Origin of the sequence: Psychrobacter sp. P11F6, assembly GCF_001435295.1 — a bacterium.
In the GTDB taxonomy this organism is placed as follows: Bacteria; Pseudomonadota; Gammaproteobacteria; order Pseudomonadales; family Moraxellaceae; genus Psychrobacter.
This window is the reverse complement of record NZ_CM003594.1, coordinates 2,500,574-2,731,259: the sequence shown is the minus strand read 5'-3', so window position 1 is coordinate 2,731,259 and position 230,686 is coordinate 2,500,574. Positions and strand designations below refer to the sequence as shown.

Sequence of the window (230,686 nt, the reverse complement as noted above, 5' to 3'; positions counted from 1 at the left end):
ACCCAATGATACCCATTCTACTGCACCAATGGGTGAAGGCGACAGTTTTGCACAAGCGTGCTTGCTAAGGTTGGCGAAAGCACAATGACTAATAGAACCAACTCAAAAAAACTCCCTACAAATGATGCTGAAAACACATTTATAGGTTTTCCTGAAACAAGTCCCACAAGCTTTGAGCAGTTGGCACTGGGTCAAAACGTCACTGATCGTGCTTTACAGGATAGCGCTACAAAATGGACTCGTAAGCTATTCGCCTTGCCTGCTTATTATTGGGTGCTAATTGCTCAAATTACCGTTATTTTACCTCATGCGGCGCATCTGCCGTTTTGGTTGATAGGTTTTGCGGTGGTCAGCATCGCCGCACAGCTACCGTCTATAAAAGCTAAGTTTAAAAAAACAGCGCATTTAAAACGTGTCTATCAAGGCATGCAAATGCTCGGCTTTTTATTGGGACTGGCAGGTCTATGGCTGACTTACAATACAGCGTTTGGACTGGATATGGGCGTGGCGTTTTTAGTGCTCTGTCTCATCAGTAAGCTGTGGGAGATGTATAAACGGCGAGATGCTTATGTGGTCCTAAATTTATCACTATTTGTCCTTGCCGCGCTGTTTTTGATGGATCAAGGTCTTGTGACGACTTTAGAAGTGATTGTTGGTGCAGTTATCATTTTATTGGCATTTATTGCGCTTAATGATGACGGCAACACTCGCGGTGATGGTCGCTTGCGTACTTTGGGTGTGCTGGGTATCGGGGCGTTGCCGTTATTAGTCGTGCTATTTTTGTTCTTCCCGCGCTTGCCACCACTATGGTCAGTACAGCTATCAGGTCAGCAAGCAACCACTGGCGTGTCCGACAGTATGTCACCCGGGGATTTTGCCAATTTGGGACAATCGACTGAGCTGGCGTTTCGGGTAGAGTTTGCAGAGAATCGCCCGCCGCAACAGCAGTTATATTGGCGTGGTTTGGTGTTTAGCGACTTTGACGGTATTACATGGCGTCCTAGCCCTCAGCAACGACAATGGCGACCTGCACCGCAAATGCCATCTTGGATTGAGAATGCCTTTGCAACTGTCCCTGATGAAGTAAAAAATACGCCTACCAGCTATGAAATTATCCTAGAGCCGACGCAGCAAAACTGGCTATTTGGACTTGATTATCCTTTTGCCCAGCGCCAAGATGTCAGTATTACTTCAAACTTTACCTTATTAAAAGATCAGCCCGTCACTCAGCAGTTACGTTATGAAGTATTGCAATTTGCACCGATGCGTATCGATCCGATTCTCTCTGATGAGTTGCGACGTCTAAATCTTACCTTGCCAGCCGACGGAAATCCGCAAGCAAGAGCACTGGCACAGCAGTTATTTGCGCAATCAGACTCAGACCCAGTGCGCTATATGGCGGCTATTGAACGCTGGATTAATCAAACAGAATTTCGTTATACGTTATCACCGCCACGGCTGAATAATAACCGTATTGACGAGTTTTTATTTGAGACCAAAGCTGGGTTTTGTGAGCATTATTCCTCCAGTTTTACCTTTATGCTGCGCGCCGCTGGCATACCCGCGCGCGTCGTCGCCGGCTATCAAGGTGGTGAGCTGAGCCGCGGTGGTAATGTATGGGAGGTGCGGCAAAAGGATGCGCACGCTTGGACGGAGGTTTGGCTTGAGGGTCAAGGCTGGGTACGTGTCGATCCGACTGCTTTTGTCGCACCTGAGCGTGTCGAGCAAGGGATGGATGCGCTGACGCAGGCACGAGGAGCGGCAATGTTCGGCGATGGCGCTAGCGCACAAATCAGCTATCAGCAGTATCAAATGCTACAAACCTTACGCCGTCTATCCGACCAAGCAAGCTATTATTGGCAAAAAGACGTCGTCGGTTACGATCAGGACAAGCAAGCTGACTCGCTACTGAAATGGTTTAACATCCGTTCAATCACGCAGCAAATTATTTGGCTAGCGGCAAGTGCTATTACCGTCATGGCTATTGTGGTCTTTATCATTTGGCAACGCCGCCGCAAGCGCTGGCATCCAGCAGACCAGCCGCTTGCACAGCTATCAAAACGTATTGGAAAAGTGGATAAATCACTTGCTCGTGATGAAAGTGAAGGACAGCTTGCTTGGCTTGAGCGCTTGGCAATAGCGGTTAATGACCGAGAAAATGATTCAAGTACTGATACAAACGCTGATACCAATGCTAAAAGTAGTAAGAAGAGCGGTAAAGTGAGTAAGCTAACAGATAGCGGTCATTCAGATATTGTCCAAGCAAAAATCATGCAGATGAAGCAGGACTATCGTCAGCTCCGTTATGGGCGTCTAAGCACATTTGAAACCAATCATAGCGAATACCAAGCCGTACTCAAACAGCTAAAGAAAGATGCACGTGAATTGTTCTAGTGGCTGCTCTGTGAAAGCGTTGTTTAGCACATGATAAAATAGCTAATGATAATAAAGGAGGCGACTCTATGGCGATATATGTAGATTTTATGCAGATAGAATTTAAAGGCTATAAGTGGTGCCATATGCTGGCAGATACCCTGCAAGAGTTGCATGACTTTGCAGCGTTGATTGAAGTAGATTCGCGTTTATTCCACCGTCATGCCAGTTATCCGCACTATGACGTCACGGTACAAATGCGAGAAATAGCGATTGAATATGGGGCTATTCCTGCTGGTCGAAAAAAGATTATCGAATGTGCAAAGAAGTTAAAAGTAGAGTTGCATGAGCAAATAGCACGGTCTGAGCATTGCTAGTAAATGAAGCTTTTAAAGATATAAAAAGGTGGGAGTGCTTTTGCATCCCACCTTTTTATTTGTTCAGATTTTCACCCAACGCTTATACCTTCTCAAAAAATTAGAGTAGCAAGAAAAAAGAGTGCAAGCACTACATCTAGTAGACTAAGCGAGCGGAACAAGCAAAAATGACGTCGTTAATCGTATTTTTTTGGTTTGGTATTACTTTGCAACTGCTGCTTTACTAACGCCATCAAGGGCTTTTGCAATATTCGCCAATTGGGTATCACAACCTTTTATGTTATGACGGTCTTTGAGATATTCAGGATTGTTGTACGACAACCAAACTTTTTTATCAGCGTCTTCACTGATGAGGATTTTTTGCGGCAAGTCGATAGCGACGCTTTGCTCGCAATTCATCAATGGCGTACCCGCTTTTGGATTACCAAACATAATGACCTGCGTCGGTCTTAATGTTAAATTGACACCTTGGGCATTCTTTTGGTGATCGACGCGTGCAAATACTTTCATACCTTTGCTTTCAATAATTGCCGCCAGTTTATCAGCAGTATCTTGCACGGAATGATTGCTTTGCAGCGTAACCAAGCCTTTTTCGGCATCGATAGCAGTCATCGTTTTTGGCATTGATGGCATCTTATCAGGCGCTTTTAAAATATTTTCAACACTGGCGCAGGAGGATACGACCAATGCTAGGGTAGCGATAGAGAGAATCTTAAGCATGAAAAGTCCTTTTATTGTCATTGTTTATTCAGCGAATGATGGCTGACAACATCGAATATTTAGTGTGAACCATAATATTCCTTGTGCTTAGTAGCATTGTGCGTAATAAACCGCGCATAGTAAAGCCTCGCATTGCAACACACCTTAAAAAATGCCTAAGACAAAACGCATAGCTAAACCAAATGCTCTGCTAGATAATCGACGAGCAGTCTAATCTTTGGCGATAAATGACGGTTGTGCGGATAGATGGCCCAGATACTTTCTTCAGGCTCTCGATAGTTATTCAATAAGCTGACCAGCTCACCTGATGCTAAGTATTTTTGCACATAATAGTCAGGCAGCTGCACGATACCCAGACCTTTTAACGCCGCATCGACTAGACTGTGACCGCTGTTATATTGGACACTGCCAGACACGCGCAGGTTTTTTTCTTTATCAGCATTTTTTCCAGAATCTATTTTGCCATCTTCTATAAAGTGCCAATAGTCACGTGTGCCAAGTAAGCAGTTATGCTGACTCAGATCGCTCAAAGAATGTGGTATGCCGTATTTTTCGAGATAAGCAGGCGCGGCACAGACGAAATTGGTACGACGGCTAAGCTTTTTTGCCATCATCGTCGAATCACTTAATTTGCCGATACGAATCGCCAAATCATAACCGCCATCAATGAGGTCGATTTTTTGATTGCTCAAAAACGCCGTCACTTCGATATCGCGATATTGCACCATGAAATCATTGACCAGTGGCAATAATTGCTGCTCGCCATAAGTGACAGGAGCGGTCAGTTTAATCCTACCTTGCGGCTTTGATTGTAAATTGCTCACTGCTTGCTCAGCCGCATCCAAGCCATCGAGCACCCCGCGGCAATGCTGATAAAACACGCGACCTTCTTCAGTCAACGATACTTTACGCGTCGTGCGATACAGCAGTTTAATATTCAGTCGCTTCTCTAAAGCGCTTATCTGCCGACTGACTTGCGCGGTTGAGATGCCCAATTCTTTTGCGGCGCGCGTAAAGCTTTCGTAATCTGCTACATAAACAAATTCGCTAATACCATCCCAGCGCATGATTATTACCACTGTGTAAAAGATATTTGCAAATATAGCACATTGTTATCGCTATAGAAAAAACTATAATAGTCAGTATAAAGCTTTACAGACTGCTACAACTGCCGCTTGCCTCCATTCAACAAGCAAGATAAGCTGAATAGAGGTCTGCGCTTAATAACCCATAAAATGAATTAAAAAGAGAGATAACGATGTCAGATAAATTTATTAAATCAAAAGCCGCCATTGCTTGGGGTCCAAATGAGCCACTATCTATCGAAGAAGTGGATGTGATGCTGCCCCGTAAAGGCGAAGTATTGGTAAAAATCGTGGCAAGCGGCGTCTGTCACACTGATGCATTTACTTTATCTGGTGAAGACCCAGAAGGCGTATTCCCAGCGATTTTGGGTCATGAAGGTGGCGGTATCGTTGAGCAAATCGGCGAAGGCGTCACCAGTGTGCAAGTCGGCGATCATGTCATTCCGTTATACACCGCAGAATGTGGCGTCTGTAAAATGTGTACCTCAGGCAAAACAAACTTGTGCTCAGCGGTACGCGAGACCCAAGGTAAAGGCTTAATGCCAGACGGCACCACACGTTTTTATAAAGATGGTGAGCCAATTTATCATTATATGGGCTGCTCAACCTTCTCTGAATATACGGTGTTGCCTGAGATTTCTTTGGCAAAAGTGAACAAAGAAGCACCACTAGAAGAAGTCTGCTTGCTTGGTTGCGGTGTTACCACGGGTATGGGTGCAGTGATGAATACGGCCAAGGTAGAAGAGGGTGCGACTGTCGCTATCTTTGGTCTTGGTGGTATTGGATTGTCAGCGGTCATCGGTGCTGCAATGGCAAAAGCAAGTCGTATCATTGCCATTGATATTAACGAAAGCAAATTTGAGCTGGCTAAAAAGCTTGGTGCGACTGACTGTATCAATCCTAAAGATTATGACAAACCGATTCAAGAGGTCATCGTTGAATTGACTGATGGCGGCGTTGATTATTCATTTGAGTGTATCGGTAATGTCGATGTCATGCGTTCGGCGCTTGAGTGCTGCCATAAAGGCTGGGGCGAGTCGGTCATCATCGGTGTTGCTGGTGCTGGACAAGAAATCTCTACTCGTCCGTTCCAGTTAGTGACTGGTCGCGTCTGGCGCGGTTCAGCATTTGGCGGTGTAAAAGGTCGTTCGGAATTACCAGGCTACGTTGAGCGTTATCTGGCGGGTGAAATCCCACTACAAGACTTCATTACCCATACCATGCCATTAGAAGACATCAATGAAGCGTTTGATTTGATGCATAAAGGTGAAAGTATTCGTACGGTTATTCATTTTTAAAAATCATTATTAATAATAGTGATTATAGATTTAGCCTTATAAAATAGCAGTATGCTAAACCAAAAATGCCGTCCTTATATAGGGCGGCATTTTTCTGGCATTGGCAATTATTTTTTAGTGGAAAAAATTATCTGTTCGGCAAGCGTGGTTAGATCTGCTGCTATAAAGTCTGGCGATGGAACGTTTGGTGCTGATAATAAAGCATTATATGGTCGCGTGAGAAACGCCCCTCGGCAGCCAGCCGCTTGAGCGCCGATGGTATCCCAAAGATGACAGGCGACCAGACATAAACCTGATGTTTCAACAGACAGCTCCTTAGCGACCATTTGATAAGTTTCAGGCGCAGGCTTGAACTTACTGACAGTCTCAACGCTAAAATGCTGTTCAAAGAAATGGCTGATATCTGCTTTTTCGAGTGGCGTAGGAGACGCGCCACTTGCTGAGTTAGTCAATGTCACTAGGCGAAATCCTGCCTCACGTAGTTTTGTTAATGCTGGTACTACATCAGGATGAGCAGGCATTTTGCTCATGTGCTCTTTTAACTCATCAATATCGTCGTCTGTTAACACGACTTTATGGATAGCCGCTGTCATCTGTAACGCACCGATGCCAAGCTCACCAAAAGGCGTATAAAGTCCTGACAACGTCATAGTTTGCGAATATAGCACCAATTGGGCAAACCATTCTCTTAGCATTTGCCTGTCACCAAACAATCGGGCAAATAATGGCTCAAGAGTGGTAATGTCGAGTAGCGTCTCATTGACATCAAACACGATAATAGGGAGAGTTTTATCAGAGGACATAAGGGATCCTTTTAGAAATAGCAAACGAAATCTTGCCAAAAAATCTTGTTAGGAAAACTAGTCTGGCATGTCAGCCAACTGCTGCAAGATATTCTTGAAATTTTCCACGCCTTGTGCACCACTAACCAGATGACGCTTATTAAAAATTACCGCTGGCACGCTTTGAATGCCTTGTTGTTGCCAATGTTGCTCTTCTGCGCGCACCTCTTTAGCGAACCTTTGGTCTGCTAACACGGCTAATGCCTCATCACGATCTAGTCCAATCTCTGCGGCGATATCAGCAAGCACGGCATTGTCAGAAATATTGCGACCATTGGTAAAATGAGCGATGAATAACGCCTGCTTTAAGTCATGCATGCGACCTTGCTGATCTGCCCAGTGCAGTAATTGATGCAAGTTGAACGTGTTGTGCATACGCGTGTCATCGTTAAAGTTAAACGTAAAGCCAACCTCATTACCAGCTTCGATTAATCGAGCACGGCTAGCATCAGATTCTTGCTTGCTCGACCCATATTTCTCCATAATATGTTCACGCATATTCTGTCCTGCGCTTGGCATATTTGGATTAAGCTCAAACGGATGCCAATGTATTTCATGGGCCGTATTTGTTTGCTTAAGCGCTTCAGCAAGTTGGCGGTAACCAATGACGCACCAAGGACAAACAACGTCTGAGACGATATCGATGCGTAGTGGCTGCTCTGAGGATAACTGCTTTGAATGTTCCATATCTATCTGCCTAATTCAGTATTTATTTTTTATATAAGCTGTCTGTGGTCGACCGCCTTATAAATCAATGCTCATTATCAATGCTAATTAACTAATGCTAAGAGAGTGAGAGAACAATTACAATATCGTCTAAGTTACTGTTTAATGAGTCTCTGTCTAATAAGTATCTGCTTAAATAACTGTTCAAATGGCGGCTCAAATAACTCAGCGATGCACTGAATTATCAGCAACTTAATAACAAAATAGGTGACTACTTAACCAATATGTAACGGTCATCAAACGGGTTTTTGCTTAAAGTGGCGGTACTAAAAATCTTGGAGTCATAAATGAAAAATATCACTGAAGCCATGAACTGGCGTTACAGCACCAAAGAGTTTGATGCCAATAAAAAAATATCAGCAGCAGACTTTCAAAGTTTAAAGGATATCCTACGACTTAGCCCATCAAGCACCAATATCCAACCTTGGCATTTTGTGATCGCTGATGATGATGCTGGCAAGGCACGTATCGCAAAAGGTACGCAAGGGATGTTTGATTTCAACACGGCAAAGGTGAAAGATGCCTCACACGTCATCATTTTCTGTAGTCGTATCTATGCTGATGATGAATTTTTGCATGAAGTATTGGATAAAGAAAATACGGATGGTCGCTTTGCAGAGCCAAAATTCAAAGAGCAAATGCATCAAGTTCGCAAAATGTTTTTGGACATTCGTCGTTATGAGCAAAAAGACGAGCCACATTGGCTGGTCGAGCAAGTGTACCTAAATATGGGCGCATTATTGCTGGGTGCTGCTACTTTAGGCATTGATACTGTGCCGATGGAAGGTGCAGATCTAAAGGCACTCGATGAAGAGTTTGAGCTACGTAGCAAAGGCTACACAGCCGTTGCCGTTATCTCACTTGGTTATCGTAGTGAAGACGATTTTAATGCCGATTTGCCAAAATCTCGATTGAGTGAAGCGAGAATAATTACTAAAGCGTAATGACCGACTGATATTTTTAACTGACTATATTGAACTCAAATAGCGTTATAAACGGCATGTTTATAGCGCTATTTTTTTTGCTAATAAAATGAGTTTTTGAGTTTCATTTATAAAATTGATAGTGAATAAGTGAGATAAAATACTGAGGAGTAAAGTTTTCATAGATTAAAAACTACACTGCAATAACTACAAAGTAAAAACAAATCGACATTTCTAATAAGTCATAATAAATCGATTGGCGCGACTTTTAAGAAGCGTTTAACCCTATTTTTTTGATTATCTGCCAGCGAGAAGCCAGCATGTCTACCTTGAACTTAACCATTAATAAGCAAGATTATCAGCTTGACAATCTTGATTCACGCACGACCTTACTCGATGTCTGTCGTCAGCACCTCAAAATTACGGGGCCTAAAAAAGGCTGTGACCATGGTCAATGTGGCGCTTGTACCATACTTATCAATGGGCGTAGGGTCAATGCCTGTTTGACCTTAGCAGTTATGCACGATGGTGATGAGATTACCACGATTGAAGGTATTGGCATGCCCGAATTATTATCGGAGCTACAACAAGCCTTTAAAGATAATGATGCGTTTCAATGTGGTTACTGTACCCCTGGGCAAATTTGTTCAGCAACAGCGCTGATCGATGAGATTAAACAAAACTGGCCCAGTCATGTCACTACAGATTTGCAAAACCCTGATGGATTGCTGGTGCAAGAAATCGCTGAGCGTATGAGTGGCAATATTTGCCGCTGTTCTGCTTATCCCAATATTATTAAGGCCATTTCACAAGTTTTAGAAAATGAAATGAATGACTCATCTAAAACTGACGCAGTACAAAAATCAGAGGTGACGGGTATTTGGTCGCCACCACCTAGTGAAGCGCAGCTAGGTAGTCAATCTATGAAGAATAAGACGGCAACTAGCAGGTTAGGAGATCGTTCATGAAACGTTTCGAGTATAGCCGTGCTACCGCGCCAGAGCAGGCAGCCCAATCTGCTAGTGTAAAAGACGCCTCATTTATCGCAGGGGGTACCAACCTTTTAGATTTGATGAAGTTAGAGATTGAAACGCCAGTTAAGCTGGTGGATATCACTCGCTTAGCATTAGCTCAAATTGAGAAGACTACAGATGGTGGCCTACGCATCGGTACGCTAGTGACCAATAGCGACTTGGCCGCGCATCCTGAGGTGATTGCCAATTATCCAGTGCTATCACGGGCGATTTTGGCAGGTGCGACGGGACAGTTGCGTAATAGAGCGACGACGGGCGGTAATCTATTACAGCGTACGCGTTGTTATTATTTTTATCAGACAGACAGCGCCTGTAATAAACGCAAGCCAGGTTCTGGTTGCCCAGCGATACGTGGCGAAAATCGTACGTTGGCAATTTTAGGTACTAGCGAGTCCTGTATTGCTCAGCATCCATCTGATATGGCCGTCGCGATGCGCTTATTAGATGCCACTATTGAGACGTTAAAAAGGGATGGTTCAACGCGTAAAATCGCGATTAAAGACTTTTATTGTTTGCCAAAAGACACGCCACATATCAAAAACGTTTTAGAGTCTGGTGAGCTTATCACTCATGTTGTGTTGCCAGCGCCCATCAAAGGCATGCACACTTATGACAAAGTGCGTGATCGCGCGTCCTATGCTTTTGCCTTAGTCTCCTGTACCGCGATCATAGACGTGACTGATAATGAGCGTTTGGACACAGTGCGCTTAGCATTCGGCGGTATTGGTACTGAGCCATGGCGCAACGAAGCCGTTGAGGCATTGCTGACGGGTACTGATGGCAATGAAAATGTCATTAAACAAGCAGCGGACTTATTATTAAAAGAGGCTAAAGGTAGTGGTCAAAATGATTTCAAAATACCGCTGACTCGTCGTCTACTCAAACAAGTTATTCAACGCGCATTAGCGGGCAAGGGAGCATAATCATGTCGTTATTGGACTCAGTATTTCCGTCAGAACCGACCAAAAAAATGATGATGAATGAGCCTGTTGAGTCGCTTTTTGATAAAACAGCGAGTAAATTGGTAGGTAAGCCCATTAACCGAGTCGAGGGATCACTTAAAGTCAGCGGTCAAGCGCACTATACGGCAGAGATTCATCTAGACAATCAAGCCTATGGCGTATTAGTGAGCGCAACGATTGCCAAAGGACGCGTTAAGCAAATTGATAGCAGCTCTTTAGAGGGTATTCCCAACATTATTAAAGTAGTTACTGATCCTGAGCACTTTTTACGCAATGCCCAACAAGGCGGTGCAACCAAATCACCTAAGCAAGGCGTTAGTGAAATTTTTTATCATGGTCAGCCGATTGCGGTTGTCATTGCTGAGACGTTTGAGGCGGCGACCGAAGGCGCAAAAGCGCTCAAAGTGACTTATGAGGATGAGACTGAGCAGGCGGCATTGAACTTTACGGCAGAGCTGCCAAATGCTCATGACGTTAATGAAAAAAAAGGTTCTGATAAAAACTCAGAAAAGGGTAATCCAGAACAAAGCCTCGCAAATGCTGCGGTAACCCTTGACCGCTTTTATCATACCCCAAGTCAAAACAGCGCAGCGATGGAGCCTCATGCAACGCTTGCTCACTGGGAGGGCGATAAGCTGATTATGTACTCCTCTAATCAAATGCTTTCTTCGTGCAAAAAGCAAATCGTTGATGCATTGGATTTGGATCTAGAAAATGTACAATTAATCGCTCGTTATGTCGGTGGGGGTTTTGGTAGCAAGCTTGGGATTTCTCCAGAATCGATAGCCGCCGCACTCGCCGCAAAAGAATTGGGTCGTCCCGTGTTAATCACTATGACCCGTCCGCAAGTAATGGAGGCAACGATTAGACGCTCGAACACGCGTCAACGCATCGCAATTGGCTGTAGTGAAGATGGTATTATTGACACCATGATTCATGAGACGGTCTCTAGTAATTTGCCAGGAGAAGCCTTTTTTGAGCCAGCAGCGCTCTCTACGCATTATCTGTATCGCGGTGACAATCGCCGAGTTAATTATCAGCAAGTAGATATGAACCAAGTATTGTCAGGCTCAATGCGTGCCCCCGGTGAAGCAGTGGGGCAGATTGCCCTTGAGTGTGCGATGGATGAATTGGCAGAGCAACTCAACCTAGACCCTGTCGAGCTGCGCCGTCGTAATGAGCCTGAGCAAGATCCTAGTAAAGGTGTCCCGTTTTCCACGCGTAAGCTCATCGCTTGTATCGATCAAGCAGCTGAACAGTTTGGCTGGAATCAACGCAATGCTAAGCCTGCCAGTCGCTTAGAAGGTGATTGGTGGATGGGTATGGGTATGGCAGCGGCAGCTCGCGGCAACAGCTTAGCGCCATCAGAAGCACGGGCGACCCTGCAAATAGATAACTCAAAAGCACTAGGCGTCAAAGCTGTGATTGAGACAGACATGACCGATATCGGTACAGGTTCTTATACCGTATTTACTCAGGTTGCTGCAGATTTATTAGGGCTACCAATAGATCATATTGAAATGAAACTTGGTGATACCAGTTTGCCACCTGCGGTAGGCTCAGGGGGCAGTATGGGCGCTGCCAGTTCAGGCAGTAGTATATACCTTGCTTGTCAGCAGCTACGTGAAATGACCGCAGAAAAAGTCGGTCTATACCCTGATACCATTCAGCTGGATAACGGTCAAATTAAGCAGATAGGTGAGCATGATGCTAATTTTGTAGAAACCGTTATAGAAGCAGGAAAAGAAAAAGTAGCAGGTTTGGGCGATAACATCGTAGATAAAGTGGCTGATTTAAAAGATAAATTAGCTGAAATAACGGGAATCTCACTAACTGAATCGAAAGAATATGACTTTAGTAATTTTCAGACTCATTCATTAGCCGATATCGTCGCTCAATATGATGACCAAAAACTCAGTGCCAAAGGTCAAATTGCACCGGGTAAAAATGCCAAAAGTCATCGCCAAGCGTCATTTGGTGCTAATTTTGCCGAGGTCGCTGTACACCGAGTGACTGGTGAAATACGCGTCAAGCGTATGACAGGCGCCTTTGCAGCAGGGCGTATCCTCAATCACAAAACCGCGACCTCACAGTGCTATGGCGGCATGGTATTTGGTATTGGTTCGGCATTGATGGAGCAGGTGATTCACGATAAGCGTGACGGTCGGCTATGTAATCATAATCTTGCAGAATACCATGTCCCAGTCAATGCGGATGTTCCTCAGCTTGATGTTATCTTGGTAGAAGAGGACGATCCGTACACCAATCCAATGCATATAAAAGGTATTGGGGAAACGGCGATTGCAGGTGCTGCCGCTGCTATTGCTAATGCCGTTTACAACGCCGTGGGTGTACGAGTTTATGACTTTCCTATTACTCTCGATAAATTACTTTATGAACTACCAGAGTAGGTTCTTAGTCAAATAGATGGACAATATAAACCCGCTAATTGTAGCCGTTAGCGGGTTTTATGAACTGGTTTTGTAAGTTGGTCATGATGGATATATACCGTATATAGACATCAATGATAGAGAGTATATAAGAGGCGTTATGAATCAAATTGCTGATATTCTTAAGCTGGCACGCGAGGCTCAGCAACAACAGGTCGACGCGGTACTAGCAACCGTCGTGCGTACCGAAGGGTCAGCCTATCGCCGCGCAGGCGCGATGATGCTCATCTGTGAAAATGGTCGTTCGGTCGGGATGATTAGCGGCGGCTGTCTGGAGCCACATATTATCAAACGTGCTTTTTGGCTCACGCGTCAAGGTGCAAACGTGCAAGTCTACCAAACGGGTGATGATATCGAATATGCTGATGGTGTAGCGCAAGCGAGCGTATCAGAAGAGGGTTTTGACTTTAATAGAGGCAGTGATAATAAGGGCACAGATAATAAATACGATGAACAAGATATTGATTTGGACGAGTTAAATTTTGGATTAGGCTGTAATGGGCGCGTACACGTGTTGTTTGAACGGTTAGCGACGGCAATGTCTTTGTTAAATGTCATCAGTCAGGTTCGTCAGTCTCAGCAGCCAGTAACGGTAGCAACTTTAATCCGCTCTACAATCCATTTTAATACCCAAAATAATCCAAACTCTCAACTTCAAATTGGTTTGCGTCTTAACCTAGATAATTATATCAAGTCAGGAAAACTCACCGCTATCGACGCTAATAATTCAGATAAAGTGGTATCTAATGCTTCAAGCACAGTTATCCATGCTATTGAAAGTTTATCCGAATATAAGCTTCTCCATAAAAATGCTGAGTACGTCATCGTAAAAGATGACAATGACAATTTAGCCACAGAATGGCTGATTCAGCGCCTACAACCACAGATACGCTTGCTGATTTGTGGTGCTGGCAATGATGTGATGCCGCTAGTTACGATGGCAAAGATGCAAGATTGGCATGTGACAGTGGTAGACAGTCGAGCGCAATATGCCACGCAGCGGCGTTTTCCTGAGGCAGATAGCGTGATGGTACTAGCGTTAAATGATAGTGACACTTTACTAAAACTCAGTAAAAATGCCGCTATTGCTTTAATGTCGCATAGTCTCAGCCAAGACCGTGCTCGCCTTGGCGTATTATTAGAGCATGCTAATCACTATAAATATCTTGGACAACTAGGACCACGCTACCGTACCGAGCGCTTAATCGAAGAAATTAGTACAAGGTTTACAAATTCTGCCAGTTTAAACCTAGGTATCAAAAAACTGCATTATCCGATTGGTTATAAGCTGGGCGGAGATGGTCCTGAAGCCTTAGCACTGGGTATCATGGCGCAAGTCAATGCTGTCGTCCATAATCAAAACCTATCAGCAGAAAACTCAGACACTCATCTGTCAAACACTAACTGTACAACGCTATTTTCTACGCATATTGATTCTATAGAGACGACTGCTACAAGTGCTCGTGCCGCGATAAATTTATCATGAGCCGCGACGCATCTATTTTAGCCTCTACGCAACTGAAGCCAATAAATCTATCAAAGCCACCAAACCATGCGGTCATTATTTTGGCCAGTGGACTGAGCCTGCGTTTAGGTCAAGCAAAACAGTTACTATGTAAAGATGGCGAACCCTTAATTTGCTTCATGACCAAACTCGCACTTTCTACAAAACCGCAAGCAATTATTATAGTTATTCCTGATAATCAACCATCAATAGCCAGTGCGATGAATGAATTGGCTTTTCAGTACTCTATGATTCAAATGGTCGTAAATTCTACGCCTGAAATAGGTATGGCGTATAGTTTGGATTTGGCTATTGAGGCAGTCACGCAGTTAACAAGCTCATTAATCGAGCGCGTCGTCATTATGGGTGTTGATCAAGTTTTACTCGATGAGCAGCATTTGGCAAAACTGCTGGCAGATAAGCGGTCTGTAGTGGCAAGTACTTATGGTAGCTGGCAGCATTTAAATAATAGGAGTTTAAATGAAACGTCTGCTGCCACTGTATTAAAGCAAAATATTATCGGACTACCTTTAACGATTGATTGTGATTTACTCAGAGAGTGGCAAGCATTGCTGGTAGGCGATAAAGGGCTGCGTTATTTAATTAGAGGTTTGCCGCCCAGTCAGATAAGTACCGTTGTTAATAATCAACTGAGCTATGATATCGATACTCCTGAGCAACTTGCTCATGCCAAGCAAAAAGGCTGGCTGGATAAATAGTATTAATAGTGTCAATCCATAAGTGATAAAAATGATAAATTTGATAGAAACAGAACGTCTTTACCTTAGGCAATGGCAAGCAAGTGACTTTGCTGTTTTTGCTGAAATAAATGCTGATCCTGAGGTAATGAAGTATTTTCCCAAGTTATTAACGCCTAAAGTAAGTGACATCATCGCTAGTAAATGCCAGCAGCTTATTGCTAATCAAGGCTGGGGGCTTTGGGCAGTATGTTTAAAAAATAGCACTAAAACATATGATGATTTTATCGGTTTTGTTGGCTTGAATGATACTCACGCAGATATGTCTTTTGCCCCTGCTGTCGAGATTGCATGGCGACTACATAAAGATTATTGGGGACAGGGCTATGCTACAGAGGCGGCACGTGCGGCGCTGAATTTTGCTTTTACTGAGCTGTCGCTCGATGAGGTTGTGTCATTCACAGCGGTTATCAATAAACGCTCGCAATTGGTTATGGAGCGCCTTGGCATGATAAATACCCGCGCCAACTTCTACCACCCAGCCCTTGACCCTAACCATCGGCTGGCTGAGCATGTACTGTATAACATGACGCGGCAACAGTGGAACAATCAGTTAGCAGGCTTGTGACCACAAATCAATGCCCACACTCTGATATTAACAGGACTACTCGAAGATATTACTACCGTTATACAACACAAAGTAAGGTTTGCGATATAATTTATTTTCTATTAAATGTAAAATAAGGTCGTCTTATGAATCGTACACTGTGGTTAGTCATTGGCATCATTAGTATTCTTGGCGGTATCTTTGCATTTTTTAATCCTCTTAGCGCCACTTTGGCCGCTGAGCAGTTAGCAGGTTTTATCTTTCTTTTAGTGGGTGTTTTACAGTTTATTGCCTTGTTTCGAGCACATAGTACCACTGGAAAAGTGCTAGCGGCCATCGGCGGTGTACTTGGTGTATTGATTGGCATTGAGTTATTACAAGATCCGTTACAAGGCATATTAACCTTGACCATGGTAATTGCTATTTTATTTATGGCAACGGGTATAGTCAGAGTTGTTGTTGCTTTCGGTCTACGTCGGACAGTGGCTTTTGTCCCAATATTACTCTCAGGTCTGCTCTCAATTATATTGGCTATCATGATATTTACCAGTTATCCGCAATCAGCGACGTATATTCTTGGCATACTGTTGGCCGTCGAGTTGATATCTAACGGCATATCATTAATTATGTATTCACGTATACCATCAATTATAGTGCGCAATATATAAATGTAGTTGTAGCAACAAACAAAAAAGACGCTGTAAATAGCGTCTTTTTTTTTATTTCATAATTTATTTGAATATCACATCTTAATAATGCGTAAAGCCTAAGTGCAATTTGTAATACCTTATCCTTGTATACAAATCGGCTATAGCAGAAGATGAGAGAAAGAGATTGAAAGAAGTGCGCTTGGTTTGATATAAGCGCACGGGTCAGTATGGCAGCGTGTCATATGGATATTTAATGGTATATCAAGCGGTTTGGTTGAATTAGCTAAGAAATCTTAAGCCAGACGTTTTCAATGCCCATACCATCTCAACAAAGGCGCGGCTATTAGTTAAAGGCTCGCCATCGATGATGAGGGCGTAACCTGAACCATCAATCCATAAAAACACAAAGCTGGTCTCAGGAATCAGTAAGTCAACTTGTTGAAAAAACGAGATGGCTTGGCTTTCAACCGCCCAGCCGCGTTGTTTTTGGCGAATCATAAAACCTGAAAAGTCAGCAGCTGCAACACTTAGCATGTCCGCTTCTTCTTGGCTGTAACCGATTCGTGCTAGGCAAAACCCTTCATCAGAGCCAATAGCGGCACGGCGTTTACCGGATAAGCTGGCAACCACATACGGTAAAAACTGATCCAATGGCAGATTGGGTGCGGGTAATAACAAAGACAGCTTTTCAATCCAGCCATGTTCTATAAAGCTCTGTAGCCATTCGTCAGAATAACGCTCAAGCCAATCAGCGGCGAGCAACGTCTCCCCATAGGACATTAAGTCTTGTAATGACAGCTGTTCATCAGTGGGCTCACTTTGTGAAAATGCCTCAAAAATACCGGCTGGAGTGAGGGTTAGATACGTTTTATCAGCATTTAAGTAAGAGGACATAGCGGCTACCATTGTGATGAAAGGGTTAAATCGGCGATAAATTAGGTCTTGATGGTCTGATCAAGATGCTGTTGACAGTTGTTCCAGCGCTCATCGAACTGCCAGTCGCTTTTACCCAAGCGAAACCATACTAACGAGAAGGCAAGTCGATCATTGCGAGCGATACAGTGAGCAAAGAATTCGTTTTCGATCTGCTCAATCGTGCCCCAATCCTTATCTTCACGCGCCTGCATGAGCTCAGCGGTGATGTCTTTGGATATTTCTTTGGCGTCATCGCTACTGATAAGCAATCGCTGTTTTTGCTCATTGAGAGATGGCGATATCAGGACACTCCAGCGAGTCGCCAGCATACTATTGCGTTGAATATATCGCTTCTTACTAATACAGTCGCGAAACCCTTGCTGGACATGAGGGTACAAGCGATCTTTAATACGCGTAAACAGGTTATTTACATCGTAAGGAATGTCATACCAACAGCCATAAAAAAAGTCTGCGACGGCACCTTGCAGCGGCTCTTTTTCGGTTAAAAGTAATGCGGCATTGATACGTTGTTCATGAAAATGACGGTTATTGGGTGCCAAAAACACTTTACGCGAATATAAACGAAATACTCGGCGTGCTTCCATCTCATTTTCTTTAATAAGGTCTAAATCAGACATAATAGTGTCCTTTACGTCATAGTGTCTATTGTATGGCTAACAGCTTATGGCTAACAGCTTATGGCTAATATCGTATGGCTAATATCGTATGGCTAACAGCTTATGGCTAATATCGTATGGTCAAAATGATATAGTCACTATTGAGCGACAATAGGCTATGACTTCACTAAGCGAAACGGTGCAACGTGCCAATTAATAAGTAGTAATTAATAATTAATCAAGTAAAGTTTGCATCAAATCTATCATAAATTCAGCATCTTCTTCGTCCATGGCTTCAAACCCTTGAGGCATGCCAAGTTCAGCCAATGCTTCTCTACCATCGTCATCATTATGCAAGTTCAGGATCGCATTCATGAATATTTCTGTATCAGGAAAGTCATCTTTAATCAATAATACATGGCTAATGTCTGCCAAATCACTTTCGATTAGCACTGACAGCTGAGTTTTGGTCAAGCGTGAAAAGCTATGAAAAATCTCTGCCAAGAAAAAAGCCGCTTGAGCATCACCTTTGATGACTTTACGGGCGGCTGCCTGATAAGTCTCAGTGATATCCCATTTAAGATCAGACTCTTCTATATCCACAGCTTCTAGCAAGCGTAAGCCGATCAGCTTAACATCACGGTTGTCTGCCATTGCTACGGTCGCACCCGCTTTAATGTCTTCTAAGCGCTTGATATCACTGTTTGCCGCAGCAGCAATGACCATCTCATCCGATTTGCCGATAGGGCGTGCAACAGCGCGATAGCCTTGTTCACGGATCAAAGTGGCTGCATCAAATGGGTTGGCATAGATAACTTGAATGTCACCTGCCTCAATGATTTGCTCTTGTTCAGCATGTGAGGTAGGTATGTTCAGATGCATATTTAGGTTGGCACGTTTTTGAATCAAGATATTAAACATGTGCCAGCCTGCAAAACGCTCAGGAGAAAAATCAGGGGCGATTAACATATTGTGTGTCGTCATGATTTAGCCTTCCTCATTTTGATTCATTTGGGCATACTGAGCCATAGCAGCTTCGATTTTGCTACGTGATGGCTTACGGCGTACCGAGGTATAACCCACTGTTTCGCCGCGACGAATGTTTGGCACAACGGTCGCATAGACCCAATAGTGACTGCCATCTTTGCATAAATTCTTAACGTAGCCATGCCATTTTTGCCCAGCTTCTGCGGTATCCCACAAATCTTTATAAGCGGCTTTTGGCATATCAGGGTGGCGCAAAATAGATTGTGGCTGACCAATAAGCTCATCAACGCTGTAGCCACTAATTTCGACAAAAGCATCGTTGACGTGAGTCAGCACACCATCCAAATCGGTGCGAGATACAATCAGTTTGCCATCAGGATAAGGGCGTTCAATACCAGTATCATAGACAGTCCGCGATGTACCATCATAATAAGTCAGAGTAATCTGCTCAGCGGGCATATCAGGCTTATGTGCATCAGGGATTGGAGAACCCATCGTAATCTCCTTTATTTATCGTTATATTTATAATGATTAAAAAACCAATCTGGTGTGGTAGTTGTCGATAACATCATGTTGCCTTTCAGCTCAGTCGTCGTCCCAATATTTATCAGGCTATTATTCCACACAAATAATGTGTGCCATCTTAAATATTTTTTATGAGACAGTCACTTCATTTTGATTTAAAGTCATATTTATCAGTCGCGCTATGTGCTATATGACGTTAAATAATAAAAAATATGTTATCGACAAAAATCCAAATTTACCAATTAGATAAGTTTTGCAAGGGCTTCTGAGGCACGCTTGATATCTAAGAATATCAAACCAAGTTTTGCATTCGGTTTTGCCATAATAGTAAGTACCGCTTCATCTCCAGATGAGGTCATAATCACGTAGCCTTTTTCACCTTGAATCATAATGCGATCGATACTACCACGTGCCAACTCACGACCTGCGCGGTCACCCAATGACAATAAAGCCGCTGACATAGCGCCAACACGGTCTTCATCAACGCCCGTTGGTAGTGCTGAGGCAATCATCAGACCATCGTTAGAAATAAGGGCAGATGCTTCAACATCGGCTGATGAGCTGTTTAGGTCTTCCAAGATTTGCTGGAATGAATCTGTACGCATATCGCTTTCTCTATGACGGGTTATTCAATTGATAAAATAACAGTTAGTAATGGTGGAGAATAAATGTTGACTAAGTCGGCTATTATAAACCCTTGCTGTCAATATTGATATACATCAGCTCAAGCAAAAAGCCAAGTTTTTGGGTTTTTTATACCGTTTGGTGCTGGTTATTGACCTTTCGTCTTTACTTAACGGTTATCAATACACAAATTTCCATTAATATTTGATTTATTTACCGATTAGGAAAAGGAAGGTTTTTTAGTAATACAGGACTATTTTTAGCACAATCAATGAGATCTGTAAGCTCATCAGTCGGCGTCTCAAGGTGCTATGTAAAGGCGTACTCTAGACTGTGTCAATAAAAATCGCTTATAACTTTTCATGATGGTGATATTTACTAGACTTATACGCCTCAAAAATGATATATATTATGGGATAAAAAATGTTCTTGTCTCTGAATGTGGCATCTAGGCATAAATTCAGTCAGCTTTTTTAATCCCATTTGTCTCTACACAAGCCAGCGTGTCGGGGCAATTTCAGTTTTACACCAGTGTCTACAATCCTCTCGTTTGTTGTCATACGACGTGACATCGGTGTAAGTAAGCACGATCACCATTTTTACCCTAAGGAAAAGATATGAGTATCAGTCAGGCCATCGAAAAAGTCGAAGCGCGTTACGCCCATCAACCTGAATTCGTTCAAGCGGTAAAAGAAGTTGCAATTACGATTGCGCCGTTATACGACGCCCACCCAGAATATGATACTTTTAAAATATTTGAGCGCCTCGTTGAGCCTGATCGCGTTATTGCTTTTCGTATTAACTGGGAAAATGACCAAGGTGAAGTTCAGGTTAACCGCGGCTGGCGTGTCCAGTTCAGCAATGCGTTAGGTCCTTATAAAGGTGGCGTGAGATTTCATCCGACTGTCAACCAATCTGTGTTGAAGTTCTTAGGCTTTGAGCAAATATTCAAAAACGCTTTGACTGGATTGCCAATGGGCGGCGGTAAAGGTGGCTCTGATTTTGATCCCAAAGGCAAAACCGACAGTGAAATCCGCCGTTTTTGCTATGCCTTTATGCGTGAACTACATCACTATGTGAATAAAGACATCGATGTGCCCGCTGGTGACATTGGGGTGGGTGGGCGTGAAGTCAGCTATATGTTTGCTATGTATAAAAATTTAACGCACGAATACGGCGGCGTTTTGACCGGTAAAGGCGTTGGCTTCGGTGGCAGTTTGATGCGTACTGAGGCGACAGGTTATGGCGCGGTGTATTTCTTAGAAAACATGCTTACGGCGCAAAATGACGATATCAAAGGTAAGAGAGTATTGGTTTCAGGTGCTGGTAACGTCTCATTACATGCTGCTGAAAAAGCCCATATGCTGGGTGGCATCGTCGTCACTGTGTCAGACTCACAAGGGACTTTGTATGATGAAGCGGGTCTGAATCAAGAAAAAATTGATTGGCTCAAGGCGCAAAAAGCAAAAAGCAAACCGTTGGCTGAGTACGTCGATGTTTATGGTGGAGAGTGGTTTGCGAAGCAAAAGCCGTGGCAATTCAAAGGTGACATCGCGATTCCATCAGCGACGCAAAATGAAGTCAATGAAGAAGATGCCAAGCTCATGGTTGAAAATGGCATTACATACGTTGTCGAAGGTGCCAACATGCCATTGACTGCTGAAGCCATCGACTATATTCGTTTGCACCGTGTGCATTATGCCCCAGGTAAAGCCGCCAACGCGGGCGGTGTAGCAGTGTCTGCGCTTGAGATGTCACAAAACTCAGTCCGTCAGTATAAGAGCTTTGAGCAAATCGACTTGCGCCTCAAAAATATCATGCGAAATATCCATGACTGCGCAGCTGACGCCTCAGAACAGTATGGTCAAACAGATAATGGCTATATCAACTATATGGCTGGTGCAAATATCGTTGGCTTTAAACGAGTTGCTGATGCATTGGTCGCTTACGGTATTTTAAACTAAGCACTTTTATCATAGCCACCTACTAACGAATAACGCGTTTGTTTTAACGATAGGCGCGTTTTTTATGAATTAAACCTACCGTGAACAGTCAAAGTGGTTTTTATGAAGTGATACGATTGATCTATTGATAATGTGTGTTTTTTAAAAGATAATAATTTTAGAACACTCAATAAGATTAATTTTGTGGAGACCGTTATGAGCAAGATTTTCAAGCCATTTTCGCTAACGACTTTGGGTACCCGTGCTGCAGTAGTAGTGGGTGCGGCTATGTTGACTACGACAATCTATGCATCTACACAGCAACCGCTAGCAAGTGAGGTGCAAGCCGCCAAAGCCAGCAGAATAAGCTTACAACAAGCAATAAATATTGCGGCGAAAAAGTCATCTGGTCTATTGATGAGCGCCAGCTTTGATCACGATGATGATAAAGCACAAGGCGGTGTGTATGAGATGGAATTTGTAACCAGTAGCCGAAACTATGAAATCAAAGTCGACGCCATGAATGGTAGAGTGATTAGTACGGATGTGGAACGATTAGACAGTGATGATCTGGTAGATTATAAGGCGCTTAAACAAGCGAAGATTGATGTTAAACAAGCAATGAAAATTGCTGAAAAACAATCGGGCGGCCGTGTTATCGAGATTGAGTTTAAAAACGACCGAGATTATAGTGATCATGCGTCCTATTATGAAGCTGATATCCTTAAAGGTAATAGTATCGTTTGGCTAAATGTTGATGCCAATACTGGCAGCGTATTCAACAATAAGTTTAAGAAATAGCTAAGTAAGTTAGACAGATAGATAGATATGATAGGTATCGCTAATAGTCGTTTTTTTCGCTACTCAGTTTTTTGAAAATGAGATAGCAAAGCTGTGCATTTATTATTAAAAAAGCCCCAATCATTCAACGACTGGGGCTTCTTTAATGTGAGTAGTTAGATAAGTTCGCTATACCGTCTCACGCCACTTGCCTTGAACCATAATGCCGTTAATAGGGTTTAGTCCCATCTGATAAGCCAAATCCGCAGGGCGGGCGATATCCCATAAGACCAAATCTGCATCACAGCCAATCTCTATTTTGCCTTTATTAGACAATCCCAGCGCTTGTGCTGCATAAACAGTTGCCCCTGCCAGTACCTCTTCAGTGGTTAAGTAAAATAGCGTACAGCCCATATTCATCGCAAGCAATAATGAGGTAAGCGGTGAGGTGCCAGGATTGCAGTCGGTTGAAATTGCGATAGGTATTTGATGTTTGCGTAGTGCATCAATCGGTGGCAATTTGGTATCCCGCAAGGTATAAAATGCTCCTGGTAATATCACTGCAACGGTATTGCTAGCCGCCATTTTTTTGATGTCTTCTTCTGATAAGTGCTCTAGGTGGTCGCTCGACAGCCCCTTATATTCGGTAACCAAGGCACTTCCGCCTATATCAGATAATTGCTCAGAGTGTAGTTTGACTGGCAGACCTAACGCGCGCGCCACTTCAAAAACGCATCTGATTTGATCGCTACTAAAGGCAATGTTTTCACAAAAGCCATCGACCGCATCGACTAAGCCTTCTGAATGCAAGATGGGTAGCCACTCGCAGACTTGCTCGATGTATTCGTCTGTGCGGTCCTGCATGTGAGACTTGTATTCAGGTGGTAGGGCATGTGCTGCTAGATAAGTAGTGCTCACATGAATATCGTATTTCTCTCCCAGTTGGCGAGCGACCGTGAGCATTTTGCGTTCCGTGTCTAAGTCTAAGCCATAACCAGACTTGATTTCGATACTGGTGACGCCTTCTTTCATCAGTGCAAGCAACCGTTTTTCACTTTGTGCAAATAACGACTCTACACTGGCAGCGCGGGTAGCAGTGACGGTTGAGACAATACCGCCGCCTTGTGCCGCAATGTCTTGATAACTGGCACCTTGCAGGCGTGCCTCAAACTCGTTACTGCGGTTGCCACCATAAACGATGTGAGTGTGACAGTCGATGAGTCCGGGAGTTACCCATTTGCCATCCACATCTGTGATTTGACTAGCTCGATATTTAGGTAAATGAACAGTGATTTGATTCTGTGTACCAATCCAAGCGATTTTACCACTTTTAATACCGATTGCAGCGTTCAGTAATTGTCCGTATGGGTTACTATCAGCTTGATTGTCGGAATGAATATTAAACCCGTATTGCTCTGAAAAAGTCGCGACATTAGCGTTAATAATGACATGGTCAAATGACGTCATAGTAAACTCGTCTAGCGTCTGTTCTGTAGGGTTTTTCAATACGGAGTTCTTTGATGCACTCATAATGTGCTCCTGATTAGTGTGAAGTCGTTGCTCTTTGTTCGTAAGACCTAGGTGACAAGTAAATGCTGCTCTACCATAGTCGCTAGTAAGCGAGCAGCAACTTTGCAGCTACGACTGTCAATATCAAAGGTAGGATTAATCTCAGCAATGTCGGCCATTTTTACTTTACCAGTGGCCATGATAGTTTTTACCATGCGTTCAACGAAACCTAGCTCAATGCCAAAGGCGGCAGGTGCGCTAACTCCTGGAACGACGCTAGATGGCAAGCAATCCATATCGATGGTTAAATACACGATATCAACCTGATCGATAAAGCTTTTGACTTGCTCAGCAAGCGTATCCCAAGGCTGCTGCTGACAGTCTTCGTCACTGATTACTTGTACACCTAACTGCTCAGCGCGATCAAAGAGCGCCGCCGTATTAGAAAATCGACTGACGCCAATACAGCAATAATGAAAGGGCTGACCATGTGCATCAAGGTGCTCAGCAATTTGGCGAAATGGTGTACCAGAAGTCGCTACATCAGATTGGCGAATATCAAGGTGGGCATCAAAATTAATAATTCCGATAGTAGGTGCTGTATGTGTGCTGATAGTTGTATCGTTTTGACTTTCTAAAGCCTGCCATAACCCTAAAAAGCTGCCGTAAGCGATGGCATGATCACCGCCCAATCCGATAGGCAAACCGCCTTGCTTGACGATAGCGCTCCCTTCCTCAGCATATTTAATCTGAGCTTGTTCAAGAGTATTCGTGGCAAAGTCATCATCGTCGTGACAATGAATGTCACCAGCATCACCCAATAAGGTTGATAATTGTCCATCAAAGCGCTGTTGCAATTCAGCGATGACTGGCAGCGTAGCAAATGCTCGACGAATTAATGGCGGGGCTGCTCTAGCACCCACGCGGCCTTGATTACGTCTGACCCCTTGATCACATGCAAAGCCAATTAGCCCAATATTTTGACTCTCATAAGGCTGAGCAAGCTGATACCAATAGCGGGCGCGTGCCGTCTCAAATGGCTCGGCGCGCCCTGTCCATTGGGTCATATCAGCAGGGGTGTGGCCAATGTGAGTGGTAGTCGTTGCTGTTGTTCTCGCTATTGTCATCGCTGTTCTCTGCCCATTAATATTTATTTAGACTCGTACCAATCGCTGCGTAGTGACTGCCAATGTTCAGCAAGCGTACCGTCTAATACCAACTGCTTGGCCGCTTCAATATCTGGGGCGAGGTAGCGGTCTTTATCATAGAAAGTCACTTGCGCGCGTAATTTTTGATGTGCTACGGTCAACGGCTCTGACGTATCTAATCCACGATGGAAATCGATACCTTGACCAGCAGCTAATAGCTCAATGCCAATGATGGTCGCGGTGTTTTGCGCCATCTCGTATAGGCGGCGTGCGCAATAGGTGGCCATCGATACATGGTCTTCTTGATTGGCAGAGGTTGGGATACTGTCGACACTGCCTGGGTGAGCGATAGATTTATTCTCTGATGCCAGCGCGGCTGCGGTCACATGGGCGATCATAAAGCCTGAGTTGACCCCAGCGTTATCAACCAAGAATGGCGGCAGACCACCTGACAGCGTCGCATCGATAAGTAAGGCCACACGGCGCTCAGACATAGAACCAATCTCGGCAATTGCCAAGGCTAAAATATCAGCGGCAAAAGCGACTGGCTCAGCATGGAAGTTACCACCTGATATAGCCACTGGGCCATCTTCGTTATTAAAAATTAGCGGATTGTCAGTGACGGCATTGGATTCGATTAGTAGCGTTTTACCTGCTTGATTGATGATATCAAGGCAGGCACCCATGACTTGCGGCTGACAACGCAGGCAGTAAGGATCTTGCACTCGGTCATCCTGCTCACCATCATGCGAGGCGCGAATCGCACTGCCTTTGATTAATTGACGGTGCGCTTTGGCGATTTCAATTTGACCATGATGACCACGCACGTCATGAATACGCGCATCAAATGGTGAATCCGAGCCTTTGGCAGCATCAATAGACAGTGAGCCTACAATGGTGGCGGTCTCAAGCAAATCACGCGCTAAGAAATAACCCCGTAATGCCAATGCGGTTGATACTTGTGTACCGTTGATAAGTGCAAGGCCTTCTTTGGCTGCAAGAGTAATAGGCTCAAGTCCATGCTGCGCTAGAGCGTCAGCAGCAGGTATTTTTTTACCAGCGACAAACACATCACCTTCGCCCATCATCGCCAGCGTCATATGTGACAAAGGGGCTAAGTCACCAGAGGCGCCAACCGAGCCTTTGGCTGGGATATTGGGTGTGATTTGATTATTGATTAAGCCAAGTAAACTATCAACCACTTCGCGGCGTACACCAGAGACACCTTGCGCCAAACTGGCAACTTTCATTACCATAATTAATCGTACCACGCCAGCAGGAAGTGCATCACCAGTGCCCACTGAGTGAGAAACGATTAGGTTGCGCTGAAGTAGCTCAAGTTGGTCGTCACTGATACGCGTCTTGGCAAGTAGGCCAAAACCCGTATTGATACCATATGCGCTTTTGTCGCGTGCAATGATGGTGCGCACATCTTCGTGCGAGGCATCGATGGCTTTATAAGCACCCTCGGGCAGTGTCAATATGACAGGCCGCTCGTAGATATCACGTAGCATCTTAAAGCTAAGCTGGCGAGGGTGTAAGGTTAGTTGCTTGATATCGTTCATAAGATGATCCTAGTATTGTAAGACACATGGGTTATATTATTTTTGATTCATGTCTTTGTTGAAATGACGTTTTTTAAATGTTTTTAGTTAACATAATACTTGTTATTAAATTTGTTTTTTTAGCCAATCCAGTTGAAGTACATGGCTAGATGTCCGAATGCCGCAGCCAATAAAATACTGAGTACCACACGCTCAAACCAGATAATGACCATTTTGCCGACAGATAATGGTATTTCAGTGGCAAGCACACAAGGAATCATGGCAGAGAAAAACAACACGCTGCTAATAGAGATGACCCCTGCAACATAGCGAGTCAGTATATCAGCCTCACTGAGGAGCAGTGCTGGCAAGAACATTTCAGCCAATCCCGCTGACATACCTTTGGCGGCAACCAGAGGCTCTGGTAAGCCGCTAAGCCATGTAAATGGATAAAGAAGCAAGCCTAAAGCATCGAATACAGGCGTATACTTTGCTAATATCAATCCTGTCAAGCCAACCGCGATGATAGAAGGCACAATCGCCGCTGCCATCGTCAGCCCATCGCGAAAGTTAGACCATAAGATTTGTTTTAGGTCAGTGGCACGGCGCGAAGTGGACAAACCCAAATCAAATGCTGCCGCCAGACGTGTACCACGTTTATGGTCTAAAGCGGGACGTTCAACGCTATCATCCACAAGACTAATTGGCGGAATACGAGCAGTAATCGCAGTGACGATAAAGGTAATCACTAGCGTAGACCAAAAAAACAGGTTCCAAAACTCCATCAGACCAAGCGTTTTGGCAACAATGACCATAAATGCCGCTGATACGGTCGAAAATCCAGTCGCAATGATAATGGCTTCGCGCGCTGAATATTGCTTTTGCAAATACACGCGATTAGTAATGAGCAGCCCGATAGAGTAGCTACCAACAAAGGATGCGACGGCATCAATCGCTGATGAACCTGGGGTTTTCCAGATAGGTTTCATGATTGGCTGCATGAGCACACCGACCATCTCGAGCAAACCAAAACCCACCAAAAATGCTAAAATTAATGCCCCAAGCGGTACAATCATACCGACTGGTAATGCCAGTTTTTCAAACAAAAACGGCAGCATGCCCTTTTCCATCATAAAGGCAGGCGCTACGTCAGCAACATACATCACTGCCAGTATCAGACCAATGATTTTAAAAGCAGTCATAATCATGTGGGTGATGTTTTTACGCCATGAGCCGTCTATAAATGGCTTACTTACCCCAAAGATCATCAGTAAAAATAATAACGTCACAGACAATGTATGCTGCTGAGTGACCAGATAAGTTGCCCCATGATCGAACAAAATCGTGCTTTTCTCACCAATGGTAAATGGCACAAAAAACATGACCAAACCGATAGCACTAAAGACTATCAACTGCAGTAACGCTACAGGTTTAGACAGTAGTGCTTCAGTTGGTGTCGCTGCTGCATCCTTGAGATTTAGTGTCGTATTTTGCTCAATCATATTATCCTCCTTGATAAAATGTCGATGATATCCTTATGTCAAGTAATCACTTATAAGGATAAAAGGTATGCTACTTAATCATCGGCAAATTTAGACCATAGTCTTTCGCTGTTTTGATCGCTAGCTCATAACCTGCATCGGCGTGACGCATGACGCCTGAGCCGCAATCATTGACCAGTACCCGCGCCAAGCGTTTGGCTGCAGCATCAGTACCGTCTGCGACGATGACCATACCTGAGTGCTGTGAATAGCCCATGCCAACACCGCCGCCATGATGCAACGATACCCAAGTTGCGCCGCCTGCGACGTTGAGCATACCATTCAATAATGCCCAATCAGATACCGCATCTGAACCATCTTTCATACTTTCTGTTTCGCGGTTTGGACTGGCAACAGAGCCCGTATCCAAATGGTCACGACCGATGACAATAGGGCCTTTTAGCTCGCCGTTTTTGACCATTTCATTAAAGGCCAAACCTGCTTTGTCACGCTCACCCAATCCTAACCAGCAGATACGGGCAGGCAAACCTTGGAATTGAATGCGCTCTTTTGCCATATCGAGCCAGCGATGGATATGGGTGTTTTCAGGGAACAGCTCTTTGATTTTTTGATCGGTCTTATAGATATCTTCTGGATCACCTGACAGCGCCACCCAGCGGAAGGGGCCTTTGCCTTGGCAGAACAGCGGGCGAATATAAGCGGGGACAAAACCTGGGAAATTAAAGGCATCTTTGACCCCTTCATCAAAAGCCACCTGACGAATGTTATTGCCATAATCGGTCGTTGGAATGTCCATCGCTTGTAGATCTAGCATCGCCTGTACGTGTACGGCACAAGACTGAGCGGCAGCTTTGGTTAATGCTGCATGTTGCTCCGAATCTTCTTGTGCAGTTTTCCATTCTTCTACTGTCCAGCCAACTGGCAAGTAACCATTGATCAAATCATGTGCTGAAGTTTGATCAGTGACTAGATCAGGCTTCATGCCGCCAGCATTGGCGCGCTTGACCATCTCAGGTAGGATATCTGCGGCATTACCAAGTAGGGCAATAGAGACCGCTTCACCCGCGTCGGTATGCTGTTTGATGAGCTCGTAAGCATGGTCTAAGTCATCGGCTTGCTTGTCGACATAACCAGTACGCAAGCGAAAATCGATACTAGACTGTTGACACTCAATGTTTAATGAAGTTGCCCCTGCAAAAGTAGCCGCAAGTGGCTGCGCGCCGCCCATGCCACCAAGACCAGCGGTTAAAATCCAACGTCCTGCCCAGCTACCATCATAATGCTGACGACCTGCTTCTACAAAGGTCTCGTAAGTACCTTGGACGATGCCTTGCGTGCCAATATAAATCCAGCTACCAGCCGTCATTTGACCATACATCATCAAGTCTTTGCGATCGAGCTCGTTAAAATGCTCCCACGTGGCCCATCGCGGCACAAGGTTAGAGTTTGCAATCAAAACACGCGGGGCATTTTCGTGCGTTTGAAACACGCCAACTGGCTTGCCAGATTGCACGAGCAACGTCTCATCGTCTTCCAATTCTTTTAATGACGCTAGGATTTGATCATAGCTTTCCCAATTGCGGGCTGCGCGTCCGATACCACCGTAGACGACTAGGCTTTTTGGGTTCTCAGCCACATCAGGATGCAAATTGTTTTGCAGCATGCGATAAGGGGCTTCGGTCAGCCAGCTTTTGCAATGTAGGGCGCTGCCCGTGGGCGCGGCGATTTCGCGGCTCTCATCACGGCGAGTCAGCTTAGTCTCTTTATTGGTTCCATGGTCAGTAGTCATTATCATATCCTTGTGATATCTGTTAAGACGATAAAGTAATCAAAGTAAGTGTTTTACCGTCAGTCTATAAATTCAGTGGAACATCGATTAGATGACGCAGATTTTTTAGTACTGTCGTAAAGTTGTATATACAAATTATCAAAGATACTTTTTTCATGCAAGCAATTTTTTATAAATGACTCAATTATTTTTGTGAGGATTTTGGTAGATAGATAAATGTCACAGTGTTTTGCCAAGGTTCATGACGTTATCTCGTGATATTATGGCGCTAATCTTATTGGTGAATTAACGGTTAAACACGGACATGACAAAGACGATTCCGGCATATCAGCGCATAAAAAACGCCATATTAGACAATATTCACTCGGGTAAATGGCAGGCGGGCAATGCAATTTCTACAGAAATGGCGTTGGCAAAAGAGTTTGGCGTATCGCGTATGACGGTCAATCGCGCCCTAAAAGAGCTGAGCGAAGAGCGAGTGCTAGAGCGCCGGCAAGGGTCGGGGACGTTTGTCGCCCAGCAGCAGTTCAATCATACCTTTGTAGAAGTGCGCAATATCGCGCAGGATTTAAAATCTGCCAACCGTGATTATCAGGCGCAAGTGGTGAGTAAACGCATACTTACGGCTGCGATGTTGGATGATGAATTACGGCGTAAATTTGATATTAATGAAGTAGCTGTGTCTTCTAATATAAGCGCTAACACAAACGCTGATACAACCGTAATGGATGACAGTACTGGCGCAGATAGTAGCAGCGACGTTGCTGTTTTATACGAGGTAAAAATCATTCACTTTGCGGATGGTCAGCCCATACAGTTCGAAGAGCGCTGGGTGGATGCGCAAAAAGTGCCAGAATTTATTGAGCAGGATTTTAGTGTGGTCAACACCAGTGATTATCTCATTGCCAAAAGTCCACTAGAGCGTGGTAGCTATACCATTCGTGCACTGGCGGCACCAGATGAGATTGCCGCGCTACTGCAAATCGCACCGCAATCGCCGACATTGGTATTGCGTCGTCAGACGTATTCAGCAGGTCGAGTATTGACCTTTGTGAAGATGTGGCATGCAGGCGATCGTTATCAATTCTCTGGTGAATTATAATAGTCTTACGCATGCTCACTGTTTTTGTACGTTTATTCTTTCTGAAGTGCGCTAGTATATGAATAAATGGCTATTTAATCGGCAATAATAACGTTAAGATCTGCTTAAAAAATGTCCAAAAATTCAAAGATGATATAGAAACGGTATTGAAAAATATGCTGAGCATCCTCAAATCGAGCAGCCAAAGCTAAATAATGCGGCGCAAATACTTTATTATAGTATTTGTCTGTGCTGGTCTTATCCTTATTTGTTGCTATGGTTTTATTGGCACGATACCTTTTTGCATTATTCATTCACTCTTATAAGGACGTCTTATGAAACGTCGTACTCTTTTAGCACTTGCCGCCAGTACTATGCTACTTGCCGCTTGTGGTCAGTCTACTACCAATGAAGCAGAAACCAATGCGACAGACAGTGCCGCGACGGGTGGCTCTGATTTGCTGCAACGTATCAATAATGGTGGCACCATCAACGTCGGTACAGAGGGTACTTATCCGCCATTTACCTATCATGATGAGAGTGGCAAGCTAACTGGCTATGATGTCGAAGTGACACGTGCGGTTGCGGATAAACTAGGCGTAGACGTCGAATTTAAAGAGACTCAGTGGGATGCTATGCTGGCAGGTCTTGACTCAAAACGCTTCGATATGGTGGCCAATCAAGTAAGCTTGACCACGCCTGAGCGTTTGGCTAAGTATGACAAAGCCATGCCATATAGCTGGTCGGGCGCGGTTGTACTAGCACCGACTGATGACAATCGCTATAGCTCGTGGGAAGGTTTAAAAGGTCTGCGTACTGCGCAATCACTGAGCAGCAACTATGGTGAGCTTGCAGAACGCTACGGCGCAGAAATCGTCCCTGTCGATGGTATGGCGCAAGCGATTCAACTGGTTAAGCAAGACCGTGCTGATTTTACGATGAATGACAATCTGGCAGTATTGGATTATCTCAAAAAATTCCCAGATGCAGCACTTGAGATCAAACTGACAGCGCCTGCGAGTGAGCAGACTGGCTCAGGTTTAGTACTCATCAAAGGGGATGACGCTGTAGTGGCAAAATTGAATGAAGCAATGGCTGCATTAACAGCCGATGGGACGCTGACCAAGCTTAGCGAAGAGTTCTTTGGTGCTGATATAAGTCAACAAAAGTAATGCTAGCGTCTATCACGTCAATGCTAGCTGAGTTACTGGCACTACTACCATTTATGGATCCTGCGCGGGCGCAAATTGTCCTCAATTCATTTTGGCCAATGCTTAAAGGCGGTATTTATTATTCGATACCGCTGGCATTGATCTCATTTGCGATTGGTATGGCTATTGCGCTGATAGTGGCGCTGATTCGTATCGTACCGCGTGCTGGCTGGTTCCATGAAATCATATACAGACTTGCCCGTATTTATGTGTCCGCCATTCGCGGGACACCGATGCTGGTTCAGCTATTTATTATTTTCTACGGTTTGCCAAGTATCGGAGTAAAGCTTGATCCTTTTCCCTCAGCGATTATTGCCTTTTCGCTCAATATTGGCGCGTATGCATCGGAGACGGTGCGTGCCTCTATTTTGTCCATTCCAAAAGGTCAATGGGAAGCAGGCTCAACGGTCGGATTAACCTACCTACAAACCTTCCGCCATGTAATTTTGCCGCAAGCGCTTAGGGTATCGGTGCCACCGTTATCTAATACTTTTATTAGCTTGGTAAAAGACACCTCATTAGCCTCATTGGTGCTGGTCACGGAGCTGTTTAAACAGGCTCAGATTATCACGGCACGTAACTATGAATTTATGTTGGTCTACACCGAAGCGGCGATTATTTATTGGGGTATTTGTCTGTTCTTGACCTTTATTCAAGGTAAGCTTGAAACCAGACTTGATCGCTACGTGGCGAAATAAACCCTTGATAATTGGGGCAGTATAGGATGGTAATACCGCGTCGATAAGCGTGTGTTATTAGCAAACAGATATCAGTACAACAGGAAGCTTTATGATTCAAGTCACTAATATTCACAAAGCTTTTGGTGGCAATCAAGTGCTTAAAGGCATCGACTTGACCATCGAAAAAGGCAAGGTAGTGGTGATATTAGGACCGTCAGGGTCTGGTAAAACCACTTTTTTACGCTGCTTGAATGCGCTGGAAATTCCTGACCAAGGCATCATTGCTTTTGATGATGGTAGCTTAACGGTCGACTTCGCTACCAAGCCTAAGAAAAAAACATTGCTGGCGTTGCAGCGTAAATCAGGCATGGTATTTCAATCTTATAACTTGTTTCCACACAAGACCGCGATTGAGAATTTAATGCTTGGGCCGACGGTAGTGCAAGGGCAAACTAAGGCGCAAGCCCGCGAGCAGGCACTGGCATTACTTGATAAAGTAGGCTTATCGGATAAGGCAGATCTGTATCCGTTTCAGCTATCTGGTGGTCAGCAGCAGCGTATCGGCATTGCTCGTGCACTGGCTATCGAGCCGTCACTATTATTATTTGATGAGCCAACGTCTGCGCTCGATCCTGAATTGGTACAAGATGTACTGGGCACGATGAAGCAACTGGCATCTGAAGGCTGGACGATGGTCGTTGTGACTCATGAGATTAAATTTGCTCGTGATGTGGCAGATCATGTGGTGTTAATTGAGGATGGTCATGTGGTCGAAGAAGGTAGCGCTAAGCAGATGTTCGAAGTGTCTACTCATCCACGTACGCAGGCCTTTTTGCAGCGTATTGAACAGTAATATCATTAAGACAGTCCAAGTTATTTAGCAACTGTCTATGGCATAAATACTTATCTCTTAAGCAAAGTGTCAAGCACAATAAAGCCCCGACTATATCGATATAGTTGGGGCTTTCTTTCGTTTAATAGCAATGGTACCAAGGCTATTCAAAGGTCTTAAAAAGTACAGACTAAATTCTTTGTCGTCTTTTTAGCCAGCGTGGTACGCGAGTGGCAGTGCCGTTTAATATGGCATTAAATAAAGCTGCCAGTAAGATTAATACCACGCCCACATATTGAATCCAAGATAAGGATTGATGCAGCAATAGTATGGCAAGGGCAATGGCAGTCAATGGCTCAAAAATCGTAAATACTGATGCACGAGTGGCAGGTAGTTTCTCTAATGCTTTCATATAAAGCGCAAAGGGCACGACGGTTCCAATCAAAGACAACCCCAAGGCATATCCCCAAGTATGTAAAGGTAAGCTCAATAACCGCCCATAGGTTTGATAGGTTTCAGGTAATAATAGCAGTACACCAGCACTGATGATAATAGAGGTAAAAAACACCAAAGGCGCAGGGTGTGCATCGTGCATCGCGCGCTTGCCCAGTACCCCGTATAAGGAATAACAGACGCCTGCTAGCAGTCCTAATAGGATGCCCCAGTTGACTTGTGCTTGCTCACCCAGCATCGTCAATCCAACACCAAATACTGCCATGAGCGCCAGTAATGCCGACTGGCGAGTGATAGATTCATCAAGCAAGAATGCCGAAAACAATAAGCTAAACACAGGTGCAGTATAAAGCAAGGCAACCGCAGGCCCAGCACCGACATAGATCACAGCAAAAAAGTAGCATACCGACATACCAAGTACGCCAATCAAAGACTGCAATGCCAGTCCAAGCCACTGCTTTCGACGAAGCTTGATAAGATGCGGCCATAATTTCGGTAGCATGACAAGAATAAGAAAAGCCGCGGTCACGATACGTAAGATCGTAATCTGCCAACCACTAAAGCCAATTTGATTGAGGTAGGTTGAAAATATCCCTAACGTACCCCAGCAGACCGCTGCCGTGATGATTTGAATAGTGCCTATCCATGACTGCCGTGCTGACATTACGCCATCGGTATTTGCCATATCGTTCTCTATTTTTATGTGATATCAAAACCCATGCCCAAACTCAAAAACTCAAACTGTCCCAGCCTTTTGGCTAATGGCATCATACAATACTGAAATAAGAAAAAGACAACCCAAGTAAGGGCTGTCTTTTGTTTATTTTTTCAGTCTATCATTAAAGCGTTAATTAAGTTCGAACACAAGTCAGTTAGACATAAAATTCAATTTATTTGAGTTAGAGGTACGCTTGTTTTTAGCTTATGTCTTTAGCTTATCACCCTTTGGTGTCATATCCCCCAAACTTAAGCATCATGACTTACAACTGTAGTAAAAAATTCGTCAGCAAGCGTTTGGCACCTTCCGTCGCAAATGACTCTGGGTGAAACTGCACACCTTGAATGGGATAGTCTTTATGCTGTAGTCCCATAATCTCCTCACCTGCTAGCGCAGATTCGGTTAGGCTGAACTCAGCATGAGCATTATTGGCGACGACAGCTGTGACAGCCAAGCAATCTGGTAAGGTGTCTGCTTTTACCATCAATGAGTGGTAACGCATGATTTCAATCTCTTGGGGCAAGCCTTGATAGACACCCGCGCCATCATGGCGAATCGATGATACCTTGCCATGCATCGGCACGCTTGCCCGTACCACGTCGCCGCCAAATACATGGGCGATGCCTTGCATACCTAAGCAGACACCTAGTAGCGGCGTCGTCTTACCCATGATTTCAATCACTTCGGCACAAATACCGAAGTAGGCAGGGTCGTCAGGAGCGCCAGGGCCCGGTGAAATGATAATGCGGTCAAGATTCATTGCCTGTACATCTGCTAACGTTATCTCATTATTACGTTTAACAATGACGTTCGCGGCTTTATCGCCGTCCATCGTCTGCAAAATCTCTCCGATATATTGGTAAAGATTAAAGGTAAAGGAGTCGTAGTTATCTATAATTAAAACATTCATGGGTTATCAACTCTTTGGCAAAATATAAGCAATTTACGGGTTCATAAAACTGTCTAATACCACTTTCATGGCAGACAATTTACGCTGAATTTCTAGATATTCATCAGCAGGATTGGAGTCATAGACATTGCCGCCACAGGTCTGCGCATAGGCAGATTCGCCGTTGATGAATAGGCTGCGAATAGGAATGGCAAAAATACAATCACCGTTAAAATTAAACGATCCAAGAGCACCACCATAAGCACCGCGCCCATCTGGTTCTAGCTCATTGATGACTTTAATTGCTTCAACTTTTGGCGCGCCTGACAACGTCCCAGCGGGGAAGTTGCTGGCAAGGGCGCTAAACATATCTTCATTAGGATGCAAGATTCCGACGATTTCAGACGAGATATGTTGCACGTGAGAGAAGCGTTTGATATCCATGAGACTACGTACTTTGACGGTGCCAAATTGTGCCACGCGACCGATATCGTTGCGATGCAAATCGACTAGCATATTGTGCTCGGCAATCTCTTTGGCATCGTTGAGCAATGCACGGGCAAGCTGTCGGTCTTCGATGACATCGACACCGCGCTTGGCAGTACCTGCCAATGGATAGGTTTCCATCTCACCTTGACGCAAGCGAAACAGCAGTTCTGGTGAGGCACCAATGATGCATTGCTGGGCAAATTTCATAAAATACATGTGCGGCGACGGATTGACCGACCGCAATTTCTCATAAATGGGCATTTTATCGCCGGCAATACGGTATTTGGATTTAAAACCTACCTCACACTGAAAGATACGCCCCGAGATGATGTCTTCTTTGACTTGCATGACGGCTTTAGCGTGCTCTTCTTGACTCATGCCGTCACCCAAAAACTCAACTGTCGGCGGCTCATAGCTTGGAATGGGCGCATCAAGTAGCGCTTTGATTTGCTCGATGCGATTTTCTTGCTGTGCAGTTGGATAGTAAAAGTAGAAAATCTCACCAGTCATCTTATCGAGCGTTAGACCATCCAAATATACGCCAAATTTAAACGGTTCAAAGTCGTCGCTCGGCTTAGCATTGAGACTGGGTTCAAAGAAATTGACACTGTCGTAACCCAAATAACCGACAAGACCACCGCTTTGGTCGCGAGCAATGACGTGCTGCGGCGTAATTTTGCGCAGTAGCTCGTAAGGATTATCCGTTTGATAATGAGTGGTTTCAGCGGTTTTATTATCAGTAATCGCGAGGGTTGTACGATCGATGGCAGCAATGGTCATCACTGGATCAAAACCAATCGCATGATGACGCGCCATATGTCCATCTTCGCCCAATGATTCGAGCAGATAACAGGTCTCAAAAGCGCGCTCAATACGTTTGAACAACGCAAAGAAATCAATATCCTGCGTGAGTTTAATGCGCTGTGGTTTACTAGGAATATCAATAGCAGCAGGTTGCTCAGGTTTTGAATTAGGAAAGGTCATAACAATATCCAAATTGGTTCAATAGTTGATCAAATGAAAAGTAAGACAAATTAAAGTTCTAGTTTCTAATTAATTAGGCGGCCTTTTCAGATGTGTCTTTCATGAATGTTTTCTATGAGTCATGTCTATGAGTAATTAGTAAGGCACTCACATCGTGAACTTGCATGGCTTTGGCGCCGCGCGAGACGGTAGCAATACCGACACCTAGCTGCTCAGATATCTCGCGCTGGGTGACACCGCGCTCCAGTAAGTCAAAAATGCGGATACGATTCGTAATTTCCTGCTGCTCTTTTTCCGTCAATAGCGCACTGAATAGTAGGTCGATAGCGGTGCTGTCATGACAACTGGCTAAATGGCTTAATAAGCTTTGATAAGGGTCTGTGCTCATAACATTCATCTTAATGGAAAAGAAAAGGGAAGCTTACTTCGTTTCAGTATTCTAGTACGATAGTACATAAAAGGCAAGTAGCCTATGTAGATGTTTTGCTACTGCTGTTAAATGGGCACTGTGTTTTGGAAAATGATTATTTATATAGGATGGATCCTACATTCATAAACATAAAGCCAGCTAATCTTTATTAACTGGCTTTATGTTTATAAATGGCTAACAGCTCGTTTACAGACCCTAATTAAACGGAAGAGTGCTCACTGGCAAGTTCAATTTGCACCTGCCAATCCTCTATATCAAGCTCATAACAGTTTTTGCCTTCGCCATTGATACGATCTATCACCAAAAAATCAGAGTCGCGACCGAGGGCAAGTAACGGATGATGCCAGACATTGGCATCGTATTGCACACCTTGATGAGATTGGACATAAAACACGGTCAAATCAGCCGCAGACTGTGGCGGCGCACCAGCAGGTGCAACGATGACGATATAATCCTGACCATTCATCGAAAAGAACGCTTGCGTGCCAAACGGATGATATTCCATGACCGATAAGGCAATAGGGAATTCACGTTTTTTGGCGCGAAAGATACTCATGCCGACATCGCCGCCGTCAAGTTTGGCTTTAGCGATGGCGTGATGGCGACAGGCATAGCCTTTATTGATATGGTAGCTATTTTCAGGCGTCTGTGCTTCCTTGTCATAGGGTTCGATTACAGTGCCGTAGGGCGCAAACTCAGCTTTGGTTAAAGGTCTTGCAACGATCGTAGTCTTCATAAGAGTACTCATGACTTTGCCTTACTTTTGGTGATCACTGTTTATAATTGCTATGAGCCACTTTGCCATAAGCCCGTACGCGAATTAAATCAACATCTGGGAATAAATGACATATTCGAATGAACGATTATGCCGCTATATTGCTCATCGTTCTGAATGCTTTGTTGTTCTGATTATTATTGTTATTGCGCAGGGTTTATCGTGCTGGGCGAATAAACGGCATATGACGATTCACGTCTTTGTATAGTAAGTATCTAAATGGACCAGGTCCGCCAGCGTAACAAGATTGTGGGCAAAATGCGCGTAGCCACATAAAGTCGCCCGCTTCCACTTCTACCCATTCACCATTTAAGTGATAGACCGCTTTACCTTCTAGGACATACAAACCATGTTCCATCACATGAGTTTCATCAAATGGAATCACGCCACCTGGTTGGAAAGTGACGATATTCACATGCATGTCGTGACGCATATCAGACTGCTCGGTAAATCTGGTGGTTGCCCATACGCCATCAGTACCCGGCATCTCAATCGCTTCAACATCGTGATCGCTAGTAACAAAGGCTTCAGGCACATCAATTCCTTCACAGTGTTGATAAGCTTTACGAATCCAATGGAATTTAACGTGCTTGTCGCTATTGTTTTTTATCGTCCATTTGCAGCCGGGTGGTAAGAATGCATAACCGCCCGCTTCAAGATGATGCGACACGCCTTCGATAGTCATGTCCATTTCACCTTCAACGATGAATATAACACCTTCAGCGTTTGCATCTAGCTCAGGCTTTTCTGAGCCGCCATTAGGCTCAACTTCGACGATATACTGTGAAAAAGTCTCAGAGAAACCTGAAAGTGGGCGTGCAAGCACCCACATGCGCATACCTGTCCAAAACGGCAGGTAGCTAATAACAATATCGGTTAGCACACGTTTAGGAATAATGGCATAAGCTTCGGTGAAGATAGCGCGATCAGATAGCAGTTGTGTTTGTGGAGGCAATCCGCCAGTTGGTGCGTAATATGTACTCTTTGTTGACATCGTTGATGTTCCTTAGTGGTGTTGTGCCGCAATAAATTTGTGTCTAAACGTATGGTTACATCCAGTTCGCAGTGTTATCGGCAGTGGCTGGATGGTTTTTATACCAGTGTTTGGCAATGTCATCACGGCGGCATACCCACACATCGGGCTTGCTGGTGATATATTGCAAAAACTTTTTGAGGGCGATGATGCGACCGGCGCGACCAATGATGCGGCAATGCAAACCGATGGTCAGCATCTTGGGTGTGTGTGCGCCTTCTTCGTATAAGGTATCGAAGCTGTCTTTTAAATATTGATAAAAAGGCTCGGCGTTGGTAAAGCCTGGGCTTGAGGTAAAGCGCATGTCATTGGTCTCTAAGGTATAGGGAATGACCAAATGCGGCTTACGAGCGATTTTATTACCGTCTTCTACTTTGACATTGAGCCAGTAAGGGAGTTCATCCGCGTAAGAGTCTGAGTCATAAATATAGCCACCTTGTTCGGCGACCAACTCACGAGTATTGGGGCTATCTCGTCCCGTGTACCAACCGAGCGGCTGACCGCCGATCATGCTCTCGAATATTTCAGTGGCACGGCGCACATGCTCGCGCTCGGTCTCGCGGTACATATTTTGATAAGTAATCCAGCGTAGACCGTGACTGGCGATTTCGTGCCCATCTTCTAATATGCGCTCGATAATATGCGGCGTTTTTTCGGCAGCAGCAGCGCAAGTGAAGGTCGTAATAGGCAAACCGTATTCTTTAAAAGTGTCTAATACTCGCCAAACACCCACACGGCTACCATACTCAAATGCCGACTCAATCGACTGATGACGATTGTTAAACTCTGGCGTACCTAAGACATCCGATAAAAACCGCTCTGATTGACCGTCACCATGAATCACGCTATTTTCTGCGCCTTCTTCGATATTGAGGACGAACTGTACAGCGATTTTAGCGCCGCCTGGCCAGTTGGCTTTTGGCGGCTTGTCAGTATAGCCTTTTAAGTCGCGAGGGTAGGCGTCTTGATTGAAATCGCTGATTATTTTTTTACTCATTGTCCATATATCCTAAATATTTTAAAGCAACTTAAGTCAACTAAAGCAAAATAAGGCGTAACTTTGGATTCATGTAATATTTATCTACGGCCTTTATCTACGACCTTTATCTATAAGCCCGATGCGTAAGCCACCATTTGCTGACGTTCTTCATCCGTCAATTTTGTGAGATTACCCAGTGGCATATAGCCTGTTTGTACAGCAGTGACGATTTTTGCTTTATGAGTTTTCATGTCGGTTGGTGTCTGCAAGATGATACCAGCTGGCGGCGCGGCAAATCCTTGCTGAGTAGGCTGAGCGGCATGGCACGTGCTACAGCGCGTGTGCACGACATCCATAATGGCATCGTCAGCAGAAGCAGTTACTGGCACGACGTCGGCAGTGATATTTTCATTTGAGACAGCGTCATTGCTTATACTAGAACCGTCGACTGCGCTATCAGTTGTTAGTGGTACACTATCTGGTGTCGCCGTTTCAGCAGCGGCTGCAGCATTGACAGCAGGTAATGGCTCAATTGGTTCTGGGCGCATCCAAATAATTAATAATACGGTTAAGACAGCAGGGATGACCAAATAACGCGGCTTATGATTGTCCAAATGCTTTTGGTTAAAATAGTGACGTACAATAGCCGTGATGATACCCACAAATACCAATACCAACCAGCCGTGAGCATGAGAGTACATCATCGGGTAATGATTGCTAATCATGGTAAAGATCAGTGGTAAGGTAAAATAGTTGTTCATCAGCGAGCGGTTTTTTGCTTGTAGTGCCAAGTCCGCTACTTCTTTGCCTGGTTTTTCACCACGCCTCACGCATTCTACCAGCGCTCGTTGCGCAGGCATGATGCCAAAGAACACATTACCTGCCATCACAGTACCTAAGATAGCACCGATATGAATGAACGAAGCACGGTCACTAAATAGCTGATAAGAACCCCAGCAGGCGATGATTAATAGGATAAAAATAATGGTGCTAAAAATGAAGGAGTTTTTGCCTAAATGGCTGCGGACAATCACTTCATAAATGAAATAACTGCCGAATAAAAATAACAAACTGGTCGAGATGGCACCGATACTACTACCAAAATCGACTTTGCTGGGATCAATCAAGTAGGCAGTTGCATTGGCATAGTAGACGATAGAGAGCATCGCCATACCCGTCAGCCAAGTGGTATAAGCTTCCCATTTAAACCAGTGCAGGGTCTTTGGCATCTCTTCGGGTTCAAGCTTGTATTTGGCAATTTCATAAAAGCCGCCACCATGTACCGCCCATAGGTCGCCTGAAATGCCTTTGTCAGCCTTCCACTGTGGTGGTTTACGTAAACTAAGATCTAGCCAAACAAAGTAAAAAGACGCACCAATCCAGGCCACACCAGCGATGACGTGGAACCAGCGAAAAAATAAGTTAAACCAATCGAGATAATAAGCGCCCATGTTGCAAATGTCCTTTTTACAATTTTCTTTTGTTCAGCTTTTTTCAATCTTTCGACGCGTTTTGCTATGGCGACGTTCTTTTATGATGTGTTTTTATATAGTGATGTCAAAAACTAAGAGCCGCGATACGTGCTGTAGCCATGTGCGCTAAGCAGTAGCGGTACATGATAGTGACCGTTATCACTTATCATAAAATCGATGACAACTTGTGGATAAAAAGCCGTGAGATTTTGTTCATCGAAATAAGACTGCGTATCAAAGGTTAAGGTATAACGACCAACATCTAAGTGATATTCGGCAATATCAATCGTTGGGTCAAACGACCAGCTATCTGGTGCCACGCGTCCATCCGCGTTGGTGACGCCATTGGCTAATAGAGATGCCTCGCCAGTTGCGCTTACGCGATCTAGCGTCACGGCAATACCAGCGGCTGGTTTGCCCAAATGGGTATCTAAAATGTGTGATGAGAGAGTACCTGACATAATAATTCCTTTTATGTAAATGAGTCAGATGGGCTGAATGCGTTAAGCGTCACTCAGCAGTTTCTGTAAACGTAAGCGGGTGATTTTATTTTGCTCAGCCGCCGCATTGACCAGCTCAGTAGCGCGATCATTGGGCAAGCGTGCTAACAATAAATCGAGCATTTGCTGCGCGCTCTTACCAGTGGCAAATACGATAAAGATAAAGCCAAATTTATCAAGGTAATCTTGATTGCCTTGAGCCAAAGCTTCAATCACCTCGTCATTGGCATCATTAGCACCCGACTGCTCATGGGCAGCACTGTCTTGCGTGTTGCGGTATTTTTCTTTTAACGAGTCGACGTTGCCGATTTGTGGATGACCATCAAAAGCCTCTAGTAACTGGGCTTCTGCTGTCCGTGCTTGTGCCCAAGCATCATCACTATGAGCAAGTAATGTAGATATATCAGCAAAAGGACGTTTTTTTTCTAAAGTCTGCGCCCAATGGGTGCTGGTACAGCAGGTCAATAGATGTGAAATTGCCTCAGCTGTTGAGAGCTCATTAAACTGCTGTAAAGATAGTTTCACAATGACATCCTTTTCTTTGCTGACAAAAGCAGTGGAGTAGCATCTCTCGATAACATCTCATGCTAAAGTAGTATTTATCGATTAATAATTGGTTTACTATGAGCTATTCTGCTTAAACCTGACCATTTGGTCAACTACTTTATGCAAAATATTTTATTTAGACTGGTGATATTTCATAAAAATTAGCATATGAATCCAGTTATTGGCTGGGATATGGCTCTTTATTCATCACAATAATGACAGGTAACATTTATCATGGCTCAACATAACGATATAGAACCACAAGCCGCGTCTGACGCGCCTGTACAGCGCAATCAGCAAGATATCCGCGCCCACAATCAAACCGTCATTTTGGCGGCGGCAGAAGAGGAGTTCGTGCTGCAAGGTTTTCGCGGTGCGACGATGCAAGGTATTGCCGATAGAGCCGAGCTGCCAAAGGCCAACGTGCATTACTACTTTAAGAATAAAAAAAATCTGTACCAAGCCGTGCTGCATTCTATTATTCAAGAGTGGAACGATGGCTTGGTTGCTATGAGTGTCGATAGTGACCCTAAAACGGTCATCGAAAAGTTTGTCCGTACCAAATTGCATCAAGCGTTTGCTCATCCCAATCGCCATAAATTGTTTGCGCTGGAAGTCATCGGCGGTGCCCCGCATCTGCATGAATTTATGTCGGCGACCATGAAGGCGTGGGCGCTAGACAAGGCACAAGTAATGAAAACTTGGCATGAGCAAGGCAAAATTGGCATCGCTGATCCTTTACAGCTATTGATTTTGATTTGGGCAACGACGCAGCGATATGCAGAATTTGAGACAGAAATTGTCGGTTTGATGGAAAAGAGTGAGTACGATCAGCAGGATGAAGCGCGGGCGGCAGACTTTTTAGTGCCGTTTATTTTGCGTGGCTGTGGTCTTGAGTAATGCTTATGTATTATTATTTTACGTCTATAACATGCCATTAATACGAAAGCATTCTGAATGTTTTCGTATTAAGGCGCGCTAAAAGAGTCAATTTTCAGAACTAGAACAGCAATGCTGATTGGTAAAGAATTTGACTATTCTAACGTACGTTTAAGAAGCCTTTTGTCTAAGAGGCTTTAGACCGTCATCCAGATGTTGTTCTACCGTATCAAATTCGACACCGTAGTTTTTGGGCAAAATCATATCGAGAGTAATGGCCACAATACCTGACATAGTAACCGCCGAACCAAAGATATTACGGAAAAGCTGCGGCGCCTGTGCGAATACATCAGGAACAAAAGCCACGCCCATAGACAGACCTAGCGAAGTGGCAATGATTAAGATATTGCGATGGGTAAAGTTGACCGTTGATAGGATGCGAATACCAGCGGTCGCTACCGTTGCAAACATCAATAACGTCACACCGCCAACGACTGGTTTTGGCAATTGGGTAAAGATAGCACCCAAAATAGGAAATAGCCCCATAGTGAACAAGATAGCCCCAACATAGAAGCCCACATAGCGACTGGCAATACCGGTCATCTGAATCACGCCGTTGTTTTGGCTAAAAGTCGTCACTGGGAACGTGTTAAACACCGCCGCAATTAATGAGTTGACACCGTCTCCCAATACGCCACCTTTAATACGTTTCTCGTATAAAGGTCCTTTGATGGGTTCGCCCGATATCATCGAAGTCGCCGTCAAATCACCAGAGGTTTCAATACTGGTAATGACATACATAAAGGCGATAGGAATAAAAGCCTGCCAATCAAACCCAAAGCCAAACTTGAATGGCACAGGTAGCGTAAAGATAGGGGCATCAGAGACCAAAGAGAAATCAATACGTCCCATAAGAATGGCTGCGATCAGACCAAGCATCAACCCTATAAAAATAGCACTGGAGCGAATGACTTTATTATTAACAATACTAATCAATACCACACTGATCAAGACTCCGCCACCGAGCAGCAGATTCTGTATACTCCCGAAATCTTCAGCGCCCACGCCGCCTGCCAAATCCGTCAGACCAACCTTGGTTAATGACAGACCGATGGTCACAATCACACAACCCGTCACGATAGGGCTCATCAGAGATTTGAGTCTGGTGATGAATTGACTTAAGAAAATCTCAACGAAGGCACCAAGAAAGGAGACGCCAAAGATAACAGAGAGAATCTCCTCCGGACTCCCGCCTTTGTTTTTTACCACAAAACCTGCCGCCAATACCGCGGCCAAGAAGCCAAAACTGGTTCCTTGTAATGCCATAAGACCTGAACCTACTGGTCCAACTTTATGCGTCTGAATAAAGGTAGCGACCCCTGATACCATCAATGACATGCTGATGAGATAAGGGATATGTTCCCCCAAACCCAAGACGCCGCCTATGATTAATGAGGGGGTGATGATACCGACAAAGCTGGCAAGTACGTGTTGTACTGCGCCCAAAAAGGCTTTTGTAGGGGTAGGGCGGTCATGCAATCCGTATAGTAAATCGGGGTTCCCTTGAATGTGTTCGCTCATCTTGGCTTCCTCCTAAAGTGACTTTTAGTCCAAGCTCTGTGGAGAGCGCTAAGCAGTGTGATGAATTTAGAGATGGATATCGACACACCGTTTATCTTCATATTACTTAGTTGTCTCACAAAGAGTCGCACTTATCCTTGTGCTAATAAATATCAGCAGCTAGCTATTATTTATTAATATGACTAATAGTCGTAGGTTTAAACCTGACTAATTGGTCAACTATCTAAGGGTATAGTGAAAGGGTTGGCTATTGCAACGTTTTTTTTCATGTTGATGGCTTTATTTCTTAAATAATAACAGTCTATTAGACGAACATAGCGCAGCGGATTTGGTTTGCTCGCTATTTCTACTCGTCTAAAAACAGTAAGCAACAAAACGGAATAAGTCAGCCAGATTTAGCGCTATTTTTTAATATTAAATTTCTCGCATTAATTATTGCCAAATTGTTAGTACTTCGTTATTATGCCTCTCACTATTAAAATGCTAATAATTATCATTAACATTGTTATTCGTATGAGAGACTTTGGCTTTGTCAAGACTCCAATCGTCTAAAAAATGGTTTTCAATAATAAGCGGTGCAACTGCCACAAGCTGTGCTCAACAGTAAATAGCTCTTAAAAATTCTAATTTGTGATAGTCAATAAGGTGAGTGTGTTATGCGTGAAGTAAAGTTATCAAAACTATCTAGTCAAATGACGGTATTGTCCATGGGCGTGGCAGCGGTATTATGGTCACAAGCAGTCAGTGCAGCACCTGCAGAAGACATGCCAAGCACCACGTTGCAGACCATTACGGTGACAGCCAATAGCTCAGTACGTGATAAAGTGCAAACCGATTCTGTTTACATAGAAGACTATACGCCAGCGCAGCAAGCCAGCCATTTAAGCGATTTTTTGAATGTCGTTCCTGGGGTTACGGTAGGTGGTACCTCAGCGGTCAATCAGCGTATTCGTATTCGTGGTCTTGAAGACAGCAACCTAAAAGTCACTATCGATGGGGCGCGTCAAGAAGGCAAACTTTTTTATCATATGGGTGACATTACTATTGACCCTGATTTGCTGAAGCAAGCAGATGTCTCAGTCGGTAATAACTCAGTGACGCTAGGAAATGATGCCATTGGCGGGGCGGTGGCCTTTAAAACCGTTGATGCAGTGGATTTGCTGCAACCGGGTCAAAGAATAGGGGCTAAAGTTCACGCAGGCTATGCTAGTAATAATGACGAGCTACTAACGTCAACGACTGTATATGCCGCACCAACGGACAATGTTGACTTACTGGCTTACTATGGCAAGCGTGATAGCGATTCTGGCGAAGATGGTAACGGTCGTGAGCTGTTTGAAGACAGTAAAACTGAAAGCATCTTATTAAAGGCGGGTGCTTATATTGCGGATGACCATCATATTGGCGCAAATTTCAGCCAAACTGAAAAGAAAGGTATTTTCCCATTCCGTCCAGACTTCCCTAGCCGCTCTGAGCCTCCAATTCCGCAACAGGTGAAGCGCGATACTTATGGTATTGATTATAGCTTTAATCCTAGCAACCCACTGATTGATGTAGATACCAACGTGTATCAAACCAAAACCCGCATTTTGCGCGATTCTGATTATATCAATGATCCAGGTTTTGATTTTAACGCTGAAGTTCAAACCACAGGCGCAAAAATCCAAAACACCAGTGACATTGCTACGAATGTTGGCACACACAAGCTTATCTCTGGGATTGAGCACTACAAAAAAGAATCGGAGATGGAGCGCGACTTCGTCAAAGCAGGGTCAGACGAGGCAACCAATACATCAGTATATCTAGAAGACCAATGGAAAAATGGTAAGCTCACTTTAACACCTGGTGTGCGTTATGACCGCTACAAATCTCCTGAGTTTATCTCTGGTGGCAAAACCTATGATAATGTCGTTGGTGCACTTGCCGCAAGCTATGAGATTGCACCATTGACGCAAGTATTTGCCAGCTACACGCAGTTATTTAATGGTCCTGACTTAAGCCAAACCATTTTTAATTCAAATGGTGACAAAACTTACGTTAATAATGACTTAAAAGCAGAAGAAGGGTCTAACGCTGAAGTAGGTATCGTTACAACGTTACGCGATCTAACGGTAGCCGGTGATGCACTACAACTAAGCGGTAAGTACTTTGAAACTGATATCGAAAACTACATCGAATTTGTTCGTTCCGGCGGAACTCGCGTTGGCTTAGACTGTGTCACTGGACAATTAGGTGGTGAATGTCAAGGCGTCATCAATAAAGATGAAGATTTTAAAATTAAAGGGGTTGAGCTCGCTGCCGACTATAAAATGAATAACTTTAGTATGGGTTTGAGCTATTCACGCGCACGCAGCGAAGGTGAAAAAACGGGCTACAGCATTCCTTCAGTGACTGGAAGCAGCTCAGAATCAGGCGATAAATATATGGTCAATCTGGCTTATGCCCCAACAGAGACCACAGATATCGGCTGGCGCAGTACGTATGTTGCTTCAGTGATGCCGAATACGTCTGAATATGAGATTGAAAAACCAAGCTATAATGTTCATGATATTTTTATGAACTATTCGCCAAAACAAGTTGATGGATTAAAAGCCACGCTTGGCGTTTATAATCTTTTTGATGAAGCTTATGCGAGCCACTCATCTCGTCTAAATCCGATTGATGATGTTGCTACTGACTTTGAGAAAGGTCGTAATATCAAAGCGTCATTGACGTATCAGTTCTAATCTTATTGTCACTTGATGATAGATGAAAGGGCCAGCTGTCTGTATAGGATAGCTGGCTTTTTTATGGTCAGTAAATGGCGAAGCATGTGATAGCAATTACAACTTTTTTTAAATACCAATAAAAATAACCAATGAATAAAGAAACGATGAATAAAAAACCAATACTAATGACTTCATTTCCCCCTACGTTGCGTCAGAGCTGTTTATGGATTCATCGTTATACTGGGCTTGCGATGGCCGCCTTTTTGATCATTGCTGGTATCACGGGCACGCTATTGGCGTTTCATGATGAGCTCGATGATGTGTTTAATCACAAGCTGGCAAATATTGAGGCGCAACACAAGCCGCCACTACCGATCGCCACACTGCATGATGCTGTCATCAGTGCCTATCCACAGTATCAATTTTCTAGTATGCCAACGTCAGTAGAGCCTAACAAATCAGCGGTTTTTTCGGTAGATAGAGTCCGAGGTGAAAGCGCCAAAAATCAGCCCAAAGCGCCATTTCAAGAGGTCTATGTCAATCCCTTTACGAGTGAAATCATCGGTACGCGTGATAAAGAGGAGTGGGCATGGCGCAATACGATGTACAAGGTATTTTGGTTGCACCGAGATTTATTGCTAGGTGATATCGGCAAATTAATACTGGGTATCGTGTCTTTAATCTGGACGATTAATTGTTTCATCGGATTCTATTTAACCTTTCCAAGAGCAGTTAGCGCCAATAAATCTCAACAATCCGCATTGAGAAAATCATCTGACAAACCCCGCGCTTCATTTTTTAAACGCTGGCTACCTGCTTGGAAAATCCGCCGAAAAACCAATACTTTTAAGCTCAATTATGACATGCATCATGCGTTTGGCTTATGGCTCTGGCTCATATTGTTTGTCATTGCGTGGTCGAGTGTTGGTTTTAATTTAAAATCGGTATATCAGCCTGTAATGCAAGCGCTGGTAGGACTTGAAGGTAGAGATGAAGGCAAAGGAAATAAACAAAATAAGCCTGCGATAAACACTGAATCTAGTAGTGATGAGGCGACTACTATTGGCACTAATATGAACAGTACTAATAAGGTAGACAAGGCTAATAGTATTGCTTATTTAAGCAGGCAAGCAGAGATCGCCGCACAAAAAAATGGCGTCGACGTCCAGCAGCTATTGGGAGTGCGTTGGGTAGAAGAGGACAATCAATGGCAAATGCGCTTTAAAACCAATAAAGATATCGGTAAAAAAGGCGGTGCGTCATCTATCACGGTTGACGCCGCAACAGGCAATATCGAGCGTATTAATTTTGGGTATCAAAGCTCATTTGGTAATCAAGCTGATCAATGGATGGCAACGCTACACATGGGACATATCAGCCATGGCGTAGTTCATTTGTTGTATCAAATATTTTTAGCATTGACGGGGTTAGCCGTGGCGGTCTTATCTGGCACAGGTGTGTATTTATGGGTCAAAGGGCGTCAAAGTCGGTTAAAGCAAAGGCAAAAATTGACGGTTAAAGACAACTCTTTGAAGCGATTACGCGAAACCAGCCATTAACAATCAGCTATAAAAAATGGGCTATAGAACACACTGTACTTAAACCGCATCGACAATCACTGGGCGACCTTGATGACTGAGCACGGTAACATCGACGTTATACAGATCCTTCATGGTTGTTTGGGTGATGACCTCTGCAGGTTGACCGACAGCCATTACCTGACCCTCTTTCATAGTGACCACGGTATCGGCGAACTGCGCAGCTTGATTGATATCGTGCAACACAATGACCACGGTTTTTTGCTGAGTATGGCTTAACTCACGCAGCTCACGCATCAAGCGCCCAGCATGATACATATCCAAATTATTGAGCGGCTCATCGAGTAATAAATACGGCGTATCTTGGCAAACAATCATCGCAATTAACACCCGCTGACGCTGACCACCCGATAGTGTCGATAAAAAACGCTCGGCTAATGGCGCAAGCTCAAAACGTTCGATAATTTCTTGCACTTTTTGCTGATCATCAGTCGTCGGCTGTCCTTGATGATAAGGATAGCGCCCAAACATCAGCAGCTCATGCACGCGCAGTCGCCCTTGTACTTGGTTGTCTTGTCCAAGCATCGCCACAGTTTTGGACAAGGTTCGCGCATGACAGCTAACAATATCACGTTCCTCATTATCTATAGCGAAACTGACCTGTCCCGACTGTAGCGGTTGCAAGCGCGCCATGACCGAAAACAAGGTGGATTTACCCGCGCCATTGGGGCCAATCAAGGCGATCACTTGGGCGCTTGGTAATGACAACGTAATGTTATGAAGAATTTGCTGTTTGCCAATATGGTGCGAGATGTTATTGAGTTTAATCATAATGGTTCTTATTTTTACAAAGGATCTGATTTTTGATTACTATATCAATGGTTTTTAGATGATTGGCTACTAGGTTAATGGTTACTAAATAAGCGCGATATTAACGACGCTGAGTCATAAAAATCAATATTAAGAATACCAAGCCACCAGCCAATTCAATGACGACCGATAGCACACCCGCCATGCCCAATAGTTGCTCAAATATCGTCTGACCGAGTACCAAGCAAATCATCGCCACCAAACTGACCAATATCAGACGCTCGCTGTGATACATATGCCGAGCGATACGATTGGTTAGCGCACAAACCAACAGCCCAAAGAAAGTCACTGGACCGACCAATGAGGTTGCCGTGGCGACCAATACCGCAATGACCGTTAATAGCCCAAATGCCAAGCGTTGATAGTTAATACCGAGGTTAATGGCTTGTGATTTGCCAAGCATCAATACGTCACATTGATAACGCCAGCGCCAGATAAAAAGTGCGCTAATGGCACAGATAACAATGCTGATACCAAGCAGCTGCGGATTGACCGTATTAAATTGCGCGTAACTGGCAGATTGTACGACGACGAAATCATCAGGATTGATCAATCTGGCAATCAGGGCTGATAAGCTACGAAACAAGACCCCAAAGATAACGCCCACCAATATTAGTCGCGTCAGATCCTGACTGCTTTTTGAAAACAGCAGCTTAAATAATAATAATGACGCGCCAAACATTAAAACAATTTCAAGGGTGAATTTGGCAAGAGGATTGATACTGGTAAAACTTATTGCGCCCAAAAAGAAAACCAACAGGCTTTGTAATAAAACGTATAGCGAGTCAAAACCCAATAGTGATGGCGTCAGAATAGGGTTGTGCGTCAAAGTCTGAAACAATAAGGTCGATACGCCAATCGCATACCCGACCACCATTAACGCCAGTAACTTTTTACCTCGCAGCGGTAGCGCAAAGTCCCAATGGCCGTTGACATTGACTGTCAAAAATAGGATGGTTGAGATCAGCAATATGATAGCGGCAATGGATTTTGGGTGATTGACTATAAATGTCCAGAGTCGCGCAACACAACTTTGTCTAAAAGTAGTTTTGTCGTTATTTTCTGAAGCACTGTTATCTATAGTGTTATTGGCTGTGGCGCTAGGCTTAGACGGTGAAAACATGCGTAAATCCTATAGTGCTAGGCTTATCTAATCAGACAAAACAACGATAAAAGAGAGAGAAGAGGCAAAGAGGTTTGATCAGTCGTTATGAATAAAAAACTTTATAGCGAGTTATTTTATTGTTCAGCAGGCGCACGTAATAATAGCCATAAAAACAGTACCGTACCAACAACCCCAAAAACCGTCGCCACAGGCACTTCAAATGGATAGCGTATCGAGCGTCCAATAATATCGCACAATAGCACTGCCGAAGCGCCCAATAATGCCACCGCTGGTAAGCTACGGCGCAATTTATCCCCCATCAATCGGCTGACGATATTAGGCACGACCAAACCAATAAAAGGAATCATGCCAACAGTTACAACGACAACTGCACTCATCATCGCCACCATACCAACGCCAACCCACGTCACTTGTCGTTTGCTGATGCCTAAATTGAGCGCGATATTGTCACCCAAACCGACGATGGTCAGCTTGTCAGCAATGATATACGCCAACACACACAGTCCGCCTGTCAGCCATAACAGCTCGTAACGACCTGCTAAGACGCCAGAGAAATCACCAAATTGCCAAACGCTGAGCATCTGTAACGATTCTGTTTGATAGGCGATAAAGGTCGTTACTGCCTCGATAATGCCGCCAAAGACGATACCAATTAGCGGGATCATCAAAAAATCCGTCGGCGGAATACGATGAATCAGCAGCATAAACAGCATCATGCCAAATACCGCGGCGATGGTAGCCACACCCATCTTGACAATGAGCGCACTGGCTGGAAATAGCAGGCTAACCACCAATAATCCCAGTGCGGCGCTTTGAGTTGCACCGACCATCGATGGCTCAACGAAGCGGTTTTTGAGCACCACTTGAATAATCATCCCAGCAACTGCCATGGAAACACCGGTCAAGATAATAGCGATGGTACGCGGTAGGCGACTTACCAGTAGCAGTGAGCTGTCGGAGTTGGCGCTATGGTTGATAAGGCTGTGAAATATACCTGACCATGAAAAATCAGCCACACCAATTGATAAGCTTAATAACACCAAAAGCCCCATAATAATGAGGCTGCCCGTGTTGATGACCCACGGCGGTATAGAAGTACGGCGATTTTTAGAGCTTAGACCACGGCTTGCGCTTTTTTGCCAACTCGTTGATGCGGCTGGTAAAGTAGGGCGGGCTTTGACGCTGGTCTGCGCACGAGAGGAAAATAACGGCATATCAGCTACTGGCTTAAAGTGAGGGTTGGCAACTGACAGTCATGACAGTTGCCTAAAAACGAATGACGCTTATTTAACATGTTGCTTGTGTAGCATATTGCTTATTTAACGTATTATTTATTTAGCGTTAGCAAAAGCCTCTTTAATGATCGTCAAATCCTGCATCCATTGGTAATAACCGCCAAAGGCAAGGTATGAGTCTGGGCTAAGGTAAACCACTTGATTCTTACTCCATGCGTTGGTTTGCGCGACCAATGGATTGTCCAATACGGCTTTGGCACCAGCACCATCTTCACCAATGGCGGCACTGCGATCGACGACGAATAACCAGTCTGGATTGGTTTTTTGTATGTATTCAAACGAGATTGGCTGACCGTGGCGCGCATCGGCGATTTGGTCATCTGCCATTGGAATATCCAGCACGGTATGGATGAAACCGTAGCGTGATTTGTCGCCGTAGGCAGACAGCTTATTGCCATTGACCATGACCACTAAGCCTTTACCTTTATCTTTGGTTAATGTTTTGGTCTCATCAATGAGCCCATCGATATTGCCTTGCAGTTTCGCTGCTTGAGCACTTTTACCGAACAATGCACCCAAATCATGCAAACGCTGCTTGCTCGATTCATAGATATTTGCAGTATCAATCGTCATGTCGAGCGTTGGCGCAATACTGGACAGCGCATCATATTTTTCTGCCATGCGTGAGCCGACTAAGATAGCTTGCGGCTGCATCGCGTTCAACGCCTCAAGATCTGGCTCAAATACGGTGCCGACAGTTTTTGGTTCAGGCTGTGTCTTAGACTGTAAATTGTCTAATTTTAGACCGCTTGGCATGCCATCGACAGCAACATCAAGCGCGGCCAAATCCTGCATCAATGTCATATCATAGACCACCAACGGCGATGGATTCATTGCCAAGTCGACATTACCTTTTACCGTGTCGACCGTGATTTTTTCAACAGAGACCGCATCGTTATTAGCGACATTCGAGGCATTATCTGCTGTTTGATTTTCAGTCTTAGCGTCCGCGGGCTCGGAGTCGTTAGATTCAGGTGAGCTACAACCTGTCACACTGATCGTAGCAACCAGTGCGGTCATCATAGCAGTCAGCAAAGGGCGTTTGAAAAAAGGAGTAGAGCGGTTAGGCAATAAAATAATAGACATAAATAACTCGGTATATCAGCTGGTTGGACAAAGGATGTATCAAATAATCGGTCATATAAAAGTAAAAAGAACCTCATCGGTATAATGTTTACAATGCTCGACGCTATTACTTCTGACGTTATGATTTTTTATTGGTTGTTTTTACGCTTAGCTATTGAGACATTCAACACGCCTTAATATCTTGAGATTTTGTAATCTTAAAAGATGCGCAGTCGATTAGGGGCTATGATAAATTAATTGAGACTCATTATCAATACAAATGATAATGGTTTTTATTACGTCACTTTATTTATGGCTGGTGACGGCTGTAATACAATAACTCTGCATAGCGATATTTGAGAAAGGGTGGTCGAATGCCTAAGCAAATTTTGCTTATTAATAACGCTAAATGATTAGCCGATCATTTGCCTGCTAAGCAAAATTATTATAAATTTATTATTGATAATAATTATCGTTTGCATTATTATCTACGCCATTCTACCTCGGTTAATGAATATTAGGGTGTTATGAGTTCAACGGATTTAGACGCGCCACCACTTAAATTGATACTCGCAGCTATTATTATAGTGGTGGGCTTGCACGTGCTGACGGCAGTTGCATTGGTGGCGATCAAGACGCCTGAGATAAAAGTTGAACCAAAAAAAGACACACCACCTATCGAGATAGAGATGATGACGTTACCTGTCAAAACGGTCATCCCTGAAGTAGAAGAAGTTCAGGAAGTAACGCCCAAAAAAGCAGCGCCTAAAACAGAGTCAAAACCTGAACCTAAAAAACCGGCACCGTCAAAACCTAAAGTAGCTCCAGTAGTGAAGGCTAAGCAAAATATACCAGAAAAACCGGTGGTAAAAGCCAAAAAGGCTGATATAGCACCTGTCGTAAAAGTAGAAAAAAAGAAGCCGGATATTATTAAAAAAGAGGTGTCGAAAAAGCCAATAGTAGAATCGAAAGTCGATACCTCAATGGCTGATAGTCAACGTGAAGCTGAAGAACGACGTAAAATGCTAGCAGCAGAATCACAAAAGGCCGCTCAAGAAGCCCATGATAGAGCAGTGCAAGACGCTAAGAAAATAGCCGATGCCAAGGCTGCCCGAGAGGCTCAAGCCGAAGCGAATGCCAGAAAAGCAGCAGAAGACAAAGCGGCTAAAGATGCCGCGCAAAAAGCAGCAGCCGCTGCAAGTAATGAACCCGTGAGCTTTACTGCTAGTGCTGCAGACTGGGCATCAGCGCCAAACTTTAGCTTTCCTACTCGAGCCGCTCGTAGAGCATCTTCGGGTGATACATTCAAAGTGGTATTGATATTAAGAGTGAATAAGCAGGGCGGTATTGATAGTGCCCGCGTTGCTCAATCTTCAGGCAATTCAATAGTAGATAAAGAGGCGCAGCGTCAAGTAAGCTCTGGAAAATTCAGACCTTTTACTAAAAATGGCGTGCCAGTCGTCGGTAATGTGACATTACCTGTTACTTATAATGTGCCATAAATACATGGTTATTAGTACCAAGCATCGGCGCAATCGCAAATAATCGAACAATGGTAATAAAATACAAAGGAGTCTTACATGGACTTTATGCAATACTGGCAAATCAGCGACATGGTGACAAAAACGTTGTTCTTTTTGTTGCTTGCTTTATCTATTCTTTCTTGGGTGACAGGCATCATTCGTGTGCTACAAAGCCGCAAATTGGCCGCCAATGTTGCAGAGGATTTGAGTCAGCAGCTTCAAGTAAAACAGGCTGAGATGATAGCAGCAGATGCCACTACTCGCCGTTTGGTTACTGAGCAGATCTTACTCAAGCATATTGGTCGTTACCGTTTTGCCAGTGAGCGCGGCTTACCTATTCTTGGGACGACAGCCGCAATTGCGCCATTTATCGGTTTGTTTGGGACGGTATGGGGAATTTTTCATGCGCTGCATAATATTGGCATGAGTGGGCAAGCAGGCTTGGGACAAGTGGCAGGGCCAGTCGGTGAAGCACTTATCATGACAGGTTTGGGAATCGCCGTGGCGATTCCAGCCGTGGTGTTTTATAACCTTGCAGTGCGTATCAATCGCCGTGTGATGTATCACGCCAACGATAGAGCGCATGACTTATTGGCACGTTCTGCCGAAATGGTCGTTACCCAGCAGCCGTTAACGGACAGCAAATCGACTGTTACCCAAGATTCGTTAGCAAAGGGTATGCACTCAAACACAGCAGATGCTCAGCAAGTGACTCATTATCATAATTCAGCCGCGTCGCAGCCTTAACGACTATCCATTGATGGGACAGTCCGTTAGGCGATAGCCAAGCGAGCTATATTGCGAATAACCAAATGTATTGAGAGTAATTATGGCATTTCAATTGGGTGATGATGACAGTCAAAGCATGAGTGAGATGAACCTCATTCCGCTTATCGACATCATGCTGGTATTGATGATTATATTTCTATTGACGGCGACCGTACTGAATCCGACAGTGCCACTAGAGTTACCGAAGACCAGCGCTGCGTTAAATGAGGCGCCACCAGAGGCTATTCAAATTAGCATCGATAAAGACGCAGGGATATTTTGGGACAGCGATGCGATTAGCATGGAGGAGTTAGAGGCACGGTTACAGCAGCAAAGTGCTGGAGGTAAAGACCCTTCTGTACAATTGCGTGCTGACAAAGACAGTAAGTATGACACGGTCGCTCAAGTACTAGCCGCTGCCAGTCAAGCAGGACTTACAAAGATAGCCTTTGTCAATGAATAAGGCGAGTCTATAAACGATATGATTATCATATGATGTTTGTTAGATAGCCAACCATCAAAAAGGTAGCTAATATAATAATAAAACAAAAATAATAAACTTTTCTCCAGCCTCAATGAGTACTTAAACCTCAAATTAAGTACTCATTGGGGTTTTCTTTTTACCAGCCATAGCCAAAGGGATGATAGCCGTAACCAAAGCGCCCAGGCCCGTAGCCAAACGGATAAGGCGAACGTAGGTAATCGAGATCACGTTGGCGGATATAGTAGTAACGTCCTTCCGCGTAAGCTTCTTCTAGCTTTTCGATGCCTTCGAGCGGACAAACGGGCTGCCAGTCGTAGCCTTCGCGACCAAGTTTATAAGCATTAAGCTCGGTGCAGTAGCTTTTGAGACCTTGCTGTCGCCCTTGCTCCCATTGTATGCGGTTGGGCATGGGACCACCTACCTTTGCGCAGCTATCGGCATAGTGACCAAAATAAGCACCTGAACGCCCTTGCAAGCCATCAGCATAGCCGACTTCTTGCCAGTTGCTTTCCTGACATTGCTGCGGGGTGAGATTTTGCGTCGTTGCACAGCCTGATAGGGTAAATAAGGCAGCGCCTACTAGCGAGAGGGTAAGCCCAGTTTTACTCATGAGTTTATGGACACATTTGCTCGCTAGTGAAGCGGTCGATGAGTTTCGCTTAAGAAGATAATTCATAATAAACCTGCGCGCGTTTAAAATTATGGTTTATCATAGCACTTTTTGATGCTGACAACTTTTTGTATCTCGTTATTATGCTGTTTTTTATTCGAGTTAAGTGTTTGATCTATTAGCACATATAGCCAAGCCATCGAGATTAGAAAACGCGAGTGGTTGGTGGTTATCAACTTATCATGCTTGATTTTTAACGGTTCGTGCTCATTATAAGCTTCTATATAGTAGCCAGTATTTAGACAATCATTCGTTAAACAGCCGCACATTAGAACGCTACTGGTTAGAAAATGACTTGTTAAAAAGTCACTGGTTAAAAAGTCAATGATTGCTTTTTTATAGTTAGCTGGGCAATCGCTGTCTTTGTTGTAGCCTGTTGTATAGATAGTAGCGGTTTTATTTTTTAGTACATTTTCATTTATCCAAAAGGTCGGACCATCATGGGAACATTCATTGGCGTTATCATTGTACTATTTGTATTAGGGAGTATGATGGCGCTCAAACCTAACGGTATCGATCAGCGTTTGGATAAGCTGCGCATGACCGCGCGTCGTTTACAATTGAATCCAAAGCTGGTGAGTTGTCCTGATTGGATCAAAGGTAAAGACAACGAATATGGGCGTGGAATGTTAGGTCAATACTGTTTAGTGTTAGATGATGTGCAGCTGCCGCACACGCGCTATCAAGTGATTGATGGGCAATGGCGACCAGATAGTAGTTTTGTCGATACAAGCAAAGATGATGTTAAGCTCACGATTCCAAGTGCGATTCGTGCTAATAACAGCACTAATAATACGATTGTCAAAAAGACCAATTTTAGCTTGGATAAAGCACCGCTAGATTTGCCAGTCAGTATTGAGCCATTTGTTAAAGGTTTGCTGACTAAGGCGAATAGTATCGTGATTTATTGGGAAGATATCGCTTATGTGCGTCCTTCATCCAATCCCGCTTATCAGCAAAAATTGATTGAAGCAGATTTGTTGGTGCTCAAAAAACAGCTTGAACAATGGGCGTCAGAGATGCAAAAGCGCCTATAAAACGGCTACAAGGTAGAAAATCATTTTTTAATCTCCATTTATAAGCAATATGCAAGAACTTTTGGCAAACTCTCAGTCATTTACAGTTGACAGTGTAACGCTTAGCAGTGTAACGTCTTTATAACTGACTCTTTATCTTATGGTTATTGTTTGTTTTATAAACGTTTTTTTAAGCAGCTATTACTATAATGATTCACCGCGCTACTATAACTCACAATTATAAATTGCCATGCTGCTGTATTTATTTTTACTTTTAATTTACTCATATAATAATGGTGTCGTCACATATGGCAAAAACCGCAACCAAAAAAAGTCCAGCGCCCGCTGCTGGTAATCCCAAAGGCAGTCCAAAGGGCAAGTCTTTGGTGATTGTAGAATCACCTGCCAAGGCAAAAACAATCAATAAATACCTTGGCGATGACTTTATCGTGCGCTCCAGTATTGGTCATGTCCGTGATCTACCGGTTGGCGCAAGCAAAAGTGCAAAAAAACCAACAACGACTAAAAAAGATGACAGTCTAAGCAAAGAAGAAAAAACCCAGCAAGCCTTGGTACGGCGCATGGGCGTCGATCCAGAACATGACTGGGCAGCAGTTTATGAAGTATTACCAAATAAAACTAAGGTCATTAAAGAGCTTAAAGCTTTAGCCAAAGACGCTGACAAAATCTATCTGGCAACGGATATGGATAGAGAGGGGGAGGCGATTGCGTGGCATCTTAAAGAAGTCATCGGCGGCGCTGACAGTAAGTATGAGCGTGTGGTTTTTAACGAGATTACCAAATCTGCCATTCAAAATGCCTTTAAGCAGCCCTCCAAACTTGATATCGATCGTGTCAATGCCCAACAAGCGCGGCGCTTTTTAGACCGTGTCGTTGGCTTCATGGTATCGCCGCTGCTGTGGCAAAAGGTTGCTCGCGGTCTCTCTGCAGGTCGCGTCCAGTCCGTTGCTATGCGTCTGGTCGTAGAAAGAGAACATGAAATTCGCGCCTTTATCCCAGAAGAGTATTGGCAAATTCATGCCGATACTCACGTTGCCAATAGCAAAAAGGACGCTGAGCAAATTGCGATTCGCTTAGAGGCGACCAAGCAAGGCGGCAAAACGCTTAAGCTCATCAATAAAGAGCAGACAGATAAAGTCTTAGAAATTCTTAACTCAAGTGACTTTATCGTCAAAGAGCGTGAAGAGAAGCCAACGCAGTCGCGTCCGAGTGCGCCATTTATCACCTCGACATTGCAGCAAGCAGCCAGCACACGATTGGGCTTTTCAGTTAAAAAGACCATGATTTTGGCACAGCGCTTATATGAAGCGGGTCATATTACTTATATGCGTACCGATTCGACTTTCTTATCTGGTGATGCACTTGCTGCGGTACGTGGCTATATTGAAGATAGCTATGGCGCAAAATACGTACCAGAAAAGCCAAATTTCTACGGCAACAAACAAGGCGCACAAGAGGCGCATGAGGCGATTCGTCCATCTAATGTCAATATGAAGTCAACGCAGCTTAAAGGGGTTGAGCGTGATGCCATCCGCCTGTACGAGCTGATTTGGCGTCAGTTTGTCGCTTGTCAGATGCTGCCAGCAAAATACTTGTCAGTGAATCTATTCGTCGCTGCCAATGATGTCGAGTTAAAAGCACGTGGTCGTACGTTAGTATTTGATGGTTACACCAAGGTTATGCCACCAGCGAAGACTGACGATACTTTGCTTCCGGATGTCAAAAAAGGCGATAAACTAATACTAGATAAGCTCGATCCGAGTCAACATTTCACCAAGCCGCCACCGCGCTATACCGAGGCAAGTTTGGTGAAAGAGCTTGAGAAAAAAGGCATCGGTCGTCCATCGACGTATGCGTCTATCATCTCGACCATTCAAGATCGCGGCTATGTGAAGCTTGAGAACAAGCGCCTGTTTGCTGAAAAAATGGGTGATATCGTCACCGACAGACTAACCGCAAGCTTCCCAGATTTGATGGATTATACCTTTACCGCCGCGCTAGAGGACAAGCTTGACCATGTCGCAGAAGGTGATACAGATTGGAAAGATGTCCTCGATAATTTCTATGGCGACTTCAAAACAACGCTTGATCGCGCCAAAGAAAAAGACGGCATGCGTCCAAATGATCCAACTGACGTACCAGACGTGCATTGCGATCTTTGCGATCGTCCAATGCAATTACGTACTGGCTCAACGGGTGTATTCTTAGGGTGTACTGGCTATAATTTACCGCCAAAAGAGCGCTGTAAAGGCACTAAGAATTTAATGCCCGTCGAAGCTTTTGCCAATCTTGATGAGGCAGAAGGTGATGATGAAGCGGCAGAAGTTCGCGATTTGATGGAGAAAAAGCGTTGCCCGAAATGTAGCACGGCAATGAATGGTTATATCGTCGATGGCGGTCTGAAACTGCATGTGTGTGGTAACAATCCTGATTGTGATGGTTATGTCTTAGAAGAAGGCAAGTTCGAAGTGCCTGGCTCTGATTCTCCAACCATTGACTGTAATAAGTGCGATGGACAAATGGAGCTAAAGACGGGACGTTTTGGTCCTTACTTCGCTTGTCAGCAATGTGATAATACGCGTAAAGTGCTAAAAACAGGCGAAGCCGCACCGCCGCGCATGGATCCTATTCATCTGCCAGAGCTGAAATCAACCAAGCACGATGATTACTTTATCTTGCGTGAAGGGGCAGCTGGGATGTTCTTGGCGGCGTCTAAATTCCCGAAAGTACGCGAGACACGTGCACCAAAGCTGGCTGAGCTACGCGAAATCAAAGATAAAATGGAAGATAAATTCCAGTATCTGTTTGAAGGTCCAGATGAAGATCCAGATGGTAATCCAACCATTCTACGCTGGTCACGTAAGAAGAAAGAGCAATATATCGGCTCTGAGAAAAACGGTAAGGCCACACGTTGGGGTGTGTATTGGCGTAATGGCAAGTGGGTAGAGGAGTAAGTCTCCTTTACTTTTTATCTTGATGATTGATTGTTAATATATGAGATTCTGTATCACCCATATTGTTTTAAGCTATAAAACTTTAAACAAAAAAGACCTCTTAGAATCTAAGAGGTCTTTTTTGTGCTATTCATATTTGTGATATCAATAACAGCTAAGTTCAGATGCTATTAGTTCTTCTCTATGATACCGCAAGCAACGCGGTCGCCTGCATTACCAGCTGGTTGGCTAGTATAGTCGTCAGCACCGCTATGCACGATAAAGGCCAAACGATTAACGCTGTATTTACCTGCATCAGCGACAGAGATTTTCTTATTCACATAGTTAATAGTAGCCACGCCATCTGCATTGGCAGTCAGGTTAGGCAAGTCGCCAGCATGACCATTCATGTCGTCAGGGTTAGAGTGTGGTTTATTATCTGGATTAAAGTGACCACCTGCCGCTTTACCCATATCAGCACAGCTACCGGTTTCATGAATATGTAATGATACTGTTTTGCCCGGCTGCAAATTCATCAGCTTACCGTAAACTTGTACGCCGCCATCAACTGGACGTAGGAATACTTGACCCACTTCATTTTTATTACCAGCGACTGCATTTATCGTAGATTTTAGCGCAGGTTGGCTCAGTGGATTACCGGTTTGCATTTGACCTTCGACGGTTTGGCAACCCGTCATTACTAACGCTGAACCACATAATAGGGCACTTGTAAGCATCGTCTTATTCATTATTATCTCCAATTATTTTTAATACTTAGTTATTTTTGATAAAAAGCTAACTCTTAAAGGTTTATAGGTAAGTACCTTTTGATTTCTATAAACATTCGTTAATGTCGTCATCAGTATAGCTAAGGATTAGATATAGTTATTCATCAAATGCGCAACAATCGGTTAATAAATGTAAGTATCGTATGGGTTTGAAAATTGTTTACGGTATTTTCTTTACTTCGTTTTGCCATACTAAAGTTTCGCCTGATTCTAACTTTTGAGTAAGGAGATAGCTGGATTCAGAATTATCAGAAGGATTAGATACTCTCTGCGTATCAAGATTGATCAGTGTTAACTGACTAGAACTATAAAGCATTAGGCGGCTAAGACTTGATTCAATATCATCAATGTCATCACCACACCCTACCATCGTTGAAGGGTTGCCACCAATTAGCAACGTTTGATTAGTAGATAAAGCATAAGACCCACCAGCCCCATTGCATCCGACAGAAAACCCAACACCTTGGCTAAAACTACTTTGCTGAGGATTGCTATAATCATGTGAACCAAGTCTGTAATTTGCAGTAATAGGTACATCTGGACGATTAAATTTATTAATAGTTTTATTGGTATCGTCAGTTGCACTAATAAGACGCCATTGGTATCGCTCTAATAATTCATTGGTAAGCGGTATGCCCGCCACACGATATTCAGGCTTGGGCGTACCCGAAAAAATCAGTGTTTTTCCTTTATTGGTTTTTAGAGCCAGCTGTTTTAATGTCTTGTTAGAACTCTGTGCAGAGTTTGCTAGTACTGGATCAAATCTGAAAGCTGTATCTAAATAGGGTATAAAAACACTATTTACGACATTTCCTGTTTTGTTTTTGATTGTGTTTTTATTACTCAAGTTTTCGATAATTGAATGGTTTACTGTGGTGCAGTTATCAGATGGTTCTCTGACATTGATTTGCCCGTAAAGGTACGGTAATGGTAACCACATATCAAAAGAAACTTGGTGACGTTGACAGCCTTCTGTAAATGTTAAAAGGCTTGGATGTACCTCCATTATCAAAGGCAGCTTTTGGTTAAAAGCCTTGATTCGACCCTTATCATCGCTGACATAGGTTAATTGCCACTCATATTTTGTGGTGGTTTGAAACAGTCTGGATTCGAGCGTGGTCGCTGACCAGTTTTTATCGTCGATAACGGTCCTGGTTTGTGCTGAATGATTAAGGTTGTTGGTTTGGCAGCCTAACAAAGCGAGGGGTAGTAATGTGCTTATTACAACTAGAGGTACCCGTAAATGATTTAACATTGCACTTTCCTAATTAATAAACATTTGTCTAAAATATAGTATAAGGTATTATTAAGAGTGGTCTTTATTTTTGCCAAAAAAAAGCCGCCCATCGTTATGATGAGCGGCTTTCTGATTTATAAGACTGGATTAGTAACTAATCAGATTAGTTATGCAGCGCTTTGCTTGAGGTTTTATCAACCGTCACTTTAGCTGGTTTAAGCGGCACTGGCATACTGACCAAAGCAACTTTTAATATCTCATCAATCGTTGCCACTGGCTGAATGGTCAGACCAGCTTTCACGTTATCAGGGATATCGGCCAAGTCACGCTCGTTGGTCGCTGGAATCAACACATGCTTGATACCACCGCGATGCGCAGCAAGTAGCTTCTCTTTTAGACCACCGATGCGTAGGATTTTACCACGTAAGGTAATCTCACCTGTCATGGCGATATCTGGACGAATAGCAATACCAGTTAAAGCGGATACTAACGCTGTCGTTAGCGCACCACCAGCCGATGGGCCATCTTTCGGCGTGGCACCTTCTGGCATATGGACGTGGACATCAGTCGTCTTAAAGGTTTCGTAGTCGATACCCAAACTGTCTCCGCGAGCACGCACCACACTCATCGCAGCGCGAATTGACTCTTTCATTACATCGCCGAGTGAACCGGTAAAGCTCAGCTCGCCTTTACCTTTCATCGCCACCGCTTCGATAGTAAGTAGCTCACCACCAACTTGCGTCCACGCCAAACCAGTAATACGACCAATCTCAGGCTCTTCTTCTGCTAGACCGTAGTCGTACTGATGCACACCTAGATAGTCATCGATGTTTTTGTCATCGACCACGATTAGCTGACGTTCTGCTTTCTTCGGAGCACGTGCGCCATGGGTTTCAACCGAACCGCGAACGACTTTACGGCAGATTTTATTGACTTCACGCTCAAGGTTACGCACACCGGCTTCACGGGTATAGCTACGCACGATGCTATGCAATGCCGCTTCTACAATCTCAATTTCGCCTTCTTTGAGACCGTTATTCTTAATGGCTTTTGGTACTAAGTACTTCTGTGCGATATTGACCTTTTCTTCTTCGGTATAACCCGGCAGACGAATGACTTCCATCCGGTCAAGTAGGGCAGGCGGGATATCCATGCTGTTGGCAGTACAGATAAACATCACTTGCGATAAATCTAAATCCATATCGAGATAATGGTCGTTAAAGGTATCGTTTTGTGACGGATCTAACACTTCAAGCAATGCTGATGCTGGATCACCGCGGAAGTCTTGCGCCATTTTATCGATTTCATCCAATAAGAATAGCGGGTTTTTAACTTCAACTTTGGCCAGTGATTGGACAATTTTACCCGGCATCGCACCGATATAAGTACGGCGATGACCACGAATCTCTGCTTCATCACGCACGCCGCCAAGCGCCATACGCACAAACTTACGACCAGTCGCACGGGCAATCGACTCGCCTAATGAGGTTTTACCAACACCTGGAGGACCGACTAAACAAAGAATCGGACCACGGAGTTTTTTCACACGTGATTGTACGGCGAGGTATTCTAAGATGCGATCTTTCACATCTTGCAAGCCGTAATGATCTTCGTCCAATACCGTTTTTGCTTTTTCTAAATTGATGGAAACCTTGGTTGTGGCATTCCACGGTGTGTCCAAAATCCATTCAATATAGTTGCGCACCACTGACGATTCACTCGAGGCAGGTGGCATCATTTTGAGTTTTTTCAGCTCTTGATCCGCTTTTTTGCGCACATCTTCTGGCAAGTCGGCATCTTCTAGACGCTGCTCTAGCTCAGCCACATCATCTTCGCCATCGAACGCACCGTCATTCATATCTGACAGCTCATTTTTAATGGCTTTCATCTTCTCGTTTAAGAAGTATTCGCGCTGATTGTCTTCCATTTGCTGACGGACCGCTTCTTGGATATCTTGCTCGATATTTTGTTCAGCGCTTTGTTTAACCAAATATTCGGTTAAGGTATTGATATGGGTTTTAAGGTCATCATTTTCTAAGAATGATTGCTTAATATTTAAATCCATCGATACACGGGTCGAGATGAAATATACCAACTCAAGCAAGTCATCAATGCGCTTGGCCACACGAGTTAGCTCACGTGCATTTCGTAGGCGCGCATCCGCATAGCTTTCAAACAGCGTGGTCAAAGCCTGAATGGTATTTTTTTGCTGGCTCTCATCCATACTGACATCGAGGTCAGCACGCTCAAAGTTTGCCATCAATAATGTGTCGTGATTTTCTATAGTATCAACGCGCGCACGATATTGACCTTCGATCAATACTTTGATGCAGTTCTCATCACTGTCATGCGGCATGGTACTGACGATGCGGCAAACCGTACCGTATTGATACAAGTTATCTTGATCGATGTCTTCAGTCAGCGAGTCTTTTTGTGCCACGACCAAGACTTTATTGCCGTACTCAGCCTGTGCCAATTCAACGGCCTTTACCGATGGCTCACGACCGACGAACAAGGCAATCTGCATGTGCGGATAAACGACAACATCGCGCAATGCCAGTAGTGGTAAATAGTTTTCTGTACCGTCACCTTTTATACTATCGTCTTTCGCGTCATCGTCTTCAACAGTGTTGTCCTTGTCTTCATTATCTTTATCATCACTATCTTTGCTATCACCATCTTCAACGCGATCAGCTGTTACAGCTACATCATCTGTCGTATCGTTAGGCGCGCTGTCTCGCTCTTGATCATCAGCAACAGTAGATGAAACGTCGACATCGATGTCGATATTGTCTTGGGCAATTTTATGTTCACTCATATATTCTTCCTCGTTCACCAGACTTGTAAAGTCAAGTTCGTGGTTCATGTTTAGATAAATGGTGCTCACCGATAAAATTGCAAGGCTTGTAGGCAAAGTCACACGCTTATCTGCGCAAAATAGTTATATCTATCTAAAGACTGCGAGTCATATTGTTATTCATAATTTTAAATATTAGCTGAAATTCAATGTATACAGAGCATGGGTAAGAAGTCGTAGCTAACACCTATTGGGTTCTGTGCGTAGGATTTGTGTGCAAAATAAGGTAAACTGACGCGCGTCTTAAACGGTGGTTTTAGCGTCAAGCGGTTTAGAGGCGAGGGTGATATCCATCGCCCATGAGATATTAATAGGTCTTAATCAGGCTATAGCAGACAGAATAAGAGGCAATATATGACCATCAATGCGGTACTGCTGGCAGTCGTCATCATGCTAGGGCTGTCTTTGGCGCGTGTACACGTGGTACTCAGCTTATTAATCGGTGCGCTGGCAGGCGGACTCATCGCTGGTTTGGGTATGACCGATACTTTGAATGCCTTTCAAGAAGGTATCCGAAATGGCGCACAAATTGCGCTGTCATATGCGCTGCTTGGGGCTTTTGCAGTGGCGATTGCGCATTCAGGATTGCCACAGTCACTGGCAGGGGCGGTGATCAAACGCATTGATGCGGGCGGCACCAGTGGCATGATTAAATACATGCTGTTTGCAGGTTTAATCACCATGAGCTGCTTTAGCCAAAACTTAATCCCTATTCATATTGCCTTTATTCCATTGCTAGTACCGCCATTATTACTCGCTTTCAATCGCATGCACATCGATAGACGTTTAATTGCTTGTCTACTGACTTTTGGTCTTGTGACCACTTACATGTTTATTCCGTATGGCTTTGGCGATATTTATCTCAATCAAATCATGCTGAAAAACGTTGGCGAAGCAGGCATTGATATCAGCAACATCTCAGTCACCAAAGCCATGGCAATTCCGGCTTTGGGTATGTTTGTAGGCTTGCTCGTCGCCGTATTTATCAGCTACCGTAAACCGCGCCAGTATCAGCAGCTAGCAATTGATAAAGCTGCGCATGATGAAGTGTTAGAGGGTGACGCGTTAAGCAAAACCGCAGCTAGTGTGCAAACACAAAGTAAGATGAAAACGTTGGTGGCGCTTGCCGCGATTGTGACGGCATTTGTGGTGCAGATGTATACCGACTCACTTTTGCTTGGCTCTATGTTTGGCTTTGGCGTCTTTATGGCGACGGGCGTCGTTAAATGGAGTGAAGCTGATACGGTCTTTAATGACGGTATCAAGCTGATGGCGATGATCGGCTTTATTATGATTACCGCGCAAGGCTTTGCAGAAGTGATGAAAGCAACTGAGCAGATTCAGCCATTAGTTGATGGTGCCGCGTCATTATTCGCAGGTAATAAAGCGATAGCTGCATTTATTATGCTGTTAATTGGTTTAATTGTGACCATGGGTATTGGTTCGTCATTCTCAACCATTCCTATTTTGGCGGCGATTTATGTACCGCTATGTATCTCGTTAGGGTTTTCGCCATTGGCAACCGTGGCGATTATTGGTACGGCTGGTGCGCTCGGTGATGCAGGTTCTCCAGCATCAGATTCGACTCTTGGACCTACTTCTGGTCTAAACATCGACGGTCAGCATGACCATATCAAGGACAGTGTGGTGCCGACATTCTTGCATTACAACATTCCATTATTGATATTTGGTTGGATTGCAGCGATGGTGTTGTAGGCTATCAAAGTTAAGTAGAGTTTGGTGTAGGCTGGGTTTTTAACCCAGCTTTAAAATGTCAATTACCTTGTTATTAAACTGATTCTCTACGAAAAAATCGCCTTAAAACAAATAAATAGACCTGCCAAAAGCAAAGCAATAAAAATAGTAAAGAGGACAAAAACGTCCAAAAAATCATCCCACTTAATGACGGCGGTGCATGCATCGCCATCATACCGAAACCAAATAAAAATAAAATGCTAGTCCCCAGCATAGTGAAAAACTTCCAGCGACTATCCATATATACATCCATAGTCACCAGTAAGCTTAAATGAAACAGCATTCCTATTATTAATATAACGACTAATTCTATAGGATAGGGATGCGGAAGAGGAATATTCTGAACGTGAAGTAAATAGGGATCTGTGCTAAAACCTAAAGTGATAATAAGACCGACGAAAATGATCCACAAGATAGCAAAAACTACCCTTAGTGGTTTTGAGCGAAAGTAGCTCATTGTTGTCTTTGCAAATCCTCTATGGGTCTTTATTGTCATTTTCAAAATCTTTTATCCCATCATTAAAACTACGCAAAAACGCATCGCTTTGCGCCATCAGTTTATTCAGACGCTCTTCATTGACTAGCCGTGTCATCTCCTCAGAACTAAAAGGTTGCTCTTGACTATAGTAACGCACCTCTCTAGCGTCCTCGTTACCTAACATTTGCAAATACTCATCCACATGATCAGCGCTAGAGTTAGTATCCATCGCTTGCTTATCCTCTTTCATCAAAACCACCTCAAGCCACTTGGGGTAATTAAGCCATCTAGTGGCACATCCCACGGTTGCCGCTGTAATTGTTCAACCACTTGAAAATCATAACACCAGCCTATCTTTAACGGTTTTTTTGCCCCTGATCGATAGCTGTAACCAAGCGTCGTATCATAAAAGCCGCCACCCATGCCCATACGATTGCCGTTGAGATCTACTGCCACGAGCGGACAAATAATCACATCTAATTCTCGTGCCCAAAGTAGACGGCGATGATGGTTTTGCTTCATGCCTAAGCTATGAATGCGAGTCGGTATATTGAGCAGCTTTGATTGATAAACAGGCACAAAGCGTAGATGTTTATCATCGCTGTTATTGCTAGTACGACCAAGTGAGCCAACGACTGGTAAGTAAGATGAATAGCCTAAGCGTTGACACCAATCCAATAGTGGCTGAGTAGGTAATTCGCCAAAGCCATCGTAATATAAACCAATACGCGCACGCGGTGCTAAGCGCTGTTGCAACTTAACTAAATGCAAACTTGCCATGCGCGCGTATTGGCTGCGCTCCCCATCTGTTAACTGACGACGCTGGCGAGTAAATTGCCGTCTCGGCGGATTGCTAACGGTAGATGTCTGAAACTCAGAATTTTTTAACTCAGGATGCATAGATAGACTATCCAATAATGTATTAAATTGATGATGGCTGTTGCTTGTAGAGAGTAGCAATGGCTATTTGTGAATATTCAACACGGTCTAGTCATGCTATCATAACGCCACTTTACAGCGTATTTTCCTTTATGTGCAGCGTGTGTTGCACTTTTTTCATAGCAGCTATACAACAAACCATTAAAGAGGGTAGTTATGTCGACACAGAATCAGGCAACTCGTACCGAAAAAGATACCATGGGCAACGTGGAAGTCCCAGCTGACGCTTATTGGGGTGCGCAAACTCAGCGTAGCCGTGAAAACTTCAAAATCGGTGGCGAGACGTTGCCGCGTCCAATGATTGAAGCAATGGCACTGGTCAAAAAAGCCGCTGCGATTACCAACGCTAGCCTTGAGCGTATCGACGCTGACAAGCGCGATTTAATCGTGCAAGCCGCTGACGAAGTCATCAACGGTGGTTTAACCGATCAGTTCCCATTAGTGGTATGGCAGACAGGTTCTGGCACCCAGTCAAACATGAACATGAATGAAGTACTAGCCAACCGTGCCAACGAAATCGCTGGTTCTGAGCGCGGCAGCTACATGCCAATTCACCCAAATGATCATGTAAACCATGCACAGTCTACCAACGACAGCTTCCCAACGGCGATTCGTGTTGCCGCTGCGCGTGAAATCAACGGTTTATTGATTCCAGCCGTAAAAGCACTACGTGATACCTTGGCTGCTAAAGCGAAAGAATTTGATAGCATTGTTAAAATTGGTCGTACGCATTTACAAGACGCGACGCCTTTGACTTTAGGTCAAGAATTTAGCGGCTATGTAAGTCAACTTGACCATTCATTGACTCGTATCGATAACGCGCTACAAGGTCTATATGAATTGCCACTAGGCGGTACAGCGGTTGGTACGGGTCTAAACGCCCATCCTGATTATGCGGTAAAATCAGCTGAGCAATTGGCTGAATTAACAGGCTTGCCGTTCGTAACGTCACCGAATAAATTTGAAGCACTAGCGGCTCGTGATGCGGAAGTATTTGCTTCTGGCGCACTAAAAACGCTAGCCGCTAGCTTAAACAAAATCGCTAACGACGTACGTTGGTTGGCATCTGGTCCTCGTTGTGGTCTGGGCGAATTGACAATTCCTGAAAATGAGCCAGGCTCTTCTATCATGCCGGGTAAAGTGAACCCAACCCAGTCAGAAGCAATGACGATGGTTGTGGCGCAAGTGATGGGTAACGACGTCACTATCAGCATGGCAGGCGCGTCAGGTAACTTTGAGCTAAACGTTTATAAGCCAGTAATCGCCTTTAACTTATTGCAATCTATCAAGCTGCTTGGTGATGCGTGCAATAGCTTCAACGAAAACTGTGCTGTTGGTATCGAGCCAGTAAAAGATAAAATCGATGACTTCTTGCACAATTCATTGATGCTAGTGACTGCGCTTAACCGTCATGTTGGTTATGAGAATGCAGCAAAAATCGCTAAAACGGCTTATAAAGAAAATAAGACTTTGAAGCAAGTGGCGGTTGAGCTAGAGCTATTAACTGAAGCGCAATTTGATGAGTGGGTAATTCCTGCTGATATGGTACATCCTAAGTAGGCTATTAAAGACTTCTTAGAATAGTAAAAAGACCTTGTCATGTAATGTGGCAAGGTCTTTTTTTGTTCGGGTTTTAAAGTTAGTTCTGTTTTTTTATTACATAAACTAACAGGGTACTAATTCACTTAGAGTTAAAAAAGCTTTGTTATAGCGAGTTAATTTGCATTAGTACACTGTAAGTAGAAATGATAACTATCAACAGTGATATTATGGACTAATCATCAGCATTATCTATTTTCAAGGTCTTTAAGTATGAGTATTATCTCTAAATCATTTAATAACAAAATAAATAACCTCAAAGGTGAGTTTGAGGTAAATAAGAGTGTTGTACATCAAGGAATAAAGGGTGGATTGAATGAAAATGGTATATTGTTACTAATAAAAGATGTAATTCCTCAGAAGTTTAAGCTTACTAAAGGTGTTACAGAAAATTCCAAAGGCGATCAATCAAATGAAAGTGATATTCTAATATATAATGATGAAATACTTCCTCCATATATAAAAGAGGATTTAACTTTTGTTCCTATAGAAGCTGTAAAATATATTTTCGAAGTTAAGAGTACGTTGAACTCTAAAGAACTTAAAACAACTATTGGAAAGTTTGAAAGATTTGGATCAATTGGAGGTACTTCACCTACTGTACTGTTTTCATTCTCTAGCGATATTAAAGGTAGTGAACTAGTACGCTATAAAAAAAACGAAAGTGCTTTTTATACTAAGCCGAATTTAATAGCTTTATGCGTTTCTTATAAGTGCTATTATTTTAAACATAAGTCAGAACATTATCTTAAAGATCAAATGAGTAATACAGACTTTATTAAGCTATTGGATAAATCAGACGGCTCGACTCTTCAAGATGCATTTGACGCTTTTCGTGAATCGATTTCAAACAATGAACTACTATCAAAAATGAGCAGAGTAGAGTTTGCTTCCTTCATTAAAAACTTTATTAATATGGATAATAATATAAATAATCTAGATAAGAAAGAGCTTACAGTCAATGGAATTAAATATAGTGAGATTAAGTTTACAGTCCATAGATGGTATGGTATTGAGTCCACTACTGATAACGATGTAATATTATCTCTTTTATCAGGAATATCTAACACGCTTTCTCAGAAGAGTTTTGGAAGTTATTTTCTTAGCGGTAAAAAGCTTGACTATAAAGTATTTGCTATTTGCTATGAGGACATGTGGGGAAACCTAAGTGCTCAAGATTTTGATGAAAAGGGTTTAAAATACGATACTGAGAGAGTAAGCTTTAAATTTGAAAGTAGTAACGATTACAATAAAATGATATTTACAATTAATAAAGATAAGAGTAGTCAAGATTAAAAATCTGAGAAAAGTGCTTAGATTTTTGATATTTAATCTCTAAAACTTGTAAAGTAGTATCGTTACAATCAATGATTTCAAGAACTATATACTTTATCGGTTTACTGGGTGCGCTTTGTATCTACATTTAAAGCTAAAAAAGACCTTACCACACGATGTAGTAAGGTCTTTTTTAATAATAATCTAAGCTGAATTAAAACTTATACAGCAAACCAAGCGTCGAGGTTGACTCAGTACGCGAGTCAACCATTGGGCTATCGTATTGTTCATTCGGCAAATAGCTTAAGCTTTGATTGGCAAACAATGCCCAACGTTCATTGAAATCATAGTTGGCACTAATGTTAACGTAAGGATTTAAGCTCGAATTGGACTTATAAGCCGCGACGCCTGTTTCCGCTGACTCTTTTTCGCTGACGCCATAATAGTATTCATTATAGTCAGCATCGTTGTATTCAAAACCAATGCTTGGATAGACCGTTAGCTTGTCTTTTGTAATTCTAGCAAGATACGTCAAGCGAGCTGTGTTACCACCGCTACGGTCTAAAACATCAGTCGCGATTTGAGCACGGAAACCACCAACGGGCGTGCGGCGCAAATAAGTAAGACCAGCAGCGACTGACGCTTCACGCTCATCAAGACCTTGTAATGCGCCTCTAGCATCATCAGGATCGAAATCGTTGCCAGCGAGCTGAGCATAAGCCGACAGCTGATTTTTGCCATCATTAATGATATAAGCACCCGCTTGGGCGCCGCGCACATAGAATCTATTGTTGTCATAAAACGCGCCCGGCAATACACGTACATCAAGGCTGTCTTCCATATCGTAGGCTGAGTTGACGGCTATGACGTTGACGCCTACGCTTAATACAGCGTCTTGGTCAGTAGGTAAATTGTCCTTAAAAAGTGCAGCATTGGACATACTGGCGACACTAAATAACGCGGTAGCCGTTAATGCGCTAAGCATGACGCGCGTAGAAATATGAGGTAGCGCTACAGGTTTAAACATAATAAAGTCTCATAAATGGATGAAATAATTGGGGGCAATCGTGTATAGTCAAGGAGTCTTAGAATCGCTACAAGGCGACCGACCGCAGATAGTAAACTCAGTACATCTAGGGCGGGTAACACCGTAGCGGTTTAAAAGTACTCTGACTTATAGCAAGAAGCGAGTAAGAAAAACCTAACCAGTAAGCTGTTATCATGAACTATTTAGCAATGATAAATAACTATGAAGGTTTACTCAATGGTTTTTAATACTTGTAGTATTTGATCATGAATATCTTGCCACCACCAAATAAAGCCAATGCTAATCAGTAGCATCATTAGCCATGGTAGTAATTGCCAAATAAGGATAGATTTGGTCGGTGTTTCTTGTTCACTAAGGTGGCTGTGATTAGCATGAGTATTTAAGTGTGATTTTACAGCAGAGTCGGGGTGGAAACTGCTGTTATTGTCAAAATCAGCATTATTAAAGTGCTCGTTATTAGCAGAAGAGTCAGTATCGCTGCTTACTGGAAAATTGATATAAGTCGTTCGATAACGGTCTTCATAAGTAGCTGGGTTAGGCGTATTCTGTAACGCTATTGTCATACGCTGACGGTAGGCGACTGCGAACGCCAGTGCAATCACTAAGCCAGTCACCGCGCCGCCGATATGCCCTGCATTATCGATACCCGGTACGGCGAAACCATAAACAAGGTTGATGCCCATGATAAATATCAAGCTTTTAAGATTGAGTACCATCCCATTGACCGATATTTTAAACAGTGCGGCTATTAATAGTGCTGCGCCGATACCCATGATGCCACCTGACGCCCCAGCCGATAGACCCGGTTGACCAGTTCCTTCTACAATACTGTGCCACGTGACATAGTTATTCAGTAAGTTGCCCCCGATCGCCGCCAGTAAAAACAATGCCAAAAACTTGGCTGAGCCAAACATCGGCTCGGCAATCTGCCCAAAGAAATACATGGCAAATCCATTAAACAATAAATGCATCAAGCCGATGTGTAAAAAGGCACTGCTGACCAAGCGCCACGGCTCATCACCCATGGTAAATGGCAATGCATTGGCACCCCATTTTAAGAGCGCCTCAGTCGATGGATTATTGGCATCGACGCCTGTCAGTACTTGCATGATGAATAACCCAATAAAGCTGGCTAGTAACAGCGTGGTGACAGGGGCTGTTTTTAATAATTGTTGAATGGTCATAAAGGTGAGATATCATTAGAATGTTATAAATAGAGTATAAAGGGTATGGTCAAATAATGTCATACATCTGCATGACATTATGATTTAACGACTAGTACTCTTAAACGACTAGTACTCTTAATAGTGGATCGTTTTAACGACCGTTTTAATGACATGTTTAACGATTAGCAACTTTGAGGTTCTCATAAATGCCTTTTACCAATATATCAGTGGTGACATTATTGATATCAGTGTGACCACAGAATGCCATCGATAGATCGCATTCTTTATGGATGATTTCCAGCGCACGTCGCACGCCATCTTCGCCATAAGCGCCCAGACCGTAAAGAAAAGCGCGACCAATCATCGTGCCTTTTGCACCCAATGCGCGCGCTTTTAGTACATCCTGACCCGAGCGAATACCGCTGTCTAACCACACCTCGATATCGCTATCTTCAGCATGCACAGCTTGTACGATATCGGATAGGGCAGAAATGGAGGAGAGGGCGCCATCTAATTGACGACCACCGTGGTTTGAGACGACCAGTGCATCGGCACCGCTACGAGCAGCCATAATGGCATCTTCAGGTTCCATGATACCTTTAATAATTAATTTGCCGCCCCACATATCTTTGATGCGTGCCACGTCATCCCAGCTCAAGCGCGGATCAAATTGCTCTTCCGTCCAAGCGGTGAGAGAAGATAAGTCATCGACGCCTTTCGCATGACCGACGATATTGCCAAAGCTATGACGTTTGGTGCCCAGCATATTCATACACCACTGAGGCTTGGTCATCAAGTTGACGATATTGGCAAGTGTAGGTCTAGGCGGTGCAGACAAGCCATTTTTGATGTCCTTATGGCGCTGTCCCAGCACTTGTAAATCCGCGGTAAGAATCAACGCCGAACAATTGGCATCTTTCGCCCGTTGAATGAGATTGGCCACATAGTCATGATCGCGCATCACATATAGCTGAAACCAAAAGGGCTTGCTGGTATGAGTGGCAATATCTTCGATAGAGCAGATACTCATGGTCGATAGCGAAAACGGTATGCCGAATTTTTCTGCTGCCCGCGCGGCATGAATCTCACCATCCGCCCACATCATACCGGTAAAGCCAGTGGGCGCGATGGCGACGGGCATTTTTACCTCTTCGCCAATCATGTGGGTTGCTAGACTGCGATTGTCCATATCTACCAATACTCGCTGGCGTAACTTGATACGGTCAAAGTCGGTTTCATTGCTACGATAAGTCGTCTCAGTCCATGAGCCTGAATCGACATAATCATAAAACATACGCGGTACTTTACGTTCGGCAACGCGGCGCAGGTCTTCAATTTCAGTGATTTTGCTCAAATTTTTCATTATGTTCTCACTACATCGTTTTTTATTGTAGGCTTGCTATGATTGTATGAAAAGTTGCTGTAAATCCATGACTGAAAATGGATAGTTTAATCGTGTTGATGGTGTCAAAATCACCGGAATAGTGGTGGCAAATTCCATCATCAATGGTTCATCGAAATGTGCGATATCGACCTGTTGATAGGTAATCGGCTGTACGGCTTGAAATTGAATCAGCACTTGCTTCGCGATGTCGCACAAATGACAGCCAGACGTTCCAAGTAGCCACCATTTATCATTATTTTCAGCATGACCAAGATCGGGGTTTGCAGCAACCATACGTTCCCGTAAGGCTTTTATATTATTATCATCGTACATATTTATTCTCTTGTCTTAATACTTGTCACAAAGTTTCGGTTTTTAGGACTTCGATTGCCAGCATAAATACAGCCTGATTTTTTTACGTAGACTCTATGGCATGATAAAGAAGTGGGGTAAATAATGACAGCGATTGTGAGATTAGGTAAGATGACCTGCTGTTTTTAATTACTGGCTCTTCAGCTCATCTTATTACCTTTTCAATCACTTGGATATCGCGCATGGCAAGTTTTGGCAAATTTTTCAAACGATTATTGATGGCAATCATGCTATTGGTCGTTGCATTTCATGTATTAGTTGCTGGGCTACTATTAATTTGGAAAACGCAGCCGATTAATAACAGCATGTTTATGCTGACTCATCGTTTGACGGGCGGTACTGTCACCCAAACTTGGGCTGAATACGATGCCATCGCAAAATCTGCCAAACAAGCCGCGATAGTGAGTGAGGATTCGACATTTAGTCAGCATAATGGTTTTGATTTCAAAGGCATTGAGGCGGCACGTAAGAAAAATGAAGAGACGGGTAAGATGTCCGCTGGTGGCTCGACGATTACCCAGCAGCTAGCAAAAAACTTATTTTTGACCTCGCATCGCTCGTATGTTCGTAAAATTGAGGAAGCGATTATCACTGTCATGATTGAGACATTATGGGACAAGCAGCGTATCTTGACTGCTTATCTCAATGTGGCAGAGTTTGGCAATGGTATTTATGGTATCGAAGCAGCCGCTCAGCATTACTTTGATAAATCTGCTGCCAAGCTGAACCGTGATGAATCAGCCTTACTTATCGCTATGTTGACCAATCCAAAATACTACGAAGACAATCAGGGTGATAGACGTTTACGCAATAAACAACGTATTATCAAAAAGCGCATGAGCAATGCGGTGTTACCACAATCGGCTTAATGGATTGTACCTATGACCATTTAATAAATAGCGCTGTGTTTTTGAATGATAGTTTTAAGTGACGGTTTTAAGTGATAGTTTTGAATGGCAGTTTCAAGTGATAGTTTCGAGTAGTAATGGATGAAAAAAGAACCCTGATAAATTTCTTAGTGAAAAAGCGATTATAAAAGACAATTGGTATTGAAGATGATGGCGTATCGATAACGCAAAGGAGTAGTGACGTGATGGATGTGAATAATAAGCAGGACACTGATAGCAATAATACAGTGATAGCAGTTGATAATAAAAGCCATACAGAGAGTCGCAATGACAATTTAACTGAGGTTGCATGGCAGCGTTCAGAAGACGGCAGCTATTCACCCAGCAGTTATATCAATCGCGACTTGTCTTTATTACAGTTTCATTTACGTGTCTTAGCGCAGGCAGCAAGTCCTCGTCATCCGCTACTTGAGCGCTTGTTTTTCTTGATTATTTTCTCATCGAATATTGATGAGTTTTTTGAGATTCGTGTCGCAGGCATTATGCAAAAGCTCAATATGGGTGATGTCTCGACCAGTGTTCATGGCATGCGTCCCAGTGAAGTGCTGAATGAGATATCTACCGTAATGCACGACGCCATCGCTGAGCAATATCGTATTCTCAATGAAGATATCTTACCAGCACTGGCGCTTGAGGATATCCGTTATCTAAAACGCGACGAGCTAAATGCTGAGCAGTCGGCATGGATGAAGCGCTACTTCACTGAGCAAGTATCGCCAGTGTTGACACCGATTAGCATCGATCCGGCGCATCCGTTTCCGCGTTTGGTCAATAAGAGCTTAAACTTTATCGCTACTTTAGAAGGTAAAGATGCCTTTGGTCGTGATATCAATCTAGCGATTGTGCCCGCACCGCGCAGTTTGCCGCGCGTGATTCGCCTGCCTGATGAGCTGACAGGTGGCAAAGAGCATCACGTCATGCTCTCAGCTATTATTCATGAGCATATCGGTGAGCTGTTCCCTGGGATGAGTGTGACGGGCTGCCATCAGTTTAGACTGACGCGCAATGCCGATTTAGATTTGGCTGATGATGTTGAAGATATTGCTAAGGCTCTGGAGGGCGAGCTAGAAAACCGCCGCTTCGGTGATAAAGTGCGGCTAGAAGTCACCACCGATTGTCCAACGCCTATCAGTGATTATTTGCTTAATGAATTTGAGCTGCATGACAATCAGCTGTACCGCGTCAATGGTCCTGTCAACTTAACGCGCTTATTGTTTGATTTCAATATTCCAGCGCTGCGCTATCAGCCCTTTACCCATGTGGTGCCAAAAGAGTTCCGTCGTGAGATGGATAAGCTGGACAAAGCAACCAGTATGTTTGCCGCCATGCGTAAAAGCGATGTGCTAGTGCATCATCCTTTTCATGCGTTTTCACCGATTATCAATCTGCTTTGGCAAGCGGCGAGCGATCCAAAAGTGTTAGCGATTAAGCAGACATTGTACCGCTCAGGCACCAATTCAGAAATCGTTAAAGCATTGGCTGCTGCTGCTCGTAATGGTAAAGAAGTCACTGCCGTCATCGAGCTGCGTGCGCGTTTCGATGAAGCCTCTAATATCGCCGTCGCCAATTATTTGCAAGAAGCGGGTGCGGTCGTCGTGTACGGGATTGTCGGCTATAAAACCCACGCCAAGCTGATGCTTATTGTGCGCCGTGAGGATGATCGAATCCGCCGCTATGTGCATTTAGGGACGGGCAACTATCATGCCGCCAATGCCAAAGTTTATACCGATTATGGTTTATTTAGCGCAGATCCTGATATCTCAGAGGATGTACATAATATATTTCAAGAGCTGACGGGAATGGGTAAGCCTGCCAATCTCAAAAAGCTGCTGCATGCGCCTTTTACCTTGCATGATAAGTTGATAAGTTTTATCGATGATGAAATTGCTCATGCGAAAGCCGGCAAGCGCGCTCATATTATCGTTAAGGTTAACGCTTTAACCGAACGTCGATTGATTAGCAAGTTATATGATGCCTCGCAAGCAGGCGTCAAAATCGAGCTCATTTTACGCTCCATGTGTTGTTTGCGTCCGCAAGTAAAAGGTCTGTCAGAAAACATTACTGTACGCTCTGTTATTGGGCGTTTTTTAGAGCATACGCGTGTTTATTATTTCTATAATAATGGCGACGAACGCTTATATTGTGGTAGTGCAGACTGGATGGATCGTAATTTATTCCATCGCGTCGAAGTGGCGTTTCCAATCGAAGACAAAAAACTGTTTAAACAAGTATATCAAGACGGTTTACTTAACTATCTGAAAGACAATACCCAAGCGTGGATACTTAGCTGTGATGGTGCTTGGCAGCAGCTGCAACCAGCCGCAGGTGAAACGCCGCATACCGCTCAAGAGTATTTATTAAAAGTGATTAATGGCGTTGATGCATCAAGCTAGCTTAATATTTCAACGACATCTTCAAAGCGATAAAGACGTCTTTACAATCAATAAATATCAAGCAAAATACCAAGTATAGAGTACTTTCTATGCTTGGTTTTTTTTGGATAAACGATTTGTCTAAGTTACAAACTGTCTTGTAACCTCACATTTATTCACATATTGATACGGCAGCACACTGGTGCAGTCCGTCATCTCATCCTTATAATCAAGGTCAGACCTCACGCTATTATTAAACGGATTTGATAGTGTAATAAATAATTAGCACTCTAGTAATTCATGCAAAATTGATCGTATTACTAAAAAGAGTAGGGACTGCCTAAATCAACGAATTATAAAAATAGGAAACACCTCATGAGCAATACCGATAACGACACATCAGATATCAAAAAAGCTGCTGAGCAAGCAGATAGTCAGCAAATTGCGCGGAATCTCAAAGATAATAAAGCGGTCGATGTGCCTGAGGCATTAAATAAAGACGAGCAAACTTCTTTTATTGAAGATGATTTACGTACGGATAAATGATAAATAAGTTGTGATATAAACATTTAGATTAACTTATTTTATCTATTAGGGCGTGTTGAACATTGGGAATAAAATAGTAGCAAAAAAATAGCAAACGGTTAGTCTTTAAGTTCTCACACAAAAAAGACATCGTTTGCTATGCCTCGTACAATGCTCAAAGATCAACACTGGACAAGACTAAGACCTATATTACTAGAACTTAATATCTATGACAAAGGGAATCTTAGACAAACCTTTGAAGGCGTATTATATCGGATGCGTGTTGGCTGTCCTTGGCGTGATCTGCCACCTTACTTTGGTAAGCCTAATACCGTCTACAAGGCTTATCAGCGCTGGTTTCGTAGCAATAAACTGATTGCACTGTTCGCTTTATTAACTAAAGACTCAGACTGTGAATGGGTGTTTATCGATGGCACACACATTAAAGCACATCAGCACAGTAATGGTAGCAATGAGGTGGAACAAGCCATTAGTAAAAGTGTGGCAGGACGCGCAACCAAGATTCATTTAGCAGTTGATGCTCATGGCAACCCTATTACTTTTATCCTATCAGATGGCACGACTCACGATGTAAAGGTGGCTCCAGACTTAATTGATGAGATTAATTTAAGTAGTACAGACATACTATGTGCCGATAAGGGCTATGATTCTGATCCACTGCGAGCGCATATTGAACGAGCAGGTTGCTTCAATAATATTCCTCGAAAACAGAATACTAAGTCCACCAATAACCATATGGACTGGCACTTGTACAAGGCTCGACACTTAGTAGAAAATGCTTTTGCTAAGTTAAAAAACTACAGGGCGGTTGCAACTAGATTTGATAAGCTCAAGCAAAGTTATGAGAATACGGTGGCTCTCGCTTGTGCTTATCTTTGGTTGAAACTTTGAATGTTCAACACGCCCTAATGACATATTGATGCGAGGGAAACTGCAATGCCAAATAATACTCATCCAAATCACGAAGAAGCGGTACCAGTTCGTGATCCAGCCGCCTTACACCCAGACAATGCACAAGACAGTTATGAAGGTCGTAAGCACGAACCTAATATCGATGGCCCACAACAAGAGTCGCAAGAAACCGACGAGATATATGTTGACCCTCGTAAAGAAGAGAATTTACCCGCTGGTGGCAAGAACGTCGCAGATTTGAATGCCTATGACCTAAGCCAAGAAGGCAATGAATAGTACGGCTTACAGGCTAGGTTGAGTTGGGTATTAAATTAGGCTCACCATTTGCTAAACCGCCATCAAAACTCTAAGCACATTAAGCAATTGCCAAAACACGAATAACAATAATAAGGATATAGCCATGCAAACCAATGACCCAGCACTCACCAAGACACGCATCAGTGAAAATGATGACTTAATTGATAGTCATGATTCTGCTAATAGCTTCTCTAGTAGTCCTACTTCTAATGACAAGGAGCATAGTGATACTGATAGTGGCATTGAAAAGAACATCACTGAAAATAAAGGAACGGATACTTTCAAAGAAGGCGTCGTCAACTCAGAGCATGTCAATGATAATGACAACCCTGCACGTCAGCCTGATCGCCGAGACCAAGAAGGTAACGCCTTTGATGATGGCGTGAATGAGCATACGATGGTTAGCGAGACATCCAAAAGCGAAGGTATTAACAACATGAATCGTTATGCAAATATCGATAATGCCCAAACGCGAGTGTTAAATCCTGATGAAAAAGATTAATTACAGATTTTTTTATCTTTATAGAATGACTATTATGATAATAAGGAGTAATGATGAATACGCCAGATGACAAGGCTGTCAACCAAGAAGACCATCAGTTAAGAGATGCGAACGATAACCATGGCATCGTACCTGATGATGCGCTACAAAGAGTCAATCCAGCAGCGGCAGAAAGGGCAACCAATGATCACGATCCTCATCATGTTGCGAAGGATAGTAAACAGTACGACAGCTCATTAATGAAAGATGATAAATAACCATTCATTCTGCTATAACGAAGTTCAAATAAAAAGCTAATAAGTGAAGCAGCAGACCAGAGCATTAAACTTGGCTAGTTACTTCACTTATTGTCTGTATAATTTTTACTGTATAAGAGGGTATATAATATAAAGTGATGCCTAATCTTACGTATTTAAGCAGGTGTGCCGCTATGAAAGCGTAGCTCATGATCTGGGCTAGAAATCAGTTCTGCTTCTACTTCTTTAAAAAATGCGACACGCTCATCAATACTGTCCTCAGACAGTGATTGAGCCAAGGCTAAATAATCCTCAAAGTGACGACTCTCTGACTTAAGTAAGTAGCGATAATACTTTGCCAAACGTTCGTCGTCGATGACTTCAGCAAGGGCGGCAAAACGTTCACAAGAGCGTGCTTCGATAAATGCGCCAATTATCAATATATCAACCATCGCTGCTGGCTCATAAGTACGTTTTTGTTTTAGCATGCCTTTGGCATAACGTCCGGCACTCAGATATTTCCACGCCTGACCACGGTCATTCATAATACCTAAGACTTGCTCATAATGCAGCATTTCTTCACGTATCAATTGTGCCAATTTACGCTGCAAATCATAAGAAAACTCATAGCGGAATATGAGATTCATGGCAGTGCCAGCGGCTTTTTTTTCGCAATTCGCATGATCTTGAATGATCAGTGGTACATTTGCAATAGCCGCATCAACCCAAGCTTGCGTTGTGCGCGCACCCAAAAAACTATAAACAGCAGATAGGTCAACCTTGATCGGGGTGCGTAGCTTTGTGATATCGACATCGTCCTCTTCTATCTCGTCTTTTACTATACGAGGTTCTTTTATATTGCTGTCGTTCATAACTTTGTCGTTACTGTTCTTGGTTCTTATATCTTCTTTATTCATAGTTTTTGCCATAATCGAACGTTTAAAAGGTCTCTTTTTAATATTAAATAGATAACGGTTAAGCATAAATCTATGGAGTAATGATTACTGACAGTTTGTCTATGCTATATCAAGTATTGATCGATAAGCACTAATAAAGCCTCTTAGCGCTTGTGTCATATAGGTTATCATTATAATACAACCCCAGTATTTATCTAGTGAATGATGTTTTCTTGTTTATTTCTTTATTTGATAGTAGGATGATATTTTGCTTAAGCGCTATTTTGTCTTACTATTGATGTGTTGCCATATTGTGTTGTCGCAGTGATGATGCTTGCCAATGTTATGCAGTTGAAACCGTTTACAGTAGGTGCAAGGCAACCGAGCTCAAATCGTACACTGAGCACATTAAGCAAGGTTGATACCATCATCCGTTATAAATGCTTTGACCATGCTAATGGCTAAAGCGGCAAAATATAGGTTAATAGCATAGCATAAATAGTTAATTCGCTAATCACCACAAGCTTGTATGATATATCAGTAGGTTTGCTTAGTATTTCATCTAAATTTGGAATAGATGTCTAAGACCGACAATGTGTAATCATTGCGGTAGCAACTTCGTATTCACACCCCTCACGAACAGATAAGGATAACAACATGAGCCAGTCTTCTAACGCGAATCGTATTCAAAAAGGCATTCTTGCCATCGACCAGCAATTGTATGACTTTATTGAAAACGAAGTGCTGCCGAAAGTCGGTGTTGATTCAGACAGTTATTGGTCAGGTTTTGAAAAGGTCATTAAAGAGTTTACGCCGCGCAATAAAGCATTGCTCGCAACTCGTGACAAGATTCAAGCGCAGATTGACCAGTGGCACCTGCAACATCCTGCCAAAGACGGAAACATTGATTATCCTGCTTACAAAGCATTCTTACAAGAGATTGGCTATCTGTTGCCAGAAGGCGATGATTTTAAAGTTAGCACAGAAAATGTCGATGACGAGATTGCTCATATTGCAGGCCCGCAGTTGGTCGTACCAGTACGTAATGCGCGCTACGCATTGAACGCAACCAACGCTCGTTGGGGCAGCTTGTATGATGCTTTATATGGTACTGACGTTATCAGTGACGAAAATGGTCAAGAAGCAAAAGGTGGTTACAACCCAACTCGCGGTGCTGCTGTCGTTGCTTATGCCAAACAATTCCTAGATGAAAACTTTGCCTTGGTGTCAGGTTCATATAACGATGCGACCGGCTTTAAAGTGGTCGATGGTAAGCTTAAAATTGTCCAAGGTGATAGCAGTACTGAGCTAAAAGATGCCGAAAAATTCGTTGGTTTCGTCGGTGATGCAGAAAGCCCAACGGGTATTTTATTAAAAAACAACGGTTTGCATGCAGAGATTCAAATAGATGCCAATCATCCAGTCGGTAAAGACGACCCTGCACATATCAAAGATGTGCTGCTTGAGTCAGCTATTACGGCAATTCAAGACTGTGAAGACTCAATCGCTGCCGTCGATGCAGAAGAAAAAGTAGAAGTGTATCGCAATTGGCTTGGTCTCATGAATGGTGATTTGATAGAAACCTTTGAAAAAGGTGGCAAAACCCGCACACGTCAGCAAAACCCAGATCGTGAATACACCACCCCAGATGGTGGTAAGCTTATCCTGCCAGGTCGTTCATTATTACTGATTCGTAACGTCGGTCACCTCATGCAAAACCCTGCAATATTGGTCGACTTGGGTGATGGTCAAGAACAAATATTTGAAGGCTTAATGGATGGCTTGATTACACCACTATTAACGCTCAATGACCTTAAAGGTAAAAATGCGCTATCGAATTCACGTAAAGGTTCAATGTATATCGTTAAACCAAAAATGCATGGTCCTGAAGAAGTAAAAATGGCCAACGATTTATTCAACGCAGTAGAAGACTTATTAGGCTTAGAGCGTAATACCATCAAAATCGGTATCATGGATGAAGAGCGCCGCATGACGGTCAACTTGAAAGAAGCCATCCGCCAAGCGAAAGAGCGTGTCATTTTCATCAACACAGGTTTCTTAGATCGTACTGGTGATGAGATGCATACCAGCATGAATGCAGGTCCATTTGTACCTAAGGGTGAGATGAAGTCACAAGTATGGCAGCCAGCTTATGAGCAGTGGAACGTTGATATCGGTTTAGAGACTGGTCTACAGGGTGTTGCTCAAATTGGTAAAGGCATGTGGGCGAAGCCTGACGAGATGAAAGAGATGATGGATACCAAAGCTGCACATCCTAAGTCTGGAGCCAGTACCGCATGGGTACCATCACCAACAGGGGCAACCTTGCACAGCATGCACTATCATCAAGTGAGCGTTGCTGAGGTACAAGACAGTCTAAAATCACGTGAGCGTGCCAGCTTAGACGACATTTTGACCATTCCATTAGCAAAAAATACCAATTGGACTGATGAAGAGAAACAGCAAGAGCTAGACAATAATGCTCAGGGCATCTTAGGATATGTCGTGCGTTGGGTAAACCAAGGCGTTGGTTGTTCTAAAGTACCGGATATCAATGATGTGGGTCTAATGGAAGACCGTGCGACTTTACGTATCTCAAGTCAACATATTGCCAACTGGTTGCATCACGATGTCGTGAGCGAGCAGCAAGTGATGGATACGATGAAGCGTATGGCAAAAGTGGTAGATGAGCAAAATGTAGGCGATAGTGACTATCAGCCAATGGCAGGTAACTTTGACAACTCTTATGCATTCAAAGCCGCCTGTGACTTAGTGTTTAAAGGTCGCGAGCAGCCGAGTGGCTATACTGAGCCATTATTACATCAGGCACGCCTTGATCTAAAAGCAGGCTGTTGATATTGTGCAGGTTAACATTAAAATATGGCATACTTGACATTCTATTATGATACTGTCATGACTAAATGAGGCTTGTTATTGGCTTTTATACTTAATAAGAAGTCTGTGATAGCCATTGACTAAGGTTATAGTCTGGAAACAAGAGCAGTGAAAATCCCTTTTTTACTGTTCTTGTAGCAATTTTCCGATCTCAATTGTGACTGTCAGTATGTCATAAATCACATTTATTATTTTCTATTAGCCCTATTTGTTAATGAACAAGTAGGGCTTTATTTTTGTTAATTAAAGGATATTGATTACGCTAGTTTCAAGTTCTTAGTAATTATATTAATCAATAATATCTTTATCTATTTGAGCGGATAGGGATTTTTTTACAATGACCTACATTCTATAGTAGATATGGCATTCAACAAATACTGGGTTTAAAAATCTAAAAAAAATGTTGCAAATTATGTCAAAGTTGTTATGCTTGTATTCGAAGTATGAGTTTGGTAACGGATGTTACGCAACGGAGCGATAAAGACCTAAGATTACATGGCAGTTACTTTTTAATCCCAGTTATGTAAGTCATTGTTTTTTTCATCTTACTGTAATAGAACTTCGCCACACTTGTTTCTGACTAATCTCGGTAGCCAGTTACACATTATATCTTTGAGGATTTGTGACGATACCATTATGAGCACCAGCTAATAATAGCTAGCTTATTACTAAAATTGTAAAGTGGAGATACCCCATGAAAAAACTACTTTTAGCTACAGCAGTTGCTGCCCTATCTGTATCTGCAGCCAATGCAGCACCAACTGTTTATGGTAAAGCATTCTTAGCTGCCGACTACGTTAATGCTGAATATAATTCAGTTGGTAATGTAAATGACTTTGATGAAGATACAATAGAAATCAACTCTCATTCTTCACGTTTAGGTTTCAAAGGCTCTGAAGCCATGACTGCTAATACTGATGTTATTTATCAATTAGAGTATGGCACAAGCATCGATGGTGATAATGATACTTTCTCTAACCGTGATACATACCTAGGTATTAATAACAAACAATTCGGTGAGTTCCGTGTTGGTAAAAACCAATCTAGCCTAGACAAAATTAACAACGTTGTTGTTAACGAAGGCTATTGGGATAACATGGGTACGAATGAAATGGAAGACGACGTTGTTGAAGCGTTGAATATGGCTGATAGTGGTCGTATTAATAGCTCAGTGATCTGGGCTGCACCAAAATACAATAACCTACCATTAGAATTGTATGCTATGTATAGCTCTGATGATGATAATTTCAACAATGATGCGGGCTTCGGTGTTGCAATGATGTTTGACCAAGGTACAGGCTTCACTGCTGGTGTGGCTTATGACAAAGACCAAAACATCAATGGTGATATCATCCGTGGTACTGCAACTGTAGACTTAGGAAAATACATCGCAGCCCCTATAACACTCGGTGCTTTGTATCAGGTTGCAGATTATGACTTTACTGGTTCTGAAAAAGAAAAAGGTCTAGTTGTGAGTGCTCAAATGGCGCTAGCTAACTTTGCACGTCCAGCTTCTATTTACACTCAGTACAACAAGACTGACAATCTAGCTGGTATTGATAACGCTGAATCAGATCAGATCGTTGTTGGCGGTAAGTACTTCTTTAAAGACAATATCATCATGCATGCCTATGCTGGTATGAACAATGCTGATAACGTTAATACTATGTATAACACTGGTGTTAAAGATCCTATTACTAATAAAGACATACTTGCCAAGGTAAAAGGCGATGCTGAAGTATTCGTAGTTGGTACTGGTCTAGAATACAAATTCTAATCTAAGCATTAGAATCTGATTATAAAAACTCATCCTTCGGGGTGAGTTTTTTTTGTTATATCCTTTTTGAGTGGGTAGTGCGTTATAATAGCTAAGTACTAAAAACTGAATGTTTCAAAGAGTTTATGCTTTTGCCCTATATTTTTTGACGTATTTTTAGTAAAATCCTTCTTTACCAATTACCGACAGAGTACTATGACCAAGTTTATATTTGTGACCGGTGGGGTAGTGTCCTCACTAGGAAAAGGTATCACCGCAGCCTCTCTTGCAGCGGTCTTAGAAGCCCGTGGCGTAACCGTCACGATGACCAAGATGGATCCGTACATCAACGTCGATCCAGGTACGATGAGCCCATTCCAGCATGGCGAAGTATTCGTCACCGAAGATGGTGCAGAGACTGATTTAGATTTGGGTTACTATGAGCGCTTCTTACGCCATTCAAAAATGAGTAAGAGCAATAACTTTACTAGTGGTCGTATCTATCAAAACGTTCTAAATAAAGAACGCCGTGGTGAATATCTTGGTGGTACAGTACAAGTTATTCCACATATCACTGATGAAATTAAGAGTAAAATTTTAGCCAGTGGTGAAGGTTATGATATCGCTATTATTGAGATTGGCGGTACTGTTGGTGACATCGAATCGTTACCATTTATGGAAGCCGTCCGCCAAATGCAAGTAGAGCTTGGTCGCAATAGAGCTATGCTGATGCATTTGACGCTAGTTCCTTACATTGCTAGTGCAGGCGAAACCAAAACCAAACCAACGCAGCATTCAGTAAAAGAGCTACGTTCTATCGGTTTGCAGCCTGACATATTGATTTGCCGCTCTGATCACCACATCTCGCAAGACAACCGTCGCAAAATAGCGCTGTTCACCAATGTGGAAGAGCGTGCGGTTATTATGTGTGAAGATGCGCAAAGTATTTATCAGATTCCACGCACGCTTCATGAGCAGGATCTTGATGATTTGATCTGTGAGCGTTTTGGTTTAGATGTACCAGAAGCAGATTTGAGTGATTGGGATAAAGTGGTTGAAGCGCAGCTTAATCCTGAAATGAGCCTTACGGTAGCGATGGTTGGTAAATACGTCGAGTTACCTGATGCTTATAAGTCGATCAACGAAGCACTGCTGCATGCTGGTATCACTCATAAAGCCGATGTCAAAATTGACTATGTTGATGCTGAGCGTCTAGAAGACGATGACAGCTTATTGGCGCAGCTACACAATGCCGATGCCATCCTAGTACCGGGTGGTTTTGGTGAGCGTGGTACCAATGGTAAGATAAAAGCCATCACTTATGCTCGTGAAAATAACGTGCCATATTTAGGTATTTGCCTTGGTATGCAGCTAGCAGTGATTGAGTACGCGCGTAATGTACTCAAAATCGATGCCAACTCTTCTGAGTTTGATCGCAAAACGGCAGAGCCTATCATTGGTCTCATCACTGAGTGGTTAGATGAGCGCGGCGAATTACAGATTCGTAGCGATGACTCTGACCTTGGCGGCACCATGCGTCTAGGCGCGCAGCAAGCCGAATTGGTTGCTGGTAGCAAGCTTAGCCAAATCTATGGCGCCAAAAATATCACTGAGCGTCATCGTCATCGTTATGAGATGAACAATCGCTATATCGAGCCATTAGAGCAAGCAGGCATGACCATATCTGGTTATTCTGCCAAGCAGCATCTAGTAGAATCGGTCGAGATTGCTGATCATCCTTGGTTTGTCGCCGTACAGTTCCATCCTGAATTTACCAGCTCGCCACGCGGTGGTCATCCACTGTTCAACAGCTTTGTAAAAGCGGCTAAGAACTATAACGAAAACAAATAATCGTTAACGTATAAAAACTTACATGTATAAAAAAGACTGATCTTCGGATTGGTCTTTTTTTGCGTTTAATTTTATGACTGTGGCTATGAATGAGATTGTTTTTAAGCAATAAAAATGACAATTTTTCTAATGGTTGGTCAGCAATTACGCTTAACCCCTTTTTTTACTGAGTCTATCGGTTACAATATGGGATAGAAATATTAATAACAATAAAGAGGGTAACGACTTAATGGAACATTTATCAATGGCGCAATCACATGTCAAACTTACTACGCCAAATGGCAATACTCTTAATATCGGCAACGACCAGCCATTTGTGTTGTTCGGTGGTATGAATGTCTTAGAATCAAAGGAATTGGCCTTCGAGATTGCAGAGCAATATGTCGAAATATGTCAGCGTTTGGGCATTGGCTATGTCTTCAAAGCCAGTTTTGATAAAGCCAACCGTTCAAGCCTGCACTCGTATCGAGGCCCTGGATTAGAGCAGGGTATTGATTGGCTGGGGCAAATCAAAGAAAAATTCCAAGTTCCTATTATCACGGATGTACATGAGCCGTATCAAGCGGCACCCGTTGCTGAAGTCGCAGATATCATCCAACTACCTGCATTCTTATCACGTCAGACAGATTTGGTACATGCGATGGCGAAGACAGATGCGATTATTAACATCAAAAAAGCACAGTTTTTAGCGCCGCATGAGATGCGTCATATCGTTAACAAATGCCTTGAAGGTGGTAACGATAAGTTAATTCTTTGTGAGCGCGGCAGTGCCTTTGGTTACAATAATTTGGTCGTTGATATGCTTGGTTTTGATACCATGAAGCAGATGGATATCCCTGTATTTTTTGATGTGACGCATAGTTTACAGCAGCCAGGCAGCCGTAGCGATAGTGCGGGCGGACGCCGTGAACAAATCACAACATTGGCACGAGCAGGGATGGCGACAGGACTGGCAGGGTTATTTTTAGAAGCGCATCCAAATCCAGAAACTGCAAAATGCGATGGTCCGTGTGCGCTACGTATGAGCCAATTAGAGCCGTTTTTGCGTCAGTTGAAGCAAATTGATGATTTGGTTAAAGGCTTTGAGGTGTTAGATACCCATTAATGTATTCACAGACAATAAGAGGCTGAGATCATGGCGATGCAAACAGCAACAGTCAGTATCGAAAATATCGATGATGATGAAGGATTAAAGAGTGTGATGACAGCGCTGAAAAATATCACAGGGGTGACGGCCATCGAGCTTGATCCTGATAATAATGTTGCCACCATACGTTATGAAGATACAGACACCAGTATCCATGCGTTTACGGCGGCAATCAGTACTGTCGATTATGTGACCCAGCCGTTTCCTCTTGATGCACCGCAAAACCCACGTCATGATGATTAGACGTTATTCTAAAATAAGCGCTATTGTCTGTCACTTAGGCATAAATTCACGGTTCCATTATTTACGATTCTATTAATAAAGTGATAACCAAAGAGTCTTGTTGTTAACCGTGATAGGGCTTAAGCTGGTTAAGTGCTATTTTTATAAGGTCATAAAAAATAGCCGTCTTAAAAAGACAATTATAAAAGCAATTCTTTAATAAAAGTATTTACCTATAAAAACTCAGTTACAAAAATAAGGAGCCTCTCATGGCAAACCAAACACGTATTATTAAAATTGATGGCATGACTTGCGGTGGCTGTGTGGCCAGTGTTCATAACGCCACTGCCGATATCGATGGCTTAGACGATATCAGTATTGAGCTGGCAGATAATCAAGCGACGGTTACTTTTGATGATAGCAAAACCAGTGTAGAGACAATTGCTGCTGCTATCGACGATGCAGGCTTTGATGCCACTATTGCCAATGCTTAACCTGCTTCATTTGTATTAAAAAACCGGCTATCAAGGCTGGTTTTTTAATGGTTAAAAATTATTGATAGTAGCGTACTCATTATTCAGTTCGACCATACCAATATCAAATTTAAAAGTGTGCTATTTGTTTGACTTAGATATTCCATCCACTGAGTTGCTGTCCTAGCTCAGACGACTTTATAACGCCATAACGCATAAACGCCATACCGAGTTTTATTTATGAATGATACTACCCAAACCGACAATCATAACGCCTACGATGTAAAAACTGATATCCAATCCAATACGCCGCTCGCGCCGCAGCGTGCACACTTGCAGCTAGCAATTGAGGGGATGACGTGTCAAGCCTGCGCCTCGCGAATTGAGAAGGTGCTCAACAAAAAGCCGTCGGTATACGAGGTGAGTGTAAACTTCGCTGGCGAGACTGCGAATGTTGATTATAATCCGACCCAGACAACGCCTGAACAAGTAACAGAATGGGTAAATAAAACAGGCTTCGTTGCCAATTTGCAGGCGGCCGATAGTTTGTTTGCAAAAACAGATGAAGATACCGCGACTCAGTACCCATGGCGCTTGATTGGGTTATGGGTTTGTTTGGTGCCGTTTTTAGTTGGTATGGCAGGTATGCTCGTTGGTCAGGGTATGGCGTGGATGCCGCCGATTTGGACTCAGTTTATATTAGCGACCATTGTACAGTTTGGATTTGCTTTACCATTTTACAAAAGCGCTTGGGCGTCGATTAAAGGTGGTCTTGCTAATATGGACGTGCTAGTCGTCATCGGTACCGTGACTATTTGGGCGTATTCAACTTATCTGTGGCTGACCCATGGCGATGGCACTTTAAACAGTTTGCTGCAAAGTGGTCATGCTGGTGGTCACGGTGCGGATGGCAGTCCTGCGGTGTATTTTGAAGCAGGCGTCATGGTCATTGCTTTTGTGCGTACGGGTAAGTATCTAGAAGAGCGTACTAAGAAACACAGCCTCAATAGTATCGATTTATTATTGTCTTTAACGCCCGATGAAGTCGAACAGCAGCAGCCTAATGGTGATTTTCATAATGTTGCTCTTAAAGACGTGCAAGTTGGTGATATTTTGCGTGCCAAGCAAGGCAGCCGAGTTGCAACCGATGGGGTGGTTATCGATGGTGCTGGCTGGTGTGTCGAGAGTCACTTAACGGGTGAGTCGGTACCGCTCAAAAAAGAAGTGGGAAATAAATTATTGGCAGGGGCGTTGGTTGAAAATGGCAGCTTGTTATACCGCGTCAGTGCTAAAGGTAGTGATACAAAGCTTGGTGATATGGTACAAGCCCTCAGCGATGCCCAAGGCTCAAAAGCCAATTTAGCCCGTCTTGCCGATAGAGTGACGGCGGTATTCGTCCCAGTCGTCGTTGCCATTGCGCTTATCACCTTTGGGGTGACGTGGTGGCTGACTGGCATGATTGATACTGCCTTGATGCATGCCGTCTCGGTGTTGGTCATTGCATGTCCTTGTGCTTTAGGTTTGGCAACGCCAGCCGCTATCATGGCTGGTATGGGCGTTGCTGCTCGTCATGGTGTCTGGTTCAAAGACGCACAAAGCCTTGAAGCGGCAGGCAACATCGATACAGTAGTGCTCGATAAAACAGGTACTTTGACCATTGGTAAGCCGACTATCGTGGACCATGTGATGGTGGATAAATCGATCGCAGTCGATGATGTGTTACAAATAGCCGCAAGCGTTGAAGCACATGCCAGTCATCCGCTAGCAACAGCATTGGTTAACGCGGCTACTGAGCGAAACTTGCCGTTGATGAATGTGACTGATATTAGTGTCATTAAAGGCGCTGGTATACAAGCCAATATTGAAGGTTTGGGTGTGGTAAAAGTCGGTACCGCAGAGTTTGCTAACTTAACACTGCCTAAGCTGATGCCAAAGGTATGGCAAATTGCCAGTACCGTTGCCGTCAGTATTAATGATGAAGCTTTGGGTGCTTTTGCCCTAGCCGATGACTTAAAAGTAGATACTCCGAAGGCTATTACTGCGCTACAAGATGCAGGTATCAATGTCATTTTGATGAGTGGTGATAAGCAGTCTGTGGTCGATCATGTGGCAGGGCAGCTGGGTATTGAGCAGGCTTATGGTAAAATGAGCCCACGTGATAAGGCCAGTCAAATTGCCTTGTTGCAAACGGCTGGTCATAAAGTTGCAATGGCAGGTGATGGTGTCAACGATGCGCCAGCGATGGCAACTGCCGATGCAAGCTTTGCCATGTTTGAAGGCACACATGTCGCCCAGCATAGTGCGTCTGCCCGCTTGATGGGTGAGTCACTGATGCATATTGATGCCGCGCAAAAAATAGCTAATGCAACAGTGCGCAACATCAAGCAAAATCTGTTTTTTGCTTTTATTTATAACTGCTTGGGTATTCCGCTGGCCGCTTTTGGTTTCTTAAACCCTATGATTGCCGCCGCTGCGATGGCGCTTAGCTCTATTTCAGTATTAATGAATGCGTTACGTTTGACCCAATTTAAAACAAAGGTTGAGCTGGATAACACAGTATCTGGCTCCCACGCTAAAACAGAACGTCTAACAAAAGTATAAGAGTCATATGGCTTTTAATATTATAGGTGCTGAGACAAATCCATAATTGGTAATTTGTTTATCTAAGTGTGATTTTATCAGCGCCAGTCGGTGCAAGATAAGGGAAGTTTGGCAAAATTTATGCTATGATGCCAAGCACTATAGCTGACGATTAAAGTATTAAAACCACCTTTAATCTTGCTCAAAACTTGCTGACTATATAGATAAGCAAAGCTGGTTTGAGCATAGCACTATACGATATTTTGCTTTATCTTTTTTGTATTCTAGTTGCCGTTATTTATCCCACAAACTTGGCATGACCAAAGGAATTAACAGACATTATGTACGCTGAAGAAACCACCAACGTCACCGCAATTAAAGACATTCGCGCCCGTGAGATTTTAGACTCGCGTGGTAACCCAACCATCGAAGCTGATGTAATCTTAGCTGATGGCACTATCGGTCGTGCTGCTGCGCCAAGTGGTGCATCAACTGGTTCACGCGAAGCGCTTGAGCTACGTGATGGTGACCAAAGTCGCTATATGGGTAAAGGCGTCAAAAAAGCCGTTGCTAACGTCAATAGCCAAATTCGCAGCGCGTTGATGGATAAAGACGTCACCGAACAGCAAGGCATTGATGATGCAATGATTGCGCTAGATGGCACAGAAAACAAAGATAGCCTTGGCGCTAATGCCATGCTAGCGGTGTCTCTTGCCACTGCAAAAGCCGCTGCTAAGTCACAAAATCTGCCATTACATCAATATATTGCCAACTTGCGCAATCAGACGTCGCTGACGATGCCTGTACCGATGATGAACATCTTGAATGGTGGTGAGCATGCGGATAACACGGTTGATATCCAAGAGTTCATGATTGAGCCTGTTGGTTTTACTAGCTTCTCAGAAGCATTACGTGCTGGTACAGAAATTTTCCACAGCTTGAAATCTGTGTTGAAATCACAAGGTTTAAATACTGCGGTTGGTGATGAAGGTGGTTTTGCGCCAAACCTGCGTAGCAATGAAGAAGCCATCACCGTTATTATGCAAGCGATTGAGCAAGTCGGCTATAAAGCGGGCGAAGACATTCATTTGGCGCTAGACTGTGCGGCTAGTGAGTTTTATAAAGATGGTCAATATATCTTGGCAGGCGAAGGCAACAAAGCCTTTGATAGCCAAGGATTCTCAGACTATCTAGTCGGCTTGGCGCGTCAATATCCTATTATCTCTATCGAAGACGGGCTTGACGAGTCTGATTGGGATGGTTGGAAATATTTGACTGAGCAGATTGGTGATAAAGTTCAGTTGGTTGGTGATGATTTATTTGTGACCAATCCTGCTATCTTGCAAGAGGGTATTGATAAGCATATTGCCAATGCAATTTTGATTAAGTTTAACCAAATCGGTACTTTATCAGAAACGCTAGATGCGATCTATCTAGCGAAGAAAAATGGCTATGCAACCATTATCTCACATCGTTCAGGTGAAACTGAAGACAGCACCATTGCAGATTTAGCCGTTGGTACGGCTGCTGGTCAGATTAAAACTGGCTCACTATGCCGTTCAGACCGTGTGGCAAAATACAATCAGCTGCTACGTATCGAGCAACAAGTACGTGCAAGCTACCGTGGTCGTGAAGAGTTCATCGGTCTACGTGGTTAACAAGCCAGATTTCTTGCTACAGCTAGGCGATATGTCATCATTAATCTGGTGATATATCGCCTAGCAAGCTTAGCTGGTTTTTTATTTTTATTATTGTCTCTATGTTGTTTGGCGTTATTATCTTATGAAATACTTTAGCCAATTTATGCTACTTGCTCTAGCCGTTGCCGTCCTTTTGGGACTGCAATATCAGTATTGGCTGGGCGAAAATGGTCGCTTTGAGCATAATAAATTGCTGACTCAAATCGAAGAACAACAACGCTTAAACGAAAACCAAGTGGCAGCAAATAACTTATTGCGTACTGATGTGCATGACTTAAAAACTGGTCTTGAGGCAGTGGAAGAGCACGCTCGTTTAGATTTGGGTTTGATTAAGCCGAACGAGACCTTTGTACAAGTATCTACGGCGCCCACGACGCATAGCCGTTATTAATTGCTCTTAACTGTCTAAAATTATGATCTTCTATTGTCTATAATAGAAATCTTATTCCTAGTCTATCCCTAGCAATACTGTCATGGGTTCTAACCATGAATACTACTTTATGAATATTGCCTTATGAACATCACACCTAATGTACATGCTATGATCGTTGCTGCGGGTCGCGGTAGTCGTTTTGGTGCCTCTATTGCCAAGCAATATACGATGTTGCAAGGGCAGACCTTGCTACAGCATAGTGTGGCACGGCTTGCTAGTAGTGCTTATATTGATACATGTTTATTAGTCATCGCAGCAGATGACAGTACGGCACAGACATTAAGCTTTGCGCTACCCATACATTATGCCATGGGCGGCACTGAGCGCTGGCAGTCGGTACAGGCAGGGGTAAAGGCGATTATTGAGGCGGGAGCTGACGATTCAGATTTGGTTGTTATTCATGATGCTGCGCGTCCTGCGGTTCCCAGTCATGATATTGAAGAGGTCATCGAAGCGGCGATGCTAGAGCCCTATGGTGCTATCTTAGCGACACCGGTGGCTGATACTTTAAAGGAATCCTATCCGCAGTCTACCGCTCAATCTGAGCTTGTAGGTGAGACGGCTGTAGTTAACCTGACAGTGAGTAGCAGCCCACATTCTTACGCTAAACGTACTATCGATCGCCGTCATATGTGGCAAGCACAAACGCCGCAAGTATTTCGCTTAGGTCAGCTGCAAAAAGTATTAACTTATGTCGCTGAACACGAGCTCACCATTACTGATGAAGCCAGTGCATTTGAATATTTAGACCTACCCATTCGCCTCGTGACTGGCAGTCGCCAGAATATCAAGCTTACCTATCCTGATGATGCTATCTTGCTCGCAGCGATTATTACCGCTCAGTTCTGAGTAGACTAAAAATAATTAAACACTCGCAATAGCCATCAGTCTGTATCAATCTCATTAATGAGCCGGTGGTCTTATCGCTCATTGGTGACGGTTTTTATCATCACTTTCCCCTCCCATATTACCTATTTATCCTATTGCTTCCCAAAAACCACAGTGCAAGTTTTCGATATAAATAATTGCGAATTATTGTTTGGTTTTTTCAATTAATGATATAAGATAAACATATATTGCTTTGATGACTAAACTAGCCTATGATGTAACCAACTTAATACAATTAATATAAACATTTATAAAATCAATAATATACCAAGCCTATTTGATATTTTCAAAGATCTTGTTTCTATGTTTTTTCTAAATTTAGTATGGTTGTCTTAGCTACATTTACCTAAAAATAGGGAGAAGCTGATTGTCAACAATCAACGATTCGACAAATCCAGTGACGACAGATCTCTGCCAGCTTATATATATAAGCCAAATTACTTCGACTGGTCTTTCAAGCCCCAGCACGCTTAACGACATCTCAGAGGTCGCGATTGAGCGGAACCAAGCCGATAATGTTACGGGTATTCTTTGCTATGGCAATGGCTACTTTTTTCAATGTGCAGAAGGGTCAGAACAAGATTTAACCAATCTAAAGAATCGCTTATTATTAGATGATCGACATAAAGAATTAAAAATCTTAGATTTTTCAGAAATTACCGAACGCCGTTTTTCGAACTGGTCTCTACGCTCCATTACACTTGAACGTTGGATGACCAAAGAGCCTGAGCTGAAAAAACTCATGCCATTTAAACCCTATGATTGGGGCTCTAACGCATGGCGCGAATTTTTAGATATCTTACAAGGGTATTATGAGGAACAAGCAAGAACTGGCAATATTGACACGCCACCTATCAAGTACAGCACGTTAGGGGTGACGTTAAGTAAGGTTGTTGGTCAGCATCAAGCATTCTTCTTGATTCAAACAGTACTCGGTATCATGATTGTGATGACATTGTTGTGGCTAATGCTATCAGATAAGATTTGGTAGTTTTTGTAAAAATAGACTGTTTGACTTAAAAATCCAGTATTCAATGCTGGATTTTTTTGCTTAAATTTATGGTGAAGAGTTCAATAAATAAACAAAACATCAAGTTAGGTATAGAAACCATAGATAGCGACGCTTAGTAAATATACCTTAATATCTTGAGCGAACTTAATACCGAATCTTATGTATAAGATTAATTATGCTTAATTTATCAAGTAAATCGGCGATGACGAACTGAGTGCTAAGATATCAAGAACCTCATGATATAAAAAACAGGCATAAAAAAAGCCCAATCACAATAGTATGTGATTGGGCTTTTTTGGTGGTACGCTTATTAGTCTTATCAGATGCTTTGCAGCAAACTTGCTAATAAGTGACGCCAAATAGTGGCGTCCCCAGGGGGATTCGAACCCCCGTTACCGCCGTGAAAGGGCGGTGTCCTAGGCCTCTAGACGATGGGGACTAGTAACACAACACCTCAGCTGCTTTCACCTTTATGCTGAAGTGGTGCATATTTTAATAGCGTCTGCTCTTGCTGTCAAGCCTTTTTCTTCTTCTTTTTAAAATTAAGTATCTTTTTTTGATCGCACGGCGAGGATGTAAGTCATTGCGCTTTAAATGATAGCGAATCCATAGAGAAGTACAAGCACTAATAGTCAATGCGAGCAGCATATAACCGAGGATGGTTCCCCATAACTTAAGCTGTGGATCCATAATAGAGTCCCTCCTATTACGCCTCGATAGCATGAATCGTACGGGCTATCGAGACAATGTGGGCAACTTAAACCATCTATAGGATATAACGAGACGTTCTAATGTGAGTAATTACAACAACTTATCTGTTTTTTGAATTGTTTTACACAATATGATATTCAACGGTTAGACAAGAGGCTGATTTATTGTGATATCAATTATATCCCTATTGATTGTAAAACCAAGATGTTAAAGTCATCAAGTATTACAAATAGCACTATTATGGGTAGTTGGCAATATAGGATATGTGATAAATGGATTATTTGTGACTACTCTCAGTCGAATCCTCTTTATTTTCTTCAGTATGCATCGCATTAGCCAGCATAGGATAATGGTTTAGGATATGACAAAACAGCTCAGCAGTCTTTTGTGTATCGTATAGGGCAGAATGTGCATCATTACCATCGAAATCAAGCCCCGCTGCCTTGCAAGCCCGTGCTAGTACTGTCTGACCAAATGCCAGCGCAGATAAAGTCACTGTGTCAAAAACTGAAAAGTTATGAAACGGGTTGTGACTTTTGTTATTGGTACGCAGCACTGCCGCATTCAAAAATGCTAAGTCAAAATGGGCGTTGTGCCCAATTAAGACGCACTGGCGGCAGTCCTCAGTACGGCGTACTTCTTTTAACCCTTTGAAGATACGGCGTAGTGCTGTTTTTTCGTCTTCGGCAATGGCTTTACGCATTGGATTGTTGGGATCAATGCCAGTGAAGGCAAGGGCACTTGGCTCAAGATTCGCGCCTTCAAAGGGTTCGATATGAGCATTGAATGCTTCCCCAGGATAAAACACACCTTGCTCATTCAGTAGTACAGGAATGCAGGCAATCTCTAGTAAAGCATCGGTTTGCGCATTAAAGCCGGCAGTTTCCACATCAACGACGACAGGTAGAAACTTACGAAATCGGTCTTTTAGACGCATTGGTGCTAGCTCGTCTGCTGCGGCATCTTCTGTGTGACTATTTGATGGGCTCTTAATGCTATTATCTATAGGGTTTGATGGGTTTTCGTCAGGTAAGGCGGCATCGTTTGGAGTGGTCATATCTGGTTAAATCGCTTTTATCAGTCGTACTGTTATATTGAATTAAGACATTAAATGAAAAATAAATAACCTATGATATAAATCACACTACTGATTAGCAGATGTCATTCTTATCATAGGGTTAAACTTCTCAAGTTAAAATAGAATAAAGATGGTTTTGCTTAGTGAGTTTTATGCTTTGATAGACCAAGGCAGTGTCTCGCCTGCCATAAGTGGGGTCAATGATGAGCCATCAAAGTAAGGATAGGCTGCTGGCACTTGCATAGGTGTATTGATAAGTGTAATCGTGCTTTCATTGACTGGCAGTCCATAGAACTGAGCACCAAAACGACTGGCAAAGCCTTCTAACTTGTCTATTTTCCCCACGCTATCGAAAGCGGTGGCATACAATGGCAAGGCAGTTGCGGCGCTATAGCAGCCAGCACAGCCACAAGCGGCTTCTTTTTTATCCGTCGCATGTGGAGCTGAGTCCGTGCCCAAAAAGAATTTGGGATTGCCACTGGTTGCCACATCTAGTAATACTCTTTGATGGCTTTCACGCTTCAAAATAGGCAAGCAATAAAAATGTGGCTTGATACCGCCAACCAATAGATGATTGCGGTTAAACATTAAATGCTGCGGAGTGATAGTGGCGGCAATGTGATTGCCTTGTGCTAAGACAAAGTCTGCCGCATCACTGGTAGTAATATGCTCGACGACAATCTTTAATGTAGGGAATTTGACAATGATTTGCGCCAACACTTCGTCTAAAAAGCGCTTTTCACGGTCAAAGATATCCACATGATCTTGCGTCACTTCGCCATGTATCAATAGTGGTAGGTTGTACTTTTCTAATGCTTCAAAAACATCGACACAGGCGTTAATATTGGTGACACCATCAGCCGAATTGGTAGTCGCGCCAGCAGGATAAAGCTTGACCGCTTGGACGATACCTGATTTTGCTGCCATCTCGATATCTTGAGCAGTGGTTTTGTCAGTGAGATATAAAGTCATACGTGGATCAAATGCAGTTTTGCGCTCAGCACTCAGCTCACTGGCTACTAAGTGCGCCATGATACGGTCGCGATAGGCACGCGCATCGTCAGTGTTCTTAACAGGAGGCACTAAGTTTGGCATACATATGACACGGTTAAAGCTGTTTGCTGCGTGCGATACAGTCGTGCTCAATGCTTTGCCATCACGCAAATGGATATGCCAATCGTCTGGCTGAAGGATGGTCAATTCTCTAATCGAATCAGTCATAATGTCGTCGCGCTCTATATCGTCATATACGGAAATAAAAGGAAGGGATACTGTACTGCTATCATAACAGATTTGCCTACTTGACTAAATATGCGGCTAAATATCTGTACATAATACATGGGTTATTTTTTAATTTGCGGCAGTCAACTGTCACCTACATGTGAACAATTGAAATCTATCGACCCAAAATTTAAATCAAAAGCTTATGCCATGGGGCAGTTGCACTTTTGCCTATAGTAAATATGATGTACACTGAGCAAGTAATTTATCTTTTGATTGAATATTAGCGCTTTTCCTAACACTAAATGCTCACAATAGGAGTTCTTCATGGCTCAACTTGATCCAAAAAATATTAATAAAATTGTCTTGGCCTATTCAGGTGGTCTTGATACCTCCATCATCGCTAAATGGCTGCAAGAAACCTATGATGCAGAAGTGATTACCTTTACTGCTGATATCGGTCAAGGCGAAGAAGTTGAGCCAGCCCGCGCCAAAGCTGAAGCCATGGGCATCAAACATATCCATATCGAAGACTTACGTGAAGAGTTCGCCCGTGATTATGTATTCCCGATGTTCCGCGCCAACGCTATCTATGAAGGCGAGTATCTGCTAGGAACTTCTATCGCGCGTCCGTTAATCGCCAAGCGCTTGGTTGAGATTGCTAAAGAACACAACGCCGATGCTATTAGTCATGGCGCGACTGGTAAAGGGAATGACCAAGTCCGTTTTGAGCTTGGCGCCGTTGCTTTATCGCCTGACGTGGTTACCATTGCACCATGGCGTGAGTGGGACTTGTCTAGCCGTGAAAGCTTGATGGAATATGCCAAAGAGCATAACATTGCGATTGATTATGCGGGCAATAAGAAAAAATCTCCGTACTCAATGGACGCCAACTTACTACACATCTCTTATGAAGGTGGTATTTTAGAAGACCCTTACGCCGAAGCAGAAGACGATATGTGGCGCTGGTCGGTGAGCCCAGAAGAAGCGCCTGACGAAGCACAATACTTAGAATTAGAATACGAAAAAGGCGACATCGTTGCCATCGATGGTGAAGCACTTAAGCCGTACGAAGTCATGATTAAGCTAAATGAGATTGGCGGTCAGCATGGTATCGGACGCCTAGATATCGTAGAAAACCGTTATGTTGGCATGAAATCACGCGGTTGCTATGAGACGCCAGCGGGCACCATTATGCTAAAAGCGCATCGCGGTATTGAGTCACTGACACTCGATCGTGAAGCGGCGCATTTAAAAGATGAGCTGATGCCACGCTACGCTAAAACGATTTATAACGGCTATTGGTTCAGTCCTGAGCGTATGATGCTACAAGCATTGATTGACAAGTCACAAGAATATGTCAATGGCACCGTACGTGTGAAGTTATACAAAGGTGCTGTGAGCGTTGTTGGTCGTAAGTCAGATGATTCCTTGTTTGACGAAAAAATCGCGACTTTTGAAGATGATGCGGGCGCTTACGATCAAAAAGATGCAGAAGGTTTCATCCGTCTAAATGGTCTACGTCTGGCGATTGAAGCCAGTCGTGGTCGTGATTTATCAAAGTAAGCCGGTCTTAATAGACTATGCTAGATAAAGCATGAATAAAAAAAATGAATAGAAAAGGCGCTATATGAACAGCGCCTTTTTTTGTGGATTTTTTAAAGGTTTGTTCGATAATTTTTTGCTAATTAAGAAGTCCTGTATTCAGAGCTTTTATTTATCATTGAGCCGCCTTTGTTTCTTTATCATCAGACTCGTCATTGTCAACCATGACAATAGCCACATCCTGCTGTTGACGTTCTTCGATAATATCTTGTTCTACTACCTCTTCTGTTGCCAGTAACACACCGTTAGATTTTTGGCTTTGATACTTGAGCGTTGCAAGCCCGCCAAGCACCCCGATCACAGCAATAATAATCAGGATAACCGGATTTTTCCAGAGGGGTATTGATGCCTCGTATTCAATGGGCTTTTCGCTGGTGGTGGTCGGCGTATTATCGTTATTACCACCAATTAAACCCAAGCTTACCAAAGGTGGTTTGGGTGCGCTGGCAGGTTCGGAGGTAATACGTAGGCGATTACGACTGAGATAGATATCTGAGATTTTGGCGAGCTGTAATAGCCAGCGTTGGTGTGGCAAGGCAATGGCTTGCATTTCTGTAAAGACTAGCATATCGTTATGGCGACCTTGCTGCAAGTTATCAGGTGAGCGTCCAATGGCTTTTAAATAATTGCCAGTTGCCAACTGCATATCTTGCACAGGCTGTTGATTTTCAGGCTTGAATGTCGTCAATTCATGCCAGTAAGGATTGAACGCTGGTGGGGTGTCAGCGAGCTGCTCTGTACTTAATAAGGCACGTTCTGTATTAGGATGTTTTTCGGATTCGGTTGCTGATTTTGTTTTTAATGTCGAGTCTGAATTGACCTCTGATGCTGCGACTAGACTGTTATCTTCATTTACCTCATTCAATTTAACAGAGACAGACGCTGGCTCATTGATGGCAAAGCGAGCAGCTGATAAAAACTGTGGCTGTAAAGCGAACCACTTATCCATCTCGTCGTTATCAAGTTGGCTATAGTCAGCTAAAATAGCCAGTTCACGTAAGACAATCACGCATAAGGACGTGAGAAGTATCTGTACTTGCTGCGTTGTTGCGTCAATCTGCTGAGCAATATAGTCACTCGCTTTAATCACGCGAGCATTATCATAAAATATCGCATCCGCTGCTTCATGGCGGTGATATAACGTCGCATTCATGGTCGAAAAATTCATCGAATTATATTGGCGTAGCTCTTTGACTGCGCCGCGACTAAATAGCTTTTTGCTCACAGCTTGTCCGTCATTGTGCTGCTGGTAAGCAAGCAAGGCACTGATAATGGCCTGCAAACTGGCATCCATTGCCAATCGAGCTTGTGGTAATGAAAGCTTGGCGGCATCGGCCAATAAAGATACCATTGGCTTGGTATCTTGATAGAGAAAATCATACATCGACACACGTGTCGGTGAAATAGTCGTCATAATCTGCTAGCATCAAAAAGTGTGCCCCTATATTACGGTGCCAAAAGCCTTGATACAATCCCTTAATAATAGAAAAAATCAATCCACTTACTTATCACGCGGTCAATAATGATATCTATTGGGTAAATGACCGTTGGAAACATTCTATGACAAATAACGAAAGCTATAGCGAGAAAAATAACGAAAGTTCTGATGTGCAGTTGGTGGTTAATATTGCTAAGCAAACATTAACGCTCTACCAGCATAATAGAGAATTGGCTCAATATACGGTGTCTACTGCTAAAAATGGCATTGGCAGTCAACAAGATAGCGGCTGCACACCTCTTGGCAAACACTTTATCGCCAAAAAAATTGGCGCAAATGAACCCATGAATGCCGTGTTCATCGGACGCGTCCCTACGGGCGAGAGATATAGTGCTGAGCTTGGTGAACGACATTCTGAACGCGATTGGATATTAAGCCGTATTCTTTGGCTAAGTGGTGTGGAAGAGGGCTTTAATAAAGGCAGTAATAGTCAAGGTGGCTGTGATACTTATCAGCGTTATATTTATATTCATGGTACGCCAGACAGTGAGCCGATGGGTGTGCCACTCTCGCACGGCTGTATACGTATGCGTAATGAGGATATTATTGAATTGTTCGAGCAAGTGGAAGAGGGTACAACGGTGACGATTGTCGATAATTAACGACTATTTATTAACAATTACGTGGTAAATTATTTTCTTACATCTTAAGTAAAACAGAATAACTTCATAGAGTAATTGATAAATAAAACTTTATATATTGTAGATATTATTTAGTGTTTTGATATAATAGCTTGCTTATGAATGATCGACTTGTCATGCTAAACATGGCTCGTTTGACCTATATTTTATGATAATTATAAGGATAATATCGATGTCTAAAGAAAGCCTAGTCACTTTACAACAAGCCTTTGATGAACGCCGGTCAATATATGCTTTGGGCAATGAGCTGCCAGTAGAGCCACAAGCAATTGTCAATATGGCAGAGCGTGTTTTATTACATACGCCTTCTGCTTTTAATTCACAATCTTCGCGCTTGGTCGTACTGTTTGGTGCCGAACACCAGAAATTATGGGATATCGCTGAAGAAACACTGCGTGCAGCCGTCGGCGATGGCGACTTTTCTGGCACTAAGCAAAAGTTAGACGGCTTCCGTGCGGCAGCGGGTACAGTGCTGTTTTATGAAGATAAAAACGTGACTGAGTCATTGCAAGAGCAGTTTGCGTTATATGCAGATAGATTCCCAGTTTGGGCTCAGCAAACCTCAGCCATGCATCAGTATGCGATGTGGACAGAGCTACGTACTTTAAATGTTGGTGCCAACCTACAGCACTACAATCCGCTTGTGGATGAAGACGCAGCTAAGGCTTATGCTATCCCGGATAGTTGGGAATTGGTGGCACAAATGCCATTTGGCAACATTGTTGAGCCTGCTGGCGAGAAAACGTATCAGCCAGTTAGTGAGCGTATGAAAGTGCTGGGTTTATAAAACACTTGAGCTTATGAAATACTTGAGCTTATGAAATACTTGAGCTTATGAAATACTTAAGCTTATAAAATACTTAAGCTTATAAAATACTTAAGCTTACAAACACGCTAGCTGTAGAAAATTGATAGTAATTTTTGAATTACGTTTAACTCAGTTGAAGTATTACGTTTTTCAAATGGCTGAGTTTAAGTATTCAATCAAAAAAAGCATCTCAAAGCAAGCGCTCAAAAAAAGACAGCCCATATAAAGTGAGTTGTCTTTTTTATTCTAAGCTTAGTTTATTTTAAGCTTGGTTCATGCTGCTAAGAGTCTTTTTACCGAAATATTGAGCTGTCTGCCACTTTAGCCAAGCGTTTTTCTGTGCGCTTAAGGTCTCTCACTAGCATGGCTGCAAACCAGCCAGCGCCATACAACGCAATGCTATCTGTCTTCGACTTTAATTGATAGCGCTGTTGGTACATTTTATGATTATGATATTTATTCAAAGTCTTTTGCGCTTTTGCTAAGTATTTTAGCCAGCGTTTACTTTCCTTCTTGGCTTTTTTCTTTTTTGACTTTTTCTTATCTAATAATGGCGTGGCAAACTCACTGATATAAAGTAAGGTGGTTAACTGCTCATGCAGCTCGTGCTCTGCATTATTATCGTCTAGATCAATATTTTCTATATCGTCACTTTTTGAATCTACGTTTTCTAAGTCACTATCGTCTAAGTCACTATCGTCTAAGTCAACACTTTGTAAATCGTCATCTTTTAAATCATTGCTTTCTATATTAATGTTATCTGAGCCAACGTCTTTTTTACTCTGTAGCCTTTGCAATGCTTTGCCAAGCTTTGCCTGCTGTTTGGATAAGGTTTTTGCCAGTTTATCGATGGCGAGTTGATCAGCCTGCGGTTCGAGGCTTGGGTCGCTCATGGTAAAGGCCATCAGCTCAAGTAAGGTCAGCTGAAAATCGTTGGCACTGACAGCATCTTTCGGAGTAATCTTCAGCGCATCCATATTTGTTGTCCAATCGACAGTAGGTGCACCTTGTTGTTGCAAATTAGGCTCTATATGTGAGGCAAGATGGGCAAGCTCTCGATATTCATTCAATAACATGGCTGTTTGTTTTAGTATCGGCAGCCAGTCTGGATTGATTTCGTCAGAATAGTTAGCAAATGCTTGTAGGGCAGCTTGCAAGCGGACAATACCAATGTATAGTTGTAATGCATGGTCGTCCTCTTCGCTGCCAGCGACGATAGCGCTGCTATTGGGCAGTATTTGCAACAGACAGTTATGTACCGCTGCGCGCACAAAGGCAGGCATACTGATTTTCTTATCGATATTTAGCTGATCAAGGTCAGCGTGGACAGCTGGACTATGCTGCTGTTCTGTGATGAGTAAACCACCGCGCTCAGCTTTGGTCACCGTAGACAAACAAAGCTTGTAGCGCTTACACCAAGTTTTGGCGGTTGCAAATAAAAAATCAATATCTCCTGATACCAGCTCAAACTCAATCTCTTGAATAGCATCACGCTGAGTATCATCATTACCGTGAATAATTTCTCCATAATCGTACGCCATCTCGATATGGTTAATCACTTCATCGTCACCCTCATCCACTAGCAATCGTGTGGTGCGCTCTACATCGGTCACATATAGCCGTGTGAGATTTTTAGCCAGTTTTTTTAGCTTAAATTCAGCCAGAGCAGGGGCGACAGAGGTGTTTTTATAAATGGTTAAATCAGGCATGAGCGTATTATTATCGAGCATCGCTTGTACTTGTTCATTATCCAGTACCGCATTATGCTCTAGGCGTGCTGCAATGCCATCGCCGCCCGCTTTGATGGTCTGTACCCAAGCATCGCCTTCTTTACGGATACGCAAGCCAATGCCTGCCTCTGCAAGCTGTTGGTCTGGGGTATCATAATAATGGGCAGCCAGTTGTGTCACCTCAGAAGACTTGACTCGTGCTTGGCGCATCAAACCTTTTAGTCGCGACTCTGGTACTAAAAACTTTAGCTCTATCTCTTGCATGATGGCTCCCGATTATTTTAATAAATTTGAATGACTACCATCGTATGAAAGCTATCGGCGAATAACAAGCAAAATTTTTTCTATAAATAATCTGAGCCAATATTAGAGATATACTTTTAGTAAGTAATCATTATAATTAACGTTAATTATTAAACAAAAGTAGGATAAAGGTGGTTGGCTTTATAATAGAAGCTAAAATATTTTTATCCAATATGTTTACCATATCTCATAAAATGCCGGATTATAAAATAATGACGCGATGCACTCAAAAGAAGTATGACACGCAGCAGTCTCATTCGATATTACTGCCTAAAGCCTCGTTTCCATCAGTTTTATGTCTACCAATAATGCTTGGGTCTGTGTTATTGATAGGCGGCTGCGATAGCTCTTCTGAATACGCAGAGAGTAGCGCTGATATGGAGTCGGTTCAGTCTGCAACGGAGGAGGTTGCTGATAGTGAGATGGCTGGCATCATGTCCGATGTGGCAGCTAATAATGCCTCTAACGCTAATGATTTAGAGGTTGAAAACCTATCGAGCACTAGTGAACAGACCCTTGGTAGTCAGGCAGCAGACATTAAAATTGCGGGCAAAGCGCTATTGATAACTGCCAGTGCTGATTTTAAAGTTGAAGATGTCGTCAAAACTAGTGATGCTATTGAGAGTTTGACACGGCAACAGGCTGGTTATGTGGCACTTAGCAATATTAGTAATCATCCACGTGATAGTCGAACCTTTGTAAAAGGCAATAAAAATATCACGATTACAACCTACACTCGTCAAGCTGACATGACGGTTCGTATCCCTCGCGCCAATGTCAGTAAGTTCCTAGCGCAATTACAACAGCAAGTCGCATTTTTAAATGGGCAGCAGTTTAGTGCTCAAGATGTGACATTAGATATTTATCGTGAACAGCTAGCGAGCCAGTTAAATAGTGATATGGCAAGCGAGCTTAGCCAAGAACGCCTCAATAGTAAAAATGATAAAGACCAAGGTAGCAATGTTGATGCTATTACCGCGACTTATGCGGCACGTCGTCAGCAAAAGCTTGCCAAGCTTGAGCAACTGGCTATCGCTGATAAAGTTCAATATAGCACCATTAACCTAACCTTTATGCAGCCAGATATCAGCTATAAAGAAACCACACAAAATCTAGATGTGCTATTAGATGCTGAGCAGCCAAGTTTTAGTAGTCAAGTGAGTCAAGCATTTAAAGATGGCTGGGAGATACTTAGATCAGTAGCGCTTGGATTGATACAACTGTGGTGGCTGCTTGTACTTGGCGGTATTTTTTATCTAATTTATAGAATGATAAAAGCAATCTATCGTAGATTTTTTAAACATGATCCCCGTATAAAAAATATGAAGCGTGAGCTGATGGGTGAAAATCCAAAAAGTCACGATTCAGTCGGTATACAGAGCAGTCAGGTAGAGGATAACATTAACAATATGAAAGAGACTGATAGTAAGGATAATAACCACTCAAATTAAGAATTAACAAGCTCACAATGCTCAAAATCTTATAATGCTAGAGTGCAAATAAGCAGACATAAAAAAGCCGCCCTACAAGATAGGACGGCTTTCTTTATAACTGGTACTTACGAGATGTACTTATAAGTGGTCGGTGATTAGAACTGGTTCATCGTGTTCTTACCGCCGCCAGCTTTAAGGGCGTTTTCACCTGAGAAGATCTCTTTGTGATCATCGCCAAGGTCAGAACCAGCCATTGCTTGATGCTTAACACAAGCGATGCCTTCACGGATTTCTTTACGTTGTACGCCAGCAGCATAAGCAAGCATACCATCTTCACCGAAGTAGCCTTTAGCAAGCTCATGCACGCTAAGCGCAGTGGTGTGATAAGTAGGTAGCGTGATTAAGTGATGGAATACACCTGCTTCACGTGACGCATCACGTTGGAAGTTTCTAGCCGCTTCGTCAGCTGCGGTATCAAGTTCAGTACCATCGTAATCAGCACTCATCAAGTCATCTTTATTGTAGGCAGATAGGTCTTTGCCTTCTTCTTCCCACTGAGCGATGATTTGCTTACGGAAATTCAGTGTCCAGTTGAACGATGGGCTGTTATTGTATACAAGCTTGGCTTTAGGCTGTTGCTCTTTGATACGATCAACCATCATTTTGATGTGTGCGACGTCTGGAGTCGGTGTTTCGATCCATAGTAGATCCGCGCCATTTTCTAGAGCCGTTACACAGTCAAGTACGACACGGTCGATGTTCGTTTCTTCACGGAATTGATATAGACCATTTTGAAGACGGACTGGGCGTACTAGTTTGCCGTTATGCTTAAGCAAGCTGTCGTTCTCTTTGGCGTTTTCTAGCGTGACTTCTTCCATCTCGATAAAATCGATGTACTGAGAAGCAAGATCGCCTGGCTCATTTGATACTGGGATTTTTTGCGTTAGTGACGCGCCTTCAGAGTCAGTACGAGCAACGATAACGCCGTCTTCAACACCAAGCTCTAAAAATGCATAACGAATAGCGTTGATTTTTGCGATATAGTCTTCATGCGGTACAGTGACTTTACCCGCTTGGTGACCACATTGCTTCGCGTCAGATACTTGGTTTTCAACCTGAATAGCACAAGCACCAGCTTCGATCATTTGCTTAGTTAGCAAGTAAGTGGCTTCTTCGTTACCGAAACCTGCATCGATGTCAGCAATGATTGGCACAACATGTGAATCAAAGTTTTCGATTTTTTCTAGGATGGCTGAGGTATCTTGACCCGCTTCTTCTGCAGCGTTTAGCTCACGGAAGTAGTCGTTCAATACTTTAGCATCAGCTTGACGTAGGAAAGTGTAGATTTCTTCGATTAGCTTAGGTACAGAGGTTTTTTCATGCATAGATTGGTCAGGAAGAGGACCAAACTCAGAGCGAAGGGCTGCAACCATCCAACCTGATAGGTAGATGTAAGTTTTAGACGTCGTACCAAAATATTTTTTCTTAGCGTACATGGTTTGTTGAGCCACAAAACCATGCCATGCACCTAAAGACTGCGTGTACTGAGACGTATCATTGTCATAGTCTTCCATGTCTTGACGCATGATTTTTGCAGTATATTTGGCGATATCTAAGCCCGTTTTAAAACGGTTTTGTGACATCATACGTGCCGCATCGGTTTCGCTGATATTCTGCCAGTTACCGTGCTTTTGCTTTAATTCACGTACTAAGTCGATCGCTGATTTATATGCAGTTGACATCTATGTCTCCTTGGGGTGGTGAAAATTAGTAACTTAGAAAATTACAAGTATTGAGGTAATTTTGATATATGTAGAAAGATGCTGGCAGAAGTAAAAATCTAAAATATAAACCTTGTGCGTTAGCAATCTCTACTAAACTATAAGAAAATTATGATAAAAGCAAATAAAACCTGTCGAATTGGTCAGCTTTTATTATTAGGTCTTTCGTTTTAGGTTGAATGCGCTTTTTTATAAGTCTTTTTAACTCTTAAAGTGCTTATTGCCCTAAAAAGTGCCAACTACTCATTCAAGCTTAAAAACAAATGAGAGCAAAAAATTAAGTTTGCGTAATAAATGTTATGTCCGTATTTCCGCATGAAAATGCGATAAAATACCTGTGGTAGTCAATCCATCAAAACGCACGGCGACAGCCTAACATTAAACAAGGACTAATTAAGTGCTTGCTAGCCACTATAGCTAGGTTGCCTTGATTTATCTAGTTTATGATTATTATCTTGGGTATTTAATTTTATGATAGTATATATAAAACAATGACTTATAATGAATAATTTCAGTTATAATAAGCGTATATCAAAATAATTAATATAAAATTGTCCTTATTTCATGCTGTTATAGATGATTTATACTAAATAACAGGGCAAAAAACGCCGCGTTTGTAGTGGTATTTATTTTAAGGTAAAGAGACATATATGAATTTGCAGCGGGTAGATTTAAATTTATTGGTACATCTAGATGTGTTGTTACGAGAAAAAAACGTCACTCGTGCAGCTGAGCAGCTTGGCATTACCCAACCTGCGATGAGTAATATTTTGCGCCGGCTGCGTAAGCTATTTAATGATCCGTTGCTGGTACGCTCATCCGAAGGCATGACGCCGACTGAACGCGCTTTGGAGTTACAGCCTCGTATCCGTGAAATACTGGCAGATTTGACACAAGTATTAGAGCCACGTACTGAGTTTCGCCCTTATAGTACCTCGCGCGTTTTTCGTATCATGACCTCAGACTATGCTGAAGCGACATTGGTACCAAAATTGGTCAAAGCATTGCGCTCAGAGGCACCAAATGTCATCTTGGATTTCTTGACGCCATCGGACGTCTCATATCGTGATATGGAGCAGGGGCGAGTGGATTTGGCGATCAACCGCTTTAATGAAATTCCGCAAAGTTTCCACCAAGTTTTGGTCTGGCGCGATACCTTTAGCTGCCTATTGTCCTCTGACAGTCCTTATGCTCATCGCTTTAATCTGAAAAATTATCTTAAGGCGCAGCACGTTTGGGTCTCTAAAACTGGTATGGGTGTAGGATTTGGTGTCAATCCAGAAAAATCTGGTGGCCTAGGTTCAATTGATCAAGCACTGCAACGTTTAGGTCAAAAACGTCAAATCAGTGTTTTTACCCGCCACTATCAAATGCCAGCCATGCTTGCAGCCAATAAAGATTTGGTTGCAACTTTGCCTACGCGTGTGGCAAAAATGCAAGCTAATAACGACAGTATCATGATGGTCGAGCCACCATTTTTTATCCCTGAATTTGAGCTAACGATGGCGTGGTCGCCTTTGTTGCAGCATCATCCCGCCCATCGTTGGTTGCGTCAGCTTATCATGCATGTGGCTCGTCAAATTGTTGACGAAGAAGAGAATCCACCACAAGAAATTCCTGTGATGAATCATTTGTTTTAAGCCATTTGTTTTAAGCCATTTATTTTTGGTTATCAGTTGCTTATTTATTAAACCAGCCCAAGCGCTGGTTTTTTATTGTCGTAATTTTGCTGAAAAATCTCGTCCAAGATTTTGATCTAATAAATCTGTCAGTCACATTCTTAACATCTTACGAACACTTCTTTATAACTTGTAAAACTACTCGTTGTACATTTTGCTATGATAAATTCCACTTAAGAAAAAAGATAAATACATAGCCTATTGTTAAGTTATACAACAGTATCGGATTTCATAAAATCGTTGAAGAAGTTGTCCAATTTAATCATATGTGTTCATAAAATGACCATTCTTGGTTTATGTGTTTCTAAGTTTTCAGATGATAAAGCGATCAATTTTCAAACCAATAAAATAGTTTAATAAATAAGGATAATAATCATGGCAGATATTACTACTATAAACCCAGCAACGGGTGAAGCGATTAAAGAATACGATTACATGAGTAATGATGAGGTGAACAAGATTGTTGAATCCTCGCACCAAGCATTTACTGAGTGGCGTAAAACCAGCCATAAAGCGCGCGCAAAAGTCATCAATTCCATCGGTGAGACATTGCTCAAGTACAAAGAAGAGTTGTCTAAACTCATGACTGAGGAGCGTGGTAAGCTCTATAGCCAGAGTTTACAAGAAATAGATTTGTGTAAGGCAATTTGTGACTATACCGTAGAAAAAGGGGTGGCTGCACTTGCTGATGATGAGCGTGATATCGAAGGCTTGAAAAAAGGTATTGTGACTTACCAGCCTATCGGTGTCATCTATGGCATGCAGCCATGGAATTTTCCTGCTTATCAAGTGTTCCGTTATACCATTGCGAATCTGATGGCGGGTAATAGTATCTTACTCAAGCACGCATCAAACGTGACTGGCTCAGGGTTATTGATTGAAAAAATATTTCATGAGTCAGAGTTACCAAACGATTTGTTCCGTACGATCTTAATCGATCACGACCAATCAGAAGCGTTAATCGGTCATGACAAAGTGCGCGGTGTTACACTCACAGGTAGTGATGGCGCTGGTAGTATCGTTGGTCAGCAAGCAGCGAAAGCTATCAAAAAAGTAGTATTGGAATTAGGTTCTAACGATGCATTTATTGTTTTAGAAGATGCGGATTTAGAACTAGCAGTAGAAACCTGTACCCAAGCGCGTCTCATTAATAACGGTGAAACTTGTGTCGCCGCTAAGCGCTTTATCGTCGTTGATAGCTTATACGATGATTTCCGTAAACGCATTGTCGAAAAATTTGCAGATGCTAAATCTGGCGATCCGATGGATGATGCCTCTGATCTTGGTCCATTAGCCCGCAAAGATTTACAAGAAAAGTTGCATGAGCAAGTAGAAGACAGTGTGGCAAAAGGCGCAACGATTGCTGTTGGTGGTCAATTGCCAGAAGGTAAAGGCAGTTTTTATCCAGCCACTATCTTGGAGAATGTCGAAAAAGGCCAACCTGCCTATGATGACGAGTTATTTGGTCCTGTCGCCTCATTAATACGAGCCAAAGACCAAGATGATGCATTACGCATTGCCAATGACAGTCGCTACGGTTTGGGCGGTGCTATCTTCTCTAAAGACGAAGACAAAGCCATTCGCCTAGCGCGTGAAGAGTTTGATACGGGCATGGTCTACATCAATGGTTACGGTCTTGCAAATCCAGCGTTGCCATTTGGTGGAGTGAAAAACTCAGGTCATGGTCGCGAGCATGGCGGTTTTGGTATCAAAGAATTTGTAAATATTAAAGGGCTACATGTTCATAAAAGTCAATAATAGCTGACGTCTTCGGGATTAATATGCTTTAGAAGATTTTAAAGGTAGCTATTAGAAAGCCCAGTCATTCATTGAGTGACTGGGCTTTTTTATGCGAAGAGTTTAAGTTTGATAGTTGGTACCTGATAATTTGTGATTGTCGCTATTTACTCAGTCGTTCAAATATAGTTTTAACGGTAACGTTGGTAAAGACATACTTTGTTGATTGGCTGCTTGAGCACGGTCTAGCGAGAGTGCGCCTTTGGCCAATAATAAAATCGTCCAAGGGAGCAATTGATGCTCAAGCTTTTGCACGCGTGCTTGCAAACTATTGGCAGTGTCTTTTTGATGTATCTCTAACAGCGCTTGGGTCAAAACAGTACCCGCGTCGAGCTCGGCAGTGACGACATGAATACTACAGCCATGATGTCGCTCACCTGCTTGTATCGCACGCTGATGGGTGTCAAGGCCTTTATAGACAGGTAGCAAAGAGGGGTGCAGATTAATCATCGGCGCTGGTGCAGTATCGATAAAATCTGCACTCAAGACACGCATAAAACCAGCTAACACAATGAGATCTGGTTGCCATGATGCTAGTTGGCTGCTGGCATGAGTCTCAAAAGTCTTGATTCCCATGCGTTTGCCGCTAGCAACATGTGACAATACTGCCACAGGAATGTCAGCGTCTTTTGCACGGGTGACGGCATAAGCATCCTCACGGTTACTAATGACGCCAACAATCTCAATTGGCAGTGCGCCAGCTTGCATCGCATCTATCAGTACTTGCAAGTTGCTACCACTACCAGATACCAGTACAGCAATCCGTAAAGGGTTATTATCAATTTTTTTTTGACTGTCTAACATTAACGGTACACCACGGCGTCCGCTTCACGCTTCACCATTTCGCCTAATTGCCAAGCTTTTTCACCAGCATCGTTCAAAGTTTGAATAGCCGCATCTGCTTTATCTTTAGGTACAACAATGACGAAACCAACGCCGCAGTTGAAAGTGCGGTACATCTCGCTTTGTTCAATATTTCCTTGAGTTTGTAACCAAGTGAATAGCTCTGAGAACTGCCAGCTAGTCGTATCAATGCTAGCAGCTAAATTCTCTGGTAATACACGTGGTAAATTATCGGTTAAGCCGCCACCAGTGATATGTGACATTGCATGCAGCGCTGAGCTACCAAGAGTATCTTGTAGCGCTTTAATCGCTTTAACATAGATGCGAGTAGGAGCCATTAACGCGTCTTGGATAGGTTGACCATCTAGTTGCTCATCGCTAGTAGTCACATCAATGCCGCTGACTTCGATGACTTTACGCACCAATGAATAACCGTTTGAGTGTGCGCCACTTGAGGCAAGAGCGATCAATACATCGCCTTCTGCGACGTTTTCGCCAGTGATGACTTCCGCTTCTTCGACCACACCGACACAAAATCCAGCCAAGTCATAATCGTCGTCTTGATACATACCTGGCATCTCAGCGGTTTCGCCGCCGATCAAAGCACAGTTTGATAGCTTACAGCCTTCACCAATACCTGTGACCACAGTCGCTGCTACATCAATATCAAGCTTACCAGTTGCATAATAGTCTAAGAAAAATAATGGCTCAGCACCGCAAACCAATAAATCGTTGACGCACATGGCGACTAAATCAATGCCGATAGTGTCATGACGATTCAGCTGTAATGCCAACTTGAGCTTAGTACCGACGCCGTCAGTGCCCGACACGAGTAGAGGAGAGGTGTAACCAGTTGGTATACGACAAAGCGCTCCAAAGCCGCCAAGTCCGCCCACAACCTCAGGACGAGAGGTGGCTTTTGCCACTGATTTAATACGTTGTACCAACGCATCGCCAGCATCAATATCAACACCAGCATCTTTGTAGCTTAAAGAAGGCTTGTTACTCATGGTCATCTCACAAATTTTATAGGGAATGAAGGTCTGTCAGTAGAAAATCGAGTTGGTCGTGTTAATTCTGAATATAGTGCGCGCATTATACCCAAAAATAACCCTTACTCGCAAAGCAACTTGCGGATATTTGGCGGATATTTCACGAAGACTGACTTTAAGTGGTAAATAAAAAGTTAAGAAACAAAAAATGACGGATTTTTTGCTGTACTCTGCGATAATGGAACGCTAAATTTATTGTCGATAACAGTTCGCTATTACACCGTTGTTGTACGATAAGACGTATCATTTCTTTCAATTATACTTCCATCTTAAATCAGCCTATCATAGGATTCCTTGTCATGATGAACCAACCAATAGATCCTTTTTTTCGGCGCTTATTTATTGTCGTTGCGATGGTGGTGGGTATATTGTTACTGTATTTGATGATGCCAGTCATTATACCGTTTGTCTTTGCTTTCGTACTGGCTTATTTGTTCAATCCGCTGGTCAAACGCTTATCGAAGTATATCAAACGCTGGGTGGCGATTATCATTGTCTATTCCACCATCACTTTAGGAATGGTGCTACTGCTTTGGTGGTTAATACCGACTTTGTGGCATCAGTTGCAAGCGGCGTGGGAGTATCTGCCTAAGGTCTTAACTTGGTATAATGAAGTCGTACGTGAATGGTTCGTTAACAACAGTCGTATCAATCTGCCAGAGTTGGAGTCTAAAGGGTTTTCTGAGACATTGGTTGAATACATGCAGACCAATTATAAGTTTGAAGATGCCAGTACCATGATGAACCAAATATTGGTGTCGAGCATGAACTTCATCAATAATGCTGGACTCATTGTGCTAGTACCGATTTTAACCTTTTATTTTTTGTTCAATTGGGATCAGCGTCTGCAGACATGGAAGCTGGCGATTCCCGCTGCGTATAGCGAAAAAGTCATTCAGATTGCTCGAGAGTGTGACCTTGCATTGATGGCATTTATCAAAGGTCAGCTATTGGTGATGGTCTTATTGGGCGCTATTTATGCGGTGCAATTACAGCTTATTGGGCTTGAGCTTGGGCTTATTATTGGTATGGTTGCCGGTATTGCTAGCTTTGTTCCTTATTTGGGTTTTGGCATTGGTTTTATCGCTGCCATTATCGCCTGCCTGTTCCAGTTTGGGCTAAATTGGACGTATTTGTCGCTGATTGTCGGAGCGTTTTTAGTTGGGCAAGCCGCCGAAGGTTATATCCTACAGCCGTTACTATTGGGTGATAAGATAGGTCTATCGCCGCTTTGGGTGATTTTTGCAGTATTGGCAGGCGCAAGCTTATTGGGTTTCGTTGGTATGCTCATCGCACTGCCAGTGTCTGCCGTGCTTAATGTACTGTTTCGCCATTTATACATCTACTATCGTTCGACTGATTTTTATAAAGGTCGTAAGCAATTGGCTTTGTTTGAGAAGAGATAAGTATTTTATCGTTAGAGTAACGAGGTCATCATAATGGGATAGTAAAATTGATGACGGATAATAAATGGTGATTGATAAGGCTTAATAGGTAAAAGACTTGTCAGTCATTTTGCAAATATGTTATATATAGGCGCAGTATTGACAGTATCAGCCGTTATCCAGTTGGTCGTTAACAAGATGACTTTTGATTAGGTAATTCTCAGATATACTCTCGATTAAAACAACGAGATGCTAACGCAGCAAGTTTATATCAGGTAGTATAAGAGCATCTCAAAGACAGTTATTAATAATTTATCCTTTTATTTATTGCATTACGCAAAACGAGTTGATGATTCATGGCAGAAGCACAGCTAAGTCTCAATCTGGACATTAAGCATGATGCAAGTCTAAGTGACTTCGCCGGTCCTGGTTGGATGTCAATTATTGATGCAGTGCGGCAACTACATGTCGGCCTGATTGGTCAGCTGTACCTATTTGGCAGTCCTGCTACGGGCAAGTCGCACTTATTATCTGCTATCTGTGAGTCATTTATTGAGATGGACAAGTCCGCGATTTGTTTGTCACTCAATGAGTTGATTCATACCGATGTGCACGTCCTCTCCTCTCTAGAAAACTTCGATCTAATCGCGATCGATGATTTAGAGGTGCTGGAGCAAAGCAGTCAATGGCAAGAAGCCTTATTTCATTTGATTAACCGCAGTCGTGAAGGTCAGCGTCAATTGTTGTTTGCAGCCAATAAGCCTGCTGGTGATTTGCCCTTTCAATTGAGGGATTTGCTGACTCGTTTGGCACAAGCACCTACGTTTAAAGTACCCAATGGTCATGACTTAGCCGACCGTCAGGCGTTATTACAATCCATCTTGCGTCGGCGTGGTTGGCAGTTTGATGATCGAATTATTGATTATTTGCTTACTGAAGGACCACATCGCATCGGTGCGATGATGGAAGTACTCAATTATATTCAGCCGATGTTTTCGAACCTTGGGCGTAGCAATATATCCAAAGCAGTCATCACTGACGCATTGCGTACCATTGATGAGCAGACACTAGCAGCAGAGCTTGCTGATATTGCGCAAGAGACACAAGTAGATAACGATTCAGCGGAACAAGATCAACATACGATGCCACTCGATTTTTAGCATTAACAACTAAAGTCTTTTATCCAAAACGCTTTTACTATTGCCAAAACGTTTTCACTATTAATGGAATCACTTATGAAATCCAATGCTTCTTTGCTAAAAAAACTGACCATCAGCACGTTGCTTATTGGTGCAGGCTCTGTCTCTATGCTGTCGCATGCTGAAGTAACGCTACTGGTTGATGACCATATCAAAGTTACGGCTATTAATGGGCAAGAAGTGCAGCAGAGCGCTTTTCAACCATTGACTAAAAAGTTCACGCTTCAGCCGGGTCAACATGCGATTACTGCAAAATACGATCGCTTATACGATTTGCGCCGTGATGAGCATGATTATTTACGTTCGGGTAATGTGAGCGTGACGGCAGAATTGGCGGACAATCAAACCTATCGTCTGACCATGCCGAATCAGCCAGAAGAGTATGCAGCAGCTAAAGAATATGCCAAGCGTCCGATACTGGCAGTAGAGAAAAACAATACTGTGGTTGCAAGTCAGCAAGGTATCGCTGGTAATCAAGGTGGATTGTTGTCAGGTTTAGGCAAGGCGTTCGGCGGTGTGTTTGGCGGAGCAGATGATGCAGAGCTACAGAATCAGCGTGCGATTGCCGCATTAGATCAACCGAATGTGAATACGGGTACGGTAGCGACCACTAAGCAAATCACTAGCGTTAATTCATCTGCTAATACCTTAGATCAATTTATGCAAATTTGGTTACAAGCCACGCCTGCTGAGCGCGAAAAAATGCGTCAATGGATGCAAAAATAAGGTTTCATTAGCAACAGCAAGCACAAAAAAAGCACCTAAAGTAGGTGCTTTTTTATGATTTAGATTTTAGGGCGTGCCCTCAATTCAATCAATTACTCTCTAAATGGGCTAAAAATGGCTAAATTTTGTTAAACATCGTCAAATAGCTTATCAATATCTCGATATTAACAGCGCTATCTTCCTTGGTTAACTGCAATTTATCTCATTTTTATCACCATTTTTAAAATGAGGACACGCCCTAGTGATGTACTGTTTCATTAGCAATGATTAACCCAAAAAGGCGTTATACATCCAGATGAGCTTTTCTTGCTCTTGTACATAGGCATCTACGAGGTCAGCTGTTCCTTGATCTTCGCTGTCTGCTGCTAGAGCAGATACTTTACGCTGCTCTGTAATCAAAGCTTGTAAACCCGTTACCACACCTTTCACACAAGCATTGCCATCTTTGACGTTTTTATCTTCTTGAATGCTAGTATGTTTAGTAAAATCGCTATAAGCATGCAGCGGTGTGCCGCCCAAAGTTAAGATACGCTCAGCGATTTCATCAATTTGTAACTGTAGCGCGGTATACAGTTCTTCAAATTTTGGATGCAAGGTGAAAAAATGCTCACCTTTTACATTCCAGTGATAGCCACGGACGTTTAAATAAAAGACGTGATAAGTTGACAATAAATTGTTTAGTTGTGCAATGACTTCGCTCATGTCAGCTTTTTCTAGACCGATTTGATTAGTAGCGTTACTCATAATATTATCCTTATAGTTTGAGTGTTGAGATAAAACATTAAATGAAGAAGGTGAGAAGTGTAGCAACTCGTGTGCTGCATTACTATGCTCTTTAATATATTAACGCTTTTCAGCCTTAAAAAGTAACAATCTTAGAAAACAGTATGATAAAACTGCCATATAGAATGGCGTCAGCTTAAGCTAAAATCATAACTATACATTCATGTAATTTAGAGCAATTATCACCTTTCTTCTGATAGCTATTATAATAGCAGAGCACCATCAATAAGTTAATTTCAATAAATTTATAATTATGATTGGTTTTGCAAAAAGCATTTTTTATTGATCACTTCTTTATCGCTCATATAGTAAGCAATAAAGAAGTCTTCTACTATTTTATGCTGGCGGCTGTAAGTTTTCAGGGTTTAAACCTTTAACGGGGATAACTTCTTGCAAATGCTGACGTACTGTATCGATCGGAAACTTCTGTGCTTCTAAGCGCTTTGGCACAATTTGGCTGCCTTGTTGACCTTTCATCTCAAACATCATAAAGATATAGTCGTCCGTCTCATCCCAGCTTTTGACAGCTGACCATGGAATGACGGCTTGCTGGGTCGTGCCTGCTCGCATTTGCATGCCGCGCATTTGGTTGTTATTAAATGTGTCAGGCTGATTCACTGGCATCGCCATGACGAGGCCATGCTTTTGTACGCCCAATTTCATCTGACGCATCTCGTCTGGCATTTCTTGGTCAGCCACTTGCTTGTCAAACTCTCTTTTCACATACCATTTAAAGCCAAGGGTACGAACCAGTAAATAAATGACGACTGAAACTAGCATCAGCCAAAAGATAATGGTTGAGTAGCCTGTCACAAAAACCAACCCTGCGATCGCTAGTACCACGGTTACCGCCATAATGATCCATTCTTTCATTTTGATACTTTTTAGACCGAAAGAAGGGCTGGCACTGGCAAATAGCTCGTATTGTGCTTGGTGAAATTCTGCCTCGGTTAGGTTTAAGGCGACAGGTTGTAGCGTATAGGGGTACAAGGCCATAAAGGTTTCTCAAATACTTGTATTGAAAGTGTTGGGTTTAAATCGACAAAACGTAGCAGCTACGTCGTACTTGGCTAGAAGTCGAATAAAAGGTATGCGCTTATCTTACCGAAAAGTACCTCTAAATGAAACATATAAGCCGCTCTGTTCGTTGATAGAGGTGATATTAATGGTTTTAATAAAGATGGGCGAGGCTTATTGAGGTAAGCTGAACTTTGAGAGATGTATTTAAAGCAAATATAACTGGCTACGGATAATGAAAGTAATAAATGAAAATTCAATCAGCAGCGGTCAAAACATGGTCAAATCTGCTGTGTCTTGGTATTATAGCGGCTATCACTTATTTTGATAAAATCAGCACCTTTAAAAACAGTATCTTTAAAAATAACACTTTCGAACCTCTTCCTCACTTCTAGCGTTACAGGCAACTATTATGATTGATCCAAAACTCTTACGCGGCGATTTAAGCGATTTACAACAGCAACTGGCCACTCGTGGTTATGCACTTGACATAGATTTTTGGCAAACGGTTGAGTCAGAACGTAAATCTTTGCAGATCAAAACCGAAGAGTTGCAGTCGAGCCGTAACGCTGGTGCTAAGCAAGTGGGTGCTTTGAAAAAATCAGGCGAAGATGCCAGTGAGCTATTGGCTGAGATGCAGAATGTCAGCGGTGAGATTAAAACAGCCGAAGACGAGCTGCGCACTCTACAAGAGCGTATTAACAAAGCTGCTATGCAAATTCCAAATATTCCAGCAGCCGATGTGCCAGTGGGTACGTCAGAAGATGATAACGTAGAAGTGCGCAAGTGGGGCACGCCGCGCACGTTTGACTTTGAGATTCAAGACCATACTTATATTGGTGAAGCACTTGGCATGCTTGATTTTGAAGCAGCGACTAAGCTGACTGGAAGTCGCTTTAACGTGCTAAAAGGGCAGCTAGCGCAGATGAATCGTGCATTGATTCAGTTCATGCTCAATACCCATACCATGAAGTACGGTTATCTTGAGACCTATGTGCCTTATATTGTGAATTCAGACAGTCTCAAAGGGACAGGGCAGCTGCCAAAGTTTGAAGATGATTTGTTTAAGCTAAAAAATCACACAAACAATGAAGACATGGACTTCTATCTCATTCCTACTGCCGAAGTGCCAATGACCAACTTGGTACGCGGCGAGCGTTTAGATATTAGCGAGCTGCCACTTAAGTTTACCGCGCATACGCCTTGTTTCCGTAGTGAGGCAGGCTCACATGGCCGTGATACTCGTGGTTTGATCCGTCAGCATCAGTTTGAAAAAGTTGAGATGGTCAATATTGCCACGGCTGAACAGTCTGATGATTTATTAGAAGCAATGACTGGACAAGCCGAATATATCTTGCAGCAGTTGAACCTACCATACCGCACCGTTCAGTTATGTACGGGTGATATGGGCTTTGCAGCACAAAAGACTTATGATATCGAAGTATGGTTACCGAGCCAAGATACCTATCGTGAAATCTCAAGCTGCTCTAACTGTGGTGACTTTCAAGCGCGCCGTATGGGTACGCGTGTCAAAGATGGCAAGCAAACCAGCTTAGCACACACGCTAAATGGTTCAGGCTTGGCAGTAGGTCGTACACTACTGGCAGTCATGGAAAATCATCAAAATGCTGATGGTAGTATCACCATTCCAGAAGTATTGCGTCCGTTTATGGGCGGTGCTGAGACTATTTCAGTTTAATATCTATATTGCTTGTACTAGCTGTGAGTTACTAAGATGACTCACAGCTTTTTAATATAGGGTAGTTTGATAAAACTGATATGAATAATTATTAAACACAAACGATTCTGTCATACCATTTCTTAGCTAGCCCTATAGCAAATATGTTAATATTGCACTTTGATTTTATAGTCTATAACTTGGGGGCGCATTTGGCGTCCTTATGCTTATACTCCTTTGAGTAAACTCTCCTCTTAGCCCAATACTAGGACACTCTATGCCAGCTCCAATTAGCGAACGTAAATTAGCCAATGCCATCCGTGTACTGTCGTTTGATGCGGTTCAAAAAGCCAACTCTGGACATCCAGGCGCGCCAATGGGTATGGCTGATATTGCCGAAGTTTTGTGGCGCAAGTTTCTGAAGCACAACCCAACCGATCCACAATGGCACAACCGTGATCGCTTTGTCTTATCGAACGGCCATGGCTCAATGCTTATTTACTCATTGCTACATTTATCTGGCTATGACGTCAGCGTTGATGATCTGAAAGGTTTCCGTCAGTTGCATTCAAGAACCCCAGGCCATCCTGAGCTTGGCTATACACCAGGTGTCGAAACAACTACTGGTCCACTAGGACAAGGTATTGCTAACGCCGTTGGTTTTGCTATCGCTGAAAAAACCTTAGCCGCACAGTTCAATCGTGATGGCCACAACATCGTTGACCACAATACCTATGCATTTTTAGGTGATGGTTGCTTGATGGAAGGTATCAGTCATGAAGTTTGCTCGCTAGCTGGCACGTTAGGTCTTGGCAAGCTAGTCTTCTTCTACGATGACAATGGCATCTCTATCGATGGTAATGTCGAAGGCTGGTTCACAGATGATACGCAAGCGCGTTTTGAAGCGTATGGCTGGCAAGTTATCAAAGTTGATGGTCATGATACCGATGCGATTACTAAAGCGACTGAACAAGCGCTTAAAGAAACGACTAAACCAAGTCTTCTGATTTGCAAAACCACAATCGGTGCTGGTAGCCCAAACAAGCAAGGCTTAGCAGCCAGTCATGGTGCGCCACTAGGTGATGATGAAATCGCCTTGACTCGTGATGCATTGTCTTGGAAGCATGCTCCATTTGAATTAGATGATGAAATCTATGAAGCGTGGGATGCCAAAGCGAAAGGCGACGTACAACAAAAGAACTGGGAAGCTGACTTTGAAGCGTATAAAAAGGCCTATCCTGAACTGGCGTCTGAGCTATTGCGTCGTCTAAATGGTGATTTGCTTGCTGACTTTGATAGCCAAGCACAAGCTTATATTCAGCAAACTCAAGAAGCGGGCGGCGATGTTGCCAGTCGTAAAGCCAGTCAAAACGCCATCAATACCTTACAGCCATTATTACCAGAATTGCTAGGCGGTTCAGCGGATTTAGCTGGCTCAAACCTGACACTATTTAAAGGCGCTAAGGGCATCGAAAAAGACGCTGATGGCAACTATATCTATTATGGTGTACGTGAGTTCGGCATGACTGCGATTGCCAATGGTATCGCATTGCACGGCGGATTTATCCCTTACGTAGCAACGTTCCTTATGTTTATGGAATACGCACGTAATGCAGTACGCATGGGTGCACTCATGAAGCAGCGCGTCATCCATGTCTATACGCATGACTCTATCGGTCTGGGTGAAGATGGCCCAACGCATCAGCCAGTTGAGCAATTGACTAGTCTACGCACCACGCCAAACCTACGCACATGGCGTCCTTGTGATGCGACCGAATCTGCCAGTGCTTGGGTTGAGGCCATTAAGTCTGAACATAATCCATCAGCATTGATTTTTAGTCGTCAAAGCTTGCCACATCAAGCCCGTGATAGCGAGCAAGTAGCGAACATCACTAAAGGTGGTTATGTATTGGCGAAAGAGCAGGGCGAGCTACAAGCGATTATCATCGCCACTGGTTCAGAAGTTGGCCTAGCGATGGAAGCATACGAAACATTGAGCGCAAATGGTGTTGGTGTCCGTGTGGTATCTATGCCTTGTGCAGAAATCTTTGTGGAGCAAGATGCTAGCTATCGTGAAGCCGTATTGCCTGCCAATATTCGTGCTCGCGTTGCAGTCGAAGCCGCGCATGTAGATTACTGGTATAAGTTTGTTGGTTTAGATGGCAAAGTCATCGGCATGACGACTTATGGCGAATCTGCTCCTGCAGATCAGTTATACAAAGAGTTCGGTATTACCACTGATGCTGTGGTTGAAGCAGTAAATAGTTTGGTGTAATAAACCTAACTTAGTCAGTATTTAAAAAAAGAGCTGCCGGAGAAATCTGGTGGCTCTTTTTATTGGCTAAATAATCAGTGTATTCATAGTGGTATTTAGTCCATAATTAAAAAAAACAGAGTACGGACTAATTATGAACTGGGATTTGTTGAGTATTTTTATCACGGTCGGCTTGGCGCATTTTCTTGCACTATTGAGTCCTGGACCGGATTTTGTATTGATCGTAAAGAGTGCGATTAAGAACGACAGTAAAGACGCAATAGGGGTTGCGCTCGGTATCACCTTTGCTAATGCAGTGTACATCGGTCTATGTCTAATTGGTGTTGGCTCAATTTTAGCCGCCTCTGCACCTATTATGATTACGCTAAAAATCATTGGTGGGTTGTTTTTAATGTACCTTGGGATACAGGCGTTACGCGCACGAAAAGATGCGTATGACCAATTTCAGGTAGCCCAATCAGCCCATTCAAATATACCTAAGACAACTTTTTTAAAGGAATTTACTGCAGGGTTTTTGTCTGGAATATTTAATCCTAAAAATCTACTCTTTTATCTCAGTTTATTCACTGTAGTGTTGACACCAGAAATAAGTTTTGTGTTCAAATTGGGCTTAGGTGTTTGGATGACTGTTGTGGTATTCGCATGGGACACTGCTGTCATATTTTTATTGTCGACTCGCAAAGTACGCGCTAAATTTACCCAAGTTGCTTATTACATCGACAAAGTTACAGGGGCGTTGCTTGGCGTCATTGGTTTAACTATCGTCAGAACAGCAATTGTAGATCGGTAATTTTAACCAAAAGTAATTAGTATATTGATATTGAACGTTATTTATTTTTTCATAACCACTTTCAAGAAAAAAACCATGTCCCTCAAATCCACTTTCAAAGGCTTTCTAGGCGAGACCGTTATCAATGTCGCCATGTGGCTAAAACTTGAAAAAGATGTCTATCACCGATTAAACGGTATTACCTTGCCAAGAGCCAATGGTGGCAGTACCCAAATCGATCATATTATCGTCTCTGTATACGGCATCTTTGTCATCGAAACCAAGAATTATAAAGGCTGGATATATGGTAGCGAAAAGCAAAAGCAGTGGACACAAGCTTTCCCGAATGGAAGTAAATTCAAATTCCAGAACCCATTGCGCCAAAACTACTTGCACATTAGGACTCTCGCAGATTTATTAGGATTGGAGCTGAGCTACTTTCATTCGATGATTGCTTTCATCGGTGAATGTGAGCTGAAAACCCGTGATGAGTTACCTGAACACGTATTGACAGGTGGGATGGTATCTTATGTGAAGAAGAAACAAGATGAGATACTGACTGAAGACGAGGTCAAGTCTATCGTTGAGCAGATTAATAGCAACAGATTTAGCAAATCTTGGCGCACCAATAGAGAGCATAAAGCCTATCTAAAAGACAAGCATAGCCCCTCAAACAAACAGCCTAGCAGTAACTCTACTGATAAAACAATTGCTAAAACTGCCAGTAAGCCTACACTCGAGCCGGTAATAAAAGAAACCGCTAAACGAGCCACGCTGAAAAGCCGAGAAGTGCTGCGATGGTCGGGTCAGACTGAGATTGAATCTAGCGAGTTACTAACTGAGAGTCTGAATATTCAGCAGACAAATACACCATATGATATGGACAATAAAGCGTTCCTTACACCGTTTGAGATTGTAGAGCCTGAGCCACAGGTGGAAGCACCTACAATATTTGAGGCGACAAACCCTACTGCTAATCTCGTCCAAGCACCAACTTGCCCGAAATGTAATGGAGAGATGGTTAGACGCACTGCAAAAAAAGGCGAACGCCAAGGACAATTCTTTTATGGGTGCGCGCAGTTTCCAAAGTGCCGAGGTGTAGTAAATATTGCTTAGCCTTTAAAGAACACCGACCCATGCTTCGCATATTTCCCCACTTTTAAAGCATCAGATGCTGAGGCTAATATTTTTGTTTTTTTGCTGGGTTTTGTTCACGAAAACCCAGCGACAAGATGACCGTCGAAACAAGTTTTATCGATGCGCTAGAGGTACTCTATAAACTAATTGCTATTTCATAATAAAAGCGACATCAAAATCATGGGTAGGCACAAAGTTAATTTCTTTAATCTCAAACGTCGTCGCGCTTACCTTTTTAACTTTACCCTTTCCTTTCCAGCAAAACGACACTAATTCATTAGGATCGCGTTCTACGGTAAGTTTGAAATTGCTAATCGGTTTTGCCCAGTTAGCCCCCGTAGTCAATATATAGCTTAAGGCATGATAGGGACGACCACCACCCTTGTGAAATCCTCTCTGAGTTGAACTGTCTACGCAAAAATCTGGGAATTGTTCTTCACCTAGATGAACTGAGCCACCCACGAGCGGTGTATATGAATGCTTGATTTTGGTCGTCGCATTGGCTTTGAATTTTTGCTCCCAACTATAGATCACCTGCGAATCCCAAGGTATATAAAGACTTTCTCTATCATAGATGAATCTATCTAGTGCCTTATTATTACAATCTAAAAGCTGTTGATTGACATATTCAGTGTCAACTTGATACGTCCAAGGTCCCATCATATCAGCCTCGTTAAGACCACAGGATTTAAATATTTCAGTCGTATCAATAGAGGTGTCTGAATAGGTTCTATCGCCATCTTTGACGACAATTGGCCGCATAAAAGTACGGACATGCTGATTAGGAATGATAGGCTTACCATTTATCCAAACTTCAAAGTTGTCATAAGTGGCATTAATATCAGCAAAATCTGAGTCTGTAGAGCTGGGGACAGCTGGCATAGGAAATAAAACGGTTTCGGTAATATCCTTATTGCTTAAGTTTTTAAACTCATAATTGACGCGGATTTTATCTTTGGAGATATATAAGTCTTCACTGTGCATGCTGATATTTTTATTTTTAAGATATTCAACACCGCCTGTACCTATGTAGCCAGTAGAGTCGTTTGCTTGGGCAGCAGTCATTGCTAGCAGCACAGTGTAAGCTAATGTACCGCTAAACATCAGATGGCGCTTATCCATATATTTCTTCCAATCGTAAACAAGCCACCAATCGACCGTCCCATTCGCGCAGTTGTGGCTCTATCTCGCTGCATTGCTGCTTGGCATATGGGCAGCGTTTGTGCAGGGCGCAGCCACTTGGTGGATTGAGCGGGCTTGGTAGCTCACCTTGTAGGGTCAAATCATTCTTATGACCATTTACCGTTGGTGCAGCAGCCAATAGGGCGATGGTATATGGGTGTTTTGGCGCACTATAAATCGCTTCTTTAGGACCGTGTTCGACCGCTTGACCTAAATACATCACCATCACATCATCAGCCACATGACGCACGACTGACAAGTTATGCGAGATAAAGACGTAAGCAGTACGATACTCGTCCTGCAAGTCCATAAACAGATTCAAGACTTGCGCTTGAATCGATACATCGAGCGCGGAAGTTGGCTCATCAGCGACGACAATTTTAGGATTGAGCATCATGGCGCGGGCGAGAGCAATACGTTGGCGCTGACCCCCTGAAAACATATGTGGATAGCGGCCAGCATGTTCGGGACGCAGACCAACATTTCGCATCATCTCGTTGATTTTGTCACGTTTTTCATCTTTGGACAGTTTGGTATGAATATCTAATGGCTCAGTCAACTGATAGCCAATAGTATGGCGCGGGTTTAAGCTACCATAAGGGTTTTGGAAGACCATTTGGATTTCGGTACGCAGCTCTTTGAGCGCTTTTCTGCTATAGCCAGTGGTGGCTTCATCATTGATAAATAGCTCGCCATCAGTAGGCTCTTCGATGAGTGTGAGCTGGCGGGCAAGGGTAGATTTACCGCAGCCTGATTCACCGACGACGGCCAGTGTCTTGCCAGCCTTAAGCTCAAACGACACACCATTCAATGCTTTAACGTAAGCTTTTGCTTTACCCAACCCTTGTGATACTGGGTAGTGTTTATGTAGATTGTCTGCTTTTAGGACCACTTTATTACTCATACTTGTGACTCCAATGTAGCAGCGTGAGAGGTGGATAGGTGAGAAGGTGCGCTCGGTAATTCTGGATGAATACAGCGCACTTTGCCATTAGGAGTATCCAATATGGGCGGCGGCACTTCACAGGCAGGCTCTTTGTACGGGCAGCGAGGAGACAACAAGCAACCACTCGGGCGATCGTATTGGCTGGGTACGACACCGGGCAAGCTATTCAGACGGTCGTGACCGATAGCCAGCTCTGGGATGGCTTGCAGCAACGCCTCAGTATACGGGTGCGCAGGCTTTTGAAAAATCTCCGGCACGGTACTGGTTTCAACCACTTGTCCGGCATACATGACCGCGACATCACGCGAGTTTTGCGCGACCAAACCCAAATCGTGAGTAATCAGTATCATCGCCATTTGTTTTTCGCGTTGCAATCGGCTTAGCAAGTCCATGATTTGCGCTTGTACCGTGACATCGAGCGCGGTGGTAGGTTCATCGGCGATAAGTAGTTTTGGCTCACAAGCAATTGCCATCGCAATCATAACTCGTTGACTCATGCCGCCTGAGAGTTGATGCGGATAAACCTTGAGTCGGTTTTTAGCATCGGGCATTTCGACCAGCTCTAACAGCTCTAAGATACGTGTCTGTACTGCTGAACCACGCAAACCAAGATGCTTGCGTAAGACTTCGCCCAGTTGCATCTCAACCGTGAAGCTTGGGTTTAAGCAAGACATGGCATTTTGAAAGATCATTGAGATGTCTTTGCCAATGATGCCGCGTTTTTCTTTGGCTGACATACTGAGCATGTCTTTATCATCGAACATAACACGCTTGGAACGGACAGTCGCAGAGGGTGGCAGTAGCCCCATCAGTGCCATCATAGTGACCGACTTACCCGAGCCAGATTCACCCACGACTGCGATGACTTCGCCTTGTGTAATCTTTAACGACACATCATCGACTGCACGAAACGCTCGTATCCCTTGCCCGAAAGTCACTGAAAGATTTTCAATATCTAACAACAATGGTGATTCTTTTTTTGATGCGTCATTCATAGAAGTGTGAGTGGTAGGCGTTTTAATTAATGGTTCAGTCATCTTAGGTCACCTGCTTTAATTTGGGATCTAGCGCATCGCGTAGGCCATCACCAGTCAAGTTAATCGACAATGCGGCTAAGAAAATAGCGACACCGGGCCAGATAGCGAGCCAAACATTACTTTGAATATATTGACGCGCCGTACCAAGCATTGCACCCCATTCAGCATCGGGTGGCTGTACACCAAAGCCTAAGAAACCAATTGCACCTGCTTCTAAAATAGCAGACGAGAAAATCATCGTTGCTTGTACGATAAGCGGTGCCATACAGTTGGGCAAAATGGTGATAAACAATAAACGCAACACGCCAGCACCCATCACTTGCGAAGCGATAAAATACTCACGCTGTAGCTCTACCATCGCGGTAGCACGAGTCAAACGAATAAAAGGTGGCGTACAGACCAAGGCGATGGTAATAATCGTATTGGTCATAGAAGGACCTAGGATGGCGGCGATAATGATCGCCAATAGTAAGCTCGGATAAGACATCAAAATATCATTGACCAGCATGACCGCTTTGCCCCAAACCTTGGGCCAAAATGCAGCACTAAGTCCCAATGAAACACCGACTAACATGGCAAGAGTCGTCGCGCTCAGACCGATAAATAGAGAATAACGCGCGCCATACATTACCCGAGACAAGGTGTCTCGTCCAGCATCATCCGTGCCTAGCCAAAACATGGTATTGCCGCCATTTAGAAAGGCAGGCGGCAACTGCTCTTGACCAGTAAATAACTCGTAAGGGTCATGGGGCGCAATGGCAGGCGCAAGGATGGCAATAATGACCATCAATGCCAGTACAATAAAACCAAGCACCGCGCCTTTATTTCGGCAGAATGTCGATAAAAATAGCTGCCAAGATGATGGCGGCGTGGCGGCCATAAGGTTGACATCAGAGGGAAGAACAGAAGGCTTCATGAGCAGTTCCTATAGTGGCTAGCGCGTTACAAGTATGTAGAGTTCCATTTCTAGCAAGCATTTAAAATGTGCTAAAACTCACTCAAGACCATACAAACACCAATAACCACTATTTATAATATGAGTATTTATCAATGTTAAATTAAGAAGTATGTCGAATACGCGGATTGATAAGACCATACAAAATATCAATAAATAAACTAACCAAAATCAGGGCGGTGGCGACCAATAAAATACCGTTTTGCACGATAGGATAATCACGAGTGAAAAACCCATCGAGCAGCCAATTACCAACACCTGGCCAACTAAAGATAGTCTCAGTGATAATAGCCCCCGCGAGCAAGGTCGCCATCTGTAAACCAATCACAGTCACCACCGTGATTAAGGCATTACGCATGACGTGTACCAATATCACACGGCGCGGCGATAGGCCTTTGGCGCGCGCTGTACGCACGTAGTCCTCATCTAACACCTCTAGCATCGCCGAGCGTGTCATCCGTGCTATCATTGCGAGTGGTATGGTCGATAAGGCAATAGACGGTAGGATAAAGTGTTTGACCACGTCCCAAAACGCGCCAGGTTCGCCTGATGTCAATGAACCCAATAACCATGATCCATATAAAGGTTTGACGTCTAAAAACTGCGCGACAGATATGACACCAGCGACGGGCAACAGGCCGAGATAATGGGCGAATATACCAGTGAGGATAGGCCCCAATAAATAGATGGGCATAGAGTAGCCAGCCAGCGCCCCTGACATTAAAGTGTAGTCAATCCATGTACCACGGCGCAGCGCGGCAAAGATACCTAAGCTCACACCGACAACACTGGCAATGACAATGGCACACAAAGCCAGCTCTAAGGTTGGTACAAAATGCGCAAAGAAGTCTTGTAATACCGGAGTACGAGTACGAAAAGATTGACCAAAATCACCGGTCAATATTCCGGTTAAGTAATCCCAATATTGGACAATGAGGGGTTTGTCTAAGCCAAGTCTTTCTAACGCTCGAGCATGTAGCTCTGGATCGACCATACGCTCACCCATCATAATCTCGACGGCATCTCCAGGGACGAGCCGAATTAGGGTAAATGTCGATAGCGTTAAGCCAAGATAGACAGGAATTAGAATGGCAATGCGACGCAAAATATAAAGTAGCATGGGCTGCTCAATTCAATAGTTGTGGTTCAATCGTTTGAGATCGATGAGTAGAATGTTGGCAGAGATGAGAGAGTCGGTGACAAAATGCTTAAAAGTGCCTAATAAGGCGTTTAACTCATATAAATACGGCTGGAGCAGAGTGTCTGACCCAGCCGAATATAAATTAAACAACCATGCATGTCTTACCGGACGTCGTCAGCTCAGGTTATTCAACCTTTACACCATCGAAGCGTATTGAGCCAAGCGGACTAATTTTATAATCGACGACGTTTGGTGCGGTGAATACCGTGACCACCGAATGCGCCATTGTCGTCCAAGGCAGCTGCTCTTTGAATATCTGCTGAGCTTGTACATAGTCGTTGACGCGCTCATCTTGATTGGTAATCTGACGGGCGTTAGTCACCAAAGTGTCAAAGTCTTTATTACACCAACGTGAGTAGTTGTTACCACCGACCGCATCACAAGATAGTAATGTACCAAGCCAGTTGTCAGGATCCCCATTATCACCAGTCCAGCCCGCTAGAATGACATCAGGCTCACCTTTAGCAGCGCGGTTTAGATACTCGCCCCATTCATAAGTCACAAGCTTGGTATCGACACCAATTTTTGCCCAATCTGCTTGTAGCATTTCAGCCATGAGTTTGGCATTAGGATTGTATGGGCGTTGAACGGGCATATACCATAGATTAATGGCAAGTTTGTCCGCGCCTGCTTCTTTTATAAGGGACTTGGCTTTTTCCACATCGTAAGGTGCATCTTTGATAGATTTGTCGTAACCCCATTGTGTGGGCGGCATTGGATTGGTGGCTTTTAATCCTTCGCTTTGATAAACCGCATTGATAATAGCGTCTTTATTAATTGCCATGTCTAATGCTTGGCGAACTTTAAGGTCGCTAAGCTTCGGTTTTTCAACGTTATAGCCGACATAACCGACGTTAAAGCCGGGTTGATCGAGAACGGTGGCCTTACCAGATTTTTTAACAGAGTCAATTTCGGCAGGTTTTGGATAAGCGGACACATGACATTCGCCTGCTTGCACTTTTTGCGCACGAACCGCCGAATCTTTGGTGATGACAAAGACGAGATTATCGATATGAATATCATCTTTGTTCCAGTAGTCTGGATTTTTGGTATAACGAATTTGCGCGTCTTTTTGATAAGAAGTAAAGACGAAAGGTCCTGTACCAACGGGTTTGGTGTTGATATCAGCAGCATTACCAGAAGCCATTAATTTTTCTGCATACTCAGCAGAATCGATATAAGCGAAGGGCATCGCTAGGTTCTGTAAAAATGGCGCATTGGTTTCGCTTAGGGTGATCTTGACGGTAGAGTCATCAACTTTTTCGATATTGGAGATAATATCAGGTAGCCCCATACCGACCGAATAAGGGAACTCAGCAGGATAGGCTTTATTAAATTCAAACTCTGGATTGGTTATACGTTCTAGAGTAAAGACAATATCATCTGCGTTGAAATCACGGGTTGGGGTAAAGTAATCGGTCTTACCATATTTAACCCCTTTACGTAGGTTAAAGGTATAAGTCTTGCCGTCTTCACTAATATCCCAGCTTTCGGCTAAGGCTGGCTGAATCTCAGTACCATCTCTTTTGAACTCTACTAAGCCGTTGTAGATGGGAAAGGCGCTCGCATCAAAATCAGTACCTGCAGTGTACTGTGCTGGATCGAATCCAGCCGGACTACCTTCTGAGCAATAAAGTAAGGTTTTGGCTGCTTTAGCATCTGAGCTGGCAGCAGATTCATCGGTGGTTTTGTTGTCGCCGCTACAGGCACTGATGCCTAGAATAACTGTCGCCAACATCGTCAGTTTGAAGAGTGATTTTTGCATTATTACATCCTATGTAATGATAAATAGTCGCCAATATATTTATAAGATCGTTTTTGAACTATAAATATAATGAGCGTGCTTTTAATTCCCTTTAAAGCAATTGTTTATATCGTGTTTCTAATATGCAAAATAAAAAATATTTTAGGTTGTATTAACCATTATTCAGATTTGCAAAAAATATCGATATAAATAAGTTGTTTAAATATACTCTGTTCAACAGTGGTAATGCAAGACATCCGTAAGCTAATTTGATAGAAAACGTTCTGTTTTACTATCTTTATTGCCGAATTTGTTAGAGTTTCTCCTTATTTTAGAAATGCTGATAAAAATAACCACGAAAAAATATGGGTTAAACTTTTATACAATCTGCTTATTTTCATTTTATTGAATATAAAGTTTCAGTAAATAAGCTTCTTAAATAAAAATATTAATTATAAGATGCTTAGCTTCCCATATTTTATGGCGTGACTCGTTCGATATGACCGTGATTTGCTTTGATAAGGTCTGCGAGTTTTTCGGCAATCATAATCGTTGGCGCATTGGTATTACCGCTGATTAAAGTCGGCATGATTGAGGCATCGATGACCCTTAAGCCATTTACGCCGCGTACTTTTAATTGCAAATCGACGACTGAATTGCTGTCTGAGCCCATACGGCAAGTGCCGACAGGATGATAAATGGTATCTGACTTGTTGCGAATATAGCCGAGCATACCGTCTTTTTCGATATAGGGGGCAGGGTAGTCTTCAGTAATATATTTGGCGATGGGTGATTCTTGCATGATGGCGCGCGTACGCTCCGCGCCTGCAATCATATATTCCACATCTTTTGGGTGCGAGAGGTAGTTTGGATCAATCAATACCGCGTCTGAGGGGTCGGCGGAGTCCAGTCTGACCGTACCGCGGCTTTCAGGGCGTAGGTAGCAACTGTGACAAGAGACCGCAAAGCCACGTCTGAGATCACGACCGTGCTCAATCACGCGGGATATGACAAAGTGCAGTTGGGTATTTGGCCACTCTTTTGGATCATCACCGACACTAAAGAACGCGCCCGCTTCAGCATAGTTGGTAGACAAAAGGCCTGTACCATCCTTTCTCCACTGCCGAATACTTTTGGTCAATGTCGAAATCGTCGCCATACCAATACCGATGACGTCAGTGGTATTGACCTCGTAATCAAAAACGACGTCCAAATGATCTTGTAGATTACCACCAACATCGGGCGCATCTACCACGACGTCGATGCCATGCGATTGTAGATGCTCAGCAGGTCCAATGCCTGACAACATCAGGACTTTGGGTGAGCCAAAAGTGCCCCCAGATAATATCACTTCATGACGCGCCATAACCGCATGCTCGACGCCATCTTTTTCATAAGCGACACCAACGGCTTGTTTGTCTTCAAAGATGACGCGGTTGGCTTGGGCGTCGGTGATGACGGTCAGATTTGATCGGTTTTGTACTGGATGTAGATAAGCCGCTGCCGCAGAGCAGCGTTGACCTTGTTTTTCGCCATGAAAGTGGGTGACTTGATATAGCCCTGTACCGTCTTGCTTTTCGCCATTAAAATCTTGATTATGATCTAAACCATTGGTGATGGCGGCTTCTACGAATGCTTTGGAGATATCACGCGGACTCAGTAAGTCGCTGACATGCAGCGGACCACTATCACCATGCAGCTCGTCGCTACCATGGATATTGTTTTCTGCTTTGATAAAGTAGGGCAGTACATCATCAAATCCCCAGCCAGTACAGCCTTGTTCTACCCAACGTTCATAATCGAGCGCACTACCACGCGTATAAATCATGGCATTGATAGCGGATGAACCGCCTAAGCATTGACCACGTGGTTGGAAGCCACGACGGTTGTTCAGATGCGCTTGCGGCGTGGTGTGAAAGCACCAATTATTCAGTTTCAGCGGCTTGCCTGGCACCATCAAAATCAGTCCAGCAGGGACACGGACAGCAAGGTCTTTGCCTTCACCGCCATATTCTAATAAGCAGACACTAATGTCTGGGTTTTCTGTTAATCGGCTAGCAAGTACGCAGCCAGCTGAACCACCACCAACGATGACGTAATCAAATTTTTTATCAAATTCCATTTTACATTCCTTCTAGCATCCATGCTGAGTAAAACGTGCTCGTTAAAACGCGTTTATTGAAATAGGGTACGCATTACAGTATCTATTATTTTGCTGGAATAATAAAATAAAAATGACTAAGGGGTGTTTGTCGATCAACATATGGCATGGCAAAACAATACTAGGACATTAAACCGCTGGTGTATGCTATTTAAACTTATACAGCACATATCTCTGAACGTACGATAAAGCGCTTACCTTCTGGTATTTCAAGCGAAAAACTGGCTCCGCGTCCATCGACCACATCTATTGTTAGATCGGTATGTTGCCAGAGCTTATGCTGAGCTTTACCCATATAAAATGGGCAGCCAACCAGCTCGCCGATGAGTACGTCTTGTCCACCTACTTTAAATTCGCCCAATGGATAACACATGGGTGAACTGCCATCGCAGCAGCCGCCTGATTGATGAAACATCAGCTCACCGTGCTTAGATTTTAGTAAGTCGATTAATGCTTTGCAGGACTCTGTCGCTGTGACGTTCATAATGATTTCCTTATCGTTAGACCCGAACGGATGTCCTTCATAATCATACTGAGTAGAAAATAAAGGGTCGCATCATATTCACTCACATGATTTATCATATGTGGTTGAAAACGATACGACCCTTTACTGATGATTACTCTAGCCAGTCATTGAGACGGTGTTACGAGTCTCAAAATGTCATAAAACATGTGGCTACATAATTGTTGCTACAGACTATAGTCAATGACAATGCGACCTTCGATTTTGCCATCACGCATACGATCAAAGATATCATTGATATTTTCTAGTGGCTCAGCGGCAACGGTGGCTTTTACTTTGCCTGCTGCTGCCATGTCTAGCGACTCTTGCAAGTCGAGACGCGTACCAACGATTGAGCCACGAATGGTAATACCGTTTAAAACAGTATCAAAAATGGATACTGGGAATTCGCCCGTTGGTAGACCATTACAGACCAAAGTACCACCGCGTCGTAACATGCCTAATGCTTGATCAAAGGCTTTTGAAGATACTGCTGTCACGAGCGCACCGTGAGCACCGCCGATTTCCTTTTGTAGATATTCAGCAGGGTCAGTATTTTTCGCATTGACAGTGACTTTGGCACCCAGTTTTTTAGCGAATGCCAGTTTTTCGTCATCAATATCCACAGCAGCAACGTTCAATCCCATTGCAATGGCATACTGAACAGCCATATGTCCCAGTCCACCGATACCTGAAATGACAACCCAATCGCCTGGCTTGGTGTCGGTCATTTTAAGACCTTTGTAGACCGTAACACCTGCACACAACACTGGTGCAATTTCAATAGAGTCAACGCTTTCAGGAATGATACCGACATAGTTGGCATCTGCTAGTACATATTCTGCAAAGCTGCCGTTTACAGAGTAACCAGAGTTTTGTTGGCTTTCGCATAAGGTTTCCCAACCACCTAAGCAATGGGTACAGTGGCCACAAGCAGAGTAGAGCCAAGGGATACCGACTCGGTCGCCTTCTTTGATATGGTGGACATTTTCACCAACGGCGGTGATAAGACCAACGCCTTCGTGACCTGGGATAAACGGTGGGCTAGGTTTCACTGGCCAATCGCCCTCAATGGCATGCAAATCGGTATGACAGACACCTGATGCCTGCATTTTTACAACGATTTGACCAGCACCTGCGGTTGGAATATCTACTTCTTCAATTTCTAAGGGTTGTCCGAATTCATGCAGCACGGCCGCTTTCATTTTATTACTCACGTTGTAACTCCTTGTCATCGTTCTTTACATTAAGATGCTCGGCGAGCATCGAGGTCGCACTTTACAGTTTTGCCATAAAGTGCTTTGAAAAACAGAATTAAAAGAAGCCCATCGCTTTAGGACTATAAGAGACCAGCATGTTTTTGGTTTGTTGATAATGATCAAGCATCATCAGATGGTTTTCGCGGCCAATACCAGATTGCTTGTAACCGCCAAAGGCTGAATGCGCAGGATAAAGGTGATAACAGTTGGTCCAAACGCGACCAGCTTTAATGCCACGACCGAAACGATAAGCACGAGTACCATTACGCGTCCAGACGCCAGCACCAAGACCATATAAAGTGTCATTGGCGAGAGTCATTGCTTCTTCATCGTCTTTAAAAGTGGTGACAGCGAGTACGGGGCCAAAGATTTCTTCTTGGAACACGCGCATATCATTCGTGCCTTCAAAGATCGTTGGCTGTACATAATAACCGTTCGCCATGTCGCCATCATGTTTGGCGAGTTCACCACCGACCAAGACTTTTGCACCTTCTTTTTTACCAATATCAAGATAAGATAGGATTTTTTCTAACTGATCTGAGCTGGCTTGCGCGCCAATCATAGTCTCAGTATCGAGCGGGTTGCCCATTTTGATGGCTTTCACGCGGGCGATACAGCGTTTCATAAATTCATCATAGATGCTTTCGTGTACGAGGGCGCGTGATGGGCAAGTACAGACTTCGCCTTGGTTTAGTGCAAACATGACCAAACCTTCAACCGCTTTATCTAAGAAGTCATCGTCTTCATCCATGATATCAGCAAAGAAGATATTCGGACTTTTACCGCCCAGCTCTAGCGTGACTGGAATGATATTTTCACTGGCGTATTGCATAATTAAGCGACCCGTGGTGGTCTCACCAGTAAAGGACACTTTATCGATACGTGGGTTGGAAGCGATTGGCTTACCGGCTTCTACACCAAAGCCGTTAATGACGTTTAGTACGCCTTTAGGTAAAATATCCGCCGCGCCTATGACGTCAAGCATGTATAAAACAGAAGCTGGAGTTTGCTCGGCAGGTTTGAGGACGATACAGTTACCCGCTGCAAGTGCTGGGGCGATTTTCCAAATCGCCATTAGAATAGGGAAGTTCCAAGGAATGATTTGACCAACGACGCCTAGAGGCTCATGGAAATGATAGGCAACGGTATCTTCATCAATTTGACTAATGCCGCCTTCTTGTGCGCGGATAACGCCCGCAAAATAACGCAAATGGTCGATGGCGATTGGAATATCAGCGGCAAGGGTTTCGCGAACTGGTTTACCGTTTTCATAACTTTCGGCGATAGCGATTGCCTCTAAATTGGCTTCGATACCGTCGGCAAGTTTGAGCAACATATTAGAGCGTTCAGTGACACTGGTTTTGCCCCAAGCGTCTTTTGCAGCATGGGCAGCATCTAGCGCAGCTTCAACATCGGCAGCTTTAGAGCGCGCAATCTGACAGAAGGTTTTACCATCGATTGGACTTGAGTTGTCAAAGTATTCACCATCGATTGGTGCGACCCACTCACCATTGATAAAATTGTCATATTTTTTGCGGAATTGGACGGCACTGTTTTCAGTATTGGGATAAGCGTATAACATGAACGATTCCTTGTTGTGTATTATGGTTATATAGACAGATATACTTGGCCATCCTGACCAAGTTATCACTCTATCGTACTGAGCTTTTCGTCAGAGTGATAATGACTTTTTATAATGATATATTTCGTATCGTATAACTTTAAGTTATGTGGCTTATCAGGGTTAAAGTCGTCCGCGAAACGGATGTAGCTGCTATAATTGTTGGCAGCTTTTTCTCTTATTGTTTGCTCTTAAGCTGTTTTTCTTATTACTATTAACTTAATTGGTTTAGATATATGCGTCAATCTTCTGCTCTTGATATCTTAAAAACGGGTCAAAATGTCTTTTTGACTGGCTCAGCAGGTTCAGGTAAGACTTATACTCTCAATCAATATATCGACTACCTGCGTGCGCGCCGTGTGCCTGTCGCCGTTACTGCGAGTACCGGTATTGCTGCCACACACATGAATGGCACAACGATTCATAGCTGGTCCGGCATCGGTATCAAAGATGAGTTAAGCGACCGCGACTTGACTACGTTATCACGCAAGCAGTTTTTGGCAGACCGACTAAAAGATACCGCGGTATTGGTCATTGATGAGATATCGATGTTGCATGCTAAGCAGCTCAATTTGGTCAGCCAAGTACTCAAGCATGTCCGCAAAAATGACAAAGCCTTTGGTGGCATTCAAGTGGTCGTGGCAGGGGACTTTTTTCAGCTGCCGCCGATTGGTAGTAAGGGTGAAACCAACCGTGAAAAATTTGCCTTTATGTCTGAAGCGTGGCTTGATGCCAAGTTCCATATTTGCTATCTGTCTGAGCAACATAGGCAGGTTAGTGAAGCGGCAAATGGTGGGCTAGATTTGGACGATATTCTCAACCAAATTCGCCGTCAGGAAGTCACTTTTGAATCGATTGCCGCGCTGGAGGCGACTTTTGACCAAAATGTCGATATCAAACGTACCCGTCTTTATACCCATAATCTTAACGTTAATAGCATCAATGATAAAGAACTTGCTGCGCTAGATGGTGAGATGATGCGTTTTGAAGCCACCTCTACTGGTGATAGTAAGCTGGTTGAGACGCTCAAAAAAACGGTACGTACCCAAGATGATTTGGTATTAAAAGTCGGTGCCAAGGTGATGTTTATTAAAAACAATACCGAACTTGGCGTGTCCAACGGTACGATGGGTGAACTAATTGGCTTTGCCGCTGTTAAAATCGATGATAGCAAAGACAGCAGTAATGATTTAATCGAAGACGATGACGACAGTGCTGAAAGTGAGACTGATAAGAATGTAAAAGGCAAAAGTAAAAAAGCCATAAAAGAGAAACCCAAAGCCAAAAAGCCAACGACGCAAAAAATGCCCGTGGTTCGGCTCAATTCAGGGCGTGAAGTCATCGCTGAGCCTGAAGAATGGATCATCGAAGATGAGACCGGTGACGTGCTAGCAAGCTATGAGCAAGTACCGCTTTGTCTAGCATGGGCGATTACCATTCATAAGTCACAAGGCATGACCCTCGATGCGGCGGAGATTGACTTGTCGCGCACCTTTGAGCTAGGGCAGGGCTATGTGGCATTGTCACGGTTAAAGTCATTGGCAGGTTTGCAGTTGCTAGGTATGAATGACATGAGTTTGCAGCTTGATCCGCTAGCACGCGGCGCGGACAAACGGTTTTTGGTGCTGTCTGATGAGGCTGATGCCAATTATTCGATGCTTGATGAAGAGAGCATGACGCAGGCACATGAGAAATTTATTTTAAAATCGGGCGGTACGCTGAGTAAATCAGTGATTGATGCTTATGCCACTTTGCAAAAAAAGCGCCGCGAGCAACAACAAGCGCAAATAGACAAAAAACAGAGACTGGGCAATCAAGTTTCTGACAAATCAGACAGTACCTTGCTTGCGACCAGAGTGTTGCTAGAAGAGAGCTTGTCGATTGCAGAAATCTCACAAGCGCGTCAGCTATCACAATCAACGATTATGCGTCATATTGCTGACCTAAAATCTCAAGATCCAAGCCTCGCTTGTGATCATTTGCGTCCAGAGGATGAGGTGATGACGGCGGTTGGCAATGCCTACGTCGCGATTAAAGTCGCTAATAATCCAAATGATTTCAATGATGATGGCAGTATTAAATTGCGTCCGATATTCGATCATCTTAAGCAAAGTATTGATTACAATGCCATTCGTTTGGCACTGATTTTTATAACGCCCTAATACTGAATGGCGTCTTGATACTGAGTATGACAATTCAGGGTTCAAGCATTCACCAAAGCCATTTAGCTGTTATATAACAATCCTTAGAGCCGATTAACAACTTGTTGGTTTTATTTCATTGTAGCGCTGACTTTATAGCGCTCAATTTTTTATCCCTTTATAGCGATATCCTTTTATGCCTGATTTTTCGAGCGCCACTTATCAATTAACGTCTGACCCAGTAGCAGCAGCGGCGTTTCATGCATCTAGTGAGCACACACAGCCACTGAGGGTTGCTATCAATGGTTTTGGACGTATAGGGCGCAATGTGTTGCGGGCATTGCTAGAGCGCTTTGAGGTATTAGGCCGTGCGATCCATGTCGTGGCAATTAATGATTTAGCCCCTGCGGATATTTTGCTGCACTTATTAAAGTTTGACAGCACGCATGGTCGCCTAAGTCGCCTTGGGGTCAGTGCTGATATTGTGGCAAGTAACAACGATGAAACGAGCGATGACGGTAACAATAATAGCGCCACACAGCTTTGTCTGACAAAAAACAATTATACCTACTGTATCAATTTATTCTCAGAATCTAACCCTGCGCAGTTGCCTTGGCAGGCGCTGGGTGTCGATGTGGTGCTAGAGTGTACCGGACATTTTCGCTCTTATGAGCAAGCACAACTGCACATAGTGGCTGGTGCGCAGCAGGTGATTATCGGCGCAGCGCCATTCGATGATGTCGATGCTTGTATCGTTATGGGCGTTAATACCGACGAGCTAACACGTGAGCTGCCGATTATATCGAGCGTTTCTTGTACCACGCAGGCATTGGTTCCTTTGATTGCGACGCTTGATACCGCATTTGGGGTAAAGTCAGCGATGATGACGGAGATTCATGCGGTTACCGCTGATCAGACAGTGCTCGATCAAGCGCACCGTGACCCAAGACGCGCACGAGCTTCTGGTTATAATATTATCCCAACCACCTCTAGCAGTATCGCGGCGACAGAGCGTGTGCTACCTGCTATGGTAGGCAAGATAAATGGGCATTCGATACGCGTACCTACCATTGATGTCGCAGCGATTGATGTGACTTTTGTTTTTGATACGCCCGATGTGTCTGTCGAGGCAGTCCGCGAGGCACTCAAATCTGCCAGTCAGGCACATTTGCGTGACATCATGGCTTATACGGATGAGCCACTGGTCTCTAGCGATTTTATCCATCAGACTGAGTCTTTGATCATTGATGGTCAGCAGCTCATGCAAGTGGGTAGCCAGTACAAGGTTTTTGCATGGTATGACAACGAATGGGGTTATGCCAATAGACTGCTAGATATGTGTCTACATCTGGCTTCTCATAAAAAACCTATCGTCAATTCTCTATAAACGAGTGACCACGCTAACCTCGCGGCAAGTATCATATATACCTCTGCACGCAGTTGCCTTGACTCTCTTTTAAACTGAATCAACGATAGCGTCAAAATAATTTAAATTCGTTCAATTAATTGCTTGCATTCTTATGTTATATCGCTATAATAACGCACAAATGGAGACGTGGCAGAGTGGTTGAATGCACCGGTCTTGAAAACCGACAAGGGTTTGTAGCCCTTCGAGAGTTCGAATCTCTCCGTCTCCTCCAAATTCGAAAGCCGCAATCATTATTAATGATTGCGGCTTTTTTTGTTGCATTTTTATTTTATATCGCTATAATAGTCCACCAATGGAGACGTGGCAGAGTGGTTGAATGCACCGGTCTTGAAAACCGACAAGGGTTTGTAGCCCTTCGAGAGTTCGAATCTCTCCGTCTCCTCCAAATTCGAAAAAAGCCCCAATCAGTGATGATTGGGGCTTTTTTTATGCTGGATATTTATCCTATAATTTTATAAATACTCTGCAGCACTTTTTTATTTCATTAGCGACTCATCAAACTTAATTTCCTGCCCATTCTCCAATATCAATGTGCCTTTACTGATCATGATGGTCAAGTCTTTGGTGTTTTTAATGGCACGCATAACGTTGATGTCTTCAATACTGCTCTCGATGATGATCTTGCCAGACTGCTCTGGTTTAATAGGCGGGTCAAACTGTGTTAGTGGTACGTTAAAGCTTTTGCCCTGCGCCAAGTTAGCATCTTGCATGGTCAGTGTGCCCTTAAAGCTTTGAATGGCGACCTTGCCGTGATTAGAGAGCATAAATTGCAGTTTTACTTGATTTAAGCTGTCACTATCGCTGGTTTTGACTGGTAGTAGAGCGACAGGGTAGTTCTGCGCATTGGCACTATAAGCTGGCTGGCTGCTGACGATGGGGCTTTTTTTACCTGTTGGATTGTTTGGATGTAGTCGTTCGTATTCACGCTGCTGCACAAGGGCTTGCTTGATAGTAGTACGCGGCATCGCCCCCGACTCATAGGCACCGCTGAGTTTCATTCGCAACATGTAGCGGCTGAGTAATTGCTGCTCAGATTGAGGTAACTGCTCAAAAGTCGTGCCGAGTTTTTTCTGCCACTGGTCAGAGTTGGTCGGTATGGTTTTTTTGGTTGGATCAGCGGTTGGCTGTGAGCAACCAGAAACGATTGGTAGTATCGCTAAGGCAATCGTCAATAACAAAGCTTTATTTAAGCGTTGATGTAAACTCGCCATCGTACACCTCCTTAAAAATCTTTATGGATAATAAAGAATGACAACAAAATAATGAGCGTTTTCTTAATATACCTCGTTTGATGAAAGGTTGTGTTTAATTATCGCTAAATGCTGTATCGTAAGCAAAATAGGCATATTTTTGTTATATGACAGAAAAAAGGGGCAGGAGACGTACTATTTATAATAAGTTTTGACAAGCAATCATGATCGGTATTTTTATTCACAATAGATATTTTTATTACGCCCACAAAAAAAGACTGAGTGCCGTTAAGCAAACTCAGTCTTTTTTATTAACAGCTGTAACAGCTAACGACTGTTTGAATAGTTAGTCATGAGCTTGGTCATTTTCTTGCAGCTCAGATAATGAGTGAGTAATATTATTATTGTGGGTCACAACAATGGCCTCATCAATAATACGCTGGCTGACCCCGCGTTTACGCAGGCTTTCGATGAACACCTCGTCATGGGCTAGGGTGTAGTCTTGATGATCGCGGTCAAGCCCTTGACGAATATATAAACGAATAAGCCCTTGGATGCGTTTAAACCCCAACTCTTTTGAAGTGGCTTCTAATAGCGAAATCATCTCTTCAGACAAACGAATACTGATCGGGCGCATGATTTTTTGCGGATGATCAGAAAACTTATTTTTCACACGTACAGGTATCATAATAAACCATTATTTTTAGTGAGTAGGAGTAAAGCACTCAGACAAAAACTAACCCAATCAAAACTATCCTTACCATACAACAAAAACGCCTAAAAGAACACCGTAGCCATGCCAATCGTACTAGGGCGTGTCCTCAATTCAATCGATTAACCTCTAAATGGGCTAAAAATGGCTAAATTTTGCCAAACATCGTCAAATAGTTTATTAATCTCTCGATATTATTTGCGTTACTGTCCTTGTTTGACGGCAATTTATCTCATTTTTTTCACCATTTTTAAAATGAGGACACGCCCTAAGATTGCGACTATCTTCTTAATTGAAAACGGCAACCATAAAAAAACCTTCATCAAATAATGATGAAGGTTTTTAGTATATGGCTCTCCAACCTGGGCTCGAACCAGGGACACACGGATTAACAGTCCGTTGCTCTACCAACTGAGCTATTGGAGAATAAGTTGGTATAACGATAAGTTAGATAAGCGCTATTGCTTGTCTTGTTTGCGTTATGTGGGGCACATTTTAGCCAAGTTGTTATAGGCTGTCAACCTTATTATGCCATTAATTATAAATATTGTTGTTAACTGTGAAAAATAACCAGTAACCCCTTATAAAGCGGGCTGTTTTGGCAAATTTTGACCGCTAAAATATTATTTTTTGACTAGGGCGTGTCTTCAATTCAATCGATAAATCTCTAAATGGGCTAAAAATGGCTAAAAGTGGTCAAAACCCTTATTTATGTAAGTTGGATATAAAATCTAGCGCTAATTTGATTAGACAAGTCGACTATCTTTTTGAATAGTAAAGCAATCTGTACCTCCCTCGAAACAAAAAAGTCATAAACAGCCCTTCACATTGCTAGAATATTTCTATAGAATACCGACTGTATGGTTTCTTTAATGTATATACATTATTAATATGTGATTAACCTGAAACAGGTAACCTAATTATGAGTCCCACCACTATTGCCTACGGTTATCTAGCCATCGCCATTATTTGCGAAGTGGTTGGCACGACCTTTTTAGTCAAGTCAGAGCAGTTTACGCGTTTGGTGCCGACCCTGATTATGGGTGTGCTTTATGCCATCTCGTTTTACTTATTAACACAAACCATCAAAACCATACCGCTTGGTATTGCTTATGCACTGTGGGGCGGGTTGGGGATTGTGCTGACATCGCTCGTTGGCTTGGTGTTTTTTAAGCAAAGTCTTGATACAGCAGCTGTGGTTGGTATCGCTATGATTGTGGGCGGTGTCGTGGTGATGAACTTATTCTCTAATTCTGTGGTGCACTGATATGGAAATGGAAAACGCTTACAAACGTAAAAAACAGCCCGAAGTTGTCCGTCGTGCGCTACTAGATCAGGCAGCGCGAATCACGTTAGAGCAGGGCTTATCAAAAGTGACCTTTCAGGCGGTCGCTGATGCGGTCGGGGTGACCAAAGGCGGGGTGATGCATCATTTCACCACTAAAAATGCACTCATCCTTGAAGTGTTTCATGATGCGATGGCGAGGTTTGAGGCAGAAGTTAATCAAGCCATGGCAGAAGACCCTGTGCGTTATGGCTCTTTTACTCGTGCCTATATCAATGCCACGATTAGCTTAGGCGAAAAAGGGCAGGAAGAGCTCGATAGTCAAGCAACCTTATATGCATTGATGCTAGGCGATAGCGAGTTACGTGAGTTGTGGGCCAAGTGGGCAAATGCACAATTAAAGAAACATCAAGCAACCGACAATACCGAAACATTATGTATGGTGCGTCTGGTGGCTGATGGTATTTGGCTCTCTGATTTTTCGGGGATTAATATCTCAGATAAAGCATCCATCCATAAGCGCTTGATAAAAATGACGCAACCTGAGAATGAATAAAATATTGTTCTTAAATGATTGATCAAATAAGCATTTTTTATCAAAAAATTATTGAAAGACAGGCTTGTAGCAATAGGCTATATAAATTTATTTTAAACATTTAACCCATGACGACATTATTCGGTATTAACTTTTTTATAGAGCTTTTGCCAGTCGTTAATAGGAGCACCGCATGACAGATTCAAAAACAGACCTCAACAACTTAACAGACATCATCGATTTAAAACAAATACAAACTGCTTATATTAATGGTCGTTACTTAGCAATCGACGAATCGCTTGCTACTTTTGAAGACATCAATCCAGCCACGGGTGAAGTGTTAACTACCGTTCAGCAAACGACCAGTGAACAGATTGATGAAGCCGTAAAAGCGGCACAAAAAGGTCAAAAGGTTTGGGCGGCGATGACTGCCGTTGAGCGCAGTCGTATTTTGCTAAAGGCGGTTGCGATATTACGTGAGCGCAACGATGTACTCGCGTTACTTGAAACCAAAGACACGGGCAAAGCACTCTCTGAAACCAAATATGTCGATATCGTGACTGGTGCTGATGTCGTTGAGTATTATGCAGGGCTTGCGTCGATGATTGAAGGTCGTCAGATTCCATTGCGTGATACTAGCTTTGTCTATACTCGCCGCGAGCCACTTGGCGTCGTCGCAGGTATCGGTGCGTGGAACTATCCGATTCAAATCGCGATGTGGAAAGCAGCACCAGCATTAGCCGCTGGGAATGCGATGATTTTTAAACCCTCAGAAGTCACACCGTTAACCGCGCTAAAACTGGCAGAAATATTGACAGAAGCGGGCTTACCAGACGGCGTATTCAACGTCGTGCAAGGGGATTATAAAGTCGGCGAAGCGTTAACACAGCATCCTGATATCGCAAAGGTATCGTTTACGGGCGGCGTACCAACGGGTAAAAAAGTGATGGCGAGTGCGGCATCATCATCGCTTAAAGACGTGACCTTGGAGCTTGGCGGTAAGTCGCCACTGATTATATTTGACGATGCCGATATCGATATGGCGGCGGACATCGCTATGATGGCGAACTTCTATAGCACCGGTCAGGTCTGTACCAATGGCACGCGTGTCTTTATCCCTAAAGCGCTACAAGCTAAGTTTGAAGAAGCCATCTTAACGCGTGTCAAACGTATCAAACTCGGCAATCCGCTGGACGAGAGCATCAATATGGGGCCATTGGTCAGCTTCCCACATATGGAAAGAGTGCTTGGTTATATCGAGCAAGGTAAGGCTAGCGGTGCACGTCTATTGACGGGTGGTGAACGTATCACAACAGGCAAATTGGCAAATGGCGCATTCGTCGCACCGACGGTATTCACTGATTGCACCGATGAAATGACTATCGTGCGCGAAGAAATCTTTGGTCCAGTGATGTCAATATTGACTTATGAGACTGAAGAAGAAGTGATTCGCCGTGCCAATGATACCGAGTATGGTTTGGCAGCTGGGGTCGTGACTGCTGACTTGACCCGAGCGCATCGAGTCATCGCTCAAATTGAAGCGGGTATTTGCTGGTTAAATACGTGGGGCGAGTCGGCTGCACAAATGCCAGTGGGCGGTTATAAGCACTCAGGTATCGGCCGCGAAAACGGCATTGAAGCCCTTGAGCATTATATGCAGACCAAGTCTATCCAAGTAGAGCTTGGTAAGTTTGAATCGGTATTTTAATCACTTTTGCTGTGAAATTTTTAAAACGGTAAGGCTGAATTATTAGGACTAATTTGTCCTTTTGGCACCGCCTTACTGATATGAAATGATGGATTTTTTAATATTATGGAGCGTTTTATGACATCAACCACACCTGAATATGACTACATCATCGTCGGCGCAGGCTCAGCAGGCAATGTGCTGGCCACCCGCTTGACCGAAGATGCCAACATTAAGGTGTTGCTGTTAGAAGCAGGTCGTCCAGACCATCGCTTAGACTTTCGTACGCAGATGCCAGCAGCGCTCGCTATGCCGTTGCAAGGAACGACCTATAACTGGGGCTACAAAACCGATCCTGAGCCTTATATGAATAACCGCGTCATGGATTGTGGTCGCGGTAAAGGGTTAGGTGGCTCGTCTCTGATTAATGGGATGTGTTATATCCGTGGTAATGCCTTGGATTTTGACGATTGGTCTCAAATCAAAGGTTTAGAAGATTGGACCTATTTGGACTGCTTGCCGTATTTCAAAAAGTTAGAAAATCGCGACGCTGGCGAGAACGACTATCATGGCGTCGGTGGTCCCGTCGAGATGACCACTTCAAAGCCAGGAGTCAATCCGCTGTTCCAAGCGATGATCGAAGCAGGCGTGCAAGCAGGCTATCCAAGCACGGATGATTTAAACGGCTATCAACAAGAAGGCTTTGGGCCGATGGATCGCTTTGTGACGCCTAATGGTCGCCGCGCATCAACAGCTCGCGGTTATCTTGACCGCGCCAAACCGCGTAGCAATATCACCATTTTGACGGGTGCATTGACTGACGTGATTTTGTTCGATGGCAAACGTGCTGTCGGCGTTAAAGTCGCCCATCAAGGTCAAACCAAGAATTTTTACGCGTCTCGTGAAGTGATTGTTTCATCAGGTGCGATTGCGTCGCCGCAATTATTGCAGCGCTCTGGTATTGGTCCTGGTCAATGGCTCAAAGATTTGGGTGTCAATGAGATTTTAGATTTACCGGGTGTTGGTAATAATCTACAAGACCATTTAGAGCTGTATATGCAGTACGAATGTAAGTTGCCAGTGTCGATTGCGCCTGCCAATAAATGGTGGAATAAGCCTGCCATCGGTGCCGAGTGGTTGTTCAATGGCACAGGACTTGGCGCGTCAAATCAGTTCGAAGGTGGCGGTTTTATTCGTACCGATGAGAAGTTTACCCATCCTAATATCCAGTACCACTTCTTGCCATTAGCAGTGCGCTACGATGGTCGTAGTGCCGTGAAGTCGCACAGTTTCCAAGCGCACGTAGGCTCATTGCGCTCGCCAAGTCGTGGTCGCGTCAAGCTGACCTCAAAAGACCCAAGCGCGCATCCGAGCATTTTGTTTAACTATATGTCTCACGACCAAGACTGGCACGAGTTCCGTGCGGCAATGCGCATCACTCGTGAGATTATGCATCAGCCAGCGCTCGACCCTTATCGTGGTCGCTCGATTGCGCCAACCGATGATTTGGTGACCGATGCGCAGCTAGACGAATATGTTCGTAATCATAGCGAAACAGCTTATCATCCGTCGTGTACTTGTGCGATGGGTGAAGGTAATGATTCGGTCGTCAATGGCGAAGGACTCGTACACGGCATCGATGGCTTGCGCGTCGTTGATGCGTCGATTATGCCAAATATCATCAGTGGTAATCTAAACGCTACCACCATTATGCTGGCAGAAAAAATCGTCGATAAGATGCGTGGCAAGCAGCTACCACGCTCGACGGTAGACTATTACGTTGCCAATGGTGCACCGCTTAGAACTGAGCCGATGCGCGCATATGGCTCTGCTGTCTAAGCGACTGATGAACTATTTATTCAATAATCATATAAGAGAATCTCATTAAAAAGACCTTTCCACGCAAAGGTCTTTTTCATCAGCGCTAACGTATTAAGTATTTTTAATACTGTTGTGGCTGCCTTTGATTGTCATTTAAATTTTTATTTACATAGCAATTTTTATTTATTGGTACTGCTTTGTGCGTCATACAGTCATCAAGTTATGACGGACAAATCAATATCAGACCCTGTTTAATTTACCTATTGAGGTCTTTTATGTACAGCTCGCCATCAAAAGATGCGACGAAACCCCTGACTCTAAACAAGACGGTTTTTTTAGGTTCAGCTATTATTTCTATTTTATTAATTATCTGGACGATTGCGTTTCCAGATTATAGTGAGACATTGTTAAGCTCAAGCATGGCATGGGTATCAGAGAGTTTTGGATGGTATTACATGCTGGTGGTTGCCGCTTATAGTATATTTGCACTATTTGTTGGTTTTTCTAAATACGGCGATATTAAGCTTGGGCAAGACCACGAAAAAGCCCAGTTTCCTTTCCTAGCATGGGCCGCGATGCTGTTCTCTGCGGGTATCGGTATTGATTTACTGTTTTTTGGTGCCTCTGAGCCATTGATGCATTATTTAACGCCGCATACGGGGCTGGAGCCTGCCAGTGCAGAAGCCATGCGCGAAGCACTTGCGCAAACTTTTTTACATTGGGGGCTACATGGTTGGGGTATTTATGCCTTAATCGGTATGGCATTGGCGTACTTTGCGTATCGTAAAAACATGCCATTAGCGCTACGTTCACCACTGACGCCTATCTTTGGTGAGCGTTTAATTAAGGGCTGGCTTGGCGATGGCATTGATACCTTTGGTGTTGTTTGCACCTTGATGGGTATTGCAACCAGCTTAGGCATCGGCGTATTGCAGGCCAATGCTGGATTGACCCATGTTTTTGGTATTGAATCTAGCAAAACAGTGCAGACGCTTATTATTGTAGGTGTCGTTGCTGCTGCGGCTATTTCGGCGATGACAGGTGTGGAAAAGGGCGTCCGCCGCTTATCTGAATTTAATATGTTATCGTCGATATTGCTATTAATCGCCATATTGGTGATGGGTAATACGGTGTACTTGCTGAATACTTTTACCCAAAATATTGGTCAATATTTCCAAACCATTCTCTTTAAAACTTTTGATGTATATGCCTATGACGGTACTGCTGGTGCTGATTGGAAATCAGGCTGGACGATATTTTTCTGGGCATGGTGGGTCGCTTGGGCACCGTTTGTTGGTCTATTTATCGCGCGTATTAGCCGTGGTCGTACCTTACGTGAGTTTGTCTTTGGCGTGATGTTTATTCCGCTTGGTTTCATTTTTGCCTGGTTCTCTATCTTTGGCAATTCGGCAATAGACTTGGTTGCTAATGGTGCCACTGAGCTTGGTGAAATCGCTGTTAATGACGCCGCCATGGGTATGTTTGCCTTGTTTGAGTATTTTCCTTACAGTGACGTTTTATCATTCGCTGGTGTGGTCATTGGTTTAGTATTCTTTGTGACCTCAGCGGATTCGGGTGCTTTAGTATTAGCGAACTTGAGCTCACGCGGCATGACCAATGACACCGATGCCCCGGTTTGGTTGCGTCTGTTTTGGGCAGCAGCAACAGGTCTTATCACTTTGGGATTATTGTTTGCTGGTGGCTTTGCCTCATTGCAGTCAGTATCTGTAATTGCTGGTTTGCCATTCTCGCTTATCCTTGTACTTTATATGATGTCAATGTGGAAGTCGCTAAAAGAAGAAGGTAATAAACGCAAAGCCAGTACGATTGGTACGGCTAATGTGCTTGATAGTGGTAAGAGCTGGAAAGCACGCTTGCAACGTATCGTCAGTTTCCCTAGACATGCACAAGTTGAACGCTTTTTACAAAATGTGGTTAGACCTGCCATGACGGAAGTTGAAAAAGAGTTTGCGGCAGGCGGTCTAAAAACCTCTTTGGACATCCGTAACCCTGAACATATCGGACAAGATATAGATGAAGGAATGGATGAGAGTAGCGGTCAAATAGATGGTCTAAAATTGCGAGTTGGACATGGCGATGAAGACGACTTTATTTATGAAGTGAATTTGATTAAAGCTGAGCGTCCTAACTTTACATTGAGCACCTCAACTAAGAATGCAGAGTACTATTACCGTGCGGAAGTGTTCTTAAGTGAAGGCTCACAAGAGTATGACTTGGTTGGTTACTCCAAAGAGCAAGTGTTGGTCGATATCTTAAATCAGTACGAGCGCCATTTGCAGTATCTACATTTAGAGCGTTAATTGATTTATCAACACGTCCTGAATATTGAAGTAAAAACACTTAAGTAAAAACATCGTAACAAACAACCCCATAAGTTGAATGCAGCTTATGGGGTTATTTTATGAAAAATAAAATAAGTAGATATAGGGTAAAATATATAAAGATACGTTTCGGATTATCAGTTTCGAAATATTAGCAAAGGATAAGTTTGTGACCACATTAAAGTACATCGCTCATTATTCTGAGCAAGTTCAGACCCAAGCGGCATTGCTGATTAGCGATGGTAAATTGGGCGCATATCTAGAAAAAAAGTATCCCACTCAGCACCAAATAAAAAGTGATAAGGCGCTTTATCAGTATATCAATGAGATAAAAAACCAATATATGCGTAAAGTGGGACAGCTATCGAATGTTAGCTATAGCAGTAAATTAACGGTTCTCAAACATGCGCTAGGTATTCATACCACCCAGTCTCGCATACAGGGCAGCAAGCTCAAATCGCATAACAGCATTACGGTAGCCAGCTTGTTTCAAGAAGCGCCGCCTGAGTTTTTGCGCATGATTGTCGTGCATGAATTGGCGCATTTTAAAGAGTATGAGCACAACAAAGCGTTTTATCAATTATGCTGCCATATGGAGCCTGAGTATCATCAGTTTGAGCTTGATACGCGGTTGTGGTTGCACTGGCGCGAAATGAGTTGATCGCAGTGCTGTATTCTTTTCTTCTCAAAATGAGGACACGCCACAGATTGTATTTCTTATCATAACTTTCTTATCATAACTTTCTTATCATAATTTTCTTATCATAATTTTCTTATCATAATTTTCTTATCATAATTTTCTTATCATAATTTTCTTATCATAATTTTCTTATCATAATTTTCTTATCATAATTTTCTTATCATAATTTTCTTATCATAATTTTCTTATCATAATTTTCTTATCATAAATAACATTATACCTTTTATTAATATATTTTAGTGTATAATTTAATAACGATGATTTTAATGATTGTTGATAAATGGAGAAGATGATGAAACGGATAGTTGCTACTGCACTTGCTATAAGCGCCGCCTCACTGATGGTTGGCTGTACAGCGACCAATGCTATGTCACAAAAGAGTGACGTCATTCCAGAGAATAAAAAACCGACGCCATCGGTGTTGATAAATGTGACATCAGAGGATGCTCAAGTGCAGCTGATGTCGATGGTACTGACCATGCAATCCGCGCAGCAAGGTGCCAATACTCGAGTATTGCTCTGCGGTCCAGCCGGTGATATGGCACTCCGTGATGCGCCAAAAAGTGTGACCACAGCACAACCGCCTAAAAATATGAGCCCACAGGGTTTGATGCAAATGGTCATGAAAAATACCAATACCAAGGTTGAGGTTTGTGCACTTTATCTACCGGGTAAGGGTATTGACCAGTCGGCACTGATTGACGGCGTGAGTGCTGCTGATCCTGCTGATATCGGGGCGCTAATGGTCGATCAAACCACCAAGATAATGAGCTTTTAGGCAGATAAAAAATAATTAGTAGTTTGATGAATAAAAAGGGTGTGATATCGACTATCGCATCCTTTTTTTGTGTCAGTCATTTTGGCTAGTGGAATTGCGTTATAATCCCAGCTAAGCACTGTTTACCAAGTAATATTCGCCAAGTACTCTTGGCTGAAAAACAAGTACCATAGATCCTAATTCATAAAAGGTTATGAGCAATGATTAATACCAAAATTTATAAAGCAATTTATACCTTAGCTGAAGAGTTATTGGAAGCTGATCGTATAGGCAATCAAGCAGCATTTGATGGGTTTTATGCTGAATTAGAAGCCATTTGTAATGATAATGAAAATACCGATAAAGACCATCCAGAACAGTGGGAAACATTGGCTGACTTTACCGAAGATTTAGACGAAGCCTTAGTTATTTATGACAAGGCCTTAGCCAAAGCGACTGCGATTAATTCAAAAGACCACATGTCATCGATTGCCTTTTCTATGGCGGTTCTAGAGATCGAAATGGGTGAAAAGGATGCGGCTATTCTAAATCTACAGAATGCTAAAATTACGGCTAATAAGATTGAAGATAAAGAGTTTAAGGTTGAGATAGACGAGCTGCTTACCAAGTTGTTGGCTGAATAACTTCGATACTGAATAGCTTCAACTAAGCAGGAATGATTTGTTATGCAAAACCTACCTATTGCAATTATCGGTGGTGGTTTGAGTGGCTTATATGCAGCATTTTTATTAGAGCAACGAGGCATCGATTATATATTGCTTGAGGCGCGTGATAGATTGGGTGGGCGCATCGCTGTTGCGAAATCATCAGTAGATCAGAATGCTAGTAGTCAAAGTGTCGATAATGAAAAATCAAACGATGGCTTCGACTTAGGGCCATCGTGGTTTTGGCCAGAGTATCAGCCGCAGTTGAGCAGTCTTATCGAGGCATTAGATTTACCACGTTTTGCGCAGTTCGAGGACGGCGACATGATGGTTGAACGTGCTGCCAATCAGTTACCTATCCGTACCCAAGGCTATCAAAGCTCGCCACCGTCTATGCGCCTCGTCGGTGGTATGGCAGCGCTCATTGATGCTCTGTATGCGCGCTTAAATCCTACGCGCATGATCACAGGGCAAATCGTAAAGTGTGTGATCAAGACTGAGCGCTGTATCAACATAGAGAGCGAGAGCAGCGCTGAACAGATGACAGCTGGTCAAATAACTACTTATCACGCGCAGCATGTGCTCCTTGCGCTACCGCCTCGTTTGGCTGTGGCTAATCTTCTATTCGAGCCAGCTTTACCGCAGGATTTGTTGGCAGAGTGGCAAGAGACCGCGACATGGATGGCGCCACATGCCAAATATGTGGCGGTTTATGAGTCGCCCTTTTGGCGCAATCAAGGACTATCGGGTTCAGCGCGCAGTGCAGTAGGGCCACTTACTGAGATTCATGATGCGTCCTTGGTAGAGGGCAATGGTGCATTATTTGGCTTCTTTGGCGTTCCTGCTCACGTCCTCAGAAACAGAGCTAAAAGCCCATTGCCGCGCGCAGTTGGTACGTTTATTTGGCGCACAGGCAGAGACGCCAACGGCTGAATATCTGAAAGACTGGGCGCAAGATTCATTAACCGCGACGCCTGCTGATGCCATTGGCTCAGGTCAACATGCTGTCGCACCGAACGCTAAGCCAAACACAGGGGTATGGCAAGACTGCCTAACGGGCAGCGCTAGTGAATGGTCAGAGTCATTCCCTGGTTATATTGCTGGTGCTATCGACGCAGCACATAAGGCGGTACAGGGTTTAGATTTAGGTTTGTCTGATGAGCTATCGTCATCAGCGTTACCATCCAATAGGATAGTTGATGAGTGAGTCTTTAGAACAGCAAGCTTCTCGCAACACCAGCACATGGCTCATCCCTTTTGCCTGCTTGTTAGGCGGAGGAGGTCTGATTGGTATTTCTACCAATTTGGCAAAATATGCTGGTGAGATAGATATTACACCACTGGCATTTCTCTTTTGGTCCATCACGGGCGCTGCTGCTATTTTATTGATCATTGCCTTCATACGGCACGAATTACCTCCCTTAAATGCGCGTAGCTTTGAATACTATTTTGTGGCCGCGCTCATCAGTGTTGCAGGTTCTAATTTACTACTGTTTTCAGCTATCCCACATGTGGGTGCAGGTTTCGTCGCGCTCATTATCTCGCTTCCACCATTGTTGACTTATCTTGGTGCATTGGCACTGCGGATGGAGCGATTTAATATCGTCCGTGCTTTGGGTGTGGCCGCGGCGCTTCTTGGCGCAGGAGTATTGGCAGCGCGTAAGTTTTCGACGCCAGACGCCAGTACTTTTTGGATTTTGATCGCGCTTTGCGGGCCAGTATTACTGGCTATTGGTAATATATATCGCACCTTACGCTGGCCTGATAAGGCATCACCTAGCGCACTCGCGCCAGGTATGCTAATCGCGGCGTCGCTGTTGCTGCTGTCATTCAGTGTATTGCCTAATTTTTCAGTCAAAATGCCGCTAGACTGGTTGCCGCTAGGTTTGATTGGCATACAAGCCGCCGTATTTGCGGGTCAATTCTTATTGTTGTTTTTATTACAAAAAACCGGCGGTCCTGTTTTATTAAGTTTATTAGGCTCGGTCGGCGCAGTTGTCGGTGTGCCAGTGGCTATTTTTTTGCAGGGTGAGATGCCGCCAGAAGGGCTGTTTTTGGGTGCTTCATTGATCGCACTGGGCGTTGGTTTGGTGACATGGGGCGGGGTGAAAATGGCGACCACATCGACAGAAACTACGTAAAGATGATTATTAGGATATAGCGCTCATAAATACGCCAACCTATAAACTAATGAACTTACTAGGGCATATGTTTGCACTGCAACTATCCAAAAATGTAGCCATGGAAAAATGTCACTATATAGAAATGCCACTATGCGACCCTCACAGTGATCATTTTTTATCTAATCCAACCTCACAAAACCTCGTTAAAACGTAAATATTACCGTTACTGCCAATCTATAATTTATCTACAGCCATTTTAGCAATCAGCATGGCTAGGTATGAGTGTTCAATAGGGCATCATAATTGGTTACGATTATCTCAAATCAGTTTTTGTGAGTAACACAAAAAAGGAGTATAAATATCGTGGTTATTCCTATCATGGATTAGGGCGATGCATGCAGCCAAGCGTTATCGATTGTTAAATAATGTCACGATTGTTATTAGTATTATCGGCGTAGCCATTGCTTTATTAGACAGTGGTTTCACGCTGCCGATGTGGTTACAACAGGTTTTCCATATTTTTTATCTGGCGATTATCTTTTTAGGCTTTGTTGTGACGGCAGGGCGTTACCTCTATAGCAAAAAGCCGCTGACTCTAAATAAAGTCGCGGTCTTTGACTTACTGACCAGTATCGCGATTGTCATTTTACTGGTAGCGCATTTCACTGATTTGGTGCGCTCTGGGATGTCGGTCGCTGTTGATGGCTTTGTTGCCATCAAAATTGCCGTCTTTGTGACCTTTATTCGTGAAATATCTGACCACGATTTTAATCTCAATCGTACCTTTCTAAACCCTGCACAGTTTTTTATCTTAAGCTTCCTGTCATTAGTATTGGTCGGGGCATTGCTACTGATGATGCCCAATGCAACGACGCAGCCGCTGTCTTTCATGGATGCGCTCTTTACCGCGACCAGTGCTGTCTGTGTGACTGGTCTCATCGTGGTAGATACGGCGACTTATTTCACAACTTTTGGGCAAGTCATTATCATGGGGCTGATACAGATCGGCGGCTTGGGTATTTTGACTTTTGTGACGTATTTTAGTTATTTCTTTAAGGGCGGTGTCAGTTATGAGACGCAAGCGAGCATCAGTGAGATGTCTTACATGCGCGGCATGGGTGATGTGGTATCGACCCTCAAATCCATCCTATATGTGACATTTGCCGTTGAGGCAGTGGCTGCGGCACTCATTTATATCAGTATTTATGACATACCAGATATGGATTGGTCTGAGCAGTTATTCTTCTCTGTTTTCCATGCGATTTCTGCGTTCTGTAATGCTGGATTTTCTACATTTAGCGCTGGCATGTATGATGACGCGCTACGTTTTAATTATCCATTACAACTGATTATCGCTACGACCTTTATCTTTGGTGGCATGGGTTTTGTCATTGTGGTCAATGTGCTGCGTTATTTGCGTGATCGTGCCGAGCGCCTGATATATCGCCATGATCAGCGTTATATTTATCGACCATGGTTGCTCAATATTAATAGCCGCATAACCTTGATTACGACGGGCGCTTTATTGCTGGTAGGTCTCATCGGTGTGATGATATTTGAATATAATAATGTGCTGGCAGACCATCGCAGTTTTTTCGGTAAGCTTGTCACAGGGCTGTTTACTGCTGCCACGCCGCGAACCGCAGGATTTAATACCATCGACATGGGTGAACTCGCGTTTCCCACGATTATGTTGACGATATTTTTGATGTGGATTGGTGCCTCGCCAAACTCGACGGGCGGTGGTATCAAAACCAGTACGTTTGCGATTGCACTGTTAAATACTTTGAGTTTGGCACGTGGTCAGACCAATGTTGAGGTCTTTAAGCGGCAGATTGCTGACATCTCAATTCGCCGTGCATTTTCTATTATGTGGCTGTCTTTATTGGTCATCGGTATGGGGGTGACGCTCATCAGCTATGATCAACCAGAGCTTGATTTAATCAAGGTGGTTTTTGAGTGTTTTTCAGCTTACAGCACGGTGGGATTAAGTCTGAATTTGACGACAGAGTTATCAGATTTTAGCAAAATGGTGGTATCTGTCATTATGTTTGTTGGGCGCGTCAGCATGTTGACCATCTTTATTGCCCTACTTAAAAATAGACGCCAGCGCAATTATCGCTATCCAACTGAAGAAATCACGATCAATTAAATGGTCGTAAATAAGCCATTTCATCATTAAAAAATACTGAAAAAGGTTAATAAGGTTATGAAATATATCATCGTAGGGTTAGGGAACTTTGGCTCATCGCTAGGCATGGCGTTGACCCGTCAGGGGCACGAAGTGATTGCCATTGACAGTAGCATGCAAAAGGTTGAGGCATATAAGGAAGTCATCTCTCATACCATCTGTATGGATGCCACGGATGAATATACCGTCAATGGTTTACCGATTGTCGACACCGATATCGTTATTGTCGCAATCGGTGAAGACCAAGGCGCAAACGTCATGGCGACGGCATTATTTAAAACCCTAAAAGCAAAACGTTTGATCAGTCGCAGTATCAATCCACTGCACGAAAAAGTGTTGCAAGCTATCGGTGTGGACGACCTTATTCATCCTGAAAAAGAGGCGGCCAATCGCTGGGCCAAACGGCTGTCGCTACGTTATTTCGTCGACTCGTTTGAGCTGAGTGATCATTTCAGTATGGTAGAGATTAGCATTCCCAAGTCGTTGATTGGTCAGACTGTTGATGACTTGCAATTGGAGCAAAAGTTCAATATTCGATTGCTTAGTACCCTGCGCTATGAGTATTATGAAGACAGCTTTGGTCGTACGCAAAGTAAGCCTAGTATTAAAGGTTTGGCGGCGCCTGAGCAAGTATTGCAAGATAAAGACGTATTGGTCATCTACGGTGCTAACAAGCATATCAACGAGTTTCTGCGTAGTGTCGGTGTAAAAATCAAATAAACATTTGCAACAGCCGTGACATGAAAAGGCAAAGGGGAAACTTATGAGTAAGCGCACTATATCCGTCTTGTTGCTTGCGACGTTGGCATTGTTGTCAGGCTGTGACCAGACGCCGCAAGACCCGAACGTGTTGTATTCAGAAAAACATCAAGACCCCATTCAAGAGCTGGAGATGACAACAGCGGTTGATCGTAGCCAGTTTGCCTATAAACAAACCTTTTATGTGCCCATTTATTCTGACATTTATACCGATAGAGACAATCGTAAAGTCTTGCTATCAGCGACTTTGAGTGTACGCAATACCACGCTAAAAAAATCACTGTATATCAATAAAATTGACTACTATGGCACTGATGGAACCTTTATAAAATCCTATTTAAACAAACCGATTGAGCTTCCAGCAATGGCTACGCTCAATTATATCGTCGAAAAAGAAGAGGATAAAGGCGGATCGGGCGCCAACTTTATCATCGAAGTCGAAGGGATAGACGAGACGGTCAAGCCTGTCATTGAGGCGGTGATGATCGGTAATTTTAGCAATAAAGGCTTTGCATTTAGTACAGAAGGTACGCCAGTGGTGCATTGATTAAGGATAACGAAATCCAAGGAAGGGATATGTCTGCAACCAAAGAAGAAATTGTCGCCTTTATGGCGTTGGAATTTCCACAAACCAAATGTGTCATCGAGGCAGTCGGTGACAATCGCTCGACCTTATCACACGATATTGGTATCAATGAATTGCGTCCCGGTGGTACGGTCTCTGGACCAGTATTGATGAGCATCGCTGATGTGGCTCTCTATGTGGCGATACTTGGTAAAATAGGTATTGTGGCCTTAACGGTGACGACGAGTTTGACCATTAACTTCCTGCGCAAACCCTCAGCAGAAGCACGTATTATCGCTGAGTGTACGTTGATGAAAGTTGGGCGCACACTAATCGTTGGCGAGGTTGCGCTTTATTCTGAAGGCTCTCGCGACATGGTGGCTCACGTAGTTGGCACGTATTCCGTACCGCCTCAGCACGTTTAGCTATTTTTAGCCCATTTTTAAAATGAGGATAGGCTCTAAAAAAGCAGTGCTATAAAAATTAATGTCATAAAATTAATGCTGATAAGGACTGCTACTGTTTGGTTGCCTCGACCTGAATGTTTAAGTGAAGGTTTTTAGTGACGCCAAACCACGCATATTTATCGATATTCCATTTGGTGCGATCAATCATCGCCGTAAAATCCCCACCACAAATATCTTTTTTGAGCGTAGGGTGTAGATAACAGTCAAACTTAGTCGCTGTTAAGCTAATAGGATGGGTTTCGCCATGCAGCGTTAGATGACCGTCTACTTTTGTGACCATTGGGCGTGATTTGTCTTGGCTAAAATACCATTTGTTAGAATCAAAGCGTGCCAACGGAAAGCGTTGCATATCAAAGAATATAGGGCCTGTCAAAGTCTGGTTAAATGCTTTATTTCCCGTATTTAGAGAGCTGATCGGAATGACCAAGGAGATATTGCCAGTTTTTAAACTTGAGTCATATTGCAGTTGACCTTGGACATTATAAAAGCCGCCCGCAGTGGCAGGGGATTGGAAGCGTTCAATGGCAAAGCGCACATGGGTACCAGCAGGATTGATGGTATAACTGGCGGCATGGCTGCTATGTGCAGCGCTTATTATTAATAATGGCAGTGCCAATGTCAGTGTCAGTAAAGGGTAGATAGGTGATCTTTGTAGAACAAAAGATAGGATGCTCATAGCTACATTCCTTTGCGGGCTATTGATAAATAAAGAACGTCGTCGACGAGCGCAATCCATGCTGTTACTCAATGTTAAGTCAGTCAGCAATAACTATTTATACATTATTTATCAAATGCTTAGTAGCTTTATTTTCATAAGGGTATCATTGTTAATTTGGCTATTATTCAACAGTTAAGATTGGGTTTTCGACGATTTTTGAAAGCTTGCCGCATCAGGTTTTTTGCCATTAGCATTGATACTGTTGGCTTTATTCGCTACTGGGTATTTAAAAAATAGCGTTGCAAGCGCGCAGGTTATGGTCAATGATAGAAGCATCGATACTAATGTATGACTAAAAAAATGATCACCAAACAGCATCTTATACAGTCCCATCGTCCATCCTACGACCGTGACTATTTCAAATATTCTATAGCGATACTGATGTAGAGTGGGTAAAAATGCCAAGCCATATAGAGAAAATCCGGCACTGGCATGAGCCGCTGGGAAGCACTTGGCAGGCGTGTTAGCGACTATATTTTGCCAAATATTTAGATAAGGCAAGTCGCCACCAAACAGTATTAAATGATTGGGGCAACTGACATGAGTCACACCTTTGAGTAGCGCAATCATACTGGGAACGGCAATTAAAACAAGCAGTAGATAACTTATTTCACGCGTGGATAAAGGCGTGAGCAATTTATCGTACTTAGTATTTTTTATTACCAGATTGATGTCTGAATTCTGTCTATGTCTCAGAATTAGAACGGCTATGAGATAAATGCCAAGCAAGATGAGTAGCAATTTAGGCAAGTCATAAAAGATAAAGGCAAAAGGTTGTGTGCCTTTTTCTAGTAGCCAGTGTCCATTAGTGTAAAAAAGCTCACTAATATGAATGTCTAATTGGCTGTGCTCAAACAGCAGTGTCGCTATGATGGTCAAACATAGGAGTTTAAGCCAGACTCCATTGGCTGAATATATTTTCAAAATACAACACTCAATAATGCCATCATCCACAAGATAAATAGCAGCAGTAATGCCAAAAATTGCGCCGCAGAGCCGACATCTTTGGCTATCTTTGCCAGTGGATGCTTGGCGGTCGATGTGTGATCGACACTGGCTTCGATTCCAGTATTAATGAGTTCGACAATTAACGATAAGAAAGAAGCGACGACCAGTAGCATTTTGACGCTGATAGTGAAAGGGCACAATATAATAGCCGTGAATAATATGAGATTAAGCCAAAATACTTGTCGAAAAGCCGCCTCAAATTTGTAAGCTGCTTTAAAGCCGTCCAGAGAGTAACCAGCGGCTTTTATAATGCGGTAAAATCCTGTTTTACCCTTGGCCTCACTGGCATAGCTATGGGATAGCAGTTGTTTTTTGCCTGTTATTGGGCTTAAAACCCCACGACTGGCCGACTGGTCTTCAAGATTAATAGGGTTTGCTTTATTCATATCAAATGCTTCACAGTCTATTAATATCAAGGTATGCGGTAAATGTTAATAATTTAATTATTTAACCATGGTCGAATGTTCAACATGCCCTAAGTATAAGCGGGCAGGCATTAAGAAAACGTTAAGCTTTTTTAAAATAGAGATCTTCTCTAATGATAATTGATGATAAAAGTACTGCCACCTAACGGATTGACTTGATGAGTAAGCTGCCAGCCCATATGTGTCATGATGCGCTGTACGATACTGAGTCCCAAGCCTGTACCTTCTGCTGGATAATGGGCGTCAGCTGCTGATGACGATTCTGTATCCAATGAGATGTCTTTATAATGCTGCTCTAGACGCTCAAATCTCTCATATAGCAGCGGCATCATCACCTCAGGAATACCTAGACCAGTATCAGTGACGGTGATTTTTTCAGCATCGATAGTGATGATGACCTCACCCTCATCGGTGTACTGAAACGCATTTTTTATCAAATTACCCAGTGCCATTTTTAGCAGTTCAGGTCGTACGTGTGCGACATACAGCTGTTCTGCGACTATTTTACAGGTGACTGACTTATGGCGAAGCAAGTAATTTAAGCGCTGTACTTCATTTAACGCGATGTCATTGATAGACGTTGGCGGTGCATCCAGTTTTTCAGGAGCACGAGACAGCAATAATAAGGCGCTGATAATCTCCGAGGTTTCTTTGGCGGTCGTACTGATACGAGTGGCAAATGCGCTCAAGTGAGGGTCGTTTTCTAGTTGTGAGGACAATACTTCTGATGCCCCCATGATAATCGTCAAAGGCGTGCGCAGCTCGTGACTGACATCACCAGTAAATAGCTGCTCGCGTTTGAGGTACTGCTCAAGTTTGTGGTTTTTTTCATCGATTGCGCGTGCTAACACGCCAACCTCGGAGGGCAGATGCGTCAATTCCGTCAAGTTGCGATGATCTGTTTCTACAGCTTGTTTTAAGTCTAATAAAGGCTTAATGATTTGCTTGGAGGACAGCGATGAAAATATCGCTGCAATCAATAAGCTCAAAATGACCGCTACTTTTAGGGCGTTGGCAAATATGTCTTCTAAATGCTCAAATATGGCCAAAACAGGGTAATTCCCCATCACCATTTCAGTGTTTTCTAAGTAGGTTAAAATGTAGTTTTCTTTGTCTTTTTTATAATTAAAAAAATGTAACTCTGTTGTCGATTGACCATTTTCAGTGGTGACAGTGACGGGCATTTCTTGTACGGTTTGGGTGGCCAGTTTTTGCAGATTGCTCGGTGCGTTATCGAAGCGATAAATTTTAATACCCGGTTCAGCGGTATAAATAGGCTGATCGCCTTCTTTTTCTTGGCTAAGCTCTAACTGCTGCAATAATCGAGCTTTGACCAGTTGTTGCTCCATTCTGACTTCGGCATACATGAAAATACTGACGAAAGTGGCACACAGTAATAGGGCAAATAACAAGTAGGAGAGTCGAAACTTATTGGCGATGGAGTCGATATTAAACATGGTATTTACTTCGTTGTGAAAGACGATATGAAAGACAGTGAGAGTCAAATAAGGACATCAGCCGATGATTTTTTAGGCTTTATCTGGATCAATAATCTGATAACCGACACCAGGCAACGTGACTATCATGATTTTATCGAACGGCTTATCTACCTGCGCACGGACCCCATGCATGTGAGTGCGCAATGCATCACTGCTTGGTATGTCTTCGCCCCATACTTTTTCTTCCAGCTCGGTTTTGCTAACCACGCGCGGCGCCGCACTCATCAAGGTATGTAGTATTTTGAAGCCTGTTGGTGTGAGTTTTAGCGACTTACCTTCACGTGTAATCGTATGCTCACTATGATTTAAAGACAATGTGCCAACGGTTAAACCATGCTCAAAATGATTATCTTTATGTCGGCGTATGAGAGCCTTAATACGAGATTCTAATTCCACCAATGAGAAAGGCTTAACCAGATAATCGTCAGCGCCACTATCGAATCCTGCCACTTTATCTAAAATCGTATCGCGAGCGGTCAGCATCAATACTGGCGTTTTGTCATGTAGATCTTCCCTGAGCTTTTTGCACAGTTTAGTGCCATCCATACCCGGCAGCATGACATCTAACAAGATGACGTCATATCGATTATTCGATGCGAGCGTTAAGCCACTAATGCCATTATGGGCATTGTCTAGCTCAAAGCCTTTCGGCTCAAAAAAAGCATAAATATTGGCGACGATATCGGGATTGTCTTCAATGATGAGTATCTTGTACATGAGTATTATTACCTAAAAAGGCGGAGCGATGATAAAGAATTCAATTAGCCACTTTAAAAAAGGTGGGTGCTGCTTTGGTTTCGTCAGTGGTGATACCAAAAAACTGAAGCAAGGTTGGCGTAATAAAATCATGTGATACAGGCTGATCAATCATGTTAGCTAGGCTGCTTTTAGCAATAGTGCTGCTATCAATGCCGTTGCCAGTCGGTGACCAAATAATCACTGGCACGTGCTTTTGTGCATTTGGCGCAATAGCATATGGTAGACCATGCAAGTAAATATTGTTTTCGCCCAAACTTTCTCCATGATCACTAATATATACCATCACCACCTCATAATCTTGCTCATAAGGTTTTAAGGTGTCGATCACGCTATTTAAAAAATAATCTGTATAACGAATGGCATTGTCATAACCATTGATAACCGATTGGTTGTCGCATTTTGATAGCTCATTGGTCATACAGACGGGCAGATATACTGCAAAATCTTTAGGGTAACGCTTAAAATAGGCGGGTCCATGATTGCCCATTTGATGCAGCAAAATAAGTGTGTCTTTAGGTGTCTCTTTCTTTGAGCTGCCTGACTTAACGAGTTTATCAAAACCATCAAGCATGCCTCTGTCTCGACACTCAATATCACAATCTGGATTGAGCGCGGCTGTTTTATAATCCTCAAAAGTTACGCGGTCAGCCACCCCTTTGGCGCTAGAGTTATTGTCTCGCCAAACGACATTGACGCCTTGCTTGTGTAGTGTATCGAGCACGTTTTCATTATAGCTAGCGCTATCAGGGTCATAATTTTCTCTATTGGCGTAGCTAAACATGCAGGGTACTGAATAGGCGGTGGATGTGCCGCATGACGAGGCGTCTTTAAGGCTGTAGATGTCTGATTGTTTTGAAAGCAAAGGCGTGGTGTTGCGCTCGTAACCGTTTAAGCCAATATGGTCAGCACGAACGGTTTCTCCTACTACAAATACCATCAACTTAGGTTTTACAGCGCTGTTGCTAGTGTTGCTAGTGTTAAAAGTAATACTGCGTTTTGCATCTGTAGCATGAGGGATTAGCGTATCGGGACGACGGCGCTCAGCGATATAATCAGTACCCAGTTTGATGACAGAATAAACAGGGGTAATAGGATTGACATAACTACGGACTATTTTATGCTGGCGAAAAAAGCTGGCGTATTGGTCACCAAATGGCACCAGACACACCGCTAGCAAGACGATAGATAATAATAGGGTGACTGATTTTTGAAGGGTTGCTTGTTGCCAAGACAATCGCTTTATACGAATGTTACCAATCATGAAAGCAGGCACTATACCTAGTAAAAACAGGCGAATAAATAGACTGGGTGCCATCAATCCCATGGCTTCTGCTTGATCGGTTTGTAAGCCGTTAATGAGCATATCACGATTAAATATCGTCCCGTAGGCGTCGGTAAAGTAACCACAGATAGCTGCAATCAGCACCATTATGATGAGCATTACTTTTGCCGTTGAGCGATAACACAGCAGTGACAACACCAACCACATCAGCCCAAATAATAAGCCTATGATGGAAAAAATAAAGCCCGTGTTTGTGCTCAATGGATAAACGCTGAGTACTTGTTCAAAAAAGCCAATATTCGCCGTCGCTACTAAGTACAGAGCAACAACTATGATCAGATGATTGAGATTAATCTCGCGATTATAGAGCTTGCTTAGGGAGCGGCTTTTTTTATTGGCTTTGGGCGCAGCGATTTTGGCGGCTTGAGATATTGACATACAAGTACTTCTCAACAGGATGGTAAGGAGTGTAATGCCTTACAGTAACAAGTATGCTGTTAAGAAGATGTTAAGGTGGTTGAATTCAATAAGATATTAGGACATATTAGGGTCTGTTGAACATTCCCAAATAGGCACTGCTGATTGATCAAATCGTTTCAGACAAGGCGCAAATTGAAGATAATGCTCGTGCCTTAGCTAGACTTGCAACACAGTATGAAGCGATTTTAACATCAGATCAAAGAGACAAGACTCTTTTTTGCCGCTTCGTCATTAAAAACATCCGCTTAGAACGACTAAACTAGATATTTTTAATCTAAGCGACTAAAAAATAGTCACTGTCAGTGCCGTGGTCGAATGTTTAACAGACCCTAATAACCTAAACGATGACACGTCCTAATTTAATCCTGTGCGAAAGAGCGTACCAACGACAACAAAGGCGACAGAAAACAAAGTGACCAATATGATATTGATTGAAAATCCTTTCAGGGTGTGAATAGACAATCTGGGTATTCGATAGAAACGAGCGTGCAGGGCAACCAGAACAGTCATTAGCAATAATAGTAATTTGAGAGTAATAAGAATACTAAAATCATTATCAAGTTTAAACCATGCAGCAATGTTGGGTAATAGCTGGTAGGCCATCCAAAGTCCAGTGATTATTTGCAGCACCAAAGCTGGCATCCCAACCCTCTCAAACAGCTGCTCAAACTGCATCAGACCATCAATATTTCGGGATGATAGCGCTTTTGGTAAGACCACCAAGGTCAAAATCAGATGACCACCTGTCCAGACAGTAGAGCCTAACAAGTGTAGTATGAGTATATAGTTAAGCATAGATAACAATCCTTAAATGCCACTGACATAGGGCTTTATGTCGATTAACTGAGGTACTTAATCATGAAACGCGCCGCACAATTACAACCATTATCTCGTCAACATCATCTAGGTCTAAATCTATCTCGCCATGCTAAAGAGTGTGCTGATGAACCTAACGCAATTGCCGAGCATTGGCTAAATATCACGTCTTATATTAACGAGATGCAACAGCATTTTCAGATTGAAGACAATCTAATTGCTCATGCCCTACAGCCTCATAGCAGCTCCAAACCTGAGGTGGCATCGGTACTAAATACACTTGATACGCAGCACAAGTCCCTGCATGCACTCATGGCAGAGGTTCAAGGTTTGCCGCACTCTCAAAGCAATCACGTCACCGTTGGACAAGTCAAAAAACTCGCCACCTTGCTATATGATCATATTCGTTTTGAAGAACGAGAATTGTTTCCTATCGTTGAGCGCTATCTGACAACAGAAGAATTAGAGGCTATTTATGATGCCAGTCCAGACAGTATCAAACGCTCCGATGAGAACCGTTAGAGCACGTTTTTTATCAAAGTTGTCTTACTCTATAGCGAGATAACCTGCGTCAGAAAAATACTGCTGTCCAGCAGGCGAGCGCAGATAGTTTGAAAAATCGGTCGCGGCAGTAGTGTCACTAATCACCAACCCGTCTTGCAAAATAGGAGGATAAGCGTCTGGCGCTAACGTATAGAACTGCTCAGGCGTGGCTTTAATCGCTGTCAGTTGTGATTGAGCGACAAAGCCATAATCGACATTACCAGTGTGCGCATATTGAAACGCTTGCCCGATATTTTCAGCTTGAATAATGCGACTTTGCTCAGTGAGAGTGTCAAAGATATTTTGTGATTGCAGGTACGCTTGCGCCGACTTACCATAAGGGGCAAGTTCTGGATTGGCAATGGTGATTTTGCTATCAGATTCAGACATCAATAATGCATTTAAAGTAGTAGTATTGAGTCCTTTAAGGGATTTGTTAACACTATAAAGTGCCAGCTGGCCTTGGGTATAAGTAAAGGACTCGTGGGTTGCTTCGTCAGCAGATTTTGCGTTATCTAGTTTTTCTTTGGCAAGCTTGGCAGGAAATTCTTGATTGGCGGATAAAAATATATCATAAGGTGCGCCAGAGGTAATCTGCGCATATAACTTACCTGAAGAGGCATAAGTCACGTCAATTGCTTGTGCAGGCGGGGTTTTATCCGCTTGATAAGCAGCAATAATTTCAGGCAATACATCTGATAAGTTGGCAGCCGCTGCGATGCGCAGTGTTTGACTTTGCTCAGTGGCGTTGTCGGTATCTGATTGAACAAGCTCAGCGGTTTGCTCTTTGCTACAAGCGGTTAGCGTTAACGCTAAGCAAGCTGATGATATGGTTATTAGTTTAATCATTATTATAAAACCTTCTTATTATTGCTCGCCAGTGTCGCTCACTGTTATTGCTAAAGGTTAGCTATCGCTTTGAGTAGTCATTTGAAGCGCATTATTACCCATTATTACTAAGCCATTTAGAGGAATCATCTTGGTAATATTCTTGCTTCCAAACGGGAATGTCGGCTTTAATAGTATCCAATATCCAGCGACACGCATCAAAGGCAGGATAGCGATGGGCAGAAACCACGCCAACCCAAATAGCGACATCACCAATCTCTAATGCACCGATACGATGGATGGCAATGGCATGGGTAATCTCAAAGCGCTTTTTGGCTTCTTCAATAATGGCGCGACCTTGATTGATGGCAAGATCTTCGTAGCCATAATAGGTCAAACGATTGACGCTACTGGCATTATTATGATTGCGTACCCGTCCTTCAAAGCAGACAAACGCGCCGCAACTGTCATTATCAAGGGTGCTTTTAAGACGACTTTCATCAATATCGGTATCTAACAGCGCAAAACCATCACGTTCAGCGATGAGGTACGCCTCATCAATGGTACGTTTAATGCTCATCGATTGACCGTGTACATTGTCTGTCATATACATTTTCTCTTATTGTTTTTAAGATTCTTAGTGATACAAATGATATTTAAATGGTTTTAACCACCAGCCACTGGCGTGATAAAAACAACACTATCACCCTCATAAATCTCATCTGTCCACTTAGCAAAGTAATCATTTACTGCCACACGTAACTCCGACTGCGGACGACTAAAGCGATGCTTTTGGCTCAGCTGTTCATACAGTTCGGTCAATGAAGTTGACTGTGGCACAGTGACTGTTTCTTCATGACAATTGGCTTCATCAGCTAAGCTAGCGAAATATAAGACGTTAATATTCATCGTGGTGTCTAACTTAGAATTTGTATTGCTTTCTATTAAAGTGCTCATAGCAATCTCCCTTATTTCTGAACTGCTTATTAACAGTTTAATTTTATAGTTTTCAAATTACTTTCAGGCATGTTGATAATCGGACTTACCGCCGGTTTTTTTCATTAAATGAATATTATCAATCACAATGTCATGCGAGATGGCTTTGGTCATGTCATAAATGGTCAAGCAAGCGACACTGACGGCGGTTAATGCTTCCATTTCTACCCCAGTTTTATGAGTAACTTTAACCGTGGCAGTCACAGTAATGCTATGGTTTGCATCATCGTATGCAAAGCTTAAGCTGATTTTATCTAAGGGCAAAGGATGGCAAAGTGGAATCAAGTCGTGGGTGCGTTTGGCTGCCATGATACCGGCAATATGAGCAGTCTGAGTGATGCTACCTTTTTTGGTCATACCGTCGGCGGCTTTGATTTGCGTATAAATGTCTGCGGGAAAAACTACTTGTCCGCTTGCATGTGCTTCTCTAGTGCTAGCCGTTTTGCCACTCACATCGACCATGGTGATATCACCGTCGCTGTCTAAATGGGATAAGCCAGATTGGTTGCTTGGTTGCTTGGTTGCTTGCTTACTGTTTTTTTGACTGTTGCTATTCATTTTCATTTCTCTTAAATGGTCAGTTTTTCTGAAAGCTAGTTTCTCTCAATAAACCTTTTTATAAGTCGTTTAAAGCTAAACAGGCATGCTCAAAATCTTTAGGCGTATTAAAATTGGTCAGATACTGCCAGTTTTTTGCGAAAGGGACGGGCTGCACAATTGGCTGAATAAACTTCATCACTTGCCGCTGTCCATCGTCAATATAATCCTTCAAATTAGGTTCAATACTTAAACGATATAAACCTAACAATGGATATAAATTACTGTCATCTGTTAGGCAAATAACAGTTTTATCAGAATTGTTCGTCATATAAGGTTGCAGTTTTTGCCATAAATCTGTGACAGGAATTAAGCTGTCACAGCTGATAACCGTTAACCAAGATATATGTGGGCTTGTGTCTGTCGTTAATTCTATTGAGCTTGTTACAGATTGCAGTGCTGACTCAATCGCTACCAACGCGCCGCCTGTTTCAATCGGCTTGTCATCATTGCTTGACAGAATATTGTTAGAAAGATCGTTAGCAGATAGATAATCAGTAATATGAAAGACTGGCGATGGCGAATTCTTAAGCAAATCTGGATTGATGCTAAAGCCGCGTCCATTATCCGCAATCATAATAGGTATATTGCTTATCATCGCAGCACTCAATTCAAGCGCTTGTCTGACATGATAATCAAGTAAACGCTCACCTGTCGGGAGTATCAACTCAGCTTTTGGCGATCCCATACGTTTGGATGCGCCGCCCGCCAAAATAACGATACCTGCTAAGAGATTGCATTTATCTACTTCGATTAATCTATCTGCAACATCGACCATGAATCAATCGTGACCTGGATTGGTGCGCATAAAGTGTGGCACAAAATTACAGGGGCGTGTGCGGCTATCGAGCTGCTCTTGTAAGATACCTTCCCACGCAGTGCGGCAAGCACCTGATGAACCGGGTAGGCAAAAAATACCCGTGCCATTTGCCATACCAGCCACAGCGCGAGATTGGATGGTAGACATGCCGATATCGTCTTTTGAGATTAAGCGGAACATCTCGCCAAAGCCATCGACCGATTTATCAAACAAGACGCCAACCGCCTCTGGCATACTGTCGCGAATATAAAAGCCAGTACCGCCCGTGGTGATAATAGCGTGTACATTAGGGTCGGCAATCCAACCGCTGATGACGGCTCTGATTTTATAAATATCATCAATAATCAGCTGACGATCGGCAAGTTGGTGTCCTGCTGTGGTCAGTTGGTCAACCAAATACTGCCCTGAAGTATCTTCTGCAAGAGTACGACTGTCAGAAACCGTTAAGATGGCGATATTAAGCGGGGTAAAGGGTGCTTGCAGCTTACTCATGAATAATCCTTAATAAATACGCTTGTTATGGAAATAGAAGTTTTTATTATTGATACATTATTGATTTTATCCACCAATCATCGACAAATTATTCATCATGCCGCTGTTTGATTCGTGAAGATAATGATGTTCAGGTTTGATTGGCATAAAGCTATGCAGGGTATTAACAAGTCCTGCGACATCATCTTGTTCCAGATGCTGACGAATATCGTAGTTACCTTGATCAAACAAGCACAAATGAACCTTGCCTTGACTACTGACCCGTAAGCGATTGCAGCTATCACAAAAATGAGCAGCATAAGGGGCAATCATGCCAATACGCCCTTGATAATCTGGATGGCTGTATTCTATCGCTGGTCCATCGTTGCTGCCACGTATGTGAGTTTGCCAGCCATTTTTTAATAAGTAATTGGTAATAATATCGGACTGTGCATGCTGCGCAAAAAATAAATCGCTATTATCACTGGTCTGCATAAATTCAATAAAGCGATAAGTGACCGCTCTGTTTTTAACATAGTCGATGGCATTCATCAAATTTTCAAAGGCAGTCTCAGCCATTAAAATACTGTTTATTTTTAGCTTAATATCTGTGGTCGCAAGTAAGGTATCCATATCAGCCAAGAGCTGCGGCAACATATCAAAGCCAGTCATCTTATGGAAGGTTGCGGCATCAAAGCTGTCCATACTGATATTCAGCTGATTCAACCCAGCGGCTTGCCAGCTAGCTAAGTGCTTACCAAGCTTATAACCATTACTGGTCATGGCAACGGTTTCAATACCTTCGGTGTTTTTGATGGTTTTAATAATATCGACCACATCACGGCGTATAGAGGGTTCACCGCCCGTAATCCTGACTTTTTTAGTACCGACTTCGGCAAATCCGCGGATTAACGTGGCAATTTCAGTGACGCTAAGCTCGTTTTGTGGTGGTTTGCCTTGATAGCCATCTGGCAGGCAATATTCACAGCGGAAATTACAGAAATCAGTAATCGATAGACGCAAATAGGTGAGACGTCGTGCGAAACCATCGGTTAACGGTTGAGAGAGCGTGACCGGAAAATACGTCGACGTGCTAGCAGCTCTCATTGCAACGTTCGATGATGAGTCACCATCAAAAATAACGGGTGCAGCGGCAGGCGAATACAATTGCGCATTACCTAGGGTAGGGGCAAGATGGTTCATAGATGATTACCATTAATATTAAGTATAGTGTGTACTTTTAGGCGTTGCCTCAGGTTGTGAGTGGGAAGTTCTATTTAGGTATGATTATGACAGTTTACACGCAAATAACCATTCACCGTAAGTGACCCAAAAACTACCACTAAAGTAGTAGATGCTACTTGGTTATGATTCTTAAAATCAACATACGCCCCAAGCAGTTTCTCATGATTCATGGCTAATCAACAGTATAAAGAATAATTAACTGTGTAACTCTTTATACCATTGATTAGCCATGCAGCTTTTTAGCTATACCGTTATTAATGATTCAATTATTTAGCTTTTTAGCAATGCAACCAAGGGAAAGGTTGCACTTTTACAGTTTTACCAGCGGCTACATTGCCAGAATCTTGTGCTAGTACAATGAAGCAGTTGGCGTGGCTTAGTTGTTTGATACGGTGCGATTGTTGCTTGATAAAGCTTTCAACTTGGAAATCACCAAGTTCGTTTTGGGACAATATGCCTCTTTGAAAATCCATCCGTCCCGCTGATTTTTTGATATCATTTTTAAGCGTTGCAGTGAGACTTAACTGCATAGGTCGCTCTTGTGGCGCAGCGCCTGCCATTTGCCACAAAGCGGGAATGACAAATTGTAGACTACCAACGATGGTCGATAGCGGATTGCCGGGCAAGCCGAAATATAGCACGGGCTTGGCAAGATCTTTAGTCAGCTCGCCAAAGACAAATGGCTTGCCGGGTTTCATCGCGACTTTATAGTGGTTAATCTGCCCAAGCTGCTCAATAACCGTGGTTAAAAAATCATAGTCGCCAACCGATACCCCAGCCGTAGAGATAAGGACGTCACACTCTTGCATGGCTTGGGTTACGGCTGCGGTGGTTTTATCTAAGTCATCTGGGATAATGCCATAATCACGAATAGTAATGGGTAAATCAGCGAGTAAGCTTTTTAGGGTAGGCGTGTTCGAGTTATAGATTTGCGCCAAACTGGTCAGCTCATTGCCAATGGCAACTAGCTCATCACCTGTTGCGAGTACACCAACGGTTAAAGGCTGATATACCGTCACTTGACCAAAGCCCAAATTAGCCAATAAGCTAATATCAGCAGGATTTAGGCGTTTACCCTTTAATAGAACCGCTTCGCCAACTTCAATTTCTTCGCCTTGTTTACGGATATTGTCATCATGCTTAGCGTCTTGACTGAGGGTAATAGTATAAAGCTGCGATTTATCAATGCGGTCTTTTATGGCGGCAAAGTTGGTGTTTTCTTGCATGATGACCGTATCACAGCTATCAGGAACGACCGCACCGGTAAAGATACGCACCCCTTGTCCTGCTGAAATGTCGCCACTATAAGGACTGCCCGCTTGTGATTCACCCACGATATCAATCGTGCTGTCTGCTGAGAGTAGGCTGTCTTTAGCGATCGCATAACCATCCATCGCCGATAGATTTTGTCTTGGTATGGCAAAAGGCGAGACAATATCTTCTGCCAATATATGATGACGGCTGTCTAATAAATCGTAGCTTTCGACCACTCTTTTGTGTAGCGGATAATCGTTAGTATTATAAGCTTCTATACGCTGCTGTATTTCAGAGATAAGTCCTGCAACCGTAATCATAAACGTCTACTCATTTTATTAATATTGAACTGTGTTATTGATATTGAACGACACATAGCATAAAAAGTGTGTTGTATCACAAGAACCTTTATACCATAGCAGCTACTTTATAACATAAGAATTAAGTGACCGACAGTGGACTGCTTAGCCGCGGAATATATTCTCTTGCTCAAGTGTCATCTCGATACCTTGGATATCAGCCTCATGCGCTAAGGTAAACAAGTAATCGCATAATGATTGGTGAAAGGCTTGTTGGCTCAATTTATTATGGATCGCAGGGCTGACTTGCTCATAAGTCATCTGTACCCCAGGTTCTTTATTGAGCACCTCAACGATGTGAAAACCGTAACGGCTTTCGATAGGGCTTGGTGCAAGTCCTTTATCGAGCTTAAACAATACACCTTCAAATTCTGGTACGGTTTGACCTTTGCTAATCACACCCAGTTCGCCACCTTGCTCTTTTGAAGGGCAAGCAGAATGCTGGCGTGCTAACTGAATAAACTCGGCATCAGGATTGGCATTATTTTTGATTTGTTCGATAAACTCGTACGCGGTCTTTTTGAGCTTTAAGCGCTCATCACCATCTTCAGGCGGGCATGCCAATAAAATATGGCGTACGGTCATAATGGGGTCAGTCTTAAAGTCAGTCATATTCTGCTTATAATAGCGCTCACAGGTTGCCATATCTGGCATCGTTGCTTGAACGTTTTTGTCTATTAAAGTAGAGATAGCTTGCTCTTCGTCGTTTTCCCATACCGCTTCACCAAGGCTTGGCTCATCTAAAACCGCCAATCTCAGTAATTCGCGCACTACTAACGCTTGCGTCGCTAAAAAGACGGCGTCTTCTTTGTTTTCTGCTGGATGATATTGCAGCTCTTGAGCGATATTGGTTCTATCTATCATCACCCCATTGACCGTCACTGAAGGCAGCTCATCACGGCTAGAGGCAATCAGATTTTTATGGTTGCTGCGCTCTTCCGCCATCGCTTTTTCGATGAACTCTTGGTCAGAATGCGGTTTTTGCAAATCAGACAAGGTTGGCATTACTCTAAGAATATCATCACCGCGACCAGTAGGGGTGTGATCGGCATGACTGTGACTGTGACTGTGACTGTGATTGCCATTATCATGGCTGTGATGATTACCACTGTGCACATGAGCGTTTTGGTTGGTCGCATGGTCGGCTGGATTGTAGGTACTGACAGTCATGGCTTTGCTCCACTAAGGATTCTGGTAATAGAAATTCTAAAATATAGGGCGTATTGATTCATCGTTAAAGGTAGGGTAAAGAGCAATATCTAGTTGAGGATAGGGTTAAAAACGCCGTTCCATTTAGATACTGCTCTACAGCCTTACTGAGAGTTCTTTTGTCTGACAATTTGATAGCGACGCCCGAAATACCAAATTGGCGCGCTGATGATATGAATAAGCCGTGTAAACGGAAATATCGCAATCAGGGTGATGCCTAGCGCCATATGCAGCTGATAAATTAAGTCAGTTTGCTCAATGCGCGCCGCTGCCTGCAAAGGTCTTAAGATTGTGATGTCCTGTGCCCATCCTGCCAAATTCATCATGGTATAGCCATCTAAATGCTTCACTGACGTAAAGATGGACAGCAGACCTAAGTTCAGCTGGATAAATAACAGCACCAGTACCAGCTTGTCTGAGAACGATGAGGTGTTTGAGATACGGTCATCGGTAAAGCGTCGCCACATGAGCATGACCAAGCCAAACCAACAAAACACGCCTGCGATACCCCCAACGACCACCGCTAATATCTGCTTATGTCCGGCGCTGATAAATCTGTCATAAAGAAAATGCGGTGTCAACATACCAAATAAATGACCGAGGAGCACCACGATAATGCCAACGTGGAATAAGTTGCTGGCAAGGCGCATGTTTTTGCTTCTGAGCATTTGCGTCGAGCCTGTCTTCCATGAATACTGAGATAAATCAAAACGTACCCAAGTACCAATAATAGCGATGGTCAATGCCACATACGGATAAACGCCAAAAAGGAAAATTTGTAGCCAGTTTAGGTTGGCTAAAGACTGCACACTAGGATCTGCGATATTCATGTCCTTTCTCCTTATTATGATTTAACTGGCTGGTTGGTTTTAAAATCTACCCAGTGCACTGGAGCATCGACCGCATTTGTAGCAGAGGCATTTTTTATACCAGCTTTTGCTGCAAGATTTTGTGTACTTGTTTGTGACGGGCAACGCTCTTCTTGTTGCGCATCTAAAAACGTCACCACTTCTTCTTCCCATTCTTTGTCTAATGCCTCAAAGCTGTCATCACGCTTCTCTTTGCTGATTTTTTCTTGATACTCTTCAACGATATCGAGCGGTTTACCAGCGATTTGCAATAGCGCATTAAAGCAGCCTTTATACAAGCTACCGCGACCCTCTAATCTGGCGGCAAGCAAAGCGAGGATATGGCTAACATCAGCGATATCCATACGAATTTGAATGTCGTCTTCAATAATGGTTGCTTGATAAGCTAAAAATTCGAGATATAAAGGCAGATAATCAGGCAGCTCTTTGACGCTAATCTCAAAGCCAGCTTCCTGATATTGACCCATCAAATCGACCATCGCTTGACCACGGTCGCGCGATTCGCCATGTACATGCTCAAACAACCATAGTGATAAAGAACGCCCGCGCTCAAACAGACCGTCATAACGCGCTTGCGCCTCAAGAGAGCCGGTATCGATTAAATCTTCGATCAAGTCGATGATTTGCGTGCGTACTTCTGGGCTAATCAGCGTTGATCTGGCAACAACCTCTGTGCAATCAGCTAAGGTATCGCCTAAAAACAGCTCATTGCTTGGATAATCGATAAGTAGGCTGAGTACCTTGAGTAGCTTTAAGTCTGAATGGCCGATGGTTGGTTGGGTAATTGGCTCATGCACTAAAGTGCTGTTATTAAGTTGAGTAGTTTGCATCTTATGACTCCCACTTTTGGACAGTATCGATGAAATCGCGGCGATTGGTTTTGCGTTGGCCAAACATACTGTTGTCCGAATGTCCTGAACAGCCTTCGCCAAAGGTGAATCCGCAACCATTACGCTCAGCGAATGCATCACTCAATGCTTCTTCACGATGCGCCGTTGGGATCACAAAGCGATCTTCGTAGTTGGCGATAGCCAAGTAGCGGTACATCTCTTCCACTTGCAGCTTGGTCAAACCCACATCATCCAAAATACTTTGGACTTCTTGTTTTTCAACCAATTGCATACGCTTGTAGCTACGCATAGCAAGTAGGCGTTTCAATGCTAGACGAACTGGCTCTTCATCGCCTGCGGTAAGCATATTTGCTAAATAGCGCAAAGGAATGCGTAAACTGTCGACATCTGGAATCAAACCATCCATACCGACTTTGCCTGCTTCAGCAGCATTTTGAATCGGTGATAATGGCGGCACATACCAAACCATCGGCAGCGTGCGGTATTCAGGATGTAGTGGTAGCGCAAGCTTCCAATCCATCGCTAGCTTATAAACTGGTGAGCGCTGCGCTGAATCAATGACCGATTGCAGTACACCGTCTTTTAATGCTTGGGCGATAACAGCAGGGTCATTTGGATCTAAAAATACGTCTAACTGTGCTTGATAAAGGTCTTGCTCGTTAGGGGTGCTTGCTGCTTCAGCGATTTTGTCCGCGTCATAAAGCAGTACGCCCAAGTAGCGGATACGACCAACACAGGTTTCTGAACAAACGGTCGGTAAGCCGGCTTCGATACGTGGATAACAGAAGATGCATTTTTCGGATTTCCCCGACTTCCAGTTGTAGTAAATCTTTTTATACGGGCAGCCTGAGATACACATGCGCCAGCCGCGACATTTTTCTTGGTCAATCAAGACAATGCCGTCTTCTTCACGCTTATAAATCGCGCCACTTGGGCATGACGCCACGCAAGTTGGGTTCAAGCAATGCTCGCACAGACGTGGCAAATACATCATAAAGGTGTTTTCGTACTCGCCATAAATCTCCGCTTGAATGTTGTCAAAGTTCTTATCTTTGCGACGTTTTTCAAACTCTGAGCCGAGGATTTCTTCCCAGTTAGGACCCCATTCAATCTTTTGCATCCGCTTGCCAGTAATGGCTGAACGCGGACGGGCGATAGGCTGATGGTTGCTGATAGGCGCGGTATGCAGATGCTGATAATCGAAATCAAACGGCTCGTAATAGTCATCAATTTCTGGTAGGTCAGGGTTAGCAAAGATATTAGCCAATACTCTAAATTTACCACCGATACGCGGATTGATAGTGCCGTTGGCATTACGTATCCAACCGCCTTTCCATTTGGTTTGGTTCTCCCACTCTTTGGGATAGCCGATACCAGGTTTTGATTCAACGTTGTTAAACCATGCATACTCCATACCTTCACGGCTGGTCCAGACGTTTTTACAGGTGACTGAGCAGGTGTGACAACCGATACATTTATCAAGGTTAAGCACCATGCCGACTTGCGAACGAATTTTCATGGATCTGTGCTCCAAATAATAGTAAAAAAGCAGCTTTATGTTCTTCCTAGATATCCTGAAATCAGGATATCTTTTCGATAGAAGAAACAGCTTTACCCTTCAATGCTGGTTGGTAATGGACGTGGCAATTCGTTATCTGGCTTATCTTCTAGCCAGTCGATTTTTGACATTTTACGAATCACGACAAACTCATCACGGTTACAACCGACGGTGCCATAGTAGTTAAAGCCATAAGACTGCTGGGCGTAGCTGCCAATCATATGTGTCGGTTTCAAAATCGTCCGAGTGACCGAGTTATGGATACCGCCACGCGTGCCTGTTTGCTCAGAGCCTGGAATGTTGACCAATTTCTCTTGGGCGTGATACATCATGGTCATGCCTTCTTTCACCCTTTGGCTGACGATGGCACGGGCAGTGATTGCCCCATTAGCATTGAACAGCTCAATCCAGTCGTTATCGACGATGCCAGCTTTTTGGGCATCGACTTCTGACATCCAGACACAAGGTCCGCCGCGACTTAGGGTCAGCATCAGCAAGTTTTCAGAGTAGGTACTGTGGATGCCCCATTTTTGGTGCGGTGTTAAGAAGTTCAGTACAATCTCTTTATTGCCATTTGGTTTGGCGTCTTTGAGCAGCTCAGTGGTCTTGGTATCGATAGGTGGACGATACTGCTGCATTTGCTCACCAAACGCCTGCATCCAAGGATGGTCTTGATAAAACTGCTGACGACCAGTAATCGTGCGCCAAGGAATTAGCTCATGGACGTTGGTATAACCGGCGTTATAACTGACCTGATCCGACTCAATACCTGACCACGTTGGGCTTGAGATGATTTTACGTGGCTGCGCAACGATATCTTTAAAGCGGATTTTTTCGTGCTCGCTAGATTTGGCAAGATGAGTATGGTCGCGACCAGTAAATTCAGAGAGTGCAGCCCAGCCTTTTACGGCGACATGACCATTGGTTTCAGGCGCGAGCATCAAAATCATTTCAGAAGCATTGATAGCGGTGTTGAGACTTGGTCGACCTTCAGAAATACCGGGATCAGTCACTCTATGATTTAAATCACCAAGCTGTTTGACCTCGGTTTTCATATCCCAATTCAAGCCTTTTGAGCCATTGCCCAGTTTTTCTAAGGCAGGACCCATAGAAGTGAACTTTTTATAAGTGCTCGGATAGTCACGCTCAACTACTTTAATCATCGGGCAGTTTTTACCCGGTACAGGTTTTTCGCCAGCCGTTTTCCAGTCAGTGCCACCAAATGGCTGTGCCAACTCACCCGGGGTGTCATGTTGCATCGGCAAGGTGACAACGTCAGTTTCAACACCTAAGTGACCTTTTGATACTTCAGAGAAGCTCTTGGCAATGCCTTTATAAATTTCCCAATCAGTCTTAGATTCCCACGCAGGGTCAGTCGCGGCGGTTAATGGGTGAATGAATGGATGCATGTCTGAGGTATTCATGTCATCTTTTTCGTACCACGTTGCAGTCGGTAGCACGATGTCAGAATACAAACAGGTGGAAGACATACGGAAGTCTAATGTGACAACCAAGTCTAATTTACCAGTTGGGCCTTTTTCTACCCAATCGACTTCTTTTGGTTGCAGGTGACCTTCTGCATTTTCTTTATTGAGCAAGCCGTTTTTGGTGCCCAAGAAATAATGCAGCATATATTCATGACCTTTACCGGACGAGCCCAATAAGTTTGAGCGCCAGATAAACATATTGCGCGGGAAGTTGTCAGGATTATCAGGGGATTCACAAGCAAAGCGTAAGCTGCCATCTTGTAGAGAATCGACCACATACTCTTCCACATCTTTGCCGCAATCGGCGGCTTTGGCGGCGATGGTCAGTGGGTTACGATTGAGTTGCGGCGCTGAAGGTAACCAGCCTGCGCGTTCTGCTTGAATGTTGTAATCAAGCATATGCTCAGGGAAAAACTTTTTATCGACGAGAGGCGAGAGTATCTCATGGGCAGAAATGGTCTCATGACGCCACTGTGAGCTGTGATTGTAGAAGAAGCTCGTGCCATTCATATGACGCGGCGGACGATGCCAGTCAAGGGCAAAGGCCAATGGCAACCAACCCGTTTGAGGGCGCAGTTTTTCTTGACCAACATAATGCGCCCAGCCGCCGCCAGATTTGCCGATACAGCCACATAGCATGAGCATGTTAATCACGCCGCGATAGTTCATATCGAGGTGATACCAGTGGTTCATACCCGCGCCGATGATAATCATCGATTTACCATGAGTCTTATGGGCATTTTCAGCGAATTCACGCGCGACTTGAATGACGCGCTCACGGCTTAGACCGGTGATGACTTCTTGCCAAGCAGGGGTGCCCGGTACGGTTGCATCGTTATAGTCGTCGGTGACATGCTCGCCGCCAACACCATTATCCACACCAAGGTTGGCAACGGTTAGATCAAAGACGGTCGCAACGATAGCGGTGCTGCCATCGGCAAGGGTAATGGTTTTACAAGGAACGGTTTTTTGCTGTATCGCTTCGCCCGGTACCGAGGTGAAATGTGGATGATCCACATGACCAAAGTAATCAAAGCCGACTTTGCAGGTCTCATTGCTGTCTTTCAAAGTCAGTGTGAGGTCAATCTCTGTGCCTGTCGTACCATTTTTTTGCTCAAGGTTCCATTTGCCTTTTTCGCCCCAACGATAGCCAATCGAGCCAAGTGGAGAAACCAGTTCACCATCACTATTTAGACCGATGGTCTTCCATTCAGGGTTGTTTTCTTGACCTAAATTATCGATTAAGTCAGAAGCGCGTAGATAGCGACCAGCACGGCGAGCGCCTTCTTCACCTTCTAGCATCACAAGGACTGGTAAATCGGTATAGCGTTTGGCGTAATCTAAGAAATAGTCACTTGGCTGCTTAAGATAAAACTCTTTGATAATGACATGACAGAATGCTTGTGCGACCGCTGCGTCAGTACCTTGTTTTGGGTTTAGCCATAAGTCAGTTAACTTAGAAACCTCAGCATAATCAGGGGTGATGGAGACTGTCTTAGTGCCTTTATAACGAACTTCGGTAAAAAAATGCGCATCAGGTGTACGCGTTTGCGGAACGTTTGAACCCCAGGCAATAATATAGTCAGAGTTGTACCAATCGGCTGATTCTGGCACGTCAGTTTGCTCACCCCAAACCATTGGCGAGGCTGGCGGCAGGTCACAATACCAATCATAGAATGATAAGCAAACACCGCCGATAAGTGATAAATATCGACTACCGGCGGCATAACTGACCATCGACATCGCAGGAATCGGAGAGAAACCAACGATACGGTCAGGACCGAAAGTTTTGGCGGTATAGACATTACTAGCAGCGATAATTTCATTGACTTCTGCCCACGTTGAGCGGATAAAACCACCCAAGCCGCGCTTGGATTTATACTGTTCTGCTTTGATAGGGTCTTGGACAATGCTGCCCCAAGCATCGACAGGATCAGGATACTGCGCTTTGGCTTCACGCCATAATTTTAGAAGCGGCTTACGTACTTTAGGGTATTTCACACGGTTCGCTGAATACATGTACCAGCTGTAGCTTGCGCCACGAGGACAGCCACGCGGTTCGTGGTTTGGTAAGTCTGGACGGGTTTCAGGATAGTCAGTTTGCTGCGTTTCCCATGTGACCAAGCCGTTTTTTACGTAAATTTTCCATGAGCAAGAGCCGGTACAGTTGACCCCATGCGTTGAACGCACGACTTTGTCATACTGCCAACGGCTACGATACACATTTTCCCAGTCACGAGACTCATCGCGCGTCTCACCATGCCCATCGGAGAATTCGCCCTTTTTACGTTTAAAAAAACGGAATTGGTCGAGTAAATGGCTCATTTCGCTATCCTCTGTATTATTGCCTATGGGGTATCTAAAGCTGAATGGCGTGGTAAAAACAACCCTTTGCCCAAGCTGTAAATGTTTTTCGATGGTATTATTTTAAGTAAGCCATCGCCCTCTTGCTATCCGCTAACATGAGCAGAGCACTACCACCTTAGTAGTAGCGGTAAATGATAAAATTTGCTTAAAAAATCGTTAAGTATTTATGAGTCGGGCTTATTTATAAGAAAAATATGGATTGGTAAAAATAAAAAAAGTGCTACTTACGCTGGCAAGTAGCACTATAAAGAGAGATGTTTCTAATTTGAAAATCTGTTTTCAAAGAATGATTTATACAAGGCTACTTTAGCAAGGAATCTCAGCATTAGGGCGACTGTAATACCACCATGTCAACACAATACAGAGAACATAAAAAACAATTAAAGCGATAAAAGTACCATCAACACCCAGTCCTGAACCAAACATTTTTGGGACAAAGAATGCGCCATAGGCCGCTATCGCTGAGGTAAAGCCAACCACTGCTGCTGATTCTTTACGTATCTCGACAAACAAGTCCTCTGTACCTGCTTTTTGAGGTTCAAGGCGTTCATGAAAGGTTCTGAAGATAACGGGAATCATGGTAAAGGTAGAGCCGTTACCGATACCTGTGGTAATAAACAGCACCATAAAGGAGATAAAGTATCCGACAAAGCTGCCCTCATGAGTCTCGCTAGGGAGGAAATACATCACCGCCACTACCGCCAATACCATCACGATATAGTTCCAAAAAGTCACTTTTGCGCCACTGGTTTTGTCAGATATCCAGCCACCTAAAGGGCGAAATAGCGCACCAACTAAAGGACCCAAGAAGGCAAACTTAAGCGCATCAATGGCAGGAAATGAGTTTTTAATCAGCATCGGAAACGCGGCTGAAAAACCAATGAACGAGCCAAAGGTCGCCATATATAGGATACACATGATCCAGTTATGTTTGCGTTTAAAGATAACCGATTGGTCTTTAAAGGAAGCTTTAGCAGTGGCAATATCGTTCATGCCAAACCATGCCAGTGCTGAAAATAGCAGAATAAAGGGTACCCAAATAAAGCCTGCATTTTGTAGATAGAACAGCTGACCGCTTGCAGAGACTTGCGGGTCGCCGCCTAAGCTGCCAAAGGCTGCTACCAATATAATCATCGGTACAACGAACTGCATGACTGACACGCCAAGGTTACCCAAACCCGCGTTTAGCCCAAGAGCAGTGCCCTGTTCTGCTTTTGGAAAGAAGAACGAGATATTGGACATGGAGGAGGCAAAGTTACCACCACCGAAGCCACAAAGTAGGGCAATGATGGCAAATATCATAAATGGCGTATCAGGATTCTGAACCGCAAAGCCCATCCATAATGCTGGAATTAACAGGGATAAGGTAGATATCGCTGTCCAACGTCGCCCACCATAAAAGAATAAAAAATTCGCAGCGTTGCCCCTGATAGTCCGGGCAGCGCGGCGAGCCAAAACAACTGCCCATCATCAAAATCAAAACCAATCTCTGGCAGACGGACGATGACGGCACTCCATACCATCCATACTGCAAATGCCAATAGCAACGATGGAATGGATATCCATAAATTTCTACGAGCGACTTTTTTGCCGCCTCCTTCCCAAAATTCTTCTACTTCAGGTCGCCAGTCAGTGATGAGCTTACCACCTTTGAAGTTGTAATTATTGCCCATGTTATTCCTCACTTAGTATCAGCTATGCCTAGTTATATTCAGTATTTTTTATCATCAAATGGCTGTCTAAACTTACAGTAAACCGTAGCGCTTACTCCTGTTATTGTTGATAACAAAGAGCCGCCGTACTGGCTTATGAGCGCTATGAATTACTTGCTCTTTCAAAAAATGATAACTCACGGTACTGTGTTATCCCGATGAAGAGTATTCATACATAGTGGTATACTGATGACTAAAAGGGGTATATTGCGAGCAGGTTTATCACTAAAATTTTGCTTGTCGATGGACTGCTAAGTGCGCTGTAGTATTTTTTATGCTGTGTATTTTTTGCCTTTGCGACGTTCAATTTTAAGATCTCAAATCTTTTGTGCAGAAAGTATCTGATGGGAGCGCTATTAATCATGTCTAATCTACGACGGCAGTCTTTGTTCCTTCATACTTGGATTGCTATTACGATCATCGCTACTTTGTTTTTGATGTCAGCGATAGGCAGCGGTGCGCTCGCTTGGGTCGCAAAGTCTGATGCTGAGGCGATTAATACCGCAGGATCGATACGCATGGCAACGTATCGCATTAGCTTTCAGTTAGCGACTGACTTTGCGGATAACCATCCTTTTAGCTCAAGCCTAAATATCAAACAAGATGGCTTAGATAGTGACAATGCGCCGCAGGTAGAAAAGCAAGACAGACTGGATTTCTCCAATAAAAGCGAGTCTGAAAAAATAGACATACTGGTTGAAGACATGGAGAGTCGTCTCAACAAATTACAAGCGTATCAACTGACCAGTGCCAACAGAGATAAGGCGATCAGTGAGCAATGGAGCCAGATAAAATCACAATGGTTTCGTGATTTAAAACCATCATTATTGGCACAAGACAAGCAAGGCTTTTATAGTGATTCAACCAAGTATATTGACGATGTTAATCGTTTTGTTGGCGCGTTACAGGATAGAAATGAGCAGCGTCAGACATGGCAGCAAAACCTACAAATACTATCACTGATACTGAGCATGATTATTATGCTGATAGGCGTACAAAGGTTACAGAACTCAGTGCTAACGCCTATTCAACAACTCATTAAAGCCAATCGGGCGTTTAAAGAAGGCAAATATGATACGAGAGTGTCTATCAGCGGTTATAGAGAATTTGAAGCGCTTGGCAATTCTTTTAACGGTATGGCTAGTACCATTGAGAGGTATCAGCGCTCACTTGAGAGTGAGGTACAGACAAAGACTCAGCATCTGGTAAAAGCCAACCAAGCCTTATCATTGTTTTATGATTTCTCAAAGCAATTGACCAGTAGTCCTGTGAGCTTACATCGGCTTGATGAATTGATTACTGGCTTTGGGTGTATATTCCCATATTTAGATTTTACGCTGTGTATCCAAAGCAATATTCTAACCAATAAAAACTCTATAGCCCTGCACGATGATAGGATGAAGGAGCTATGTACCAAACTCACTTGTGATAGCTGCTCTATTAAAGAAGACGTTTATACCCAAACGTTTCCGATTATTCATCAAGATATAGAATTTGGTGAGCTAAAGGTCAGACCAAAATCTGTCTTAATGACCAATAAAGCTTATGCAGAAGATGAGAAAAAAAGCGAGGAAGATTCAACACGTATCAAGGTAGTAGAGGTAGATAGTAGTTATTTGATTGCTAAAAATAATGAATTGATTGTTGTGCTGACCAATCTCGTCAGCACCGCCTTATCGCTACGCAGACAAAGGCAGCAAGACCATCAGCTTATTCTACTTGAAGAGCGCTCGACCATTGCTAGGGAGTTGCATGACTCTTTAGCACAGTCATTGTCTTATCTAAAAATACAAGTCAGCGTGCTCGAAAAACATCTGCCACTGTCTACTGATAAAGACAGTGGGCTGGTGGTGTTTGATGAGCAAAGTCAAATCAAGGTTGGGCAGCATATCAGTCAAATAAAAATGGGTCTGAACTCTGCTTATCATGAGCTGCGAGACCTATTGACGACTTTTCGCTTAACGATTGATAGCGGCAATTTTGATGAAGCTTTATATGAGGCGGCTGATGAGTTTGCGGTAAAAGGGCAGTTTGACATAAAGGTCAACAATCAAATCCTATCCTTGAATCTAACGGCAACCGAACAAGTGCACCTCATTCAAATTATAAGGGAGGCGCTGTCGAATATCAGTCGCCATGCTCATGCTAACTGCGTCACTATCGATTTGGTTTATGATGATGAAAGTAATTATGTAGCGATGATGGTCAATGATGACGGCATCGGCATATCAGGGACTGTCAATCAGACCCAGCATCATGGTCTAATGATTATGAAAGAGCGTGCCTATAAATTAGGCGGTGATTTGATCATCTCTAATAATGTGCCCGCAGGTACCAGTGTCATCGTCAGGTTTGTACCCAGTTTCTTTACGGATTATATGGCTGAGCAAAACTAAGTGAATCGGCTTAGTAAACGCTCTTAACCATTGCATTGTGTTTTTTGTACCATTTTTCAATTTGTGAGTATTTTATGACTACTAAAGTTTATACGTCTGCTTCTCCGGCTCGGCTACTATTGGTCGATGACCATCCTATGCTGCGCCGCGGTGTCGCAGAACTGCTCAGTCTCGAAAGTGATGTCACCGTCGTTGGTGAGGCGAATAACGGACAAGAAGCGTTGGATTTTTTGGCAAACAATCCGGTCGATCTGGTCATTCTAGATCATAAAATGCCAGTGTTGACTGGTATCGAAACCTTAAGAGAAATCAAGGCCAAAAATATTGACGTGGCTACCTTGCTATTTACAGTTTCTGACAGCGGAGAAGACGTGCAAGAAGCGTTGAAATTAGGGGTGGATGGTTATTTGCTAAAAGATATGGAGCCTGAGTTAATCATTGTCGATATTAGAAAAGTGTTGCGCGGTGAGCTGGTTATCAGCCCCAATTTGGCCTCAATATTGGCGCAAACATTACGTACACCAAGCATTGAAGATATCGCTGGCAATCTCACTACTAGAGAGCTGCAAGTGATTCAAATGATTGCTGAAGGCTTAAGTAATAAAATGATCGCCAACAAACTGGATATCGCAGAATCCACAGTAAAAGTGCATGTTAAGCATATTTTGAACAAAACTGGACTACGCACACGGGTAGAGGCAGCAGTATGGACCGTGAATCATTTGTCAAAGTAGTCGTTTGTCAAAATGGTTATTTATCGAAGTGGCTTTTTTTGAAATATCTAATTTTTGAAAATATTACTTTTTGAAAGCGCTATTTTTTATAAAAAAATCATGGGTCATCTGAATAACCCCTATGACATGTCTAGATAGCTCTCTATATAAGTCAAAAAAAGCCACCGAGCAGTGATGCTGGGTGGCTTTTTTATTTTATAAGGTAATCAAATTAGCCTTCTTCAGCGGCAATTTGACGATCGACCGAGGACATTTTGTATTCGTCACCAAAGGCATCTTCAGGCTCTTTTAACCAGAAGAAACAAAGTACCCAAGCGATAAATGCACCTATCGCAATGATAAAAAAGAACTGATTTGGTTCGACCAAGGTAAATATAAATAGGTAGAACACAGCGCCCACGTTGCCATAAGCACCCGCCATACCAGAAATTTGACCCGTTAAGCGCCGTTTAATTGAGGGGATAATACCAAAAGTTGCACCTTCTGCCCCTTGCACAAAGACTGAGCATAGAATCGTAAAGACGACCGCGATAAACAATGGCCACTCTGCATTCAGCAATCCCATCAATCCAAAGCCGATACCGATACCGAACATGTATACCAACATCACCAAGCGACGATTGCCGACCTTGTCAGAGATATAGCCGCCAAGTGGTCGCGCCCATAAGTTAACAAAAGCAAAGGTCGATGCGACTAACCCTGCGACGGTAGGGTCGAGCTTCCACGTTGCGGCAAAGAACATTGGTAGCATAGAGACGACCGCCAGCTCTGCGCCAAAGTTAGCAAAGTAGGTGACATTTAGGGCGGCAACAGAGGTAAAGGGGTATTTGTCATCCTCAGGGATACCCGCTTTGAGCATGGGTACGTTGACACTGATGGCTTTGTAAATTTGGTAAATAACCACCACAGCGATGAGAGTATAAAACCCCCAAGCGCCTGTTTCGCTCAGGAATCCCATGTTTTTAGTACGATAAACCAATACACCCAATACGCCATATAAAGGAATAATAAATAGGCAATATAATAATAAATCTCTCCAACTTGATACCTCTAAAGCACCCGCCTTACGTGCTTTTTTATGGGTATCTTGTGTAGGACCATCGGTGATTAAAAACCAATAGGCCACCCCGTAAGCGGCCATCAGTAAGCCAGATAATGCAATTGCCCAGCGCCAACCGTCATCACCACCAAAGAACTGTAGCGCAACCGTGGGAATAGTAATCGCTGCGGCAGCTGAACCAAAATTACCCCAGCCTGCATAAAATCCTTCGGCAAAGCCAATGTCTTTTGGCTTAAACCAAAGGGCGGTCATGTGAATGCCAACGACGAACCCTGCGCCCACGATAGACATAAATAGGCGAGCGACGAAAAGCTGCATCGCGGAATTACCAAACGCGAAGAACCATGTCGGTATCGCCATGACGACCATCAGTATGGAAAACACGCGACGCGGACCGAAGCGATCCAATGCCATGCCGACTACCACTCGCCCTGGAATGGTCAAAGCAACGTTGGCAATGAGAAATAATTTGATGTGTTCAGAAGTTAGATAGCTTTCGGCCTCTAGCATAGAAGTGGCTAGTGGCGCCATATTGAACCAGACGTAAAAGGTCAGAAAAAAAGCAATCCACGTATAGTGAAGCGCTCTTATATCACGGCGTTCAACCTCAAGTAGCTCTTTTGCATGCATGACAAGTATTCTCCACCGTCGAACTGGATAGTTTAGATGGAGTTAATGTAGCAATAAGTAAGCTCGCTAACCATTAGGCGAAAGCAGTATGAATGTCATTTCACATACTACTTAATGGGGATTAAAAAGTGGCTTTAATATCCTATATATTGATGGTTAACTAAGATGATATGAGGATAGCAATACATTTGAAAATATGATGCGCTATAGTAATAACCATTACTGTACGTGTTTTTCTCGTTTATTAATAGAATTTTATTCTCAAGTACGCTGTTAATAAAAAGGATTTGGATACACCCATCAAATTAGCCAAGGAGTTACCATGAGTCATACTGTCGCCTCAAACCCCGTCATACCCAGCCATTGGAAAATAAAGCGTTCGACCCACTTTTTTACTAAAGATAAAGTCCCAAAAGCCTTGCTGACTCATCACAATACAGCAGAGGGCGTATACGGCCAAATTTGTGTCATGCAAGGCACGGTTACCTTTTATGGCTTTGCTGATGAAGCCGCCACTGAACCTGAAAAAACCATTGCTATTAAAGCAGGTCAGTTCGCTGTCAGTCCGCCTCAATATTGGCACCGCGTAGAATTAAGTGATGATGCCCAATTTAATATTAATTTTTGGACAGAAGCAGATACTGGTAATAAGTCGCTGTTCAATAGCTCAAAGATACACAGCAAGCCTATCGAAAAGTTGTTTGATCAGTCGGATGAATCATAAGGGCTATATATATGAATCAGCTATTAAAAATATCCTATTTATAAGCAAAAAAATAAGGCCACGAATGGCCTTATTGTATTAAGAGTTTTGATAGTAAGGATAATCATTATAGCCAATTTCGGTGCCACCATACATCGTGGTAGGATCTGCCTCATTGAGTGGCCAATGATTGGCGATGCGCTCAGGTAAATCGGGATTAGCAATAAAGGGACGACCAAAAGCAAATAAGTCACCATAACCTTTAGCTAGCATATGAACCGATTTTTCCGTCGTGTATTTACCCGCATAGATAATACGTCCTGAAAACTCCGCTCTGACGGCTTGATAAAACGTCTCTGGTAAATCAGGAGCATTGTCCCAGTCAGCTTCTGCAATAGATAAATAAGCGATACCCGCTTGTTCAAGTACTTTAATCGCTTCAATATACGTATGATGTGGATCTGATTCCACTAGTCCTAAATATACGCGAGTCTCATCTGTGCTAGCAAACAGCGGTGCGAAACGTACGCCTAAGCGATCAGCGCCAACCACCTCACTGACGGCAGCTACGATTTCTTTTAAGAAACGCAAGCGATTGGTCAATGAACCGCCATATTGATCATCACGTGTGTTGCTATGCTCAGAGATGAACTGATTCACCAAATAGCCATTGGCACAATGCAGTTCGACGCCATCAAAACCTGCCTCCAATGCATTGCGTGCGGCTGCCGCATACATAGCGACCAGTTCACTAACTTCATCAGTACTGAGTGCGCGTGGCTCACTAGGATCGGCTAACGCGCCTGCACCTGGTGCTGTTTCGATAAATACTTTTACATTGTCAGCAGTGATAGCTGATGGTGCAATTGGCTGAGCGCCTTGTGGTTGTAAGCTGGTATGAGACACGCGACCCACATGCCAAAGCTGAGCGAAAATGATACCACCTGCTGCGTGTACCGCTTGAGTAACCTTTTTCCAGCCTTCGATTTGGGCATGCGAATGTATGCCTGGCGTCCACGCATAACCTTGACCCCTTGGCTCAATTTGCGTGCCTTCAGTGACCATAAAACCTGCAGAGGCGCGCTGGGCATAGTAGCTTGCCATTAATTCATTAGGAATATTGTCCGGTTGCGTGCTGCGAGAGCGTGTCAACGGTGGCATGACAATACGGTTTTTTAACGTATATGGTCCAAGTGTGACAGATGCAAATAATGGGCTGGTATCGATATTAGATGGTTCCATAAAATTCTCTTTTAAAACAAATAGATTGGGTTATTGTTTAAACCATTGAGCTTGTTTTGATGTTTTATTGCTGCGTAAGTAAGGTTGGCAAGCATAGAGTTTTATGGATACAATCGGAAACAGAATTTTGTTGTTTAAGATACAATTATAAATGGTACATATTATGAATGGAATTAACCGACTTGATATCAAGCAGTTGCGAGTGCTACATGCGTTGCTTGATCTAAAAAATCTCTCACAAGTCGCGCGCAAAATGGGGCTGACACAGCAGGCAATCAGCGAACAATTACGTAAGCTGCGTGATTTGTTTGATGATCGTTTGTTTATTCGTCAAGGCAATAGCATGGTGGCAACTCCCAAAGCGCTATCGATGCAGCAACCCATTAGTCGTATATTAGAGCAGTTAGAAGCACTGTTAGAGCCAGATGTGTTTTCGCCACAGACTTATAAAGGCGTGTTTACGATTAGCGCAACCGACTATGCGACGCAGGCATTATTACCGCAGTTGTTTCATATAACGCGCCGCGACGCGCCTGATTTGAAGTTAATTGTGCGTGATTTTGCCTCAGACAATGTCAATCAGCTTATTGCGGCAGGCGAGCTTGATCTGCTGATTACTTTCCCAGAATTTATCCCTGATAACTTGGCTTATGTGACGCTGCTTGAAGAACAACATTTTTGCATTACTGGTTGTAATAATAATTTTACAACAGAGCCGCTGTCACTGGCGCAAATTGCTGCACACTCGCAGCTGGTGGTGTCACCTTCACGCGCTAACTTACGTGGTTCTCATGATCAGTGGTTTGCAGAAAAAGGTCTTAAACGAAATATCGTTATGTCCGTTCCTAGCTTTTCTGCGGTGCCAGATATCCTTTATACAACCGATATGATTGCATTTTATCCCTCTCGTTTATTGCCAAACAGTCGGGTTAAAGAGCTTAAAGTGGAAGCCTTGCCACCCACATTTAAGGTGATCGCAGCATGGCATCCACGTACCAGTCACAGTGGTATACACCGTTGGCTGATTGAGCAGTTACAGCAGTTATCCAAGTCTGACTAGGGCATGACCTTAGTTCTATCTGCATTTTTAAAATGAGGACATGCCCTAGAGCGTTATCGCTTTTATTTTTCGTCATTAGTTTTACTAAAGCCATTTTCATCAAAGCTGCTTTTATCCAAACTAACATTACTGATGCCAGAACTACTTATGCCAAAGTCCTTTGATTGCTTCCCACTGCTGAGTAAATATTGAGTCATTGCCGTTGGTGGATTGATTGGCTTTTGGCAATATGTGCTCGTAATAAGTACCCTTAAGGAGCTTAGTTAGTAGACCTTCGCCGATGAAACCTTTGCCATCGTTGAGTGTATTGGCGGCTTTTAGTAATTGACGGATATCGTATTGTAATGGGTTTATATCGGGGACTTGTTTCTGTACATTCAGTAGCTCATAAACTGCGACACGAGCAGTACGAACAGAGCTCTCCATGGTAAATACCACATCATTATGTGTCTCGACGAACTGACCGACTAGACCCATATTGACACAACCATTAGGGACTATCTCAGGACGATCACCTTTAGCACGGGGCATAAACATCGAGGTAATGTAGGGCATATAAGCCGTTCTGACGATGGTATTGGCCATGATATTCTCTATATCATCGAGGATGCCAAGGTGATGACAGAGTTCGCTCAAGATCTCTTTGCCTGTACATTCTGGGATGGGTTTTTTGACATAATTGCCTTCTTTATCCATAAACAAGGCATATAGCCATACGACTAGCGTGTCTTCTGGCTGATCAGGGAAATGCGGTTGACGGTTACAAGTAAAGCTCATCAACCAGTTTGAATCCGTAATCGTAATGATGCCACCGGTCACTGTTTTACCCGTATAAGGGTCGTTGACAGACAGCGTTTTGAGCTTATCAATAAAGGCAGACGGCTGGCAGGTCAACGTCGCCGACATCCAAGCAGATTTATCCACATGCTGATTAAATTTTTCTGGGTGACCAAAGACGGCAGATTGTTTAGCCAGATTATTCCATACTTTCCAACCAGACGATTGCCCCATGCTGTCTTTTGTGAAGTCTAGCGTCGGCGCAGTGTTATCATCACCATAGCGGGTATCTTCGGTCATGGAGCCAGTCGTCACGATGACGAAATCATTGCTGCCCATAGGAATGGTAGTTTGCTCACTCGCTTTCTCCGTGATGATGGCTTTGACCTTTTTGGTGCCTGTTACTTTATCAGCATGCTCAAACTCAATGTCTAAATTGGTAACGAGCGTGTCATACTGAAACTGCACGCCTTTATCTTTTAAATAATTTTGTAATGGCTTAACAAAGCTATCAAATTGGTTGTATCTTGGGAATACCAGTGCAGACATGTCGTTTAGACCGTCCAATGCATGTAAAAAGCGATGCGTATAAAGCTTAAACTCAAGTAAGCTGTGCCAGTTTTCAAAAGCAAACATGGTTCGCCAAAATGTCCAGAAGTTACTACTCAAAAAGCTGTCATCAAAATACTCTTCAATAGTGATATCGTCTAGCTCTTCCTTGGGTTTTAATAGCAAACGAATCAGAGCGAGTTGGTTGGTTTTACTCAATCCCAGTTGACTAAAGTCTTTTATCTCACCTTGCTTATGGATCAGGCGTGCAATAGAGTAATTGGGGTCGGTGTCATTTGCTATGCGATACTCATCCAAGGTGCTATAAGGCACAGGCATTTCAAGAGCGGGGATATCTTGGAATAAATCCCAAAAGTTTTCGTAAGTGAAATCCATTTCACGACCGCCGCGCACCATATAACCCGTCTCAGGATTGCCGCTACCATCTAAAGAGCCACCAGCCACGTCAAGATGCTCTAAAACGGTAATGTTTTCAGCGGATACTTTGCCATCTCGGATGCAGTAATAAGCACTGGCCAAACCTGCAATACCGCCCCCAACAATATAAACCTTACTGTCCTGATAAGCGTCAGTGGGCGTCCCAATATTGCGCTGATAATTACCAATTTGGTCAGGGAAGGGTAAGCGTTTGCCTGGTATGTTTGCTACACGGGTTTTACTGGCATCAGGCTGATGGATAAATGTGTCGTGGTCTACCGGATTATTGGTTTGAGTCTTCATAATTTTCATAGGTTCATCCTTATTGAGTAAGACTGATATAAAAGGTTATTTGACTAAAATGAAGGGTTTATAGACAGACTATAGGGTGTTTTTATTAAACAATAATGACATCGGTTGAAAGTAATATAAGTACTTATTTGCCAAATTATGCGTTATCCATTGGCTAATGGCTGGCTATTTATGATGGTTGCTAACCACAATAAATTCTATGCAATTACGTAGGTGCTGTTTCATACGCTCCAGCAACGGCACAACCTTGATAGCTTTTATTATCATAAGTCAACGTCACCGTAAATTCATTTTGATAGCCATTATCGTCGGTACAAATCTGGCTATTTATATTCATAATAATAGGCTTGCCGCTAACGGTACTCACGTATTCCACACCTTCGGCATAGGTCGAACGAGAGACAACGATGGTCGTTGGTCTCAAAAAATCTGCTTCAATGCTGAGTTGGTTGCCATCAATTACTGTGCGCCAACTTTTTTCTGTATTACCAAAAGCGGTGAATGCTGATAACGGTTCTTTGGGGCTGGACGGCTCCACGCTTAGCTGTTCGTCAGCGTTTTCTTTTGTCGTGTTGGTAATGATAGCTGTTGATTCTTTTGCCGTGGTTGGTGGATGACTACTACAAGCCATTAGTGAAAGACTGCTTGCTAAGCACAAAGTACTAAAAAACAAAGAGCGCATCGCTTTTCCTTTAATATTTAAAAGAGAAAGACTTTGTGAGCGCCTTTCTTTAGGGTTAGTTGAATAGCTGTATGAGCGAGTTATATCAAGCTCTGAGTGTACAACAGATAGGCTTTGCAATCAGTGATAAGTGACGGTGATCCGCGATATTATATAAAATACAAACACACCCTCTATATTAGTATTATTAATATAACATATGTATAAAATTTCACAGTACAGAACAAGATAAACTTGGCAGACTCTATAATCATAGAGATATTGATGACATAAATAGAAAAATGAGCGATTGACTTGAATATGAAGAAGCCACTTAAAAAATAAGTGGCTTTTTTGTGCCTTGCAATGGCTGATGATAGTACAGCTATAGTCAAGGAATTTTAGAATCGCTACAAGGCGACCGACCGCAGATAGTACACTGAGTACATATAGGGCGGGTAACACCGTAGCAGTTTAAAAGTGCTCTGACTATATGCGCTCAATAAGCTGCATGATGTTATTGATGATAAAAAGAGAGCAGCGCTAAATGAGTACAAGGTTGTATCTATCAACGGCAAGCTAATTGTTGTTAATTAAAAGGTGCTGGTCAACAGATAAGAAAAAAAACTTTTGTCATCATATTGTCATGACGGCATCGTATCCTTGAGCCCACTATAAATGGTGGTTGCGTATCACTGATGTCTTTATTCATTAAGTGATGCATTGATGATGGTAGACGCATCAATATAAGGTTTATCTATGAGTGTTGCTGGTCGGCTTGGTAGTATTTCCACACGCATGCTGATTATTTTAGCATTGGCTTTTTTACTAATTATCCTGATGGTGTATTGGGTTATTGAGACTCAAGCTAAGCCTCGTATATTGGAGATGACTTCAGAGACAGTGGTTGAAACGGGTAACGAAGCCATTAATAGTATTATGGCGAATATCAGCCATGTCGACGGACTGGCAAAGGCAACCAGTGCGATGGCGGGCGGCTTGCCAAAAGAAGACGGTCTTTATAGAGAAACCTTTGGTAATCTCATGCAACAGACCGATCAACGGATTGTGGGCGGCGGCGTGTGGTTTGATCCAAATATGTACGCTCAAAACCGAGAGCGTCAGTCGTTTGTGTGGGCGCGTGATGACGCAGGCAACATGCAGCCGTTAGAGCAGTATAATCAAGTGCGCCAAACGCCGAGTCCCTATTATAGAGAGTGGTGGTACATTCCTGCGATGTACGCACGCCATGACCACTGTGTCTGGAGCCGTGCGTATGTCGATCCGCAAAGCAATCAGCCGATGATGACGTGTGCCAAGGCATTGTATGACAGTCGCAATCAGGCTTTTGATGGGGTAGTGAGTTTTAATCTGCTATTAGATAACCTCGATGAAGCCATGAAAAAGTGGCAAGATAAGCTGGGTGGTTATGTCTTTTTGGTAGACTTGGACAATCGATTTTTGACCTTTCCTGATCAATCTATGGTCACGCAAGCGACTGAAGATAATCCGCAAGGCGAAATGGTAACCGCACATCAATTGGCCGAGAAACATTCAAGCTTTGCCCCTATTGCGGACAGCCTATATAGCATTAATCAAACACTCATCGATGAGGCAGTTGCCAAAGATGAAAGTCGTTATACGCTCGCGGCACGTAGTATTTTGAGTACGACCAATCTGAATAAAATCAGCGAACAAGAATCCAAGTTGCTGTCAGCATTGCTGCTATTGAATATTGACCAAACATTTAATCTGGTAGACAGTCACTTGATTGAGACCATCGCTGTGCCCAATGATTTTGTGTTGCAGCAGCCCGCCACCGCCTTTGTGTTTCGCATGCCATTTACCTATTGGAAGATGGTCATCGTCAAGCCCAATACTGACATGATGAGCGTGGCAAATGCGTTGTCAAACCAGCTGATTCAAACCATGCTACTGGGTTTTATTCCTATTCTGTTGTTGACCGCGTGGGTGTTCCGTCGCTACTTTACACGACCACTAAAATACATGGCACTAGCAGTGGCTGATATGGGTGCATTAATTGAGCAAAAAAAATATCAACAATTAAGCGCCCTTAAACTGCCACACTCAAATGTCAGCGAGATTCAAATCATCAGCGAGCAGACCAACCAATTGATCGACCGCGTCGTCGAGAATGAAGGCGCGCTTGCCGAAATCAATGTTCATCTAGAAAAACAAGTCGCTGCCCGCACCCAAGACTTGCAGCAAGCCATGGATGAGTTGAAAGCCTCACAAGTGCATCTGGTGCGCTCCGAAAAAATGGCTACATTAGGTCAAATGGTGGCTGGCGTGGCGCATGAGGTCAATACGCCGCTGGGCTATGTGCGAAGTAACATGGAGTTGGTTGGTGATAATCTCGTGCGTTTTGATGAATTGCTACAGCATACCGATCAATTATTGCAGGCGTTAAAAGCACCAACTATCAATCAAGAGCAAGTCAAGCAGCTGATAGAGCAAACCTTACAATGTTGCGAGGAAATCAAAGAAGATGAAGTCAGTGAAGATTTGGCAGATTTAATCAAAGATGGACTGTATGGCGTCGATCAAATTGCTGAACTGGTCGTCAGCTTGCGCGACTTTTCTCGACTTGACGAATCCAAAGTAAAAGATATCGATATCAATGACTGTATCAATACCTCATTGATTATGGCTCGCAATAATTTAAAAACCTTAGACGTCAATACCAATCTAGCGGAGCTGCCGCTGATTCAATGTAATCCTTCACAAATTAACCAAGTATTACTAAACCTATTTAATAATGCCGCCCAAGCCATGCCGCCAGATCATAAAGGGACATTGCAAGTCAGCTCGTCTGTCGATGAGGCGCAGCAATATATCGTGGTACGCATTATAGACAATGGATCTGGTATCAAAGAGGATGTTTTAACGCATATCTTTGAGCCGTTTTTTACCACCAAAAAAGCAGGCGATGGCACAGGGTTAGGATTGGCCATTACGGCACAAATCATTGAACAACATAGTGGACGCATTGAGGTTAGCTCAGTCGTTGGCGCGGGCACGACGTTTACTCTCATGCTACCGATACAGTCTATCGTTCATGAAAAGAAACCTGCGCAAGTCTTATTTGAAAGTTGAGAGACTTCCAACCATTTATTTAAAGAGAGCGTCATGCAAAAACCAAAAATCGCTTTTATCGATGATGAGCCGCGTATCTTGCGCAGCTTAAAAATGCATTTTCGCCAGTCACATGACGTATTTATTACTACCGATGCCACTGAGCTAATGGAATATGTCAGCACGAATGAAGTACAAGTGGTCATCAGCGACCAACGCATGCCAGATAAGCAAGGTACGGAAGTATTGAGTGACATCAAAGCAGCTTCACCAAATACTATTCGTATCTTGTTAACTGGTTATGCGGATCTAAATGCCGTGATGGATTCTGTGAATGAGGGCGAAATTTATCGCTATATCACTAAGCCATGGCAAAATGATGAACTCAAAAAAATTGTTAATAAAGCCACAGAAATTGCTCAGCAAACGCAAGAAATCACACAAAATACTATGGAAAATGATGCAACTCAAAACTGTGTTAATAGTGGCACGGTTAGCAATCGCAATATATTGGTATTAGACGATGATGAGAGTGTCTATCAACAAATAAAAAGTCATTTTAAGAGCGCTTATACCGTGAGCTGGGCGAGTAACCTTGAAGAGGCCGCAAAGTTATTACAAAAAAAACGCTTTGGTGTCACGATTACAGATTCGACGCTCAATAAAGAAAATATTACCCCCATCGTTTATGCCTTAAAAAATATCCAGCCAGATCTGATGGTGCTGATGTTGACTGAATTCAAAGATGCCCATATGGTCATTGAATTAATTAATAAGGGTCAGGTATATCGCTGTCTACCACGTCCGACTAACTTCTCTATCATGAGTATCAGTCTTGATCGGGCTTTCGATCATCACGAACGATTGGTGCAGCAGCCGATACTGGCAGCTCGTCATCATGTTGAAGAAGTGCCGGAGTCAGAGGCTTTTAATTTTTCTGAAAGGCTAAAAGGTTTCTTTGCTAAATTCAGAAGTTGGCGCATTAGCAGATAAAAAAATAGGGCACGTTAAAAATGCCCTATCCATAATTTAAAATATCATTGCCTCCTATGTACATGAGAGACGTTTTTATTGCTCGTGATTCATTTGCTCGTGATTCATTTGCTCGTGATTCATTTGCTCGTGATTCATTTGCTCGTGATTCATTTGCTCGTGATTCATTTGCTCGTGATTCATTTGCTCGTGATTCATTTGCTCGTGATTCATTTGCTCGTGATTCATTTGCCCGTGTCCACCATGCATATTGGCCATGATCATCGGCACCGCTATGACGGCTAAGCCAGATAATATCATGATTACGCCATTCACTTGCCTTAAGCGCAAACGCCCGATTTGATTGCGCATCCAGTTGACCGTTCCGTGCGTAGCGACGAGCATGGGTACGGTTCCTAGACCAAAGACAAACATTAACACGGCACCTGTGAGCGGGTCATGACCGACGACCGCAATAAGTAATGCGCCATAAACGAGACCACAGGGTAAAAATCCCCATAATAAACCTGCTGTTAATGCTCGAGGAAAAGTGTTTAAGGGGAATACTTTCTGCCGCAGAGGTGATAAAGCTTGCCAAAAATGCATACCAAGGCGTTCAAGCTTGTTCAAAAAAGGCAACCCTAGCATGGTTAATCCTACAAATACCAAGACCAACCCTAGTAGAATGCGAGGTGTGCTATTGCCAACCATTAAAGGGGTCAATACCGTAGTGCCAATCACTCCAGCAATTAAGCCCAATAGGGCATAACTGAGTAAGCGCCCCAAATGGTAAGTCGCAATGAGGCCGCGTTTTTTTGCTGGACTGGTTTCTTTCATCGATAGTCCGAATGCGGTGACGATACCGCCACACATACCTAAGCAATGCGGCGAACCAAAAAATCCCATTAAGAATGCTGCAATTAATAGTGCTATAGTCATGAAGGTGCTTCCTAAGATATAAGATAAATAAAATCTGTTGAAGGTTTAATCGTTATGTTAGTCAGTTAATGACCTATCTTAATGACACCTAAAACTTATAGTTGACACCCACATACAATGATCGTCCCGCGCCAGGAACGGCAGTGCCCCAGTTAGAACCGCTACCTATTTCGCCATTCATCGACATGGTTTTGCCTTGACCCATGTATGCGCCCCCTAGAGGTAGGGCATAGTTTTTATCGAATACGTTATCGATACCAGCCTCAATTGCTACCTCTTTAAACTGATAGCCTGTACTGAGATTTAAGAGACCATAACCCGCCGTTTTAATTTCGTTACGAGGGGTTGAGATATCATTTTTAGCCGCGACGCCCACCACTTCGATTTGGTTTGTCCAACCATTATTTTCCCGATTCAGGGCAACACTGCCATTGAATGGCATGATGTTATATAAGTCTGAGCCGCTGTCTTTATTTTCCCCTTTGGTATAGCTTAAGGAGCCTACTATATTCCAGTACCCCCAAGCATTTGCTGCCAGCTCCCGATTGGCTGAGATATCTATGCCATATATCTCAGCATCTTGGTTGGTATAGCGCAGCACATTATATTGATTCGCTGTTTGAGTGCTAGCTGCTGTGTTTGCCATGGGGTTCCACTGTACGGCATCGACATAGTCGTCAATTTTTGAATAGTAAGGAGTGGCTTTAACGCCCCAGCTATCATCAGCACCGCGCCAGTCTAAGGTGGCAGATAGGGTGTTAGATTTTTCTGGGCGTAGATTAGGATCACCAAAATAGCCATTACCGTCACCAACGGTATTGTTCATGATAGCCGCCATTTTCCAAGTGGACCAGGTATAGCGTTCATATAAGCTTGGCGTGCGCTCTTTGTGCGATAGACCTAAGGCTAGATTTTTTTGTGAATCAATGTCGTAGCGTGCGAGTGCAGTAATATCAAAGTTATTATCGGTGGTTCGGCGGTCACTGGCATTAAAGTTAGCGCTATCTCGCAGCTGATTGGTCATATTGTTTTGACCATCGATTTGATAGCCATGTACTTCATCAGCACTGGTACGTACGTTTTCATAGCGAGCGCCAAGCTGGGTGCTCCAGTCAGATGAGATGTCTTTTTCCCATTCGCCATAGATACCGATGCGCTGACGCTGACCATTGTTGATATTTTGAAAATCGTTTGGCGACATCATACCGTTGCCAGATGCCGCCCACGTGTCATCGAGCGTGTAGTCTTGATATTCAGCACCTATATTGAGCGTGCTTTGATTGGTTAAATCGATAATACCTTTAAGATTGGCACCGCTGGTCTCGCTACTGGTGTACATCGGCATACCTTTGGCATTACCGTACACGAACTGTTTGTCTTCCCCAAAATTCATATAGTGATCGACATCTTCATGATAGGCCTGTGCTTCTAACTGTCCCCAATTTAACTCGCTTTTGTAGCGCAAATTAATGCGGTCAAGCTGATTGTCGAGCATGTCCATCCGCTGATTTGGATATAACTCTTTTGGGACGTTTTGCCAAAAATAAGTGCCTTGTAGTAGATGATTGCCGTTCTTATAAGCCACATCTACTGACTGGTTTTTGCTTTCATAGGCGGTTGAACCAACTTCGTCTTTCGCTAAGGCTTTACCAGCGTTCCCTGTCTCTGTATAAGATTTAAAATCACCACCAGCTTTATAATTATCCGCCTGCGCAAAGCTGCCTTTATAGGTGAGGCTAAGCTGATCATTTGCAGCTGTGGTAGATAAATTGGCGCCATAAGCGTCACCATTACTACGATAAAATGTGCCGATTTCACCTGAGGTTAATATGTCGCTATCCGTTGAAAACATAGGCTCTGCTGTCTCGACAACGATAGTACCGCCAATGCTATTACCACCGACACTCACAGGCGTCACACCTGCATAGACGGTGGTCTTGTCTATAGCGCTTGGCGCAATATAAGACAAGGGTGAGTTCATACTGTTTGGACAGGAGGCGATTGAGTCAACGCCATCTACTAAGATACGCAGACGGTTGTCCGCCATGCCTCTTATCACGGGCAAGTTTGAGATGCCACCGGCACTTTGGACATTTAGACCGGATATTTTTGTCAGTATGGTGGCTGTATCACTGCTTGCCACTTGTTTGCTGCTAATAAATTTTTGATCAAGGGTGGCGGCTGTCCCAAGTGCATTGGTACTAGAGCGCTTATCCGCTGCTGTCGCATAAACGACGATTTCTGGCAATTGAATATGTGGCTCATCATCCGTAGTAGGCATGTGCGCCTTTACGGTTGTGGAATCCGCATAAGCGCTACTGATATGCAATAAAGACAAGGCTAAAACACTTAGTTTTAAAATAGGTACAGCGTTCATTGATGAAGATAACATCTTACTTTCCTAGAAATTCGCAAAAATATTTTATGAAATCGGTTATTCAGTTTTTACCAAGAGGCAATGTAAGCCAAGGTAAGCCAAGCCATTTATGGACTTAGACTAAGCATTTACCGAATATTTTCCGATATAAATAGATAGCATTTTGAGCACAATATTATGAGCACAGTTTTGAGCGCAATGTTTTAGGCAAACGCATACAAGTGCCTCAATCAGAGCATCAAATAAGCGCGTTGATTGAGAGCATTGTCACTAATGCTCTAGGGCGTGTCCTCAATTCAATCGATTACTTTCTAAATGGGCTAAAAATGGCTAAATTTTGCCAAACATCATCAAATAGCTTATTAATATCTCGATATTATTTGCGCTACTTTCCTTGTTTGACGGCAATTTATCTCATGTTTATCACCATTTTTAAAATGAGAACACGCCCTAAAAATATTGGACTATAAATGTAGATAGTTATGTGAGTGTGACTGGAGGAGCGCGTGCGAGGGGTCGTAAAAAATTACTAGGAGAGTAGGTATGTGAGCGATACAAAAACGTGACTGAGACGATAGACAGCTCAATCAAAGCCGAGTCAGTATGTGTAAAAGCGACTGGCAATAGTGCCGCAGACATGGCAGTGCAAAGGTCACAGCCAGTGTATTTTACAGCATCAGGGTTAGATTCAGAGCTTTCAACCTTATCTTTGCTATATAAGGCTTCCTGTGAAGGTGCTGCGTCAACCGTTATGACTGGCTTAACGGTCGCAGGCGATGCTAAAGATAGGGATGCATTATGATGAAGGAAGTGACGAGCGGCACTATCAATGGGTATGTTGTGATTCGTTTGCGCAATATCAGTCTGTATTTGCTCATACTGCTTAGCTGCCGATACAATCGGTGCAAGCTCTGCACAGATACCATGACCTAAGTGGGCATTATCATCCCATAGAGGTGTGAGCAACAGCGTGATGTGCATGATCCAAGCAAAACACGCGACCAACATGCCGAACCACATCGTTACCGGTGATGAATATCGTAAAACAAGCTTGCGGCGCTTAGTAGACATGATAGGGTCATCGTATTACCAGCATGCTGATGATGCATAGGTAACATTTATAAGTAAGGAGGTGTGCTAACTTGAAACGTCAGTTTAAAGCATTTTAGAAAGAATACTTAACAAAATAGACATTATCATTAACAATGCCATTCTAAGACAAGGGGTATGCTTTTTACAAGTCTTGTATAGAGATATATTGGGCATTCTAGAGAAATCGGTCACAGCGTCGACATATTTGCTCAGCCTGCTATTTGCTGTACTTTAAATTGTCGTACCTTAATTTGCCGTATTATCCTTTGCTGTACCTATTCATCTTGTACGGAGAAGACTATATGACTGAAGTAGCTAGACGATAACCAAGCAAATGGGAAAGAGCTAATAAACCCCAGCGGAAAAGATAGGCTAATGTAATGCGGAGTGCGATTTTTTGTTTTACGCGACCAATATTGATGGTGCTAGCGACTTAAAAATAGTGAAATTTTTCGGTAAAAAAGAACAATTTAACAACTATTGCTCTCTATACTGTTTTTCTCGATAATATCGATTTTTCTCTCTAATTCTATAATCTGTAACTTACAGCTCTTATAGTGATCTTCTTGATTGCCCTCTATGTCCTTAAGGGTTTTTTGATAGATACGGTTGTACAGTGAGGTTAGGGCTTTTTTAATTGTTTTGATTTCTTTTGAAGATAAATCCATTTGTTTATCAAAATCAGGTGCTTTTATTTTTGCACATAGCTCAAAAAGTGCGAGATTAAAATCTTGATAGTATTGCTGCACTGAGTTTTCTTTTGATTGATCGCTATACTGGATGTTTTTTTTCATCAGAATGAGCAAAGCACTATCAATCAAGTTTTTTTCATAATCTGTCAAACATAAGTAATGGTTCATTACATCGATTCTCAGTTATTTAAAAATTGCTATTCAGAAGACCATAAGTGTGGCTACTTTAAAAAAATCCCAACGCCAACGACTCTTGCAAAATACTTATCTAGCCTGCTTAGTTTGGTCTTCACTCCTTAAAAGTCTTTATTGTGATGCGGCATATCGTCAATGGCTTTGAATAATCAACGCATTTTATAGGGTGAAAATGAAAGTATCGTGACAACGTCTACACTTTATAAAAAATATGCCAAAGCCAGTCACCCTAATCTATATATAAGATATCTTTTCATTCGCTATTACTTGCCCGTCTAGAAAAGCGCCAATATAACGCTTATAGCGTACCACTTAAGAAACCTTCCCTCATTAAGGTTACCTTTCTTTAATCTTCATAAATCTACTTAACGTTTGAATCATTTATCATTCTCGTTGTCGATAGAGCAAATTTTTATCACGATGCTTTTTATCACGTGAATGCTTTGCTTGATATTGAGTAAAGCAGTTTCAACCACAACTCATAACTAATATGACTTTATACGAGAAAAAATAATGAAAAAAATAATGATAAGTTCAATACTAGCCATTACTGCTTGCTTCACAATGGTCAGCCAAGCAAGTGCTGCGCCGCAAATTGCTAAACATCATGTTGCTCAAGTGAAGCATCAAAAGGTCAATGCAAAGTTTGATAATAAACATCAGCATGTTAAGAAAAAGGCAGTAGTGTCAAAGCATCAATCAAAAAAAGCAGCGGCTCATCTCAAAGCAAAAAGCAAATATCAAGCTAAGCATACTCATGGACACCGTTCTTAATCGTTCAGCTGACTGATATAAAAATAGCGCCCATATTAGGCGCTATTTTTTTGTTTCGTTGTTATGTAATAAGTGCTATGTGACGAAAGCTATGTAACAAAGATAATAACTACTGACTGTTTAAAGTCACCGTCTTAGTACTACCATTACTACTAGGCTGACTCAGTGTCACTTTGCTTGCTAAGATATCGCCTTTGGCATTGATCTTGTAGCATTCTGATGAAGTGCCTGCAGGGTCAAAGCTGAGTAATAGATTGCCTGAGGTTTCTATGCAGAACCATGCGGTATTATTCGTATCACGCGATAAAGACCAGTCTTGGTTATAAGTCCCTATCTTGTTACGCATGCTGCTATCGGCATAGACATTTTCCGTCAGTAGCTTACTAGAAGCGCCTACCGTCGCCATTTTAGGAATGGTGGTCGTCTGGTTAGATAGTGAGTATTTACCTGTACCGTCTGTAAAACCATGGAATATCAGTGGATTCAGGGTGAAGTAATTGATAGCGACTGATTGATTGGTGATTTGATTATTCGTCTTATTGATGGTGTTTATTTCGGTACCTTGTACAGATTTATTATTAAATATCATACTGCCTTTAGGCGTCACTTGAATCTCTGCTGACACGCTTTGACTGTCGACAACCGCAACTAATTTATCACTGCGTTGTTTGGTATAGATGTTGAGCATGGCAGTCTCAACAGGGTATTGAGTGACGATACCATTGACATTATTGTTTTGACCCGTGTTCCCTGTCATTCCACCAGCACAAGCGCTTAAACCCAGTCCTGCTGCAATACATAAACTTAGTGTCTTCATTCTTTTGTCCTCAACTTTTAAATGTATGATTTGATATCTACTATAATCGAATTTTTAAACAATGACATCTGCTAACTGTCTTAGACTTTGCTATTTTTAGTCCGCCCATACCAACGGTACTTCGTGAAATTAACGAGAGATTACTGAGAGAGTATTGGTACAAAGCGATGATAGTAGCCAACGATTTTATAGTATGGCTGCACTGCAGCAATTATGACCAAATGTTCTATCGATACCGCATTAAGAGAGATTAATGACTTAATAGAGCAGGGGATGCCGCAAGAATTTCAAGCTTCGGGGCGCATTACGAGTTATGAGTTGAATTTATAATAAAAATTATTTGGTTGAGAAAATCTGCAGGCCACAAAAAAGCCAGACAACTGAAATTGTCTGGCTTTTTGTGCAGAATCTTTTATCAGCTATCCTAATTAGCTAACCATTAACCATCAATCTATGGTTGCGCTACCGCTTAGAACTTCGACCTTTTGCAGGGCGCTTACCATTTGCAGCAGGTTTGCCATTGCCTACAGCCTTCTTGCTATTACCAAAAGGACGTCTATCTTTACCTTTAGAACCCGCTGGTTTTCTAGCATCATCCTTGGCGTGTTTTTTATTGCCCTTTGCTGCCCCCGCTGATTTCGAAGACGTTTTTGTCTTTAATGAATCATCAGTACGAGCATTTTTTCGTGGCGCATTACGAGATTTCTTGCCCGGATTACTGGCATCTGAAGAAGAACCTTCTATGGACTTAAGTAAAACAGACAACTCTTTTTCGGTTAAATCTCGCCAGTCTCCAACGGGAGTACCTTTAAGACTGACATTCATAATCCGCGTACGCTCAAGCTTCACCACTTCATAGCCAAAATGCTCACACATACGACGAATTTGACGGTTTAAACCCTGCACTAGCGTGATGTTAAACACGGTGGGTGCCACCTTAGTAACCTGGCATTTCTTGGTCATCTTCCCAAGCATTGGCACGCCACCAGCTAAACCCTCAATAAAACTATCTGTTATCGGCTTGTTCACCGTCACCAAATATTCTTTCTCATGGTTATTACCAGCACGAAGTACCTTATTAACCAGATCACCATTACTGGTCAAAAAGATCAAACCTTGAGAGTCTTTATCCAAACGTCCAATTGGAAAAATACGTGTACTATGTCGAACGAAATCAACGATGTTATCTTTTTCTGAAGCTTCCGTAGTGCTCACAATACCTACGGGTTTATTCAAGACAATGAACACAAAATCATCCGCCTCTCGCGGCTCAATGAGTTGCCCGTTGACTTTTACCGTATCTCCAGCAACCACTTGATCGCCTACTTGAGCACGCTTACCATTGATGTATACATTACCTTGTTCAACAAAGCGGTCAGCGTCTCGCCTGGAGCAAATACCGCTTTCGCTGATGTATTTATTTAAACGAGTTGAGGAAGCGTTAAACATAAAGCACCGTTTTACCTGATAAGAAGCATTTTTTTACTAAGAAAAAAGCCTAAATTAAAGGGGTTATCAACAAAGAGATGGCTCACATTATATAGGAAATTCAATATCCATTTCGGGAGAGAAGGGCAAAATCTCAGAAATATATTCAGTATCGTATTTGTACCTATTAAAATCAATATTATCCCAATTTTGTTTCTACGGATTTGACGGTAGAGGTCAATAACTCAAGCGTTGTTGAGGCTCGATATGGCTCATTGAGATCGCGGGCACTTATCTTATTAATGGCAGGTATAGTGTTCATTTAAGCTTGTCCGTTAAGTGTTGAGCCGTAAATGCTTATCAAAAGTTATCCCAGTACGGATTATCACCAAAACGCTCGGCAATAAAGTCAATCAAATAACGACAACGCTGCGATAAGAATCGATTTTTAGGATAGACCGCATAAGCATTTAAAGTGGGTAATTGATACTGCTGCAGGATAGGCACCAGCTCACCGCTGATTAAGGCTTGATACGTAATAAAAGTTGGCAGAAAAGCAATACCATGACCTTTGACTGCCATCTCCCGCAAAAAGTCCCCATTATTGGCTTTTATTTTACCGTTTACGGCGACTTGATGCTTCTTACCTTGCTTATCTATCAGTTCTATCGCGCTAGATTTGCTCATACCATATTGTAAAAACTCATGTTCTGTCAGATCGTCAAAAGTCTTTGGCGTACCCATTCTCTCTAAATATTCAGGACTGGCGCATAACGCATAACGAATCAGTGCCAGACGTTTGGCCTGATAACTGGAATCTTGCAACTCTCTAATACGAATTGCTAACTCAAACCCTTCCTCAATCAAATCAGTATGACGATCAGAAAAATCCAGCTCAAACTTTAACTCAGGATGCTGATTGGCGTATTCATCGATGACATCGTTTAAATGCATCAAACCAAAGGACAATGGCGCAGTCATCTTTAATGTTCCTTCGATACGTGTCGGAGTACCACTCGTCTCTTCATTCAGCGCATCCACTTCACTGAGTATATGGTGCACCTTTTGATAATACTGCTCACCAGCTTGGGTTAAGTTTGATTGACGCGTGGTTCGGCTAATCAGTTGACTGCCCAAGCGTGTCTCTAACTCCTTTAAACGCCGGCTTACCGCAGATTTTGCGATATTCAGTTGCTCGGCAGCCTTGGTAATACTGCCTGCTTCGACAATACGCACAAACATTGCCATATCTTCTAATTGTCCCATGTAAACCACCTCTTAATTGTTCTTTAAATAAGAACTTACATTTGCAATTATCACGGTTTATCTAATTATAAGCAACGAATACAATAAGGCCATCGCATAATCAAATAAAATTTAAAAAACATTCTATTACTGGAGAAAACCCAGGGATAAACTACAAGAGCTTAGCGTCCCAATTGGTCGCCTATTTTTATCAATGATTTTTATCTTTTCAGGCTTTACTAAAATTACCGGCTACGCGGCCACTCAAGGTTATATGGAATCAATGGGTGTACCTGGGATGTTATTGCCGCTGGTCATCGCGGTTGAACTTTTCGGCGGCCTCGCTATTCTCTTTGGTTTTAAAGCGCGTTTCGTTGCTATTTTACTCGTTGGATTCAATATTATATCAGCGCTGCTTTTCCATCAATTCTGGATAGATGAATCACAGATGAACCCTTTCATGAAAAATATTGCGATGGCGGGTGGTTTCTTGATGATATTTGCTCATGGAGCAGGTGCTTATTCAATCGATAACAATAATCATCGCAGAATATAGTAAAGTAAATGGCTTAGAAAATATCGTCTTATCATCATAATCAGGGAGCCGCTATGAGTACATCAATCAACATCGCCTTAATTATTGGCAGCTTGCGAAAAGCATCTATCAATCGTAAATTTGCAGAGTTTATTGCGGCGCAGATGCCTGAAAGCGTGTCTATAAAAGAAGTCTATATCGCAGACTTACCGCTTTATAATCAAGATTATGATGATACGACTATCGATAGCTATGAGCGTGTGCGTCAGCAGCTGAAAGGCGCTGATGCCGTATTAATTGTCACGCCAGAGCATAACCGCACTATGCCAGCCGCCTTGAAAAATGTCGTAGATATCGCCTCACGTCCTTATAAAGAAAGCGTGTGGACCCACAAAAAAGTTGCGGTAGTGACGGCCTCGCCAGGCAGTTTCGGCGGTATCAATAGTGGCCTTGATGTCAGAAAAAGCATGCAAATGCTTTCGGCACAAATGATGATTGATCCTGAAATTCATTTAAGTTATGCAACTGACAGCTTAAATGATGATGGCAGTGTTAGCCCGCGCACACAGAAATTCTTACAGCGCTTTGTGACTGATTTTGTGGATTTTGCAGGAAATACTAGTGAGTAAAACGGTAACTAATAATAATACTGCGCCTGTACATGATGAGCCACCAAGCTTTTGGCAACGCTATCAAGCGCCTATCCTATTAACGATAGTTGGTGGGGCGATTGATACCATTGGCTTCATCACTTTATTTGGCTTTTTTACCGCTCATGTCACGGGTAACTTAGTACTGGCTGGTAGCGGTTTGGTTAAAGGTGAAGATGGCTTGTGGATCAAGCTGGCATCGGTACCGCTTTTTATAATAACGGTGGTTATTACCAAAATATACATTGATAAAAGCCGGAAGCAAACGTTAGTACTCAGTCATTTGTTTTTAGCAGAAGCGCTATTTTTGACCGCCTTTATGATAGCAGGATTGTCCTTTCAACCTTTCACTGAAGCAGGCGATATAACCGTCGCCATTACTGGTGGTTTAGGTCTAACGGCGCTTGCTATTCGTAATACGGCTAGTAAAACAGTCATCAAACATATGAGTCCTACAGTATTAATGACGGGTAATACGACCCAACTGGGTATTGGTCTGTCAGATTATATTGCCAACCGTAGCACTGATAATGCTAAAAAATTGGGACATAGCGCGGCATTGGTTATCAGCTTTGTGATTGGCGCACTACTCGGCGCGGTGCTGTATGTAAATCTCAGTTATTGGGCAGTCGGTTTGTTTGTCATTCCTGTGCTGTACTTATCACTACTAGCGCGTAATTCGGAGTTCTTACAGCATATGAGCTAATAAAAGCTCTACCGTTATTGAGTAATGCCATTAATCGTAAAAAGCCATGATGATTTATCATGGCTTTTTCGTTGAGCGTCACTGTAACTATTTTGAACTCCTATAGTTAACAAATAATAAAAGCGCGACGGTACGGCTCATATCAATTTTTGCCGCCTCTGTCTGCGAAGGCACAGCAAGCAAGAAAATGGATATGAGCCGTGCATGAGGTATCGATATTACGTTTCACTGACTATAAGTTTAAGCCTTTGCGCCATGAAACACCGAATTGGCTTGGTATTCTGGATGCTTACCAATATAGGACTTTACATAAGGACACGTTGGTTTAACGCGTAAATCTCTAGCAGCGGCGTTATCTAAGATGATTTTGACCAAGTAACCAGCGATACCTTGACCACTAAGCGAATCAGGCACGAATGTGTGCTTATACTCAACACCTTCCTCACCTGCGGATGTGGTAAAAAACTCATACTCTTCAAACGCAACCTGATCATCGATATGAATTTCAAAACGTTTTTGAGCTTTGTTGTCGATGACTTCATTATTCAATGTATGTAGATTTGACATGGTTTCCCTCTCTTTATCATTAATATTTTTTATACCTACTTATTGGTACTAACGGGTGACGCGAATGATGGCGTGACTACTATATTACGTTAATTCTAAGCATCTATTGTTCTATAAATAAGAATAGTTATTTGCAATAAGCACTGTTTATCTATATCTGCTCAACAATTATAATAGACCCATAGCTTAAACAAGCCAATTAAAAATAAAGGATAACTTATGAAAACGATTTATCATGCAGCAAATTCTCGTGGCGATGCTAACCATGGCTGGCTCAAAAGCAAGCATACCTTTAGCTTTGCCAATTATCATAATCCAGAGCGTATGGGTTTTGGTGCGCTACGAGTCATCAACGATGACTTTGTTATTGGTGGTCAAGGTTTTGGCAAGCACTCACACCGTGATATGGAAATTATCAGTATTCCATTATCTGGCAAGCTCGGTCATGGAGATAATATCGGTAACCAAGGCACTATCGAGACTGGTGAGATTCAGGTCATGTCAGCGGGTACGGGTATTACTCATAGCGAGATGAATGGCGATGCCAATGAACCTGTCAAGTTTTTACAAATTTGGGTAATTCCCAACAAAATGGGCGTGACGCCGCGTTATCAGCAAGTGCGTATGGATGAGCACATGAAAGCTAATGAGTTCAACCAAGTGCTATCTCCAAACGCGGACGACGCGGGCGTTTGGATTCATCAAGACGCTTGGTTCCATATGGGTCATTTTGACAAAGGTGTGACTCAGAATTATGATTTAAAAGATGCCAATAACGGTGTTTATGTCTTGGTACTAGAGGGTAAAGTTACTATCAACGGTAACGTTCTTGATACTCGTGACGGCCTTGGTATCTCAGATACCAAAAGCTTCACGATGGATGCGACCGAGGACGCAAGAGTACTACTAATGGAAGTACCTATGTATTAATTGATACAAAAAATAGTAGTAATTCATAATCATGTATTCAATAATCTGTAACTATAAATCATAAGAGGTGGATGATGAGTATTCAAACCCTAGAGCCAAGGTTGGCTGATGTCGGCGGTATTCCGATTGCCCGTTTATTACCCAATAAAGGTAAACAGCCTATCGGTGCGTGGTGCTTTTTAGATCACGCTGGTCCTGCTGACTTTGGTGAAGATGAAACCGGTATGCAAGTCGGTCGTCATCCGCACACCAATCTGCAAACCTTTAGCTGGATGTTAAATGGCGAAGTACTGCATAAAGATAGCTTAGGTAACGAGCAAGTCATTACCAAAAACCAAGTCAATGTCATGACTGCAGGTACAGGTTTGAATCAAGGTATCAGTCATACGGAACAAAGCGTCTTTCCAGACACTGGTGGTTCGTCAGAGGCGGCGCGTGCTATCAGTATGGTACAACTCTGGATTGCACTACCGACGGATCAAGAGATTGAGCGCGGTTTTCATCATTATCCAGAGCTACCAACGTGGACGGAAAATAGTGTTGAGATGATTTTGACCACCGGTAGCTATACCAATGCTTCAGGTCAGCACTTTAAAGCGCCTACCATCCAATACTCCAAGCTGGTCGGTATCGACGTGTACTTCACCGAAGATGGCGAGGCTACACTGACTTTAGAACCGAGCTTTGAATATGGCATCTTAGTCTCAGAGGGTGAGATAGAGTCTGAAGGTAATATTTGTAAGCAAGATCAGTTATTTCGCTTCCACGATAGCGATGTTGCTAATAACAAAAGCATCAAGCTGGTCGCCAAAAAAGGCACCCGTGTGATGTTTATCGGCGGTGAGCCATTAAACAACCAAGTGCTACTGTGGTGGAACTTTGTTGCGGACAATAAAGCAGAGATCGAGCAATCCATCATCGACTGGAATAATGGTCATGAGCGTTTTGGTAATGTTGACTCAGATATGCAACGTTTGCCAGCACCTGAATTACCTCAAGGTTTTAAAGGCTAAAAGAAGGCTAAAGATTAAAAGCCTTTTATCATTTACTATATTTTTAATATAAACCTAACGGAGAACATCATGTCAAATCTAAAAGATTTACAACAATTGGCAGAAAAGCGCCGTTCTATTTATGCGCTTAGCGACAATCTATCCGTAACGAATGATGAGATTGTCGATTTGGTGGAACATGCTATTTTGCATACGCCATCCGCTTTCAACTCACAATCAGCACGTACTGTGGTGTTATTTGGTGAAGATCATAAAAAATTATGGGACATCACTGAAGAGACACTCAAGGTGATTGTTGGCGATGACGAGAAGTTCCAAGGTACTAAAGATAAAATCGCAGGCTTTAGAGCGGGTGCGGGTACAGTATTGTTCTTCGAGGACAAAGGCGTCGTGAGAAACATGCAAGAAGCCGCCCCTTTATATGCGGATAAATTCCCAATCTGGGCACATCAAACCAGCGCGATGCATCAATATGTAATTTGGACGGCATTGGCTAGCTTAGATATCGGTGCTAACTTGCAGCATTATAACCCTGTCATCGATCAGAGAGTTGCTGATGCTTGGGACATAGCTGAAGATTGGGAATTGAATGCGCAAATGGTGTTCGGCGCTATTGAGCAGCCAGCAGGTGACAAAGCGTTTCAGCCAATTGATGAACGTATGAAAGTATTCGGCTAATAATTTTTAGCGTTAAAGACCGTATAACCAATGAAACTGCTATGAAAATATCATAGCGGTTTCATTGGTTTTTTTATAATTATAAACTGGGGTAATATGATTTTATAGCAGACTATAACTAATGTAGTAAATCCTACTAGCCCAGTTGTTTAAGATATGCCTATAGAAGAATTCAAGATCATCGAGCGCTTTAATCGGATGCTTCGGAATTTAAGAAGCGTCGGATTAAGGGTTATCTTGAATACTAGCGTTTATAAATATATTTAATAGCCAATTACTGTCAGCAGTCATTAAACTATCTTTATTAGATGAGGTGCTAAGCGCTAATGGCTATGTTCATCATCATGTCCAGCTTTCACACCAAACCAAGTCACATGAGAAGGTGTGAAATTTAGTGTTATTTTTGACTCGATTTTACCATCATGAGGATCAATCTCGATAATTTGCTGGTTTGAGTCATCCATCATATAAACCATTTGCGTGTTTGGGTTAACAATAAATGAGGGAACCGCTTTGCCTTCGATGCCATTAGGGAAAACATTTAATACGGCGGTTTGCTTATAATTTTGTGCAACATCGAGTATATATAGTTTGCCGGTATCATCGAGTAGCATTAAATGCTCTCCATGGGCATCAAAATCATAGCTGACAATACGGCGACTGCTGTCTGTTGTCCAGACAATCGGTGTCATGTTTTTACTGACAGGATCGACACGGTAAGGCTGACCGCAAGCAGTGCCAATGGCATAATTATGATGGTGGTTAGTGATGAATGAGCCAATTCGAGCAGGACTATTGCTTGTACCATCACATTGAATATTGGTTAGGCTGCTGGGATAGGAAATTTTTTCGGCGCTGAATGTGTCTCCGGTTTGTTTGACGCTTAAAACGCCATCGCTACAAGCAAAGACACTGTAATCTGTGACGCTGCCACTGCCATGCAACCCCATGCATTTTGTCTCAAAGGTTTGGCTTATATGATAGTGATCACCATGCTGTTCAAATACAGAGAGCGTATCAGCCAGTGAGCTACCAGTTGTCTGATAACGCTGCGAGGCAATCACATAATTGCCTCTAGGTTCCGCTGTACCGTGCATGCTGGTATTAAGCTTTTGATAAGGCAGTGTACCGTCAGCTATACCGGTATCTGTTACAAGTACAAATCCAGCTTCTTTTACAGGGTTTTCTATGGGATTGCCTGTCGCACCTAAGCCGTCAAAAAAAAGCCCTGCTTGCTCTCCAAAAGTTTGAAAATGTACAGGACGGGTATAGTTGAGCTGTAATGGCATTTTTGCCGCATCACGAGCATATGGGTGATCATGATCGCCATGGTTTTCAATCTCAAGCCCACTATGATAAAAATTGACTGTGTTATTAGTACGATCCATGACGACGGCGTAATGACCATCTGGACTACTTTGTACGGCATCGGCTTGACCGGTTAATGGTAAGGCTTGTATCACTTTATCTTGAGCAAGGCTATAAATGTAAGCTTGACTGCCATCTTTTGCAGTGATGAATAAACGACCTTGTTCCATTTCAGTGCTGACAGCAGACTCATCATCATGGTCATGATCGTCTCCATGGTCGTGGTCATGTTCTGAATCTATGATTGGTGTTTTCCTATCATCTGATGACCCGCAGCCGCTAAGTGCTGAAACGGCGATTAAAGAAGAGAAGGCGAGCGCGATGGCACGGCTTAAGGCATTTGTTTGATTCATAAAGGACTCCAGTCATAAGTTATGAGGCTTATGACAATTGATTACGGATTGCTAGTTACTGGTGACTAATGAAAAGAGAGTAGGCTGTTAGAAGTTATAGGTGATACCCGCATTGAAAGAGCGCTCTGGCATTGGCACTTGTTCAGCCAAATAAGAGGCATGATTATAGGCAAGCTCGTTTAGAATGTTTTCGACTTGAAAAAAAGCGGTGTAATCATGAGCGCTCGAACTATGGTAGACAAGCTTGGCATCAACCATGTTGTAGCTCGGCGTATTGGTTTCAAAATCAGCAATGTGATCTTGCTCAAAACGATGATATCCAGACAGCACCAAATCAAATTGACCAAATTGAGAGGTAATATCACCACCAATACGGGGCGCTACCAATCTTGGCGCGTATTTTCGTGTAAGGCTCGCATCATCTAGCGTTATCAGCGCAATGTCGGCAAAGCTGCCAATACTAATATTGTCATTAAGATAATAGCGTGATTGAATTTCACCACCATAATGTTTGGCATCGCTTTGGACATAATCCACTAAACGGAAACCAGCAGACTCTCCTTCAGTAGCAATATCTTGAGTTTTGGCATAAATATAATTTGTACTGTCGTTATAAAAGACAGAAATACTACTATCAAAACGATTGCCATTGTCGTAACGCAAAGTGAGCTCTATGCCATCAGTAGATTCTTCTTCTAATTGCCCATTACCACGCTCCCAAGTATTGGTTGCAAGATGGGCGCCATTAGAAAACAACTCTTGTGGAGAAGGCAATCTTTCAGAATGACTGATTCTGGCTGACAACTGCGTATTAGGCGTAAGATATTTGCCACCTTCTAAACTGACAGATGTTCCGGCATGTGTTTTTTCGATGTTATTGTCGTTATCTATTAGATTTTGAAAATCTTGACGACCGCCAAACTCAATATACCAAGGACTTTTGCCTTGTTTTCTTAAAATACTAGACGTATCGAGAGGAGCGTCGTTCGTCGTCTCACCATGATTATGACCAGCATGGGCATCACTTGCAGATAATGATTGACCTGCAAATTTATCAGCATTCTGTATTTTTGCGCCAAAATAATCTGGCGTGAGTCGTTCAATGAAAAACAAACCGACCTGTGTACGATCAGTTTGCGGCAAATAACCTTCTAGCCCAACAGCAGAAAACCGACTGTTTGTGTAATCTAGACCGACCACACCTTTCATAAGACCTAGATTGCCTGTTTTATACGTGCTATGTGTGGCTTGAGCTTGAGCACTAATGGCTTTGTTTTCAAAAGTTGTGCCCACCGCACCTTCATCTATTTCATCGTGACGGTAGTCTGTATAGCTGAGTTTCGTATTGATGCTATCGACGCCTATCATGGGTAATTTTCGCTCTGCATGGAGCTGATAGACGTTTGACGTCATATCGACATAGGGCGCTTCACCATGATCGTGGTCATGTTCGTGATCCGCCTCACAGCTCAGTTGGTTGGTCAGTACGCTATCAGGTGAGCATTCATTATGCACATGAAAGGGCAAGCCATATTCTGAAGACAGGCGCTGATATGATGCACCGATATAGCCCATATCAGTCACATAAGACAAGCCGATGCTACCGTTATCTTGCGTGTACCAACTGTTGGCAATCTCATCGGTATCTAAGTGTGGCACTTGGATATTGCCTTTATCCGTCTTTTGGTAATACCCACTCCATAGCCAGTTTTCACCGATACTGCCATTGAGTTCTGCATAACCTAAATAACCGTCTGTGGCTTGTTGACCAATCAATGCCAATTTTCCGCTGATGTTGTTTTTAGGCTTTTCTTTAGGAATAGTGTCATTAACAATATTGACCACACCACCGATAGCACCGCCACCATACATCAACGCTGACGTGCCTTTGATTACTTCAACTTGTTTGGCACCTAGGACAGGTACCGCCACTTGATGGTCTGGTGAGATTTGTGACGCATCTTGTACGCTCAAACCATTTTGCATGACTTGGACGCGCGGTGCGCTTTGCCCTCGAATAATTGGTCGGCTTGCGCCTTGCCCAAAACTATCAGTAGACACGCCAACTTCATTTGCTAGTGCATCACCAAGCGTACTGCTTGTCTGAGTAGTGAGCGCATCGCCAGTAACAATACTGGTTGCGGTTGCCATTTCATTCGCTTGTGGCAATAAAGGGTTAGACGTCACCACTATGGTGTCTAGAGTCACCGAAGGGTGGGTCGTATCAGGAGAGTTTAGGTGAAAAGATGAGGATGTCATAGGTTTGATATCTACCATCGTATCCTTCGCATTTACTGACAAACTTGCCATACCTAAAGCTGTCGTTACTGAGAATACAGTCGTTACCCGGCGAATACTAAAATTAACTGAAGATACAGAAGTATAATCAGGTTCTCTTAATCTGTTGATATGAAAAATTGGAGACATGAGATTACCAAAATAAGAAGTTATATAGGGATAAATAACGATAAGAGTAAATATTTTCGTTATGTTATAATATAACATAAAGATATACAAACTTTATATTTCAGTAAGGTGTGCATATTAGCTATGCTTACACGAGGTAACTTCAATATTTGACTTTCTTTGTGAGTGATAAATGTGACAGTCATTCAATGAATATGTTGGTACTGAGATAATAATGAGTATGTCGAAAGTTAGAAAAATGAATGTGTTAAGAACTATGGTTCAGGAGAATATCAATCATAAAAAGCCTTATAGGTCTCTGGTCAATGAATTGATACGTCTGAAATATAGAGCACTTTGTAAGCCAGTCTCTGAAGAAATAAGAACGGTAGGCAATAAATCAACAATAGATCGTCTGGACTAATGACAGTTTGCAGGAATTCAGCACCAGAGTTTAGGATTTCATATGGCTGAAAGTGTTATATTTTGGAAGTTTAAAACCAACTTTGAGTGATAACTTGAATAAAAAATAGCTAGTTTAGCTTTAACGACAGCTGCTAAGAGCAAACGTTATATGAGGGGACAGGCTTTAGAGTAGGTTACGAATGCTACTCTATACGTTTGGCACAATTGAATAGAGAGAACGTAGGCAAGTGATACTAGTAATCTAGGGTTTTTGGATAATCGCAGTATATTTGTTAAGCAGTCCAATATTATTTGAGTGACCTAATCACCTAATAGAATTGGCTCTATTGCTTATTTATGCAAGGTGTTACTTTTAATAGCGCCAGTGGCTGCTAGATTCATTAGACGTTGAAACCTCGGACACTCCAAGTGGTTAGGGGCTGTGTAAGTTGCCGCAAGTTGCAGCCCATCACGCATAGCGCTTAATTTTTGAATCGTTTCATCCAGTTCAGAGGCTTTGTTCAGCAACAAATCTCGATCAACATCTAGGGTTTTTTCAGACCCTAATATCCCAGTAATCTCTTCCAGTGAAAACCCTGCAACACGTCCTAAAGCAATTCAGGCCAGACGCTCTAATATATCTTCGCTGAAAACTCGGCGGATACCGTGCCGACCAACAGAGCGAATTAGGCATTTTTTCTCATAAAATCGTAACGTTGAAGCAGGAACACCAGACTGTTTAGCAACCTGCGAAATATCCATAATGCCCTCTTGAATTAAAGTTGACTTGAAGTTGACTTGAAGTTGACTTGAAGTTGACTTGAAGTTGACTTGAAGTTATATGCAATCATCACATTGATACTGAAACCAGTAAGAGAGTCATCATGGATAACGTCGTTTTTATAATATTAATCGGTATTGGCGCTACAGCTGTGATGGACTTATGATCATTACTCAATAAGTATTTATTTAATATTCCACCGAGCAACTGGGGAATGGTGGGGCGTTGGATTGCTTACATGGGTCAAGGGCGGTTCCGTCATGACGCTACTGCAAAATATAATACTATTCATGGTGATCTTTTTATTGGGTGGAGAGCCAATATTTTACAGACAAAAAAAGCCCCAGTCGTTAGACTGGGGCTTTCTAAATATTTGGTAGGCATAAGCAGACTCGAACTGCTGACCTCTACCATGTCAAGGTAGGTCAACCAAATATTATGATATGACATTATCTTACATGTATTGATTCTATTAGCTTTTAGCTATTCTATATTTAAAAAAGGGCAAGGTGAATGAGTATAAGATAAAGTTTAGCACGTATTTGGGCACTATAATTTTATAGTATTTTTACCTCCACTTTAGCTTCGGTTATGACAAAATCAGTGCGTTTTCTATCCAAAATACTCTTCTTTAATTCTGTTTTTCAAGGTGCTTTCTTCTTCTTTCAATTAGCATGAATTGTCTTATTTGTTTTTTTTCTGCATAATATAAGGAGATTAGGGTTTTAATCCCTGCATATAACTGAGAGAAATATGAAGCATATTACCTATATTCATGAAAATAAAGACTGGACTGAGTGGCAATGGTCAGATAAAAAACTATTGCCATTGGTGAGTCGTGTGCGGATATTACAAGGCCATTTACTAGGAAAGCTGCTAACAATAGGGTTTGATCTGAATGTTGAGGCACAGTTAGATGCGGTGACCTTGGAGATTATAAAAACTTCTGAAATAGAAGGTGAGACGCTAAATAACGAGCAAGTGCGTTCCTCAGTTGCGCGGCATTTAGGGTTAGATAACGCCAGTATGCCAACCACTACTCGTGAGATCGATGTAGTGGTAGAGATGATGCTAAGTGCTACCTATCGTTATCAACAGCCGCTATTGTTAGATGATTTACTTGGATGGCATCGAGCATTATTTCCAGATGGATATAGTGGGCTATATCGCATTCAAGCAGGTAGTATCCGTGATGATAGTAAAGGGCCAATGCAAGTAGTGTCTGGTGGGTATGGTCGCGAGCGGGTTCATTTTGTTGCCCCGAGTGCGAATAGGTTGCCAGATGAGTTAGACAAATTTTTATTGTGGTTTAATACTTCGTCAAATGAGCAAGACGATATAGATTTGGTCATAAAAGCAGGTATTGCTCATTTATGGTTTGTGACTTTGCATCCATTTGATGATGGAAATGGACGACTAACACGAGCAATCACAGAACGAATGCTAGCGCAAAGCGATAACAGTGCCCAGCGCTTTTATAGTATGTCAGCGCAGATTCTTAAACAGCGCAATGAATACTACAAAATACTGGAGCGCACGCAAAAAAGCGATACTGATATCACGAATTGGTTGGTCTGGTTTCTACAAACACTAGAACAAGCACTTATTACTGCTCAAATTACCACAGATAAAATTATTCATAAAGCGAGTTTTTGGCAAACCCATCGACAGCATGCTTTGAACACCAGACAAGTCACTATGCTCAATATTTTGCTAACGGACTTTTATGGCAAACTAACTACGAAGAAATGGTCAGTGAAGACTAAGTGTTCTATAGACACAGCACTAAGAGATATCAATGATTTGATAGAGAAGGGGATGCTGAAAAAGTCTGAGGCTTCTGGGCGTAGTACGAGTTATGAGTTGGTTTTATGATAAACATCATATTTTTCAAGTCTGCTATGACAGCAAGAAAGTATTCGAATAAGCTGTAATAAGTACAATCAATTCAGTGATCTAACATAAGCAGTTCCACGATAACATTCTATTTTGAGTGGTCTGTTAATGGGTTCCAGTGAGGTATACCTAAAAAACTTCCGCCAGTTGTCTGATCAGAATCTCCCAAGTTTAAGTCTACGGGATTGACGGCAGGGGTCAGGTAATTCATTTTAACAATATATTTAAAATAAATCATATATACTATATATGAGCAAGCTGTTGAATGTTTCATTTACGAGTTATTACATACGCTCTTGAGTGCTTCTATTCGATTTTAATAAAAAATGATAACTTTAGTTCGTTTAGCAGCTAGAGGATTGGCTAGATCTAAACACAAAAGTTTTAGGCAAGCATAAATATGGAAATTTATAGTACACATAGAAGTGCGATTTATTCAGTACGAGAGGCAACTAATCTATATTTACTTGATGAAGGTCGTCAAGAGGACATACCTAGGCTGTCACAATATTATGTAGAAATTGATAGTTATGAAGGGGATATGATTCCTTTACATTTAATTAACAAGGAGGTTGATGCTATATGTGATTTTTTCCAAGATACTTATCTTGGTTTAAAATTACATTTAAGAATGAATTTTGCTTCGATGCCTTTTTATAAGTCTATTAAGGAGTGCATAAAGCCATGTCTTAATAGTAATGAACAAATATTGTTTTTATTAGTAAGCAGGTTAGTGCATTGCTTCTTTTCTCTTGTTACTGGATCGATTGTCCTTAAATTGGTGCTAGAGAAAAGTCGAATTAGGTTCGATTTGGTTCTTAGAGAAGAGTATGTCTTGAACAAGCATCAAATTGATGGAGTGCTGGTGATAGTTTATAGACTTATGGAAGAGCTTTGCCCTGGGGCTATAAAGAAAATAAAAATTGGTCACCGCAGTAGTTTGTATGAGCTAGATTATTATAGATCAGTCTTTGACGTTCCTATTGAGTCAAGTCAAACAACAAGCTTGGTTTATGCGCTTGAAAATACAGATGATTACAGTAATGTTATCGATTTTTTAATACAGAATGAAGAAGATATTGGTAAGAATTTCCTTGTTAACCCTTTGTTAAACCTCCTTTCAGTGCAGATTACTGATTCTGACTATAAACGCCGGTGTGAAATCGCTATTGAGACTTTAATAGGGTTTAGCCAGCCTACGCGTGGCAATGTGTCTAGTGTAATGAATTTAAGTATTAGTACACTGCAGCGGAGACTCAAGGATGAGGGTACTACATTTCAAGAAATCTTAGAGGAAACTAGAAAGCGTCTTTCACAGGCATACCTAGCAGAAAAGAATATATCGACTAACGACATTACATACTTACTAGGATATAAATCTCCTAGCCAGTTTTTTAAATGCTTCAAAGCTTGGTTTGGCGTAACCCCTAAAGCTTATCGTGATAGTGGTATGCGCGATATACGTACTGCTTAAAGCATAAAAGAAAAGAGCAGATGAATTTTAGTAGAACTGAGACCTAGAGATTCGTCAAACTACCTAGGTAAATGATAGTGAGTATATAACCGCATCCTGTTTTAATTTTTAATCTCTTTTAACAAAATTCCCCAGCCTTTATAGGTGATAAGTACTTCATTCCACTCTGATAGAGCGGTATCAACTAAGAATCGTCACTTAATACTCTATTTATAAAACCCATCAAATCCTAATGTTTGATGGGTTTTTTTGTTTCTGTATCTTATCTCTTTTTTATGTTAATTCGGGTCAAACTTAATTCGTATTATGTTATATCGCATTAAGATGAGCTTAAGGTATTTTGAATAACAATATACTCTATATAGTGATACATATGTTATACAGCTCATTGTTGTTAAAGTTTAATCCATATAAAACCGATACAGTATTTATAACAATCCTAGGGCGTGTCCCTAATTGGAAAAAGTAAATATAGGCGCTAAAATAAGGTCTATATTTTAGCGATCGATAGGTATTCATTAAAGATGGCCAGACAAGCATTGACCGATAATCTCTGGAAACAGCTACAAGTGACAATGGCACAACATGGTTGCTACCAAAAAGATAAGAATCGTGACGTGATGGAAGCCATTCTTTGGAAACTACGTACAGGTGCTCCTTGGCGTGATATACCTGAAGAATTATGCCCGTGGAAGACAGCTTATAACCGTTTTAATCGCTGGTCAAAGACTGGTTTGTGGGAGAAATTTTTTTTAGCCTACGAAAAGAAGTTGATACGGAATGGGTATTCATCGACGGAAGTTATATACGCTGTCACCAACATGCAAGTGGAGCTCGGCTTGGTGAAGACCGAGCAATTGGACAAAGCCGTGGCGGAGCAACTACAAAGATACACCTATGCTGTGATGCCGATGGATATCCGCTCGATTTTAAAATCACTGGGGGTGAAGTCCACGACAGTCAAGTTGCAGGTGAATTGATTGACATGATTGGACAAGCTGATTACTTTATCGCTGATAAAGGCTATGACTCAGAAGCCATCAGAGACAAAGCCCGTACCCACGATATGGTGTCTGTCATCCCTAAAAGGAAAAATGCCAAACAGCCTAATCCAGAGTTTGATAGCTATTTATACAAACTGCGTCATCTTGTAGAAAATATGTTTGCAAGGCTCAAGCATTTTCGTAGCATCACTACTCGCTATGAGAAGTTGGCTCGCAACTTTAAGTCTATGCTTTACCTAGCGTGTACCATTATTCATTGCAAGATGAATTGAGGACACGCCCTAATTAATGAAATAAACAATCACTTGTTCAGTTAATTATCGCAAGCAGGTGCTTTCTAGCATCGCTGATGGTATGACTATTCAAGAAGCTTCCCTATTTTATGGACTTAGTACCAGCACCATTTACAGCTGGCAACAGTCCGATTGTGTATCTTGACGAGAGTGGATTTGAGGCTGAAACAATAAGATCTTATAGCTATGCACCGATTGGAACCCCTTATGTCGATAGCTTTAAGTGGCTTTTTTAATGGGCTTCTTATGCTTAAAAAATCTACTTGCATCATAAGCGACAAATATTATTCACATGAGTTCCATTGTCATATTTGATGATTTCAAGTTTCTCAGTTGTTATGTGGCACTTCAAGTCAATATTAAGCTGTCAAGTTCGTTTATTAATTAATTATTGCTTATAAGTCTGTTAAGTAATACTTTTATATATAATACCAAAAAATATTGCGGTAATTTATCGGAGTCATTATGAATGAATCCGATAAGTGGTGGAGAATTAGGTGTGAATGGTTAAAGTAAATTTCTGTAATCATGTACTATATTAAGGATAAGATAAACATATGATTGGAGTTAAGTTTATAGGACTCAATGAAAAATTATTAACACTTTGATTTACATGATCTCTAATTAAAAATCATTAACCACTAAATAATGTTATAAGTCAGGATAATACTATGAAGAAAGTACTTAAGAAAAATATTATTGCTATCATTGTGCCAATCACCTTATTCGGTATTTCTTCTTGCGCTATGGTTGGTGGTGTCCACAACGAAGGAGACGTACGCCGCGTCGATGGTGTTGTGTGGAACAACCAGGTCAACACTGATATCAACGAAGTGTTAGAAAAAGAAGTCGCTAAAGACAAAACCCGGTTGGTATTCATTCGAAGTAATGATGATTATTCTGAACAAACAAGTGCTAATGTTTCTGTCAATAATAGATTCCAAGTCAGTTTACATGCCGACAACTATACTGTTGTTAACTCATGTGTTGGTACGAATCAGCTAAGTGCTCATGCAACAGGTTTTAAAAATAATAATTTATTAGCAGATAAACAAGACTATGAGCTAACAGGTGGTCAAACTTATTTTTTTCATATTAGTATGAATAAAGAAGGACAAAGTACCTTAAAGCAAATTACCTCTGAAAGTGCATTAACATTTCTAGCTAATAAGCGTTATCAAAATCATCAAGTCAGTCGAGTTATTCCAAACTGTGCACTACCTATCGTATCTGAAGAACTCAAAATTGTATCTCCAGTTATTGTAGAAACGCAACCGCCAGTTTTAACCGAAAAGATTGTTATTGATCTTGAAGTATTATTCGAAACCGATAAAGCTATCGTGCGTCCAGAATATTACTCAAAAATCATTGAAGTAGCAGAATTTATGAAAAAGTACCCCAACACAGTTGTGGTTATAGAAGGTCATACCGATAATCGCGGTAAAGATGCTTATAATCAGGCCCTATCCCAACGCCGAGTAAACGCAGTAAAAGAGGTGTTAATTACTCAATTTGGTATGGCAGTTGAGCGCTTAAATGCAGTTGGCTATGGGGAGTCGCAGCCGAGAGCAAGCAATGATACTGTAGAAGGTCGCCAACTCAATCGTCGAGTTGTTGCCGTAGTTGAAGAGCGCGTACATAAATAACTAATAATGTTATCTGCAGGCAAATAAAGCTGCCTAATATGAATATATGCCAATCTGTATTATTTGACTTGAAAAAATAGAAGGTAAGAAAATGAATACGATTACAGTGAAAACCAATGATGCGACTAAGACCATAGATCAAGTACAAGTAGTGACTAAGAATGGAAAGCCTACAATTATCACAGCTATGGATAAAGTGAATTACGAGTTTCATGATACTGCTATAGGCCGTGCACCAAACCACATTATCACTAAACGTTTGAAAAATGATTTACACGTCTCATTTGAAGAAGACGGTAAAGAGAGTGACCTTATTATAGAAGGTTTCTACGATAGTGCAGATAGTGCGCTGCTTGGAATTTCTGAAGATGGAGAGTATTATTATTATATACCAGACACTGGCGAAACCTATGACTATGTAACGCAGCTAGAAGAAGGTGCGGTTGAAGGGCAGGCTTTGGGTGGCCAAGAGTATGCTGCTGCTATACCTTGGTGGATGCCTGCTGCTGCTGGTCTAGGACTGATAGGTATAGTAGCCAGTAGCAGTAGTAATAATAGCTCGTCAACCACTCCTCCTGTTAATGAGGCACCAGTAGCTGAAAACGATACAGTCAAAGGTGAAACAGGTCAGCCTGTTATCATCGACGTAGTAGCTAATGACAGCGATCCTGAAAACGACTTAGACCCAACGACAGTCAAGCTAATCGACCCTGTAACAGGTAATGAAGTCACCAATGTAGTAGTAGATGGCGAAGGTACTTGGTCAGTTGATGGCAGTACAGGCAAAGTGACCTTTACGCCAGAAGCAGGCTTTACAGCGGATCCAACGCCAGTGGATTATGTGGTGTCTGATAAAACAGGTGAGAAATCTAACCAAGCGACGATCACCGTTGATTATCCACAAAATCCGCCAGTAGCTGAAAACGATACAGTCAAAGGTGAAACAGGTCAGCCTGTTATCATCGACGTAGTAGCTAATGACAGCGATCCTGAAAACGACTTAGACCCAACGACAGTCAAGCTAATCGACCCTGTAACAGGTAATGAAGTCACCAATGTAGTAGTAGATGGCGAAGGTACTTGGTCAGTTGATGGCAGTACAGGCAAAGTGACCTTTACGCCAGAAGCAGGCTTTACAGCGGATCCAACGCCAGTGGATTATGTGGTGTCTGATAAAACAGGTGAGAAATCTAACCAAGCGACGATCACCGTTGATTATCCAGGAATAGTGAGTATTAGTGGCACCAAAAGCTTGAATGAAACCGCGGCTGATGGCAGTGCTAATGAAGCGACTTATACGGTTAGCATTAGCAACCCAAGCACGGAAGACACTGTGGTTACTATCACGATTAGTGATGGCAGTACCGAGGGTTCAGCTGACTATACCGCTCCTGTCACTCAAGACGTGACGATTCCAGCGGGTCAAACCTCTGTTGACATCAAAGTACCGATTGTGGACGACAACCTATTTGAAGGCCCTGAGAACTTTACCGTTACCGTTACTGATATTACTTCAGGTAACGCAACAATTGGTCCTGAAAACAGCGTCAATACCACAATCTATGACGATGGTACCACAGACGGTAAAACACCAGTTGATCCTAATGATCCGTCAGTAGGTGACGACAAACCTGTGGTTGGCATTATTGCAACCAAACCACAAGCCGTTGAAGGTGAGGTGGGTAACAACGCCTTAGAATTCACCGTCTCTCAAAACAACCAGAGTAACTTTGACACCACCGTTGACGTTAAACTAACTAGCGGTACTAGCGACATCAACGCCGCTGACATCGACAGCATTGTTTATACAGATGCGAGTGGCACTGAGATCACCTTAACGACCCAAGCTGAGATTCAGAACTTCCTAGACAATGGCGTCAGCGTCAAGATAGAAGCGGGCAGCACGAGTGCCCCAGTCATCACCATCAACGTCGCTGATGATGCCGTCTATGAAAAGTCAGAAGATTTAGTACTGGATATCAGTAATCCAAGCAATGCGGCTATTGGACCGAATGGCACTGCCACTGGTACCATCTTAGATGAAGACAATGGCAACCCTAATGACGGCAGCACCACCGATGGCGATAAGCCAGTTGTTAGTATCATTGCTACAGAACCGTCAGCCGTTGAAGGCGAGACGGGCAATGACACCTTAGAATTCACCATCTCTCAAGACAATGTCAGCAACTTTGACACTGTCGTCACGGTCAACCTTGGCACAGGCACTACCGTAGATGCTGATGACATTGATCAAATCTCTTACACCGTTGAGGGCGGCCCTGATGTGGTCATCACCGATACACAAGAGATCGCTGACTTCTTAGCTACTGGCACCGTGACTATTCCAGCAGGTAGCAGCTTTACCCCAGTCATCACCGTCACCGCCAAAGACGATGACATCTTCGAGAACAGCGAAGACCTAGTGTTCGATATCAGCACCGATGATGACTTTGCTACGGTCAGTCCAACCCAGGGCACTGCCACTGGTACCATCTTAGATGAAGACAATGGCAACCCTAATGACGGCAGCACCACCGATGGCGATAAGCCAGTTGTTAGTATCATTGCTACAGAACCGTCAGCCGTTGAAGGCGAGACGGGCAATGACACCTTAGAATTCACCATCTCTCAAGACAATGTCAGCAACTTTGACACTGTCGTCACGGTCAACCTTGGCACAGGCACTACCGTAGATGCTGATGACATTGATCAAATCTCTTACACCGTTGAGGGCGGCCCTGATGTGGTCATCACCGATACACAAGAGATCGCTGACTTCTTAGCTACTGGCACCGTGACTATTCCAGCAGGTAGCAGCTTTACCCCAGTCATCACCGTCACCGCCAAAGACGATGACATCTTCGAGAACAGCGAAGACCTAGTGTTCGATATCAGCACCGATGATGACTTTGCTACGGTCAGTCCAACCCAGGGCACTGCCACTGGTACCATCTTAGATGAAGACAATGGCAACCCTAATGACGGCAGCACCACCGATGGCGATAAGCCAGTTGTTAGTATCATTGCTACAGAACCGTCAGCCGTTGAAGGCGAGACGGGCAATGACACCTTAGAATTCACCATCTCTCAAGACAATGTCAGCAACTTTGACACTGTCGTCACGGTCAACCTTGGCACAGGCACTACCGTAGATGCTGATGACATTGATCAAATCTCTTACACCGTTGAGGGCGGCCCTGATGTGGTCATCACCGATACACAAGAGATCGCTGACTTCTTAGCTACTGGCACCGTGACTATTCCAGCAGGTAGCAGCTTTACCCCAGTCATCACCGTCACCGCCAAAGACGATGACATCTTCGAGAACAGCGAAGACCTAGTGTTCGATATCAGCACCGATGATGACTTTGCTACGGTCAGTCCAACCCAGGGCACTGCCACTGGTACCATCTTAGATGAAGACAATGGCAACCCTAATGACGGCAGCACCACCGATGGCGATAAGCCAGTTGTTAGTATCATTGCTACAGAACCGTCAGCCGTTGAAGGCGAGACGGGCAATGACACCTTAGAATTCACCATCTCTCAAGACAATGTCAGCAACTTTGACACTGTCGTCACGGTCAACCTTGGCACAGGCACTACCGTAGATGCTGATGACATTGATCAAATCTCTTACACCGTTGAGGGCGGCCCTGATGTGGTCATCACCGATACACAAGAGATCGCTGACTTCTTAGCTACTGGCACCGTGACTATTCCAGCAGGTAGCAGCTTTACCCCAGTCATCACCGTCACCGCCAAAGACGATGACATCTTCGAGAACAGCGAAGACCTAGTGTTCGATATCAGCACCGATGATGACTTTGCTACGGTCAGTCCAACCCAGGGCACTGCCACTGGTACCATCTTAGATGAAGACAATGGCAACCCTAATGACGGCAGCACCACCGATGGCGATAAGCCAGTTGTTAGTATCATTGCTACAGAACCGTCAGCCGTTGAAGGCGAGACGGGCAATGACACCTTAGAATTCACCATCTCTCAAGACAATGTCAGCAACTTTGACACTGTCGTCACGGTCAACCTTGGCACAGGCACTACCGTAGATGCTGATGACATTGATCAAATCTCTTACACCGTTGAGGGCGGCCCTGATGTGGTCATCACCGATACACAAGAGATCGCTGACTTCTTAGCTACTGGCACCGTGACTATTCCAGCAGGTAGCAGCTTTACCCCAGTCATCACCGTCACCGCCAAAGACGATGACATCTTCGAGAACAGCGAAGACCTAGTGTTCGATATCAGCACCGATGATGACTTTGCTACGGTCAGTCCAACCCA

Annotated in this window: 198 protein-coding genes, 4 tRNA genes and 2 pseudogenes (1 of these 204 only partly in view); 100 read left to right on the top strand and 104 right to left on the bottom strand. The window is 43.1% G+C overall.

From position 1 onward, the window contains the following. The 3 genes from AK822_RS11245 to AK822_RS11235 all read left to right on the top strand — a co-directional run. Positions 1-88, top strand: the final stretch of a protein-coding gene (locus AK822_RS11245) for a DUF58 domain-containing protein (RefSeq protein ID WP_060491711.1). The gene continues 974 nt to the left of window position 1, outside the view; 88 of the gene's 1,062 nt are visible here — the last part of the coding sequence; its start codon lies off the left edge, out of view; its stop codon occupies positions 86-88. After that, complete coding sequence (locus tag AK822_RS11240; protein ID WP_060491710.1) at positions 85-2,394, top strand: transglutaminase TgpA family protein; 2,310 nt, start codon at positions 85-87, stop codon at positions 2,392-2,394. Before AK822_RS11245 ends, AK822_RS11240 begins: the two co-directional genes overlap by 4 nt. Positions 2,395-2,462: 68 nt before the next feature. Then, positions 2,463-2,750, top strand: a complete 288-nt coding sequence (locus AK822_RS11235; protein ID WP_060491709.1) for a DUF4031 domain-containing protein — start codon at positions 2,463-2,465, stop codon at positions 2,748-2,750. 201 nt (positions 2,751-2,951) lie between these two features. Here AK822_RS11235 and AK822_RS11230 read toward each other — a convergent pair whose 3' ends face one another. Together AK822_RS11230 and AK822_RS11225 are read right to left on the bottom strand one after the other, a co-directional pair. Next, on the bottom strand, positions 2,952-3,470 hold the full coding sequence (locus AK822_RS11230) for a DUF302 domain-containing protein (protein ID WP_060491708.1): 519 nt from the start codon (positions 3,468-3,470) through the stop codon (positions 2,952-2,954). Positions 3,471-3,643: 173 nt separating this feature from the next. Continuing rightward, entirely contained in the window at positions 3,644-4,537 is an 894-nt protein-coding gene (locus AK822_RS11225; RefSeq protein WP_045453282.1) for a LysR family transcriptional regulator, read from the bottom strand. A gap of 191 nt (positions 4,538-4,728) precedes the next feature. Here AK822_RS11225 and AK822_RS11220 point away from each other — a divergent pair, with 191 nt between their 5' ends. Continuing rightward, a complete protein-coding gene (locus AK822_RS11220; RefSeq protein ID WP_055124643.1) occupies positions 4,729-5,853 on the top strand; it encodes an S-(hydroxymethyl)glutathione dehydrogenase/class III alcohol dehydrogenase in 1,125 nt (374 codons plus the stop codon). A gap of 107 nt (positions 5,854-5,960) precedes the next feature. Here the strand turns inward: AK822_RS11220 and AK822_RS11215 are convergent, their stop codons facing one another. Together AK822_RS11215 and AK822_RS11210 are read right to left on the bottom strand one after the other, a co-directional pair. Further along, the gene (locus tag AK822_RS11215) at positions 5,961-6,656 is read right to left on the bottom strand and encodes a haloacid dehalogenase type II (RefSeq protein WP_060491707.1); all 696 of its coding nucleotides are present in this window, start codon (positions 6,654-6,656) and stop codon (positions 5,961-5,963) included. Positions 6,657-6,713: 57 nt separating this feature from the next. Beyond that, positions 6,714-7,382 carry a DsbA family oxidoreductase gene (locus tag AK822_RS11210; protein WP_060491706.1) on the bottom strand — a complete coding sequence of 223 codons (669 nt, stop codon included), beginning with the start codon at positions 7,380-7,382 and terminating at the stop codon, positions 6,714-6,716. A gap of 326 nt (positions 7,383-7,708) precedes the next feature. Here AK822_RS11210 and nfsB point away from each other — a divergent pair, with 326 nt between their 5' ends. From nfsB to AK822_RS11170, 8 genes are all read left to right on the top strand, one after another. After that, positions 7,709-8,365, top strand: a complete 657-nt coding sequence (gene nfsB / locus AK822_RS11205) for an oxygen-insensitive NAD(P)H nitroreductase (protein ID WP_060491705.1) — start codon at positions 7,709-7,711, stop codon at positions 8,363-8,365. A 299-nt stretch (positions 8,366-8,664) separates the two neighbouring features. Next, on the top strand, positions 8,665-9,312 hold the full coding sequence (locus AK822_RS11200) for a 2Fe-2S iron-sulfur cluster-binding protein (RefSeq protein WP_060491704.1): 648 nt from the start codon (positions 8,665-8,667) through the stop codon (positions 9,310-9,312). After that, positions 9,309-10,301, top strand: coding sequence for an FAD binding domain-containing protein (locus AK822_RS11195; RefSeq protein WP_060491703.1), 993 nt, complete (start codon positions 9,309-9,311; stop codon positions 10,299-10,301). Before AK822_RS11200 ends, AK822_RS11195 begins: the two co-directional genes overlap by 4 nt. A gap of 2 nt (positions 10,302-10,303) precedes the next feature. After that, positions 10,304-12,751 carry a xanthine dehydrogenase family protein molybdopterin-binding subunit gene (locus AK822_RS11190; protein ID WP_060491702.1) on the top strand — a complete coding sequence of 816 codons (2,448 nt, stop codon included), beginning with the start codon at positions 10,304-10,306 and terminating at the stop codon, positions 12,749-12,751. A gap of 139 nt (positions 12,752-12,890) precedes the next feature. Next, entirely contained in the window at positions 12,891-14,276 is a 1,386-nt protein-coding gene (locus AK822_RS11185) for an XdhC family protein (RefSeq protein ID WP_060491701.1), read from the top strand. Then, positions 14,273-15,013 (top strand): NTP transferase domain-containing protein, encoded by a 741-nt coding sequence (locus AK822_RS11180; RefSeq protein WP_060491700.1) that lies wholly within the window; start codon positions 14,273-14,275, stop codon positions 15,011-15,013. The genes AK822_RS11185 and AK822_RS11180 overlap by 4 nt, the downstream gene beginning before the upstream one ends. A 31-nt stretch (positions 15,014-15,044) precedes the next feature. Beyond that, positions 15,045-15,620 carry a GNAT family N-acetyltransferase gene (locus tag AK822_RS11175; RefSeq protein WP_060491699.1) on the top strand — a complete coding sequence of 192 codons (576 nt, stop codon included), beginning with the start codon at positions 15,045-15,047 and terminating at the stop codon, positions 15,618-15,620. 125 nt (positions 15,621-15,745) lie between these two features. Continuing rightward, positions 15,746-16,267, top strand: a complete 522-nt coding sequence (locus AK822_RS11170; protein WP_060491698.1) for an HdeD family acid-resistance protein — start codon at positions 15,746-15,748, stop codon at positions 16,265-16,267. A 261-nt stretch (positions 16,268-16,528) separates the two neighbouring features. On the opposite strand, the gene AK822_RS11165 is transcribed toward AK822_RS11170, so the two are convergent. From AK822_RS11165 to AK822_RS11145, 5 genes are all read right to left on the bottom strand, one after another. Further along, positions 16,529-17,143, bottom strand: a complete 615-nt coding sequence (locus AK822_RS11165; RefSeq protein WP_045444387.1) for a hypothetical protein — start codon at positions 17,141-17,143, stop codon at positions 16,529-16,531. 41 nt (positions 17,144-17,184) lie between these two features. Beyond that, positions 17,185-17,802: a hypothetical protein gene (locus AK822_RS11160; protein ID WP_060491697.1), complete on the bottom strand. Its 618-nt coding sequence runs from the start codon at positions 17,800-17,802 to the stop codon at positions 17,185-17,187. Between the two features lie 213 nt (positions 17,803-18,015). Further along, positions 18,016-18,765 (bottom strand): PhnD/SsuA/transferrin family substrate-binding protein, encoded by a 750-nt coding sequence (locus tag AK822_RS11155; RefSeq protein WP_060491696.1) that lies wholly within the window; start codon positions 18,763-18,765, stop codon positions 18,016-18,018. 3 nt (positions 18,766-18,768) lie between these two features. Beyond that, complete coding sequence (locus tag AK822_RS11150) at positions 18,769-19,263, bottom strand: PAS domain-containing protein (protein ID WP_060491695.1); 495 nt, start codon at positions 19,261-19,263, stop codon at positions 18,769-18,771. Positions 19,264-19,535: 272 nt separating this feature from the next. Beyond that, positions 19,536-19,898, bottom strand: coding sequence for a roadblock/LC7 domain-containing protein (locus AK822_RS11145; RefSeq protein ID WP_010201036.1), 363 nt, complete (start codon positions 19,896-19,898; stop codon positions 19,536-19,538). Positions 19,899-20,534: 636 nt separating this feature from the next. Between AK822_RS11145 and gdhA the strand changes: the two genes are divergently transcribed. Together gdhA and AK822_RS11135 are read left to right on the top strand one after the other, a co-directional pair. Beyond that, positions 20,535-21,881, top strand: a complete 1,347-nt coding sequence (gdhA, locus tag AK822_RS11140; protein ID WP_055124628.1) for an NADP-specific glutamate dehydrogenase — start codon at positions 20,535-20,537, stop codon at positions 21,879-21,881. Between the two features lie 195 nt (positions 21,882-22,076). Next, positions 22,077-22,661, top strand: a complete 585-nt coding sequence (locus AK822_RS11135) for a PepSY domain-containing protein (RefSeq protein ID WP_055124627.1) — start codon at positions 22,077-22,079, stop codon at positions 22,659-22,661. A gap of 168 nt (positions 22,662-22,829) precedes the next feature. Here AK822_RS11135 and hutI read toward each other — a convergent pair whose 3' ends face one another. The 5 genes from hutI to hutU form a co-directional block, all read right to left on the bottom strand. Then, positions 22,830-24,107 (bottom strand): imidazolonepropionase, encoded by a 1,278-nt coding sequence (hutI, locus tag AK822_RS11130; RefSeq protein WP_087945716.1) that lies wholly within the window; start codon positions 24,105-24,107, stop codon positions 22,830-22,832. Between the two features lie 110 nt (positions 24,108-24,217). After that, entirely contained in the window at positions 24,218-25,276 is a 1,059-nt protein-coding gene (hutG, locus tag AK822_RS11125) for a formimidoylglutamase (protein ID WP_087945640.1), read from the bottom strand. A 23-nt stretch (positions 25,277-25,299) separates the two neighbouring features. Further along, positions 25,300-26,862: a histidine ammonia-lyase gene (gene hutH, locus AK822_RS11120; RefSeq protein WP_060491694.1), complete on the bottom strand. Its 1,563-nt coding sequence runs from the start codon at positions 26,860-26,862 to the stop codon at positions 25,300-25,302. A 119-nt stretch (positions 26,863-26,981) separates the two neighbouring features. Then, entirely contained in the window at positions 26,982-28,343 is a 1,362-nt protein-coding gene (locus AK822_RS11115) for a YjiH family protein (protein ID WP_060491693.1), read from the bottom strand. A 70-nt stretch (positions 28,344-28,413) separates the two neighbouring features. Further along, complete coding sequence (gene hutU, locus AK822_RS11110; RefSeq protein WP_060491692.1) at positions 28,414-30,132, bottom strand: urocanate hydratase; 1,719 nt, start codon at positions 30,130-30,132, stop codon at positions 28,414-28,416. Positions 30,133-30,436: 304 nt separating this feature from the next. Here hutU and AK822_RS11105 point away from each other — a divergent pair, with 304 nt between their 5' ends. Next, positions 30,437-31,234 (top strand): UTRA domain-containing protein, encoded by a 798-nt coding sequence (locus tag AK822_RS11105; RefSeq protein WP_060491691.1) that lies wholly within the window; start codon positions 30,437-30,439, stop codon positions 31,232-31,234. A gap of 104 nt (positions 31,235-31,338) precedes the next feature. Here AK822_RS11105 and AK822_RS11100 read toward each other — a convergent pair whose 3' ends face one another. Next, positions 31,339-31,527, bottom strand: a complete 189-nt coding sequence (locus tag AK822_RS11100; protein WP_060491690.1) for a hypothetical protein — start codon at positions 31,525-31,527, stop codon at positions 31,339-31,341. A 21-nt stretch (positions 31,528-31,548) separates the two neighbouring features. On the opposite strand from AK822_RS11100, the gene AK822_RS11095 reads away from it, so the two are divergent. From AK822_RS11095 to AK822_RS11085, 3 genes are all read left to right on the top strand, one after another. After that, positions 31,549-32,385 (top strand): amino acid ABC transporter substrate-binding protein, encoded by an 837-nt coding sequence (locus AK822_RS11095; protein ID WP_060491689.1) that lies wholly within the window; start codon positions 31,549-31,551, stop codon positions 32,383-32,385. A gap of 53 nt (positions 32,386-32,438) precedes the next feature. Continuing rightward, entirely contained in the window at positions 32,439-33,122 is a 684-nt protein-coding gene (locus tag AK822_RS11090) for an amino acid ABC transporter permease (RefSeq protein WP_205628086.1), read from the top strand. 91 nt (positions 33,123-33,213) lie between these two features. After that, positions 33,214-33,957, top strand: coding sequence for an amino acid ABC transporter ATP-binding protein (locus AK822_RS11085; protein ID WP_060491687.1), 744 nt, complete (start codon positions 33,214-33,216; stop codon positions 33,955-33,957). Between the two features lie 169 nt (positions 33,958-34,126). On the opposite strand, the gene AK822_RS11080 is transcribed toward AK822_RS11085, so the two are convergent. The 10 genes from AK822_RS11080 to uraD all read right to left on the bottom strand — a co-directional run bounded on the left by AK822_RS11080 (position 34,127) and on the right by uraD (position 43,183). Then, positions 34,127-35,074, bottom strand: coding sequence for a DMT family transporter (locus AK822_RS11080; RefSeq protein ID WP_060491686.1), 948 nt, complete (start codon positions 35,072-35,074; stop codon positions 34,127-34,129). A 295-nt stretch (positions 35,075-35,369) separates the two neighbouring features. After that, positions 35,370-36,017, bottom strand: coding sequence for an anthranilate synthase component II (locus tag AK822_RS11075; RefSeq protein WP_060491685.1), 648 nt, complete (start codon positions 36,015-36,017; stop codon positions 35,370-35,372). Between the two features lie 33 nt (positions 36,018-36,050). After that, positions 36,051-37,469, bottom strand: coding sequence for an anthranilate synthase component I family protein (locus tag AK822_RS11070; protein WP_060491684.1), 1,419 nt, complete (start codon positions 37,467-37,469; stop codon positions 36,051-36,053). A gap of 112 nt (positions 37,470-37,581) precedes the next feature. Then, complete coding sequence (locus AK822_RS11065) at positions 37,582-37,857, bottom strand: Trp family transcriptional regulator (RefSeq protein WP_060491683.1); 276 nt, start codon at positions 37,855-37,857, stop codon at positions 37,582-37,584. A gap of 241 nt (positions 37,858-38,098) precedes the next feature. Next, a complete protein-coding gene (locus AK822_RS11060) occupies positions 38,099-38,647 on the bottom strand; it encodes an ureidoglycolate lyase (RefSeq protein WP_228139019.1) in 549 nt (182 codons plus the stop codon). A 184-nt stretch (positions 38,648-38,831) separates the two neighbouring features. Next, a complete protein-coding gene (locus AK822_RS11055; RefSeq protein ID WP_055124612.1) occupies positions 38,832-39,668 on the bottom strand; it encodes a bifunctional allantoicase/(S)-ureidoglycine aminohydrolase in 837 nt (278 codons plus the stop codon). A gap of 55 nt (positions 39,669-39,723) precedes the next feature. Next, a complete protein-coding gene (gene puuE, locus AK822_RS11050; RefSeq protein WP_060491682.1) occupies positions 39,724-40,704 on the bottom strand; it encodes an allantoinase PuuE in 981 nt (326 codons plus the stop codon). Between the two features lie 110 nt (positions 40,705-40,814). Then, positions 40,815-42,137: a urate hydroxylase PuuD gene (locus AK822_RS11045; RefSeq protein ID WP_060491681.1), complete on the bottom strand. Its 1,323-nt coding sequence runs from the start codon at positions 42,135-42,137 to the stop codon at positions 40,815-40,817. A gap of 113 nt (positions 42,138-42,250) precedes the next feature. Next, positions 42,251-42,619, bottom strand: a complete 369-nt coding sequence (uraH, locus tag AK822_RS11040) for a hydroxyisourate hydrolase (protein WP_060491680.1) — start codon at positions 42,617-42,619, stop codon at positions 42,251-42,253. Between the two features lie 42 nt (positions 42,620-42,661). Next, positions 42,662-43,183 carry a 2-oxo-4-hydroxy-4-carboxy-5-ureidoimidazoline decarboxylase gene (gene uraD, locus AK822_RS11035; RefSeq protein WP_060491679.1) on the bottom strand — a complete coding sequence of 174 codons (522 nt, stop codon included), beginning with the start codon at positions 43,181-43,183 and terminating at the stop codon, positions 42,662-42,664. Positions 43,184-43,438: 255 nt separating this feature from the next. Between uraD and AK822_RS11030 the strand changes: the two genes are divergently transcribed. Continuing rightward, positions 43,439-44,104, top strand: coding sequence for a TetR/AcrR family transcriptional regulator (locus AK822_RS11030; protein ID WP_055124609.1), 666 nt, complete (start codon positions 43,439-43,441; stop codon positions 44,102-44,104). Between the two features lie 150 nt (positions 44,105-44,254). Here AK822_RS11030 and AK822_RS11025 read toward each other — a convergent pair whose 3' ends face one another. Next, on the bottom strand, positions 44,255-45,664 hold the full coding sequence (locus AK822_RS11025; RefSeq protein ID WP_060491678.1) for a uracil-xanthine permease family protein: 1,410 nt from the start codon (positions 45,662-45,664) through the stop codon (positions 44,255-44,257). Between the two features lie 656 nt (positions 45,665-46,320). Here AK822_RS11025 and AK822_RS11020 point away from each other — a divergent pair. Both AK822_RS11020 and AK822_RS11015 read left to right on the top strand, forming a co-directional pair. After that, the gene (locus tag AK822_RS11020) at positions 46,321-48,390 is read left to right on the top strand and encodes a TonB-dependent receptor domain-containing protein (RefSeq protein WP_060491677.1); all 2,070 of its coding nucleotides are present in this window, start codon (positions 46,321-46,323) and stop codon (positions 48,388-48,390) included. 167 nt (positions 48,391-48,557) lie between these two features. Continuing rightward, positions 48,558-49,931 (top strand): PepSY-associated TM helix domain-containing protein, encoded by a 1,374-nt coding sequence (locus AK822_RS11015; protein ID WP_060492286.1) that lies wholly within the window; start codon positions 48,558-48,560, stop codon positions 49,929-49,931. A gap of 39 nt (positions 49,932-49,970) precedes the next feature. On the opposite strand, the gene AK822_RS11010 is transcribed toward AK822_RS11015, so the two are convergent. From AK822_RS11010 to AK822_RS10995, 4 genes are all read right to left on the bottom strand, one after another. After that, complete coding sequence (locus tag AK822_RS11010) at positions 49,971-50,741, bottom strand: iron ABC transporter ATP-binding protein (protein WP_060491676.1); 771 nt, start codon at positions 50,739-50,741, stop codon at positions 49,971-49,973. Positions 50,742-50,841: 100 nt separating this feature from the next. Continuing rightward, positions 50,842-51,903, bottom strand: a complete 1,062-nt coding sequence (locus AK822_RS11005) for an iron chelate uptake ABC transporter family permease subunit (protein ID WP_087945639.1) — start codon at positions 51,901-51,903, stop codon at positions 50,842-50,844. 116 nt (positions 51,904-52,019) lie between these two features. Continuing rightward, positions 52,020-53,120, bottom strand: a complete 1,101-nt coding sequence (locus AK822_RS11000) for an ABC transporter permease (RefSeq protein WP_157292412.1) — start codon at positions 53,118-53,120, stop codon at positions 52,020-52,022. Between the two features lie 117 nt (positions 53,121-53,237). After that, positions 53,238-54,287 carry a siderophore ABC transporter substrate-binding protein gene (locus AK822_RS10995; protein ID WP_060491675.1) on the bottom strand — a complete coding sequence of 350 codons (1,050 nt, stop codon included), beginning with the start codon at positions 54,285-54,287 and terminating at the stop codon, positions 53,238-53,240. 506 nt (positions 54,288-54,793) lie between these two features. On the opposite strand from AK822_RS10995, the gene AK822_RS10990 reads away from it, so the two are divergent. From AK822_RS10990 to AK822_RS10980, 3 genes are all read left to right on the top strand, one after another. After that, on the top strand, positions 54,794-55,768 hold the full coding sequence (locus AK822_RS10990; protein ID WP_060491674.1) for an energy transducer TonB: 975 nt from the start codon (positions 54,794-54,796) through the stop codon (positions 55,766-55,768). A 78-nt stretch (positions 55,769-55,846) separates the two neighbouring features. Continuing rightward, complete coding sequence (locus AK822_RS10985) at positions 55,847-56,536, top strand: MotA/TolQ/ExbB proton channel family protein (RefSeq protein WP_060491673.1); 690 nt, start codon at positions 55,847-55,849, stop codon at positions 56,534-56,536. 82 nt (positions 56,537-56,618) lie between these two features. Continuing rightward, on the top strand, positions 56,619-57,020 hold the full coding sequence (locus AK822_RS10980) for an ExbD/TolR family protein (RefSeq protein WP_045444454.1): 402 nt from the start codon (positions 56,619-56,621) through the stop codon (positions 57,018-57,020). A 157-nt stretch (positions 57,021-57,177) separates the two neighbouring features. Here AK822_RS10980 and AK822_RS10975 read toward each other — a convergent pair whose 3' ends face one another. After that, positions 57,178-57,651, bottom strand: a complete 474-nt coding sequence (locus AK822_RS10975; RefSeq protein WP_087945638.1) for a DUF2799 domain-containing protein — start codon at positions 57,649-57,651, stop codon at positions 57,178-57,180. A gap of 500 nt (positions 57,652-58,151) precedes the next feature. Between AK822_RS10975 and AK822_RS10965 the strand changes: the two genes are divergently transcribed. Both AK822_RS10965 and topA read left to right on the top strand, forming a co-directional pair. Next, the gene (locus AK822_RS10965; protein ID WP_055125173.1) at positions 58,152-58,748 is read left to right on the top strand and encodes a hypothetical protein; all 597 of its coding nucleotides are present in this window, start codon (positions 58,152-58,154) and stop codon (positions 58,746-58,748) included. 287 nt (positions 58,749-59,035) lie between these two features. Continuing rightward, complete coding sequence (gene topA / locus AK822_RS10960) at positions 59,036-61,702, top strand: type I DNA topoisomerase (protein WP_060491670.1); 2,667 nt, start codon at positions 59,036-59,038, stop codon at positions 61,700-61,702. A gap of 170 nt (positions 61,703-61,872) precedes the next feature. Here topA and AK822_RS10955 read toward each other — a convergent pair whose 3' ends face one another. The 3 genes from AK822_RS10955 to lon form a co-directional block, all read right to left on the bottom strand. Beyond that, a complete protein-coding gene (locus AK822_RS10955; protein WP_060491669.1) occupies positions 61,873-62,430 on the bottom strand; it encodes a superoxide dismutase family protein in 558 nt (185 codons plus the stop codon). Positions 62,431-62,629: 199 nt separating this feature from the next. Continuing rightward, entirely contained in the window at positions 62,630-63,724 is a 1,095-nt protein-coding gene (locus tag AK822_RS10950) for an META domain-containing protein (protein ID WP_060491668.1), read from the bottom strand. Positions 63,725-63,869: 145 nt separating this feature from the next. Next, positions 63,870-66,524 (bottom strand): endopeptidase La, encoded by a 2,655-nt coding sequence (gene lon, locus AK822_RS10945; protein WP_228139018.1) that lies wholly within the window; start codon positions 66,522-66,524, stop codon positions 63,870-63,872. 393 nt (positions 66,525-66,917) lie between these two features. On the opposite strand from lon, the gene AK822_RS10940 reads away from it, so the two are divergent. After that, a complete protein-coding gene (locus AK822_RS10940; RefSeq protein ID WP_060491667.1) occupies positions 66,918-68,279 on the top strand; it encodes a Na+/H+ antiporter family protein in 1,362 nt (453 codons plus the stop codon). A gap of 73 nt (positions 68,280-68,352) precedes the next feature. On the opposite strand, the gene AK822_RS10935 is transcribed toward AK822_RS10940, so the two are convergent. Genes AK822_RS10935 through AK822_RS10925 form a run of 3 tightly spaced genes read right to left on the bottom strand, consistent with a single transcriptional unit; the run spans position 68,353 to position 69,696 of the window. Continuing rightward, positions 68,353-68,814, bottom strand: a complete 462-nt coding sequence (locus AK822_RS10935; RefSeq protein WP_060491666.1) for a hypothetical protein — start codon at positions 68,812-68,814, stop codon at positions 68,353-68,355. Further along, positions 68,795-69,046, bottom strand: a complete 252-nt coding sequence (locus AK822_RS10930; RefSeq protein ID WP_060491665.1) for a hypothetical protein — start codon at positions 69,044-69,046, stop codon at positions 68,795-68,797. The genes AK822_RS10935 and AK822_RS10930 overlap by 20 nt, the downstream gene beginning before the upstream one ends. Further along, positions 69,046-69,696 (bottom strand): 5-formyltetrahydrofolate cyclo-ligase, encoded by a 651-nt coding sequence (locus AK822_RS10925; RefSeq protein ID WP_060491664.1) that lies wholly within the window; start codon positions 69,694-69,696, stop codon positions 69,046-69,048. Before AK822_RS10925 ends, AK822_RS10930 begins: the two co-directional genes overlap by 1 nt. 195 nt (positions 69,697-69,891) lie before the next feature. On the opposite strand from AK822_RS10925, the gene fumC reads away from it, so the two are divergent. Beyond that, positions 69,892-71,295, top strand: a complete 1,404-nt coding sequence (fumC, locus tag AK822_RS10920; protein WP_060491663.1) for a class II fumarate hydratase — start codon at positions 69,892-69,894, stop codon at positions 71,293-71,295. A 252-nt stretch (positions 71,296-71,547) separates the two neighbouring features. Further along, positions 71,548-72,630, top strand: a complete 1,083-nt coding sequence (locus AK822_RS10915) for a DUF6602 domain-containing protein (RefSeq protein ID WP_060491662.1) — start codon at positions 71,548-71,550, stop codon at positions 72,628-72,630. Positions 72,631-72,823: 193 nt separating this feature from the next. On the opposite strand, the gene AK822_RS10910 is transcribed toward AK822_RS10915, so the two are convergent. The 4 genes from AK822_RS10910 to AK822_RS10895 form a co-directional block, all read right to left on the bottom strand. Further along, the gene (locus tag AK822_RS10910; RefSeq protein ID WP_060491661.1) at positions 72,824-73,636 is read right to left on the bottom strand and encodes a MipA/OmpV family protein; all 813 of its coding nucleotides are present in this window, start codon (positions 73,634-73,636) and stop codon (positions 72,824-72,826) included. 230 nt (positions 73,637-73,866) lie between these two features. Then, the gene (locus AK822_RS10905) at positions 73,867-74,841 is read right to left on the bottom strand and encodes a rhomboid family intramembrane serine protease (RefSeq protein ID WP_060491660.1); all 975 of its coding nucleotides are present in this window, start codon (positions 74,839-74,841) and stop codon (positions 73,867-73,869) included. A 157-nt stretch (positions 74,842-74,998) separates the two neighbouring features. Then, positions 74,999-76,186, bottom strand: coding sequence for an alpha-hydroxy acid oxidase (locus AK822_RS10900; protein WP_060491659.1), 1,188 nt, complete (start codon positions 76,184-76,186; stop codon positions 74,999-75,001). A 36-nt stretch (positions 76,187-76,222) separates the two neighbouring features. Further along, positions 76,223-76,540, bottom strand: a complete 318-nt coding sequence (locus AK822_RS10895) for a glutaredoxin family protein (RefSeq protein WP_060491658.1) — start codon at positions 76,538-76,540, stop codon at positions 76,223-76,225. A gap of 221 nt (positions 76,541-76,761) precedes the next feature. On the opposite strand from AK822_RS10895, the gene mtgA reads away from it, so the two are divergent. The 7 genes from mtgA (at position 76,762) to AK822_RS10865 (ending at position 82,373) form a co-directional block, all read left to right on the top strand. After that, entirely contained in the window at positions 76,762-77,448 is a 687-nt protein-coding gene (mtgA, locus tag AK822_RS10890) for a monofunctional biosynthetic peptidoglycan transglycosylase (protein ID WP_045453173.1), read from the top strand. Positions 77,449-77,672: 224 nt separating this feature from the next. After that, complete coding sequence (ppk1, locus tag AK822_RS10885) at positions 77,673-79,880, top strand: polyphosphate kinase 1 (RefSeq protein ID WP_060491657.1); 2,208 nt, start codon at positions 77,673-77,675, stop codon at positions 79,878-79,880. Positions 79,881-80,234: 354 nt separating this feature from the next. Continuing rightward, positions 80,235-80,405 (top strand): hypothetical protein, encoded by a 171-nt coding sequence (locus AK822_RS15015; protein ID WP_167541676.1) that lies wholly within the window; start codon positions 80,235-80,237, stop codon positions 80,403-80,405. A gap of 138 nt (positions 80,406-80,543) precedes the next feature. Then, entirely contained in the window at positions 80,544-81,296 is a 753-nt protein-coding gene (locus tag AK822_RS10880; protein WP_060490363.1) for an IS5 family transposase, read from the top strand. A gap of 45 nt (positions 81,297-81,341) precedes the next feature. After that, entirely contained in the window at positions 81,342-81,593 is a 252-nt protein-coding gene (locus AK822_RS10875) for a hypothetical protein (protein ID WP_055125157.1), read from the top strand. Positions 81,594-81,717: 124 nt separating this feature from the next. Next, positions 81,718-82,116 (top strand): hypothetical protein, encoded by a 399-nt coding sequence (locus tag AK822_RS10870; RefSeq protein WP_060491656.1) that lies wholly within the window; start codon positions 81,718-81,720, stop codon positions 82,114-82,116. Between the two features lie 53 nt (positions 82,117-82,169). Continuing rightward, the gene (locus AK822_RS10865; protein ID WP_060491655.1) at positions 82,170-82,373 is read left to right on the top strand and encodes a hypothetical protein; all 204 of its coding nucleotides are present in this window, start codon (positions 82,170-82,172) and stop codon (positions 82,371-82,373) included. Positions 82,374-82,528: 155 nt separating this feature from the next. Here AK822_RS10865 and AK822_RS10860 read toward each other — a convergent pair whose 3' ends face one another. Next, complete coding sequence (locus tag AK822_RS10860) at positions 82,529-83,224, bottom strand: MiaE family protein (RefSeq protein ID WP_205628085.1); 696 nt, start codon at positions 83,222-83,224, stop codon at positions 82,529-82,531. A gap of 681 nt (positions 83,225-83,905) precedes the next feature. On the opposite strand from AK822_RS10860, the gene AK822_RS10855 reads away from it, so the two are divergent. The 11 genes from AK822_RS10855 (at position 83,906) to AK822_RS10805 (ending at position 98,184) form a co-directional block, all read left to right on the top strand. After that, complete coding sequence (locus tag AK822_RS10855; protein ID WP_060491654.1) at positions 83,906-86,104, top strand: malate synthase G; 2,199 nt, start codon at positions 83,906-83,908, stop codon at positions 86,102-86,104. Positions 86,105-86,837: 733 nt separating this feature from the next. Further along, entirely contained in the window at positions 86,838-87,920 is a 1,083-nt protein-coding gene (locus AK822_RS10850; protein ID WP_060491653.1) for a porin, read from the top strand. 195 nt (positions 87,921-88,115) lie between these two features. Further along, on the top strand, positions 88,116-89,750 hold the full coding sequence (locus tag AK822_RS10845; protein ID WP_060491652.1) for a CTP synthase: 1,635 nt from the start codon (positions 88,116-88,118) through the stop codon (positions 89,748-89,750). Between the two features lie 244 nt (positions 89,751-89,994). Further along, complete coding sequence (gene kdsA, locus AK822_RS10840) at positions 89,995-90,855, top strand: 3-deoxy-8-phosphooctulonate synthase (RefSeq protein ID WP_060491651.1); 861 nt, start codon at positions 89,995-89,997, stop codon at positions 90,853-90,855. A gap of 30 nt (positions 90,856-90,885) precedes the next feature. Beyond that, on the top strand, positions 90,886-91,140 hold the full coding sequence (locus AK822_RS10835; RefSeq protein ID WP_060491650.1) for a heavy-metal-associated domain-containing protein: 255 nt from the start codon (positions 90,886-90,888) through the stop codon (positions 91,138-91,140). A 248-nt stretch (positions 91,141-91,388) separates the two neighbouring features. Beyond that, positions 91,389-91,613, top strand: coding sequence for a heavy-metal-associated domain-containing protein (locus tag AK822_RS10830; protein ID WP_060491649.1), 225 nt, complete (start codon positions 91,389-91,391; stop codon positions 91,611-91,613). 219 nt (positions 91,614-91,832) lie between these two features. Beyond that, the gene (locus tag AK822_RS10825) at positions 91,833-94,193 is read left to right on the top strand and encodes a heavy metal translocating P-type ATPase (protein ID WP_060491648.1); all 2,361 of its coding nucleotides are present in this window, start codon (positions 91,833-91,835) and stop codon (positions 94,191-94,193) included. 320 nt (positions 94,194-94,513) lie between these two features. After that, complete coding sequence (gene eno / locus AK822_RS10820) at positions 94,514-95,830, top strand: phosphopyruvate hydratase (protein ID WP_055125148.1); 1,317 nt, start codon at positions 94,514-94,516, stop codon at positions 95,828-95,830. Between the two features lie 124 nt (positions 95,831-95,954). Further along, positions 95,955-96,263, top strand: a complete 309-nt coding sequence (locus tag AK822_RS10815; protein ID WP_055125147.1) for an FtsB family cell division protein — start codon at positions 95,955-95,957, stop codon at positions 96,261-96,263. Between the two features lie 123 nt (positions 96,264-96,386). After that, positions 96,387-97,154 (top strand): 2-C-methyl-D-erythritol 4-phosphate cytidylyltransferase, encoded by a 768-nt coding sequence (gene ispD / locus AK822_RS10810; protein WP_060491647.1) that lies wholly within the window; start codon positions 96,387-96,389, stop codon positions 97,152-97,154. Positions 97,155-97,560: 406 nt separating this feature from the next. Continuing rightward, entirely contained in the window at positions 97,561-98,184 is a 624-nt protein-coding gene (locus tag AK822_RS10805; protein WP_045444510.1) for a BLUF domain-containing protein, read from the top strand. A gap of 384 nt (positions 98,185-98,568) precedes the next feature. Here the strand turns inward: AK822_RS10805 and AK822_RS10800 are convergent. The 4 genes from AK822_RS10800 to pyrC all read right to left on the bottom strand — a co-directional run bounded on the left by AK822_RS10800 (position 98,569) and on the right by pyrC (position 101,215). Further along, a tRNA-Glu gene (locus tag AK822_RS10800) sits at positions 98,569-98,644 on the bottom strand. A 53-nt stretch (positions 98,645-98,697) separates the two neighbouring features. Then, positions 98,698-98,895, bottom strand: a complete 198-nt coding sequence (locus AK822_RS14920) for a hypothetical protein (RefSeq protein WP_157292410.1) — start codon at positions 98,893-98,895, stop codon at positions 98,698-98,700. A 298-nt stretch (positions 98,896-99,193) separates the two neighbouring features. Next, on the bottom strand, positions 99,194-99,853 hold the full coding sequence (gene rnt, locus AK822_RS10795; protein ID WP_201600334.1) for a ribonuclease T: 660 nt from the start codon (positions 99,851-99,853) through the stop codon (positions 99,194-99,196). Between the two features lie 291 nt (positions 99,854-100,144). After that, positions 100,145-101,215: a dihydroorotase gene (pyrC, locus tag AK822_RS10790; protein WP_060491645.1), complete on the bottom strand. Its 1,071-nt coding sequence runs from the start codon at positions 101,213-101,215 to the stop codon at positions 100,145-100,147. Between the two features lie 327 nt (positions 101,216-101,542). Between pyrC and AK822_RS10785 the strand changes: the two genes are divergently transcribed. Next, entirely contained in the window at positions 101,543-102,781 is a 1,239-nt protein-coding gene (locus AK822_RS10785; protein WP_060491644.1) for an argininosuccinate synthase, read from the top strand. Positions 102,782-102,935: 154 nt separating this feature from the next. Here AK822_RS10785 and AK822_RS10780 read toward each other — a convergent pair whose 3' ends face one another. Further along, positions 102,936-104,234, bottom strand: a complete 1,299-nt coding sequence (locus AK822_RS10780; RefSeq protein ID WP_060491643.1) for a hypothetical protein — start codon at positions 104,232-104,234, stop codon at positions 102,936-102,938. Between the two features lie 146 nt (positions 104,235-104,380). On the opposite strand from AK822_RS10780, the gene AK822_RS10775 reads away from it, so the two are divergent. Together AK822_RS10775 and AK822_RS10770 are read left to right on the top strand one after the other, a co-directional pair. Then, entirely contained in the window at positions 104,381-104,920 is a 540-nt protein-coding gene (locus AK822_RS10775) for a L,D-transpeptidase (RefSeq protein WP_060491642.1), read from the top strand. Between the two features lie 211 nt (positions 104,921-105,131). Beyond that, positions 105,132-105,746, top strand: a complete 615-nt coding sequence (locus tag AK822_RS10770; RefSeq protein WP_060491641.1) for a nitroreductase family protein — start codon at positions 105,132-105,134, stop codon at positions 105,744-105,746. A gap of 314 nt (positions 105,747-106,060) precedes the next feature. Here AK822_RS10770 and AK822_RS10765 read toward each other — a convergent pair whose 3' ends face one another. Beyond that, positions 106,061-107,761, bottom strand: a complete 1,701-nt coding sequence (locus AK822_RS10765) for a CYTH and CHAD domain-containing protein (protein WP_060491640.1) — start codon at positions 107,759-107,761, stop codon at positions 106,061-106,063. Positions 107,762-108,108: 347 nt separating this feature from the next. On the opposite strand from AK822_RS10765, the gene AK822_RS10760 reads away from it, so the two are divergent. After that, complete coding sequence (locus tag AK822_RS10760; protein ID WP_060491639.1) at positions 108,109-109,251, top strand: DUF4349 domain-containing protein; 1,143 nt, start codon at positions 108,109-108,111, stop codon at positions 109,249-109,251. A gap of 137 nt (positions 109,252-109,388) precedes the next feature. Here the strand turns inward: AK822_RS10760 and AK822_RS10755 are convergent, their stop codons facing one another. Beyond that, positions 109,389-110,975, bottom strand: coding sequence for an isocitrate lyase (locus AK822_RS10755; protein WP_045444527.1), 1,587 nt, complete (start codon positions 110,973-110,975; stop codon positions 109,389-109,391). 689 nt (positions 110,976-111,664) lie between these two features. On the opposite strand from AK822_RS10755, the gene AK822_RS10750 reads away from it, so the two are divergent. Then, a complete protein-coding gene (locus AK822_RS10750) occupies positions 111,665-112,654 on the top strand; it encodes a LysR family transcriptional regulator (protein ID WP_045444529.1) in 990 nt (329 codons plus the stop codon). A gap of 414 nt (positions 112,655-113,068) precedes the next feature. Beyond that, the gene (locus AK822_RS10745; protein WP_060491638.1) at positions 113,069-114,451 is read left to right on the top strand and encodes an NAD-dependent succinate-semialdehyde dehydrogenase; all 1,383 of its coding nucleotides are present in this window, start codon (positions 113,069-113,071) and stop codon (positions 114,449-114,451) included. 150 nt (positions 114,452-114,601) lie between these two features. Here the strand turns inward: AK822_RS10745 and purN are convergent, their stop codons facing one another. Both purN and purM read right to left on the bottom strand, forming a co-directional pair. Continuing rightward, a complete protein-coding gene (purN, locus tag AK822_RS10740) occupies positions 114,602-115,294 on the bottom strand; it encodes a phosphoribosylglycinamide formyltransferase (RefSeq protein ID WP_060491637.1) in 693 nt (230 codons plus the stop codon). Continuing rightward, positions 115,294-116,343 carry a phosphoribosylformylglycinamidine cyclo-ligase gene (gene purM, locus AK822_RS10735; protein ID WP_060491636.1) on the bottom strand — a complete coding sequence of 350 codons (1,050 nt, stop codon included), beginning with the start codon at positions 116,341-116,343 and terminating at the stop codon, positions 115,294-115,296. The genes purN and purM overlap by 1 nt, the downstream gene beginning before the upstream one ends. Positions 116,344-116,684: 341 nt before the next feature. Between purM and AK822_RS10730 the strand changes: the two genes are divergently transcribed. The 3 genes from AK822_RS10730 to AK822_RS10720 all read left to right on the top strand — a co-directional run bounded on the left by AK822_RS10730 (position 116,685) and on the right by AK822_RS10720 (position 119,695). Beyond that, complete coding sequence (locus AK822_RS10730; RefSeq protein ID WP_060491635.1) at positions 116,685-117,791, top strand: AI-2E family transporter; 1,107 nt, start codon at positions 116,685-116,687, stop codon at positions 117,789-117,791. A 335-nt stretch (positions 117,792-118,126) separates the two neighbouring features. Then, complete coding sequence (gene hda, locus AK822_RS10725) at positions 118,127-118,930, top strand: DnaA regulatory inactivator Hda (RefSeq protein ID WP_060491634.1); 804 nt, start codon at positions 118,127-118,129, stop codon at positions 118,928-118,930. 75 nt (positions 118,931-119,005) lie between these two features. Next, complete coding sequence (locus AK822_RS10720; RefSeq protein ID WP_060491633.1) at positions 119,006-119,695, top strand: DUF2057 family protein; 690 nt, start codon at positions 119,006-119,008, stop codon at positions 119,693-119,695. 267 nt (positions 119,696-119,962) lie between these two features. Here the strand turns inward: AK822_RS10720 and AK822_RS10715 are convergent, their stop codons facing one another. Beyond that, entirely contained in the window at positions 119,963-120,439 is a 477-nt protein-coding gene (locus AK822_RS10715; RefSeq protein ID WP_060491632.1) for a Dps family protein, read from the bottom strand. Positions 120,440-120,814: 375 nt separating this feature from the next. Continuing rightward, positions 120,815-121,474 (bottom strand): YcxB family protein, encoded by a 660-nt coding sequence (locus tag AK822_RS10710; protein WP_055125130.1) that lies wholly within the window; start codon positions 121,472-121,474, stop codon positions 120,815-120,817. Positions 121,475-121,907: 433 nt separating this feature from the next. On the opposite strand from AK822_RS10710, the gene serS reads away from it, so the two are divergent. The 4 genes from serS to AK822_RS10690 all read left to right on the top strand — a co-directional run bounded on the left by serS (position 121,908) and on the right by AK822_RS10690 (position 127,333). Beyond that, positions 121,908-123,194 carry a serine--tRNA ligase gene (serS, locus tag AK822_RS10705; protein ID WP_060491631.1) on the top strand — a complete coding sequence of 429 codons (1,287 nt, stop codon included), beginning with the start codon at positions 121,908-121,910 and terminating at the stop codon, positions 123,192-123,194. A gap of 256 nt (positions 123,195-123,450) precedes the next feature. After that, entirely contained in the window at positions 123,451-125,448 is a 1,998-nt protein-coding gene (tkt, locus tag AK822_RS10700; RefSeq protein WP_060491630.1) for a transketolase, read from the top strand. A gap of 133 nt (positions 125,449-125,581) precedes the next feature. Then, positions 125,582-126,238 carry a LysE family translocator gene (locus AK822_RS10695; protein ID WP_045453120.1) on the top strand — a complete coding sequence of 219 codons (657 nt, stop codon included), beginning with the start codon at positions 125,582-125,584 and terminating at the stop codon, positions 126,236-126,238. A gap of 75 nt (positions 126,239-126,313) precedes the next feature. Continuing rightward, the gene (locus tag AK822_RS10690; RefSeq protein WP_060491629.1) at positions 126,314-127,333 is read left to right on the top strand and encodes an NERD domain-containing protein; all 1,020 of its coding nucleotides are present in this window, start codon (positions 126,314-126,316) and stop codon (positions 127,331-127,333) included. 171 nt (positions 127,334-127,504) lie between these two features. Here the strand turns inward: AK822_RS10690 and AK822_RS10685 are convergent, their stop codons facing one another. The 10 genes from AK822_RS10685 to AK822_RS10640 all read right to left on the bottom strand — a co-directional run bounded on the left by AK822_RS10685 (position 127,505) and on the right by AK822_RS10640 (position 139,923). Continuing rightward, positions 127,505-128,476 (bottom strand): DUF4424 family protein, encoded by a 972-nt coding sequence (locus AK822_RS10685; protein ID WP_087945635.1) that lies wholly within the window; start codon positions 128,474-128,476, stop codon positions 127,505-127,507. Beyond that, complete coding sequence (locus AK822_RS10680) at positions 128,469-129,440, bottom strand: peptide ABC transporter ATP-binding protein (RefSeq protein WP_060491628.1); 972 nt, start codon at positions 129,438-129,440, stop codon at positions 128,469-128,471. The genes AK822_RS10685 and AK822_RS10680 overlap by 8 nt, the downstream gene beginning before the upstream one ends. Next, on the bottom strand, positions 129,437-130,519 hold the full coding sequence (locus AK822_RS10675) for an ABC transporter ATP-binding protein (protein ID WP_228139016.1): 1,083 nt from the start codon (positions 130,517-130,519) through the stop codon (positions 129,437-129,439). Before AK822_RS10675 ends, AK822_RS10680 begins: the two co-directional genes overlap by 4 nt. Before the next feature lies 1 nt (position 130,520). Continuing rightward, positions 130,521-131,435 (bottom strand): ABC transporter permease, encoded by a 915-nt coding sequence (locus AK822_RS10670; protein WP_060491627.1) that lies wholly within the window; start codon positions 131,433-131,435, stop codon positions 130,521-130,523. Between the two features lie 142 nt (positions 131,436-131,577). Further along, the gene (locus AK822_RS10665; RefSeq protein WP_045453107.1) at positions 131,578-132,594 is read right to left on the bottom strand and encodes an ABC transporter permease; all 1,017 of its coding nucleotides are present in this window, start codon (positions 132,592-132,594) and stop codon (positions 131,578-131,580) included. Positions 132,595-132,799: 205 nt separating this feature from the next. After that, the gene (locus tag AK822_RS10660) at positions 132,800-134,440 is read right to left on the bottom strand and encodes an ABC transporter substrate-binding protein (RefSeq protein WP_060491626.1); all 1,641 of its coding nucleotides are present in this window, start codon (positions 134,438-134,440) and stop codon (positions 132,800-132,802) included. Positions 134,441-134,897: 457 nt separating this feature from the next. Continuing rightward, positions 134,898-136,541 (bottom strand): GMC family oxidoreductase, encoded by a 1,644-nt coding sequence (locus tag AK822_RS10655; protein ID WP_060491625.1) that lies wholly within the window; start codon positions 136,539-136,541, stop codon positions 134,898-134,900. 196 nt (positions 136,542-136,737) lie between these two features. Continuing rightward, entirely contained in the window at positions 136,738-137,064 is a 327-nt protein-coding gene (locus tag AK822_RS10650; RefSeq protein ID WP_060491624.1) for a DUF779 domain-containing protein, read from the bottom strand. A gap of 206 nt (positions 137,065-137,270) precedes the next feature. Next, the gene (gene adhP, locus AK822_RS10645) at positions 137,271-138,299 is read right to left on the bottom strand and encodes an alcohol dehydrogenase AdhP (RefSeq protein ID WP_205628048.1); all 1,029 of its coding nucleotides are present in this window, start codon (positions 138,297-138,299) and stop codon (positions 137,271-137,273) included. Positions 138,300-138,396: 97 nt separating this feature from the next. Continuing rightward, complete coding sequence (locus tag AK822_RS10640; RefSeq protein ID WP_060491623.1) at positions 138,397-139,923, bottom strand: acetaldehyde dehydrogenase ExaC; 1,527 nt, start codon at positions 139,921-139,923, stop codon at positions 138,397-138,399. Positions 139,924-140,198: 275 nt separating this feature from the next. Here AK822_RS10640 and AK822_RS10635 point away from each other — a divergent pair, with 275 nt between their 5' ends. The 4 genes from AK822_RS10635 (at position 140,199) to AK822_RS10620 (ending at position 143,917) form a co-directional block, all read left to right on the top strand. Continuing rightward, a complete protein-coding gene (locus AK822_RS10635; RefSeq protein ID WP_060491622.1) occupies positions 140,199-142,124 on the top strand; it encodes an AAA family ATPase in 1,926 nt (641 codons plus the stop codon). 175 nt (positions 142,125-142,299) lie between these two features. Then, positions 142,300-143,490, top strand: coding sequence for a type I glyceraldehyde-3-phosphate dehydrogenase (locus AK822_RS10630; RefSeq protein ID WP_060491621.1), 1,191 nt, complete (start codon positions 142,300-142,302; stop codon positions 143,488-143,490). A 162-nt stretch (positions 143,491-143,652) separates the two neighbouring features. After that, positions 143,653-143,743: transfer RNA gene (locus AK822_RS10625), tRNA-Ser, on the top strand. A gap of 83 nt (positions 143,744-143,826) precedes the next feature. Continuing rightward, a tRNA-Ser gene (locus tag AK822_RS10620) sits at positions 143,827-143,917 on the top strand. A gap of 91 nt (positions 143,918-144,008) precedes the next feature. On the opposite strand, the gene AK822_RS10615 is transcribed toward AK822_RS10620, so the two are convergent. The 3 genes from AK822_RS10615 to AK822_RS10605 form a co-directional block, all read right to left on the bottom strand. Continuing rightward, positions 144,009-144,743, bottom strand: coding sequence for a hypothetical protein (locus tag AK822_RS10615; RefSeq protein ID WP_060491620.1), 735 nt, complete (start codon positions 144,741-144,743; stop codon positions 144,009-144,011). A gap of 325 nt (positions 144,744-145,068) precedes the next feature. Next, positions 145,069-145,410 carry a hypothetical protein gene (locus AK822_RS10610; RefSeq protein WP_055125114.1) on the bottom strand — a complete coding sequence of 114 codons (342 nt, stop codon included), beginning with the start codon at positions 145,408-145,410 and terminating at the stop codon, positions 145,069-145,071. Positions 145,411-145,784: 374 nt separating this feature from the next. Beyond that, positions 145,785-145,860, bottom strand: a tRNA-Asn gene (locus AK822_RS10605). A gap of 496 nt (positions 145,861-146,356) precedes the next feature. Between AK822_RS10605 and AK822_RS10600 the strand changes: the two genes are divergently transcribed. The 15 genes from AK822_RS10600 to AK822_RS10535 all read left to right on the top strand — a co-directional run bounded on the left by AK822_RS10600 (position 146,357) and on the right by AK822_RS10535 (position 161,289). Beyond that, positions 146,357-146,701, top strand: a complete 345-nt coding sequence (locus tag AK822_RS10600) for a DMT family transporter (protein ID WP_060491619.1) — start codon at positions 146,357-146,359, stop codon at positions 146,699-146,701. Between the two features lies 1 nt (position 146,702). Then, complete coding sequence (locus AK822_RS10595) at positions 146,703-147,275, top strand: TetR/AcrR family transcriptional regulator (RefSeq protein ID WP_060491618.1); 573 nt, start codon at positions 146,703-146,705, stop codon at positions 147,273-147,275. A 172-nt stretch (positions 147,276-147,447) separates the two neighbouring features. Then, entirely contained in the window at positions 147,448-148,962 is a 1,515-nt protein-coding gene (gene betB / locus AK822_RS10590) for a betaine-aldehyde dehydrogenase (RefSeq protein ID WP_087945634.1), read from the top strand. A gap of 117 nt (positions 148,963-149,079) precedes the next feature. Then, positions 149,080-150,780 (top strand): choline dehydrogenase, encoded by a 1,701-nt coding sequence (betA, locus tag AK822_RS10585; RefSeq protein WP_060492278.1) that lies wholly within the window; start codon positions 149,080-149,082, stop codon positions 150,778-150,780. A gap of 257 nt (positions 150,781-151,037) precedes the next feature. After that, the gene (gene betT / locus AK822_RS10580) at positions 151,038-153,083 is read left to right on the top strand and encodes a choline BCCT transporter BetT (protein WP_060491617.1); all 2,046 of its coding nucleotides are present in this window, start codon (positions 151,038-151,040) and stop codon (positions 153,081-153,083) included. Positions 153,084-153,273: 190 nt separating this feature from the next. Then, positions 153,274-153,765 carry a YgjP-like metallopeptidase domain-containing protein gene (locus AK822_RS10575; protein ID WP_060491616.1) on the top strand — a complete coding sequence of 164 codons (492 nt, stop codon included), beginning with the start codon at positions 153,274-153,276 and terminating at the stop codon, positions 153,763-153,765. Positions 153,766-154,096: 331 nt separating this feature from the next. Then, complete coding sequence (locus AK822_RS10570; RefSeq protein ID WP_201539993.1) at positions 154,097-154,582, top strand: DsrE family protein; 486 nt, start codon at positions 154,097-154,099, stop codon at positions 154,580-154,582. Positions 154,583-154,782: 200 nt separating this feature from the next. Further along, on the top strand, positions 154,783-155,205 hold the full coding sequence (locus tag AK822_RS10565) for a hypothetical protein (RefSeq protein WP_060491615.1): 423 nt from the start codon (positions 154,783-154,785) through the stop codon (positions 155,203-155,205). Between the two features lie 42 nt (positions 155,206-155,247). Then, positions 155,248-156,159, top strand: a complete 912-nt coding sequence (locus AK822_RS10560; protein ID WP_322843175.1) for a flavin monoamine oxidase family protein — start codon at positions 155,248-155,250, stop codon at positions 156,157-156,159. Continuing rightward, positions 156,116-156,433 carry a hypothetical protein gene (locus AK822_RS15205; protein ID WP_322843174.1) on the top strand — a complete coding sequence of 106 codons (318 nt, stop codon included), beginning with the start codon at positions 156,116-156,118 and terminating at the stop codon, positions 156,431-156,433. Before AK822_RS10560 ends, AK822_RS15205 begins: the two co-directional genes overlap by 44 nt. Then, entirely contained in the window at positions 156,426-157,367 is a 942-nt protein-coding gene (locus AK822_RS10555; RefSeq protein ID WP_060491614.1) for a DMT family transporter, read from the top strand. The genes AK822_RS15205 and AK822_RS10555 overlap by 8 nt, the downstream gene beginning before the upstream one ends. Before the next feature lie 373 nt (positions 157,368-157,740). After that, complete coding sequence (locus tag AK822_RS10550) at positions 157,741-159,501, top strand: TrkH family potassium uptake protein (RefSeq protein WP_060491613.1); 1,761 nt, start codon at positions 157,741-157,743, stop codon at positions 159,499-159,501. 57 nt (positions 159,502-159,558) lie between these two features. Further along, a complete protein-coding gene (locus AK822_RS10545; protein WP_045447178.1) occupies positions 159,559-160,260 on the top strand; it encodes a potassium channel family protein in 702 nt (233 codons plus the stop codon). A 43-nt stretch (positions 160,261-160,303) separates the two neighbouring features. Next, positions 160,304-160,846, top strand: coding sequence for a DUF3124 domain-containing protein (locus AK822_RS10540; protein ID WP_060491612.1), 543 nt, complete (start codon positions 160,304-160,306; stop codon positions 160,844-160,846). Positions 160,847-160,875: 29 nt separating this feature from the next. Beyond that, positions 160,876-161,289: a PaaI family thioesterase gene (locus AK822_RS10535; protein ID WP_060491611.1), complete on the top strand. Its 414-nt coding sequence runs from the start codon at positions 160,876-160,878 to the stop codon at positions 161,287-161,289. Between the two features lie 91 nt (positions 161,290-161,380). Here the strand turns inward: AK822_RS10535 and AK822_RS10530 are convergent, their stop codons facing one another. The 7 genes from AK822_RS10530 to AK822_RS10500 all read right to left on the bottom strand — a co-directional run bounded on the left by AK822_RS10530 (position 161,381) and on the right by AK822_RS10500 (position 168,297). Further along, a complete protein-coding gene (locus AK822_RS10530) occupies positions 161,381-162,007 on the bottom strand; it encodes a YceI family protein (RefSeq protein WP_060491610.1) in 627 nt (208 codons plus the stop codon). 174 nt (positions 162,008-162,181) lie between these two features. Next, positions 162,182-162,928 carry a PAP2 family lipid A phosphatase gene (locus tag AK822_RS10525; protein WP_372886203.1) on the bottom strand — a complete coding sequence of 249 codons (747 nt, stop codon included), beginning with the start codon at positions 162,926-162,928 and terminating at the stop codon, positions 162,182-162,184. A gap of 41 nt (positions 162,929-162,969) precedes the next feature. Continuing rightward, entirely contained in the window at positions 162,970-163,443 is a 474-nt protein-coding gene (locus tag AK822_RS10520) for a diacylglycerol kinase (RefSeq protein WP_087945633.1), read from the bottom strand. Between the two features lie 149 nt (positions 163,444-163,592). After that, positions 163,593-164,939, bottom strand: a complete 1,347-nt coding sequence (locus AK822_RS10515; RefSeq protein ID WP_060491609.1) for a sensor histidine kinase — start codon at positions 164,937-164,939, stop codon at positions 163,593-163,595. 72 nt (positions 164,940-165,011) lie between these two features. Continuing rightward, positions 165,012-165,698 carry a response regulator transcription factor gene (locus AK822_RS10510; RefSeq protein WP_060491608.1) on the bottom strand — a complete coding sequence of 229 codons (687 nt, stop codon included), beginning with the start codon at positions 165,696-165,698 and terminating at the stop codon, positions 165,012-165,014. Between the two features lie 40 nt (positions 165,699-165,738). Next, positions 165,739-167,460 (bottom strand): phosphoethanolamine transferase, encoded by a 1,722-nt coding sequence (locus AK822_RS10505; protein ID WP_060491607.1) that lies wholly within the window; start codon positions 167,458-167,460, stop codon positions 165,739-165,741. A gap of 396 nt (positions 167,461-167,856) precedes the next feature. Further along, a complete protein-coding gene (locus tag AK822_RS10500) occupies positions 167,857-168,297 on the bottom strand; it encodes a CopD family protein (protein ID WP_060491606.1) in 441 nt (146 codons plus the stop codon). A 63-nt stretch (positions 168,298-168,360) separates the two neighbouring features. Between AK822_RS10500 and AK822_RS10495 the strand changes: the two genes are divergently transcribed. After that, entirely contained in the window at positions 168,361-168,840 is a 480-nt protein-coding gene (locus AK822_RS10495) for a hemerythrin domain-containing protein (RefSeq protein ID WP_060491605.1), read from the top strand. A 24-nt stretch (positions 168,841-168,864) separates the two neighbouring features. Here the strand turns inward: AK822_RS10495 and modA are convergent, their stop codons facing one another. The 14 genes and pseudogenes from modA to AK822_RS10425 form a co-directional block, all read right to left on the bottom strand. Further along, entirely contained in the window at positions 168,865-169,710 is an 846-nt protein-coding gene (gene modA / locus AK822_RS10490) for a molybdate ABC transporter substrate-binding protein (RefSeq protein ID WP_060491604.1), read from the bottom strand. 94 nt (positions 169,711-169,804) lie between these two features. Continuing rightward, on the bottom strand, positions 169,805-170,296 hold the full coding sequence (locus AK822_RS10485; RefSeq protein WP_060491603.1) for a molybdenum cofactor biosynthesis protein MoaE: 492 nt from the start codon (positions 170,294-170,296) through the stop codon (positions 169,805-169,807). A gap of 59 nt (positions 170,297-170,355) precedes the next feature. Next, a complete protein-coding gene (locus AK822_RS10480; protein WP_060491602.1) occupies positions 170,356-170,646 on the bottom strand; it encodes a MoaD/ThiS family protein in 291 nt (96 codons plus the stop codon). 63 nt (positions 170,647-170,709) lie between these two features. Beyond that, the gene (gene moaC / locus AK822_RS10475) at positions 170,710-171,243 is read right to left on the bottom strand and encodes a cyclic pyranopterin monophosphate synthase MoaC (protein ID WP_087945632.1); all 534 of its coding nucleotides are present in this window, start codon (positions 171,241-171,243) and stop codon (positions 170,710-170,712) included. 58 nt (positions 171,244-171,301) lie between these two features. After that, positions 171,302-172,060, bottom strand: a complete 759-nt coding sequence (gene mobA, locus AK822_RS10470) for a molybdenum cofactor guanylyltransferase (protein ID WP_060491601.1) — start codon at positions 172,058-172,060, stop codon at positions 171,302-171,304. A gap of 3 nt (positions 172,061-172,063) precedes the next feature. Next, positions 172,064-172,594 (bottom strand): molybdenum cofactor biosynthesis protein B, encoded by a 531-nt coding sequence (gene moaB / locus AK822_RS10465; RefSeq protein ID WP_060491600.1) that lies wholly within the window; start codon positions 172,592-172,594, stop codon positions 172,064-172,066. Between the two features lie 66 nt (positions 172,595-172,660). Next, positions 172,661-173,776 carry a GTP 3',8-cyclase MoaA gene (gene moaA, locus AK822_RS10460; protein WP_060491599.1) on the bottom strand — a complete coding sequence of 372 codons (1,116 nt, stop codon included), beginning with the start codon at positions 173,774-173,776 and terminating at the stop codon, positions 172,661-172,663. Between the two features lie 320 nt (positions 173,777-174,096). Next, positions 174,097-175,392, bottom strand: coding sequence for a molybdopterin molybdotransferase MoeA (gene glp / locus AK822_RS10455; protein WP_060491598.1), 1,296 nt, complete (start codon positions 175,390-175,392; stop codon positions 174,097-174,099). Between the two features lie 144 nt (positions 175,393-175,536). After that, on the bottom strand, positions 175,537-176,436 hold the full coding sequence (locus AK822_RS10450; protein ID WP_060492274.1) for a peptidylprolyl isomerase: 900 nt from the start codon (positions 176,434-176,436) through the stop codon (positions 175,537-175,539). A 308-nt stretch (positions 176,437-176,744) separates the two neighbouring features. After that, a complete protein-coding gene (gene narI / locus AK822_RS10445; RefSeq protein WP_045447153.1) occupies positions 176,745-177,470 on the bottom strand; it encodes a respiratory nitrate reductase subunit gamma in 726 nt (241 codons plus the stop codon). A gap of 14 nt (positions 177,471-177,484) precedes the next feature. Next, entirely contained in the window at positions 177,485-178,339 is an 855-nt protein-coding gene (gene narJ, locus AK822_RS10440; RefSeq protein WP_087945630.1) for a nitrate reductase molybdenum cofactor assembly chaperone, read from the bottom strand. Position 178,340: 1 nt separating this feature from the next. Continuing rightward, positions 178,341-179,879, bottom strand: a complete 1,539-nt coding sequence (gene narH / locus AK822_RS10435; RefSeq protein WP_060491597.1) for a nitrate reductase subunit beta — start codon at positions 179,877-179,879, stop codon at positions 178,341-178,343. A gap of 92 nt (positions 179,880-179,971) precedes the next feature. Then, a complete protein-coding gene (locus AK822_RS10430) occupies positions 179,972-183,730 on the bottom strand; it encodes a nitrate reductase subunit alpha (protein WP_060491596.1) in 3,759 nt (1,252 codons plus the stop codon). A gap of 348 nt (positions 183,731-184,078) precedes the next feature. Beyond that, positions 184,079-185,445, bottom strand: a pseudogene (locus tag AK822_RS10425) (NarK family nitrate/nitrite MFS transporter). Between the two features lie 401 nt (positions 185,446-185,846). Here AK822_RS10425 and AK822_RS10420 point away from each other — a divergent pair. Both AK822_RS10420 and narL read left to right on the top strand, forming a co-directional pair. Then, positions 185,847-187,880: a histidine kinase gene (locus AK822_RS10420; protein WP_228139014.1), complete on the top strand. Its 2,034-nt coding sequence runs from the start codon at positions 185,847-185,849 to the stop codon at positions 187,878-187,880. 74 nt (positions 187,881-187,954) lie between these two features. Continuing rightward, entirely contained in the window at positions 187,955-188,614 is a 660-nt protein-coding gene (gene narL / locus AK822_RS10415) for a two-component system response regulator NarL (RefSeq protein ID WP_060491595.1), read from the top strand. Between the two features lie 211 nt (positions 188,615-188,825). Here the strand turns inward: narL and AK822_RS10410 are convergent, their stop codons facing one another. After that, positions 188,826-190,304 (bottom strand): MFS transporter, encoded by a 1,479-nt coding sequence (locus tag AK822_RS10410; RefSeq protein ID WP_060491594.1) that lies wholly within the window; start codon positions 190,302-190,304, stop codon positions 188,826-188,828. Positions 190,305-190,626: 322 nt separating this feature from the next. Between AK822_RS10410 and AK822_RS10405 the strand changes: the two genes are divergently transcribed. Next, complete coding sequence (locus tag AK822_RS10405) at positions 190,627-191,028, top strand: TehB family protein (protein WP_060491593.1); 402 nt, start codon at positions 190,627-190,629, stop codon at positions 191,026-191,028. 78 nt (positions 191,029-191,106) lie between these two features. On the opposite strand, the gene AK822_RS10400 is transcribed toward AK822_RS10405, so the two are convergent. After that, positions 191,107-192,234, bottom strand: a complete 1,128-nt coding sequence (locus AK822_RS10400) for an alkene reductase (protein ID WP_228139086.1) — start codon at positions 192,232-192,234, stop codon at positions 191,107-191,109. Positions 192,235-192,412: 178 nt separating this feature from the next. Here AK822_RS10400 and AK822_RS10395 point away from each other — a divergent pair, with 178 nt between their 5' ends. Next, entirely contained in the window at positions 192,413-193,309 is an 897-nt protein-coding gene (locus tag AK822_RS10395) for a LysR family transcriptional regulator (RefSeq protein WP_060491591.1), read from the top strand. Between the two features lie 141 nt (positions 193,310-193,450). On the opposite strand, the gene AK822_RS10390 is transcribed toward AK822_RS10395, so the two are convergent. Both AK822_RS10390 and AK822_RS10385 read right to left on the bottom strand, forming a co-directional pair. Next, the gene (locus AK822_RS10390) at positions 193,451-195,385 is read right to left on the bottom strand and encodes an oleate hydratase (protein ID WP_060491590.1); all 1,935 of its coding nucleotides are present in this window, start codon (positions 195,383-195,385) and stop codon (positions 193,451-193,453) included. Between the two features lie 205 nt (positions 195,386-195,590). Continuing rightward, positions 195,591-196,067 carry a hypothetical protein gene (locus AK822_RS10385; protein WP_060491589.1) on the bottom strand — a complete coding sequence of 159 codons (477 nt, stop codon included), beginning with the start codon at positions 196,065-196,067 and terminating at the stop codon, positions 195,591-195,593. Between the two features lie 738 nt (positions 196,068-196,805). On the opposite strand from AK822_RS10385, the gene AK822_RS10380 reads away from it, so the two are divergent. Together AK822_RS10380 and AK822_RS10375 are read left to right on the top strand one after the other, a co-directional pair. Then, a complete protein-coding gene (locus tag AK822_RS10380; RefSeq protein ID WP_060491588.1) occupies positions 196,806-199,163 on the top strand; it encodes an ATP-binding protein in 2,358 nt (785 codons plus the stop codon). Between the two features lie 33 nt (positions 199,164-199,196). Next, complete coding sequence (locus AK822_RS10375; RefSeq protein WP_060491587.1) at positions 199,197-200,135, top strand: response regulator; 939 nt, start codon at positions 199,197-199,199, stop codon at positions 200,133-200,135. 75 nt (positions 200,136-200,210) lie between these two features. On the opposite strand, the gene AK822_RS10370 is transcribed toward AK822_RS10375, so the two are convergent. The 4 genes from AK822_RS10370 to AK822_RS10355 all read right to left on the bottom strand — a co-directional run bounded on the left by AK822_RS10370 (position 200,211) and on the right by AK822_RS10355 (position 205,382). Then, positions 200,211-201,053 (bottom strand): sulfite exporter TauE/SafE family protein, encoded by an 843-nt coding sequence (locus AK822_RS10370; RefSeq protein ID WP_060491586.1) that lies wholly within the window; start codon positions 201,051-201,053, stop codon positions 200,211-200,213. An 88-nt stretch (positions 201,054-201,141) separates the two neighbouring features. After that, a complete protein-coding gene (locus tag AK822_RS10365) occupies positions 201,142-203,445 on the bottom strand; it encodes a TonB-dependent receptor (protein WP_060491585.1) in 2,304 nt (767 codons plus the stop codon). A gap of 465 nt (positions 203,446-203,910) precedes the next feature. Continuing rightward, a complete protein-coding gene (locus AK822_RS10360) occupies positions 203,911-204,501 on the bottom strand; it encodes a hypothetical protein (RefSeq protein WP_157292407.1) in 591 nt (196 codons plus the stop codon). Between the two features lie 491 nt (positions 204,502-204,992). Then, a complete protein-coding gene (locus AK822_RS10355) occupies positions 204,993-205,382 on the bottom strand; it encodes a hypothetical protein (RefSeq protein ID WP_060491583.1) in 390 nt (129 codons plus the stop codon). A 540-nt stretch (positions 205,383-205,922) separates the two neighbouring features. On the opposite strand from AK822_RS10355, the gene AK822_RS10350 reads away from it, so the two are divergent. Further along, complete coding sequence (locus AK822_RS10350; protein ID WP_157292405.1) at positions 205,923-206,183, top strand: hypothetical protein; 261 nt, start codon at positions 205,923-205,925, stop codon at positions 206,181-206,183. Positions 206,184-206,292: 109 nt separating this feature from the next. Here the strand turns inward: AK822_RS10350 and AK822_RS10345 are convergent, their stop codons facing one another. Then, complete coding sequence (locus AK822_RS10345) at positions 206,293-207,000, bottom strand: hypothetical protein (RefSeq protein ID WP_060491581.1); 708 nt, start codon at positions 206,998-207,000, stop codon at positions 206,293-206,295. A gap of 213 nt (positions 207,001-207,213) precedes the next feature. Between AK822_RS10345 and AK822_RS14720 the strand changes: the two genes are divergently transcribed. Continuing rightward, a complete protein-coding gene (locus AK822_RS14720; protein WP_087945628.1) occupies positions 207,214-207,330 on the top strand; it encodes a cell filamentation protein Fic in 117 nt (38 codons plus the stop codon). 132 nt (positions 207,331-207,462) lie between these two features. On the opposite strand, the gene rluF is transcribed toward AK822_RS14720, so the two are convergent. The 3 genes from rluF to AK822_RS10335 all read right to left on the bottom strand — a co-directional run bounded on the left by rluF (position 207,463) and on the right by AK822_RS10335 (position 209,694). Further along, complete coding sequence (rluF, locus tag AK822_RS10340) at positions 207,463-208,449, bottom strand: 23S rRNA pseudouridine(2604) synthase RluF (protein WP_060491580.1); 987 nt, start codon at positions 208,447-208,449, stop codon at positions 207,463-207,465. A 178-nt stretch (positions 208,450-208,627) separates the two neighbouring features. After that, positions 208,628-208,750, bottom strand: a complete 123-nt coding sequence (locus AK822_RS15185) for a hypothetical protein (RefSeq protein WP_265732812.1) — start codon at positions 208,748-208,750, stop codon at positions 208,628-208,630. Positions 208,751-208,788: 38 nt separating this feature from the next. Continuing rightward, positions 208,789-209,694 carry a LysR family transcriptional regulator gene (locus tag AK822_RS10335; RefSeq protein ID WP_060491579.1) on the bottom strand — a complete coding sequence of 302 codons (906 nt, stop codon included), beginning with the start codon at positions 209,692-209,694 and terminating at the stop codon, positions 208,789-208,791. Positions 209,695-209,866: 172 nt separating this feature from the next. Here AK822_RS10335 and AK822_RS10330 point away from each other — a divergent pair, with 172 nt between their 5' ends. The 3 genes from AK822_RS10330 to AK822_RS10320 are packed head-to-tail and all read left to right on the top strand — an operon-like array spanning position 209,867 to position 211,564. Next, complete coding sequence (locus tag AK822_RS10330; RefSeq protein WP_228139085.1) at positions 209,867-210,229, top strand: DoxX family protein; 363 nt, start codon at positions 209,867-209,869, stop codon at positions 210,227-210,229. Between the two features lie 53 nt (positions 210,230-210,282). Next, positions 210,283-210,837: an NADPH-dependent FMN reductase gene (locus AK822_RS10325; protein ID WP_060491577.1), complete on the top strand. Its 555-nt coding sequence runs from the start codon at positions 210,283-210,285 to the stop codon at positions 210,835-210,837. Continuing rightward, on the top strand, positions 210,830-211,564 hold the full coding sequence (locus tag AK822_RS10320) for a YoaK family protein (RefSeq protein ID WP_060491576.1): 735 nt from the start codon (positions 210,830-210,832) through the stop codon (positions 211,562-211,564). Before AK822_RS10325 ends, AK822_RS10320 begins: the two co-directional genes overlap by 8 nt. Positions 211,565-211,804: 240 nt before the next feature. On the opposite strand, the gene AK822_RS10315 is transcribed toward AK822_RS10320, so the two are convergent. Further along, positions 211,805-212,131, bottom strand: a complete 327-nt coding sequence (locus AK822_RS10315; protein ID WP_060491575.1) for a GNAT family N-acetyltransferase — start codon at positions 212,129-212,131, stop codon at positions 211,805-211,807. 219 nt (positions 212,132-212,350) lie between these two features. Here AK822_RS10315 and AK822_RS10310 point away from each other — a divergent pair, with 219 nt between their 5' ends. From AK822_RS10310 to AK822_RS10300, 3 genes are all read left to right on the top strand, one after another. Next, positions 212,351-213,061: a pirin family protein gene (locus AK822_RS10310; protein ID WP_060491574.1), complete on the top strand. Its 711-nt coding sequence runs from the start codon at positions 212,351-212,353 to the stop codon at positions 213,059-213,061. Between the two features lie 74 nt (positions 213,062-213,135). Continuing rightward, positions 213,136-214,074 carry a pirin family protein gene (locus AK822_RS10305; RefSeq protein WP_060491573.1) on the top strand — a complete coding sequence of 313 codons (939 nt, stop codon included), beginning with the start codon at positions 213,136-213,138 and terminating at the stop codon, positions 214,072-214,074. A gap of 69 nt (positions 214,075-214,143) precedes the next feature. Beyond that, positions 214,144-214,752, top strand: coding sequence for a nitroreductase family protein (locus AK822_RS10300; protein ID WP_060491572.1), 609 nt, complete (start codon positions 214,144-214,146; stop codon positions 214,750-214,752). Positions 214,753-215,075: 323 nt separating this feature from the next. Here AK822_RS10300 and AK822_RS10295 read toward each other — a convergent pair whose 3' ends face one another. From AK822_RS10295 to AK822_RS15130, 4 genes are all read right to left on the bottom strand, one after another. Beyond that, positions 215,076-216,473 (bottom strand): YncE family protein, encoded by a 1,398-nt coding sequence (locus tag AK822_RS10295; protein WP_060491571.1) that lies wholly within the window; start codon positions 216,471-216,473, stop codon positions 215,076-215,078. 87 nt (positions 216,474-216,560) lie between these two features. After that, on the bottom strand, positions 216,561-218,900 hold the full coding sequence (locus tag AK822_RS10290) for a TonB-dependent receptor (protein WP_087945627.1): 2,340 nt from the start codon (positions 218,898-218,900) through the stop codon (positions 216,561-216,563). Positions 218,901-219,635: 735 nt separating this feature from the next. Further along, on the bottom strand, positions 219,636-219,902 hold the full coding sequence (locus AK822_RS15135; RefSeq protein ID WP_228139083.1) for a MerR family DNA-binding protein: 267 nt from the start codon (positions 219,900-219,902) through the stop codon (positions 219,636-219,638). Then, entirely contained in the window at positions 219,903-220,046 is a 144-nt protein-coding gene (locus tag AK822_RS15130) for a MerR family transcriptional regulator (protein WP_228139013.1), read from the bottom strand. 200 nt (positions 220,047-220,246) lie between these two features. On the opposite strand from AK822_RS15130, the pseudogene AK822_RS15285 reads away from it, so the two are divergent. From AK822_RS15285 to AK822_RS15010, 6 genes and pseudogenes are all read left to right on the top strand, one after another. Beyond that, positions 220,247-220,489 (top strand): annotated as a pseudogene (locus AK822_RS15285) (DUF2938 family protein); the annotation flags it as partial. A 329-nt stretch (positions 220,490-220,818) separates the two neighbouring features. Continuing rightward, complete coding sequence (locus tag AK822_RS10280; protein WP_060491568.1) at positions 220,819-221,940, top strand: Fic family protein; 1,122 nt, start codon at positions 220,819-220,821, stop codon at positions 221,938-221,940. A gap of 421 nt (positions 221,941-222,361) precedes the next feature. Further along, complete coding sequence (locus AK822_RS10275; RefSeq protein WP_060491567.1) at positions 222,362-223,435, top strand: helix-turn-helix transcriptional regulator; 1,074 nt, start codon at positions 222,362-222,364, stop codon at positions 223,433-223,435. 524 nt (positions 223,436-223,959) lie between these two features. Beyond that, positions 223,960-224,711, top strand: a protein-coding gene (locus AK822_RS14710; RefSeq protein ID WP_157292369.1) for an IS5 family transposase whose coding sequence is annotated in 2 segments (ribosomal slippage) — positions 223,960-224,167 and positions 224,167-224,711 — 753 coding nt in all. Because the reading frame shifts where the segments join, the coding sequence is not laid out codon by codon here. 692 nt (positions 224,712-225,403) lie between these two features. Continuing rightward, on the top strand, positions 225,404-226,378 hold the full coding sequence (locus tag AK822_RS10260; protein WP_060491566.1) for an OmpA family protein: 975 nt from the start codon (positions 225,404-225,406) through the stop codon (positions 226,376-226,378). Positions 226,379-226,469: 91 nt separating this feature from the next. Continuing rightward, a partial coding sequence (locus AK822_RS15010; RefSeq protein WP_167541675.1) for a beta strand repeat-containing protein occupies positions 226,470-230,686 on the top strand: 4,217 nt, incomplete at its 3' end.

What these genes read in the sequence shown, in the direction of transcription:
- AK822_RS11240 (WP_060491710.1), top strand. Translation starts at nt 85, where the DNA reads ATGACTAATAGAACCAACTCAAAAAAACTCCCTACAAATGATGCTGAA.
- AK822_RS11235 (WP_060491709.1), top strand. Translation starts at nt 2,463, where the DNA reads ATGGCGATATATGTAGATTTTATGCAGATAGAATTTAAAGGCTATAAG.
- AK822_RS11230 (WP_060491708.1), bottom strand. Translation starts at nt 3,470, where the DNA reads ATGCTTAAGATTCTCTCTATCGCTACCCTAGCATTGGTCGTATCCTCC.
- AK822_RS11225 (WP_045453282.1), bottom strand. Translation starts at nt 4,537, where the DNA reads ATGCGCTGGGATGGTATTAGCGAATTTGTTTATGTAGCAGATTACGAA.
- AK822_RS11220 (WP_055124643.1), top strand. Translation starts at nt 4,729, where the DNA reads ATGTCAGATAAATTTATTAAATCAAAAGCCGCCATTGCTTGGGGTCCA.
- AK822_RS11215 (WP_060491707.1), bottom strand. Translation starts at nt 6,656, where the DNA reads ATGTCCTCTGATAAAACTCTCCCTATTATCGTGTTTGATGTCAATGAG.
- AK822_RS11210 (WP_060491706.1), bottom strand. Translation starts at nt 7,382, where the DNA reads ATGGAACATTCAAAGCAGTTATCCTCAGAGCAGCCACTACGCATCGAT.
- nfsB (WP_060491705.1), top strand. Translation starts at nt 7,709, where the DNA reads ATGAAAAATATCACTGAAGCCATGAACTGGCGTTACAGCACCAAAGAG.
- AK822_RS11200 (WP_060491704.1), top strand. Translation starts at nt 8,665, where the DNA reads ATGTCTACCTTGAACTTAACCATTAATAAGCAAGATTATCAGCTTGAC.
- AK822_RS11195 (WP_060491703.1), top strand. Translation starts at nt 9,309, where the DNA reads ATGAAACGTTTCGAGTATAGCCGTGCTACCGCGCCAGAGCAGGCAGCC.
- AK822_RS11190 (WP_060491702.1), top strand. Translation starts at nt 10,304, where the DNA reads ATGTCGTTATTGGACTCAGTATTTCCGTCAGAACCGACCAAAAAAATG.
- AK822_RS11185 (WP_060491701.1), top strand. Translation starts at nt 12,891, where the DNA reads ATGAATCAAATTGCTGATATTCTTAAGCTGGCACGCGAGGCTCAGCAA.
- AK822_RS11180 (WP_060491700.1), top strand. Translation starts at nt 14,273, where the DNA reads ATGAGCCGCGACGCATCTATTTTAGCCTCTACGCAACTGAAGCCAATA.
- AK822_RS11175 (WP_060491699.1), top strand. Translation starts at nt 15,045, where the DNA reads ATGATAAATTTGATAGAAACAGAACGTCTTTACCTTAGGCAATGGCAA.
- AK822_RS11170 (WP_060491698.1), top strand. Translation starts at nt 15,746, where the DNA reads ATGAATCGTACACTGTGGTTAGTCATTGGCATCATTAGTATTCTTGGC.
- AK822_RS11165 (WP_045444387.1), bottom strand. Translation starts at nt 17,143, where the DNA reads ATGTCCTCTTACTTAAATGCTGATAAAACGTATCTAACCCTCACTCCA.
- AK822_RS11160 (WP_060491697.1), bottom strand. Translation starts at nt 17,802, where the DNA reads ATGTCTGATTTAGACCTTATTAAAGAAAATGAGATGGAAGCACGCCGA.
- AK822_RS11155 (WP_060491696.1), bottom strand. Translation starts at nt 18,765, where the DNA reads ATGACGACACACAATATGTTAATCGCCCCTGATTTTTCTCCTGAGCGT.
- AK822_RS11150 (WP_060491695.1), bottom strand. Translation starts at nt 19,263, where the DNA reads ATGGGTTCTCCAATCCCTGATGCACATAAGCCTGATATGCCCGCTGAG.
- AK822_RS11145 (WP_010201036.1), bottom strand. Translation starts at nt 19,898, where the DNA reads ATGCGTACAGATTCATTCCAGCAAATCTTGGAAGACCTAAACAGCTCA.
- gdhA (WP_055124628.1), top strand. Translation starts at nt 20,535, where the DNA reads ATGAGTATCAGTCAGGCCATCGAAAAAGTCGAAGCGCGTTACGCCCAT.
- AK822_RS11135 (WP_055124627.1), top strand. Translation starts at nt 22,077, where the DNA reads ATGAGCAAGATTTTCAAGCCATTTTCGCTAACGACTTTGGGTACCCGT.
- hutI (WP_087945716.1), bottom strand. Translation starts at nt 24,107, where the DNA reads ATGACGTCATTTGACCATGTCATTATTAACGCTAATGTCGCGACTTTT.
- hutG (WP_087945640.1), bottom strand. Translation starts at nt 25,276, where the DNA reads ATGACAATAGCGAGAACAACAGCAACGACTACCACTCACATTGGCCAC.
- hutH (WP_060491694.1), bottom strand. Translation starts at nt 26,862, where the DNA reads ATGAACGATATCAAGCAACTAACCTTACACCCTCGCCAGCTTAGCTTT.
- AK822_RS11115 (WP_060491693.1), bottom strand. Translation starts at nt 28,343, where the DNA reads ATGATTGAGCAAAATACGACACTAAATCTCAAGGATGCAGCAGCGACA.
- hutU (WP_060491692.1), bottom strand. Translation starts at nt 30,132, where the DNA reads ATGACTACTGACCATGGAACCAATAAAGAGACTAAGCTGACTCGCCGT.
- AK822_RS11105 (WP_060491691.1), top strand. Translation starts at nt 30,437, where the DNA reads ATGACAAAGACGATTCCGGCATATCAGCGCATAAAAAACGCCATATTA.
- AK822_RS11100 (WP_060491690.1), bottom strand. Translation starts at nt 31,527, where the DNA reads ATGAATAATGCAAAAAGGTATCGTGCCAATAAAACCATAGCAACAAAT.
- AK822_RS11095 (WP_060491689.1), top strand. Translation starts at nt 31,549, where the DNA reads ATGAAACGTCGTACTCTTTTAGCACTTGCCGCCAGTACTATGCTACTT.
- AK822_RS11090 (WP_205628086.1), top strand. Translation starts at nt 32,439, where the DNA reads ATGGATCCTGCGCGGGCGCAAATTGTCCTCAATTCATTTTGGCCAATG.
- AK822_RS11085 (WP_060491687.1), top strand. Translation starts at nt 33,214, where the DNA reads ATGATTCAAGTCACTAATATTCACAAAGCTTTTGGTGGCAATCAAGTG.
- AK822_RS11080 (WP_060491686.1), bottom strand. Translation starts at nt 35,074, where the DNA reads ATGGCAAATACCGATGGCGTAATGTCAGCACGGCAGTCATGGATAGGC.
- AK822_RS11075 (WP_060491685.1), bottom strand. Translation starts at nt 36,017, where the DNA reads ATGAATGTTTTAATTATAGATAACTACGACTCCTTTACCTTTAATCTT.
- AK822_RS11070 (WP_060491684.1), bottom strand. Translation starts at nt 37,469, where the DNA reads ATGACCTTTCCTAATTCAAAACCTGAGCAACCTGCTGCTATTGATATT.
- AK822_RS11065 (WP_060491683.1), bottom strand. Translation starts at nt 37,857, where the DNA reads ATGAGCACAGACCCTTATCAAAGCTTATTAAGCCATTTAGCCAGTTGT.
- AK822_RS11060 (WP_228139019.1), bottom strand. Translation starts at nt 38,647, where the DNA reads ATGAGTACTCTTATGAAGACTACGATCGTTGCAAGACCTTTAACCAAA.
- AK822_RS11055 (WP_055124612.1), bottom strand. Translation starts at nt 39,668, where the DNA reads ATGTCAACAAAGAGTACATATTACGCACCAACTGGCGGATTGCCTCCA.
- puuE (WP_060491682.1), bottom strand. Translation starts at nt 40,704, where the DNA reads ATGAGTAAAAAAATAATCAGCGATTTCAATCAAGACGCCTACCCTCGC.
- AK822_RS11045 (WP_060491681.1), bottom strand. Translation starts at nt 42,137, where the DNA reads ATGGGCGCTTATTATCTCGATTGGTTTAACTTATTTTTTCGCTGGTTC.
- uraH (WP_060491680.1), bottom strand. Translation starts at nt 42,619, where the DNA reads ATGTCAGGTACTCTCTCATCACACATTTTAGATACCCATTTGGGCAAA.
- AK822_RS11030 (WP_055124609.1), top strand. Translation starts at nt 43,439, where the DNA reads ATGGCTCAACATAACGATATAGAACCACAAGCCGCGTCTGACGCGCCT.
- AK822_RS11025 (WP_060491678.1), bottom strand. Translation starts at nt 45,664, where the DNA reads ATGAGCGAACACATTCAAGGGAACCCCGATTTACTATACGGATTGCAT.
- AK822_RS11020 (WP_060491677.1), top strand. Translation starts at nt 46,321, where the DNA reads ATGCGTGAAGTAAAGTTATCAAAACTATCTAGTCAAATGACGGTATTG.
- AK822_RS11015 (WP_060492286.1), top strand. Translation starts at nt 48,558, where the DNA reads ATGACTTCATTTCCCCCTACGTTGCGTCAGAGCTGTTTATGGATTCAT.
- AK822_RS11010 (WP_060491676.1), bottom strand. Translation starts at nt 50,741, where the DNA reads ATGATTAAACTCAATAACATCTCGCACCATATTGGCAAACAGCAAATT.
- AK822_RS11005 (WP_087945639.1), bottom strand. Translation starts at nt 51,903, where the DNA reads ATGTTTTCACCGTCTAAGCCTAGCGCCACAGCCAATAACACTATAGAT.
- AK822_RS11000 (WP_157292412.1), bottom strand. Translation starts at nt 53,120, where the DNA reads ATGCCGTTATTTTCCTCTCGTGCGCAGACCAGCGTCAAAGCCCGCCCT.
- AK822_RS10995 (WP_060491675.1), bottom strand. Translation starts at nt 54,287, where the DNA reads ATGTCTATTATTTTATTGCCTAACCGCTCTACTCCTTTTTTCAAACGC.
- AK822_RS10990 (WP_060491674.1), top strand. Translation starts at nt 54,794, where the DNA reads ATGAGTTCAACGGATTTAGACGCGCCACCACTTAAATTGATACTCGCA.
- AK822_RS10985 (WP_060491673.1), top strand. Translation starts at nt 55,847, where the DNA reads ATGGACTTTATGCAATACTGGCAAATCAGCGACATGGTGACAAAAACG.
- AK822_RS10980 (WP_045444454.1), top strand. Translation starts at nt 56,619, where the DNA reads ATGGCATTTCAATTGGGTGATGATGACAGTCAAAGCATGAGTGAGATG.
- AK822_RS10975 (WP_087945638.1), bottom strand. Translation starts at nt 57,651, where the DNA reads ATGAGTAAAACTGGGCTTACCCTCTCGCTAGTAGGCGCTGCCTTATTT.
- AK822_RS10965 (WP_055125173.1), top strand. Translation starts at nt 58,152, where the DNA reads ATGGGAACATTCATTGGCGTTATCATTGTACTATTTGTATTAGGGAGT.
- topA (WP_060491670.1), top strand. Translation starts at nt 59,036, where the DNA reads ATGGCAAAAACCGCAACCAAAAAAAGTCCAGCGCCCGCTGCTGGTAAT.
- AK822_RS10955 (WP_060491669.1), bottom strand. Translation starts at nt 62,430, where the DNA reads ATGAATAAGACGATGCTTACAAGTGCCCTATTATGTGGTTCAGCGTTA.
- AK822_RS10950 (WP_060491668.1), bottom strand. Translation starts at nt 63,724, where the DNA reads ATGTTAAATCATTTACGGGTACCTCTAGTTGTAATAAGCACATTACTA.
- lon (WP_228139018.1), bottom strand. Translation starts at nt 66,524, where the DNA reads ATGAGTGAACATAAAATTGCCCAAGACAATATCGACATCGATGTCGAC.
- AK822_RS10940 (WP_060491667.1), top strand. Translation starts at nt 66,918, where the DNA reads ATGACCATCAATGCGGTACTGCTGGCAGTCGTCATCATGCTAGGGCTG.
- AK822_RS10935 (WP_060491666.1), bottom strand. Translation starts at nt 68,814, where the DNA reads ATGACAATAAAGACCCATAGAGGATTTGCAAAGACAACAATGAGCTAC.
- AK822_RS10930 (WP_060491665.1), bottom strand. Translation starts at nt 69,046, where the DNA reads ATGAAAGAGGATAAGCAAGCGATGGATACTAACTCTAGCGCTGATCAT.
- AK822_RS10925 (WP_060491664.1), bottom strand. Translation starts at nt 69,696, where the DNA reads ATGCATCCTGAGTTAAAAAATTCTGAGTTTCAGACATCTACCGTTAGC.
- fumC (WP_060491663.1), top strand. Translation starts at nt 69,892, where the DNA reads ATGTCGACACAGAATCAGGCAACTCGTACCGAAAAAGATACCATGGGC.
- AK822_RS10915 (WP_060491662.1), top strand. Translation starts at nt 71,548, where the DNA reads ATGAGTATTATCTCTAAATCATTTAATAACAAAATAAATAACCTCAAA.
- AK822_RS10910 (WP_060491661.1), bottom strand. Translation starts at nt 73,636, where the DNA reads ATGTTTAAACCTGTAGCGCTACCTCATATTTCTACGCGCGTCATGCTT.
- AK822_RS10905 (WP_060491660.1), bottom strand. Translation starts at nt 74,841, where the DNA reads ATGACCATTCAACAATTATTAAAAACAGCCCCTGTCACCACGCTGTTA.
- AK822_RS10900 (WP_060491659.1), bottom strand. Translation starts at nt 76,186, where the DNA reads ATGAAAAATTTGAGCAAAATCACTGAAATTGAAGACCTGCGCCGCGTT.
- AK822_RS10895 (WP_060491658.1), bottom strand. Translation starts at nt 76,540, where the DNA reads ATGTACGATGATAATAATATAAAAGCCTTACGGGAACGTATGGTTGCT.
- mtgA (WP_045453173.1), top strand. Translation starts at nt 76,762, where the DNA reads ATGGCAAGTTTTGGCAAATTTTTCAAACGATTATTGATGGCAATCATG.
- ppk1 (WP_060491657.1), top strand. Translation starts at nt 77,673, where the DNA reads ATGGATGTGAATAATAAGCAGGACACTGATAGCAATAATACAGTGATA.
- AK822_RS15015 (WP_167541676.1), top strand. Translation starts at nt 80,235, where the DNA reads ATGAGCAATACCGATAACGACACATCAGATATCAAAAAAGCTGCTGAG.
- AK822_RS10880 (WP_060490363.1), top strand. Translation starts at nt 80,544, where the DNA reads ATGCCTCGTACAATGCTCAAAGATCAACACTGGACAAGACTAAGACCT.
- AK822_RS10875 (WP_055125157.1), top strand. Translation starts at nt 81,342, where the DNA reads ATGCCAAATAATACTCATCCAAATCACGAAGAAGCGGTACCAGTTCGT.
- AK822_RS10870 (WP_060491656.1), top strand. Translation starts at nt 81,718, where the DNA reads ATGCAAACCAATGACCCAGCACTCACCAAGACACGCATCAGTGAAAAT.
- AK822_RS10865 (WP_060491655.1), top strand. Translation starts at nt 82,170, where the DNA reads ATGAATACGCCAGATGACAAGGCTGTCAACCAAGAAGACCATCAGTTA.
- AK822_RS10860 (WP_205628085.1), bottom strand. Translation starts at nt 83,224, where the DNA reads ATGAACGACAGCAATATAAAAGAACCTCGTATAGTAAAAGACGAGATA.
- AK822_RS10855 (WP_060491654.1), top strand. Translation starts at nt 83,906, where the DNA reads ATGAGCCAGTCTTCTAACGCGAATCGTATTCAAAAAGGCATTCTTGCC.
- AK822_RS10850 (WP_060491653.1), top strand. Translation starts at nt 86,838, where the DNA reads ATGAAAAAACTACTTTTAGCTACAGCAGTTGCTGCCCTATCTGTATCT.
- AK822_RS10845 (WP_060491652.1), top strand. Translation starts at nt 88,116, where the DNA reads ATGACCAAGTTTATATTTGTGACCGGTGGGGTAGTGTCCTCACTAGGA.
- kdsA (WP_060491651.1), top strand. Translation starts at nt 89,995, where the DNA reads ATGGCGCAATCACATGTCAAACTTACTACGCCAAATGGCAATACTCTT.
- AK822_RS10835 (WP_060491650.1), top strand. Translation starts at nt 90,886, where the DNA reads ATGGCGATGCAAACAGCAACAGTCAGTATCGAAAATATCGATGATGAT.
- AK822_RS10830 (WP_060491649.1), top strand. Translation starts at nt 91,389, where the DNA reads ATGGCAAACCAAACACGTATTATTAAAATTGATGGCATGACTTGCGGT.
- AK822_RS10825 (WP_060491648.1), top strand. Translation starts at nt 91,833, where the DNA reads ATGAATGATACTACCCAAACCGACAATCATAACGCCTACGATGTAAAA.
- eno (WP_055125148.1), top strand. Translation starts at nt 94,514, where the DNA reads ATGTACGCTGAAGAAACCACCAACGTCACCGCAATTAAAGACATTCGC.
- AK822_RS10815 (WP_055125147.1), top strand. Translation starts at nt 95,955, where the DNA reads ATGAAATACTTTAGCCAATTTATGCTACTTGCTCTAGCCGTTGCCGTC.
- ispD (WP_060491647.1), top strand. Translation starts at nt 96,387, where the DNA reads ATGAACATCACACCTAATGTACATGCTATGATCGTTGCTGCGGGTCGC.
- AK822_RS14920 (WP_157292410.1), bottom strand. Translation starts at nt 98,895, where the DNA reads ATGGATCCACAGCTTAAGTTATGGGGAACCATCCTCGGTTATATGCTG.
- rnt (WP_201600334.1), bottom strand. Translation starts at nt 99,853, where the DNA reads ATGCGTCTAAAAGACCGATTTCGTAAGTTTCTACCTGTCGTCGTTGAT.
- pyrC (WP_060491645.1), bottom strand. Translation starts at nt 101,215, where the DNA reads ATGACTGATTCGATTAGAGAATTGACCATCCTTCAGCCAGACGATTGG.
- AK822_RS10785 (WP_060491644.1), top strand. Translation starts at nt 101,543, where the DNA reads ATGGCTCAACTTGATCCAAAAAATATTAATAAAATTGTCTTGGCCTAT.
- AK822_RS10780 (WP_060491643.1), bottom strand. Translation starts at nt 104,234, where the DNA reads ATGACGACTATTTCACCGACACGTGTGTCGATGTATGATTTTCTCTAT.
- AK822_RS10775 (WP_060491642.1), top strand. Translation starts at nt 104,381, where the DNA reads ATGACAAATAACGAAAGCTATAGCGAGAAAAATAACGAAAGTTCTGAT.
- AK822_RS10770 (WP_060491641.1), top strand. Translation starts at nt 105,132, where the DNA reads ATGTCTAAAGAAAGCCTAGTCACTTTACAACAAGCCTTTGATGAACGC.
- AK822_RS10765 (WP_060491640.1), bottom strand. Translation starts at nt 107,761, where the DNA reads ATGCAAGAGATAGAGCTAAAGTTTTTAGTACCAGAGTCGCGACTAAAA.
- AK822_RS10760 (WP_060491639.1), top strand. Translation starts at nt 108,109, where the DNA reads ATGCTTGGGTCTGTGTTATTGATAGGCGGCTGCGATAGCTCTTCTGAA.
- AK822_RS10755 (WP_045444527.1), bottom strand. Translation starts at nt 110,975, where the DNA reads ATGTCAACTGCATATAAATCAGCGATCGACTTAGTACGTGAATTAAAG.
- AK822_RS10750 (WP_045444529.1), top strand. Translation starts at nt 111,665, where the DNA reads ATGAATTTGCAGCGGGTAGATTTAAATTTATTGGTACATCTAGATGTG.
- AK822_RS10745 (WP_060491638.1), top strand. Translation starts at nt 113,069, where the DNA reads ATGGCAGATATTACTACTATAAACCCAGCAACGGGTGAAGCGATTAAA.
- purN (WP_060491637.1), bottom strand. Translation starts at nt 115,294, where the DNA reads ATGTTAGACAGTCAAAAAAAAATTGATAATAACCCTTTACGGATTGCT.
- purM (WP_060491636.1), bottom strand. Translation starts at nt 116,343, where the DNA reads ATGAGTAACAAGCCTTCTTTAAGCTACAAAGATGCTGGTGTTGATATT.
- AK822_RS10730 (WP_060491635.1), top strand. Translation starts at nt 116,685, where the DNA reads ATGATGAACCAACCAATAGATCCTTTTTTTCGGCGCTTATTTATTGTC.
- hda (WP_060491634.1), top strand. Translation starts at nt 118,127, where the DNA reads ATGGCAGAAGCACAGCTAAGTCTCAATCTGGACATTAAGCATGATGCA.
- AK822_RS10720 (WP_060491633.1), top strand. Translation starts at nt 119,006, where the DNA reads ATGAAATCCAATGCTTCTTTGCTAAAAAAACTGACCATCAGCACGTTG.
- AK822_RS10715 (WP_060491632.1), bottom strand. Translation starts at nt 120,439, where the DNA reads ATGAGTAACGCTACTAATCAAATCGGTCTAGAAAAAGCTGACATGAGC.
- AK822_RS10710 (WP_055125130.1), bottom strand. Translation starts at nt 121,474, where the DNA reads ATGGCCTTGTACCCCTATACGCTACAACCTGTCGCCTTAAACCTAACC.
- serS (WP_060491631.1), top strand. Translation starts at nt 121,908, where the DNA reads ATGATTGATCCAAAACTCTTACGCGGCGATTTAAGCGATTTACAACAG.
- tkt (WP_060491630.1), top strand. Translation starts at nt 123,451, where the DNA reads ATGCCAGCTCCAATTAGCGAACGTAAATTAGCCAATGCCATCCGTGTA.
- AK822_RS10695 (WP_045453120.1), top strand. Translation starts at nt 125,582, where the DNA reads ATGAACTGGGATTTGTTGAGTATTTTTATCACGGTCGGCTTGGCGCAT.
- AK822_RS10690 (WP_060491629.1), top strand. Translation starts at nt 126,314, where the DNA reads ATGTCCCTCAAATCCACTTTCAAAGGCTTTCTAGGCGAGACCGTTATC.
- AK822_RS10685 (WP_087945635.1), bottom strand. Translation starts at nt 128,476, where the DNA reads ATGGATAAGCGCCATCTGATGTTTAGCGGTACATTAGCTTACACTGTG.
- AK822_RS10680 (WP_060491628.1), bottom strand. Translation starts at nt 129,440, where the DNA reads ATGAGTAATAAAGTGGTCCTAAAAGCAGACAATCTACATAAACACTAC.
- AK822_RS10675 (WP_228139016.1), bottom strand. Translation starts at nt 130,519, where the DNA reads ATGACTGAACCATTAATTAAAACGCCTACCACTCACACTTCTATGAAT.
- AK822_RS10670 (WP_060491627.1), bottom strand. Translation starts at nt 131,435, where the DNA reads ATGAAGCCTTCTGTTCTTCCCTCTGATGTCAACCTTATGGCCGCCACG.
- AK822_RS10665 (WP_045453107.1), bottom strand. Translation starts at nt 132,594, where the DNA reads ATGCTACTTTATATTTTGCGTCGCATTGCCATTCTAATTCCTGTCTAT.
- AK822_RS10660 (WP_060491626.1), bottom strand. Translation starts at nt 134,440, where the DNA reads ATGCAAAAATCACTCTTCAAACTGACGATGTTGGCGACAGTTATTCTA.
- AK822_RS10655 (WP_060491625.1), bottom strand. Translation starts at nt 136,541, where the DNA reads ATGGAATTTGATAAAAAATTTGATTACGTCATCGTTGGTGGTGGTTCA.
- AK822_RS10650 (WP_060491624.1), bottom strand. Translation starts at nt 137,064, where the DNA reads ATGAACGTCACAGCGACAGAGTCCTGCAAAGCATTAATCGACTTACTA.
- AK822_RS10640 (WP_060491623.1), bottom strand. Translation starts at nt 139,923, where the DNA reads ATGTTATACGCTTATCCCAATACTGAAAACAGTGCCGTCCAATTCCGC.
- AK822_RS10635 (WP_060491622.1), top strand. Translation starts at nt 140,199, where the DNA reads ATGCGTCAATCTTCTGCTCTTGATATCTTAAAAACGGGTCAAAATGTC.
- AK822_RS10630 (WP_060491621.1), top strand. Translation starts at nt 142,300, where the DNA reads ATGCCTGATTTTTCGAGCGCCACTTATCAATTAACGTCTGACCCAGTA.
- AK822_RS10615 (WP_060491620.1), bottom strand. Translation starts at nt 144,743, where the DNA reads ATGGCGAGTTTACATCAACGCTTAAATAAAGCTTTGTTATTGACGATT.
- AK822_RS10610 (WP_055125114.1), bottom strand. Translation starts at nt 145,410, where the DNA reads ATGATACCTGTACGTGTGAAAAATAAGTTTTCTGATCATCCGCAAAAA.
- AK822_RS10600 (WP_060491619.1), top strand. Translation starts at nt 146,357, where the DNA reads ATGAGTCCCACCACTATTGCCTACGGTTATCTAGCCATCGCCATTATT.
- AK822_RS10595 (WP_060491618.1), top strand. Translation starts at nt 146,703, where the DNA reads ATGGAAATGGAAAACGCTTACAAACGTAAAAAACAGCCCGAAGTTGTC.
- betB (WP_087945634.1), top strand. Translation starts at nt 147,448, where the DNA reads ATGACAGATTCAAAAACAGACCTCAACAACTTAACAGACATCATCGAT.
- betA (WP_060492278.1), top strand. Translation starts at nt 149,080, where the DNA reads ATGACATCAACCACACCTGAATATGACTACATCATCGTCGGCGCAGGC.
- betT (WP_060491617.1), top strand. Translation starts at nt 151,038, where the DNA reads ATGTACAGCTCGCCATCAAAAGATGCGACGAAACCCCTGACTCTAAAC.
- AK822_RS10570 (WP_201539993.1), top strand. Translation starts at nt 154,097, where the DNA reads ATGAAACGGATAGTTGCTACTGCACTTGCTATAAGCGCCGCCTCACTG.
- AK822_RS10565 (WP_060491615.1), top strand. Translation starts at nt 154,783, where the DNA reads ATGATTAATACCAAAATTTATAAAGCAATTTATACCTTAGCTGAAGAG.
- AK822_RS10560 (WP_322843175.1), top strand. Translation starts at nt 155,248, where the DNA reads ATGCAAAACCTACCTATTGCAATTATCGGTGGTGGTTTGAGTGGCTTA.
- AK822_RS10555 (WP_060491614.1), top strand. Translation starts at nt 156,426, where the DNA reads ATGAGTGAGTCTTTAGAACAGCAAGCTTCTCGCAACACCAGCACATGG.
- AK822_RS10550 (WP_060491613.1), top strand. Translation starts at nt 157,741, where the DNA reads ATGCATGCAGCCAAGCGTTATCGATTGTTAAATAATGTCACGATTGTT.
- AK822_RS10545 (WP_045447178.1), top strand. Translation starts at nt 159,559, where the DNA reads ATGAAATATATCATCGTAGGGTTAGGGAACTTTGGCTCATCGCTAGGC.
- AK822_RS10540 (WP_060491612.1), top strand. Translation starts at nt 160,304, where the DNA reads ATGAGTAAGCGCACTATATCCGTCTTGTTGCTTGCGACGTTGGCATTG.
- AK822_RS10535 (WP_060491611.1), top strand. Translation starts at nt 160,876, where the DNA reads ATGTCTGCAACCAAAGAAGAAATTGTCGCCTTTATGGCGTTGGAATTT.
- AK822_RS10530 (WP_060491610.1), bottom strand. Translation starts at nt 162,007, where the DNA reads ATGAGCATCCTATCTTTTGTTCTACAAAGATCACCTATCTACCCTTTA.
- AK822_RS10520 (WP_087945633.1), bottom strand. Translation starts at nt 163,443, where the DNA reads ATGAATAAAGCAAACCCTATTAATCTTGAAGACCAGTCGGCCAGTCGT.
- AK822_RS10515 (WP_060491609.1), bottom strand. Translation starts at nt 164,939, where the DNA reads ATGTTTAATATCGACTCCATCGCCAATAAGTTTCGACTCTCCTACTTG.
- AK822_RS10510 (WP_060491608.1), bottom strand. Translation starts at nt 165,698, where the DNA reads ATGTACAAGATACTCATCATTGAAGACAATCCCGATATCGTCGCCAAT.
- AK822_RS10505 (WP_060491607.1), bottom strand. Translation starts at nt 167,460, where the DNA reads ATGTCAATATCTCAAGCCGCCAAAATCGCTGCGCCCAAAGCCAATAAA.
- AK822_RS10500 (WP_060491606.1), bottom strand. Translation starts at nt 168,297, where the DNA reads ATGCTTAACTATATACTCATACTACACTTGTTAGGCTCTACTGTCTGG.
- AK822_RS10495 (WP_060491605.1), top strand. Translation starts at nt 168,361, where the DNA reads ATGAAACGCGCCGCACAATTACAACCATTATCTCGTCAACATCATCTA.
- modA (WP_060491604.1), bottom strand. Translation starts at nt 169,710, where the DNA reads ATGATTAAACTAATAACCATATCATCAGCTTGCTTAGCGTTAACGCTA.
- AK822_RS10485 (WP_060491603.1), bottom strand. Translation starts at nt 170,296, where the DNA reads ATGACAGACAATGTACACGGTCAATCGATGAGCATTAAACGTACCATT.
- AK822_RS10480 (WP_060491602.1), bottom strand. Translation starts at nt 170,646, where the DNA reads ATGAGCACTTTAATAGAAAGCAATACAAATTCTAAGTTAGACACCACG.
- moaC (WP_087945632.1), bottom strand. Translation starts at nt 171,243, where the DNA reads ATGAATAGCAACAGTCAAAAAAACAGTAAGCAAGCAACCAAGCAACCA.
- mobA (WP_060491601.1), bottom strand. Translation starts at nt 172,060, where the DNA reads ATGGTCGATGTTGCAGATAGATTAATCGAAGTAGATAAATGCAATCTC.
- moaB (WP_060491600.1), bottom strand. Translation starts at nt 172,594, where the DNA reads ATGAGTAAGCTGCAAGCACCCTTTACCCCGCTTAATATCGCCATCTTA.
- moaA (WP_060491599.1), bottom strand. Translation starts at nt 173,776, where the DNA reads ATGAACCATCTTGCCCCTACCCTAGGTAATGCGCAATTGTATTCGCCT.
- glp (WP_060491598.1), bottom strand. Translation starts at nt 175,392, where the DNA reads ATGATTACGGTTGCAGGACTTATCTCTGAAATACAGCAGCGTATAGAA.
- AK822_RS10450 (WP_060492274.1), bottom strand. Translation starts at nt 176,436, where the DNA reads ATGCCAACCTTGTCTGATTTGCAAAAACCGCATTCTGACCAAGAGTTC.
- narI (WP_045447153.1), bottom strand. Translation starts at nt 177,470, where the DNA reads ATGAATATCGCAGATCCTAGTGTGCAGTCTTTAGCCAACCTAAACTGG.
- narJ (WP_087945630.1), bottom strand. Translation starts at nt 178,339, where the DNA reads ATGCAAACTACTCAACTTAATAACAGCACTTTAGTGCATGAGCCAATT.
- narH (WP_060491597.1), bottom strand. Translation starts at nt 179,879, where the DNA reads ATGAAAATTCGTTCGCAAGTCGGCATGGTGCTTAACCTTGATAAATGT.
- AK822_RS10430 (WP_060491596.1), bottom strand. Translation starts at nt 183,730, where the DNA reads ATGAGCCATTTACTCGACCAATTCCGTTTTTTTAAACGTAAAAAGGGC.
- AK822_RS10420 (WP_228139014.1), top strand. Translation starts at nt 185,847, where the DNA reads ATGTCTAATCTACGACGGCAGTCTTTGTTCCTTCATACTTGGATTGCT.
- narL (WP_060491595.1), top strand. Translation starts at nt 187,955, where the DNA reads ATGACTACTAAAGTTTATACGTCTGCTTCTCCGGCTCGGCTACTATTG.
- AK822_RS10410 (WP_060491594.1), bottom strand. Translation starts at nt 190,304, where the DNA reads ATGCATGCAAAAGAGCTACTTGAGGTTGAACGCCGTGATATAAGAGCG.
- AK822_RS10405 (WP_060491593.1), top strand. Translation starts at nt 190,627, where the DNA reads ATGAGTCATACTGTCGCCTCAAACCCCGTCATACCCAGCCATTGGAAA.
- AK822_RS10395 (WP_060491591.1), top strand. Translation starts at nt 192,413, where the DNA reads ATGAATGGAATTAACCGACTTGATATCAAGCAGTTGCGAGTGCTACAT.
- AK822_RS10390 (WP_060491590.1), bottom strand. Translation starts at nt 195,385, where the DNA reads ATGAAAATTATGAAGACTCAAACCAATAATCCGGTAGACCACGACACA.
- AK822_RS10385 (WP_060491589.1), bottom strand. Translation starts at nt 196,067, where the DNA reads ATGCGCTCTTTGTTTTTTAGTACTTTGTGCTTAGCAAGCAGTCTTTCA.
- AK822_RS10380 (WP_060491588.1), top strand. Translation starts at nt 196,806, where the DNA reads ATGAGTGTTGCTGGTCGGCTTGGTAGTATTTCCACACGCATGCTGATT.
- AK822_RS10375 (WP_060491587.1), top strand. Translation starts at nt 199,197, where the DNA reads ATGCAAAAACCAAAAATCGCTTTTATCGATGATGAGCCGCGTATCTTG.
- AK822_RS10370 (WP_060491586.1), bottom strand. Translation starts at nt 201,053, where the DNA reads ATGACTATAGCACTATTAATTGCAGCATTCTTAATGGGATTTTTTGGT.
- AK822_RS10365 (WP_060491585.1), bottom strand. Translation starts at nt 203,445, where the DNA reads ATGTTATCTTCATCAATGAACGCTGTACCTATTTTAAAACTAAGTGTT.
- AK822_RS10360 (WP_157292407.1), bottom strand. Translation starts at nt 204,501, where the DNA reads ATGTCTACTAAGCGCCGCAAGCTTGTTTTACGATATTCATCACCGGTA.
- AK822_RS10355 (WP_060491583.1), bottom strand. Translation starts at nt 205,382, where the DNA reads ATGAACCATTACTTATGTTTGACAGATTATGAAAAAAACTTGATTGAT.
- AK822_RS10350 (WP_157292405.1), top strand. Translation starts at nt 205,923, where the DNA reads ATGAAAAAAATAATGATAAGTTCAATACTAGCCATTACTGCTTGCTTC.
- AK822_RS10345 (WP_060491581.1), bottom strand. Translation starts at nt 207,000, where the DNA reads ATGAAGACACTAAGTTTATGTATTGCAGCAGGACTGGGTTTAAGCGCT.
- AK822_RS14720 (WP_087945628.1), top strand. Translation starts at nt 207,214, where the DNA reads ATGACCAAATGTTCTATCGATACCGCATTAAGAGAGATTAATGACTTA.
- rluF (WP_060491580.1), bottom strand. Translation starts at nt 208,449, where the DNA reads ATGTTTAACGCTTCCTCAACTCGTTTAAATAAATACATCAGCGAAAGC.
- AK822_RS15185 (WP_265732812.1), bottom strand. Translation starts at nt 208,750, where the DNA reads ATGAACACTATACCTGCCATTAATAAGATAAGTGCCCGCGATCTCAAT.
- AK822_RS10335 (WP_060491579.1), bottom strand. Translation starts at nt 209,694, where the DNA reads ATGGGACAATTAGAAGATATGGCAATGTTTGTGCGTATTGTCGAAGCA.
- AK822_RS10325 (WP_060491577.1), top strand. Translation starts at nt 210,283, where the DNA reads ATGAGTACATCAATCAACATCGCCTTAATTATTGGCAGCTTGCGAAAA.
- AK822_RS10315 (WP_060491575.1), bottom strand. Translation starts at nt 212,131, where the DNA reads ATGTCAAATCTACATACATTGAATAATGAAGTCATCGACAACAAAGCT.
- AK822_RS10310 (WP_060491574.1), top strand. Translation starts at nt 212,351, where the DNA reads ATGAAAACGATTTATCATGCAGCAAATTCTCGTGGCGATGCTAACCAT.
- AK822_RS10305 (WP_060491573.1), top strand. Translation starts at nt 213,136, where the DNA reads ATGAGTATTCAAACCCTAGAGCCAAGGTTGGCTGATGTCGGCGGTATT.
- AK822_RS10300 (WP_060491572.1), top strand. Translation starts at nt 214,144, where the DNA reads ATGTCAAATCTAAAAGATTTACAACAATTGGCAGAAAAGCGCCGTTCT.
- AK822_RS10295 (WP_060491571.1), bottom strand. Translation starts at nt 216,473, where the DNA reads ATGAATCAAACAAATGCCTTAAGCCGTGCCATCGCGCTCGCCTTCTCT.
- AK822_RS10290 (WP_087945627.1), bottom strand. Translation starts at nt 218,900, where the DNA reads ATGTCTCCAATTTTTCATATCAACAGATTAAGAGAACCTGATTATACT.
- AK822_RS15130 (WP_228139013.1), bottom strand. Translation starts at nt 220,046, where the DNA reads ATGGATATTTCGCAGGTTGCTAAACAGTCTGGTGTTCCTGCTTCAACG.
- AK822_RS10280 (WP_060491568.1), top strand. Translation starts at nt 220,819, where the DNA reads ATGAAGCATATTACCTATATTCATGAAAATAAAGACTGGACTGAGTGG.
- AK822_RS10275 (WP_060491567.1), top strand. Translation starts at nt 222,362, where the DNA reads ATGGAAATTTATAGTACACATAGAAGTGCGATTTATTCAGTACGAGAG.
- AK822_RS10260 (WP_060491566.1), top strand. Translation starts at nt 225,404, where the DNA reads ATGAAGAAAGTACTTAAGAAAAATATTATTGCTATCATTGTGCCAATC.